At 71.4% G+C, this 230686-nt stretch carries 192 protein-coding genes, 5 tRNA genes, 1 other RNA gene and 2 pseudogenes; 81 read left to right on the top strand and 119 right to left on the bottom strand.

Annotation, left to right across the window (positions count from 1 at the left end; translation table 11 throughout):
- Positions 1 to 385: 385 nt before the first annotated feature.
- The 3 genes and pseudogenes from thiC to ACVGV2_RS02045 all read left to right on the top strand — a co-directional run bounded on the left by thiC (position 386) and on the right by ACVGV2_RS02045 (position 5598).
- Positions 386 to 1996, top strand: coding sequence for a phosphomethylpyrimidine synthase ThiC (thiC, locus tag ACVGV2_RS02055; protein ID WP_459165837.1), 1611 nt, complete (start codon positions 386 to 388; stop codon positions 1994 to 1996).
- Between the two features lie 300 nt (positions 1997 to 2296).
- A pseudogene (gene thiD / locus ACVGV2_RS02050) lies at positions 2297 to 3136 on the top strand (bifunctional hydroxymethylpyrimidine kinase/phosphomethylpyrimidine kinase); the annotation flags it as partial.
- A gap of 464 nt (positions 3137 to 3600) precedes the next feature.
- Entirely contained in the window at positions 3601 to 5598 is a 1998-nt protein-coding gene (locus ACVGV2_RS02045) for an FUSC family protein (RefSeq protein ID WP_459164347.1), read from the top strand.
- Positions 5599 to 5668: 70 nt separating this feature from the next.
- Here the strand turns inward: ACVGV2_RS02045 and thiG are convergent, their stop codons facing one another.
- From thiG to thiO, 3 genes are read right to left on the bottom strand one after another with little or no spacing between them, the layout of a single operon-like run.
- Complete coding sequence (gene thiG / locus ACVGV2_RS02040) at positions 5669 to 6433, bottom strand: thiazole synthase (protein ID WP_459164346.1); 765 nt, start codon at positions 6431 to 6433, stop codon at positions 5669 to 5671.
- Positions 6434 to 6435: 2 nt separating this feature from the next.
- Complete coding sequence (gene thiS / locus ACVGV2_RS02035) at positions 6436 to 6627, bottom strand: sulfur carrier protein ThiS (protein WP_459164345.1); 192 nt, start codon at positions 6625 to 6627, stop codon at positions 6436 to 6438.
- On the bottom strand, positions 6624 to 7748 hold the full coding sequence (thiO, locus tag ACVGV2_RS02030; protein WP_459164344.1) for a glycine oxidase ThiO: 1125 nt from the start codon (positions 7746 to 7748) through the stop codon (positions 6624 to 6626). Before thiO ends, thiS begins: the two co-directional genes overlap by 4 nt.
- 180 nt (positions 7749 to 7928) lie before the next feature.
- Here thiO and thiE point away from each other — a divergent pair, with 180 nt between their 5' ends.
- Positions 7929 to 8606, top strand: coding sequence for a thiamine phosphate synthase (gene thiE, locus ACVGV2_RS02025; protein ID WP_459164343.1), 678 nt, complete (start codon positions 7929 to 7931; stop codon positions 8604 to 8606).
- 102 nt (positions 8607 to 8708) lie between these two features.
- On the opposite strand, the gene ACVGV2_RS02020 is transcribed toward thiE, so the two are convergent.
- Entirely contained in the window at positions 8709 to 10247 is a 1539-nt protein-coding gene (locus ACVGV2_RS02020) for a DNA polymerase III subunit gamma/tau domain-containing protein (protein WP_459164342.1), read from the bottom strand.
- A gap of 451 nt (positions 10248 to 10698) precedes the next feature.
- The gene (locus ACVGV2_RS02015) at positions 10699 to 11445 is read right to left on the bottom strand and encodes a GntR family transcriptional regulator (protein ID WP_459164341.1); all 747 of its coding nucleotides are present in this window, start codon (positions 11443 to 11445) and stop codon (positions 10699 to 10701) included.
- A gap of 259 nt (positions 11446 to 11704) precedes the next feature.
- Here ACVGV2_RS02015 and ACVGV2_RS02010 point away from each other — a divergent pair, with 259 nt between their 5' ends.
- Both ACVGV2_RS02010 and ACVGV2_RS02005 read left to right on the top strand, forming a co-directional pair.
- Entirely contained in the window at positions 11705 to 12754 is a 1050-nt protein-coding gene (locus ACVGV2_RS02010; protein WP_459164340.1) for an SIS domain-containing protein, read from the top strand.
- A 153-nt stretch (positions 12755 to 12907) separates the two neighbouring features.
- Positions 12908 to 13882 carry an N-acetylglucosamine kinase gene (locus ACVGV2_RS02005; RefSeq protein WP_459164339.1) on the top strand — a complete coding sequence of 325 codons (975 nt, stop codon included), beginning with the start codon at positions 12908 to 12910 and terminating at the stop codon, positions 13880 to 13882.
- A 125-nt stretch (positions 13883 to 14007) separates the two neighbouring features.
- Here the strand turns inward: ACVGV2_RS02005 and ACVGV2_RS02000 are convergent, their stop codons facing one another.
- The 3 genes from ACVGV2_RS02000 to ACVGV2_RS01990 form a co-directional block, all read right to left on the bottom strand.
- A complete protein-coding gene (locus ACVGV2_RS02000) occupies positions 14008 to 14676 on the bottom strand; it encodes a DUF3159 domain-containing protein (RefSeq protein ID WP_459164338.1) in 669 nt (222 codons plus the stop codon).
- Positions 14677 to 14873: 197 nt separating this feature from the next.
- Positions 14874 to 15611, bottom strand: a complete 738-nt coding sequence (locus ACVGV2_RS01995; RefSeq protein WP_459164337.1) for an ESX secretion-associated protein EspG — start codon at positions 15609 to 15611, stop codon at positions 14874 to 14876.
- Between the two features lie 32 nt (positions 15612 to 15643).
- The gene (locus ACVGV2_RS01990; RefSeq protein WP_459164336.1) at positions 15644 to 16237 is read right to left on the bottom strand and encodes a hypothetical protein; all 594 of its coding nucleotides are present in this window, start codon (positions 16235 to 16237) and stop codon (positions 15644 to 15646) included.
- 1843 nt (positions 16238 to 18080) lie between these two features.
- Here ACVGV2_RS01990 and ACVGV2_RS01985 point away from each other — a divergent pair.
- The gene (locus ACVGV2_RS01985) at positions 18081 to 18944 is read left to right on the top strand and encodes an SGNH/GDSL hydrolase family protein (protein ID WP_459164335.1); all 864 of its coding nucleotides are present in this window, start codon (positions 18081 to 18083) and stop codon (positions 18942 to 18944) included.
- A gap of 383 nt (positions 18945 to 19327) precedes the next feature.
- On the opposite strand, the gene ACVGV2_RS01980 is transcribed toward ACVGV2_RS01985, so the two are convergent.
- On the bottom strand, positions 19328 to 22231 hold the full coding sequence (locus ACVGV2_RS01980; protein WP_459164334.1) for an AfsR/SARP family transcriptional regulator: 2904 nt from the start codon (positions 22229 to 22231) through the stop codon (positions 19328 to 19330).
- A 331-nt stretch (positions 22232 to 22562) separates the two neighbouring features.
- On the opposite strand from ACVGV2_RS01980, the gene ACVGV2_RS01975 reads away from it, so the two are divergent.
- Complete coding sequence (locus tag ACVGV2_RS01975) at positions 22563 to 23597, top strand: ADP-ribosylglycohydrolase family protein (RefSeq protein ID WP_459164333.1); 1035 nt, start codon at positions 22563 to 22565, stop codon at positions 23595 to 23597.
- 521 nt (positions 23598 to 24118) lie between these two features.
- Here the strand turns inward: ACVGV2_RS01975 and ACVGV2_RS01970 are convergent.
- The 5 genes from ACVGV2_RS01970 to ACVGV2_RS01950 form a co-directional block, all read right to left on the bottom strand.
- The gene (locus ACVGV2_RS01970; protein WP_459164332.1) at positions 24119 to 24304 is read right to left on the bottom strand and encodes a hypothetical protein; all 186 of its coding nucleotides are present in this window, start codon (positions 24302 to 24304) and stop codon (positions 24119 to 24121) included.
- A gap of 93 nt (positions 24305 to 24397) precedes the next feature.
- Positions 24398 to 25471 carry a phosphotransferase gene (locus ACVGV2_RS01965; protein ID WP_459164331.1) on the bottom strand — a complete coding sequence of 358 codons (1074 nt, stop codon included), beginning with the start codon at positions 25469 to 25471 and terminating at the stop codon, positions 24398 to 24400.
- 492 nt (positions 25472 to 25963) lie between these two features.
- Positions 25964 to 26287, bottom strand: a complete 324-nt coding sequence (locus tag ACVGV2_RS01960) for a DUF3099 domain-containing protein (protein WP_459164330.1) — start codon at positions 26285 to 26287, stop codon at positions 25964 to 25966.
- A gap of 176 nt (positions 26288 to 26463) precedes the next feature.
- Positions 26464 to 27384, bottom strand: coding sequence for a YihY/virulence factor BrkB family protein (locus ACVGV2_RS01955; protein WP_459164329.1), 921 nt, complete (start codon positions 27382 to 27384; stop codon positions 26464 to 26466).
- A gap of 161 nt (positions 27385 to 27545) precedes the next feature.
- The gene (locus ACVGV2_RS01950) at positions 27546 to 27941 is read right to left on the bottom strand and encodes a DUF2267 domain-containing protein (protein WP_459164328.1); all 396 of its coding nucleotides are present in this window, start codon (positions 27939 to 27941) and stop codon (positions 27546 to 27548) included.
- 392 nt (positions 27942 to 28333) lie between these two features.
- Between ACVGV2_RS01950 and ACVGV2_RS01945 the strand changes: the two genes are divergently transcribed.
- Entirely contained in the window at positions 28334 to 28750 is a 417-nt protein-coding gene (locus ACVGV2_RS01945; protein ID WP_459164327.1) for a CBS domain-containing protein, read from the top strand.
- A gap of 481 nt (positions 28751 to 29231) precedes the next feature.
- Here the strand turns inward: ACVGV2_RS01945 and ACVGV2_RS01940 are convergent.
- Positions 29232 to 29304, bottom strand: a tRNA-Thr gene (locus tag ACVGV2_RS01940).
- A 288-nt stretch (positions 29305 to 29592) separates the two neighbouring features.
- Between ACVGV2_RS01940 and ACVGV2_RS01935 the strand changes: the two genes are divergently transcribed.
- The 8 genes from ACVGV2_RS01935 (at position 29593) to ACVGV2_RS01900 (ending at position 40236) form a co-directional block, all read left to right on the top strand.
- Positions 29593 to 31053, top strand: coding sequence for a threonine/serine exporter family protein (locus ACVGV2_RS01935; protein WP_459164326.1), 1461 nt, complete (start codon positions 29593 to 29595; stop codon positions 31051 to 31053).
- Positions 31054 to 31339: 286 nt separating this feature from the next.
- Positions 31340 to 32803 (top strand): alpha,alpha-trehalose-phosphate synthase (UDP-forming), encoded by a 1464-nt coding sequence (locus tag ACVGV2_RS01930; protein ID WP_459164325.1) that lies wholly within the window; start codon positions 31340 to 31342, stop codon positions 32801 to 32803.
- Positions 32804 to 33061: 258 nt separating this feature from the next.
- Positions 33062 to 35611 (top strand): trehalose-phosphatase, encoded by a 2550-nt coding sequence (otsB, locus tag ACVGV2_RS01925; RefSeq protein WP_459164324.1) that lies wholly within the window; start codon positions 33062 to 33064, stop codon positions 35609 to 35611.
- 169 nt (positions 35612 to 35780) lie between these two features.
- On the top strand, positions 35781 to 36449 hold the full coding sequence (locus ACVGV2_RS01920) for a DUF4178 domain-containing protein (protein WP_459164323.1): 669 nt from the start codon (positions 35781 to 35783) through the stop codon (positions 36447 to 36449).
- Between the two features lie 3 nt (positions 36450 to 36452).
- Positions 36453 to 36887 (top strand): DUF4247 domain-containing protein, encoded by a 435-nt coding sequence (locus ACVGV2_RS01915; RefSeq protein ID WP_459164322.1) that lies wholly within the window; start codon positions 36453 to 36455, stop codon positions 36885 to 36887.
- A complete protein-coding gene (locus ACVGV2_RS01910) occupies positions 36884 to 38113 on the top strand; it encodes a hypothetical protein (RefSeq protein WP_459164321.1) in 1230 nt (409 codons plus the stop codon). Before ACVGV2_RS01915 ends, ACVGV2_RS01910 begins: the two co-directional genes overlap by 4 nt.
- A gap of 65 nt (positions 38114 to 38178) precedes the next feature.
- Positions 38179 to 38577, top strand: coding sequence for a DUF350 domain-containing protein (locus tag ACVGV2_RS01905; protein ID WP_459165836.1), 399 nt, complete (start codon positions 38179 to 38181; stop codon positions 38575 to 38577).
- 3 nt (positions 38578 to 38580) lie between these two features.
- Positions 38581 to 40236: a polyamine aminopropyltransferase gene (locus ACVGV2_RS01900; RefSeq protein ID WP_459164320.1), complete on the top strand. Its 1656-nt coding sequence runs from the start codon at positions 38581 to 38583 to the stop codon at positions 40234 to 40236.
- A gap of 94 nt (positions 40237 to 40330) precedes the next feature.
- Here ACVGV2_RS01900 and ACVGV2_RS01895 read toward each other — a convergent pair whose 3' ends face one another.
- Entirely contained in the window at positions 40331 to 41431 is a 1101-nt protein-coding gene (locus ACVGV2_RS01895; protein ID WP_459164319.1) for a LacI family DNA-binding transcriptional regulator, read from the bottom strand.
- A 188-nt stretch (positions 41432 to 41619) separates the two neighbouring features.
- On the opposite strand from ACVGV2_RS01895, the gene ACVGV2_RS01890 reads away from it, so the two are divergent.
- The 6 genes from ACVGV2_RS01890 to ACVGV2_RS01865 all read left to right on the top strand — a co-directional run bounded on the left by ACVGV2_RS01890 (position 41620) and on the right by ACVGV2_RS01865 (position 47144).
- The gene (locus tag ACVGV2_RS01890) at positions 41620 to 42720 is read left to right on the top strand and encodes an ABC transporter ATP-binding protein (protein WP_459164318.1); all 1101 of its coding nucleotides are present in this window, start codon (positions 41620 to 41622) and stop codon (positions 42718 to 42720) included.
- Positions 42721 to 43136: 416 nt separating this feature from the next.
- Positions 43137 to 44192, top strand: a complete 1056-nt coding sequence (locus tag ACVGV2_RS01885; RefSeq protein WP_459164317.1) for a metal ABC transporter solute-binding protein, Zn/Mn family — start codon at positions 43137 to 43139, stop codon at positions 44190 to 44192.
- Between the two features lie 43 nt (positions 44193 to 44235).
- The gene (locus tag ACVGV2_RS01880) at positions 44236 to 45111 is read left to right on the top strand and encodes a metal ABC transporter ATP-binding protein (protein ID WP_459164316.1); all 876 of its coding nucleotides are present in this window, start codon (positions 44236 to 44238) and stop codon (positions 45109 to 45111) included.
- Positions 45108 to 45977, top strand: coding sequence for a metal ABC transporter permease (locus ACVGV2_RS01875; protein WP_459164315.1), 870 nt, complete (start codon positions 45108 to 45110; stop codon positions 45975 to 45977). Before ACVGV2_RS01880 ends, ACVGV2_RS01875 begins: the two co-directional genes overlap by 4 nt.
- 133 nt (positions 45978 to 46110) lie before the next feature.
- On the top strand, positions 46111 to 46356 hold the full coding sequence (locus tag ACVGV2_RS01870; protein WP_459164314.1) for a PspC domain-containing protein: 246 nt from the start codon (positions 46111 to 46113) through the stop codon (positions 46354 to 46356).
- Positions 46357 to 46688: 332 nt separating this feature from the next.
- Complete coding sequence (locus tag ACVGV2_RS01865; protein WP_459164313.1) at positions 46689 to 47144, top strand: GtrA family protein; 456 nt, start codon at positions 46689 to 46691, stop codon at positions 47142 to 47144.
- A gap of 176 nt (positions 47145 to 47320) precedes the next feature.
- Here ACVGV2_RS01865 and rlmB read toward each other — a convergent pair whose 3' ends face one another.
- The 6 genes from rlmB to ACVGV2_RS01835 form a co-directional block, all read right to left on the bottom strand.
- Entirely contained in the window at positions 47321 to 48280 is a 960-nt protein-coding gene (gene rlmB / locus ACVGV2_RS01860; protein WP_459164312.1) for a 23S rRNA (guanosine(2251)-2'-O)-methyltransferase RlmB, read from the bottom strand.
- A 2-nt stretch (positions 48281 to 48282) separates the two neighbouring features.
- On the bottom strand, positions 48283 to 49674 hold the full coding sequence (gene cysS, locus ACVGV2_RS01855) for a cysteine--tRNA ligase (RefSeq protein ID WP_459164311.1): 1392 nt from the start codon (positions 49672 to 49674) through the stop codon (positions 48283 to 48285).
- Between the two features lie 300 nt (positions 49675 to 49974).
- Entirely contained in the window at positions 49975 to 50655 is a 681-nt protein-coding gene (locus ACVGV2_RS01850; RefSeq protein WP_459164310.1) for an HAD family hydrolase, read from the bottom strand.
- 200 nt (positions 50656 to 50855) lie between these two features.
- On the bottom strand, positions 50856 to 51326 hold the full coding sequence (gene ispF, locus ACVGV2_RS01845) for a 2-C-methyl-D-erythritol 2,4-cyclodiphosphate synthase (RefSeq protein WP_459165835.1): 471 nt from the start codon (positions 51324 to 51326) through the stop codon (positions 50856 to 50858).
- 67 nt (positions 51327 to 51393) lie between these two features.
- Positions 51394 to 52083 carry a 2-C-methyl-D-erythritol 4-phosphate cytidylyltransferase gene (gene ispD / locus ACVGV2_RS01840; protein ID WP_459164309.1) on the bottom strand — a complete coding sequence of 230 codons (690 nt, stop codon included), beginning with the start codon at positions 52081 to 52083 and terminating at the stop codon, positions 51394 to 51396.
- Positions 52084 to 52102: 19 nt separating this feature from the next.
- A complete protein-coding gene (locus ACVGV2_RS01835) occupies positions 52103 to 52591 on the bottom strand; it encodes a CarD family transcriptional regulator (protein WP_459158054.1) in 489 nt (162 codons plus the stop codon).
- 529 nt (positions 52592 to 53120) lie between these two features.
- On the opposite strand from ACVGV2_RS01835, the gene ACVGV2_RS01830 reads away from it, so the two are divergent.
- The 8 genes from ACVGV2_RS01830 (at position 53121) to ACVGV2_RS01795 (ending at position 60607) form a co-directional block, all read left to right on the top strand.
- Positions 53121 to 53720 carry a copper chaperone PCu(A)C gene (locus ACVGV2_RS01830; protein WP_459164308.1) on the top strand — a complete coding sequence of 200 codons (600 nt, stop codon included), beginning with the start codon at positions 53121 to 53123 and terminating at the stop codon, positions 53718 to 53720.
- A gap of 50 nt (positions 53721 to 53770) precedes the next feature.
- A complete protein-coding gene (gene radA, locus ACVGV2_RS01825) occupies positions 53771 to 55207 on the top strand; it encodes a DNA repair protein RadA (RefSeq protein ID WP_459164307.1) in 1437 nt (478 codons plus the stop codon).
- Positions 55208 to 55224: 17 nt separating this feature from the next.
- The gene (locus tag ACVGV2_RS01820; RefSeq protein ID WP_459164306.1) at positions 55225 to 55728 is read left to right on the top strand and encodes a beta-class carbonic anhydrase; all 504 of its coding nucleotides are present in this window, start codon (positions 55225 to 55227) and stop codon (positions 55726 to 55728) included.
- 44 nt (positions 55729 to 55772) lie between these two features.
- Positions 55773 to 56624: an HhH-GPD family protein gene (locus ACVGV2_RS01815; RefSeq protein ID WP_459165834.1), complete on the top strand. Its 852-nt coding sequence runs from the start codon at positions 55773 to 55775 to the stop codon at positions 56622 to 56624.
- Between the two features lie 7 nt (positions 56625 to 56631).
- Positions 56632 to 57153 carry a 2'-5' RNA ligase family protein gene (locus ACVGV2_RS01810; protein WP_459164305.1) on the top strand — a complete coding sequence of 174 codons (522 nt, stop codon included), beginning with the start codon at positions 56632 to 56634 and terminating at the stop codon, positions 57151 to 57153.
- A gap of 267 nt (positions 57154 to 57420) precedes the next feature.
- The gene (locus ACVGV2_RS01805; protein ID WP_459164304.1) at positions 57421 to 58158 is read left to right on the top strand and encodes an ATP-binding cassette domain-containing protein; all 738 of its coding nucleotides are present in this window, start codon (positions 57421 to 57423) and stop codon (positions 58156 to 58158) included.
- Complete coding sequence (locus tag ACVGV2_RS01800) at positions 58155 to 60095, top strand: YhgE/Pip family protein (protein ID WP_459164303.1); 1941 nt, start codon at positions 58155 to 58157, stop codon at positions 60093 to 60095. The genes ACVGV2_RS01805 and ACVGV2_RS01800 overlap by 4 nt, the downstream gene beginning before the upstream one ends.
- 191 nt (positions 60096 to 60286) lie before the next feature.
- The gene (locus ACVGV2_RS01795; protein ID WP_459164302.1) at positions 60287 to 60607 is read left to right on the top strand and encodes an antibiotic biosynthesis monooxygenase family protein; all 321 of its coding nucleotides are present in this window, start codon (positions 60287 to 60289) and stop codon (positions 60605 to 60607) included.
- A 6-nt stretch (positions 60608 to 60613) separates the two neighbouring features.
- Here ACVGV2_RS01795 and ACVGV2_RS01790 read toward each other — a convergent pair whose 3' ends face one another.
- Entirely contained in the window at positions 60614 to 61657 is a 1044-nt protein-coding gene (locus ACVGV2_RS01790; protein ID WP_459164301.1) for an endonuclease/exonuclease/phosphatase family protein, read from the bottom strand.
- 263 nt (positions 61658 to 61920) lie between these two features.
- Between ACVGV2_RS01790 and ACVGV2_RS01785 the strand changes: the two genes are divergently transcribed.
- Together ACVGV2_RS01785 and ACVGV2_RS01780 are read left to right on the top strand one after the other, a co-directional pair.
- Entirely contained in the window at positions 61921 to 62946 is a 1026-nt protein-coding gene (locus ACVGV2_RS01785) for an ATP-binding cassette domain-containing protein (RefSeq protein WP_459164300.1), read from the top strand.
- A complete protein-coding gene (locus ACVGV2_RS01780; RefSeq protein ID WP_459164299.1) occupies positions 62943 to 63770 on the top strand; it encodes an ABC transporter permease in 828 nt (275 codons plus the stop codon). The genes ACVGV2_RS01785 and ACVGV2_RS01780 overlap by 4 nt, the downstream gene beginning before the upstream one ends.
- A 144-nt stretch (positions 63771 to 63914) precedes the next feature.
- Here ACVGV2_RS01780 and ACVGV2_RS01775 read toward each other — a convergent pair whose 3' ends face one another.
- The 7 genes from ACVGV2_RS01775 to ACVGV2_RS01745 all read right to left on the bottom strand — a co-directional run bounded on the left by ACVGV2_RS01775 (position 63915) and on the right by ACVGV2_RS01745 (position 68885).
- On the bottom strand, positions 63915 to 64322 hold the full coding sequence (locus ACVGV2_RS01775) for a PIN domain-containing protein (RefSeq protein WP_459164298.1): 408 nt from the start codon (positions 64320 to 64322) through the stop codon (positions 63915 to 63917).
- A complete protein-coding gene (gene vapB / locus ACVGV2_RS01770; RefSeq protein WP_459164297.1) occupies positions 64319 to 64543 on the bottom strand; it encodes a type II toxin-antitoxin system VapB family antitoxin in 225 nt (74 codons plus the stop codon). Before vapB ends, ACVGV2_RS01775 begins: the two co-directional genes overlap by 4 nt.
- A 201-nt stretch (positions 64544 to 64744) precedes the next feature.
- Positions 64745 to 65056 carry a hypothetical protein gene (locus tag ACVGV2_RS01765; RefSeq protein WP_459164296.1) on the bottom strand — a complete coding sequence of 104 codons (312 nt, stop codon included), beginning with the start codon at positions 65054 to 65056 and terminating at the stop codon, positions 64745 to 64747.
- Between the two features lie 66 nt (positions 65057 to 65122).
- A complete protein-coding gene (locus ACVGV2_RS01760) occupies positions 65123 to 65452 on the bottom strand; it encodes a hypothetical protein (protein ID WP_459164295.1) in 330 nt (109 codons plus the stop codon).
- A 122-nt stretch (positions 65453 to 65574) separates the two neighbouring features.
- Positions 65575 to 65982 carry a hypothetical protein gene (locus tag ACVGV2_RS01755; protein WP_459164294.1) on the bottom strand — a complete coding sequence of 136 codons (408 nt, stop codon included), beginning with the start codon at positions 65980 to 65982 and terminating at the stop codon, positions 65575 to 65577.
- Positions 65983 to 65988: 6 nt separating this feature from the next.
- A complete protein-coding gene (locus tag ACVGV2_RS01750; protein WP_459164293.1) occupies positions 65989 to 66261 on the bottom strand; it encodes a hypothetical protein in 273 nt (90 codons plus the stop codon).
- Between the two features lie 1076 nt (positions 66262 to 67337).
- Entirely contained in the window at positions 67338 to 68885 is a 1548-nt protein-coding gene (locus ACVGV2_RS01745) for an SLC13 family permease (RefSeq protein WP_459164292.1), read from the bottom strand.
- 443 nt (positions 68886 to 69328) lie between these two features.
- Between ACVGV2_RS01745 and ACVGV2_RS01740 the strand changes: the two genes are divergently transcribed.
- Positions 69329 to 70045 carry a DedA family protein gene (locus tag ACVGV2_RS01740; protein ID WP_459164291.1) on the top strand — a complete coding sequence of 239 codons (717 nt, stop codon included), beginning with the start codon at positions 69329 to 69331 and terminating at the stop codon, positions 70043 to 70045.
- A gap of 251 nt (positions 70046 to 70296) precedes the next feature.
- Here the strand turns inward: ACVGV2_RS01740 and ACVGV2_RS01735 are convergent, their stop codons facing one another.
- From ACVGV2_RS01735 to dacB, 22 genes are all read right to left on the bottom strand, one after another.
- Complete coding sequence (locus ACVGV2_RS01735; protein ID WP_459164290.1) at positions 70297 to 72858, bottom strand: ATP-dependent Clp protease ATP-binding subunit; 2562 nt, start codon at positions 72856 to 72858, stop codon at positions 70297 to 70299.
- Between the two features lie 530 nt (positions 72859 to 73388).
- On the bottom strand, positions 73389 to 74234 hold the full coding sequence (locus tag ACVGV2_RS01730; RefSeq protein ID WP_459164289.1) for an ABC transporter ATP-binding protein: 846 nt from the start codon (positions 74232 to 74234) through the stop codon (positions 73389 to 73391).
- Positions 74231 to 75310, bottom strand: a complete 1080-nt coding sequence (locus tag ACVGV2_RS01725) for a FecCD family ABC transporter permease (RefSeq protein WP_459165833.1) — start codon at positions 75308 to 75310, stop codon at positions 74231 to 74233. Before ACVGV2_RS01725 ends, ACVGV2_RS01730 begins: the two co-directional genes overlap by 4 nt.
- A 5-nt stretch (positions 75311 to 75315) precedes the next feature.
- Positions 75316 to 76326 carry a FecCD family ABC transporter permease gene (locus ACVGV2_RS01720; protein ID WP_459165832.1) on the bottom strand — a complete coding sequence of 337 codons (1011 nt, stop codon included), beginning with the start codon at positions 76324 to 76326 and terminating at the stop codon, positions 75316 to 75318.
- A 546-nt stretch (positions 76327 to 76872) separates the two neighbouring features.
- The gene (locus tag ACVGV2_RS01715; RefSeq protein ID WP_459164288.1) at positions 76873 to 77232 is read right to left on the bottom strand and encodes a histone-like nucleoid-structuring protein Lsr2; all 360 of its coding nucleotides are present in this window, start codon (positions 77230 to 77232) and stop codon (positions 76873 to 76875) included.
- 515 nt (positions 77233 to 77747) lie between these two features.
- Entirely contained in the window at positions 77748 to 79202 is a 1455-nt protein-coding gene (lysS, locus tag ACVGV2_RS01710; RefSeq protein ID WP_459165831.1) for a lysine--tRNA ligase, read from the bottom strand.
- A gap of 177 nt (positions 79203 to 79379) precedes the next feature.
- Positions 79380 to 80285 carry a type III pantothenate kinase gene (locus tag ACVGV2_RS01705; protein ID WP_459164287.1) on the bottom strand — a complete coding sequence of 302 codons (906 nt, stop codon included), beginning with the start codon at positions 80283 to 80285 and terminating at the stop codon, positions 79380 to 79382.
- A 98-nt stretch (positions 80286 to 80383) separates the two neighbouring features.
- A complete protein-coding gene (gene panD / locus ACVGV2_RS01700) occupies positions 80384 to 80902 on the bottom strand; it encodes an aspartate 1-decarboxylase (protein WP_459164286.1) in 519 nt (172 codons plus the stop codon).
- 43 nt (positions 80903 to 80945) lie between these two features.
- The gene (panC, locus tag ACVGV2_RS01695) at positions 80946 to 81845 is read right to left on the bottom strand and encodes a pantoate--beta-alanine ligase (RefSeq protein ID WP_459164285.1); all 900 of its coding nucleotides are present in this window, start codon (positions 81843 to 81845) and stop codon (positions 80946 to 80948) included.
- A gap of 70 nt (positions 81846 to 81915) precedes the next feature.
- Positions 81916 to 82851, bottom strand: a complete 936-nt coding sequence (locus tag ACVGV2_RS01690; RefSeq protein ID WP_459164284.1) for a Rossmann-like and DUF2520 domain-containing protein — start codon at positions 82849 to 82851, stop codon at positions 81916 to 81918.
- 188 nt (positions 82852 to 83039) lie between these two features.
- Positions 83040 to 84374, bottom strand: a complete 1335-nt coding sequence (locus ACVGV2_RS01685) for a PrsW family intramembrane metalloprotease (protein ID WP_459164283.1) — start codon at positions 84372 to 84374, stop codon at positions 83040 to 83042.
- Between the two features lie 625 nt (positions 84375 to 84999).
- Positions 85000 to 86145 (bottom strand): DUF6779 domain-containing protein, encoded by a 1146-nt coding sequence (locus ACVGV2_RS01680; protein ID WP_459164282.1) that lies wholly within the window; start codon positions 86143 to 86145, stop codon positions 85000 to 85002.
- A 135-nt stretch (positions 86146 to 86280) separates the two neighbouring features.
- Positions 86281 to 86790 (bottom strand): DUF3180 domain-containing protein, encoded by a 510-nt coding sequence (locus ACVGV2_RS01675; protein ID WP_459164281.1) that lies wholly within the window; start codon positions 86788 to 86790, stop codon positions 86281 to 86283.
- A gap of 207 nt (positions 86791 to 86997) precedes the next feature.
- Positions 86998 to 87492 carry a 2-amino-4-hydroxy-6-hydroxymethyldihydropteridine diphosphokinase gene (folK, locus tag ACVGV2_RS01670; RefSeq protein WP_459164280.1) on the bottom strand — a complete coding sequence of 165 codons (495 nt, stop codon included), beginning with the start codon at positions 87490 to 87492 and terminating at the stop codon, positions 86998 to 87000.
- The gene (folB, locus tag ACVGV2_RS01665; RefSeq protein WP_459164279.1) at positions 87489 to 87884 is read right to left on the bottom strand and encodes a dihydroneopterin aldolase; all 396 of its coding nucleotides are present in this window, start codon (positions 87882 to 87884) and stop codon (positions 87489 to 87491) included. Before folB ends, folK begins: the two co-directional genes overlap by 4 nt.
- Positions 87885 to 88011: 127 nt before the next feature.
- Positions 88012 to 88851 carry a dihydropteroate synthase gene (gene folP, locus ACVGV2_RS01660; protein WP_459164278.1) on the bottom strand — a complete coding sequence of 280 codons (840 nt, stop codon included), beginning with the start codon at positions 88849 to 88851 and terminating at the stop codon, positions 88012 to 88014.
- A 1-nt stretch (position 88852) separates the two neighbouring features.
- Positions 88853 to 89458: a GTP cyclohydrolase I FolE gene (gene folE, locus ACVGV2_RS01655; protein ID WP_459165830.1), complete on the bottom strand. Its 606-nt coding sequence runs from the start codon at positions 89456 to 89458 to the stop codon at positions 88853 to 88855.
- Between the two features lie 147 nt (positions 89459 to 89605).
- Complete coding sequence (gene ftsH / locus ACVGV2_RS01650) at positions 89606 to 92008, bottom strand: ATP-dependent zinc metalloprotease FtsH (RefSeq protein WP_459164277.1); 2403 nt, start codon at positions 92006 to 92008, stop codon at positions 89606 to 89608.
- 254 nt (positions 92009 to 92262) lie between these two features.
- Positions 92263 to 92817 (bottom strand): hypoxanthine phosphoribosyltransferase, encoded by a 555-nt coding sequence (hpt, locus tag ACVGV2_RS01645; protein WP_459164276.1) that lies wholly within the window; start codon positions 92815 to 92817, stop codon positions 92263 to 92265.
- 235 nt (positions 92818 to 93052) lie between these two features.
- The gene (gene tilS / locus ACVGV2_RS01640) at positions 93053 to 94042 is read right to left on the bottom strand and encodes a tRNA lysidine(34) synthetase TilS (protein ID WP_459164275.1); all 990 of its coding nucleotides are present in this window, start codon (positions 94040 to 94042) and stop codon (positions 93053 to 93055) included.
- A 227-nt stretch (positions 94043 to 94269) separates the two neighbouring features.
- The gene (locus ACVGV2_RS01635) at positions 94270 to 95328 is read right to left on the bottom strand and encodes a zinc-dependent metalloprotease (protein WP_459165829.1); all 1059 of its coding nucleotides are present in this window, start codon (positions 95326 to 95328) and stop codon (positions 94270 to 94272) included.
- Between the two features lie 123 nt (positions 95329 to 95451).
- Positions 95452 to 98016: a D-alanyl-D-alanine carboxypeptidase/D-alanyl-D-alanine endopeptidase gene (gene dacB, locus ACVGV2_RS01630; protein WP_459164274.1), complete on the bottom strand. Its 2565-nt coding sequence runs from the start codon at positions 98014 to 98016 to the stop codon at positions 95452 to 95454.
- Between the two features lie 148 nt (positions 98017 to 98164).
- On the opposite strand from dacB, the gene ACVGV2_RS01625 reads away from it, so the two are divergent.
- Positions 98165 to 98656 (top strand): inorganic diphosphatase, encoded by a 492-nt coding sequence (locus ACVGV2_RS01625; RefSeq protein ID WP_459164273.1) that lies wholly within the window; start codon positions 98165 to 98167, stop codon positions 98654 to 98656.
- Positions 98657 to 98787: 131 nt separating this feature from the next.
- On the opposite strand, the gene ACVGV2_RS01620 is transcribed toward ACVGV2_RS01625, so the two are convergent.
- The 3 genes from ACVGV2_RS01620 to ACVGV2_RS01610 all read right to left on the bottom strand — a co-directional run bounded on the left by ACVGV2_RS01620 (position 98788) and on the right by ACVGV2_RS01610 (position 101309).
- On the bottom strand, positions 98788 to 99828 hold the full coding sequence (locus tag ACVGV2_RS01620) for a hypothetical protein (RefSeq protein WP_459164272.1): 1041 nt from the start codon (positions 99826 to 99828) through the stop codon (positions 98788 to 98790).
- A gap of 176 nt (positions 99829 to 100004) precedes the next feature.
- Positions 100005 to 100811, bottom strand: coding sequence for an SLATT domain-containing protein (locus ACVGV2_RS01615; protein WP_459164271.1), 807 nt, complete (start codon positions 100809 to 100811; stop codon positions 100005 to 100007).
- A 258-nt stretch (positions 100812 to 101069) separates the two neighbouring features.
- Positions 101070 to 101309, bottom strand: a complete 240-nt coding sequence (locus tag ACVGV2_RS01610) for a hypothetical protein (RefSeq protein WP_459164270.1) — start codon at positions 101307 to 101309, stop codon at positions 101070 to 101072.
- 512 nt (positions 101310 to 101821) lie between these two features.
- Between ACVGV2_RS01610 and ACVGV2_RS01605 the strand changes: the two genes are divergently transcribed.
- The 5 genes from ACVGV2_RS01605 to ACVGV2_RS01585 all read left to right on the top strand — a co-directional run bounded on the left by ACVGV2_RS01605 (position 101822) and on the right by ACVGV2_RS01585 (position 105157).
- Positions 101822 to 102265, top strand: a complete 444-nt coding sequence (locus ACVGV2_RS01605) for a YbaB/EbfC family nucleoid-associated protein (RefSeq protein ID WP_459164269.1) — start codon at positions 101822 to 101824, stop codon at positions 102263 to 102265.
- A 3-nt stretch (positions 102266 to 102268) separates the two neighbouring features.
- A complete protein-coding gene (locus tag ACVGV2_RS01600; protein WP_459164268.1) occupies positions 102269 to 102583 on the top strand; it encodes a type VII secretion target in 315 nt (104 codons plus the stop codon).
- A 1-nt stretch (position 102584) separates the two neighbouring features.
- Entirely contained in the window at positions 102585 to 103610 is a 1026-nt protein-coding gene (locus ACVGV2_RS01595; protein ID WP_459164267.1) for a WXG100-like domain-containing protein, read from the top strand.
- Positions 103607 to 104287 carry a hypothetical protein gene (locus tag ACVGV2_RS01590; protein ID WP_459164266.1) on the top strand — a complete coding sequence of 227 codons (681 nt, stop codon included), beginning with the start codon at positions 103607 to 103609 and terminating at the stop codon, positions 104285 to 104287. The genes ACVGV2_RS01595 and ACVGV2_RS01590 overlap by 4 nt, the downstream gene beginning before the upstream one ends.
- A 297-nt stretch (positions 104288 to 104584) precedes the next feature.
- Positions 104585 to 105157 carry a hypothetical protein gene (locus tag ACVGV2_RS01585; RefSeq protein ID WP_459164265.1) on the top strand — a complete coding sequence of 191 codons (573 nt, stop codon included), beginning with the start codon at positions 104585 to 104587 and terminating at the stop codon, positions 105155 to 105157.
- A gap of 206 nt (positions 105158 to 105363) precedes the next feature.
- Here the strand turns inward: ACVGV2_RS01585 and ACVGV2_RS01580 are convergent.
- Positions 105364 to 105437 (bottom strand) — tRNA-Thr (locus tag ACVGV2_RS01580).
- A 133-nt stretch (positions 105438 to 105570) separates the two neighbouring features.
- On the opposite strand from ACVGV2_RS01580, the gene ACVGV2_RS01575 reads away from it, so the two are divergent.
- A complete protein-coding gene (locus tag ACVGV2_RS01575) occupies positions 105571 to 107304 on the top strand; it encodes a hypothetical protein (RefSeq protein WP_459164264.1) in 1734 nt (577 codons plus the stop codon).
- Between the two features lie 205 nt (positions 107305 to 107509).
- Here ACVGV2_RS01575 and ACVGV2_RS01570 read toward each other — a convergent pair whose 3' ends face one another.
- The 3 genes from ACVGV2_RS01570 to ACVGV2_RS01560 form a co-directional block, all read right to left on the bottom strand.
- On the bottom strand, positions 107510 to 108727 hold the full coding sequence (locus ACVGV2_RS01570) for a DNA polymerase III subunit delta' (protein WP_459164263.1): 1218 nt from the start codon (positions 108725 to 108727) through the stop codon (positions 107510 to 107512).
- A gap of 58 nt (positions 108728 to 108785) precedes the next feature.
- Positions 108786 to 111791: a type I DNA topoisomerase gene (gene topA, locus ACVGV2_RS01565; RefSeq protein ID WP_459164262.1), complete on the bottom strand. Its 3006-nt coding sequence runs from the start codon at positions 111789 to 111791 to the stop codon at positions 108786 to 108788.
- Between the two features lie 603 nt (positions 111792 to 112394).
- Complete coding sequence (locus tag ACVGV2_RS01560; protein WP_459165828.1) at positions 112395 to 114692, bottom strand: sodium-translocating pyrophosphatase; 2298 nt, start codon at positions 114690 to 114692, stop codon at positions 112395 to 112397.
- A gap of 570 nt (positions 114693 to 115262) precedes the next feature.
- Between ACVGV2_RS01560 and ACVGV2_RS01555 the strand changes: the two genes are divergently transcribed.
- Complete coding sequence (locus tag ACVGV2_RS01555) at positions 115263 to 117668, top strand: DEAD/DEAH box helicase (RefSeq protein WP_459164261.1); 2406 nt, start codon at positions 115263 to 115265, stop codon at positions 117666 to 117668.
- Positions 117669 to 117804: 136 nt separating this feature from the next.
- Here the strand turns inward: ACVGV2_RS01555 and ACVGV2_RS01550 are convergent, their stop codons facing one another.
- The 8 genes from ACVGV2_RS01550 to ssd form a co-directional block, all read right to left on the bottom strand.
- Complete coding sequence (locus ACVGV2_RS01550) at positions 117805 to 118521, bottom strand: bifunctional DNA primase/polymerase (RefSeq protein ID WP_459164260.1); 717 nt, start codon at positions 118519 to 118521, stop codon at positions 117805 to 117807.
- A gap of 263 nt (positions 118522 to 118784) precedes the next feature.
- Complete coding sequence (locus ACVGV2_RS01545) at positions 118785 to 119273, bottom strand: Rv3654c family TadE-like protein (protein WP_459164259.1); 489 nt, start codon at positions 119271 to 119273, stop codon at positions 118785 to 118787.
- Between the two features lie 288 nt (positions 119274 to 119561).
- A complete protein-coding gene (locus tag ACVGV2_RS01540) occupies positions 119562 to 119918 on the bottom strand; it encodes a TadE family type IV pilus minor pilin (protein ID WP_459164258.1) in 357 nt (118 codons plus the stop codon).
- A complete protein-coding gene (locus tag ACVGV2_RS01535; RefSeq protein ID WP_459165827.1) occupies positions 119918 to 120097 on the bottom strand; it encodes a DUF4244 domain-containing protein in 180 nt (59 codons plus the stop codon). The genes ACVGV2_RS01540 and ACVGV2_RS01535 overlap by 1 nt, the downstream gene beginning before the upstream one ends.
- Before the next feature lie 172 nt (positions 120098 to 120269).
- A complete protein-coding gene (locus ACVGV2_RS01530) occupies positions 120270 to 120977 on the bottom strand; it encodes a type II secretion system F family protein (protein ID WP_459164257.1) in 708 nt (235 codons plus the stop codon).
- On the bottom strand, positions 120974 to 121807 hold the full coding sequence (locus tag ACVGV2_RS01525) for a type II secretion system F family protein (RefSeq protein ID WP_459164256.1): 834 nt from the start codon (positions 121805 to 121807) through the stop codon (positions 120974 to 120976). Before ACVGV2_RS01525 ends, ACVGV2_RS01530 begins: the two co-directional genes overlap by 4 nt.
- Positions 121804 to 123099, bottom strand: a complete 1296-nt coding sequence (locus ACVGV2_RS01520; protein ID WP_459164255.1) for a TadA family conjugal transfer-associated ATPase — start codon at positions 123097 to 123099, stop codon at positions 121804 to 121806. Before ACVGV2_RS01520 ends, ACVGV2_RS01525 begins: the two co-directional genes overlap by 4 nt.
- Positions 123100 to 123340: 241 nt before the next feature.
- The gene (gene ssd / locus ACVGV2_RS01515; protein WP_459164254.1) at positions 123341 to 124528 is read right to left on the bottom strand and encodes a septum site-determining protein Ssd; all 1188 of its coding nucleotides are present in this window, start codon (positions 124526 to 124528) and stop codon (positions 123341 to 123343) included.
- Between the two features lie 202 nt (positions 124529 to 124730).
- Here ssd and ACVGV2_RS01510 point away from each other — a divergent pair, with 202 nt between their 5' ends.
- The 5 genes from ACVGV2_RS01510 to ACVGV2_RS01490 all read left to right on the top strand — a co-directional run bounded on the left by ACVGV2_RS01510 (position 124731) and on the right by ACVGV2_RS01490 (position 132084).
- Entirely contained in the window at positions 124731 to 125558 is an 828-nt protein-coding gene (locus ACVGV2_RS01510) for an HAD family hydrolase (RefSeq protein ID WP_459164253.1), read from the top strand.
- 767 nt (positions 125559 to 126325) lie between these two features.
- Positions 126326 to 128080: a glycoside hydrolase family 3 protein gene (locus ACVGV2_RS01505; protein WP_459164252.1), complete on the top strand. Its 1755-nt coding sequence runs from the start codon at positions 126326 to 126328 to the stop codon at positions 128078 to 128080.
- Between the two features lie 5 nt (positions 128081 to 128085).
- On the top strand, positions 128086 to 129333 hold the full coding sequence (locus ACVGV2_RS01500) for an exo-beta-N-acetylmuramidase NamZ family protein (protein WP_459164251.1): 1248 nt from the start codon (positions 128086 to 128088) through the stop codon (positions 129331 to 129333).
- Between the two features lie 10 nt (positions 129334 to 129343).
- Positions 129344 to 131068, top strand: coding sequence for a serine hydrolase domain-containing protein (locus tag ACVGV2_RS01495; protein WP_459164250.1), 1725 nt, complete (start codon positions 129344 to 129346; stop codon positions 131066 to 131068).
- Between the two features lie 104 nt (positions 131069 to 131172).
- Entirely contained in the window at positions 131173 to 132084 is a 912-nt protein-coding gene (locus tag ACVGV2_RS01490; RefSeq protein WP_459164249.1) for an N-acetylmuramic acid 6-phosphate etherase, read from the top strand.
- 78 nt (positions 132085 to 132162) lie between these two features.
- On the opposite strand, the gene ACVGV2_RS01485 is transcribed toward ACVGV2_RS01490, so the two are convergent.
- The gene (locus tag ACVGV2_RS01485) at positions 132163 to 133116 is read right to left on the bottom strand and encodes a nucleoside hydrolase (RefSeq protein ID WP_459164248.1); all 954 of its coding nucleotides are present in this window, start codon (positions 133114 to 133116) and stop codon (positions 132163 to 132165) included.
- Between the two features lie 185 nt (positions 133117 to 133301).
- On the bottom strand, positions 133302 to 134045 hold the full coding sequence (locus ACVGV2_RS01480) for a Fic family protein (protein ID WP_459164247.1): 744 nt from the start codon (positions 134043 to 134045) through the stop codon (positions 133302 to 133304).
- 412 nt (positions 134046 to 134457) lie between these two features.
- Here ACVGV2_RS01480 and acs point away from each other — a divergent pair, with 412 nt between their 5' ends.
- From acs to ACVGV2_RS01465, 3 genes are all read left to right on the top strand, one after another.
- Complete coding sequence (gene acs / locus ACVGV2_RS01475; RefSeq protein ID WP_459164246.1) at positions 134458 to 136443, top strand: acetate--CoA ligase; 1986 nt, start codon at positions 134458 to 134460, stop codon at positions 136441 to 136443.
- A 393-nt stretch (positions 136444 to 136836) separates the two neighbouring features.
- On the top strand, positions 136837 to 138093 hold the full coding sequence (gene nhaA / locus ACVGV2_RS01470; protein ID WP_459164245.1) for a Na+/H+ antiporter NhaA: 1257 nt from the start codon (positions 136837 to 136839) through the stop codon (positions 138091 to 138093).
- A 344-nt stretch (positions 138094 to 138437) separates the two neighbouring features.
- Complete coding sequence (locus ACVGV2_RS01465; RefSeq protein WP_459164244.1) at positions 138438 to 138959, top strand: phage holin family protein; 522 nt, start codon at positions 138438 to 138440, stop codon at positions 138957 to 138959.
- Positions 138960 to 139198: 239 nt separating this feature from the next.
- On the opposite strand, the gene ACVGV2_RS01460 is transcribed toward ACVGV2_RS01465, so the two are convergent.
- From ACVGV2_RS01460 to nth, 4 genes are all read right to left on the bottom strand, one after another.
- Positions 139199 to 140386 carry a MarP family serine protease gene (locus ACVGV2_RS01460; protein WP_459164243.1) on the bottom strand — a complete coding sequence of 396 codons (1188 nt, stop codon included), beginning with the start codon at positions 140384 to 140386 and terminating at the stop codon, positions 139199 to 139201.
- Between the two features lie 100 nt (positions 140387 to 140486).
- Positions 140487 to 141131: an NUDIX hydrolase gene (locus ACVGV2_RS01455; protein ID WP_459165826.1), complete on the bottom strand. Its 645-nt coding sequence runs from the start codon at positions 141129 to 141131 to the stop codon at positions 140487 to 140489.
- A 220-nt stretch (positions 141132 to 141351) separates the two neighbouring features.
- A complete protein-coding gene (locus tag ACVGV2_RS01450; protein WP_459164242.1) occupies positions 141352 to 142041 on the bottom strand; it encodes a TlpA family protein disulfide reductase in 690 nt (229 codons plus the stop codon).
- On the bottom strand, positions 142038 to 142910 hold the full coding sequence (gene nth, locus ACVGV2_RS01445) for an endonuclease III (protein WP_459164241.1): 873 nt from the start codon (positions 142908 to 142910) through the stop codon (positions 142038 to 142040). Before nth ends, ACVGV2_RS01450 begins: the two co-directional genes overlap by 4 nt.
- Before the next feature lie 107 nt (positions 142911 to 143017).
- On the opposite strand from nth, the gene ACVGV2_RS01440 reads away from it, so the two are divergent.
- Positions 143018 to 143272 (top strand): hypothetical protein, encoded by a 255-nt coding sequence (locus tag ACVGV2_RS01440; protein ID WP_459157989.1) that lies wholly within the window; start codon positions 143018 to 143020, stop codon positions 143270 to 143272.
- A gap of 93 nt (positions 143273 to 143365) precedes the next feature.
- Positions 143366 to 144040: a Crp/Fnr family transcriptional regulator gene (locus ACVGV2_RS01435; protein WP_459164240.1), complete on the top strand. Its 675-nt coding sequence runs from the start codon at positions 143366 to 143368 to the stop codon at positions 144038 to 144040.
- Between the two features lie 890 nt (positions 144041 to 144930).
- Here the strand turns inward: ACVGV2_RS01435 and ACVGV2_RS01430 are convergent.
- The 5 genes from ACVGV2_RS01430 to ACVGV2_RS01410 all read right to left on the bottom strand — a co-directional run bounded on the left by ACVGV2_RS01430 (position 144931) and on the right by ACVGV2_RS01410 (position 149883).
- Positions 144931 to 145734: an MBL fold metallo-hydrolase gene (locus tag ACVGV2_RS01430; protein ID WP_459165825.1), complete on the bottom strand. Its 804-nt coding sequence runs from the start codon at positions 145732 to 145734 to the stop codon at positions 144931 to 144933.
- A 953-nt stretch (positions 145735 to 146687) separates the two neighbouring features.
- A complete protein-coding gene (locus tag ACVGV2_RS01425; protein WP_459164239.1) occupies positions 146688 to 148196 on the bottom strand; it encodes a hypothetical protein in 1509 nt (502 codons plus the stop codon).
- A gap of 47 nt (positions 148197 to 148243) precedes the next feature.
- On the bottom strand, positions 148244 to 148939 hold the full coding sequence (locus ACVGV2_RS01420; RefSeq protein ID WP_459164238.1) for a hypothetical protein: 696 nt from the start codon (positions 148937 to 148939) through the stop codon (positions 148244 to 148246).
- A 324-nt stretch (positions 148940 to 149263) separates the two neighbouring features.
- Entirely contained in the window at positions 149264 to 149722 is a 459-nt protein-coding gene (locus ACVGV2_RS01415) for a RidA family protein (protein ID WP_459164237.1), read from the bottom strand.
- Positions 149723 to 149724: 2 nt separating this feature from the next.
- Positions 149725 to 149883, bottom strand: coding sequence for a DUF4177 domain-containing protein (locus ACVGV2_RS01410; protein ID WP_152528303.1), 159 nt, complete (start codon positions 149881 to 149883; stop codon positions 149725 to 149727).
- Positions 149884 to 150002: 119 nt separating this feature from the next.
- On the opposite strand from ACVGV2_RS01410, the gene ACVGV2_RS01405 reads away from it, so the two are divergent.
- Positions 150003 to 151004, top strand: coding sequence for an ArsA-related P-loop ATPase (locus ACVGV2_RS01405; protein ID WP_459164236.1), 1002 nt, complete (start codon positions 150003 to 150005; stop codon positions 151002 to 151004).
- A gap of 34 nt (positions 151005 to 151038) precedes the next feature.
- On the top strand, positions 151039 to 152175 hold the full coding sequence (locus ACVGV2_RS01400) for an ArsA family ATPase (RefSeq protein ID WP_459164235.1): 1137 nt from the start codon (positions 151039 to 151041) through the stop codon (positions 152173 to 152175).
- Between the two features lie 69 nt (positions 152176 to 152244).
- Here the strand turns inward: ACVGV2_RS01400 and ACVGV2_RS01395 are convergent, their stop codons facing one another.
- A complete protein-coding gene (locus ACVGV2_RS01395) occupies positions 152245 to 152559 on the bottom strand; it encodes a WhiB family transcriptional regulator (RefSeq protein WP_459164234.1) in 315 nt (104 codons plus the stop codon).
- A gap of 275 nt (positions 152560 to 152834) precedes the next feature.
- Between ACVGV2_RS01395 and ACVGV2_RS01390 the strand changes: the two genes are divergently transcribed.
- Positions 152835 to 155147, top strand: a complete 2313-nt coding sequence (locus ACVGV2_RS01390) for a transglycosylase domain-containing protein (protein WP_459164233.1) — start codon at positions 152835 to 152837, stop codon at positions 155145 to 155147.
- 15 nt (positions 155148 to 155162) lie between these two features.
- Here the strand turns inward: ACVGV2_RS01390 and ACVGV2_RS01385 are convergent, their stop codons facing one another.
- Positions 155163 to 155633: a GatB/YqeY domain-containing protein gene (locus ACVGV2_RS01385; RefSeq protein WP_459164232.1), complete on the bottom strand. Its 471-nt coding sequence runs from the start codon at positions 155631 to 155633 to the stop codon at positions 155163 to 155165.
- Between the two features lie 111 nt (positions 155634 to 155744).
- Here ACVGV2_RS01385 and ACVGV2_RS01380 point away from each other — a divergent pair, with 111 nt between their 5' ends.
- From ACVGV2_RS01380 to ACVGV2_RS01370, 3 genes are all read left to right on the top strand, one after another.
- Positions 155745 to 156641 (top strand): metallophosphoesterase, encoded by an 897-nt coding sequence (locus tag ACVGV2_RS01380; protein WP_459164231.1) that lies wholly within the window; start codon positions 155745 to 155747, stop codon positions 156639 to 156641.
- A 225-nt stretch (positions 156642 to 156866) separates the two neighbouring features.
- A tRNA-Pro gene (locus ACVGV2_RS01375) sits at positions 156867 to 156940 on the top strand.
- A 224-nt stretch (positions 156941 to 157164) separates the two neighbouring features.
- Positions 157165 to 159009, top strand: coding sequence for a S9 family peptidase (locus ACVGV2_RS01370; protein ID WP_459164230.1), 1845 nt, complete (start codon positions 157165 to 157167; stop codon positions 159007 to 159009).
- Between the two features lie 88 nt (positions 159010 to 159097).
- On the opposite strand, the gene ACVGV2_RS01365 is transcribed toward ACVGV2_RS01370, so the two are convergent.
- Genes ACVGV2_RS01365 through ACVGV2_RS01350 form a run of 4 tightly spaced genes read right to left on the bottom strand, consistent with a single transcriptional unit; the run spans position 159098 to position 161742 of the window.
- Entirely contained in the window at positions 159098 to 159604 is a 507-nt protein-coding gene (locus ACVGV2_RS01365) for a hypothetical protein (RefSeq protein WP_459164229.1), read from the bottom strand.
- 47 nt (positions 159605 to 159651) lie between these two features.
- Positions 159652 to 160872 carry a putative T7SS-secreted protein gene (locus ACVGV2_RS01360; protein ID WP_459164228.1) on the bottom strand — a complete coding sequence of 407 codons (1221 nt, stop codon included), beginning with the start codon at positions 160870 to 160872 and terminating at the stop codon, positions 159652 to 159654.
- Complete coding sequence (locus tag ACVGV2_RS01355; RefSeq protein WP_459164227.1) at positions 160872 to 161186, bottom strand: hypothetical protein; 315 nt, start codon at positions 161184 to 161186, stop codon at positions 160872 to 160874. The genes ACVGV2_RS01360 and ACVGV2_RS01355 overlap by 1 nt, the downstream gene beginning before the upstream one ends.
- A 43-nt stretch (positions 161187 to 161229) precedes the next feature.
- Positions 161230 to 161742 carry a hypothetical protein gene (locus ACVGV2_RS01350; protein WP_459164226.1) on the bottom strand — a complete coding sequence of 171 codons (513 nt, stop codon included), beginning with the start codon at positions 161740 to 161742 and terminating at the stop codon, positions 161230 to 161232.
- A 303-nt stretch (positions 161743 to 162045) separates the two neighbouring features.
- On the opposite strand from ACVGV2_RS01350, the gene ACVGV2_RS01345 reads away from it, so the two are divergent.
- Positions 162046 to 163110 (top strand): NADH:flavin oxidoreductase/NADH oxidase, encoded by a 1065-nt coding sequence (locus tag ACVGV2_RS01345; protein ID WP_459164225.1) that lies wholly within the window; start codon positions 162046 to 162048, stop codon positions 163108 to 163110.
- Between the two features lie 164 nt (positions 163111 to 163274).
- Here the strand turns inward: ACVGV2_RS01345 and ACVGV2_RS01340 are convergent, their stop codons facing one another.
- Together ACVGV2_RS01340 and ACVGV2_RS01335 are read right to left on the bottom strand one after the other, a co-directional pair.
- Positions 163275 to 163769 (bottom strand): Dps family protein, encoded by a 495-nt coding sequence (locus ACVGV2_RS01340; RefSeq protein WP_459164224.1) that lies wholly within the window; start codon positions 163767 to 163769, stop codon positions 163275 to 163277.
- 194 nt (positions 163770 to 163963) lie between these two features.
- A complete protein-coding gene (locus ACVGV2_RS01335) occupies positions 163964 to 164521 on the bottom strand; it encodes an NADPH-dependent FMN reductase (RefSeq protein WP_459164223.1) in 558 nt (185 codons plus the stop codon).
- Between the two features lie 154 nt (positions 164522 to 164675).
- On the opposite strand from ACVGV2_RS01335, the gene ACVGV2_RS01330 reads away from it, so the two are divergent.
- Positions 164676 to 165752 (top strand): alpha/beta hydrolase, encoded by a 1077-nt coding sequence (locus ACVGV2_RS01330; protein WP_459164222.1) that lies wholly within the window; start codon positions 164676 to 164678, stop codon positions 165750 to 165752.
- 55 nt (positions 165753 to 165807) lie between these two features.
- Here the strand turns inward: ACVGV2_RS01330 and ACVGV2_RS01325 are convergent, their stop codons facing one another.
- Positions 165808 to 168390 (bottom strand): helix-turn-helix transcriptional regulator, encoded by a 2583-nt coding sequence (locus ACVGV2_RS01325; protein ID WP_459164221.1) that lies wholly within the window; start codon positions 168388 to 168390, stop codon positions 165808 to 165810.
- Between the two features lie 40 nt (positions 168391 to 168430).
- Complete coding sequence (locus tag ACVGV2_RS01320; protein ID WP_459164220.1) at positions 168431 to 169846, bottom strand: Hsp70 family protein; 1416 nt, start codon at positions 169844 to 169846, stop codon at positions 168431 to 168433.
- A gap of 296 nt (positions 169847 to 170142) precedes the next feature.
- On the opposite strand from ACVGV2_RS01320, the gene ACVGV2_RS01315 reads away from it, so the two are divergent.
- From ACVGV2_RS01315 to ACVGV2_RS01305, 3 genes are all read left to right on the top strand, one after another.
- The gene (locus ACVGV2_RS01315) at positions 170143 to 172734 is read left to right on the top strand and encodes an IniB N-terminal domain-containing protein (protein ID WP_459164219.1); all 2592 of its coding nucleotides are present in this window, start codon (positions 170143 to 170145) and stop codon (positions 172732 to 172734) included.
- A 213-nt stretch (positions 172735 to 172947) separates the two neighbouring features.
- Positions 172948 to 174759 (top strand): dynamin family protein, encoded by a 1812-nt coding sequence (locus ACVGV2_RS01310; protein WP_459164218.1) that lies wholly within the window; start codon positions 172948 to 172950, stop codon positions 174757 to 174759.
- Positions 174756 to 176210, top strand: a complete 1455-nt coding sequence (locus tag ACVGV2_RS01305) for a dynamin family protein (protein ID WP_459164217.1) — start codon at positions 174756 to 174758, stop codon at positions 176208 to 176210. Before ACVGV2_RS01310 ends, ACVGV2_RS01305 begins: the two co-directional genes overlap by 4 nt.
- A gap of 395 nt (positions 176211 to 176605) precedes the next feature.
- Here ACVGV2_RS01305 and ACVGV2_RS01300 read toward each other — a convergent pair whose 3' ends face one another.
- The 4 genes from ACVGV2_RS01300 to ACVGV2_RS01285 form a co-directional block, all read right to left on the bottom strand.
- Positions 176606 to 178060, bottom strand: a complete 1455-nt coding sequence (locus ACVGV2_RS01300) for a catalase (protein WP_459165824.1) — start codon at positions 178058 to 178060, stop codon at positions 176606 to 176608.
- Complete coding sequence (locus ACVGV2_RS01295; RefSeq protein WP_459164216.1) at positions 178054 to 178548, bottom strand: Fur family transcriptional regulator; 495 nt, start codon at positions 178546 to 178548, stop codon at positions 178054 to 178056. Before ACVGV2_RS01295 ends, ACVGV2_RS01300 begins: the two co-directional genes overlap by 7 nt.
- Before the next feature lie 97 nt (positions 178549 to 178645).
- Positions 178646 to 180202, bottom strand: coding sequence for an L-lactate permease (locus ACVGV2_RS01290; protein WP_459164215.1), 1557 nt, complete (start codon positions 180200 to 180202; stop codon positions 178646 to 178648).
- A 132-nt stretch (positions 180203 to 180334) separates the two neighbouring features.
- On the bottom strand, positions 180335 to 181765 hold the full coding sequence (locus ACVGV2_RS01285; RefSeq protein WP_459164214.1) for a GntP family permease: 1431 nt from the start codon (positions 181763 to 181765) through the stop codon (positions 180335 to 180337).
- Positions 181766 to 182694: 929 nt separating this feature from the next.
- On the opposite strand from ACVGV2_RS01285, the pseudogene ACVGV2_RS01280 reads away from it, so the two are divergent.
- Positions 182695 to 183519 (top strand): annotated as a pseudogene (locus ACVGV2_RS01280) (transposase family protein).
- Between the two features lie 15 nt (positions 183520 to 183534).
- On the opposite strand, the gene ACVGV2_RS01275 reads toward ACVGV2_RS01280, so the two are convergent.
- Together ACVGV2_RS01275 and ACVGV2_RS01270 are read right to left on the bottom strand one after the other, a co-directional pair.
- Positions 183535 to 184773: an IS701 family transposase gene (locus tag ACVGV2_RS01275; protein ID WP_459165823.1), complete on the bottom strand. Its 1239-nt coding sequence runs from the start codon at positions 184771 to 184773 to the stop codon at positions 183535 to 183537.
- Between the two features lie 1316 nt (positions 184774 to 186089).
- Entirely contained in the window at positions 186090 to 186824 is a 735-nt protein-coding gene (locus tag ACVGV2_RS01270; protein ID WP_459164213.1) for an RHS repeat-associated core domain-containing protein, read from the bottom strand.
- A 66-nt stretch (positions 186825 to 186890) separates the two neighbouring features.
- Here ACVGV2_RS01270 and ACVGV2_RS01265 point away from each other — a divergent pair, with 66 nt between their 5' ends.
- A complete protein-coding gene (locus ACVGV2_RS01265) occupies positions 186891 to 187097 on the top strand; it encodes a hypothetical protein (protein ID WP_459164212.1) in 207 nt (68 codons plus the stop codon).
- A 249-nt stretch (positions 187098 to 187346) separates the two neighbouring features.
- Here the strand turns inward: ACVGV2_RS01265 and ACVGV2_RS01260 are convergent, their stop codons facing one another.
- The 3 genes from ACVGV2_RS01260 to ACVGV2_RS01250 form a co-directional block, all read right to left on the bottom strand.
- Entirely contained in the window at positions 187347 to 190295 is a 2949-nt protein-coding gene (locus ACVGV2_RS01260) for an RHS repeat-associated core domain-containing protein (protein ID WP_459164211.1), read from the bottom strand.
- Positions 190296 to 190385: 90 nt separating this feature from the next.
- On the bottom strand, positions 190386 to 190982 hold the full coding sequence (locus ACVGV2_RS01255; RefSeq protein ID WP_459164210.1) for a hypothetical protein: 597 nt from the start codon (positions 190980 to 190982) through the stop codon (positions 190386 to 190388).
- Positions 190982 to 191611 (bottom strand): hypothetical protein, encoded by a 630-nt coding sequence (locus ACVGV2_RS01250; RefSeq protein ID WP_459164209.1) that lies wholly within the window; start codon positions 191609 to 191611, stop codon positions 190982 to 190984. The genes ACVGV2_RS01255 and ACVGV2_RS01250 overlap by 1 nt, the downstream gene beginning before the upstream one ends.
- A gap of 806 nt (positions 191612 to 192417) precedes the next feature.
- Here ACVGV2_RS01250 and ACVGV2_RS01245 point away from each other — a divergent pair.
- Positions 192418 to 192756 (top strand): hypothetical protein, encoded by a 339-nt coding sequence (locus ACVGV2_RS01245; protein WP_459164208.1) that lies wholly within the window; start codon positions 192418 to 192420, stop codon positions 192754 to 192756.
- Positions 192757 to 193212: 456 nt separating this feature from the next.
- Complete coding sequence (locus tag ACVGV2_RS01240) at positions 193213 to 194250, top strand: nitronate monooxygenase (RefSeq protein WP_459164207.1); 1038 nt, start codon at positions 193213 to 193215, stop codon at positions 194248 to 194250.
- Positions 194251 to 194403: 153 nt separating this feature from the next.
- On the opposite strand, the gene ACVGV2_RS01235 is transcribed toward ACVGV2_RS01240, so the two are convergent.
- The 5 genes from ACVGV2_RS01235 to ACVGV2_RS01215 all read right to left on the bottom strand — a co-directional run bounded on the left by ACVGV2_RS01235 (position 194404) and on the right by ACVGV2_RS01215 (position 202460).
- Positions 194404 to 195927 carry a GntP family permease gene (locus tag ACVGV2_RS01235; RefSeq protein ID WP_459164206.1) on the bottom strand — a complete coding sequence of 508 codons (1524 nt, stop codon included), beginning with the start codon at positions 195925 to 195927 and terminating at the stop codon, positions 194404 to 194406.
- Positions 195928 to 195991: 64 nt separating this feature from the next.
- Positions 195992 to 197479 (bottom strand): gluconokinase, encoded by a 1488-nt coding sequence (locus ACVGV2_RS01230; RefSeq protein ID WP_459164205.1) that lies wholly within the window; start codon positions 197477 to 197479, stop codon positions 195992 to 195994.
- Positions 197480 to 197754: 275 nt separating this feature from the next.
- Entirely contained in the window at positions 197755 to 199800 is a 2046-nt protein-coding gene (locus ACVGV2_RS01225) for an OPT family oligopeptide transporter (RefSeq protein WP_459164204.1), read from the bottom strand.
- Positions 199801 to 200142: 342 nt separating this feature from the next.
- A complete protein-coding gene (locus ACVGV2_RS01220; RefSeq protein ID WP_459164203.1) occupies positions 200143 to 201195 on the bottom strand; it encodes an aspartate-semialdehyde dehydrogenase in 1053 nt (350 codons plus the stop codon).
- Positions 201195 to 202460 carry an aspartate kinase gene (locus ACVGV2_RS01215; protein ID WP_459164202.1) on the bottom strand — a complete coding sequence of 422 codons (1266 nt, stop codon included), beginning with the start codon at positions 202458 to 202460 and terminating at the stop codon, positions 201195 to 201197. The genes ACVGV2_RS01220 and ACVGV2_RS01215 overlap by 1 nt, the downstream gene beginning before the upstream one ends.
- A 324-nt stretch (positions 202461 to 202784) precedes the next feature.
- On the opposite strand from ACVGV2_RS01215, the gene ACVGV2_RS01210 reads away from it, so the two are divergent.
- Together ACVGV2_RS01210 and ACVGV2_RS01205 are read left to right on the top strand one after the other, a co-directional pair.
- The gene (locus tag ACVGV2_RS01210) at positions 202785 to 204026 is read left to right on the top strand and encodes a hypothetical protein (RefSeq protein ID WP_459164201.1); all 1242 of its coding nucleotides are present in this window, start codon (positions 202785 to 202787) and stop codon (positions 204024 to 204026) included.
- A gap of 199 nt (positions 204027 to 204225) precedes the next feature.
- On the top strand, positions 204226 to 204849 hold the full coding sequence (locus tag ACVGV2_RS01205) for a nitroreductase family protein (protein ID WP_459164200.1): 624 nt from the start codon (positions 204226 to 204228) through the stop codon (positions 204847 to 204849).
- Positions 204850 to 205052: 203 nt separating this feature from the next.
- On the opposite strand, the gene ACVGV2_RS01200 is transcribed toward ACVGV2_RS01205, so the two are convergent.
- Positions 205053 to 205403 carry a hypothetical protein gene (locus tag ACVGV2_RS01200; protein WP_459164199.1) on the bottom strand — a complete coding sequence of 117 codons (351 nt, stop codon included), beginning with the start codon at positions 205401 to 205403 and terminating at the stop codon, positions 205053 to 205055.
- Between the two features lie 655 nt (positions 205404 to 206058).
- On the opposite strand from ACVGV2_RS01200, the gene ACVGV2_RS01195 reads away from it, so the two are divergent.
- The 3 genes from ACVGV2_RS01195 (at position 206059) to ACVGV2_RS01185 (ending at position 208029) form a co-directional block, all read left to right on the top strand.
- Positions 206059 to 206280, top strand: a complete 222-nt coding sequence (locus tag ACVGV2_RS01195) for an antitoxin (protein WP_459165822.1) — start codon at positions 206059 to 206061, stop codon at positions 206278 to 206280.
- On the top strand, positions 206277 to 206660 hold the full coding sequence (locus ACVGV2_RS01190; RefSeq protein ID WP_459164198.1) for a type II toxin-antitoxin system VapC family toxin: 384 nt from the start codon (positions 206277 to 206279) through the stop codon (positions 206658 to 206660). The genes ACVGV2_RS01195 and ACVGV2_RS01190 overlap by 4 nt, the downstream gene beginning before the upstream one ends.
- Positions 206661 to 207159: 499 nt before the next feature.
- Positions 207160 to 208029 carry a hypothetical protein gene (locus ACVGV2_RS01185; protein ID WP_459164197.1) on the top strand — a complete coding sequence of 290 codons (870 nt, stop codon included), beginning with the start codon at positions 207160 to 207162 and terminating at the stop codon, positions 208027 to 208029.
- 125 nt (positions 208030 to 208154) lie between these two features.
- Here ACVGV2_RS01185 and ACVGV2_RS01180 read toward each other — a convergent pair whose 3' ends face one another.
- Together ACVGV2_RS01180 and ACVGV2_RS01175 are read right to left on the bottom strand one after the other, a co-directional pair.
- The gene (locus ACVGV2_RS01180; RefSeq protein ID WP_459164196.1) at positions 208155 to 208346 is read right to left on the bottom strand and encodes a DUF397 domain-containing protein; all 192 of its coding nucleotides are present in this window, start codon (positions 208344 to 208346) and stop codon (positions 208155 to 208157) included.
- The gene (locus ACVGV2_RS01175; protein WP_459164195.1) at positions 208343 to 209188 is read right to left on the bottom strand and encodes a helix-turn-helix domain-containing protein; all 846 of its coding nucleotides are present in this window, start codon (positions 209186 to 209188) and stop codon (positions 208343 to 208345) included. The genes ACVGV2_RS01180 and ACVGV2_RS01175 overlap by 4 nt, the downstream gene beginning before the upstream one ends.
- 146 nt (positions 209189 to 209334) lie before the next feature.
- On the opposite strand from ACVGV2_RS01175, the gene ACVGV2_RS01170 reads away from it, so the two are divergent.
- From ACVGV2_RS01170 to leuA, 3 genes are all read left to right on the top strand, one after another.
- A complete protein-coding gene (locus ACVGV2_RS01170; RefSeq protein WP_459164194.1) occupies positions 209335 to 209658 on the top strand; it encodes a zinc finger protein in 324 nt (107 codons plus the stop codon).
- Positions 209655 to 210041, top strand: coding sequence for a hypothetical protein (locus ACVGV2_RS01165; protein ID WP_459164193.1), 387 nt, complete (start codon positions 209655 to 209657; stop codon positions 210039 to 210041). The genes ACVGV2_RS01170 and ACVGV2_RS01165 overlap by 4 nt, the downstream gene beginning before the upstream one ends.
- 1323 nt (positions 210042 to 211364) lie before the next feature.
- The gene (leuA, locus tag ACVGV2_RS01160; protein ID WP_459164192.1) at positions 211365 to 213155 is read left to right on the top strand and encodes a 2-isopropylmalate synthase; all 1791 of its coding nucleotides are present in this window, start codon (positions 211365 to 211367) and stop codon (positions 213153 to 213155) included.
- Positions 213156 to 213240: 85 nt separating this feature from the next.
- Here leuA and ACVGV2_RS01155 read toward each other — a convergent pair whose 3' ends face one another.
- The 3 genes from ACVGV2_RS01155 to ACVGV2_RS01145 all read right to left on the bottom strand — a co-directional run bounded on the left by ACVGV2_RS01155 (position 213241) and on the right by ACVGV2_RS01145 (position 215887).
- Positions 213241 to 213768 carry a DUF5956 family protein gene (locus ACVGV2_RS01155; RefSeq protein ID WP_459164191.1) on the bottom strand — a complete coding sequence of 176 codons (528 nt, stop codon included), beginning with the start codon at positions 213766 to 213768 and terminating at the stop codon, positions 213241 to 213243.
- A gap of 70 nt (positions 213769 to 213838) precedes the next feature.
- Positions 213839 to 214591 carry a hypothetical protein gene (locus ACVGV2_RS01150; RefSeq protein ID WP_459164190.1) on the bottom strand — a complete coding sequence of 251 codons (753 nt, stop codon included), beginning with the start codon at positions 214589 to 214591 and terminating at the stop codon, positions 213839 to 213841.
- Between the two features lie 399 nt (positions 214592 to 214990).
- A complete protein-coding gene (locus ACVGV2_RS01145) occupies positions 214991 to 215887 on the bottom strand; it encodes a LysR family transcriptional regulator (protein ID WP_459164189.1) in 897 nt (298 codons plus the stop codon).
- A 73-nt stretch (positions 215888 to 215960) separates the two neighbouring features.
- Between ACVGV2_RS01145 and ACVGV2_RS01140 the strand changes: the two genes are divergently transcribed.
- On the top strand, positions 215961 to 216887 hold the full coding sequence (locus ACVGV2_RS01140) for an EamA family transporter (protein WP_459164188.1): 927 nt from the start codon (positions 215961 to 215963) through the stop codon (positions 216885 to 216887).
- On the opposite strand, the gene ACVGV2_RS01135 is transcribed toward ACVGV2_RS01140, so the two are convergent.
- From ACVGV2_RS01135 to ACVGV2_RS01125, 3 genes are all read right to left on the bottom strand, one after another.
- Positions 216836 to 217021 (bottom strand): hypothetical protein, encoded by a 186-nt coding sequence (locus tag ACVGV2_RS01135; RefSeq protein ID WP_459164187.1) that lies wholly within the window; start codon positions 217019 to 217021, stop codon positions 216836 to 216838. The genes ACVGV2_RS01140 and ACVGV2_RS01135 overlap by 52 nt on opposite strands.
- Positions 217022 to 217221: 200 nt before the next feature.
- Complete coding sequence (recR, locus tag ACVGV2_RS01130; protein WP_459164186.1) at positions 217222 to 217821, bottom strand: recombination mediator RecR; 600 nt, start codon at positions 217819 to 217821, stop codon at positions 217222 to 217224.
- Positions 217822 to 217866: 45 nt separating this feature from the next.
- Positions 217867 to 218235, bottom strand: a complete 369-nt coding sequence (locus ACVGV2_RS01125; RefSeq protein ID WP_459165821.1) for a YbaB/EbfC family nucleoid-associated protein — start codon at positions 218233 to 218235, stop codon at positions 217867 to 217869.
- 232 nt (positions 218236 to 218467) lie between these two features.
- Between ACVGV2_RS01125 and ACVGV2_RS01120 the strand changes: the two genes are divergently transcribed.
- The gene (locus ACVGV2_RS01120; protein ID WP_459164185.1) at positions 218468 to 220387 is read left to right on the top strand and encodes an alpha/beta fold hydrolase; all 1920 of its coding nucleotides are present in this window, start codon (positions 218468 to 218470) and stop codon (positions 220385 to 220387) included.
- 80 nt (positions 220388 to 220467) lie between these two features.
- Here the strand turns inward: ACVGV2_RS01120 and ACVGV2_RS01115 are convergent.
- A tRNA-Ser gene (locus ACVGV2_RS01115) sits at positions 220468 to 220553 on the bottom strand.
- A 279-nt stretch (positions 220554 to 220832) separates the two neighbouring features.
- On the opposite strand from ACVGV2_RS01115, the gene ffs reads away from it, so the two are divergent.
- The 3 genes from ffs to ACVGV2_RS01100 all read left to right on the top strand — a co-directional run bounded on the left by ffs (position 220833) and on the right by ACVGV2_RS01100 (position 224095).
- Positions 220833 to 220926: signal recognition particle sRNA small type (gene ffs / locus ACVGV2_RS01110), an RNA gene on the top strand.
- A 131-nt stretch (positions 220927 to 221057) separates the two neighbouring features.
- On the top strand, positions 221058 to 223499 hold the full coding sequence (locus ACVGV2_RS01105) for a DNA polymerase III subunit gamma and tau (RefSeq protein ID WP_459164184.1): 2442 nt from the start codon (positions 221058 to 221060) through the stop codon (positions 223497 to 223499).
- Positions 223500 to 223879: 380 nt separating this feature from the next.
- Positions 223880 to 224095: a hypothetical protein gene (locus tag ACVGV2_RS01100; protein WP_459164183.1), complete on the top strand. Its 216-nt coding sequence runs from the start codon at positions 223880 to 223882 to the stop codon at positions 224093 to 224095.
- Between the two features lie 414 nt (positions 224096 to 224509).
- Here ACVGV2_RS01100 and ACVGV2_RS01095 read toward each other — a convergent pair whose 3' ends face one another.
- The 6 genes from ACVGV2_RS01095 to ACVGV2_RS01070 form a co-directional block, all read right to left on the bottom strand.
- Positions 224510 to 225505 (bottom strand): NAD-dependent epimerase/dehydratase family protein, encoded by a 996-nt coding sequence (locus tag ACVGV2_RS01095; RefSeq protein ID WP_459164182.1) that lies wholly within the window; start codon positions 225503 to 225505, stop codon positions 224510 to 224512.
- Positions 225506 to 225877: 372 nt separating this feature from the next.
- Positions 225878 to 225962, bottom strand: a tRNA-Ser gene (locus ACVGV2_RS01090).
- A gap of 109 nt (positions 225963 to 226071) precedes the next feature.
- Positions 226072 to 226653, bottom strand: coding sequence for an RNA polymerase sigma factor (locus ACVGV2_RS01085; RefSeq protein WP_459164181.1), 582 nt, complete (start codon positions 226651 to 226653; stop codon positions 226072 to 226074).
- Between the two features lie 174 nt (positions 226654 to 226827).
- The gene (locus tag ACVGV2_RS01080; RefSeq protein ID WP_459164180.1) at positions 226828 to 227064 is read right to left on the bottom strand and encodes a CsbD family protein; all 237 of its coding nucleotides are present in this window, start codon (positions 227062 to 227064) and stop codon (positions 226828 to 226830) included.
- 139 nt (positions 227065 to 227203) lie between these two features.
- Positions 227204 to 227674, bottom strand: a complete 471-nt coding sequence (locus ACVGV2_RS01075) for a nucleoside deaminase (protein ID WP_459164179.1) — start codon at positions 227672 to 227674, stop codon at positions 227204 to 227206.
- Positions 227671 to 228159 carry a tRNA adenosine deaminase-associated protein gene (locus ACVGV2_RS01070; protein ID WP_459164178.1) on the bottom strand — a complete coding sequence of 163 codons (489 nt, stop codon included), beginning with the start codon at positions 228157 to 228159 and terminating at the stop codon, positions 227671 to 227673. The genes ACVGV2_RS01075 and ACVGV2_RS01070 overlap by 4 nt, the downstream gene beginning before the upstream one ends.
- Before the next feature lie 115 nt (positions 228160 to 228274).
- On the opposite strand from ACVGV2_RS01070, the gene ACVGV2_RS01065 reads away from it, so the two are divergent.
- Positions 228275 to 229243, top strand: a complete 969-nt coding sequence (locus tag ACVGV2_RS01065; protein ID WP_459164177.1) for a prephenate dehydrogenase — start codon at positions 228275 to 228277, stop codon at positions 229241 to 229243.
- 97 nt (positions 229244 to 229340) lie between these two features.
- Here the strand turns inward: ACVGV2_RS01065 and ACVGV2_RS01060 are convergent, their stop codons facing one another.
- Entirely contained in the window at positions 229341 to 230636 is a 1296-nt protein-coding gene (locus ACVGV2_RS01060) for an MFS transporter (protein ID WP_459164176.1), read from the bottom strand.
- Positions 230637 to 230686: the final 50 nt, after the last annotated feature.

Genomic DNA, 230686 nt, shown 5'->3' with positions numbered 1-230686 from the left:
GCTCTGCAAGTCATTTTTCGTTCGTGCTCTCGTGCACCCGTGCCCGAGTGGCGGTGGCGCAACAGGACCCCGTTGGGTCGTTCGCCGACTGAGCCCGTTCCTCAACCTCCTCCGCCGCGAGCGGGGTTCCGCTGCGCGGTTGCCAGCGGCGCGAGCGCGGGCTAGTGTCTGGCGCGACAACTTCAACCGCGGGAGCTCGCACCGGAAGCGAGCTGAGAGGGCGGCTGGATCGGTCGATCCGGCGCCGCCGACCGCAGAACCTGAACGGATAATGCCGGCGTAGGGAGTGACCACAGTGGTCGAAGTGCACCAGGACGCGTCCAGCGGCAGCGCCACCTCCACCAGCCAGTCCTCTTCGGACTCCGATTCTTCCGCTTCGCCCGGCGTGACGACCGGGCCCGTCCCGGGATCGCGCAAGGCCTACGCGGACACATCCGCGGGGCTGAAAGTGCCGCAGCGGCGGATCGAGCTCACCAACGGCGAACACCTCGACGTATACGACACGTCCGGACCGTACACCGACGACACCGCGAGCATCGACGTCCACAGTGGACTACATCGCACGCGTGCCGGGTGGATGGACGGCGGTTCCCGCAACACGCAGCTCGGCTGGGCGAAACGCGGAACTGTCACGCGGGAAATGGAATTCGTGGCCGCACGCGAAGGACTCGCGCCGGAGTACGTGCGCGACGAGGTCGCCGCGGGCCGGGCGGTCATCCCCGCCAACCACTACCACCCCGAGTCCGAGCCGATGACCATCGGCAAGAACTTCCTGGTGAAGGTCAACGCCAACATCGGCAACTCCGCCGTCACCTCCTCGGTCGAGGAGGAAGTGGAGAAGATGGTCTGGGCCACGCGCTGGGGCGCCGACACCGTCATGGACCTGTCCACCGGCGAGGACATCCACGAAACCCGCGAACGCATCCTGCGGAACTCGCCGGTGCCGATCGGGACCGTGCCGATCTACCAGGCGTTGGAGAAGGTCGACGACCCGGCGGACCTGACCTGGGAGATCTACCGGGACACGGTCATCGAGCAGTGCGAGCAGGGCGTGGACTACATGACCGTGCACGCCGGCGTGCTGCTGCGCTACGTGCCGATGACGGCGCAACGCGTCACCGGGATCGTCTCCCGCGGCGGGTCGATCATGGCCGCGTGGTGCCTGGCGCACCACGCGGAGAGCTTCCTGTACACGCACTTCTCCGAACTGTGCGAGATCCTGCGCGCCTACGACGTGACGTTCTCGCTCGGCGACGGGCTGCGCCCCGGTTCCATCGCCGATGCCAACGACCGGGCGCAGTTCGCCGAGCTGGAAACCCTCGGCGAACTCACGCACATCGCCCGCGAGCACGACGTGCAGGTGATGATCGAAGGCCCCGGCCACGTGCCGATGCACCGCATCACCGAGAACGTGACCCGCGAGGAAGAACTGTGCGGCGAGGCCCCGTTCTACACGCTCGGGCCGCTGACCACCGACATCGCACCCGGCTACGACCACATCACCTCGGGCATCGGCGCGGCCGTCATCGGTTGGGCCGGCACGGCGATGCTCTGCTACGTCACGCCGAAGGAGCACCTGGGGCTGCCGAACCGGGACGACGTGAAAACCGGTGTGATCACCTACAAGATCGCCGCGCACGCCGCGGACCTGGCCAAGGGGCATCCGCGGGCGCAGGAGTGGGACGACGCGCTGAGCACGGCCCGCTTCGAGTTCCGCTGGCACGACCAGTTCCGGCTCTCGCTCGACCCCGGGACAGCGCAGGCCTACCACGACGAGACCCTGCCGGCCGAGCCGGCGAAGAAGGCGCACTTCTGCTCGATGTGCGGGCCGAAGTTCTGCTCCATGCGCATCACCCAGGACGTCCGCGCCTACGCCGAGGAGCAGGGGCTCACGTCCGTCGAGGCGATCGAAGCGGGGATGCAGGACAAGGCCGCGGAGTTCAACGCCCGGGGCGGGCGGATGTACCTGCCGGTCACCGACACCTCCGCGAGCTGAACAGTGCGGCGGGTCGTGCTCGCACGCGATACGCGAGCACGACCCGCCGACACCGCGGAGCGCAGCGCGTTCCCCCAGCACAACCCCACGCCCCGCTTGATACACACCCGTTGGCGTGGTGATCGTTTGTCACCCGGTCGCGTGGGGACAGCTCACAATTTTCATGAAAATTGTGCTCTCTGGAACGGGTCCAGTCTGGGGTGAACACGCCTCGGCGGACGGGCGCCGAAAGCCGTGAGCTGCGACGCCGCGCCGACCGCAGGGGGCTTCGGGCGCCGTAGCATGAGGGCGATGCGAGACATGTCCGGTGAGCACGAGAACGGTCCCGAGCACAACGCCGCGCCCCCGACGGCGCTGACGATCGCCGGCTCGGACTCCGGCGGCAGCGCGGGCATGCACGCCGACCTGCGCGCGTTCTTCGCCAACGGCGTGCACGGCATGACCGCGGTAACCGCGGTGACCGTGCAGAACTCCCGCGGCGTCAGCGACGTGGTGCGCATCCCGCCGGAGCAGGTGGCCGCGCAGATCGACGCCGTGGCCGGCGACATCGGCGTGGGTGCGGCCAAGACCGGTGTACTCGCCGCGACCGACACGATCGAAGCGGTGGTGGCGGCCTGCGAGCGCAACGGCATCGGGCGGAGCGGGGAGACCCCGTTCGTCGTCGACCCGGTGGCCGCATCGCGCGCCGGTGAGCCCCTGCTCACCCCCGACGCGCTGGACGCCCTGCGCACCCGGGCGTTCCCCCGTGCCACGCTGGTCACGCCGAACCTCGACGAGGTCCGCCTGCTCACCGGCATGACGGCGCGCAGCCGCGCCGACCTGCTCGACGCGGCCAAGGCGGTGCACGACTTCGGCCCCCGCTGGGTCCTCGTGAAGAGCGGGCACCTGCCCGACGATCCCGAGTGCGTGGATCTGCTCTTCAACGGCTCCGAGGCGATCGAGCTGCCGGGGCCGCGCTACCCCACCGTGCACACGCACGGCGCCGGCGACGTGTTCGCCTCCACGATCACCGCGCTGCTGGCGCGCGGCGCGACCGTGCCGGACGCGGTCCGCATCGGCAAGGCGTTCGTGACGCGCAGCGTGCACGACGCCTACCCCCTCGGCTCCGGATTCGGCCCGGTTTCCACGTTCTGGCGGGTACGCAGCACCCCAGCAGAGGAGGACGCAGCCGGGGAGGACCCAGCGGCGGGGGATCCAGCCGAGCAGCACGCGATCGAGCAGGACGCGGCGGCGGGGAACGCGGAACCCGGCGAAGCGGCGGCCGACGCGGCGCAGGCCGACGCGGCCCCGGAGGCCGCGCCCGACCGCGGTCGGGACGGCTGAAGCACCGGTACCCCCGGTTCCGCGGGCCCCGCCCCGACCGCTCGGCGTGAGTCGCCCGCGGATGCGGTGAGCGCCATCGAGTGATATTCGCCGGCGATGCGCCCGCCGCCGCCCGACATCGTGGGCAGCCGCGGCGGAGTCGGGTAAACAGGAAGGACGGCGCGGATCGGCGCCGACGACCCGATTCGGCAGTGCGGCGCGAACGGCCGGTGCGAACTGCCGGTGTGGACTGCCGGCGCGAACTGCCGGTGTGGAACGAGGACGACAGAGGACGCGACAGCGTGGCGAAGGCATCGACGGCGGCTCGCTCAGTGTGGGCGCGGATCACGGGGACGACCGAAGCCGGAACGTCCGATCCGCGACAACGCCAGTACGCGGTCCTCGTGCTGTGCGCCGTCGCGCTCGGCAGCGTGCTCGGCTGGTTGCTGGACGCGACCACGCCCGCGCTCATCGCAGCGCTGACCGCGGTGCTGACGCTGATCGCCGCCGGCGGCCAGTCGCTGCGCTCCGACCTGCACCGGTTGAGCCGGTTCGCCCCGGCGCTGGTCGCGGTGATGACCTGCGGACCGCTGCTGCGCGACATCCCGATCGCCGCGGGCGCGCTGGTCGCCGTCGTCATCTTCGGCACCGGCATGCTGCCCGCGCTCAGCGAGCACTACCGCGTCGGTGCGCAGACCGTCGCGGCCGCGACGCTCGCCGCTACCAGCGGTATCGGACGGGACGAGCCGTGGTGGACGTTGCTGCTCGCGAGCGCCGCCGGGGCCGCGCTCGCACTGGTGCTCCGCGTCCTCATCGGGCTCAGCGACCCGACGCGCGCCACCCGCTGGTCGGTGGCGCGGACGTTGCTGCAACCCGGCCCGGGCATGCTGGAAGGAGCGGTGGCGGCTTGGCGCGCCGACGGCGCCCCGCGCTGGCTCGGTGAGGTCCTGGCCGGGGTCGCCCGTTTCCGCGCGGCTCGGGAAACCCTGTTGACCAGGGCGAACCATGCCGACCGGGCTGAAGCGGCGCGGCTGCGGGCGGTCGTCGCCGAAGCCGACCGGGTGGCCGCCGAACTGGCGCGCGCGGTGCGCGCCCGCGCGTGCACCGGCCTGCCACCGCTGGCCCGGCGCGATCCGGTCATCGCGCACGGCGGTTACCACGGCTCGCTGCCGCAGGCGGTGCACGGCCTCAACGCGGGTTTCGACCGGATCCGCGCCGCCGTGGTGAACCGGTCCGAAACGCCGGTTCCGGTGATCGTCGCCGGACCGTGGCAGCAGCGCCTCCGGGACGCGGTGCGCGCCCACCTGTCGCCGCGCTCCTCGCTGTTCCGACACGCGCTGCGCTGCGCCCTCGCGGCGACGATCGGCATGGTGGTGGTCGCGCTGCTGGACGACCCGTCCGCGTCGACGCTGCTGCTGGCGCTGTACCTGGTGCTGCAACCCGCGGCGCGGGACAGCATGACGGGGGCGCTGGAGCGCACCGGCGCCGCGGTGCTCGGTGTGACCGCGCTGGCGCTGGTGATCACCCTCGTCCCCGGTGCGCTGCTGCTCGGGCCGCTGCTGATCGCGGGGATGCTGCTGTACGTCGACCAGCTGCGCACGCACTACCGGACACTGCTGGCGTGCCTGATCACGGTGCTGGCGGTGGAGCAGACGCTGCTGCTGGACCGCCCGACGGTCAACATCGGCATCGCCTTCGCGGCGAACACGGCCGTCGGCGCGGCGGTGGCGCTGTTTATCGGGTTCCTCAGCTATCTCGTGCTGCCCAGCAGCGCCGTCCCGGACGTGCGCGGTGCCGTGCGCGCCGCGGTCTGGGCCATGACCGACCTGCTGCGCGGTGTGCGCGCCAAGGCCGTCGACGCGCCCGCGCGCGACGACTGGCGGGAGCTGCACGTGCTCACGCAGCGGCGGACGCAGGACCTGCTGGGCATGCCCGCGTTGTTGGACGGCACCGGCGAGCAGCCCGCCGGTGACGAGTCGGCGGCGGAGGCCGCCGTGGCGCTGGAGGCGCTGCGCCAGGACCTCGCGATGCTCATGCTGCACGAACCCGGGCGGCGCAGGACCGCCGAACCCGTGCTGTCCGCTGTGGACGACCTGCTCAGCGGGCGGCGGGACACGAGCGTCCCCGAGCTGCACGGCGGCGATTCGGTCGTGGTGGACGCGCTCACCGGGATGATGCTGGAGAACGCGCTGCACACGCGCACCGCGGTCGACCGGGCGCTCGGCGACGACACCCCGTGGAAGAGCTACACGATCACGTTCCTGGACAACGGGCAGCAGTCGCACCTGCGCATCCAGTGACCGCGAGCCCGTTCCGAGGGGCGGTTCCGACTCGGGAACGCCCGGCGGCGCCACCGCGAAAACCGCCCCGTCACCCCATCGGCCGGCCGGGACTGGAGGCGTTGGCCCAGAACCGCTGCGGGATGCGCCCCGCCTGCACCGCCAACCTCCCCGCGGCCACGCCGGAGCGCATCGCCTCGGCCATGCGCTCCGGCTGCTCGGCCCGGGTGACCGCCGAGGCCAGCAGCACCGCGTCGCAGCCCAGCTCCATCGCCAGCGCCGCGTCCGAGGCGGTGCCGATGCCCGCGTCGAGCACCACCGGCACCGACGCGCGCGAAACGATCACCTCGATGTTGTGCGGGTTGCGGATGCCCAAGCCCGTGCCGATCGGCGAGCCGAGCGGCATGACCGCCGCGCAGCCGATCTGCTCCAGCCGCAACGCCAGCGCCGGGTCGTCGTTGGTGTAGGCGAGCACCACGAAACCCTGGTCGACGAGCTGCTCGGCAGCATCGACCAGTTCGATCGGGTCGGGCAGCAGCGTGTCCTCGTCGGCGACGACCTCGAGCTTCACCCAGTTCGTGCCGAGCGCCTCCCGCGCCAGCTGGGCGGTGAGCACCGCTTCGGCGGCGGTGCGGCAGCCCGCCGTGTTCGGCAGCGCGTCGATGCCCAAGCGTTGCAGCAGCTCGAGCACACCGGTCTGGCCCTGCGCATCGGCGCGCCGCATCGCCACCGTGGTCAGCTCGGTGCCCGACGCGATGAGCGCCTGCTCCAGGACGGACAGGTTGTTCGCCCCACCGGTGCCCATGATCAACCGCGAGCCGAACTCCCGGCCCGCGATCACCAGGGGATCGTCCATGGTCATCCTCCTTGCACGGCGGTGAGCACTTCGACGGACGTGCCGTCGGCCAGCTCGGTTCCCGCCCAGTCGTTCCGCGGCACGACCGAACCGTCCACGGCCACGGCCGCACCGCGCTCCGGCACTCCGTAGTCGGCGAGCACGTCGGCGAGGCTGGCCGAGTCGGCCACGTCCCTGTCCGTTCCGTTGATCACGACACGCACGGTTGTTCCTCCCATCGTCCGGGGTCTGTGGCACGGGCTTCGTCCGGTGGTTCCCCTCCCCGCAGCATCGCGAGCACCGCCTCCGCGGTGATCGGGGCGAGGAGGAAGCCGCCGCGGTAGTGCCCGGTCGCGGCGAGCACGCCTGGTTCGAGCCGGCCGAGCACCGGCAGGTTGTCCTCGGTGGTGGGGCGCAGCCCCGCCCGCGCCTCCAGCAGCGCGTACTCGGACAGGCCGGGGATGAGCTCCTCGGCGTCGACGACGAGGTCCCGCACGCCGCCGAGCGTCACGTCGGTGTCGAAACCCGCCTCGTACTGCGTGGCCCCGAGCACCACGCCCCCGTCGTCGCGGGGAACGAGGTAGACGGGACGGCCGTGCACCGGCCCGCGCACGGTGTGCTGCGGCGGCGGCAACGCACCGGTGCGGGCGCGCAACCGCAGCACCTCCCCCTTGACCGGGCGGATGCGCCCGGTCAGCGAGGGGTGCAGTTGCGCGGAGTGCGCTCCCGCGGCGATCACCGCGGTCGTGCAGTCCACCGCGGAGTCCTCGGTGCGGACCTCGCCCGCGCGGACAGCGGTGGCCCGTTCGGCCCGGAACACCACACCGGCCGCCTCGGCCGCGGCGTGCAGCGCTGCCAGCGCGGCGCGGTTGTCCACCGCGAGATCACCGGGGACGACGAGTCCCCGTCGCACGCCCGGGCCCAGCGACGGTTCCAGCCGGCGCAGCTGGCGCCCGTCGTAGCGGGTGACGCTGCGTCCCAGCCGGTCGAGGTAGTCGCAGAGCCGGTCGAGATCGCCCCGGTCCGCACTGTCCACACCGACCACGAGCGTGCCCTCGGTGCGCAGTCCGGGACTGCGCCCGGACGCCGCGGAGAGCTCCTCGGCGAAGGCGGGCCAGCGCCGCAGCGAGGCCGAACCGAGTTCCAGCAGTTCCTCCTCGCCCGGCCAGGCCTCGGCGATCGGCGCGAGCATCCCGCCCGCCACCGACGAGGCGCCCGTGGCCGGGGCTGGATCGATCAGCTCCACGCGGAAACCCGCCGCCGCGGCTCGCCAGGCGGCGGACAGGCCGATCACGCCGCCTCCGACGACGGCGACACGCGCACTTCCTTCGCTCACTCCACGCTCCCTGCGCCGGCATGACCCGGATCAGGTTCGACGGTCGGGGCTGCGCCCCCTCTCAGTCCACCGCTCTCCGGTTGCTCGGCGGACTCCCGTGCTCACCGGTGTCCACCGTACTCCGATCGAGAGGGGTGTCGGCAGGGCGCATCCCGAGCGGCAGTCGTTACGCTGTGCGACATGCCCGGATACGACGGCTTCGGCATTCGCGCCCGGCTGAACGAGGCCCGGCTCTACCTGTGCACCGACGCGCGCTCGGACCGCGGGGATCTCGCCGAGTTCGCCGATGCCGCCCTCTCCGGCGGCGTCGACATCATCCAGCTGCGCGACAAGGACGAGAACGGGGCGCCGCTGGAGGCGCGGCACGAGCTCGACGCCCTGGAGGTCCTCGCGGACGCGTGCGTCCGGCACGACCGCCTGCTCGCGGTGAACGATCGGGCGGACCTGGCGTTCGCGTGCGAAGCCGATGTGCTGCACCTCGGCCAGGACGACCTGCCGGTGCCGCAGGCGCGGCGCATCCTCGGCGAGCACGTGGCGATCGGCCGGTCCACGCACGACCTCGCGCAGGTGGACGCGGCGGCGACCGAATCCGGTGTGGACTACTTCTGCACCGGGCCGGTGTGGACCACGCCGACCAAACCGGGTCGCCAGGCGGCGGGCCTGGAGCTCGTGCAGCACGCCTCCGAGCACCACGGGCACGGCCGTCCCTGGTTCGCCATCGGCGGCATCGACGAGAGCAATCTCGACGAGGTGATCGCCGCGGGTGCGCAGCGCGTCGTCGTCGTGCGCGCGATCACCGAAGCCGCGGACCCCGCCTCCGCGGCCCGCGAGATCCGCTACCGGCTGAGCAACGCTTGAACTGCGCAGCGGTGCGCGAGGAGATCGACGCGGCAGGCGGGGCGCGAACTGCGGCCGACGGGATCGAGCGCGCCCTGCGGACGGGGCGGAGCGTGCGAGTCCTCAGCCCGCGCCCGGGGTCTCCCCGCGCTGGCCGCTCCGTTCGTCCTGGAACCCCTCGGACGGCGCGGTCTCCTGTTCACCGGTGGGGCCTTGCTGAGGGGGTTCGGTCGGGTTCGGGGTGGCGGTCTCGCCGTCCTCGGGTGCTCCTGGCCGACCTCCGGACGGCTGGACCTCGGATGTTCCCGACTGCCGGTCGTCGCCGTCGGTGGGTGCGGGTTCGGGTTCGCCCGTGGTCTCCGGCGCGGTCGGCCCGCCGGTCTCCGTCGGCGTCGGTTCCGACGTCGTCGCCGGGGCCTGCTCCTGCTCGGGGCCGTCGCTCGGAGCAGCCGGTTGCGGCCGGAATGCGCGCCCGATGGTCGTGCCGCTGTCGCCGCCGGACAGCGGCGAACCGGTGAACGCCTCGTACCCGGTGATGACGAGCATGCCGAGCACGAAGATCGCCAGGCTGGTGGCTCCGAGCGCGACCCACCGCAGCGGGGAGCGCCGCCGCCCGTTCGCCGGCGGCGCCGTTTCGGCGTGCTGCTGACCGCTGCGCTGACCGGCGGGACCGGCCTCTCCCCCGCGGGAACCGGTGCGGGCGGGTTGCGGCGTGGCGCCGTGCGGGTCGCCGGCTCGTCGAGCACCGGGGCTTCGCTGCCCGTAGGGGTGCTGCGCACCGGGGGACTGCTGCCCGGCAGCGCGCTCCGTCGCTCCCGGTGCGTCGGGACGCTGTGCGGGCCCGCCAGTGGTGCGGTGCGCCGGTGCGCTCTGCGGAGGCTGGGCGCCCTGCGAGGACTGGCTCTCCTGCGGAGGCTGGGCGCCCTGCGAGGACTGGCTCTCCTGCGGAGGCTGGGCGCCCTGCGAGGACTGGGCCTCCTGCGGGACGAACCGAGTGCCGTCCCACCGCAGGCTGCGCACCGCGTCATCGCGGGTGACGCGCGCGGTGCGATCAGCCCTGAGATCCTGCCGCCCGTCGGGTGACCAGCAGGTGCGCTGCGCCGAGTCGGCATCGACGACGTGCTCGCCGCCGGGCCAGACGGCGCCGCGGGCGGCCTCGTTCGCCCGCGGCGCCTCCTCGGCTGCTTCCCCGGACGATGCGCCGTGCCGCCGCGTGGCCGGGTTCTCCTGTTGCGATGGGGGCGCTGCGGTCCGCTGCACCGGTTCGGCCGCGGCCACCGCGTTCCGCTCCGCGCGCGGGTCGACAACGGTGGTGCGGGCGACGCGGTTGCGCCTTTCGGCCGCTCTGTTCGCCGCGACCTTCGCCTTCTCCTTGCCCCTCTCCAGGGAACGCTGGTACAGCGCTCCGCCCACGGTGATGACCACGCTGGTCAGGCCGGCACCGATGAACGTCCCCGCAACCCCCAGCCGCGAACCGAGGAACGCGGCCGTGACCGAGGCGAGAGCACCTCCGGTCACCTGGGCCGGGGAGACGTCGGACAGCAGCGAGCGACTGCTGCCGTCCTGCTCGTCCCCTTCGTTCCCAGTGCTGCCCCTGCCCTCGGCGTTGGCCCGCCCTTCGGCGTTGCCCCGCACCTCGGGGCGTTCGTCCCTGCCGTTCACATGCTCCCCCGCACACGCGCTCCCCGGTTCGTCCTCCTCCGGTCAACGGGCGACGACCTGGGATTTCTCCCGATCTCGGACAGCAGGTGAGTACTCCCACGGACGGGTAACGCTCTGGACCGAACGGACGAAGAGACCGCAGCGCTCCGTGATCGTCACCTGTGAACACGTGATGCTCGACTCAGGCCAGCACGCGGCTCTGCCGAAACGGCGGTCGAACCGCACGGCATCCCAACGCCGCAGGTCACCGAGCCTGACGGAAAACGCGCGAACATCAGTGCGCATCACTGCTCACCTGTCGCCCCGCCCACATCAGACTGGACTCGCTCCAGAGAGCACAATTTTCATGAGAATTGTGAACCGTCCCCACGCGAACGGGCGACGAATGATCACCACGCTAACGAGTGCGTATAGAGCAGGATGGCGGTGCGAGCGGGTGGGGGTTCACGGGTCATTCGGGTGGATCGATGCGGGTGACGAACTTGTACCGGTCCCCGCGGTAGATCGAGCGCACCCATTCCACCGGTCGCCCTTCCGCGTCGAAGGAGTGCCGGGACAGCAGCAGCATCGGCAGACCGACGTCGGAGCCGAGCATTTCGGCCTCTTCCGGGCTGGACAGCGCGGTTTCGATGGTCTCCTCGGCGTGGCCGAAGCTGATCGCGTACCGCTCCCGCAGCACCTGGTACAGCGAGGCGCCCTGTTCCAGGTGCTCGGCGATGCCGGGGAACCGGCTCACCGGCAGGTGCGTCGTCTCGATCGCCATGGGTTCGCCGTCGGCCAGCCGCAGCCGCCGCAACCGCAACACCGCCGAGCGCGGATCGACGCCCAGCAGCAGTGCCAGTTCGGACTCGGCCGGCAGTTCCAGCACCTCCAGCAGCTTCGACGCGGGCTGGCGCCCCTGGGCGCGCATGTCCTCCGTGTAGCTCGATAACTGGAGGCGCTGGGCGACCTTGGGCGTGGCCACGAACGTGCCTTTGCCCTGCACCCGCAGCAGTCGCCCCTCGACGGTGAGCTCGCCCAACGCTTGCCGCACGGTCGTGCGCGAGACGTCGAACTCCGAGGCGAGGGCGCGTTCCGTGGGGATGGGCGTGCCCGCGGGCATGGCCCGCAGCATGTCGAGCAGGTGCTGCTTCAGGCCCCAGTACTTCGGTTCCCGCTGCTGCCGTCCGACCTCGGTGTCCCCGCCCGCTTCGACCATGGTCCCTCCGTAAGTCACCCGCCGCGCTGTCCGTGGCTGGGGATTCTGCCACGCGGCGGCCGCGCTGCCCGCCCAACAGCGACCAGCCCCAGCGGCGACCGACCCCGGCAGCGCCAAGTCCCGGTGGCGATCGCCCATCCGTTCGTGACCCCTCCTGCGGCAGCGCAGCAAGGCCGAGGCCGTGGCGCTGCCCGGAGCGTGGGTACCCGTGGAGCGCCACCGGTAGGATTGGTCTAGACCGACACGGAAGGACCACGTGATGAGCGAGGCCGCCCCAGCGCCAGGCCACCACATGCGCACCGAGATCACCGAACAGCCGGACGTCTTCGCCGCGCTGCTGAACCACCGGGCGGAGTTCGCCGACGTGGCCGCCCGTATCCGGCAGCGCCGCCCCCGCTTCGCACTGCTGGCGGCGCGGGGGTCCAGCGACCACGCCGCGCAGTACGCCAAGTACCTGGTCGAAGTGCTGCTGCAGGTCCCCGTGGGACTGGCGTCGCCGTCGACGACCACGCTCTACGGCGCCGAACCCGATCTCACCGACGTGCTGATGATCTCGGCGAGCCAGAGCGGCAGTTCGCCCGATCTGGTGGAGGTCACCGAATCCGGGCGGCGCCGGGGCGCCACCACCGTGGCCGTGACCAACACGTCCGATTCCGCGCTGGACGAGGCGGCCGAGTTCGGCGTGCACATCCACGCGGGCAGCGAGAACGCCGTGGCCGCCACCAAGACCTACACGGCCACGATGTTCGCGCTGTACCTGCTCATCGACGCCATCCGCGGCGGTGACGGCGAATCCGCCGCCGACATCCCGCGGTTGGCCCGCCAGGTGCTCGACGGCACGAGCGAAGCGGTGGACGCGATGGTGCAGCGCTACCGGTTCGCCGAGCACCTCGTCACCACCGGACGCGGCTACTCCTCGGCGACCGCCGCCGAGGCGGCGCTGAAGCTCGCCGAGACGAGCTACCTGCCGGCTCGCGCGTACAGCGGCGCCGACCTGCTGCACGGGCCGGTGGCGGCGATCGACCCGGAAACGGCCGTGCTGGCGCTGTGCAGCCGCGGCCACGGCGGCGATGCGATGCGCGACGTGCTCGAAGAGGTGCACGCCCGGGGCGCGGACGTCTGCGCCCTCGGGTCCGCCGCCGAAGCGGTCCCCGCCACCACGCGTGTCGTACTGCCGGAAACGGCCGAGGAGCTCGCCCCGGTGCTCGAAGCGCTGCCGGTGCAGCGCTTCGCGCTGGAACTGGCCCTCGCCCGGGGCGAGGACCCGGACCAGCCACGTGGCCTGCGGAAGGTCACCCGGACCCGCTGAGGCGGTGCCGCCCGGTGCCGGTTTCCGCGCGGCACCGGGCGCACCGCACGCGAAGGCCCGCCTCACCGAGGGGGCGGGGCGAGGCGGGCAGGGCCAGCCTACGCCGAGCCGGACCGCCCGCGAGCGAAGGGGACGCGCGCCCCGGGAGGCCTGATGAGCACGGCGACGCTGGTACTCGGCATGGACATCGGGGGCACCGCCACCCGGGCGGTCCTCGCCGACCTGGACGGCCGCGTCCGCGGTACCGGCAGTGCCGCGGGAGGCAACCCGAACTCCCACCCGGTCGAGATCGCGCTGGGGAACATCGGTGCTGCCGCGCGCACCGCGCTCGGCTCCGCCGAGGCGTCCGCCGTGGGCGCGGTCGTGCTCGGTCTCGCCGGGTCCTCCGTGCTCACCAGCGGCGACACCGCCGACCGGCTGCACCGCACCTGCGCCGCGCTCGGGCTGCGCTGCGAGATCGCGGTGCTCACCGACTACGAGGTCGCCTTCGCCGCGGGCACGCCCGCGCCGCGCGGCGCGGTGCTCATCGCCGGCACCGGTGCGGTGGCCGCGCACATCGAGCAGCACCGCGCCGCGGCCACCGCCGGCGGGCACGGCTGGCTGCTGGGCGACGAGGGCTCGGCGTTCTGGATCGGCCGGGAAGCAGTGCGGGTGACGCTGCGCGCGCTCGACGCGGGGGTTCCGCTCGGCGCGCTGGGCCGGTCGGTGCTGCACGCGCTCGACGCCGAACGCACCGCGGAAGGCCCCGAACGCGCCGCGGGCGACGCGGCCGCCGCGATCTCCGCGGTGCACGCGATGCCGCCGATCCGGCTGGCCGAGCTCGCACCGCTGGTCACCGCCGCCGTCGCGGAGGACGCGGTCGCGCGCGACATCGTCGACCGGGCCGCCCGCGCGCTCGCGGACACGGCCCGACTGGTCGTTCCCGCCGAAACCGACCTGGTGCTGGCCGGCGGGCTCACCGGACCGGAGAACCCGGTGGGCGCGGCCTTGCGCGCGGAGCTCGGCCCGGCGGTGCGCTCGGCCGGTTCGGGCGCCGCGGCAGCGGCGTGGCTCGCTGCGCACCACCTGCCCGACGACGAGCAGCCGGACCTGGCCGCGCTGCACCACCACCTGCTGACCTCTGCGTGACCGCCCGGCGGTTGGACATTTCTCGAGAAATGTCGGCGACTTTTCTCGAGAAACGTTCCCCCGCCCGCCCGGGCGATGGCCCCCGAGCGATCGCCGGGGAAGGCTCGGCTGGCGGCGGATGCCTCTCAGGCCGCGGCCTGCGGCGCGCGCGGATGCCGCACGCCAGGGTGGTCCGCGGGCAGCGCCTTGCGCAGCACCCACCAGCTCGCGACCACGCACAGCGCGACCAGCGGCCAGGTCAGCACCGCCTGCGCAATGGTCAGCGCCACGACGTGGTCCAACATCCACAGCGGGATGAACACGAGCAGGCGCACGGCGTACTGGCCGACCCACACGAAACTCGCCAGCGCGTAGGCGCGGCGCAGCTCGGGATCGCGCCGCCATCTCCTGCCCTGCCCCAGCAACGTGCCGACCACGACTCCGAGCAGCGGCCACCGGATCGCGATGCTCGCCATCCAGACCAGCGCACTGGCCGCGTTGCTGACCAGGCGGACGAGGAAGAAGTCCACGGCGTCGCCGGTGTACAGCGCGATGAGCGCACCGCAGCACACGGCGAGCATGCTCACCAGCACCGCCAGCGGGCGCGCCCCGTGCTTCAGCCGCCACACGCCGATCACGGCCCCCGCGAGGATCGCCAGGCCGCTGCCGACGGCGATCGACTCGCCACCGAAGAACCAGCCGATGCCGAACACCAGCGGGGGGACGCTCGCGTCGACCGCGCTGGTGCGGTTGCCGAGCAGCCGCGTCAGCGACTCGGGGGTGTCCGCTGAGGAGTGGGTCCGCTGCCGCTGCACGCCCCCAGCCTGCCTTACCGCCATCGAGCGGTGCACACGAGGATCGGCCCACAACTCGCGGGACCTCCGGCTCCGCTGGACGGACTTCGGTCCCGCCGCGACCGAGCGTCCGCCGTGCCCGAGCGTCCGCGGCGGAGTCGTCGGCTACCCGGGGCCTGCGAGGGTCCGGCCGCCGGAGGCCAGCCCCGGGCCCCCGGTCACCGCAGTGCGAACCCGTGCCCGGTGTGCTGCACCATCCCGGCGAGATGCTCGGCGAGTCGTTGGCGGTCGGCGGGTTCGGCTTCGACCACGTCGTCCTGGCCGCGCTCGCCCCACAGCGCATAGCGCCCCCGGGCCGTGTCGAACCAGATCACGTTGCCCGCGCGCCGAGGCTGCCCCCGGTCGTCCCCGCTGGTCACCAGGAAGTGCCCGAGCCGCGTCCGCGGTGCCGCGGTGAGCGCGCTCAGCGGACCGAGCCCCTCGATGTCCTCGTCGGCGGGCACACCCCGCGAACGGTCGGCGACCGCGCGAGCCCGCTGCCCCGGACCGGCGGGCGCATCGGGCAGCAGCTCGGCGCACGCCCACGGCACGCGTTCCGGGTCGATGAAAGTCATCCGCAGCCCCCGCGGGTCGAGCAGCCCGATCAGTCCCACCTCCCCGGTGGCGACGACGCGCGCGGCGAGCCGCTGCCCGCGGGAGACGTCGAGCAGCCCGGCGGCGGCGACGGCGAACTCCGAGCCGGACAGGAGGTAGAGCGCGTCCTCCACCTCCGGCTCCGGCCTGCCGCCGCGGGCGAAGCCGTTGTGCTCCAGCTCCTCCCACACGCGCGGACGCGCTCGTGCGCGCTCCGCCTCCCCGCCGCGCGGCACGTCGAGGGGGTACTGCCGCACAGCCAGCTCCAACTGTTCGGCCAGCACGTCCACGGCGGGGATGGACAGGGTGATGGTGTCGACCATGGCAGGTCCGCTCTCCGAGGGGTCGAGGCTTGTTAGAAATCGCGGTAGCCGGTGGGTGCTTCTCCGAGCACGGGCGGAGCGGCCAGCCGGCTCTCCCCGCCGCCCTCGTCGAAGGGTTCGTCCGCCTCGATCAGGAACTGCGGGGCGGCCCCCTCGGCCTCCTCCGGGCGGTAACCGGCTCCGCTGCGGAACTCGACGGATCCCCGGCGCTCCTCCGCGGGCTCCTCAGCGCTGTGCAGCACGGGGTCGCGCGGCGGCGGTCCCGCCGCCGCGGGCGCCGCGGAGGAGCCCATCGGGCCGAAGCCGCCGTCGCTGCGCGGGGTGTAGCGCGGCGAGCGCTCCGGAGTTTTCGGCTGCGTCGTACGCCGCTCGCGGCCGCGGTCGGCCGAATCGTGCTGTCCGGTCGGGTCGTGCTGCCCGGCCGGGTCGTACTGCCCGGCCGGGTCGGCGCTCCCGGGCGGACGCGCCTCCGCGGCACGGTGCTGCTCGGAACCGGGCGCGGGGTGCTGCTCGTGTTCGGGTTGCCCAGCAGCTGCGGGATCTCCGGGAGCTGCGGCTCGCCCAACGGCTCCGGGCTGGCCGGGAGCTGCGGACTGGCCGCGGGGAGCTGCCGGAGCGGGCCCCACAGGAGCGGGCCCCACAGGAGCGGGCCCCGCAGGAGCGGGCCCCGCAGGAGGTGGCCCCGCAGGAGGTGGAGGCGGCGCCGGAGTCCTCCCCGACTGCGTCGAGGGCGGGGACTGCTGCTCGGTGTACTGCGCAGGCGCGGGTCGTTGCCCACCCGCGGGCGGAGGCGGTGCGGGCGCGGCACCGCTCGGTGGCGAAGCCAGTCCCTGCACGCCCGAGCTCTGCAGGTGGGGTCCCGCAGCAGGCGGCTGCCCAGCAGGCGGCCCGGGCATCGGCACCGAGGGCCGCGACGGGGCGTTCGGCGCCGACTGCGGTTGTCCGGGGGACTCGAGCTGGGACGCACCTTCGGCACCGGGAGGCCCCGGCGGCACCGCGCCAGCTCCGGGCTGGGACGGCCCCGGTTGAGGTGCTGCCGACTGCGCAGGTCCCGGCTGCGCAGGTCCCGGCTGTGCAGCTCCCGGCTGTGCAGCTCCCGGCTGGGGCGGCCCCGGCTGGGAGGAGCCGGATTGAGGCCGCTCCGGTGGTGCGGGCCGGGCCGTCGACGGAGGCCCGGCCGGGGACTGGACGTCGGGGTGCCGGTCGGGCGCCGGCTCCGCGGGATGCCAGGGGGATTCCGCAGCGGGGGCGGGTGTCGACGTCACCGGCAACGGCCTGTTCAGGCCCCCAGCACTCCCGTCGTCCGCTGCAACGGCGGACTCCGACGCATCGCGATCAGCCTCCGCCGCGGCGGCCGGCTGCGGATCCACCAACGGTGGTTCGGCAGGCTGCGACTCCACCATCGACGGCTCGGCCGGCAGCGGCCCACCCGACGGCGGTTCACCCGACGGCGGGTCCACCAACGGCGGCTCGACCGGCTGCGGCCCGGCACCCTGTGCCGGCAGGGCCCCGGCGAAGCCGACAGGGCGCGACTGCCCCCCGGAGACCGGCCCACCGGAGACCGGCCCACCGGAAACCTCCCCACCGGACGTGCCGCTGCGGGCCACTGCCCCTTCGGACGAGTCACTCCTGACCGGGTCCTCTCCGACCGGGCCCTCTCCGCCCGGGCCTTCTCCGAGCGGGCCCTCGGCAGCGTCCGCGCTGGGCACACCCGCGGGAGGGGTCAGCTCCCCGGCGAGCGCGGTGACTCCCTCGGCCGGCGCGGTCCTGGGCCGGGAGGGAGCCGCGGCCTCCCGCTGCTCCCGGTCGAACCGCTCCGGTAAGCCTTCGATCCGCTCCCACAGCGCGAACGGGTGCTGCTCGGCGGCGAGGGAGGCGAATTCGGCGGTCTGGTCCAGACGCACCGGCCCGTGCGCTCCTCGATCCGCGCCGCCCGGTGCCGCTCCGGAATGCTGTGCCGACGTCACGATCCCCCCAGCTGGTCACTGCTGCGTCGAACGTCCACGAGCTCGCCGCGAACGCGTGAAACGGGTTGCGTGGGGCATCGACGCGCACGGCTCACGTGTTACCGGCACGCGGTCAGCCCCCTTCGCTTTCGGATTTGTCGCCGTCGAAGGACGGTAGCAGTTGATCAGCTGCCGCGAGGGCGGTTTCGCACAACCGCCACCGATCGCGATCACGGACCGCCGACACGCCGCCCCACGTGAAAAGCGCCACTGGTGACGGCCCCGCGAACCGAACTCCCTGGACACAACTCCCCTTGTTGCTGAACTCGATGGTTTAGTTAGTCCCGTGAACGGAACCGACGGTGGCGTAGGTTCCCGCGGCAGCGGCAACGTGGATCAGCCAGCCGCCGACTCCGGCGCGGCACGCGCGAACCGCCGGGCCATCCGGCGCTCGCCGCCAGCTCGCACGTGAGAACCGCCCCAGGCCGGCGCGAACCGACGAACGAGACGGAAAGGCAATGCGATGGCTGATGGCCACGAGCGTGACGACTCGCTGAGCAGCGCGCCCGCCGACCCCGCACGGCCGGACAGCACCCCGGCGGACCCCGCACCGCCCGGACGGGTGCCCTGGAAGGCGTTGCTGGCCGTGGGCGACAGCTTCACCGAAGGGCTCCAGGACGTCGACGAGTCCGGCAACGTGCGCGGCTGGGCCGACCGCCTCGCCGGACACATCGCGGAGCGCAACCCGGACCTGCGGTACGCGAACCTCGCCGTGCGCGGCAAGCTGATCACCCAGATCGTCGCCGAGCAGGTCCCGCGGGCGATCGACCTGGGCGCCGATCTCATCGCGTTCAACGCGGGCGGCAACGACATCATCCGCCCCGGGTCCGATCCGGACGAGGTCGCCGGGCAGTTCGAGTCGGCCGTGCGGCAGCTGCGCTCCACCGGCGCGGACGTGCTCATCGGCACCGGCTTCGACACCCGGGGCACCCCGGTGCTCAGCGCGGTGCGCGGCAAGGTCGGCACGTACAACTCGCACCTGCGCGCGATCGCCGATGCGCACGGCTGCCACGTCCTCGACCTGTGGTCGATGCACGTGCTGCGGGATCCGCGGGCGTGGAGCGATGATCGGCTGCACCTGTCCGCGCAGGGCCACCGGCGCGTGGCGCTGCGGGCGTGCGAAGCGCTGGGCATTCCGGTCGGTGCGGACTGGCGCGCGGAATGGCCGCCGATGCCGGAGCAGCCGTGGAGCGCGCAGCGGGCCGAAGACCTGCGCTGGGCGTGGGAGCACCTGGTGCCGTGGGTCGGCCGCCGACTGCGCGGCCGGTCCAGCGGTGACGGCCGGCGCGCGAAGCGGCCGAGCTACGAGCCGTACCTGCGGGCCTGAAACCAGGGGACCCGGCCTGAAACCAGCGGCCCAGCCTGAAGCCAGGGGGAGGGCCTGAGCAACGGTGCCAGCCTGAAGCCCCGGGGGACGCAGCGGAGTTGCGGCAGCAGCCCACCGGGACGAAGCACGGCCCCGGCCGCACGGTTCCGGCACAACGCCGAGCCGTGCGGCACGTCCGGTCGTGACCGGGTGTGCGAGCCGGGGCCGCACCCACCCCCATCGTCCGGGCGAACCCGTATCGCCGCGCCCGGAACTCGGCCCGGACGCGGCCGGGCGACACTCCCCCCTCTGGATCCCCCAGAGCCACCCGGGCGCGGCTCGGCGTCACCGAACCGCGTGATCGCCACGTTCGCAACGCGTTCTCACCACGCACTAACCGCTCACTAAACGCCCGGGTGTTCGGGCTCCTCCGTTCCGGTGCAGCGCGCGAGTCGTTCGCGCACCTCCCGCACCATCGGGGAACCACCGGTGTCGAACACGATCAGCGCCGTATTCCACCGGGTGCGGGCGACCGACGCGTCCCCGCGGTGCCAGGCCACATCGCCGAGCCCCACGTGCGCCGCGGCCTGCCGCATCGCCGAACCGCAGTGCAGCGCCACTTCGAGGGCCTCGCTGTGGTACCGCTCGCCCTCGTCGAGCCGGCCCAGTTCGATGTGCACCTCGCCGCAGTTGTTCAGCACCATCGCGAGGGTCTCCAGGTCGTCCATCTCCCGGTAGAGCTCCTCGGCCTCCCGCAGGTACCGCAGCGCCAGCTCGGGCCGGCCGGCCACCTGCTCCACCTGCGCGAGGTTGTTCAGCGCGCCCGCCCCGAAGTACCGGTCGGGCCGGTCGCGGTGGCCGGGCAACGCCGCGTGGCAGTGCTCCCGCGCCTGCTCGTGCCTGCCGAGGCGGATGAGCACGCTCGCCAGGTTGACCCGCGCCATGGCCAGCCACGATTCGTTCGCGGCCCCCTCGGCCACCCGGTAGGACTCGCGGTAGTGCTCCAGCGCCGTCTCCGGGGAACCCGAACGCGAGTGGACCACCCCGAGCCCGGCGGACATGAGCACCTCGCCTTCCGTCTCGCCCGCGGTGCGCGCGGCCCGCAGTCCGACCCGGTACAGGTCGACCCAGTCCTCCCAGGGGCAGCGGACCATCAGGTAGTTGAACTGCGTCCGCACCAGCCGCCACACCAGCTCGTGGAAACCCGCGTCGGCGGCGCGGTGCACGAGCGCGACCAGGTTCGCCCACTCCGCGTCGAACCACTCCAGCGCGTCCGCGCGTCCGGTCACCGGCGGTCGCTCCGCCGTCGCCCGGTCGGCGAAGTGCAGTTCGTCGCGCGCCGGCCGCAGGAAGCGCCGCGCGTGGTCGGACACGGCCAGGTAGTGGTGCACCAGTCGGCGCAGCGCCGCGCTGTGCTCGGCGCTTTCCGCCGCGACGGCGCGGTTCTCCGCGGGCAGCGGTTCGGCTTCCCGGGCGTAGACGCGCAGCAGGTCGTGCATGCCGAACCGGTCCGATTCGATCTCGTCGAGCAGATGCGCCCGCCCCAGCGCACGCAGCGCGTACCGCGCCTGGCCCAGGTCGGTTCCGCACAGCTCGGCCGCGGCGAACGCGCTCACCGACGGCCCGGGAACCTGCCCGAGCAGCCGGAACGTCCGCGCCAGCGAGGCCGGCAGGCTGCGGTAGGAGACGTCGAACGCGCCGCGCACGCTCGTCTCCCCGTCATCGGTGTCGAGCACGCGCAGCCGGTTGCGCTCATCGGCGAGCTCCTCGACGAGCCCGGCCGCACCGCCGCCCGGGTCGGCCAGCACCCGCGCGGCCGCGATCCGCAACGCCAGCGGCAGCCCTCCGCACAGCTCGGCCAGCCGGGTCACCGCGGCATCCGCCGTCACATCACCCGCGCGTTCGAGCACCTCGACCGCGGTGGCAGTGGGCAGCGTCTCCAGGTGGAACACCCGCGCCCCGCCGCGCACCACGAGCCCGTCGAGCCTGCGGCGGCTGGTCACCACCACGGCCGAGGCCGAGTTGCCGGGCAGCAGCGGCCGCACCTGCTCCGAGTCGCGCGCGTTGTCCAGCACGAGCAGCACCTGCCGCTCGGCCAGCATCGACCGGTGCAGCGCGGCGCGGTCGTCCAGCCCCACCGGGATCGCGTCCGGCGCCATGCCCAGCGCCTTGAGTACGCTCGTCAGCGCCTCGCCCGCGGTCAGCGGCGAGCGTTCCGGGTCGAAGCCGCGCAGCGACACGTGCAGCTGGCCGTCCGGGAAGGCGTGCGCCACGCGCCGCCCCCAGTGCACGGCCAGGGCGCTCTTGCCCACACCGGCGGTCCCGGTGACCACGGCGACGGGGCTGGTCACGCGCGTTCCGGCGGCGTCGAGCATGCGGTCCAGCTCGGCGATCTCCTCGTCGCGGCCGACGAAACCGGCGGGGGCGGGTGGTAATTCCGCCGGGACCGGCCTGCGGTGCGCGGTCTGCGCGCGTTGCCGCGGGCCGAGCAGCGCCGCGTCGTCGCGCAGCATGCGTTCGTACAGGTCGCGCACCTCCGGCCCGGGGTCGATGCCCAACTCCTGGGACAGCCGGATGCGCAGCGCGTGGAAGCAGTTCTGCGCCTGGGCGCGCTGCCCGCAGCGGTAGTGCGCGAGCATGAGCTGGTTGGTGAGCCGTTCGCGCAGCGGGTGGTGTGCGACCAGGGCGGGCAGCTCGCGCACCAGCTGGGCGTGGCGTCCCAGTTCGAGATCGGCGGCGGCGCGCTCTTCCAGCGCGGCCAGCTGCAGCTCTTCGACCTGCGGGGCGGTGGTGCGCCCCAGCGGGCTCTCGGCGAGGTCGGCGAGCACGGGCCCGCGCCACAGGTGCAGCGCCGCGGACAGCGAGCGCGAGCGCTCCTCGAGTTGCAGGCCGTGCGCCTGGTCGATGAGCGCGCGGGCGCGGTGCAGGTCGATGCAACCGGGGTCGACGTGCAGCACGTAGCCGGGCGCGCGCGTGGTCAGGCGCGGCGGATCGGGGTCGTCGGCGGGGGTGTCGTCGGCGGGGGTGTCACCGGCGGGGGTGGTGAGCAGCCGGCGCAGGTGGGACACACAGCTCTGCACGATCGTGCGCGCGGTGGCGGGCGGTTCCTCGCCCCAGAGCATGCTGATGAGGCGTTCGACGGGCACGACCTGGTTGGGTTCGAGCAGCAGCGCCGCCAGCACGAGCCGCTGGTTGGCGCTGCCGACGGTCCGCACCGCACCGTCGCGGAGCACTTCGACCGGGCCGAGCAGGCGGAACTCGAATCCGCTGCGCACGGTCGCATCATTGGCATCCAGTGGCGCCGTCATCTGCGAATCCCCCTGTTCCGCGTGTCCTCCGAAGCGCCGATGCGCTACCCCCATCGATGGCACCGCCCCGCCTGCGCGCGGCGGGTCGCCACACATTAACCAGTGCGCGCACCGTTCCGTCCGCATCCCGACGCGTGTCACCCGAACAGAGTCAGTCCACCCGGCCGGGGCGAAGCCAAACGGGCATAGGGCGCATCCGGGGCTTCGTTCGGCAACGCTCCCATTCCCCGGAAGAGCAATCCCCGAAAGAGTGATAAGAATCCGAGTAGAGTCGGGCAGCATCGTCGCCCCGGGCGCCGTCTCGAACAGCGTGGAAGGAGACCCGCACCCCGTGTCCACGACGTCCACAGTGGTCGACCGCGCCATCGCGTGCCTGCTCGGCGGCGCGCTCGGCGACACCCTCGGCACGCCGGTGGAATTCGCCCAGCTCGCCGACATCCGCCACGAGCACGGCCCGGACGGCGTCAGCGAACCGCCCGCGCAGGCCCTGCTCGGCGACGCGACGCAGATGGCGTTGTTCACCGGTGAGGGCTACCTGCACGCGTGGACGCTGGGGCACAACGGCGGCGGTTGGCAACCGGTGGACCTCGTGGCGGCCGCCTACCGGCGGTGGCTCACCACCCAGCAGGAGCAGCGGCCGCAGCCCGGCGTCACCGGCCTGCTCGCCGAATCCGCCCTCTACGCCAACCGCGCCCCCGGCCTGACCAGCATGCGTGCGCTGCAGGAACCCGCCCTCGGCACACCCGACCAGCCGCGGAACAGCTCGCAGGGCTGCGGCGGAGTCGACCGCGCCGCACCCGCCGGTTTCTCCCCCAGCGCCGAGTTCAGCTACCAGCTCGCCACCCACTTCGCCGCGCTCACCCACGGCGGCGTCGGCGGCTGGGCACCGGCGGGTGCGCTCGCCCTCGCCGTGCACCTGCTCGCCGTGCAGGGGCGGTCCCTGTCAGCCGCCACCGACCAGGCCGCCGGCCGGGTGCTGCGCGATGACCAGGCCACCGCGCACGCCCTCGCCGAAGCGGCCACCCTGGCCCGGCTCGGCGCGAGCACCGGCCACATCGAACGGCTCGGCCAGGGCTGGATCGGCCCCGAAGCGCTGGCCATCGGCGCGTACTGCGCGCTGGCGCTGCCCAAACCCGAGCAGTTCACCGACGCGCTGCGACTGGCCGCCAACCACTCCGGGCACAGCGACTCCACCGCCGCCGTCACCGGCTTCCTGCTCGGCGCGCGCCACGGCACCGACGTGCTGCCGCGGCAGTGGCTCGCGCGGCTCGAGCTCGCCGACGTCATCGAACGCATCGGCCACGACCTCGGCAAAACCTGCTCCGGGGAGAGCTTCAACGAACGCCGCTACCTGTCGCTGAGCTGACCGCCGCACCACTGCGGGGCGAGGCGCGACGGGACGGGGTACCGCGGGGCCGCGAGAGCGCAGGGCCGCGGGTCCTCTACACCGGCCGCCGGATACCACGGGGCAGCGGGGCGCCTACACCGGTCGCGGCGCTCCCGCACGCCGAGAACGGGCAACTCACACGATCTTCCGAGAAGCGAGTGGCGCTGGCGGCGCCGCGCCCCGCGGATTCGTAACCTCCCGAGGCATGACGCGATTGCCGATGCTCGGCGCTGCCCTCGGTGGCGCGGTCCTGCTGGCTGCGACGTTCGGCGCGTCAGTGCCGGCGTGGCCGCACCCGTCCGACAACTAGCGCGGCGCACACACCTCCCTCCCGGGGTGATGGGGCCCGCCCGGTACCGACCGGGCGGGCCCTTTTCAACGGCGGCCCTTTCAACAGCGGACTTCACGGCGGGCGCGCTGAAGTGCTCCGGCGTGCGGTGTGTGCATTTCGCACTGATCACGCGGTGTGCTCGGGGCAGGACGTCGGCGGGGCTGCTGCGTCAGTGGGATGTCCGGGGGAGCACGGTGAATTGGTCGACGGTGGCGAGTTCCCATGCTCCGCCGGCCAGCTCGTCGAGCACGGCGAGTTCGGCTTTGACTCCGTGGCGGGTGGCGACTCGGCGGCGACGGCTGCCAACGCCTTGCCGTCGCGCCGCCAGCGCCTTGCCGCCGCGCTGGCGGCGCACCGGGGCTGCTCCGGCGTACCGCATCTGTGCATTTCGCGCGAAATGTACGCACGGGGCGGCCCCGATCGGGTTACCGCGACAGCGCGGACGGGGTCACTGCGCGAGCAGTGCCGGCACGTCGAGGTCGATCACCTGCTGGGCGTTGCGTTCGAGCCACACCCGGAACAGCTCGTCCCCGCGTTCGGTGCGCTCGACCGCGAGCGGGGCGCCGATCGTGGCGACCAGGCCGCGGAAGCACCACCGGCGGTACTCCTGCCAGCACCGCTCCCATTCGAGATCGCGCACGCCGCAGCGCACCAGCTCCTCGTAGTAGGCCCGCACCAGCTCCTTCTCGTGCGCGCGCCGCTCGTCGATGTCGAGGCACCCGCCGAGGAAGTACGCGGCGTCGGACAGCAACGGCCCCCAGCCGGCCGTCTGCCAGTCGACGACGCGGCAGTCGTCCTCGCGCAGCAGGAGGTTGTCCAATCGGTAGTCGCCGTGCACCAGCCCCATGGGCGTGTCCGCTTCGGGCGTCCACGCGTGCGGGGTGAGCATGACGGACGCGCACACGTCGAGGTGTTCCGGCGCGATTCGCGCGTGGTAGCGCTCGCGGAACCGCTGCAGCAGCGACGCCATCCTGCCCTGGTCGACGCCGCGGGTGATCGGGCGGAGGTAGTCGCGTTCGGCGAGCTCGGGCTCGCGCAGCACGGGCACCTGCAGGCGCGCGAGCTTGCGCAGGATCATCCGCGCCGTGCCGGCCGAGCAGCCCGCGATGTGATCGCCCTGCCGGGCAGCGGCGACATCCTCCAGCACGAGCGTGAAAGCCCCGTCGTCCTCGGCGTACTCGGCGAAGTGGCACCGGGGCACGAGGCCCTCGAGAGACCCGCCCAGATCGCGGTAGAAGACGATCTCGCGGTGGTAGATGTCCAGGTCGACACCCAGGGATCGGCTGAACTCGTCGTCGGAGGCGAACTTCACGACGACGCTTTCCACCTCGCCGGACCCGGCGTTGAACGACGCGCGGTAGCAGCGCCCCATCTGGCCGGTGCCGATCGGCCGCACCGACACGAGCGCCAGGTCCGGGCGCTGCAGCACCCGCCCCAGCCATTCGGCAGTGATGTCACCGGGCTCCCTGATGAGGTGCATCCTCCCGTGCTGCATGGTGTTCTCGCGCGCGCCGGGGCGCATACCGCTCCTTCCTGCCGGCAGATGTGGTGCGCCGACCCGCTGCGGCGCCCGAGGAGGCTCTCCGCCGGTGCACGCGTGCTCCGCGGCACGATGCGCGCCGTTTCGGCACTTCCGCGGCCGCGGGAGGCATCGCACACGACCATCCACAGTGTCTGGACCCAATGGACGCGAAGCGTTCCGCCCCCAGGCAGGACGAGCGCGCACCGATGCGCCGGTGCGTACGCGATGTCCCAGCGCGCCACGGGCTTTCCCGCGCCCGCGAAGCCGGAACAGCTTCCGCGGCCGCCCGCCTCGGCTTACTTGCCGGCAGGAACGCGGCCACAGCGGAGGCTGCCGCGAGGCAGCTCGGCGAACCCGAACACGATCAGCGTACACAGTTTAGTTGTGTTAGGCAACTACATTGGTGGGGCATGCCGATGCGGAGGAGGACGAACCGTCCGCGCACCCCCGGTGAACAGCGGTCGAGCGAGCCCGGATCGGTGCCTCGCCGCATCACGGCCGCGGCGGCTGATCACCACGCGGCTCGAGGTCGCGCCCGCCGCCCCCGCGGGTTTCCCGCTGCCACCGGCGGGCGAGTTCACCGCCGATCAACCGGTTGTTGGCGATCACCACCGCGATCCACGGCAACGGGACGGTGACCATGATCAGCACGACCGCCAGCCACCAGACGTGCACGAACAGGGCGGCGACGACGAAACCGGTCAGGTGCACCGCCATCAGCACCGCGTACACCCGCTTGCGCACGCGCTGCTCCGCGGCCAGCGACGGCGCCGCGTCGGTGATCACCACGGGTTTCCCGCGCCGAGCCTGCCGCATGGCGACCTCCTCACCCGGCCGTCGAGTGCAGCCCCGCTCGCGCGCAGCGGTCGTGCGCTGCTCTCGACACCAGCGCACACCCGGGCGGAACGGATGTCAACCGGACTCACCTACGAGTTCTCGGACCTGGCGTTCAACCGGGACCGCGCCGGCACCGGACCGGACGAACGACGAGCTCAGAGCTTCGCGCGTGCTCGTGCGGTGGCGCGGCTGGGCATGACGGTGTCGAGTTCGGAGTTCATGGCCGCGCCGAGCAGTACGGCGAAAGCGGTGATGTAGAGCCAGAACAGCACACCGATGGGCGCGGCGAGCGCTCCGTAGATCGCTGAGTGCTCGAGGACGAGGCTGAGGTACAGGCGCAGCAGGAAGCTCCCGAGCAGCCACAGCACCAGCGCGAGGACGGCGCCCGGGACGTGCTCGCGCCAAGGGGTCCGCAGCGGGACGGACAGCTTGTAGAGGGTGGTCAGCGCCACGAGGGAGAGCAGTGCGATTCCGGGCCAGTAGAGCACGTGGATCACCATCGAGCCGGCGGGCACGAGCTGGGAGAACCAGCCGGGGCCGACGGCCAGCAACGGCAGCAGCACCAAGCCGCTCAGCAGTCCGAGGGCGTACAGCAGCAGCGACAGGAGACGCTGCCGGACGAGACCGCGCTGTTCGGCGAGATCGTAGATGACCGAGATCGTGTCGATGAAGACGTTGAGCGCGGCCGAGCCCGACCACAGCATGAGCACGAACCCGATCGAGACCACTCCGGCCCGGCCGGTGGCCAGCACCTCGTCGAGGGCGGGCCGCAAGATCTGGTCGATGCCTTGCGCAGACAGGACGGTGCCCGCGGCCTGCTCCAGGGTGGTGCGCACGGCACGCACGGTCTCGGTTCCGATCACGCGCGCGAGATACCCCAGGGTGCCGACCAAGCCGAACAGCAGCGGTGGCAACGAGGTCAGCGTGAAGAACGCCGCCTCGCCGGCGAGACCGGCGATCCGGTGCCGCGTGATCACGTCCGTGGTCTCGCGGACGAGCCGGCGCGCGGCGCGGCGGGCGCGGCTGAGCCACAACAGGGCCGCCGGCCTGCCGCGGTGGTTGTTCTCAGCGGGCACGGGGCATCGATAGCACACGCTGCGGAGTCACCGTGCGCGCGACGCCTGAGCAACTGCTGCCGGAAACCGACCGCGCGGATGACGCCCGCGAGGAATTCCCGCGCACGCCTTCCGCCGGCACAGCAGCGGAGATCACCACCGCGCCCGCCGTCGAGCAGTGCTCAGGGGAACAGCCTGGCCAGCGAGCGGGGCAGCTGGGCCACCGTGTCACCGACCTCGCCGCGCGGGGCCCACTGGTGCAGGACGCTCAGGACCGCCCGGACTTGCTGTTCGGTGCGTTCCTCATCGGCCGTGGCGATCTCACCGCTGACGCGGTCGAGGAAACCGGTCTCGCCCAGCGAGCGCGCCTGCCCGCTGCGCCGGGACAGCTCGCGCTGCACCTCCGGGGGAAGGCCCTGCATCAGCTCGTCGACCTGGCCGCCGCTGATGGCCTCGGCCAGCGTTGTCAGCGTTGCCCTGGCCACGCGGGAGGCCTCATCCGCCGACTCCAGGTCCGTCCTCTCGCGCACCTGCTCGGCGAAGGTCCGCATCGATTCTCCCTGCCAGATCTCCTCCACGGGCGTGCTCCTTCCGCACCGTCTCGCTGATCGGACATCCAGCGGCGCTGCAGCCGCACCGGTCCCGTCGAGCCCACCACGAGCGAATCCCTCCCGCATAACGAGCGGCGCCGCGGCCGGTGCCAGGTGTGGCGCCAGCCGCGCGACCCGGGCCGGTGGGCGTGGTGCAACGCCCTGTGATTCGCCCCTTTCCTGCCCGGATCACCGACGCGGCAAACGTGCCGGTGATCACCACCGCTGGGAGCCGTCCGCACGAGCAGGTGAGCGCCGCTCCGAGTCGTGCGGGGCAGCGCCCCGCCCCGGGCGGGGACGTTTCGCAGCGGCCGGTGGTGAGCACACTCCAGGTGGATCATGCCCGGCCCTGTTCGGGAAGTGAGCAGCGAGGAGGAGAGATGAGCACCGCACGCGAGCTCATGCAGTCCGGTGCGACCTGCGTGCGCACCGATGAAACGGCCGCGGACGCGAGTCGGCTGATGGCCCGCGACCAGGTCGGCGCCGTGCCGATCTGCGGCGAGGACAACAAGATCAAAGGCGTGGTCACCGACCGCGACCTCGTGGTCAAGGTCGTGGCCCAGGGGCGGGATGCCGGCACGTTCCCGGCCGGCGACCTCAACCAGCAGGAAGCCGTCACCATCGGCGCCGACGACGCGGCCGAGGAGATCTGGACCGTGATGGCCCGCCACCAGGTGCGGCGGCTACCCGTGATCGACCAGGGGCGCCTGGTGGGCATGGTCTCGCTCGGCGATGTGGCCCGCGCGCTGCCGCATCCCGACACGGGCCAGCTCACCGAAGCGCTGTCGTTCTCCTGACCCGTCCCTGAAAGGCCGCCCGCCGCTGAAAACCACCCGCACCCGCGTCGCGGGTGCGCACGTACCGCGCAGGAGCGCGGAGTCCGGCACGCCCTCGGCGACGCGCCGCGTCGCCGAGGGCGCACGCGCGTCGGGTGGTTGCAACAGCGCGGCGGTCGCAGCAGCACCGCTCAGCGGTCAGACCGCTTCGACCACTGCTGGTCGCCTGTTCGCCACTGTCCACATGGGCTGGTCGTGGGCTGGTACCGCACGACCGGGTCCACCCGGCACGGCCACCAGCACGACGACGAGTTCCTCCCGGGAAACATCGGGGAAACGGCGACACCGGGCGGAACAGCGACAATTGCGACCGGAACTGAGACCAGAATTGAGACCCGGGGTCAGGAGGACGCCGCTGCGGCCGCCCGTCCAGCGGCGTCCTCCCCGGTCAGGCGCGGCGTTCTCGCTGGGTAGACGCCGTGAGCTTCCTCGGTAGACTCGGAGCCGCCGAGGGGGCTCGAACCCCTGACCTTCCGCTTACAAGGCGGGCGCTCTACCAACTGAGCTACGGCGGCCTGCTCACCGCAACGGGTGCACACCGAACATCGTAAGCGCCTGGCCCACCACTGCCGTAGCGGGTCACCCGACCCGCGGCCACGGTCCGCTCCCCGCAGTTGGCACGCGCCACCGGTGAGGCTGAGCCTGCTCGGACCCGTGCGACCGGGCGATCCTCGGTGCGCCACGCCCACGTGACCGACGACATAGCCGAGAGGTGCAACGGTCGCTCTATGACAGCCGATGGCCGAGAGGGAGATCACGCACGGCACGCCCACAAGGCGGCCAAGCATTGGAGGAATCCAGCGGTGGGCATCACACAGCGTGCCCGCGGAGCGCTGTGGCGCCGCGGTCCGGAAGCGACCCATCCGGCCGGCATCCGCAACGCCGTCCACGGCCCGCAGCTTCCGGACGAATCCACCGTTCACCTCGTCCTCGACCTCGGCCTGCGCATCGGCGAGGTGCAGATGGCCAGCGGGGCCGGCGCCTCGGACGTGACCGCGACGATCATCGCGGTCACCAACGCCTACGGGCTGCCGCACTGCGAGGTCGACGTGATCTACACGTCGATCACCGTGTCGTGCTACCGGGGGACGGAGCAGTCGCCCATCACCTCGGCGCGCGTCGTCCGCAACCGGTCCACCGACTACACGCGGCTGGCCGACGTGGAAGGCCTCGTCCGCCGCATCGCCGCCGGCGAGATTAACTCGGCCGACGCCTACGCCGAGCTCGACCGGATCACCACCGCCCCGCACCCGTTCCCCCGCTGGGTCGCCACCCTCGCCTGGGCCGGCATGGCCGCCTCGCTGGCCGTGCTGCTCGCGGGCGGCGACCTCACCGACTCGCAGGACCGCGCGCTGCCGATCGTCGCCGCGGTCGCCACCGCGCTCATCGACCGCATCGGCCGCTACGTGAACCGGCGCGGGTTGCCGTTCTTCTACCAGCAGATCATCGGCGGGGCGATCGCCACCACCGTGGCGGTGGTCAGCCACGGGCTCGGCATCCTCGGCAACCCGGCGCTGGCCGTGGCCTCCAGCATCATCGTGCTGCTATCAGGCATGACCGTCGTCGGCGCGATGCAGGACGCGATCACCGGCTACAACGTCACCGCGGCCGGACGCATAGCCGAGATCGCGCTCATGTCGGCCGGTCTGATCGCCGGCGTCGTGCTCGCGCTCTACGGAGGGCTGCAGATCTTCGGCGAGAACGGGTTCGTCGGCAGTCTCGACGTGAACGACATCGGACGCGCCACCGTGCTCTCCCCCGCGGTGCACCTGCCCGTGCAGCTGCTCGCGGGCGCGTCCACCGCGACCTGCTTCGCCCTGGCCGGCTACGCGCAACCGCGGCCGTGGATCGCCGCCGGGATCGGCGGCGCCATCACCGCGACGGTGCACGCGCTGCTGATCGCGGTCAACGTCGACTCGGTGCTCGCCGGTGCCGTGGCCACCACCGTCGTCGGTTTCATCGGCGGCATCGTCGCCCGGCGGCTGCGCGTGCCGCCGCTGGTCGTCGCCGTCTCGGCCGTCGTGCCGCTGCTGCCGGGCCTGGCCACCTACCGCGGCCTGTTCCAACTGTCCGTCCTCGGCGACCCCGCCGGACTGACCACGATCATGCTCGCGGTCGCCACCGGGCTCGCCCTCGGCGCGGGCATCGTGCTCGGCGAGTTCCTCGCCCAGCCGGTGCGCACCCGGCTGGGGCGCTTGGAGCGCAAGCTCGCCGGGCCGCGGATGTCCGGGCCGCTGCGCCCCACCGACCGCCGCCTGGACTAGGAAGTGTTTCAAATGTGGTTTGCCCGCTGAGGGTGGGTGGCTGGGGGGCAGCTGGGAGGAACCTCAGCGCTTCCCTGGACTGCGGGTGCCCCTCCTCATGTAGCCACCTACACAGCGTCGGGACCGTCCTCGCCAGGAAAACGCTGAGAACCCGCAGGCACTGTCGTTGCTCGGATGACGGCAGAAAACAGTGACTGCACCGCTGATGAAGCGGGCCGTAGTTTGATCGGCTTTTCGGCCATGCGCGGCACGCGCACCGCGCGCACTCCGGATAGCCTGCGACTCGATGTCCACGCGTGAAGGAGCAGGGGTGAACAACGGCAGCCAGCCGATCCGAGCGGACTTTGTCGTGGTGGCGAACCGGCTTCCGATGGACCTGGTGCGGGCCGAGGACGGCACGCAGCAGTGGCGGCACAGCCCCGGCGGGCTCGTCAGCGCCCTCGAACCGTTCCTGCGCGCGCAGCGCGGCGCGTGGGTGGGCTGGCCCGGTGTCGCCGACGTCGCCGTCGACCCGTTCACCGACGAGGACCTGCAGCTGTGCCCGGTGCAGCTCAGCGCCACCGAACTCCGCGAGTACTACGAGGGGTTCTCCAACGCGACCCTGTGGCCGCTGTACCACGACGTGGTGGTTCCACCCGTGTTCGAGCGCTCGTGGTGGCAGGCCTACCGGCGGGTGAACCAGCGTTTCGCGGAAGCCGCCGCCGCGGTCAGCGCCGAGGGCGCGACCGTGTGGGTGCAGGACTACCAGCTGCAGCTCGTCCCGGCGATGCTGCGGGAGCTGCGCCCCGATCTGCGCATCGGCTTCTTCCTGCACATCCCGTTCCCGCCGGTGGAGCTGTTCATGCAGCTGCCGTGGCGCACGGAGATCGTGCAGGGCCTGCTCGGCGCCGACCTCGTCGGCTTCCACCGCCCCGGCGGTGCGCAGAACTTCCTGTGGCTGGCCCGCCGTCTCGGCGGGTTCGAGCACAGCCGCGCGCAGGTCGGCGTCCGCTCCCGCCCGGGCGTGGTGCGCGTGGGCGACCGGCCGGTGCGCGTGGGCGCGTTCCCGATCTCCATCGACTCGGCCGATCTGGACCGCCTCGCCCGCACCAGGGAGGTGCAGCAACGGGCCCGCTCGCTGCGGCAGGAACTCGGCAATCCGCGCCGCATCGTGCTCGGCGTGGACCGCCTCGACTACACCAAGGGCATCGACGTCCGCCTGTCGGCGATGCACGAACTGCTCGCCGAAGAACGCATCACACCCGAAGAGGTGACGATGGTGCAGGTGGCCACCCCCAGCCGCGAACGCGTCGAGCACTACCAGCAGATGCGCGAGGACATCGAACGCAAGGTCGGCCACCTCAACGGCGAGTTCGGGCGCGTCGGGCACCCCGCGGTGCACTACCTGCACACCTCGGTGGACCGCAAAGAGCTCGTGGCGCTGTACTGCGCCGCCGACGTCATGGTCGTCACGCCCGTGCGCGACGGGATGAACCTGGTGTGCAAGGAGTACGTGGCCTGCAGGCACGACCTCGGCGGGGCGTTGCTGCTCAGCGAGTTCGCCGGTGCGGCGGCGGAGCTCACGAGTGCGTTCCTGGTGAATCCGCATAATCTGGACGGGGTGAAGGACTCCCTGCTCGCCGCCCTGAACGTGGCCGAGGACGAGGGACGCCGTAGGATGCGTGCACTGCGCAGGCAAGTGCTCACGCACGATGTCGATCGCTGGGCGCGGTCGTTCCTCGAAGCACTGGGCACGTCCCTCGCGGAGTGAGTGCCGGGGGTTCGCGCTCGCCGGTCGCCGTGTGCAGCAACCCACACCGCTGTCGGCGCGACCGGTGCGGCGTGCAGCAGGACAATCGAGTTCAGCGGCGAACCGCTGTGCGTCCATACTGGTCGAATCGGAGTTCGTGCGCGGCCGCTACCGCACCACGAGCGCGAATCGACGCCCGCCACAACACGTTCGGTCGACCGCGCGTTCGTCCGAAGCCCCACCGCCCGTTACCCACCACGGCCCCAGAGGAGTGTGGCGTTGACCGCCGAATCCCTGCCCGCTGACCTGCGCCGGGTGATCGTGCAGCTCGCGCGGGCACCGCGCCTTTTGGTCGCCTGCGACTACGACGGCACCCTCGCGCCGATCGTGACCGACCCCACCCAGGCCAAACCGCTTCCCGAGTCGGTGCACGCGCTGCGTTCGCTGGCGGCGCTGCCGGCCACCACCGCAGGGGTGATCTCGGGACGGGCCCTGCGGGACCTGGCCACCCTGTCGCGCCTGCCCGCGGAGGTGCACCTGGTGGGCAGCCACGGCTCCGAGTTCGACGTCGGGTTCGTCCGCGACCTCGACACCGAGACCACGCAGCTGCGCACCAACCTGCAGCGCAGCGTGCAGGGCATCGCCGCCAGCAGAACCGGGGTGACCCTCGAGGCGAAACCCGCCAGCGTCGCGGTGCACCTGCGCCGCGCCGACCCGGAGACGGCCCAGGCCGTGCTCGGGGAGCTGCGCGCAGGACCGGCCTCCTGGGAAGGCATCCACGTCACCGAGGGCAAGTCGGTCGTCGAACTGTCGGTCGTGCAGACCAACAAGGGAAGCGCGCTCGACGCGCTGCGCCACCAGGCCGGGTCGACGGCGGCGCTGTACCTCGGCGACGACGTCACCGACGAGCAGGCGTTCGCCCAGCTGCACGGCCCCGACCTGGGCATCAAGGTCGGCGAGGGGGACACGCTGGCGCACCACCGCATCGGCGAGACCGCCGACGTGGCCACCGTGCTCGCGCTGCTGATGGAAGAACGCCGCACCTGGCTGTACGGCGAGCAGGCACCGCCGATCGAACGGCTCACCATGCTGGCCAACGAACGCACCGTCGCCCTGCTCACCCCGGAAGCGCGGGTGACGTGGATGTGCCACCCGGGCCCGGACTCGGCGTCGGTGTTCGCCGACCTGCTCGGCGGGGCCGGCGCGGGCCACTTCAGCATCTACCCGGACAGCGACGGTTCCGGCACCCAGCGCAGCCCGCTGCCGCTGGGACAGCGTTACGTGCCCAACACGATGACCGTGGAAACCCGGTGGTCGCGGCTGTTGGCCACCGACTACCTGGCGCACGACACCGAGGGGCACCGCACCGAGCTGGTGCGGGTGATCAGCGGCAGCGTGCCCGCGGTCGTCGAATTCGCCCCGCGCCCCGAGTTCGGGCAGGTCCCGGTGCGGATGACCCCCGAGGCCGGCGGGTTGCGCGTCCAGGGCACCGCCGAGCCGATGGTGCTGTACTCGCCCGGGGTGGAGTGGACGATCACCTCCGACGGCATGCACGAACAGGCGCACGCCGTGGTGCGGCCGGCGGAGAACGAACCGGTCGTGCTGGAACTGCGCTGCGGCACCGCGGAACTCGCCGATCCGGAGGAGCCGGAACCGCACCGCCGCGCCGCGGCCGAGCGGTACTGGTCCGAGTGGCTGGATTCGCTGCAGCTGCCGAAGGTCCAGCGGGACCTGGCGGGCCGGTCGGCGCTGACGCTGCGCGGGCTGTGCAACTCCGACACCGGCGGGATCATGGCCGCGGCCACCACCTCGCTGCCGGAGGAGATCGGCGGCGTGCGCAACTGGGACTACCGCTACTGCTGGCTGCGCGACGGTGCGATGACCGCGCAGACCCTGGCCACGCTCGGTTCGCCGGACGAGGCCGGGGCGTTCCTGGACTGGCTGCACCGCGTGCTCGAAGGCCTGCCCGGTCCGGAGCGACTGCACCCGCTGTACTCGCTGCAGGGCACCAGCCTCGGCCCGGAAGCGGTGATCGACAGCCTGCCCGGCTACGCCGGGTCCCGGCCGGTGCGCGTGGGCAACCTCGCCGACCAGCAGGTCCAGCTCGACGTGTTCGGGCCGGTCGTGGAGCTCATCGCGCACCTGGCGCAGACCACCGGGCGGCTGCGCGAGCGCGACTGGGAACTGGCCACGGCGATGGTCCGGGCCGTGGCGGAACGCTGGCAGGAACCGGACCACGGGATCTGGGAGGAGCGCGACGCCCCGCGGCACCACGTGTATTCCAAGGTCATGTGCTGGGTGACCGTGGACCGCGCGCTGCGGATCGCCGAAACCTACGACCGCGAAGTCGACCCGTCGTGGCCGGCGCTGCGCGACGAGATCTCCCAGGACGTGCTCAAGAACGGCTGGCACCCGGACGTGCAGGCGTTCACCACGGCCTACGAAGGGTCCGATTTGGACGCGGCGTCGCTGCACGTCGGCCTGTCCGGGCTCATCAGTCCGTCCGACGACCGGTTCCGGGCGACGGTCACCGCGATCGAGGCCGAACTGCGCAGCGGCTCCACCGTCTACCGCTACCGGCGCGACGACGGGCTGCCCGGGGACGAGGGTGGTTTCCACCTGTGCGCGGCCTGGTTGATCGAGGCCTACCTGCTGACCGGGCGCCGCACCGAGGCCGAGGAGCTGTTCCAGCAGATCGTGGACACGACCGGCCCGACCGGGCTGCTCTCCGAGGAGTACGACCCGATCGCGGAGCGCTCGCTCGGCAACCACCCGCAGGCGTACTCGCACCTGGGGCTCATCCGCTGCGCCCAGCTGCTGTCCTCCTGAACCGGGCGCTCGGCGCCTCCGCGCCGAAGCCGGAGGCGCCGGGCCCGGCACCTTGCGAGGACGGTCGTAGAAGTGGCGATTCCCCCGAACCGGCACAACGACATCGCGGGCACCCCTTACCCTTATCGGGCAGCCGTGAGCCGACTCCCGAACCGAAAGGCGCAACCGGGTGACCTTCCTGTACATCATCATCGTCGTGCTGGTGATCGTGGCGGCCGTCGCGGTCGTGCTCGGTCTCCGGGCGCGCCGAGCCGCCGCCCAGCCGGCCGAACCGGCTCCGACCGACCCGTTCGGCACCGGGGACCAGGACGCGCTGCGCGGAGACCCGCGCAAGCTGCGCGCCGGGGACATCGTGGAGATCCGCGAGCACACCTACACGGTCCGCGGCAGCCTGCGGTTCTCCGAGGGCGGCTGGACCTGGGACTCCCACCTGCTCGACGACGCCAGGGGGAACCAGGCCTGGCTGGAGGTCGAGGAGGACCCGGACCTGGAACTGTCGCTGTGGACCGCGGCCCCGGACGCGCCGGAGCCGGGTCCGCGCCAGCTCGAACACGCGGGCCGCACCTTCCACCGCGAGGAGGCGGGATCCGCCCAGTTCCGCAGCGAAGCGACCACCGGCCTGGACGAGTCCGGCACGCTGCGCTACTACGACTACGAGGCCTCCGACGGCGCGATGCTCGGCTACGAGGCCTACGGCGACGCCCAGGGCTCCGGCGGTGCCCAGGGATCCGGCGGTGCCCAGGGATCCGGCCAGGCGGCCGGCGAAGGCGAATGGGAAGCCAGCACCGGTGAAGAACTGACCCGGTACGAAGTCCGCATCTACCCGGCTGCGAGCTGACCCATGAAGCCGAGTTTCTGGTTCGTCCTCGCCGGCATCGCCGGGGTGTTCGCGTTGATCCTCGGGCTGACCACCGCGTTCTCCACGGGCCTGAGCCCGCGTTCCTACGTGCAGCACCACTACACGCGCGCGGAGCAGACCGACCCGCCGGGCCGCGACAGCCGCGCGTACACGAGTCGGCAACCACCCACGCGGGTCGCCGCGGACATCAGCGACCGCTGGCAGCCGCAGAACCGCTACGCCGACGGCTCCGGCATCTACCTGCGCTACCCCGACGACGCGATCGTCGTGAAACCGCGCGGCAGCGGCTCGCGCATCGAGGTCATGAACGCGCGCCGCGCGCACCACCACTACTACGGGATCATCGGCGGCGCCTGGGGGTGGAACAGCACCTACGGGGAGAGCTTCCGCGGACGCGGCCCGGGGGTGGGCAAGTGAACCGGCACGCCGCCCGCAGCGGGAGCTCGCTGAGCACCAGCGACAAGCGGACCCTGCTCGGTCTGCTGGTCGTGCTCGGCGGCGGCCTGCTGATCTGGATCATCACCAGCAGCATGCTGCCGAGCTCCGACCAGGACAGTTTCACCTCGGACGACACCGAGCGCTACAACGACAACGACACCTACACCGGCGCGCCGATCCCCGAATTCACGCAGCAGGATTCGCAGCAGCTCTCCCGCGCGCTCGACAAGGCGGCCCGCCCCCACGGCGACCTCTGCCTCGGGTGGCGGTTGTTCGACGGCACCGGGATCGACGGTCCGGAACCGCGCGGCGCCGGCTCCAGCGAAGGCCCGAACGTTCCGGCCGACCAGTGCTCGCGGTGGGCCGAGGTGGCGGTCACCGTGGCCTACGGGGACAACGACGACTGGGACGCCGCGCGGATCGAGGTGAACACCTCCCCCGACCTGTCCGCGGTGATCACCGAGGACGACTTCGTCAGCAGCGGCATCACGGCCGACACGCTCGTTGCGGAGCCGATCGGGGCGACGGGGCAGGCCGCGCTCGTGCTGCCGCTGCTGCTGACCGAGCAGGGCGATCTGGAGGCAGCCTCCCCGGAGGATTCCGCAGCCCGGGCGCCGGACGATGCGTCCCCGGCCACGGGCGGTGGCACCGGTGCGTGGATGATCGTGGCCTGGCTGGTCGTGCTGGTGGTCATCACGATCGGCGCGCTGATCGGCGGGTTCCTCGCGCGCGCCAAGGCGAAGCGCCGAGCGCGCGGTGGCGGACCCGACGGGCCGAGCGGACCCGACGGGCCGGGTGGGCCGGGTGGTCCCGGCGGGCCGGGTGGGCCCGGCGGACCAGGTGGGCCCGGCGGGCCGGGTGGTCCGATGGGTCCGAGCGGCCCCGGTGGACCAGGTGGTCCGGGCGGGCCGAGTGGAGCGCCGCCGAGCCCCGGGGTGCCGGACTCGTCGATGCCGAACCAACCCATGCCCCACCTCCCCGGTCCGGATCGGTCCGCGCCGGATCGGTCCGCGTCCGGACAGGGCATGCCGGGCCAGCCGAACGGACCGGGAACGCCCGGTCGGCCCAGCTCTGCCGGCCAGCCCCACCCAGTAGGCCAGCCCCACCCAGCGGGCCAGTCCTACCCAGCGGGCCAGTCCTACCCAGCGGGCCGGACCCACCCCGGCCACCCCGGCGCCGCTGATCCACCGAATCCGCCGCGGTGACCGGCGACCACGACGACGAAAGGGACACGCACGCCGTGCTCGTGAACGATCTGCTATTCGGCCTGATGTCCGCGGTCCTCTACGGAGCGGTCGGGCTCGCCATGATGGCCCTGGGCTACGTGCTCGTCGACATCGGCACGCCGGGGCGTCTGCGGGACCTGATCTGGCGCGATGCCAACCCGAACGCGGTACTGCTGCTGGTCTCCGGACTGCTCAGCGTCGGGATCATCCTGACGACGGCGATCGCGGCGAGCGCGCACGACCTCCTCGCGGGGCTGGCCGGCACCGTGACCTACGGTCTGCTCGGGCTGCTCATGATGAGCCTGTCGTTCCTGATCATCGACGCGGCGATCCCCGGCAAGCTCGGCGAGGAGCTGTCCCAGCCGGGACTGCACCCCGCCTCGTGGGTGTCGGCCGCGGCGCACGTGGTCATCGCAACCATCATGGCCGCCGCGATCTGGTGATTCATGTCCGTCTCGCAGGAATCCGCCGACGCGAGCGCCGACGCGGATCGCGCACAGCGGGAAGCGGCGACAGCGACCGCACCGTCCACGTCGGATGACGCGGGCGTCCCCGCACGTCCCCGCGGGCGGCTGGCGCGCACGGCCGTGCTCGTGGCCGTGTTCGTCTGCGCCGCCTGCGGACTGGTGTACGAACTCGCGCTCGTCGCCCTGGGCAGCTACCTCATCGGCGACACGATCGGCCAGGCGTCGATCGTGCTGTCGCTGATGGTGTTCGCGATGGGCGTCGGCGCGCTCGCGGCGAAACCGCTGCAACGCTTCCCCGCCGCGGCCTTCGCGAGCATCGAGATCGCACTGGCCCTGCTCGGCGGGCTGAGCGTGCTCGTGCTCTACGCCGCGTTCGCGTGGCTGAGCCTGTACATGCCCGCGCTGATCGTCACGGCACTGCTGCTGGGCGTGCTCGTCGGCGCCGAGATCCCGCTGCTCATGGTGCTGCTGCAACGCATCCGCAGGCAGGACGCGGGCAGCGCGGTGGCCGACCTGTTCGCCGCCGACTACGTGGGCGGGCTCGTCGGCGGGCTCGCGTTCCCGTTCCTGCTGCTGCCGCTGTTCGGCCAGCTGCAGGGCGCGCTGGTCGTCGGCATGGTCAACGCGGCCGCCGGCCTGGGGCTGGTGCTCGGCGTGTTCCGCCGCGACCTGCCGCGGCGCGCCGTGGTGCTGCTGTCGCTGGGTTGCGTGCTCGTCGCCGGGATCCTGGGCGGTTCCTACGCGTTCGCCGACCGCTTCGAGGTGACCGCGCGGCAGGCGCTGTACTCCGACCCGATCGTGCACGCGGAACGCACGCGGCACCAGGAGGTCGTGCTGACCAACTCGCGTTCGCCGACCGGGCCGGACGACACGCGGATGTTCCTCAACGGGGACCTGCAGTTCAGCAGCCTGGACGAGTACCGCTACCACGAGGCGCTGGTGCATCCGGCGATGGACGGTCCGCGCGGCAACGTGCTCGTCCTCGGCGGCGGGGACGGGTTGGGGGTGCGCGAGATCCTGCGCTACCCGGACGTGCGGCACGTGACCCTGGTGGACCTGGATCCGGCGGTGCTGCGGCTGGCGCGCAACGATCCGCGGGTGTCGGCCGTGAACGAGCACGCGTTCGACGACCCGCGGGTCACCTCGATCGCCGATGACGCGTTCAGCTGGTTGCGCGAGCACAACGAGCAGCGCTACGACGCCGTGTTCGTGGACATGCCCGACCCGGATTCGGAATCCACGGCGAAGCTGTACTCCGCCGAGTTCTACGCGCTGGTGCGGCAAGCGGCCGCGCCGCACGCGCGGGTGGCGGTGCAGGCCGGATCGCCGTACTTCGCGCCGAAGGCGTACTGGGGCATCGAGGCGAGCATGCGGGAAGCGGGTTTGCACACGGTGCCGTACCGGGTGCAGGTCCCGAGCTTCGGCGCGTGGGGGTTCCACCTGGCCAGCGCGGAACGCACCCCGGAGCTGAGCCTGCCGGACGATGCGCCGCAGCTGCGGTCGCTCGACGAGCCGACGCTGCGGGCCGCGGCGACGTTCCCGCCGGACCGCGCGCGCGTGGAGGACGTGCAGCCCTCCACGCTCATGCACCCGCGGATCCTGCAGTACTCCCAAGGCGCCTGGCAGAACTACTGACCATCGTCGCTACTCGATGTCGAGCACCCGGAGCGAGAGCCGTGCAGGAGGTTCCGCCACGGGATCCTCCACGCAGATCAGGAAAATCCTGTTGTCACGGCCCGAACCAGCGTTCTTCGGGGGACCGGGGGGAGGCCGCGGTCCGCCCTCCGAGGAGCTCGGTTTCCAGCGTGACGTGCCGCGGGCGCCCGGGTTCTGCCTGCTCGAGCAGCAGCCGCCCCGCGGCGCGCCCCTTCTCCAGGACGGGCTGGCGCACCGTGGTCACACCGGACCGCTCGGCATCGGCTATCCCGTCGAAACCGGTGACGGTGACGTCCTCGGGCACCCGGCGACCGCGGTCGCGCACCTCGTCGAGCGCACCGAGCGCGAGGATGTCGGAGGTGCACACCAGCGCCGTGATCTCCGGGTCGTGGTCGAGCACCTGCGCAGCGGCCGAGGCGCCCGATTTGACGCTGTGGTCGAACCGCTCCACCACGGGCACCTGGGCCCAGTCGACGCCGGCTTCGCTGAAGACCTCGGCGAGCGCGGTCAGCCGGGCCTTCTGCACGTGGAAACTGGCGTGCGCCTGCCGGTGCGGTGCGGCGAACCCGTCGTTGCGGCCGCGGGCCAGCCGCATGCAGCACACGCCGATGCGCCGGTGCCCCAGTTCGATGAGGTGCTGGGCCATGCCGCGCATGGCCGCGGCGTCGTCGGGGCCGACCCAGTCGAGGCCGTCGATCTGCGGCTGGTCGGAGATCACCACCGGCAGCGGCCGTTCGAGCACGGCCGCCAGGTGCGGATCGTCCTCCGGCACCGAGTACACGATGAAGCCGTCCACCCCCGCCCGGTGCACCGCGGCGATGTCCTCCCGCTCCGGGTTGGCCGGGATGAGCGTCAGGCCCTGCCCCGCGTCTTCGCACGCCAGCGCGAGGCCTTCGAGGAAGCCCAGGGCACCCGGGTCGCGGAAGGCGTACGAGAGGTTCTCGGTGAGCAGCAGCCCAACGGCTCCGCTCTTGCGCGTGCGCAGCGAACGCGCCACCGGATCGGGCCCCGGGTAACCGAGTCTGCGCGCGGTGTCCAGGACCCTCTTGCGCAGCTCCGGGGAGAGCTGGTCGGGCCGGTTGTACGCGTTCGAGACCGTCGTCCGCGACACACCCAGCTCCGCGGCGAGGGACGCCAGAGTCGCAGGGCGTCGGGCGTTCGTTGGCCGAGCCATGCGGGAACCGTAACGGTTCAGATCCGCCTGGTGAAGCGGGCGTGAGGCGCACGACACGTCCGCGCCGGTTCGGTCACGCTGTGCGTTCGGCGTGAACACGGGGTGAATCGAACACGACGGAGGGCTACCCCGCGCCGCGCTCGGCGGTTAACTTGTGCGAGCCGGTTCAGGTGAAAGGTGAGTCACACATGGCCGAGGTCGCTTTTCGGAACGCTTCGCGAATTTACCACGGCACTCCTCCCGTCCGAGCCGTGGACCAGCTCTCCCTCGACATCGCCGACGGCGAGTTCCTCGTGCTCGTGGGACCGTCCGGATCCGGCAAGTCGACCGCGCTGCGCATGCTCGCGGGGCTGGAGGACGTGGACGAGGGCGCGATCACGATCGGCGGAACGGACGTGACCGACGTCGCGCCGAAGTCGCGGGACATCGCGATGGTGTTCCAGTCCTACGCGCTGTACCCGCACATGACCGTCGCCGAGAACATGGGTTTCGCGCTGAAACTGCGCAAGAAGCCGAAGGAGGTCATCCGCGAGAAGGTGACCGAAGCGGCGCGGATGCTGGACCTGGAGCCGTACCTGGACCGCAAGCCGAAGGCGCTGTCCGGCGGCCAGCGGCAGCGCGTCGCGATGGGCCGGGCGATCGTGCGCGAACCGAGCGCGTTCCTCATGGACGAACCGCTGTCCAATCTGGACGCGAAGCTGCGCGTGGAGACGCGCGCGAACATCGCCGCACTGCAACGCCGGTTGGGCACGACGACGGTCTACGTCACCCACGACCAGGTCGAGGCGATGACGATGGGCCACCGGGTCGCGGTGCTCGAGGACGGCCTGCTGCAACAGGTCGCCACCCCGCGCGAGCTCTACGAGAACCCGGCGAACGCGTTCGTGGCCGGGTTCATCGGCTCGCCCGCCATGAACCTCAAGACGGTGCCGCTGAGCCCGGACGGGGCGGTGCTCGACGGGCACACCGTGCCGCTGCCGCGCACGGCGATCTCGGCGGCCGGGGGCCTGCAGGAGGTCACCTTCGGGGTGCGCCCCGAGTCGCTGCGCCTGACCTCCGCCGAGGACCCGGAGAGCCTGGCGCTGACCGTGGAGCTCGTGGAGGAGCTCGGCGCCGATGCGCTCATCCACGGCAGCATCGACGTGGACGGCGCACCGCAGCGGTTCGTGGTGCGCGCAGACGGTCGGAGGCCGCCGGCGCTGGGTGAGCGCGTCCACGTCACGTTCCGCGATTCCGACGAGATCCACGTGTTCCACCCGGAGACGGGCAACCGGATCGCCGCGGTGTAGCGCTCCCGGCGCTCACTTCCCCGCGGGCGCATCCCTGTGCTCGCATCCCTGCGGGCACATCCCCGCGGGCGCATTCCTGCGGACGCATTCCCGCGGGCGCATTCCTGCGGGCGCATTCCCGTCGGCACCGCATCGGAGGTTCCGGTGCGGTGCCGATGCGCGTGCGCGGAGAAGTCCGCGGAAATATGCGAATGCGCGCATGAACTGGCCTCGAAAGCGCCTGACGCATGCGAATGCGCGCATGCGAAGAAAGGCCGATGCGCGATTTCCTCCGGACTGTGACACGAAATACCTCGATCGGATGGCGCGCGCGGCGGGCCACGGCCTAAACTGCACATGACAACGATTTCCGTTTGTCTGTCGCGCCGCGTTGCTCAGCCCTCCGTGGCGATCTCATCCGATCGAGGAGTTCAGCGATGACCGTCCGTGCGCACTTGGCGCGCCGCAAGAACCGGTTCACCACGACGGCTCTGGCCGGTGTCACCACCACCGCGCTGGTTCTGAGCGGGTGCGGCAGCGGCACGCAGGGCGAGGACTCCGACGGCGAGCTCTCGGTGGTGGCCTCCACGGACGTGTGGGGCAGCGTGGTCCGGGCCGTCGGCGGCGACCAGGTCGACGTCGAGTCGATCATCGACGACCCGGCAACCGACCCGCACTCCTACGAGAGCACCCCCCGGGACGCGGCCACGATCAGCGACGCCGACCTCGTCCTGTCCAACGGCGGCGGATACGACGGGTTCATGCCGCAGATCCTCGCCGCCACCGGCGAACGCAAACCCACGATCCAGGCGTTCGACGGTGAGCACGACCACGGCGGACACGGCCACGGGGGACACGACCACGGGGGCCAGCAGAACCGGCACGCCGAGCACGGCGGGCAGCAGGGCGGAAGCCCCCAGCAGCACGACCACGGGGGACACGGTCACGGGGGGCACGACCACGGCGGCGAGAACGAGCACGTCTGGTACGAACCGCACGCGGTCGCCGACGTGAGTTCTGAGATCGCCGCGAAGCTCGGCGAACTGCGACCGCAGTCGGCCGAGCAGTTCCGGCACAACGCCGAGCGGTTCGAGCAGCAGATCGACCAACTCGACAACCGCATCGGGGAGATCCGCGAGCAGCACCGGGGCGAGCAGGTCATCGCCACCGCGCCGGTCGCCGACCTGCTGGTCGAACGAGCCGGGTTGCGCGACATCACGCCCCAGGAGTTCGTCAACGCGGTCGAAGCCGAGAACTCCCCGTCCGCCGCAGCCGTCGCCGCCATCGACGACGCCGTGTCCTCCGGCCGCGCCTCCGCGGTCATCCACAACCCGCAGACGGAAACCCCCGTGACCCGCAAGGTGCTGCGGAAGGCCGAGGACAACGGCATCCCGGTGGTGCCGATGTCCGAAACGCTGCCGCAGGAGCAGTCCGACTACGTGCCGTGGATGAGCGGGCAGGTCGACCGGCTCGCCCGCGCGCTCGACGCGTGAACCCGCCGCACCGGCACATCCCCGCACCTTCGGAGGAACCCGAGTGACACGTTCCCAACCACTGGCGAGCCCCGCCGCGCACGCGGGCGAACCCACCGCGCCCGCCGTCCGGCTGCGCGCTGCGAGCCTGCGCTACGGCACGCGCACCCTCTGGCACGACCTGGACCTGGACGTGCAGCCGGGCGAGTTCGTGGCCGTGCTCGGGCCGAACGGCACAGGCAAGACCAGCCTGCTGCGCGTCCTGCTCGGCCTGACCGGGCTGAGCAGCGGCACCGCCGAGATCGCGGGCGGTCCGGTGCGCCGCGGCGGCGAGCGGATCGGCTACATCCCGCAGCAGCGGGCGGTGGACAGCACGGTGACCATCCGCGGCCGCGACCTCGTCGGGCTCGGCCTGGACGGGCACAACTGGGGCCTCGGCTGGCGCAACCGGCGCCGGCGCAAGCAGCGCGTCGACGCGGCCCTGCGCGCGGTGGAGGCCACCTCCTACGGTCACGTTCCGCTCGGCCTGCTCTCCGGCGGGGAGCAGCAGCGGCTGCGCGTGGCGCAAGCCCTCGTCGGCTCCCCCGACGTGCTGCTGTGCGACGAGCCGCTGCTGTCCCTGGACCTGGCGCACCAGCACAAGGTCAGCGAACTCATCGCGCGGCAGGCCCGCGAGACCGACGCCGCGGTCCTGTTCGTCACCCACGAGATCAACCCGGTGCTGCCGGTCGTGGACCGCGTGCTCTACCTCGCCGACGGCCGGTTCCGGCTCGGCACGCCCGAGGAGGTGATGAACTCGGCGACGCTGTCCGAGCTCTACGGGACCGACGTCGAAGTGGCCCGCGTCGGCAACCGGCTGGTGATCGCCGGCGCGGAGGACACCGCGGCGGCTGAACCGCACGGCACCGCCCACCACGTGCAGCAGCAGGAGGACTCGTGAACTCGCTGGGCGACGCCCTCGGCGGCATGTTCGACTTCTCGGTGACCGGCGAACTGCTCGCCTACCCGTTCGTGCAGCAGGCACTGCTCGCCGCGGCCGCGCTGGGGCTCGTCTCGGGCTGCCTCGCCCCGCTCGTGGTGGCCCGCAAGATGTCGTTCGCCGTGCACGGCACCGCGGAACTCGCCTTCACCGGGGCCGCGGCAGCACTGCTGTTCGGGATGAGTATCGGCGTGGGTTCGCTGGCCGGCGCCGTGGTGGCTTCGCTGCTGCTGGGCCTGCTGGGGCAGCGCGGCACGGAACGCGACTCGGTGATCGGCGCGATCCTCTCGTTCGGCATGGGTGTCGGCGTGCTGCTGCTGTGGCTCAACCCCGAACGCACGTCCAACAAGTTCAGCATCCTCATCGGACAGATCGTCGGTGTGAACTCCTCCGACGTGGCGCTGCTGAGCACCAGCGCCGCGGTCGTGCTCGTCGTGTTCGCCTTCGTCTACCGGCCGCTGCTGTTCGCCAGCGTCGACCCGGACGTCGCCGGAGCGCGCGGCGTGCCCGCGCGCGTGCTCACCCCGGTGTTCGCCGTGCTCGTCGGCGTGGCCACCGCCCTCGGCGTGTACACCGTCGGTGCGCTGCTCGTGATGGCGTTGATGGTGACCCCGGGCGCGGCGGCCGCGCGCGTGACCGCCAACCCGGTCGCGGCGACGGTGCTGTCGGTCGTGTTCGCCGAAGCGGCCGCGCTCGGCGGGATCGTGCTCTCGCTGGCGCCCGGCGCGCCGGTGAGCGCTTTCGTCACGACCATCTCGTTCGTCATCTACCTGGTCTGCCGCGGGCTCGGGGCGCGCAGGCTGCGGCGCCTCTCCCGCGCGGCGTGAGCACGATCGGCGACGCGCCGGTGCCCCGCCCACGCGCGCTCCGCCGCGCGCTCCGGGAGCGGCCGGCGGCTCGGGGGTTTCTCAGGGTCCTTCCCGGATTCCGCAGCGCCTCCGCTCGCGCGAAGGTGCAGGTATGACGGTACACGCGAACGAACTCAGCCGTCCGCGCGAAGGAGCGTGGATCGCCGGGGTGTGCGCTGGCCTGGCCGACCGGTTCGGGCTGTCGCGCGGACTGGTGCGCCTGGCGTTCGTGCTCTCCTGCCTGCTGCCGGGCCCGCAGTTCGTGATCTACCTGGTCCTGTGGCTGCTGATCCCGCGCCGCAGCACCCGGCCGATCGCGACGGACCGCTCGCGGGGCGCGCCGCAGCAGCGAGGCTGATCACACCTCGACGCAGCAGAAAGCACCGCACGTGCACGTCTCCGGCGCACCCGGCGCCCGCGTCCGGCAGGTGTGCGCGAGCCGCTTTACCAGGGAAAATCCCGCCGCGCGGCGGCATCGGGAGGGCGCGGCGGACACGTGCGGGCGCCTCCGGTGCCGCGCCGCGACCGGATCCCGCGGACACGGTTCGCACAGGGGCGTGCACCGGAAGAATCCGGACGCGGACGACACAGCGCGGAAACGAGGCTTAGGCTGTCGTGCGTGCGTCCTTCCGGCGCGCCGACCGCGGTGCCGCGGCCGGTCACGATGCTGCGGGTGAGCTGGAGGAGAGGTTGAGGACGGAGACCAGAGCTCCGGAACGCACCGGGGCGACGGAAACCCCCGCTGCCCAGCCCGCGCGGATCGGGCTGCTGCGCCAACTGCTCCGCTTCGGCCTCGCCGGCGCCATCGCCGGGACCACCGACTACACCAGCCTCCAGCTGCTCATCGATGCCGGGCTGCTGTCCGAACTGGCGAAGGCGATCAGCTTCGTCCTGGGCAGCACGGTCGGTTATCTGATCAACAGCAACTGGACGTTCGCCTCGCAGCGCGACGCGCGCGAAATGGTCAGCGTGACCGGTGCCTACGGCTTGGCCTTCTGCCTCAACGTCAGCGCCTACGCCGCGCTGCGGTACTTCTTGCCGGAGATGCCGTGGAAGATCACCCTGTGCTGGTTCCTCGCGCAGGCGCTCGCCACCTCGTGCAACTTCGCGGTGCAGCGCGGCCTGATCTTCCGCCGCAAGCGCTGACCTCCCGCGGCGGGCGCGTGGGCGGCGACGGACACTCCGGTCGCGACCACCCCCGCTCCGGTGCGCCAGCTCCCGGCCGCACCCCACCTGACCAGGGGTTTGTACGTTTCTCGAGAAAAGTCCGGAACTTTTCTCGAGAAATGTACACACGGCCGGTCGGGCCCGTCTCGGCGAAGCTACCTGTGCAGTCGCCGACGGCGTGCGACTTCCGCCAGCACCACGCCGGAGGCCACGGAGGCGTTGAGCGATTCGACGTTGCCGGCCATGGGGATGGACACGGTCTGGTCGCAGGTTTCGCGCACCAGCCGGGACAGCCCCCGGCCTTCCGAACCGACGACGACGACCAGCGGTTCCGTCGCCAGTTCCAGCTCGTCGGAGCTGATGTCCGCATCGGCGTCCAGGCCCACGGACATCAGCCCGGCCTGCTGCAGGTCCTTCAGCGTGCGCGTGAGGTTGACGCACCGCGCCACGGGAAGCTGCGCGGCGGTTCCCGCGCTGGCGCGCCACGCCACGGCGGTCATGCCCGCGCTGCGCCGCTGCGGCAGGATCACGCCGTGCGCGCCGAAGGCCGCCGCAGAACGCACCACGGCACCGAGGTTGCGCGGATCGGTGACCCCGTCCAGCACGACGATCAGCGGGGCCATGCCCGAGTTCTGCGCCACCTCGAGCACGTCCTCGGGCTCGGCGTAGTTGTACGCCGGCACTTTCAGCGCCAGACCCTGGTGGTTCGCCCCGCCGGTGAGCTTGTCGAGTTCGGCGCGCGGCGCGTCGACGACGGCGATGCCGTGCGTGCGGGCGGATTCCACGGCTTCGGTCACGCGGTCGTCGGTGTCGATGCCGTAGGCCACGAACACGCCCGTGGCCGGCACGCCCGCGCGCAGGCACTCCACGACCGGGTTGCGACCGGCGATGATCTCGGGAGCGTTCTGCTTCTTCTCGCGCCGCTGCTCCCTTTCGCGCTCGGCCGCGATCCTGGCCTGCTTGCGCTTCTGCGCGGGGTGGTTGGTGCGGTTCTCGGCCTTCGGGATCGGCTTGCGTCCCTTGTTGATCTGCTTGTTCTTCTGGCCGCCGGATCCGACGACCATGCCCTTCTTCTTCTTGTTCGTCGCGCCGCGGCGCCTGTCGTTGCCTGCCACGTCTACCCGTCTTTCAATGTCCACATCGGACCGTCAGGTGTGTCCTCGACGGCGATTCCGCACGCCTGCAACCGGTCTCGCACCGCGTCGGCCGTGGCGAAGTCCTTGTGCTGGCGGGCCTGCTGGCGCTGCTGGAGCAGGCCGTCCACGAGCTCGTTCAATGCCCGGCGCGCGGCGTCGTCCGCGCGCGCATCGGCCCACTGCGGCGAGAGGGGGTCCAGACCGAAGACGTCGGTCATGGTCCGCACCGACGCGGCCGCCCCGCGTGCGGTGGCCTCGTCACCGCTGTCGAGCGCTGCGTTGCCCTCGCGCAGCACGTTGTGCACCACCGCGATCGCCTGCGGCGTGCCGAGGTCGTCGTCCATCGCCGCGCGGAACTCCTCCGGCACGGAACCGAAGTCCACAGCACCGGTGCGCTGCGCCACGCGCTGCACGAACGACTCGATCCTCCGGTAGGTGGCGACCGCCTCGGCCAGGCCGGACTCGGAGAACTCGACGGTCGACCGGTAGTGCGGCGTCACGAGGTAGTAGCGCAGCTCCGCCGCGCGCACGCGTTGCAGCACCGCCGGGATCGTCAGCGTGTTGCCGAGCGACTTGGACATCTTCTCGCCGCTCATGGTGACCCAGGCGTTGTGCATCCAGTAGCGCGCGAACGCGTCGCCCGCGGCGTTGGACTGGGCCAGCTCGTTCTCGTGGTGCGGGAAGACAAGGTCCAGCCCGCCACCGTGGATGTCGAACTCCGGGCCCAGGTAGTAGGTGGCCATCGCCGAGCACTCCAGGTGCCAGCCGGGACGGCCGGCGCCCCACGGGGTCGGCCAGCTCGGTTCACCCGGCTTGGCCGCCTTCCACAGCGTGAAGTCCCGCGGGTCGCGCTTGGCGGCGCCGCTGGACTCCCCCTGCTGCATCTCGCCGAGCCGCTGCCCGGACAGGATGCCGTAGCGGTCGGCGAAGGTCTCCACCGCGAAGTACACGTCGCCGTCGGCCGCGTAGGCGTGCCCCGAGTCGATGAGGCGCTGGATGAGCTGCACCATCTGCGTGATGTGCCCGGTCGCCCGCGGCAGCGCGGACGGCGGCAGGCATCCGAGCTGGTCGTACGCCCGCTCGAACGCGCGTTCGTGCGTGGCGGCCCACTCCCACCACGGGCGCCCCGCGTCGGCGGCCTTGGTGAGGATCTTGTCGTCGATGTCGGTGACGTTGCGGACCAGCCGCACGTCGTAGCCGGTGTGCTGCATCCACCGGCGCAGCACGTCGAAGTTCAGCCCGCTGCGGACATGGCCGACGTGCGGAATGTCCTGCACAGTGGCACCACACAGGTAGATCGACGCCACTGAGTCCTGGCGCGGCTGGAACTCGCGCGTGGTCCGCGTCACGGTGTCATGCAGGTGCAGGCTCACAGCCCCGATGGTACGGGGCGCGGCCACGAGCATCGGCGCCCACCACCGCACAGCTGCGCTCGCGCACGCACACCCGGTGCATCCGCCGCGCCTCGGCTGCCCCGCTGAACGCCCTCCCGGCCCGACCCAGTCTGGAACCCTTCCAGGGAGCACAATTTTCATGAAAATTGTGAGTTGTCCCCACTCGAGTGGAGTACAAATCATCCCCACACGATCGTGATCAAGCAACACGTTCATGATCAGTTCTGCGAGTGCTGCCGGGAAGTCGGGCTGCCGGGGCGTCGGGGAGGCGGAGCCGGGTCAGGTGAGGACGTCGGCGAGAGCGTTGCGCAGGGCGTCGGGGCGCTCGGACGTCGGGGCGGGCTCGACGAGCTCGAAACGGCACCCGACCGCGGTCGCACCGCCGTCCGCCTCGGCGCTGTCGCCGATCATGATCGTCTCGCTCGGGTCCACGCCCAAGCGCTCGCACGCCCGCAGGAACAACTTCGCGTCCGGCTTGACCAAACCCTCCTCGTAGGAGAGCAGGTACTCGTCGACGTGCTCGGCAGCACCGGTGCGCTCGAAGGCGAGGCGGAAGTCGAACGCGATGTTGCTGACCACGGCCACGCGCAGCCCGGCCTCCCGGCAGCGGCGCAGCACCTCGACCGCGTCCGGGTACGGGGTCCACTGGGTGGGGTCGACCAGCCGGCCGTACAGCGAATCGGCCTGCTCCTCGTCGAGGCCCGAGTGCTGCAACACCGCCATGTAGACCTTGCGGTGCAGCACCGGGTCCAGATCGCGGTTCTCCCACGCGTGCTCGAACTCCGGGCCGAGGTGCGCCACCTGCCCCGCCGGGGCGGTCATCCGCCGCATGATCTCGGCCTGTTCGGAGGTGTCCATCGGCCGACCGGACTCATCGGTGAAATTGGCCGCCCAGGACTCGTCCTCCTCCAAGCGGAACAACGTGCCGGAGAAGTCGAACAATACCGCGCGCATAGTCACGAGATCCACGATACGGGCGTCGGTACTCGGCGCACACGGCAATGTGCGCCAGCTTGCACCTCGGAACACGCGAACGGACGCACGCGGCTCACCGCCGGCGAACGCCCGCAGCGCGCTCGACCGCTCGACGATGGCCGCTCAACAGCGAGCACCCACCAGCAACCCCGGTAGCAACCCCAGTAGCAACCACCGGGCAGCGATCATCCGGCAGCGATGACCAGCGCCGTCGCGATCGCAGCGATGCCCTCGCCGCGCCCGGTCAGCCCCAGGCCGTCGGAGGTCGTCCCGGACACGGACACGGAGCCGCCGAGCGCCCCGGAGAGCACCCGTTGGGCTTCCTCGCGCCGCGCACCGATCCGCGGCGCGTTGCCGATCACCTGCACTGTGGCGTTTCCCACGCGGGAGCCGGTCGCCGCCAGCCGCGCCCCGACCTCGGCGAGGAAATCCACCCCGTGCGCTTCGGTCCAGTGCTCGTCGTCCGTGCCGAACACCGCGCCGAGGTCGCCGATCCCGGCGGCCGTGAGCACGGCATCGCACAGCGCGTGCGCAGCGACGTCGCCGTCCGAGTGCCCGACGCAGCCGGCGGCTTCGGGCCAGTGCAGCCCGGCCAGCCAGCACTCCCGGCCGGGTTCGATCCGGTGCACGTCGACGCCCTGGCCGACGCGCGGCACGAGGACGCTCGCCTCGGCGGCGCGCCCCTGGAGCACCGGGCTTTCCGCGTAATCCGTCACGACTTGCTCACCCACCGTGATCCGTGGCTGCCAGGACCGTTTCCGCGACCGCGAGGTCGAACTCCGTGGTGATCTTCAGCGCACGGGGATGCCCCGGCACGGTCGCCACCGGTTCCCCGAGGCGTTCGACCAGCCCCGCGTCATCCGTGGCGATGTCCTCGGCGACATCGTAGGCGCGGCGCAGCACGTCCAGGGCGAATCCCTGCGGCGTCTGCACCGCGCGCAGGTGCGAGCGGTCGACCGTGCGCAGCACCGCCTCGCCGGTGTCGACCTCCTTGACGGTGTCCGCGACGGGCAGCACCGGGATCACCGCGGGGGCGCCGCGCTCGACCGCGTCCACGACGTCCCGGATCACGGCGGGCGGGGTGAAGGCGCGTGCGGCGTCGTGCACGAGCACGGTCCGCGCCATCGGGGCCAGCTCGTCGACGCAGGCGAGGGCGCAGCGCACGGAGTCCGTGCGCTCGGCTCCGCCGGCCACGACGTGCACCCCGGCGACATCGGGCAGTTCCGCCTGCACCGCGGCCCGCTGCTCGGCGGGGGCGGCGACGATGACCTGCCCCACTCGGCCCGAGGCCAGCAGCCCTCGGACCGAGTGCGACAGTAAGGACTCACCTTTCACCGGTACCAGCGCCTTGGGCTTGTCAGCGCCCAAGCGCACCCCGCGGCCTGCCGCGGGGACCAGCGCGACGACACGCACGCTCGGTCGGCCCCGGTGCTCACACGGCGGTGGCGAGGACTTCGTCGAGCAGGCTCTCGGCCTTGTCCTCGTCCGTGCCCTCGGCCAGGGCCAGCTCGCTCACGAGCACCTGCCTGGCCTTCGCCAACATGCGCTTCTCACCTGCGGACAACCCACGATCCTGCTCGCGCCGCCACAGATCACGCACCACCTCGGCCACCTTGTTCACGTCACCGGAGGCGAGCTTTTCCACGTTGGCCTTGTAGCGCCGCGACCAGTTCGTGGGCTCTTCGGTGTGCGGTGCGCGAAGCACGTCGAAGACGTGATCGAGTCCCTCCTGGCCGACGACATCCCGCACACCGACAATTTCGGCATTGTCAGCGGGAACACGGACAGTGAGATCACCTTGCGCGACCCGGAGGACGAGGTACTGCTTTTCCTCACCCTTGATCACCCGGTTCTCGATCGCTTCGATCGTTGCGGCACCGTGGTGCGGGTAGACGACGGTCTCTCCGACCTTGAAACCCATGTGTCCTCTGCCCCTTTCGCTGCCTCCAGCTTAGCACGCCCGGGCAACTCCACCACCGCCGGCTCGACGTTCGTCGTCGCAGGTCAGAAGGCGAACAGGGGTTGACAAACCCTTCGTGATCGTGCAAGTAACAGGATTCCCGCGGCAGTTTTAATCCACAGTAGACACTAGATGAACCGGGCAATCGCCCACATCGGACCACCGCGGCGGGCCCGGCCGCCGCACCGAACCCGACCCAGCACCGAACCCGGCCGCCGGCCGAGCGCCGGGCCGCACAACTGTCCGCATCGCGGGAAACCGCCAACACCCCGACCGTCCCCCAGCACCGCCGGGCCGCAGCACCGCCGGCCCCCAGCACCACCGGGCCGCAGCACCGCCGCCCGCAGCCACCACCCCGCAACCAGCGCACGGCCCGCACCCCGCTCACCGGCGCCTGCCCACCGCGACCGGGACCTGACACCACGAACCGCGCCCCGGGGGATTAAGCTCGGCCCGGGTTGTCCGGCTATCAGGGAGGGACGCTGCAACCGTGATCCGCCCACAGCACCACAAGAGCGCACGCCTGCGACTGGTTCCGGCCGCACTCGCACTCGGACTCGGCGCCGCCGTCGTCCTCGGAGGTTGCAGCGCCGGTCAGAACGCGGAGACGCAGGAACAGGTCGCGGCCGTCAACGGCGCCTCGAAGGACCAGGGCGACATCGCGATCCGCGACGCCCAGTTCACCTTCCCGCAGACCGGCACCGTCTACCCCGAGGGATCCTCCGCGCCGATCCAGCTGATGATCGCCAACTCGGGTGAGACCGCCGACCGCCTCGTCGGGGCCTCCAGCCCGTACGCCGCTTCGGTCAACGTCAGCGGCACGACCGAGCTGCCCGGCGACACCGCCCTGCACGCCTACGGCGAACAGCCCCAGGGCGGTGGCGCGGACTCCGGTTATCAGCAACCGACGGCGAACCCCGACCAGCGCGAGGTCGCGATCACCGTCAACGGCTTCACCGAGGAGATCGGCCCCGGCGTGACCATCCCGGTGACCTTCCGGTTCGACAGGGCCGGGGAGGTCACGTTGCAGGTGCCCATCGGGCAGGACCACCGCCCGCGGCCCGAGCACGGCAGCCCGAAGCCCGAGTGATCCGTTCCGGTGCCGACCGGGCCGTCGGCGCCACCTACTAGTCTCGGGCCGTGCCACCGAAGAACGCTCGCGCCGCGCGCTCCGTCTACCGGTGCGCGGACTGCGGCCACGAGGTCGCGAAGTGGGTCGGCGTCTGCCCGTCCTGCCAAGCCTGGGGGACGATCGACGAGGCCCGCCCCAGCCGCGCGGAGACCAAGCAGGTCGCGGCCGGTGCGCCGAGCACCCCGGCGCGACCCATCGCCGAGGTCGATCTGGAATCGGCGCGCGCTGTCGCCAGCGGCATCGACGAACTCGACCGCGTGCTCGGCGGCGGGATCGTGCCCGGCTCGGTCGTGCTGCTCGCCGGGGAGCCGGGCGTGGGCAAGTCGACCCTGCTGCTCGAGGTCGCGCACCGCTGGGCCGCGCAGGGCACCTCGCCCGCGCTGTACGTCACCGGTGAGGAGTCGGCGGGCCAGGTGCGGCTGCGCGCCGAGCGCACCAACTCGGTGCACCCGGAGCTGTTCCTCGGCGCCGAGAGCGACCTGTCCGGCGTGCTCGGCCACGTCGACGGCGTCGGCCCGGGCCTGCTCATCGTCGACTCGGTGCAGACGGTGCAGTCCGCCGACGCGGACGGGACACCGGGCGGAGTCACCCAGGTGCGCGCGGTGACCACCGCGCTGGTGTCGCTGGCGAAGGAGCGCGGCCTGCCCGTGGTCCTCGTCGGACACGTCACCAAGGAGGGCGCGGTCGCCGGGCCGCGCGTGCTCGAGCACCTGGTGGACGTGGTGCTGCAGTTCGAAGGCGAGGAGCACTCGACGCTGCGCATGCTGCGCGGGGTGAAGAACCGCTTCGGCCCGGCCGACGAGATCGGCTGCTTCGAGCAGCACGACGAGGGCATCGTCGAGGTGCGCGACCCCTCGGGGCTCTTCCTCAACCGGCAGGAGCTGCAGGTCGAGGGCACCGCGATCACCGTCATGGTGGAGGGCAAGCGCCCGCTGCTGGCAGAGGTGCAGGCGCTGACCACGCAGAGCGAGCTGAGCATGCCGCGCCGCAACGTCAGCGGGCTCGACTCGGCGCGCGTGTCGATGATGCTCGCCGTGCTCACCAAGCACGGCAACGTGCACACGGGCAACCACGACGTGTTCGCGGCGACCGTCGGCGGCACCAAGCTCTTCGAGCCGGCGGCGGATCTGTCCGTGGCGCTGGCGATCGCTTCCTCGCGCCGCGGAGTGCCGCTGCCGCCGAACCTCGTGGCGATCGGCGAGGTGGGCCTCGCCGGCGAGATCCGCAAGGTCACCGCCCTGCGCCGCCGGCTGGCCGAGGCCGCGCGCATGGGCTTCACGCACGCCCTCGTGCCCCCGGACGCGGGGAGGCCGCCGGAGGGCATGCGGCTCCTCGAGGTCGACGACATCCGCGGCGCGCTGCGCCGGCTGCGCCGCGCGGAGGCGGCCGAGACCGATCGGGCGGCCGAATCCGGCCGAGCATCCGAACCCGACCGGGCATCGTGATCACAGGAGGACGACCGATGAGCACCACCGACGAGCTGCTGCACCGCAACGCCTCCGCGCCTGCGGGGGATCCGACGCTGCCCGCCGCGCCCTCGCTGCGCGCGGCGATCCTGACCTGCATGGACTGCCGCATCGACGGCTACGCGACGTTCGGGCTGCGCCCGGGTGAGGCGCACGTGCTGCGCAACGCCGGCGGTGTCGTCACCGACGACACCGTGCGCTCGCTGGCGGTGAGCCAGCGCAAGCTCGGCACTCGGGAGGTGATGGTCGTGCACCACACCGGATGCGGGATGCTCAGCTTCACCGACGAGGACTTCGCGGCGGAGCTCACCGCCGACGCGGGCATTGCTCCACAGTGGACGGCGCGTACCTACACCGACACCGCCGCGGACGTCCGCCGCTGCGTGCACGAACTGCGGACGAGCCCGTTCCTGCTGAGCACGACGACGGTGCGCGGATTCGTGCTGGACGTCGAGAGCCTGCGCCTGACCGAGGTTTCCACTGCTGGAGCGGAAGGTTGACCGCGATACCCGCGACGGACCCGACGTTCGAACCGGCCGAGCTCATCGACTGGTTCGAGCGCAACGCCCGCCACCTGCCGTGGCGCGCGCCCGGTGTGACCGGCTGGGGCGTGCTGGTCAGCGAGACCATGCTGCAGCAGACCCCGGTCAACCGGGTGCTGCCGATCTGGCAGGAGTGGATGCGGCGCTGGCCCAAGCCCTCCGACCTGGCCGCGGAGAGCCCGGGCGAAGTGCTGCGCGCCTGGGGCAAGCTCGGTTACCCGCGCCGCGCGCAGCGCCTGCACGAGGCGGCGGGGCGGATCGCCGCCGAGCACGGCGATGCGGTGCCCGCCGATGTGGACGCGCTGCTGGCCCTGCCCGGCATCGGCACGTACACGGCGCGGGCCGTGGCCGCGTTCGCCCACGGCCGCCGCGCACCGGTGGTGGACACGAACGTGCGCCGCGTCGTCGCCCGTGCCGTGCACGGCGAAGGCGATGCGGCGCCCTCGGCGAGCAAGCGCGATCTGGACGATGTGGACGCCCTGCTGCCGCAGGACGACCGCACGGCGGCGCGGATGTCGGCGGCGCTGATGGAGCTGGGCCAGACCGTGTGCACCGCCCGCTCGCCGGAGTGCGAGCGCTGCCCGATCGCGCACGGCTGCGCGTGGCTGCGCGCGGGCAAACCGGAGTACGCGGGTCCGCCGAAGAAGGCGCAGAAGTTCGCCGGCACGGACCGGCAGGTGCGCGGCAAGCTGCTCGACGTGCTGCGCGGCGCCTCCGGCCCGGTGCAGCGCGGTGCCCTGGACGCCGCGTGGTCCGAGTCCGGGCAGCGGGACCGCTGCCTGCACTCGCTGCTCGTGGACGGTCTGGTGGAGCAGACCGACGACGGCCGCTTCGCCCTGCCCGGCGAGCACTGACGAGGCGATGGCCGACGCGCTGGAGCTGCTGCTCGACGAGGCCGCAGCGGAGTCGGTCCGCTCGCTGCGGGAAAGCCTGGTGCGGGCGGGCGTTCCCACGCCCGGCGGGCGTCCGCACGTGACGCTGGCCGTGGCCGGTTCGATCCCCGCGGCCGCGCGGCGCGCGCTGCGCTCGGAGCTCTCCGTGCTCGCGGTGCCGCAGCTGTGGCTGTACACGCTGGGCACGTTCCCGGACCCGGACAACGTGCTGCTGCTGGCGGCGGTGGTGGACACCGAGGTGCTCGCGCTGCACTCGGCGGTGCACGACGTGCTCGCCGGGCGAGTGCGCGGGCCCTCGGCGCACTACCTGCCGGGCGCGTGGATCCCGCACTGCACGCTCGCCCGCGGGCTGACGAGCGAGCAGCTGGCCACCGGCTTCGCCGCGCTGCACCCGGTGGATCCGGTGCGCGCGCACATCAGCGACGTCGCCGTGGTGGACACGCGCACCGGGCGGTACGAGTCGCTGCGGGATCCTTCGGCGTCCGCGTAGTCGTCCGCACCGCGACCGGGACGCCTCCGAGCCCCGCCCTCATCCTTTCGGGTTCCTTCGGCAGCGCGCCGGTACCGGTTCCCGCCCGCCGCGCGCGGCGCCACCGATACTCCACTGTGGAACGCTGCCGCCCGGAGCGCCCGGCGGCTGCCGCCTCCGCCCGGCACCGCCACCTCCGCCCGGACCGCGCGCCGCACCGCGTCCGCAGCGCATCCGCAGCGCGGTAGGCGGACGGCGGAGCGCACAGGTGCCGCGGGGAGGAACTCCATGGAGATCGACGGCGTCGCCGCCCTCGGACGCGGGCTCACCGCGAAAGGACCGGAAGGCATCGTGTTCGCCAACGTCGACCTGCAGGTCCAGCCCGGCGAACTCACCGTGATCACCGGCGCGGGCGGCACCGGCCGCACCGCGCTGCTGCTCGCGCTGTGCGGGCGGATGCGGCTCATCGCCGGCCACTTGGAGGTCGCCGGCAAGCTCCTGCCCTCCGGAGCGCGCGCGGTGCGTCGGCTGGTGCTGCCGGCGCGCGCCTCGCCCGGGTTCGAGCTGGAGCCGAACCACCGCGTCCGCGAGGCGGTGGCCGAACAACGCTCGGTCAACCGGATCCGGTCCGAGGACCTCGACCAGGCCTGCGAACTGGTGGGGCTCGAGCTCACCCCGCGTGCGCTGATCCGCGAGCTGCCCGCGGTGGAGCGCACGCTGCTGGCGCTCGCGCTGTGCTCGTCGCGGCGGCCCGCCGGGCTCGTCCTCGACGACGTCGAAGCAGGACTTCCGCTCGGGCAGCGGGCCCGGGTGTGGGGCGCGCTGCACACGCTGACCCGCACCGGCATGACGGTCGTGGCCGCGGCCACCGACCCGCCCGCCACACCGGTGGACGTGCTCCGCCTGCCCCCGCCGGCCGACGTGTTCGGCCCCGGCGGGGTGCACGAACGCGCTCCCGCCCCGGAGGGGCAGCGGCACGACCGCGACGACACCCGGGAGCTGCCGACCGTCGAGGACCGCCGATGAAAGCGCTGCGACTCGCCTGGCTGGAACTGCTCCGGTTCCGGGGACCGCTGCGGTGGCTCGTCCCCGTGGTGCTCGTCCTCGTGCCGCTGCTGTACGGCGCGCTGTACCTGTGGTCGAACTGGGACCCGTACGGGCGGTTGGACCGGATCCCGGTCGCGGTGGTCAACAACGACCACCCGGTCGAGTACCGCGGCCAGGTCATCGACGCGGGCGAGCAGTTCGTGCGGCAGCTCAAGATCAGCGACACGTTCGACTGGCACTTCACCGACGCCGACCGGGCGGAGCGGGGCCTGCGCGACGGCACGTACTACTTCACGATCTCCGTGCCGCGCGATTTCAGCGCGAAGCTCGCCACCGCCGGCGAACCCGAACCGCAGCGGGCGCAACTGCGCATCACCAAGAACGACGCGAACGGCTACATCGCCGGGATCATGGCCGACACGGTCCGCTCGCAGCTGCAGCAGCAGGTCAACGCCGCCGCGCACACCAGCTACGCGCGGGCGCTGTACGGCGAGCTCGACCGCATCCGCGACCGGCTCAACACCGCGTCCGAAGCCACGCGCGGGCTCGTCGACGGCACGGACCTGGCCGAGCAGGGCACGAACGACCTCAGCAACGGGCTCGGCGACGTCGTGGAGGGCACCGGGCGGCTCTCCGACGGGATCAGCACCCTGGCGCAAGCGAGCCAGCAGCTGGACCAGCAGGTGACCGAGCTGACCGACACGGCCGCCGAGGAACTGCCCCGCGCGGTGGACGCGTTGGTGCGCACCACCGACACCGCGGCCGGCGGCATGGCGGCGGTCAAGCAGGCGACGGGAGCGGTGCAGCCACGTGCGCAGCAGTCCGCGGACGCGCTGGAACGCCTCGGACAGCGCCATCCCGACCTGCGCACCGACGAGACCTACACCGCGGCGCTCGACCGCGCGCGCGAAGCCGCCGCGGCCGCGACGCGCGCCGACGAGCAGGCCGCGCAGGGACTGCGGAGCGCGCGGGAGGCCAACGAGCGCGCCGTGGCCATGCAGAACGGGATGAGCCAGCTGCAGGCGCAGGTCCGCTCCGTGCGCGTGCCCGTGGACACGATGACGACCGGCACGTCGCAGCTCGCCGGCGGCATGCCCGGCATCGTCAGCGGCCTGCAGACCCTGCAGTCGCAGGGGCGGACGCTGCACACCGGGGCCCAGCAGATGAGCGGCAGCGCGCAGCAGCTGCACCGGCTGGTCACCGACAGCCTCGAACGCATCCCGCCGACGGACCCCTCGCAAGTGGCCCGTGCGGCGGACGTGCTGGGCTCGCCGACCACCATCGAGGAGCAGAACCTGAACCCGGCGCACGTGTACGGGCGCGGGCTCGCACCGTTCTTCTTCGGCATCGCGCTGTGGGTGTTCGGCCTGTTCGCCTACCTGGTGCTGAAACCGTTCAACGAGCGCGCGCTGGCCGGGCGTGCCTCGGTGTTCTCGCTGGCGCTGGGCGGTTTCCTGCCCGCGGGGGCGCTGGGCGTGCTCGGCGGGCTCGTGCTCTACACCGTGGTGGACTTCGGGCTCGGGCTGGCCCCGGTGCACGCGGGGTGGACGATCGGTCTGGTGAGCCTGGCGGCGCTGGCGTTCGTCGCCATCGACCACTTCCTGCGCACGGCGTTCGGCGCGGTCGGCAAACTGCTGTCGCTGGTGCTGCTCATCCTGCAGTTGACGGCTTCCGGGGGCTTGTACCCGATGGAGACCACCCCGGCGCCGTTCCAGGCGATCCACCCGTACCTGCCGATGACCTACCTCGTGGACGGTCTGCGCGTGACGATCTCCGGTGGGCTCGCCGAACACCTGGTGCGCGATCTCGTCGTGCTCGGCTGCGTGCTCGTGGTCTTCCTCGGGCTGACGATGCTGACCATGCTGCGGCAGCGGATGTGGAGCATGGGGCGGCTGCACCCGCAGATCGAGCTCTAGTAGGAGGACATTGTCGGGTCGTTTTGCACGGGGGCTTTCGTAGCGGAACCTCCCGCAGCGGGTTCGGCTGGTGCGGCCCTTCGGTGCTGGCGCGCCGACACGAGGAAGCTCGCAGTCACCCGACTGAACAACGTCCCCGGACATCACATCTAGGCGGCGCAGGTGCCGCCGCGGGCGCGTAGCCTGGGGGCATGGCAGTGGTCAAGATCAACGCGATCGAGGTTCCCGAGGGCTCCGAGGCCGAGCTGGAGAAGCGCTTCGGCCAGCGGCACGGCGCCGTGGACAACGCTCCCGGTTTCCTCGGTTTCGAGCTCCTGCGCCCCACCAAGGGCGAGAACCGGTACTTCGTCTACACCAAGTGGGAGTCGGAGGAGCACTTCCAGCAGTGGCTCAACGGGCCGATGAAGCAGGCCCACGCCGGTGAGCAGCAGGATCCGGTGGCGAGCGGTTCCTCGCTGCTCGAGTTCGAGGTCGTGCTCACTTCCGGGCCGGGGGCGGACGCCGAGAGCTGAGCCCGTTCAGCCGTCGCCCGAGCGACGCGGAGCTGCGGGCCCGGCGCCGGCGGCCAAGGACAGCTCGACCAGCAACGCCCGGTGGTCCGAACCGGCGATGCGCTGCGCGCGGTAGTCGGACGCGCTGATCGGCCCGCTGGTGAGCACGTGGTCGATCGTCACCGGCGGCGCCGCCCGCCCCACCGGCCAGGTCGGCACCAGACCGCGGCCGGTGGCGGCACCGGCGTCGCGGTAGCCGCGCCCGAGCAGTTCGCGCAGCGGCGTGTGGTCCAGCGTCGCGTTGAAGTCCCCGGCGAGGACCCGCGGCACCGCCCCGCGCGCCGGCGGCGGCAGCGCGCCGAGGTCGCGCTCCCACCGCTGCACCGTGTGCGCCCCCATCGGATAGAGCGTGTGCACCGACACGAGATCCACCGCCGCCCCACCGGGCATCCGCATCCGCGCGGCCGGGTGCGCCATCGTCGTCGCGCCGACGAGGTCCCGCTCGCGCAGCGGGAACCGCGCGGCGATGCCGGAACCTTCGCCGTGCGCAGCCGGGTGCCACACGCGGTGCGGAAGCGTCGAGCGTAGCCCCGCGCGGTCCAGTCGACCCGCCAGCTGCGGGGTGAGTTCCTGCACCATGAGCACGTCGACGTCGTTGTTGCGCACCGCGTGCACGATCCGCTCGGCTTCCGCGCGGCCGAAGAAGGCGTTGATGGTCAGCACCCGCAGCTCGTCGCCGGACTCGGCCACCGCACCGTCGCGCCCGGGGCCGTCGGATCCGGCCCCGCCCGCGCCGTCGGGCACGGCGCGCGGTGCGACCGCGGCCAGCAGCAGCGCGGTGATCACGCCGAGGGCCGCGGTGCACGTCCACCGCCGCAGCAGCAGCGCCGCGATCAGCAGCACCGCGCCGAGCGGCACCGCGTACTGGGTCAGCGCGGTCGCGGCGACCAGCCAGCGGCTCGCCACGTCCCACCCGAGGCGGGGCACGGCCAGCCACACCAGCAGGGCCGCGGCGCACGCCCACAGCACCGCGCTGGTGATCCTCCCGCCGCTGCGCGGCGTTGCTCGCATGCCACCTCCCTACCACCCGGTTCGCACGACGCCGTCGACGCACTCCCTCCCAACCGGGTCGAACGCAGCGAGGTCGAACACAGCCGGGTCGGACACATCCGGGTCGAACGCGGCCGGGATCGATCACGCACCCGGCTCGAAGGCGGCCGGCCCGGGGCGGCGCTTCGGACGTCGAATCCGAAAATTCACGGGCGTTCATCGGCGGCGCCGTGGATACTCGACGGCTGGGCGACCGCCCCGCGACGCACGGCGAGGAGAGGGGCATGGACTACGCGATTCGCGCCCGAGGCCTGAGCAAGCGCTTCGGCGCGCACACCGCGCTGTCAGGTGTGGACCTGGAGGTCCCCGCGGGCACGATCCACGGGGTGCTCGGTCCGAACGGCGCGGGCAAGACCACCGCGGTGCGCATCCTGACGACGCTGCTGCAGGCCAGCGGGGGTTCCGCTGCGGTCGCTGGTTTCGACGTGGCGCGGCAGCCGTTCGCCGTGCGCGCGCGCATCGGGCTCACCGGCCAGTACGCCTCGGTCGACGAGGAGCTCACCGGTTACGAGAACCTGATGCTGCTGGGGCGCCTGCTGGAGATGCGGCGGCGGGACGCGCGAAGCCGTGCCCGTGAGCTGCTCGACCGGTTCGGGCTGGCCGAGGCGGGCAACCGCGCGCTCAAGACGTACTCGGGCGGCATGCGGCGCCGCCTGGACCTGGCGGCGAGCCTCGTGGCTCGGCCGGCCGTGCTGTTCCTGGACGAGCCGACCACGGGCCTGGACCCGCGCAGCCGCAACCAGGTGTGGGATCTCGTGCGCGGGCTGACCGCCGACGGGGTCACGGTGCTGCTGACGACGCAGTACCTGGAGGAGGCGGACCAGCTGGCCGACCGCATCAGCGTGATCGACCACGGGTCCGTCGTCGCCGACGGGCGCGCGCCGGAGCTCAAGCAGCGCGTCGGTGGGCAGACGCTGCAGGTGCGTCCCGCCGACCCGGCCGACATGCCGCGCGTGCGGCGGATTCTCGTGGAGTCGGTGCGCGCCGAGCCGACCGCGCACGAGGAGACCGGACTGCTGACGGTGCGCGTCGACGACTCCTCCGTGCTGTCCACTGTGGTGCGGCGGCTCGACGACCAGGGGATCACCGCGAGCGAACTGGCGCTGCGACTGCCCAGTTTGGACGACGTGTTCCTGTCGATCACCGGCAAGCCGACCACCGACGAACACCCCGCTGACGGGCCTGAAGCGGATCCGACGCGGGAGGCCGACCAGGCTCGAGTGACGGACAAGCCGAAAGAGTTCCTATGACCAGCACTTTACGAGCCGAGCCCCGCACCGCGGCCGAGCACGTGCCGTCCACGCGCCGGATCGGCTTCCTCCGCGGGCTGCGGCACGGGTTCACGCTGTCGTGGCGGAGCATCCTGAAGATCCGCAAGTCCCCGGAAGCGCTCGTCGACGTCACGATCCAGCCGATCCTGTTCCTCGTGATGTTCGTGTACCTCTTCGGCGGTGCGATATCCGGGGACACGGGTGCCTACCTGCAGCAGACCCTGCCCGGGGTGCTGGCGATGAACATGGTCTTCGCCAGCCTCGGCACGGGCATGCAGCTGAACACCGACATCAGCAAGGGCGTGTTCGACCGCTTCCGCAGCCTGCCCATCGCGCGCAGCGCCCCGCTGGTCGGGGCGGTCTTCGGCGACATCTTCCGCTATCTGCTGTCCATCGCGGTGCTGTTCGCCGTGGCCAGCCTCATGGGCTTCCGCGTGCAGACTGGACTGCTGGCCACGCTCGGCGCCGTAGTCGTGGTCATCGCCTTCGCACTGGCCATGTGCTGGATCACCGTGTTCCTGGGGATGCTGATCCGCAGCCAGCAGGCGCTGCCGGGCGTGGCCATGGCGTTCATGTTCCCGCTGACCATGGCCAGCAACGTGTTCGTGCCCGCCGAAACCATGCCCGGATGGCTGCAGGCGTGGGTGGAGGTCAACCCGGTCACGCAGCTGGCCGACACGGCCCGCGGCCTCATGCTCGGCGGCCCCGTCGTCGGCCCGCTCGGCGCGACCGCGGTGTGGATGCTCGGCATCGTGGTGGTGTTCCTGCCCCTGGCCATGTACGCCTACCGCAAACGGGCGTAGGAGGACGTTGTTGGACCGTTTCCTCTATTGAGGGCGGGTGATTGAGGGTAGCCGGGATGAACCTCAGCACTCCCCCGGACTGGGCTCCTGTCTGCGTGGACAGGAAGGGCGGCGTCGCAGTGTGCCGAGGTTCGTGGCTCTGGCTTACGTCAGGCGTTCAGTGGGTTGGCCGGTGATCTCGGCGATCAGTTCGAAGTCCTTGTCGGCGTGGAGCACGGTCAGGTGTGCCCGTTCGGCGAGAGCGGCGATCACCAGGTCGGGCACGGAGGGTGCGCGGTGCTGTCCGCGCGCGGCCAGCAGACGTTGCACCTCGACGGCGCGGTTCTCGGCCGCCGGGGTCAGGTACTCCACGGGCATGAGCGCGATCGGCGGGGCGGACACGGCGGCGGTGTGGTCCTCGGCCGAGCGTGCCGAGTAGCCGACCTCGAGCAGGGTCACGGTGGCCAGGCGCACCAAGCCGCGTTCGATCCGCCGGTCCCACTCGTCGTGGTCGGTTGCCGATCTGAGCCGGGCGAGTGCGGATTTGTCGACCAGCCACGAGCCTGCGGTCATGACCAAGCCTCGGCCATCACATCCGGGGCATCGAGGTCCAGGGTCGCGTCGTGGAACCGTCGCCAATCGGTGGCGGTGACCGCAGACGCGGATGCGGGGCGATACTCAGCATCCAGATGACGCCGGAGATATTCGGCCCGGGACAGGCCCTGCTCGACGGCCCGTCGGTCGATCTCGGTCACCGTCACCTCGGCAACATCGCGAACGAGGATGTCAGACATGATCCTCACCTCCTGATATCAAGGATATCGCAGATGTCGTCTCCTCGTCCAGTCCGGCGCACGGCCACGACCCAGCGAGTGTTGGACCGGGCGGACGGCGACGAACTGAACGCAGCCTTGAGCCGGTGGCTGGCCAGTTCCCCTGGTCACGGGTTTGCCGGTCTACGGTGGTCGGCGCTCCGGGACGTCTCGCGCCGAGGGCTACAGCGATCCCGCGGTCGCAGTCGCGACGGCAACGACGAGCATGGCGCCGGTGATGACGAAACCGACTTTCGCGATCTTCGTGCGGACGCCGAAGGCAGCGGCGACGATGCCCACGGCCAGCATCCAGAACAGCCAACCCGCTACGCCGAGCAGGAAGAACGGGAAGCCCACGCCGTCTGTGCTGCCGGGCAGCCCTGAGTTGTACAGGCCCGCCACGAGGTAGATCCAACCGAGGATTCCCAGGAAGGCGCACGGGACGGCAAAGACCGACCCCAGCATTTGGGCTGTCCGTCGAGCTTCCGTCGTCATCGGGCGTTCCCTTCTCCGGTCATGATGCGTGCCATGGACTCCCGCGTTTGAGGGCGGGGTATCTCGTTATTGGGCACCGACGATGGCTGAGATTCCGGACATGATGGCCATGGCCAGGGTCGAGCCGATCAGAATCTGACGTGTGCGCCGCATCCATCCGATCGTGGAGGCGAGAACGATGACGAGGCCCACCATCCACGGCAGGATCCAGAGCGAGAAGAGAGCTGTGACGATGCCCTGGTCAGCCGTCCCGGGCTTCCACCCCTCGAAGGTGGCGCCGAGGTAGGGGAACCAGCCGCCGAGGCTGTACGCCATGATGACTCCGCCAACGACGCTACCGACGATGCGCAACGGCTTGAGCGCGACAGGGGAACCGGTGTCGTTGCCGGTCGTCATTGTGATCCTCCGTGTTGCGTTGCCCACCCGGACACTCCTCGTCGGCTTCACATTCCACCGACGACATACCTACACCAGGATCAATTGCTTCGACCGGTCGGAGGCAAGAGCGTTATCTCGTCTCACCCCGCGTCGCCGACAAGAACATGAAGTCCGACCGCCACAGCAACTGCAAGGATCAGCAGAACTACGTAGAGCGGCAACGCGACTCGCATCGAGCGGTGTTCGGATTGAGCGATGAACGCGAACCCGGCAGCACCGACAAGGCCGTACACGATGGCACCGGTTGTGGCGATACCGGACTCAAGCGAAGACACGCCGGTCATGTTTCCGACAACGAGGTCATACAGGGCGATCCCTGTCAGCGGGATGCACAGCACCCAAACAAGAATCCCCAAGCCAAGAAACAGCCAGCCTGACACTGTAGCTCCGGAGACGGCGGACTCGGTGCCTCCGCCGAGCTTGCGCAGCCCCTGGGCGAACTCGCGCGCCTGGCCGGGACTACCGGCCACGAAGGTGTTCAGCGTCATCGGTTGTCACTGCCCCAGGTTGTGGAAGAGTCCGGCGTTGCTGTCGTCGGTCGAGGCGTAGTCGGCCTTGTTGACATCCAGGTCGGAGGCCCCGTTGTGCAGGGTCTCGACGTAGCCGGCGGTGCCCCGCAGCAGATCGGCCACCGTGGCATCCGCCGCCGCACTCGACGGCCCGAGGTCCGGCGACGCGGGCGGTTGCGCCTGCCCGAGCTCGCTCGTGGACCGTTCGATGCCACCGGTAAGCGCCGACAAGGTCGCCGGATCAACCCGCACGCTCACGGAGCCTCCCCACAGCCCGTTGATCACCACCGGGAACGCACCGTATCGAACAAGCTACGAGTTCGGGTGCGGGTTTCTACTCAAACCCGCGTGATCACTCGGGCAGAGCAGCGGGTGTGGGGTATAGGGCACTCGCTGAGATCCACAGAGACGGTCGATCAGGGCTGCTCTCGACTACATGGGGGCCGGGTGGTGAATCTCGGGAAATCCCAGGGGAAATCAGAGCGCTCCACAGTATCGTTCCTGGCCACAGGGATGCCCAGCGTGTCCTGTGGCCAGGGAAACGCGAAACCCGTGCAGTGGCCCGAGAAACGAGAACGCCCCCCGGCTGAGCCGAGGGGGCGAACCGTGCTACATTCGATCTTGTCACGGATGAAAATAGCAGGGTCAGCGTAGCACCCGGAAGCACGCTCCCTCCACGGCCGTCCCAGGCAGGCCGCGGGCAGGGTCGAGTCCTGGCCGACGTTCACAGCGCCGCGCATCCCGGTCAGAGCGGATGAAGCTGGAGCGTGCGCACACATCGGTTATCGGAGCATCCCCGCTGATCGTCCGTGAGGGCTGCGCACGCGAGATCCACTGATCACGCCCTCCATCGCGGTCTCAGTGGTAACCCCGGCGCTGCGGGCGCGTAACACCGTCCGCGGGTAGAACTCCGAAGACACAACTCCGGCGTACCGGAGGACTCCGGCGATGGGCTGGCTCCTCTGCAAGTCCTACCTTCCTCTTGGTCCTGGTCGACGCGTGCCCACATGCGTTGAGCTCCGGCAGCCCCTCGGTGCTCGTTGACCGGGACCAGGGGGATCACAGCCTTACCGGTCCACGCGGCCCCCGGAGGGGAGTCGTCGCTTCGCTCCTCCGATCGATGCTGCAGCGGAACTGCACCACCGGCGGGGCCCGTGGCGGACGAGCTCAGGTGGCTGCGTGGGAACCGGCGCGGACTGCGGCAGGCCGCGCCGGGCTCGAGCGGAGTGGCTGCCCGATGTCGAGCACCCCGGAGGCGAGGGGCGCGCCTGAGGTCCTGCCGAACGAGCCGCACGCCAACCGAGGCACACAATCAACCGGGCCGCACGACGCGTTCACAACGCGATGCCGAGCACGGCCAGTCCGAGCGTGTAGACCACGACCGGGATCAGCACGATCGCGGCCACGTTCAGCCACACACCGGTTCTGACCATCTGCGGGATGGTCACGTAGCCGGAGCCGAAGACGATCGCGTTCGGCGGGGTCGCCACCGGCAGCATGAACGCGCAGCTCGCCGCGAGCGCGGCCGGGACGACCAGCAGCAGCGGATCCAGTGCGAGCCCCAGCGCCACTCCCGCCAGGATCGGCAGGAACGTGGCCGCGGTGGCGGTGTTGCTGGTCATCTCCGTGAGCACGAGCACGGCCACCACGGCGACCGCGACGAGGACCACGGTGGGCACGCCGCCGAGCGCGCCCACCGTGTCGCCGATGAACGAGTCCAACCCGCTGTCGGAGATCCCGCCGGACAGCGACAGTCCGCCGCCGAACAGCAGCAGCACGCCCCACGGCAGGTGCGCCGTCGACGACCAGTCCAGGAGGAACACACCGGACCGCGGGTCGACGGGCAGCAGGAACAGCACGACGGCCGCGGCGATGCCGATGCCCGCGTCCGAGATGTTCAGCCACGGCAGCAGCGCGTCCAGCGGCTCCCGCGTGATCCACAGCAGCGCGGTGCAGATGAAGACGATGAGCACGGTCCGCTCACCGCGCCCCATCGGCCCCATGGCGTGCAGTTGTTCGCGGAACAGCTCCCGCCCGCCGGGGATCTCGCGCAGCGACGTCGGGTACAGCACCCGGGTGAGCAGCAGCCACCCGAGCAGGAGCAGCACCACCGACAGCGGCAGTCCGAACAGCATCCACTGGCCGAAGCCGATGTCGATGCCGTAGTTGTCGGACAGGAAGCCCGCCATGAACAGGTTCGGCGGCGTGCCGATCAGCGTGGCCAACGACCCCATGCTCGTGGCGTAGGCGATCGCGAGCATCAGCGCGGTGGCGAACCGGCCGGCGCCCGGATCGGTCGGGTCGAAGCGGGCTTCGGACTCCCCTTCGACGCGTTCGAAGACGAGCCGGAGCACGGACAGGCCGATCGGCAGCATCATCACGGCGGTGGCGGTGTTGCTGATCCACATGGACAGGAACGCGGTGGCGATCATGAACCCGGCGATCACCCGGTTCGGCTTCGTTCCCACCGCCAGCACGGTGCGCAGCGCGATCCGCCGGTGCAGCCCCCAGCGCTGCATCGCCAGGGCGAGCATGAACCCGCCCATGAACAGGAAGATCGTGTCGCTGGCGTACGGCGAGGTCGCGTCCTCGACGTCCATGCCGGCCAGCGGCGGCAGCAGCGCGATGGGCAGCAGCGCGGTCGCCGCCAGCGGCATCGCTTCGGTCATCCACCACACGGCCATGAGCACGGCCAGCGCGGCCACTCCGCGTGCGTCGCCGCTGAGCCCGTCGGGGCCGGTGGGCAGCAGGAAGTACGCGGCGATCGCCAGCACGGGACCGAGGAACCGTCCGATCCAGGCTCGTCGCGACACCCGCGTCGGTTCGAAGGTCTCCCCGATCTCCGGGCTGAACCGCGCGCCGGTCCCGCCTGGTTCGCTCATCGACGCTCCCTCGCAGTTGCCGACCGTGAAAAACCGGACGCACGTCCTGTGACGCCCGTTACAGCCCAGACGTTAACCGATCCGCGTGATCCCGGAAACCGCCCCGCGCGACGCGACGACCGGTCGCCGACGCCCTGCGGCCCCGCGCCGCGGAGCACCTCGCCATGGCGCACATCACACCCGGCGGCCTCGGGAGGTATCCCCAGGTCAGCGTCAATCCGGACGATCGCGGCACGCTCTGCTGGAACGATGGGGCTGGAACGATGGGGCTGGAACGTTGGGGCTACAGCGACGGGTGTTGCCGACGTCGGTCCCGAACTCACCCGGCCGCGGCGGCCGTTCCCGAACACCCGTCCCCGGCCACCCGTTCCCGACTACCCGTCCCCGGCCACCCGTTCCCAACTACCCGTCCCCGACTACCCGTTCCCGACTACGGAGCACCCATGGACTCGACCGCTGCGCTCGCCGGTACCACCGGAGGGATCACCGACTGGGTCAACGGGGCGATGAGCGCGCTGGGGGCGCCCGGCGCGGGAGGGCTCATCGCGCTCGAGAACGTGTTCCCGCCGCTGCCGAGCGAGTTCGTCCTGCCGTTCGCCGGGTTCTCCGCCGGCCAGGGCGGAATGTCGCTGCTCGCCGTGATCGCGTGGACCACGATCGGCTCGGTCGTCGGCGCTCTGGTGCTGTACTGGGTCGGCGCGAAGCTCGGGCGGGAGCGCACGCGGGCGCTGGTGCTGCGCCTGCCGCTGCTGAAGGAGTCCGATGTGGACCGCACGGAGGCGTGGTTCCACCGCCACGGCGGCAAAGCCGTGTTCTTCGGCCGGATGCTGCCGATGTTCCGCAGCCTGGTGTCCGTGCCCGCCGGTGTGGAGCGGATGCCGCTGCCACTGTTCGTCCTGTTCACCGCCGGCGGCAGCGCCGTGTGGAACACGGCGTTCATCCTGCTCGGCTACCGGCTCGGTGCGAGTTGGCACCTGGTCGAACGCTACGCCGGCGCGTTCTCCCGCGCCGTCGTGCTCGCCACCGCGGTTGCCGTCATCGCGTTCGTCGTGCTGCGCGTGCGCCGCAGCCGGGTCGAGGCGCGGCGGGCGCACCGGGCGAGCGCGCACCGGCCCGCGGCCGGGGACGGGACGACCGATGAGGACGCACGTCGCCGGTGACACCGGGCAGGTGGTGCGCCGGGCAAGTGACACCGGGCAGGTGGTGCGCCGGGCCGGTGATACCGGGCAGGTGGCGCGCCGGGCAGCCCTCCGGTGACGGGCGCACCATCGCGCCCGCACGGGCCGGCCTTCCCACCGGCAGCGGCGAACACCGCCCCGCCGACGCACTGCGGCCCCCGCACCTGCGCGGTGCGGGGGCCGCAGTGGTTCGTGCCGCGTCCGTCAGCGGCAGGCGCGCGCCGCGCTGCGGATCACTCCTCGTTCTCCTCGTCGGAACCGCCTTCGGACTGCTCGTCCGAGGTGGAGCGGACCCCCACCGGCGGGGCGTCCGGGACGGACGCGGGTTTGCTCTCGCCGCGGAAGGTGAACGAGGCGCCCTCGTCGGAGCCTTCCCCGTCCCAGTTCTCCACGTCGATGACCACGATCTGGCCGGGGTCGAGCTCGCCGAAGAGGATCTTCTCGGAGAGCTTGTCCTCGATCTCCTGCTGGATCGCACGCCGCAGCGGCCGCGCACCCAGCACCGGGTCGAAGCCGCGGCGGGCCAGCAGGCTCTTGGCCTTGTCGGTCAGCTCCAGCGACATGTCCTTCGACTTGAGCGCCTTCTCCACCCGCGTGGTCAACAGGTCCACCATCTGCACGATCTCGTCGCGGGTGAGCTGGTGGAACACGATCACGTCATCGATGCGGTTGAGGAACTCCGGCCGGAAGTGCTTCTTCATCTCCTCGTTGACCTTGGCCTTCATCCGCTCGTAGTTCGAGTCGGCCTCGCCGCCCGAGGTGAAGCCCAGGTTCACGGTCTTGGAGATGTCGCCGGTGCCGAGGTTCGAGGTGAAGATCAGCACCGTGTTCTTGAAGTCCACGACCCGGCCCTGGCCGTCGGTGAGGCGGCCGTCCTCCAACACCTGCAGCAGCGTGTTGTAGATCTCCTGGTGGGCCTTCTCGATCTCGTCGAACAGCACCACCGAGAACGGCTTGCGCCGCACCTTCTCGGTGAGCTGACCGCCCTCCTCGTAGCCGACGTAGCCCGGCGGGGCACCGAACAGCCGCGAGGCGGTGTAGCGGTCGTGGAACTCGCCCATGTCGATCTGGATGAGCGCGTCGTCATCGCCGAAGAGGAACTCGGCCAGCGACTTGGACAGCTCGGTCTTGCCGACGCCGGAGGGCCCGGCGAAGATGAACGAGCCCGAGGGCCGCTTCGGGTCCTTCAGCCCCGCACGCGTGCGGCGGATCGCCTGCGACACGGCCGTGACCGCGTCGTGCTGGCCGATCACCCGCTTGTGCAGCTCGTCCTCCATGCGCAGCAGCCGGGAGGTCTCCTCCTCGGTCAGCTTGAACACCGGGATGCCGGTCCAGCTGCCCAGCACCTCCGCGATCTGCTCCTCGTCGACCTCGGAGACGACGTCGAGATCGCCGGCCTTCCACTGCTGCTCGCGCTCCTCCTTCTGCGTGATGAGCTGCTTCTCCTCGTCACGCAGGCGGGCGGCCCGCTCGAAGTCCTGACCGTCGATCGAGGACTCCTTCTCGCGGCGGACCTCGGCGATCTTCTCGTCGAACTCGCGCAGGTCCGGCGGGGCCGTCATCCGCCGGATGCGCATCCGCGCACCGGCCTCGTCGATGAGGTCGATCGCCTTGTCCGGCAGGTACCGGTCGTTGATGTAGCGGTCGGCCAGGCTCGCCGCCGAGGCCAGCGCACCGTCGGTGATGGACACGCGGTGGTGCGCCTCGTAGCGGTCGCGCAGCCCCTTGAGGATCTCCACCGAGTGCTCCAGGGACGGCTCGCCGACCTGGATCGGCTGGAAGCGGCGCTCCAGGGCCGCGTCCTTCTCGATGTACTTGCGGTACTCCTCCATCGTGGTGGCGCCGATGGTCTGCAACTCGCCGCGCGCGAGCATCGGCTTGAGGATGCTGGCCGCGTCGATCGCGCCCTCGGCCGCACCGGCACCGACGAGCGTGTGGATCTCGTCGATGAACAGGATGATGTCGCCGCGGGTCTTGATCTCCTTGAGCACCTTCTTCAGGCGCTCCTCGAAGTCACCGCGGTAGCGCGAGCCGGCCACCAGCGAGCCGAGGTCCAACGTGTAGACCTGCTTCTCCTTCAGCGTGTCGGGCACGTCGCCCCGGACGACCTGCGCGGCCAGGCCCTCGACGACGGCGGTCTTGCCGACGCCGGCCTCGCCGATGAGCACCGGGTTGTTCTTCGTGCGCCGCGAGAGCACCTGCATGATGCGCTCGACTTCCTTCTCCCGACCGATGACCGGGTCGAGGTTGCCCTCGCGCGCGTTCTGGGTGAGGTTGCGGCCGAACTGGTCCAGCACCAGCGACGACGACGGGGTGCCCTCGCTGCGGCTGCTGCCGGTCTCCGTCGGCTCCTTGCCCTGGTAGCCGGACAGCAGCTGCAACACCTGCTGCCGCACCCGGTTGAGGTCGGCGCCGAGCTTGACCAGCACCTGCGCGGCCACGCCCTCGCCCTCGCGGATCAGGCCGAGCAGGATGTGCTCGGTGCCGATGTAGTTGTGCCCGAGCTGCAACGCCTCCCGCAGCGACAGCTCGAGGACCTTCTTCGCCCGCGGGGTGAACGGAATGTGCCCGCTCGGGGCCTGCTGACCCTGGCCGATGATCTCCTCGACCTGCTGGCGCACGCCCTCCAGCGCGATTCCCAACGACTCCAGCGCCTTGGCGGCGACACCCTCACCCTCGTGGATCAAGCCCAGGAGAATGTGCTCGGTGCCGATGTAGTTGTGGTTGAGCATCCTGGCCTCCTCCTGGGCCAGGACGACCACCCGCCTCGCGCGGTCGGTGAACCTTTCGAACATTCCCACTCCCTGACTGCTGCGCCGGCGGTCTCGTACCGGGACGCGGTCACCGCCTCCTGGGACGACTACCGAAGGTCGACGAACCGATGTCCACGACGGGTATCAGCGTTCTCCTGCGACCACTGTAGTAGTCCGGCCCGGTAGCGGTCCGTGCCCGAGGGCGGCTGACAGCGCACGTTCTGCTCCGACGACGCGAACAACGGACGACTGACCTGCGGCATTCCTACACCTGCCGAACAGGGGCCGCGATGTCCGCCCAGCGCGAACAGCACCCGCCGCGCGGAAGGCGCTGTCCACCCGTCCACCCCGCGGCCCGCGCACGGCCGGTGCAGCCCCGACTGCGGTGCGACCCGGCTGCACGTGCAGCCCCGACTGCGGTGCGATCTCGGTCGCGGTGGGAACTCGCGACGGGAACCCCCGAAGGAGGTGATTCCCGACGAAGGCAACTCGCCCCGAGTTTACGCCCGCACCTGCGCCGGTGAACCGCGCATCGCCCGATCGAAGCAGCTCCCGGCGCCGCCGAGCGCGCCTCACCCGCCGGTCGTCCGCCGACCGGCGACCGGCACCACCAGCGGTCCGCCCGCGACCGGATCGGTGATCACCTTCGCCTGCAGACCGAACACCTCGGCCAGCAGCGGTTCGGTGATGACCTCCTCGGGAGCGCCCGCGGCGACGACCTTCCCGTCCGCCATGGCCACGAGCCGCTGCGCGTAGCGCGCGGCGAGGTTCAGGTCGTGCAGCACCATCGCCACGGTCCGCCCGCTGCCGGCGTGCAGCGACTCGATCAGCTCGAGCACGTCCACCTGGTGCGACAGGTCCAGGTACGTCGTCGGCTCGTCGAGCATGAGCAGATCCGTGCCCTGGGCCAGCACCATGGACAGCCAGGCGCGTTGGCGCTGCCCGCCGGAGAGCTCGTCCAGCGGGCGGTCGGCCAGCTCGGCGATGCCGGTCAGGTCCAGCGCCTCGGCCACGGCCCCCTCGTCGGCGGTGGACCACTGCCGGTACCACGCCTGGTGCGGGTGCCGCCCGCGCGCCACCAGATCCGCCACCGTCAGCCCCTCCGGCGCCACCGGCGACTGCGGCAGCATGCCCAGCACCTTCGCCACCTGCTTGGTGGACATGCCCTGGATCTGCGCACCGTCCAGCAGCACCTGACCCGACCGCGGCCGCAGCAACCGCCCCAGGGCGCGCAGCAACGTCGACTTGCCGCACCCGTTCGGCCCGATGACCGCGGTGATCGCCCCGTCGAGGACGTCCAGGTCGAGCCCGTCGACGACGACCCGCTCGCCGTAGGCCAGCTGCAGGTCGCGGGCGCGCAGCCGCGCGTCGATGGTCGTGGCCGCGGCCACCTGTTCCGGTGTCATCGAACTCGTCATACTCGGGCCTCCCGGTACCGGCGAACGAGCAGGTAGATCAGGTACGGCGCGCCGAGGACCGCGGTGACGACCCCCACCGGCAGTTCGATCGCGCCGAACGCGGTGCGGGCGATGAGGTCCGAACCGACCACCAGCACCGCCCCGAGCACCGCCGAGGTCAGCAACGGTGGCCGCGGTGCGCGCGCCAGTCGCAGCGCGATCTGCGGAGTGGCCAGCGCGACGAACACGATCGGGCCGGCCGCGGCCGTGGCCACCGAGGCCAGCGCCACCGCGCCGAGCAGCAGCGCCCCGCGCGCGGTGTTCATCCGCACGCCGAGCCCGCGGACGGTGTCGTCGTCGAACTGCAGCGCGCCCAGCACGTGCGCGCCGACGAGGCTCAGCGGGATGATCACCGCCAGCGCCACCGCCACCGGCCCCACGTGCTCCCAGCCGCGCGCGTTGAGGCTGCCGGTCAGCCACACCATCGCGCGGCCCGCGTCGTTGACGTCGCCGAGCGAGAGCAGCCAGAACGTGGCGTTGCCGGTGAACGCGCTGGCGCCGACGCCGACGAGCACGAGCCGGTAGGAGTCCACCCCGCGGCGGTAGGCCAGCAGGTACACCGCCAGCCCGGTGCCGAGGCCGCCGAGCAGCGCCACCGCGGGCAGGCCGAACGTGGCGGCCAGGCCGGTGGCGGCACCCCCGCTGCCGCCGAAGACGATCACCGCGGTCGCGGCGGTTCCGGCGCCCCAGGTGATGCCCAGCATGTCGGGGCTGGCCAGCGGGTTGCGCAGCAGCGCCTGCATGATGGCACCGGACAGGCCCAGCGCCGCGCCGACGAGCAGCCCGACGAGCGACCGCGGCAGGCGCAGCTCGGTGACGATGATCTGCTCGGCCGCATCTCCCCCGCCGAACAGCGCGGCGAGCACCCGCCCCGGCCCGATGGGGTAGTCACCGAGGCCCACGTTGAGCAGGAACATCAGCAGCAGGACCGCGGCCGAGCCGAACAGCGCGAACAGCGGGCGCCAGCGCAGCACACCGGACAGCGCGCCGATGCGCACCGGGCGCCGCCCCGGCACGCGCGCTTCCTCCTGCACCATCCGGGTCACAACCGCACCAACTTCCTGCGCCGGACCAGGGCGATGAAGAACGGCGCGCCGACCATCGCCAGCATCACGCCCACCTGGACTTCGGCCGGGCGGGCGACCACGCGGCCGACCACGTCGGCCAGCAGCACCACCGCACCGCCGAGCAGCGCGGAGAACGGCAGCACCCACCGGTAGTCGGCACCGGTGAAGAACCGCGCGACGTGCGGCACGATCAGCCCGACGAAGCCGATCGGCCCGCACAGGGCGACCGCCCCGCCCACGAGCACCGCGATCGCCACGATGCCGAGCCGGCGGGCCCAGGCGATCCGGTGCCCGAGCGAGCGGGCGACGTCCTCGCCGAGGGACAGCGCGTTCAGGCTGGGGGCGTTGCCGAGGGCGACGACGATGGCCACGAGCAGCAGCGGCAGCACCTGCCACGCCACACCGGGGTCGTCGATCGCGATGGAGCCGACCTTCCAGAACCGGTAGGCGTTGAGGCTTTCCTGATCGGTGAGCACCAGTGCCGAGGTGATGCCCTGCAGCAGGTAGCTGATCGCCATGCCGGCCAGCGCGAGGGTGACGGGGCTCGGACCACCGCGGCCGCCGAGCGAGCCGATGACGAACACCGCCACCGATCCGACCAGCGCCCCGGCGAAGGCGAACCACACCGAGCCGAACAGCGAGCTGATGCCGAAGACGTAGGTGGCGAGCACGACGCCGAGCGCGGCGCCGTGGGTGATGCCGAGGATGCCGGGGTCGGCGATCGGGTTGCGCGTGTGGCCCTGCATGAGCGCGCCGGCCAGGCCCAGGCACGCTCCGACGAGCGCGCCGAGGAGGGTGCGCGGGATGCGGAGCTCCTGGATGATCAGGACGTTCTCCGCCGTGGCGCCACCGCCGGTGAGCGCGCTGGCCACCTCGGTGAGCGGGATCGTCTTCGCGCCGATGGCGATGCTGAGCACCGCTGCGAGCGCGAGCAGCAGCCCGAGGACGCCGAGGCCGGTGGTCCGCCGCTGCCGCCGCTGCTGCATCCGCGACCGGTCCGGTCGCGACGACGCGTGCCGCTGCACGGGTTCCGGCGGGGAACTCGCCGGCCCGTGGTGCTGCGCGCCGACGGTCACGCTGCGCTCCACATCCTTCTCCTGATCACTCACCGAACTCGCCCTGGTTAGGTTAGGCCTACCTAATGGGACCCCAACAGGGTGGGTGAGGATGTCGGAGATCACACCCGGATCCGGGCGTGTCGGAAGCCGGCTTCGAGCGCGCCGCCGCGCGCCGGCTGGAAGGTGCCGGGGCCGGGAAGCACCGGGGCCGGGAAGCGCCGAGGGAACCGCGCGTCCGCGCGTCGATGCAGCGGCACCGGGTGTGGCGGCACCGGGCGTGACGACACCGGGCGTGGCGGCACCGGCCGTGCAGCCGCTGCGCGCGACGCGCACGCGTTCCCCGCGGAGGAGTTCCCCGCGGAGGAGTTCCGGAACGCCTCCGCGGGACGGTGCTCCCACCGGAAAATGCCGCGACGACGAGCGGACCGCGCCGAAGACGGTCGCGGTCCGCTGTTCGCTTCAGCGCAGCACGCCTCAGTGCGCCTTGTGGTACTGCTCCACGATGTCGGCAGGAATCCGACCGCGGTCCGAGACCTTCAAACCGCGCTTGCGCGCCCATTCCCGAATCGCCTGATTCTGCTCCCGATCGGCCGTGGTGGCCGAGCCGGTGGACTTGGACCGGGAAGAAGTGGACGGCTTCGGTCCCGGCTTCTTCCGCCCGCCGGCGCGCCGCGCGTAGGAGACGTAGTTCGCCAGGGCGTCCCGCAGCTCGGCGGCGTTGTCCTCCGACAGATCGATCTGGTAGGAGACACCGTCCAAACCGAACTCGACGGTTTCCGCGGCCTCTCCGCCGTCCATATCGTCCACCAGCTGGACGGTGACCTTCTGCGCCATCTTCGAAGTCCTCCCCGGAGTTATTTCAGCAATAGCGGGACAGCGACCGTCTCCTCCGGACATCTCCGCTGGAAGGGCGCTCCCGGAGATGTCGCATCCGAGGCAGATCTCCCCGCGGGGGTGTCAAAGCCGTCGCCTACGATTATTCGTACGACTAGGCTAGCGCAAGAACTTCGATTACGCACTCACCCGGGGGCGGAATCTCCACCGCCGATGCCGTTCCGATTCCGCCGCCGCGGCGCCCGCGGCGTTTCCCGCCGCGTTTTCACCCGCGCCTTTCCGGCATCCGGCGCTCGGCATCCGGGCGTGCTCCCCTTGCAGCACCCGCTCCCGCCGCACCACGAGCGGAACCGGTGACGCAGAACCCGCGGCGGGCCGCACGCGCTCCACCGGGATCCCGCCGCGGGATCTCACTGCAGGATCTCCTCGCCGTGATCACCCCACCGGGATCTCGCAGTTCCGCCGGGTCGGCGCCTGGGCGCCGACCCGGCGGTGCGCGTGCTGCGGGGATCCCGCTATTCCGGACGCACCAGCGGGAACAGGATCGTCTCGCGAATCCCGAGCCCGGTCAGCGCCATCAACAACCGGTCGATGCCCATACCGACACCGCCGCTCGGCGGCATGCCGTACTCCAGCGCGCGGAGGAAGTCCTCGTCCACCGGCATCGCCTCCTCGTCGCCCGCGGCCGCCAGCCGCGCCTGCTCCTGGAGGCGCTCCCGTTCCACGACCGGGTCGACGAGTTCGGAATAGCCGGTGGCGAGCTCGAACCCGTGCACGTAGAGGTCCCATTTCTCCGCAACACCCGCCTGCTGCCGGTGCTGCCGCGTCAGCGGAGAGGTCTCCACCGGGAAGTCGCGGACGAACGTCGGCGTGCTGATATGATCGCCGATCAGGTGCTCCCACAACTCCTCGACGAGTTTGCCGTGCCCGTGCTGCGGATCGACCGGCATTCCATGCGCCGAGGTGTGTTCGCGCAGCTGCGCCACGGAGGTTTCCGGAGTGATTTCGGCGCCGAGCGCTTCTGACAACGATCCGTACATGGTCAGCCACGGCCACTCCCCGGAAAGGTCCACCTCGGTGCCGTCGAACCACGTCACCCGCTGACCGCCGGTGACCGATTCAGCGGCTTCCTGGATGAGTTCCCGCGTGAGCCGGGCCATGTCCCAGTAATCGCTGTAGGCCTCGTAGAACTCCAGCATCGCGAACTCGGGGGAGTGGGAAGAATCACTCCCCTCGTTGCGGAAGTTCCGGTTGATCTCGAAAACCTTCTCGATCCCGCCGACCACGCACCGCTTCAGGTACAACTCCGGCGCGATGCGCAGGAACAGGTCGATGTCGAAGGCGTTGGAATGCGTCACGAACGGACGCGCGGCCGCGCCCCCCTGCAATGTTTGCAACATCGGGGTTTCCACTTCGAGGTAGCCCCGGTGGTGGAACGAATCGCGCAGCGCCCGCTGCGTCGCGGCCCGGATGCGCACGGTGTCGGCGGCCTGCTGCCGCACGATCAGGTCGACGTAGCGCTGCCGCACCCGGGTCTGCTCGCCCAGGTCCTTGTGCATCACCGGCAGCGGCCGCAGCGCCTTGGCGGCCATCCGCCACTCGGCGGCGAGCACCGACAGCTCACCGCGGCGGGACGTGATGACCTCGCCGTGCACGAAGACGTGATCGCCCAGGTCCACATCGCTCTTGAACGCGTCCAGGCCCTCCTGGCCGACCCGCTGCAGGCTCAGCATGGCCTGCAGCTCGGTGCCGTCCCCGGCGCGGAGCGTGGCGAAGCACAACTTGCCGGTGTTGCGCACGAAGATGACCCGGCCGGCCACACCGACGAAATCGCCGGTGGACGTGTCCGCGGGAAGCTCCGGATGGGCCGCGTGCACGTCCGCGAGATCGTGCGTGAGCGGCAGTTTCACCGGATACGGGTCGACCCCGGATTCCAGCAGCCGCTGGCGCTTCTCCTTCCGGACGCGCATCTGCTCCGGCGTGGCGTCGGCGGTTTCCGCGGCGGCCTCGTTCGCGGGCTCCTCGGTGGTGGGACGCTCCTGGTCAGTCACGCCGTCGAGGGTACGTTTCGGTTCCCGCGCGGGCGTAACCAGGAGGGTCCTCCCGGCGCCCCGGCCACCCGCCCGACGACCGGTCCGCGGAGTGCCTCAAACACCGAAGTTGCGCTCGTACACCAGGCGCAGCCCCAGCAGGGTCAGCTCCGGCACGTTCGCCGAGATCTCGCGCGATTCCGAAACGACCAGCGGAGCCAGACCACCGGTGGCGAGCACGGACGTCGACCCGCCGTAGGTGCGCTCCAGGTCCGCCACGATGCGCTGCACCAGCCCGTCGACCTGGCCGGTGAACCCGTAGAGGATGCCGGACTGCAGCGCCTCCACCGTGTTCTTGCCGATGACCGACCGCGGCGGTTGCAGTTCCACCTTGCGCAGCTGGGCGGCGCGCGCGGCCAGCGCGTCCAGGGAGATCTCCACTCCCGGTGCGAACGCGCCGCCGAGGAACTCGCCCTTGGCCGAGATCGCGTCGATGTTCGTCGACGTGCCGAAATCGACGACGACGCAGTTGACGTGGTGCAGGTGATGCGCGGCCAGCGTGTTGATCACGCGGTCGGCGCCGACCTCCTTCGGGTTGTCCACCAGCAGCGGAACGCCGGTGCGCACGCCCGGTTCCACGACGACCCGCGGCAGCTCGGGCCAGTACCGGTCGAGCATCACGCGCAGCTCGCGCAGCAGCGCGGGCACTGTGGACAGCGCGGCCACGCCGGTGATCCGCTCGGCGTACTCGCCGAGCAGACCGCGCATCGTCAGCGCCAGTTCGTCGGCGGTCATCCGCGGCTCGGTGCGCATGCGCCAGGTGCGCACCGGCCATCCCGCAGCACCCCCGGCTGTAGCACCCCCGGCCGCGGGGTCCCCGGATGCGGGGTCCCCGGCCGCGGGACCGCGCTCCGCGGCATCGCGGTCCACACCGGATGCTCCGGCCCCGGGGTGTTCCGCCTCGTCGTCGGTGAACGCCCCGAGCATGATGTTCGTGTTGCCCACGTCGATGGTCAGCAGCACCCGTGTCCTCCCGCTCGCGCCGCGGTTCCCGCTCCGCGGGCAGGTCGCCGGCGAAACCGGCCCACTCGCCCGCGGATGATCTCGTCCCCAGGCCCTGCTTACTGCCCGCGCAGCAGCGCGTCCAGCCGGGCGGCGCCACCGGATCCGGCCGAACCCGCCCCATCCGCGGCTCCGGCCGATCCCGCCGCCTCGCCGGACTCGACGCGCGCACCGCTGCGCAGACCGGACTCCGCCGCTTCCGCCGGCACCGCGGAGGACTGCCCGCCGCGGTCGACGACCCGGTTGTCCGCGTCGACGAAGAGCACCTGCGGGCTGCGCGTGCGCGCCTCCTGCTCGTCCATGACCCCGAACGCCAGCAGGATCACCAGGTCACCGGGGTGGACCAGGTGCGCCGCGGCACCGTTGATGCCGAGCACGCCGGAACCGGCCTCGCCGGTGATCACGTAGGTCTCCAACCGCGCCCCGTTGGTGACGTCGACGATCTGCACGAGCTCGCCCTCGAGCAGGTCGGCCTCGCGCATCAGGTCGGCATCGACCGTCACCGAACCGACGTAGTGCAGATCCGCCCGGGTCACCGTCGCCCGGTGGATCTTGGACTTCAGCATGCTCCGCCGCATCACCGGCACCTCCCGAACACCTTCCCCGCCGAACCGCGGGGATTCACGCCGCCCCGCCGCCGAGGGTCACGCCCACGTTGTCGATCAGGCGCGTCTCGCCCGCGCGCACCGCAGCCAGCAGCCGCGCCTCGCCCTCCTCCGGCGCCGGGCCGAGGTCGCGGGAACGCAGCTCGACGTACTCCACCTCCAGCCGCGGCTGTTCGGCAAGCACCTCCCGCACGGCTTCGCGCGCCGCCTCGGCACCGCTCGAGCCGGCGTACGAACCGGCCGCCAACGCCGCCGAGAGCGCCGCGGCAGCGGAGCGCTGCTCCGCGTCCAGGTAGGCGTTGCGCGAGGACAGCGCCAAGCCGTCGGACTCGCGCACCACCGGCACCCCGCGCACCTGCACGTCCAGGTTGAACTCGCGCGCCATGCGGTTGATCAGCACGAGCTGCTGGTAGTCCTTCTCCCCGAAGAAGGCCTGGTCGGGGCGGACGATGTTGAACAGCTTGAGCACCACGGTCAGCACCCCCGCGAAGTGCCCCGGCCGCACAGCGCCCTCCAGCTCCTCGCCGAGCGGCCCCGGGTGGACGGACAGCTGCGGGTCGGCCCCGTACATCGCCTCGGTGTCCGGGGCGAACACCAGCTCCACGCCCGCTCCGCGGCAGGCCTCGAGATCGGACTCGAACGTGCGCGGGTAGCGCTCGTAGTCCTCGCCCTCGCCGAACTGCAGCGGGTTGACGAAGTTCGACACCACGGTGATGTTGCCGGGCACCGCGCGGGCGGCGCGGATGAGTGCCATGTGCCCCTCGTGCAGCGCCCCCATGGTGGGCACGAGGGTGATCGTGCGGCCGGTGGACCGCAGCGCCCGGGTCACCTTGGCCAGCTCCTCCGGCCGGCGGTGCACCGTCACGTCGTTCGGGGTGTATCCGGGGCCGGCACCAACCTGATGCGACGCCTGCATTTCTCGCTCCTGCTCATCGGATTTCAGCGGGGTGTCAGCGGGGATCGGCACGTCCGCCCCGCGCGGACCGTCACGCCGGATCGGCGCCGTCGTCGGTCGTCGCGTCCGGCCCGTCGAGCTCCGCCCGCACCGCGGCGGCGTCCTCCGCGCGCAGCATCCCGGCGCGTTCGGTCCGCCGGGCGGTGCGCCGGGCCAGTTCCCGGTACCCCGCGACGACCTCGGGATCGGCCTCGCCCAGCGCCTGCACGTGCGCGGCCACGGTGCCCGCGTCGCCCCGCACGACCGGCCCGGTGGTAGCGCGGTCACCCAGCCGCAGGGCGTTGTCCAACGCGGCCGACAGCAGCGGGCCGAGCAACTGCTCCGCCGGCTCCACCCCGGCTGTGCGCAGCAGCTCGGTGCACTCGTTGACCAACGTGACCAGGTGGTTCGCCCCGTGGGCGAGCGCGGCGTGGTACAGCCCGCGGGCGTGCTCGGGCACGCGCACGGGTTCCATGCCGGTTTCCAGGGTGAGGGCCTCGGCGACCGGCCAGCCCGGGGCGTCCTCGTCCGCGCCGGCGTCCGCGGCGGTGATGGCCATGCACGCGGACGGCAGGCGCTGCACGTCCTCGGCACGGCCGGTGAACGTCATCGCGGGGTGCATCGCCACGGGCAGCGCACCCACCTCCGCCGCGGGGTCGAGCACGTGCACGCCGTGCGCACCGGAGGTGTGCGCGACGATCTGCCCCGAGCGCAGCGAACCGGTCGCGGCCAGGCCGCGGGCCAACCCCGCCAGGGCGTCATCGGGTACCGCGAGCAGCACCAGATCGGCCGCCTCGGCGACCTCGTCCGGCGAGCGCACCGGCACCCCGTCGAGCAGTTCTTCGGCGCGTCGCAGGGAAGCGTCCGAGACCCCCGACACGCCGGTGATCTCGTGGCCCGCCCGGCGCAGCGCCGCACCGAGCACGCTGCCCACGCGGCCTGCGGACACGATGCCGACCCGCAGGCGGGGCCGCTGCGAGTGACCCACGTCTTCCTCCTCAGCCGTTCCAGTCCCATCCGGGTACCGGACGTCCTCCGCGAGCGTAGAGCGCACCGGACGGTGCACCGTGCCGAGGGTGTCGCATCGCACTGCACGGCAGCGCGCACGGGGCGGGCCCGGGCACATGGGGCTCGCCGCGCGGGGCGCCGGAATCCTCGCCGCGCGGGAGGCCGCACTCACTGCGGGCGGCGCTGCTGGCGCTGACGCGGCGCCCGCATCTGGGTGAGCTCGTCCATCTTGATCTTGGCCGTCCGGATGGCCTGCTGCGTGCCGGCGGCGGAGCGGCGCGCTTCCTTCAGCTCGGCGACGAGCTGCTCGCGGCGTTCGCGGCGGGCCGTGCTCGTCGTCCACCCCTGCTGGGCGCGGTGCTGCAGGAACGCCAGCTCTGTGACGGCGACCTGGTAGTCCCGCACGGCCTTAGCCGAGTCCTTCCCGGCTCTGCGCCGGACCGTGCGCAGCCACCCGCGGCGGGCGGCGAGCGTGGCCAGCAGGTCGCGCTCGTTCTCCACGATCAGCCCGGCACGTTGCAGCACCGGCAGCTGTTCGACGACGATGCGCTGCTCGCGTTTGCGCTGCCACCACACGATCCACCCGGTGCCGGCGAAGATCGGCACCATGATGAGGAAGTAGACGGCGAGGAAGCGCTCCCCGCCGAGCGTGGTGGAGGCGTTCCACACCGCGTGCAGCACGACGGCCAGCAGGTAGCCGGACACGGGCCAGAGCACGCGCGGGACCTGGTTGCGTCTGCGGGCGGCCAGTCCGATCCCGATGCCGACCATCGCCGTGAACAGCGGGTGGGAGAACGGTGCGAGCACGCCCCGGAGGATGAACACGGCGACCACGCCGCCGCTGGCACTGCCGAAACCGCCTTCGGCGAAGGCCTTGCCGAAGTACAGGATGTTCTCGATGAACGCGAAACCGGCGGCGGTCAGCGCGGCGTAGACGATGCCGTCGACCATGCCGTTGAACTCGGAGCGGCGGCGGAACCACAGGGCCACGACGAACAGCGCCTTCGCCGCTTCCTCCACGATCGGTGCGGTGACCACGAGGGCGAAGAACCGCCCGTCGCCGGGCGCGAAGAGCATGTCGCCGAGATCGGTGACGGCATCGTTGAGCACCAGCGCCGAGGCGGTCGCCCCGCCCGCTCCCCACAGGAACGCGCCGAGCAGCAGCTTCGGCGGTTCGGGTTCCCACCGGTCGATCCAGATGATCGCGGCGAAGACCGCGCCGACCGGCAGCAGCGCCGCGGCCGCGCCCACCAGGCCGGGCAGCGGGCCGACGCGGGAGGTGGTGACGCCGAGCATCACCAATCCGCACAGGGCCAGGATGAGCAGACCGGCGACCGGCCAGCCGACCTGGTGGTGTTTGCGCTGCTGCAACCGGCGCGCGGCGGAGACGTCGTGCGGGACGACGGCGAGGTCCTCGGGCCCTTCTGCGGAAGGCGCCGAGCCCGCCGGGCGGGGCTCGCGGGCGTTGTCGCCTCCGGGAACGTGGCGATCACGGTATGGCACGTCCCAGACCCTAGATTGCTTCCCCCGCAACGGGACGTGCACCCGAGGCGCAACGGGCGGGCACCTGAGGCGCAACGGGACGTGCACCCGAGGCGCAACGGGACTCGTATCCGAGGAGCAACGGGCGGGCATCAAGAAACATCGGGCTGGCCCCCGAGATGCAACGGGCGGGCATGCGACGCGCAACAGGGCTCGCACCCCGAGACTCATCGGGACGAACGAGCGAGATGCGACGCGACGCCCGAGCGGAAGAAGCGCCGCGACGTCGTTGCCGTGCTCCCGCGGGCAAGCTGCGCGGCGCGGCCCGGGTGTGTACGTTTCTCGAGAAACGTCGCGTACATTTCTCGAGAAACGTTGCGTACTTTTCTCGAGAAACGTACATCGCCACTCAGAAGTCCCTGGTCAGGCGACCGTCCTTGAGGGCTGTCCGAAACTCCGAGCGGCGCACGCGGACCCGCGGAGCAGTCCACAGTGGGCACGCCGTGGTGACTTCCCGGGCCGTGCACATGTCGCGCGAAACCGCGCACCGGGTCTCGAGAGCCGCCCCGGAGCGGAGTGCGGCGGCGTGCTGGTCGAGCGGGTGCTCGACCCGCTGGCGCTTCTGCACTCGGCGCGGCAGTTCCCCTCAACCGCGCCGGCGTCGGCGGCCGGGGCGGGTTCCCGTGTCGCCGTAGGCGGCGAGGAGCTCGGTCACCGACGTGCCCGCCGTGTGCGCCCCCGCCTCCGGGTCCTCCGCGGAGTCCGCGCCACCCGGAACCACAGCACCAGCGGAGTCCGCGCCACCGGACTCCGCGGCCCTGCCAGCCCCCGCGGCAGCACCAGGGCCCACGGCGGAAGCCCCCGCGGCAGCACCGGGGCCCGCACCGGAGGCGTCCGCGGGATTCCCGCCCGTCGACACCTCCGCAGCCGATGCACCACCGGCGGCACGGTCGTGGCCGGGCGCCGCGATCCCGGGCGAGGACCACTCGTTGCCGACCGCCTGACGCGGCGGCTCCGGCAGCCGCCCCGGCGGCGCCGACCGCGTCGCCGCGGCCTGCCCCTGCACTCGGGCAGCCCTTCCCGGCACTCGCCGACCCGCTGACCGCGCGACCGGCGCCAGCCCGCTTCCGGAATCCTCCGCGCTGCGCACGGGCTCGGCCGCCGCCGATTGCGCGTCCGAACGCGGAGCCGAGTCCGCGCGCCCGGCCACCACGACCGGCAGCTCGTGCGTGTCCACGGCGCGCACGACAGCGGCGTGCCGGTCGACGGCCTCGCCGTCGCCGCTACGCGCTCCACCCGCCTCGGCGGACAGCGCCAGCCGCACCCGCTCGTCGCCGGCAGCGCGGTGCGCGGCCGCGGACAACCGCTGCAACTCGCCGCGCAGCTGCCACAGCTCCTGCTCGTACTCGGCCGCGACCTCCCGGCGGGTCTCCGCGACCGCGCGGGACTCGCACTCGCGGCGCGCGGCGGCCTCCCGCTCCAGTTCGCGTTCGTGGACGCGGCGCTGCTCCGCCAACCGGCGTTCCTGCACGCCCACCAGACGGCGGGCACGTGCCACGGCGAACGCGGCGAGCAGCGCGCCCCACAACGCGGCGAGCAGCCCGAGCCGCAGCAGCCGCGGGTCATCGCTGAGGATCAGCACCCCCGTCGCCGCGGCCGCGAGGAACACGGCGGCCACCTTCGGCAGCTGCCGACCTCCCAGCGCCTGGCGACGCGACCCTGCCGGCTCGGGGTCGCCGTCCGCGGCCGACCCCGCCCCGGGCTCCGCAGGGGGCTGATCACGCTTCGCCATGACCTCACGATACCTGCACGACCCCGGCGCGAGGACCCGCCTCGACCGGTCCGCGCCGCCGTGAGCGCGGCGAATCCTGCGGCAACACCCGGTCGTCCCAGGAGATCCTCGCCACTTCGGGCGAGCGGAACTCGATCACTCGCGGTAGCCCTCGGGGTCGGACTCCGCCTCGTCCCGGTCCTGCGGCTCGTCCGGGTTGCGCAGCCGGCGCTCCAGGAACAAACCGGCACCGAACAGCAGCAGAGCGCTGATCAACCCGATCACCGCCGCGCCGCTGTCCGAACGCGCCTCGGCCACACCGGCAGCCTGCGGAGCGAGGTAGCCGAGCATCCCGACCCACACGCCGCTCATGATCGCGCCCGCCATGGACGACGCCTTCGCCAGCGCGAGCGCCCGCGCGGCCGTGAGCGCCTCCGTCGGGTCCCGGCCCTCGCGCCGCTGGATCCGCGCGCCCAGGGTGAGCGCCACGCCCAGGTCGACGGCTGCGACGACGAGCAGCGTCGCCCCGGCGAACAGGGGCAGCGACGGGAGCGAGCCGTAGGACACCCGGACGAGCCCGAAGACGATGATCGCGGCGATGACGCCGGCGAGGAGCAGGTGCCGCAGCTGGGTGTAAGCCATGCCGTTGTGCTGCCGAGGTGCCACGCGCCCCAGGATCCCACTCGCAGCCACCTCAGCCCAGGCCGGCCGCGCAGGCACGTCCGCCCGAGCGCACCTCCCACCCGGCAGGAGGCCAACGCGCCCGATCCGGCCGCAATGACAACGCGTTTGAACAGCGCCCGCGGTTCCTGCGAGTCACCAGGACCGCCGGACGCGCGGCGGACGCCCCTGCCCCAACAGCGTTCGAGCGTGCTACTGCAACCGCAGGTCGTCGCGCCGCTGCACCCCGGCGCGCTCCTCCTCCGGCAGCCGCTCCAGCAGCTCGTCCACCGGGCCGTGGCCGGGCAGGTGCGCCCGCGGGTCCGCGGCCAGCCACGGGATGAGCACCGTCGCCCGCTGCGGAGTGCCCGGATGCGGCAGCAGCAGCTGCGGGTCCTCGCTGCGCACGTCGTCCACCGCGACCACGTCCACGTCGAGGGTGCGCGGACCCCACCGCTGTTCGCGCCTGCGCTCGGCCTGCTGCTCCAGCTCCTGGCCGCGGCGCAGCCAGTCCCACGGCCCGAGATCCGGCGAGGCCACCAGCAGCACGGCGTTGAGGAAGTCCGGCTGGTCGGTGACGCCCCACGGCGCGGTTTCGTACACCGGGGAGGCGGCGCGCAGCTCGTCGGCGAACCCGTCCGCGGCGAGCTGCAGGAAACTCAACCGGTCGCCCAGGTTGGACCCCAGCGACAGCACCGCTTCGGTCATCGATCAGTCCCGCCGCGCTGCTCGTCGCGGTCGCGGGAGCGCCGGATCGTCACGGCCACATCGCCGAACGGCACCTCGATCGGCGCCTGCGGCTTGTGGATCGTCACCTCGGCGGTGTGCACCTGTTCGTGCGCGGCGAGGACGTCGTCGGCGGCTGCGGCCGCCACCGACTCGATGAGGTCGCGGGGTTCTCCGCCGACGATCCCGGCGACCCGCTGGGCCAGTTCGCCGTAGTGCACCGTGCTGCGCACGTCGTCGGTCGCCGCCGCCGCACCGAGATCGGCCCACAGCGCCACGTCGACGCGGAACTCCTGCCCGTCGCGCTTCTCCTGCTCGTACACCCCGTGCCTGGCCCACACCCGCAGGCCGCTCAGCACGATCCGGTCGGCCACGTGTCCTCCCCCTCGCCTGTCCTGTCCTCGCCCGTCAGCCCGCGCGGCGGTCACACCAGCACGGCGCTCGCCAACTCGGCGGTCACCGCGGTCGCGGCGCCCCCTCACGCGGTTCACGCGGTCGCGCTCACGCCGCGCCCGCCTTCCACGCGGTGCTCACGGCGATCGCGTCCCGGGAGGCTCGCACGTCGTGCACGCGCACGCCCCACGCCCCGCGATCAGCCGACAGCGCCGAGATCGCGGCCGTCGCCGTCTCCCGCCCGGCCGGCGGCCGCGGATTGCCCTCCGCATCGGCCAGCAGGCGCCCCAGGAACCGCTTGCGCGAAGCACCCACGAGCACCGGATACCCCAGGTCCAGCAGCACGCCCAGCCGGTTGAGCAGCTGCCAGTCGTGCTCCCCGGTCTTGGCGAACCCCAGGCCCGGGTCGAGCACGATGCCGCTCTCGTCCACCCCCGCCTTCACCGCGGCCTCGACGCGTTCGGTGAGCTCGTCGCGCACGTCGGTGACCACGTCGTCGTAGCGGGCGAGCTCGTTCATGTCGCGGCTGTGCCCGCGCCAGTGCATGAGCATGTACGGGACGTCGGCCTCGGCCACGACCCGCACCATGTCGGGATCGGCCAGCCCGCCGGAAACGTCGTTGACGATGGCGGCCCCCGCCTCGAGCGTCTTCTCGGCGACCCGCGCGCGCATCGTGTCGACGCTGACGGTGATGCCGCGGGCCACGAGCTCGCGCACCACCGGCAGCACGCGTTCCAGCTCCTCCTCGGAGGCCACGCGCTCCGCGCCCGGCCGGGTCGACTCGCCACCCACGTCGACGATGTCCGCCCCGGCCTCGACGAGCTCTTCGGCGTGCCGCACCGCGGCCCCGTGGTCCAGGTAGCGCCCGCCGTCGGAGAACGAGTCGGAGGTCACGTTGAGCACGCCCAGCACGGCGCACCGGCCCGGAACCGCCAGTCGGGAATGCATGTCAGTTTCCCCTTATCAGTGACAGGGCTTCGGACCGCGAGGAGGTCGAGCTGCGGAAGATGCCGCGCACCGCGGAGGTCGTCGTCGTGGAACCGGCCTTGCGCACCCCGCGCATGCCCATGCACAGGTGCTCGGCCTCGATCACCACGATCACGCCGCGCGGTTCCAGCCTGCGCACCAGCGCATCGGCCACCTGCGAGGTCAACCGCTCCTGCACCTGGGGACGCCGCCCGTACAGGTCGACCAGTCGGGCCAGTTTGGACAGTCCGGTGACGCGGCCCTGCTCGTTCGGGATGTATCCGACGTGCGCGTAACCGTGGAACGGCAGCAGGTGGTGCTCGCAGAAGCTGTACACGGGGATCTCGCGCACCAGCACGAGTTCCTCGTGCGCCTCGTTGAAGGTCTTGTCCAGCACCTCGTCCGGGTCGGTGTACAACCCGGCGAACAGCTCCTGGTAGGCGCGCGCCACCCGCGCCGGGGTCTCCTGCAGCCCCTCGCGGTCCGGGTCCTCGCCCGCGGCGAGCAGCAGTTCGCGGATCGCCGCCTGCGCCCGCGCGTGGTCGAACCGGCGAGCGGCGGCCCCCTCCGCGGACCCTTCCCGATCCACCTCGCCGTCGACGAGGTCCGGATCATCCGAGTCCAGCGGGCCGTCGATCGTGGACACTTGCTCTATTCCTCCACCGTGGACCGCACCCGGTCGATGGGCCCGGTCGATGGGCCCGGCCGATCAACCGGGTGCGGGCTTGGCCGCGGGTCACCGGTTCGTCGAACCGTCCCCGTTCTCCTGGCCGCCCTCGTTGCCGGAGGCACCGTCCGAACCGGACCCGTTCGGGGAGTCCTGCCCCTGCGAGCCGTCCGGGCCCGTCCCGGAGCCGCGGTCGGTCGGCACCTGGCCCTGCTGGCCGCGTTCCCACGAAGGCAGCCAGTTGTACTGCTGGTGCTGGCTGTTCGACGGGTGGTGCGCCCCCGGCGAGGTCGCCGGCGTCCACCCCGGTGGCGCACCGTAGTTCGGCGGAACCGCCGAAGCCGGTCCTTCCGGCGCGCCGGACTGTCCGGACTGGCCGTATCCGCCGGACTGGCCGGACTGCTGGTCGGGTGCGGGGAACTGCACCGTTCCCTGCGCCGCACCGGCGCCGGTCGGCTGCTCCTGCTGCGGACCGGAACCGTTCGTCGGCTGCCACACCTGCTCCGGCGAAGCGCCCTGCGGCTGCTCCTGCGCCGGCTGCTCGTCCGCACCGCGCTGCTTGGCCCGTTCGCTCGGGATCGTCACCGGCGGCTTCTCCGAGGGGGTGCGGCCGCCGAAGTCGTTGAAGGCCGTGATCCGCGTGCGCTTCTCGACGTCGGCGAAGATGCGCTCCAGGTCGCGTCGGACCAGGGTCTCCTTGTCCACGACCTCCAGCACGAGGTTGTCCAGCACGTCCCGGTAGGTGTTCAGGATCTCCCACGCCTCGGTGTGCGCGGCCTCGATGAGCTTGCGCACCTCCTCGTCGATCTCGTGGGCCACCTCGAGCGAGTAGTTCGGCTGCTGCCCCGCGGAGCGGCCGACGAACGGGTCGCCTTCCTCCTTGCCGTACTTCACCGCGCCGAGCCGCGCCGTCATGCCGTACTCGGTGACCATCGCCCGCGCGATCTTCGTGGCCTGCTCGATGTCGCTGGACGCGCCCGTCGTGGGCTCGTGGAAGACGAGTTCCTCCGCGGCGCGGCCACCCAGCGCGAACACCAGCCGGGCGATCATCTCCGAGCGGGTGAGCATGTCCTTGTCGTCCTCGGGCACGGTCAGGGCGTGCCCGCCGGTGCGCCCGCGCGGCAGGATCGTCAGCTTGTACACCGGATCCAGGTCGGGCATGGCCCACGCGGCCAGCGCGTGCCCGCCCTCGTGGTACGCGGTGATCTTCTTGTCCTGGTCGGAGATGACCTTGGTCTTGCGCCGCGGCCCGCCGATCACGCGGTCGACCGCCTCCTCCAGCGCGGGACCGGTGATCTGCTGCTGGCCCTCGCGCGCGGTGAGCAGCGCGGCCTCGTTGACCACGTTCTCCAGATCGGCACCGGAGAAGCCGACCGTGCGCTTGGCCAGGCCCTCCATGTCCACGTCCGGGGCGATCGGCTTGCCCTTGGCGTGCACGCCGAGGATCGCGCGGCGACCCCGCAGGTCCGGAGCCGGGATCGGGATCTGGCGGTCGAACCGGCCCGGGCGCAGCAGCGCCGGGTCGAGGATGTCCGGCCGGTTCGTCGCGGCGATGAGGATGATGCCGCCGCGCGAGTCGAAGCCGTCCATCTCCACCAGCAGCTGGTTCAGCGTCTGCTCGCGCTCGTCGTGGCCACCGCCCATGCCCGCGCCGCGCTGGCGGCCGACCGCGTCGATCTCGTCGACGAAGACGATGCAGGGGGCGTTCTGCTTGGCCTGCTCGAACAGGTCCCGCACGCGGGAGGCGCCGACACCGACGAACATCTCGACGAAGTCCGAACCGGAGATCGAGTAGAACGGCACGCCGGCCTCGCCCGCCACGGCCCGGGCCAGGAGGGTCTTGCCCGTGCCCGGTGCGCCGTAGAGCAGCACGCCCTTGGGGATCTTCGCGCCCAGCTGCTGGTACCGGCCGGGCTGCTGCAGGAAGTCCTTGACCTCGTGCAGCTCCTCGACGGCCTCGTCCGCACCCGCGACGTCGGGGAACAGCGTCTGCGGCATGTCCTTGGTGAACTGCTTCGCCTTGGACTTGCTGAAGTTCAGGATGCGGTTACCACCGCCCTGCATGTTGCTCATCATGAGCCACAGCAGCAGCAGCACCAGACCCAGCGGCAGCAGGTAGATGAGCAGGGTCGACCAGATGGAGTCCTGGGTGACCTTGGTGTTCCAGTTGTTCAGGTCGCCGTTCTGGATGGCGTCGACCAACTGGTTCGTCTCACCGGCCGGGTACTCGGCGATGAGCATGTTGTTGCCGTTGAATTCCTGCCCCTCCTCGAGGGTCAGGCGCACCCGCTGTTCCTTGTCCTCGACCGTGGCTTCGGCCACGTTCCCCTGGCGGATCTGGCTCAGGGCGTCCGAAGTGGAGACGTCCTCGTAGGCGCGGGTCTCGTCCATGAGCATGCTGACCCCGCTGACCAGCAGCACCACGACGAGTATCCATAGCAGCGGGTTGCGAAGCAGGCGCTTTCGGTCCATTCACTTGCGGCCGGCGAGCGGCCTCGACCCTCCCTGACTGTCACTTGGGCAACGGCACGCTCGGCTGACACGGGCATTCGGGTAGCCGTTCGACCCTTCCAACCAGCGTACCGGCAGACGTGAGCACGCCACCACGCCGAGCACGACGCGGGACGGACAGCTTACTCCCGGTGGCACGCCGATCCTGCGGTCAGCCCCCGCGTGCTCGCGTGCGGCATCCGCGCGAGCACGCTCCGCGGTCAGCCGCGACCGCCTCACACACCCGACGTATACACCTTCGGGTCCAACGTTCCGATGTACGGCAAGTCGCGGTAGCGCTCCGCGAAGTCGAGACCGTAGCCGACCACGAACTCGTTCGGGATGTCGAAGCCCACGTACTCGACGGGGACGTCGAGCTGCACCGCGTCCGGTTTGCGCAGCAGTGTGCACACCCCCAGCGAGGCCGGGTTGCGGGCCTGGAGGTTCTTCAGCAACCAGGACAGCGTCAGCCCCGAGTCGATGATGTCCTCCAGGACCAGCACGTGCTGGCCCGCGACGTCCCGGTCGAGATCCTTGAGGATGCGCACCACCCCGGACGAGGAGGTCGACGACCCGTACGAGCTGACCGCCATGAACTCCAGCTGCGCCGGTCGCGGGAACGCCCGCGCGAAGTCCGTCATGAACAGGACCGCGCCCTTGAGCACACCGACCAGCACCAGATCCCCCTGGGCCTGCTGGTAGTCCGCGGCCACCCGCCCGGCCAGCTCGGACACCTTCTCGCGGATCTGCTGCTCGCTGATGAGCTCGGACGCAATATCGCCGTCGTACACGGCCCGGGTTCCCCTCTTGTCTTGATTCGCTCTCCGCAACCCGCATCCGCCGAACACCGCGGGGAACTCGCGAGGTCCCCGCGAAACGCGGCGGTGGCGCACTCCGGTGCGGGCTCCGTCGGTGCCCGAGCGCGGAGACAACGGCCGCCCGCACACCGCCGATCACCAGCGCACCGCTCGGCACCCGACTGCACCAGGCACCGACCGCGCAGCCGCGACTGCACGACCGCGCTGATCACCCGTTCGGCGGCTTGCGGTCCGCTCCTTCCACGAGAAGCGTGCCATGCTCCCTGCGGACGACCAAGCCACCGGGGAGGGTGTGACCCCCCTGGCCTCGCCAGTCGCCCACCAACCTGTCCGCCGCGCGCAGGTGCGCGTCCGTCAACGCGCCCGCACCGTGCCCGCGGAGCCAGTCCCGCAGCACCCTGCGCCGCAACGCCGCCGGACAGCGCGCCAGAGCGGAGGCGTCGAGACCGCCCACCGTCATGACGCGTGCGAGCGTATCGGCCGCCCAGGAGTCCAGTGCGTCGGCGTCCTCGCGCAACTGCTCCGCGGTGCGTCCCAGCGCCGCGCGCACTCCGCCGCGGAGGATCCCGTCCAACAGCGGCAGCGCCTCTGTGCGCAATCGCACCCGGGCGAAACGGGCGTCGGCGTTGTGCGGGTCCTGCCACGGCGCAAGCCCCAGCGCCGCGCACGCCGCCGCCGTCGTCTCCCGCCGCACCCCCAGCAGCGGCCGCACCCACGGCGGGCTCCACGCACGCATGCCCGCCAGCGACCGCGCCCCGGAACCGCGCCCCAGCCCCAGCAGCACCGATTCGGCCTGGTCGTCCAGCGTGTGCCCCAGCAGCACCAGCGAACCCTCCGGGCGGGCCCGCCGCAACGCGGCGTAGCGGGCGCGCCGCGCCGCCGCTTCCATCCCGCCGGAGCCGGTCACCTGCACCGGCAGCACCCGCACCGCGGTGCACCCCGACGCGCGCAGCTGCTCCGCGGCGCGCTCGGCCACCGCGGCCGAATCCGGCTGCAAGCCGTGGTCCACGACCAAGCCGTGCACCTCGCGGCCGCGCGCCTCGTGCACCGCCGCCGCCGCCAGTGCCAGCGAGTCCGCCCCGCCGGAGCAGGCCACGGCCAGCGGGGCGGCGCGGTACTGCGCCGGAACGCGGGAACGGCCGAGCAGGCTGCGCACGGCCGTGCGGATCGCGCTGACGGACGCGGCTGGAGCAGGCACGCGGCCATTCTGCCGCGATCGCGAGGTGCAGTTGAAGGGGTGCAGTTGGACGGGGGTGCAGTTGACAGGGCGGTCCGATCCTCGCCTGCCCGCACCGACGCGCCAGCGCCCAACCGCCCCGGCGCTGACCAGGGGGTGCGTACATTTCTCGAGAAACGTCGCGCACTTTTCTCGAGAAATGTCGCGGACTTTTCTCGAGAAACGTCCACCTGCCCACCGGGCCACTGCTACCCGTGCACGCGGGCGATCCACTGCTCGGGGGCGGCGATCTCGGCCCGCGTGGGCAGGTTCTCCGGCCGCTGCCACACCGCGTTGAAGCCCTCCATGCCCACGCGGCCCACCACGCTGCGGGTGAACTCGGCGCCCCGCGCGTACTGCTGCACCTTGGCGTCCATCCCCAGCAGGCTGCGCAGCACGCGGTCCAACACCCCACCGCCTTCGCGCCGCCGCGTGAACCGTTCGCGGATCGTGGCCACGCTCGGGATCACGCGCGGCCCCACCGCGTCCATGACGTGGTCGGCGTGGCCCTCCAGCAACGTGGACAGGGCGATGATGCGGTCCAGCACGGCCCGCTGCTGCGGGGTCTGCAGCACTTCCAGCACGCCCAGCATGCCGGGACTGCTCCCCGCGGCGTACCGGCCGGAACGCAACTCGCGCACCGCCGTGGGCAGGCGACCGAGCACTTCGGGGGCCGAATCGGTCATCTCGGAGAGCAACTCGCCGAGGCTCGTCGCGAAGTGCTCGCGCAGCCACGGCACCGCGTTGAACTGCAACCGGTGCGTCGACTCGTGCAGGCACACCCACATGCGGAACTCCTCGACCGGCACCGCCAGCGCGCGCTCGGCTGCGACGACGTTCGGCGCCACCAGCATCAACCGCCCGTGCTGCCCGGGCACACCGGACTTCCCGAACGGGTCGAACTGCCCCAGCACCTTGCCGCCGAGGTAGGCCAGCACCACCCCGGTCTGCACTCCGGCGCTGCGCGCGCTCCAGCCGGACAGCAGGCGGTCCTGCGAAGCACCGCGGGTCTCCGCGATCGCCGACGCGGTCCCGGTCAACTCGTTCAGCCCCTGCGCGGCGGCACGCACCCAGTCCGGCCGGTCCAGCACAGCGCCTTCCAGCACCGGCAGCTCGTGCCCGAGCCCGGTGATCTCGCGGACGTGCGCTTCCGCCTCGGTGCTGAACCGCCGCAGGTCGCGCACGGCGCGCTCGGCCTCGTCCCGCGGTACCTCCGGCCCCGAGCGCAGCAGTCGGGTGCCGGTGACCACCGCCGTGTTCCAGTCCATGGTGACGGGGCCGGGGCGCGTGTCTACCGGATGAGCCTGCACACGGTCGACCGTACTCCGTCGTCCGCCCCTGCGGGCACCTCAACGTTCGGGTGTTGCACGCGTTCAACGGCAACCGCAGCTTCAACGGCAACCGCAGTCGCGGAGGCCGGCCGCCACCGCGTCCAGCGCGGGACGCGCCTCGGCCGAGCTGGGGCCGTTCGACATGAGGGCGAACACGAGCACCCGCCCGTCCTCGGTGAGCACCGTGCCCGCCAGGCTGTTCACACCGTCGAGGGTCCCGGTCTTCGCCCGCACCCATCCACGGCCCTCGCTGCCCTGGTACCGCTCGTCGAGGCTGCCGCTGCCGCCGGCCACGGGCAGCCCCGGCAGCAACTGGCGCAGCTTCGCCGCGTCGGCGGGCACCGATCCGTTCTGCCCCGGCCGGGCGAGCAGGTGCAGGACCTCGCCCAGCGCCCGCGGGGTGATGCGGCTCTGCGTGGACATGCCGCTGCCATCGGCCAGCGCGGTGCCGCCGAGGTCGACGCCGTGCCGGGTGAGCACCGAGCGCACCGCCTGCGTCGCCCCTTCGAAGGAGGGCTGGTGCCCCGTGGCGATCGCGACCTCCCGGGCCATGACCTCGGCCAGGACGTTGTCCGAGTGCTGGAGCATGTTCTCCACCAGTTCGCGCACCGTGGGCGAGCGCACCTCACCCAGCACGCGGGCGTTCTCCGGCGCCTGCCCCGCGCTGACCTGCTGCTCGTGCAGCCCCAGGCGAGACGCCAGGCCCTGCGCCACCTGCCGGCCCGGTCGCTGGGCGCGCTCGCTGGTGTCCGCGGTCGGATCGGCGCGAGCACCGTCGAGCATCATCGGTTGGATCGGCGCGACGTAGCCGCCGGCGACGTCGGCCGGGTCCCAGGCGGGCCCCATCGGATCGTCCGCGTACCGCGAGGTGTCGAACCGGACCGACTCGACATCGCCACCGGTCGCCTGCTCGACCTGCTCGGTCAGGTCGTCGAGGTGGGCGACATCGCCGTAGACCGACTCGCGACCCGCGGGCAATTTGCTCAGCGTCGGGTCGCCGCCGCCGACGAGCACCACGCTGCCCGGCTCGCTGCCCTGCACGACCTTCGTGCTGAAGCGCTGGTCCGGATCGAGCGTGAGCAGCGCCGCCGAGGCGGTGAGCACCTTGGTGGTGGAGCCGGGCACCATGCCGCGGCCCGGTTCCTGAGCCCACAACGTCTCGCCCGAGCGCGCGTCGACCACGGTGCCGGAGAAGTTCCCGAGTGCGGGGTTGCGCAGCTGCTCGGCCAGCTGCGACTCGATGCCCTGCCGGGTCGGCTTGGGCGCCTCGGCACCGTCGACCGGATTGACCACCGGGTTCAGTTGCACGGGCGGCCGGGGCGGTGCCGCCGGGCCGGAGCCGAACAGCCCGGGCAGGAAGGCCGCGCTCAGCACGAGCACGGCCACGAGCCCCGCCGCGCCGACCAGCAGCGCGGGACGACGGCTCTTGTTCGCGGCGGGCTCGTCGGGGGCCGAGGCCGGCGCGGCTGACCCCGCTGTTGCTGGCTCCGCTGTTGCTGGCTCCGCCGCTTCGCCCCCGGGGTCAGCGACCGCTCCGGCCGGAGGGCGGGCAGCGGGTTCGGCTTGACTGCCCTGCGCGGTGGGGCCGCCCTGCGCGTGCTGCGCTGCGGGGTTGTTCTGGGCGGCGGGGCTGTTCTGGGCGGCGGGCCCGTCCTGCGCGGTGGGGCCGCCCTGCGCGTGCTGCGCTGCGGGGTTGTTCTGAGCGGTGGGCCCGTCCTGGGCGGCGGGGTTGTTCTGGGCGGTGGAGCTGGCCGAGGACGCGGGCGCGCCGAAGCCGAAGTCCTCCGGACGTGCCGTGGCCGGGGGCTCGGCGTCGGGTTCGACGCGCGGGATGTACTGCGTCGGCTGCGCATCGCCCGCGGGCTGCTGCGGCTGGTGGGCCTGCTGCTGGAACGGCTGCTGAGGGGCCTGCTGCTGGGGAGCCTGCTGCTGCGGTGCGGGAGGCTGGACGGCATGCGGCCGGGTCGTCGCGGAGTCCTGCTGCCCGCCGGGCACGATCGGGATGTTCGCCGTGCGCTCGGCGTCCGACTCGCTGCCGGCCGATCGGCTCCCGAACCCGGACGGGTCGGTCGCAGCCGGGTCGGTCGCAGCCGGATCGGCGGCGGCCGCCCCGGACGAAGCTGTCCCGGACGGGAACACCCCGGACGAGGCCGCCTCCGGGGGCACGGCGGGGATGCGCTGGGTCTGCTCGGAGGGGGGCGTGGCGTTCGTCTCATCTTCGTCGGCTGCACCCGTGTCCGCCGCACCCGCGTCCGCTGCACCCGCGTCCGTTTCACCCGCGGCGGCGAGGCAGTCGGTCCCAGCCGCCTGGTCATTCGCGTCCGGTCCGGGCTCGACCGCGTGGACGGCCTCCTCCTCCTCCGTGGGCCACACCACGGACTCGTCGTCACCGGTTGCCGCTGCGCTACTCGAACCGGCCGAAGCGGCGCCCTCCGCGGAGCCGGCCGAACCCGCACCGGCCTCGTCCGCCCCCTCGGAGTTCGCACCGCCCCGGCCGGACCGCGGCCCCCCGGAAACGTCCGAGGCCTCGCCCGCCTGCTCAGACGCTTCGCCACGGGCTGGTTCCCCCGTGTCCGCAACGCCGCCGTCCGACCCGTCACCGCCGGGGACCTGGGGTTCGGCCACGTGCTCCTCCTTGCCCGGTCGCCACCCTGCCGGATTGCGAGCTGTCACACTGCGGTGGCGTCCACGGCACCACCGTGGTCCACACTAGACGTGGCCGCGCGCGGGAAGACCGCGCCCGCATTGCACACCGAGGACTAGTGAGGAACGCGTGGACTTCGACGTCGTGATCGAGATACCCAAGGGGTATCGGAACAAGTACGAGGTGGACCACGAGTCCGGGCGCATCCGCCTGGACCGGACCCTGTTCACGGCCACCCAGTACCCGGCGGACTACGGGTTCATCGAGCACACGCTGGGCGAGGACGGCGACCCGCTGGACGCCCTGGTGCTCATCCAGGAACCCACGTTCCCGGGCTGCCTGGTCACCGCCCGCCCCATCGGCATGTTCCGCATGCGCGACGAGAAGGGCGGCGACGACAAGATCATCGCGGTGCCCTCCGACGACCCGCGCCAGGAGCACCTGCGGGACATCCACCACGTGCCCGAGTTCGACAAGCTCGAGATCCAGCACTTCTTCGAGGTGTACAAGGACCTCGAGCCGGGCAAGAGCGTGGAAGGCGCCACCTGGGCCGGCCGCACCGAGGCCGAGGAGGAGATCAACGCCTCCTACAAGCGCGCCAAGGAGCAGGGCGCGCACTGACACCCGCGGCGCACCACGGGGAGTCCCGCTCTGCCGGCGGTGCAGCGAGCACGGGGCCGAAACGCGAACGCGGTGGCCGCTTCGGAAAGCGGCCACCGCGTTCGGCGTGCGGGTACGGGTGCGCTCGGTGCTCAGCCCACCGGGAGGTTGTTCAGCGGGCCGTTCTGCACGACGTCGCCGACCACGCCGACCGCGTCGGTGTGCAGCGGGCCCTCGTTCTCCGAGGTTGCGCCGGCCTCCGGGGCTGCGCTGGCCTTCGGGGCCTCCTCGCCCCCGGGGAGGTCCACGGGCAGTTCACCGGTGAGCCGCTGCGGGACCTCGCTGACGTTCTCCGGCGTCGGTTCCTCCACCGGCAGGTCGCCGGTCACCGCACCGACCGGACCCTCCTCGCTGGTCAGGTCGTTGAGCGGGCCGACCTGCGGTTGCTGCGCGCCGTCGGTCCCCGGGGCCTTCGCGAGCTCGGGCGCGCTCTCGGCGCTCTGCTGGGCGGTGCCGGCGGCCTGCTGCACGTTCTCGGCACCGGGAACCGCCTGCGGAGCGGAGCGCTCGCCCTGCTCGGTGGGCAGGGTCGGCCCGACCGGGGCGAGGTCCTCGACCGGCAGGTCGCCGGTGATGCGGTCGGTGGGCAGCTCGGGGTTGTCGAGGCTGCGGCCGTCGCCGCCACCGAGCGTCTCGGTGAGGCTGGTGACCGGGCTGTGCCCCTCACCGAGCAGGCCGTTCACCTCGCCGAGGGGGTTGTTGAGCCCGCTGCGGGGAGCGGATTCACCGGTCACCTGACCGGCCACCTGGTCCACCGCGGGCACCTGCGAAGTGACCGAGTCCAGCGTTCCGGACACCTCGTCGGGAAGCGCGTCGGCGGACTTCTGCTGCTGTTGCGGCGCGAGACCGGTGAGCAGGCCGAGGACCTGCTCGGCGAGGTCGGTCACGGGCGCCAGCGGGTCCTGCGCCTTGGCGCCCCCGGCCAGCTCCTCCGGAGCGGAGACGACGTCTCCGACGGTCTGCGTCGCGGTGTGCGCGGCGCCTGCCGTGTGCATCGCCGCTTCGGTGGCGTTCTGGGCCGCGACCTCCTCGGCGGACTGGTCGGCCGGTGCGGCGAAGGCCGCGGCGGGGAAAGCGACCGCGCCCGCACCGCCGACCACTACCGACGTTGCCGCGCTCAGCGTGCGTTTCATCGCCTAGCTCCTTCCTGCAGGCGGATTCGGTGTGCGCGGCGCCGGAGATTACGGAAGCCAGCTCGGACACCATTCAGCGATCACGTGCCCGGCGAATTCACACGCAATGTCACGAGTTGTGCCATGCTTGCATGGCACTTCTCGGTGACACGAGGCGAGTTTCAGAATTCGCGGATTCACTGAGTGAGGTCGATGTCGTCGCCCGGGGAACGCAGCGACGGGCCGCGCAGCGCGAGCACCGCGTCGGCGAACTCGGCGTAGGCGTCGCGCTCGTCGCCGAACCGCCGGTAGCGCCCGACCCGCAGTTCCACGGCCTCGTACTCCCGCTCGAGCGCATCCGCCGTGCGCTGCCACGTGGCAGCGCGCTCGCGGAACTGGCCGTACCCCGCGAAGGCCGCCGCCACGGCGACCAGCAGGCTCAGCACCACCGCTCCCCAGTGCGCCCCCGTCAGCGACATGGCCAGTCCGCTCGTCGTGGCCGCGATGATCGAACCACCGATCACCACGCTCTGCAGCACGGCGTCCTTGCGCCTGTCCTCCCGGGCCGCGGCGCGGTACCGGCTGATGATCTCGGGCAGTTCCGCGCGATAGCGCTTCTGCGTGCCGAGCAGGTCATCGGAGTCCACCTCGGCCAGGCGCTGCTCGCGGTACGCGGTCTCCAGCGTGCGCAACTCCGCCCGGACCGAGCGCACCCGCAGGTGCTGCAGGTAGGTCAGCCGCCCGCCGATCGCGCCCGAGGCGGCCAGCACCGCGAAACCCGCGAGCGGCAGGACCGGAGACGGCCAGGTCAGCACCGTTGCGAGCAGCGTGAACAGCACCAGCAACGCGTTGCCGGGGTACAGCCAGAGCAGGAGGAACCGGCGCAGCAGGCGTGCGCGGTACAAGCGCTCGGAGCGCTCAGCGATCCGACGTTCCCAGTCCTGTGTCGTGACGTCCTCCGTGATTAAGCCACCGCCGACGATTCCCGCGTCCACTCGCTCCATGGAGTTCGATCCTTCCGGCATCACTGCGATCGAAATGGTCCCCGAGCACGGCGACAATCGGCCATGAGGGTGATGCCCGGGTGGGCACACAGGGGGTTGGTCCGCGTGCAGCGGATGAAACGGACATGGCAGACGAGACCGCGACTCCGCCAGCGTTCGGTCGGGCACGGTCACACTCCGCTCGATTCGGGGAATGCCACTGTGACAGCACGCCGGAGTCGGCTCGCAACTGGGTACATCCGCTCAGCGAGTGATCGCTCACGGGGAGTGAGTGGAATATTCCGCGGGCAGGATCGCGGGATCGGGCGCACCGGGACCACCGGTGGCGGAGAGCACGTGAGCTCCCGCGTTGAAATCCGAAGTGGACGGAGGTAACTCCGGGGCGGCGAACCGCAAGGCGACCAGTGGCCACGCGAGCGCAACACCGATGCCGCACAGCAGCACGATCACCGCCGAGGCGACCAGCACGCCGAGTGCTCTCTTCCGTTTTTCCGCCATCGTGGAGTTCACTCCTCGGGCGTCGGACGGGCCTTCGGCCCGCGACGTTGGAGGGACGTTGCCGCGGCCGCTCGTGCGGCCACAGTGGACCCTAGGAACGCCCGCAGCGGAGCGCATTTCGATCGAGCGCCGAGCGCGCGGAGCACGGCGCGCCGCATCGCCCGCGCGGTCGCACCCGCTCGCCCACAGGGACACCCGACCCCGGAAGCGGACACGAAGCGCGCGCATAGCGTTACCGCATCAGCCGCCGGAACGCGAACGTGGACCCGAGGGCGGACATTTCGCCCTACGGCGCGTCACTGCCCCATCGTGTGATGACCCAGCGTGCGCTGCCCCGGCACTGACGCGAAAAGCGAACGCCGAACAGCGACTGCGGCGACGGGCAGGCCCGCAGTTCGGGTCGAACACGTGACCTGGATCATGCTCGGCCCGTGATTCGCCCGAACCCCGTCCACGTGAGCCCGAGATCCCCTAGAGTCCCCGGGGCAGCGACACAGCGGCGCGGAGGCACGATGTCCGAACCGACCGATCCCGACCAGTTGTTGGCGAACTACCAGAACAAACTGCGCGAGGCGGAAGCGAAGAGCCAGCGCATCAACGAGGCGATCGAGGGCGTGCAGATCACCGAGCGCAGCGGCGACCGGGAGGTGTCGGTCACCGTCAACAGCTCGGGCAACCTCGTCGACCTCTCCTTCGGCACCGGCATCAAGAACCGGAACCCGAAGGGGCTGGCGCAGGAGGTCCTCGACTGCGTCAACCGCGCGCAGGCGCGGGCGAGCGAACAGCTCCGCGAGGCCGTCCAACCGGAGATCGGCGACAGCGCGGCGTTCGACTTCATGCTGAACAGCGTCAACAGCGCCCCCTCCAGCAGCGACCAGGGCGGCCGGCGGGGCGCCCGGCCCGGCCCGGAGGACCCGGACGAGGACTTCGGCGACGGCTCCTGGCTGCGGGGGTGAACGGTGAGCGACAACGGGTTCCAGGCCTCCCCGGAGCAACTCCGGCAGCACGCGCGGGCCGTCGAGGACGTGGGTGACACGTTCGGCAAGGCCGCCGAAGCCGCCGGGCAGACCACGCTCAACACCGACGCCTTCGGCCAGATCGGCCAGTTCCTCGCCACGGCGGTCATCGCGCAGGAGGCACAGGTGACGGGCATGGTCCAGCAGCTCGCGGAGTCCACGAAATCCCTCGCCGAGGACGTCCGCGCCACCGCCGACGACTACGAGAACTCCGACGGCGAGGCCGTCGACGTGCTGAACCAGGTCCGCCAGGTGTGACATGAGCGAGAACGAACTGATCGAACAGCCCCTGAGCAAGGGCGACGGACTGGTCGTCGGCGGCGAAGCACCGACGAACGCTTCCGGCCCCGTCGACTCCGGCTACAAGGCAGTCGACGCCTTCGGCCGCGGTGACTGGGCGGAGGGCTTGGCGAACTCGGCGGGCACCGCGATCGACGTGGTTGGAACAGCAGTCGATCCCCTCGCTACCCTCGCATCCGCCGGCGTGGGTTGGCTCATGGAACACGTCTCCTTCCTCCGGGAACCGCTGGACTGGCTCGCCGGTGACGAGCACGCGATCAACGCGATGAGCCAGACGTGGAAGAACATCGGCCAGGAGATCGACGAGGGTTCCCAACATTTCCGGGGCGCCGCCAAACGGGCCACCAGCGACTGGAGAGGTCCGGCCGGCAAGGCCTACCAGGCCACGGCCGAACAGCAGGGGCAGCTGCACGAAGCCGTGAGCGCGGCCTGCTCCGCGATGGCCACCGGCGTGAAGACCGTCGGCACGGTCATCTCAGTGGTCCGCAGCGTCGTGCGGGACCTGATCGCGCAGGCCGTTGGCGAGATCCTCGCGGCCATCGCAAAGTGGGGGATCGGGCTCGTGGTCACGGCTGCAGCCGCGGCCCCTGCAGCGATCGCCGATGTCGTGCGGATCGCCGTCAAGTGGGCAGGCAAGATCAGCGAGTGGGTCTCGAAGATCGTCTCCGTTTTCAAGAAGGCCTGGAACGCGCTCGAGGAGTTCGGGCGGGGCATCGGCCAACTCGCCACCAGCATGCGCAAGAGCGCGAACGCGATCAACGACACCTCCGGGCCGAATCGTCACCACACCGACGGTCTCTTGTCACCGGCAGCATGGGAGTTCAAGCCTGGATCCGATGCAGCCAAGACCGCGTGGGAAGGCACCAAGAAGGCGACCGAGCTGAACAACGATCCGCCTGACCAATCCGGCCAACACGACGGCGCACGCAGAGAGACCCAGCTACAGGAACAGCAGCGCACAGGGTGGAGTGGAACACTGCTATGACCGACAATCATCCTCACGCATCCGCACACCCTGGATTCGTTTCCCAACATGGCACAACAACAACTTTCACTTTCGGCGGAAAACCGAAGGCGACGATCTATGTGGGCATCGCACTAGGGGTGATCCTCGGACCCGCCCTCTGCATAACCGCCACCTACATGTTCGTCGCCGGAGACGGGTCCGGATTTCCGCCGACGGCACGGCAAGCCATCACGTCGTTCATCATATTCCTCATGGGGCTCCTCTTCGGTTTGCCAGCATACCTTCCCTTGATCTTCTGGAAGAAGGCCACTCGGCACATGCACGTGGTGTTCGACCGGACCACCTTCCAATACTGGGTTGCAGAGCAAAGGCGGTTCTCGCTCCCCTGGAACGAACTATCCGAGATCAGCCTCAAAGTTCAGGGCTCCCCACGAGTGGACAATCTTGAACGGCCGGTCCTCTTCCGCGCCGACCGCACCATGTCCTCGATCGAGTTCCACCCTGCCTTCCCCGCACACTTCCAAAGCGCTCATCCAGAGTTGAAGCGCTTCCAGAAACTATCCGAGGACGGTGTTTACCGAGTCCACCTCGGACAAGGCGGCGAACGCGCCCAACAGGCGGATATTTTCCTCCGCCAGTACGCGCCATCGTTGTACACCGGATACGAAAAAGTCCGCAGCCTCATCTTCAGCTGAATATACCTCTCCATGCGCCGGGACGGTATGAATTTGTCGTCGCTGCTCACGTAAACCTTGGCAACGACGCGGCAGAGGTCGGGCGGGAAGGCACGAAGAAGGCGACGGAACTGAACAACGACCCACCCGACCAGTCAGGACAGCACGACGGAGAGAAGAGGGAACCACCTACCACCGGTTGGAGCGGAACACTGTGACGGGCCCCCAACAGCAGAACACACCCTCACTCGCCGCACGCCAGGACGAAGTCGCCTCAAGTTCGGTGGAAAACCGCCAACAGCAGCGAAGGCCGGGCTCGTGATCGGGACGGTCTTGGGAACCACCCTCATCTGCACCGGGATCTACGGGCTGGTGACGGGCGACGGTCAAGGCTCTCCCCCGACATTCATGCAAGGCGCAGGTTCAATCGTCGCGCTACTCATCGGGCTGTTCTTCGCGGCCCCCGGATACCTCACATTGATCTTCTGGAAGAAGATGACCGCAGAACGGATCCTCAACTTCGATCGTTCCGGTGTCCGTTTCTATCCCCCGGTGCGCAGCGGTGGTTTCGCACTCGGCTGGAACGAACTCTCCAGCGTCCGCATCCGCGTGAGCACACCCCTGCGCGTCAGCAACGTCGAACACCCCATCTACTTCCGCGCCGATCGCACGAACATCTCCGTGGAGTTCCAGGCGCAGGACCCAGAGTACTTAACGCGAGCCCATCCTGAGATGAAGCGGTACTGGGCCATGGAAGAACAGCCGGGTTCCTACCGGTTGCCCATGACCGGAGTCAGCGAACAACTTCCGCACATGGCCGACGCCATCTACACCTACGCACCCCAGAGCTACGGCGGCGTCGTCGCCAGCAACCGAGGCCCCCTCAAGTGACCCCAGCACTCACAGCTGCGAAGCACCCACCCGGATTCCACGGGCACGACGCTGCACACCGCCGAAGCGAGTAGAAGGCGTCCCGGGGGACTCGGACGAAGCACCGCATCGGCGCAAGCCGTGCAGCTGAGATGACCTTCCGGCACGCGGAGACCGAAAACCAACAGGCCCTTCCCGCGATTCGGGAAGGGCCTGTTCAGCACCGGAGCCGCCGAGGGGATTCGAACCCCTGACCTACGCATTACGAGTGCGTCGCTCTGACCGTCTGAGCTACGGCGGCGTTGCGCGCACCAGTTTACCCGGCCGCCTCGCAGGACCGCGCACCACCCCCTCGCATCACCCGCGCTCCCCCGGCTCGTTGGGGGATCAGCGTGACTCCCGTCACCACGCAGTCCGCCATGGAGGGAAGCCGGATGCGCGCACCCCGGTCGACGCGGAACCGTCGCACCACCGCACGCCACCTCGCCGTGGTCACCACCCTCTCGGTGGTGTGCGCCATGCTCGGTGCCCCTGCCGCCGCGGCCCAATCCGCCCCACCGACGACTCCCGTGCCCGACCCGGCAGATCCCGACCAGCCGCCCGCTTCCGAGCCGCGACCGCAGCCACCGGTGCTCGGCGAGGCGGGCGCGATGCTCGGCGGGGTGCGGATCCTGCCGCGCACGATCACCCCGGACACGATACTGGGCGACCCGGACTTCGAGGAGACGCTGCCGAAGCAGTCCGTGGCCGAAGTCGGATTGGGCGTCACCAACGCCGTGGCCAACTCGGAGGCCTTCCTCGCGCAGGAACGCGCCAAGGCCAGGGCGGAACCGCTGGCGGCCGGCCTGTTCGGCAGGTCCCCGCATCTTCCCGGTACGGCCTTCCAAGCGGCGGTCCCCGACAACGCGCAACCGGCGGTCACCGGGCTGCGGATGCCGGAACAGGCCCGCGGCGGGGTCGACGCCACAGGGCTGTCCGGCAGGGCGCACGCGCGTTGGAGCGAGCAGCGCGGGCCGTGCGTCGACCCGATCGCCGACGCGCGGTTGTCCCTCGCCCAGGCGGCCGCGGTGAACGAGCTGCCCGCCCCGCAGGACGCCGATCCGCAGCTGAAGAACCTCGGTGGGCTGTTGGACGAACCCTCCGGGCCGCTGGTGCGCATCCCCGACACCGCGCACAGCCACTCCACGGTGCGCCTCGTGGACGATCCCGAGGTGGCGGGCAAGGCCGTTCGGTCCACCTCGCGGATCGGCCTGGGCAGTTTCCAGTTGTTCGCCGGCACCGCCCGGGAGATCGGCGTGGACGTCGTGCACCAGCCGGAACTGTCCGTCACCGCTCCCGGCGATCCGCGCAAGTCCACAGTGGACTACGAGGCGCCGGTGCTGCGGATCAGCCGCGGCGGCGAGGAAATCGCCACGCTCGACGCGGCGAACCCGAGCGTTCAGCTGCCGATCGGGCCCGTGCCGCGCAGCGAACGCGACCTGCCCCCGCTCGACCTGGGGATACTGCGGTTGAGCATCGGCGAGCTGCGCAAGGGCGTGCTGGGCGACGGGCAGACGGCGGCCGCGGCGAAACTGCTCGACCTGCGCGTGCTGCCGCACCTGCCCACGGATCGCGCCGCGCTCGCGCAGGTCACCATCGGTGAGCAAACCGTCCGCGCGAAAGCACCGCAAGGCGGTGTGCGCTGCGAAGACACTGCTGGCTCGCCGTCCGGTGGCAATGCGCCCACCCCCGCGCCCACCGCGGACGCGGATGGCGGGGCCGGCGGTGCGGAGCAACGCGGCGCTGCGAACAGCCCCGCCGGGGACGGCAACAGCACCCCGCCCGGTGCGGTACCGGAACCCGGCGTCGCACAGAAGTCCCGTGCCACGCAGGAAGCCGCGCAGGAAGCCGGGGACGTAGGGGAAACCGGCACAGCTGCCGCATCCGGCGGTGTCGACCCGGCCGACGCGGCCGAGGAGGTGCACCCGAACGGTGCGCAACGGGACGGCGAAGCGGGCGGCGAGCTGCGACCGGGGAGTGCGACCGAGGACGGTCGCGAGCAACGCGACACGACGACTTCCCACGCCGGCGACAGCGGCTTCGCCCCCACGCCGCTGTTCTGGACCGGCGCCGTCCTGCTCGTGCTGAGCATCGGTCTCGCCCTCGCCCTGCGGCCCCGCCGCGAGTGACCCTCGATGGCGTGGTGACAACTTGTCCCACAACCGCGTGGGGATGGTTCACAATTTTCATGAAAATTGTGAACCATCCCCACGCGGACGGGGGAAATGCGCACCGCTCACCGATTCGTTCGGAGATCGGTGCATCACCTGCGGCGAATCCGCGGCGCATCGAGCGGCGGGCAGCGGGGCGAGCGCAACCACACGGTGAACGGACTCAGCCGCGGTGCAGGGCGGCCACCATGGCCTCGACGGCGACGGCGGGTTTGACGTTGCGCCCCAGCGCACTGCGGCACTCCAGCACCGCCTCCAACCGCCGCAGCGCCGACTCCGACGTCCACTCGTGCGCCGCGCGTTCCGCGTCCGCGCGGAAATCCGGATGGTTCAGCGGCACGTCAGCACCGGACCGCAGCACGAGCACATCGCGGAAGAAACCCGCCAGATCCACGAGCGCGAGGTCCAACGCGTCCCGCTGCGACCGCGTCGCCCGCGACTTCTGCTTCTTCTCCAGCTCCTTCAGCGCCGCGTTCGCGCCCTTCGTCGCCTGCGCCGTGCCCTTGCCGGTGCCGCCCGCCCCCATCGCGGTGCGCAGCTGCTCCTTCTCCTCCTCGTCGCGCTCGGCGTTCGCCGCCTGCGCCTCGGCCTCGGCCGAACCCACCAGCTCACCGGACGCGGCGAACACCTCGGAAAAACGGCCCAGCCGCGCCGGAATCCGCAACACCTGCTCGCGACGTTCCCGCGCTTGCGCGTCCGTGGCGAGCCGCCGGGCCCGCCCGATGTGCCCGCCGCACACCGACGCCGCCCACCGCGCGCGCTCGGAGTCCACACCGTCGCGCTCGTGCAGCACCTCGGCGATCGCCCCGGGCAACGGGGTCCGCAGGTGCACCACGCGGCAGCGGGAGCGGATCGTCACCGAAACGTCCTCGGGGTGGTCGGACGGGGCGCACAGCAGGAACACCGTTCGCGCCGGCGGTTCCTCCACCACCTTGAGCAGCGCGTTCGCCGCTCCTTCGGTGAGCCGGTCGGCATCTTCGATGAGCACCACGCGCCACTGGCCGGTGGACGGTCGGCGCGCCGAGGCCTGCACGAGCGAGCGCATCTCCGAGACCGAAATGGACAGACCCTCGGGCACGACCACGCGCACGTCCGCGTGCGTGCCGCCCTCGGTCGTGCGGCAGGCGGAGCACTCCCCGCAACCCGGCCGTTCCGGATCCGTGCACTGCAACGCGGCGGCGAACGCGCGCGCCACCACCGAGCGACCGGATCCGGGCGGTCCGGTGAACAGCCACGCGTGCGTCATCGCACCGCCGATGTCCGGTTCACCCGCCGCGGCGCGGCGCGCCGCGCGGACGGCGGAGGTCAACGTCCCCACCGCGTCCGGTTGGCCGACGACCTCGGCCCACACGCCGCCGGCCACGTCCGAATCGGTCGCCATCGGTTCACTCTCCATCCGCTGCCGGCCACCGGACCGCGCTACCCGGACGTCGGATTCGTCAGGCCGACTTCGCGGAGCCGGTCCGCGCGGAGGTGGAACTGCCCGCCGAGCCACCGCTGCGGGAGCTCTTCGACGAGGCCGAGCTCTTCGACGACGCCGAGGTCTTCGCGGAACTCCGCGAAGAACCCGCCGAGCTCGAACTCCCCGCCGAGTTCTTGCTGCCGGCGCTCTTGCCGCTCGACGACTTCGCGGAGCTGGTCCCGCTCTTCGCGGAGCTGCCCCCGCTCTTCGCCGAGGTGCTCTTCGCCGAGGTACTCTTCGCCGAGGTGCTCTTCGCCGAGGTGCTCTTCGCCGAGGCGCCCTTCTTGCCGGTGGACTTCTTCGCCGGCGCCTTGGCCCGCCGCTCCTGGATCAGCTCCACCGCGCGCTCGAGCGTCAGCGACTCCACGTCATCGCCCTTGCGCAACGACGCGTTCGTCTCCCCGTCGGTGACGTACGGGCCGAACCGGCCGTCCTTGACGACGAGCTGCTTGGACGTGTCCGGCTCCTCGCCCATCTCCCGCAGCGGAGCCGCCGCGGCGCGCCGTCCGCGCTGCTTGGGCTGCTGGTACAGCTGCTTGGCCTCGTCCAGGGTGATCGTGAAGATCTGCTCCTCGGACTCCAGCGACCGCGAATCCGAGCCGCGCTTGAGGTACGGGCCGTAGCGGCCGTTCTGCGCGGTGATCTCCTCCCCGGAATCCGGGTCGGTGCCCACCACGCGCGGCAGCGACAGCAACCGCAGCGCGTCCTCGAGCGTCACGGTGTCCAGCGACATCGACTTGAGCAAGCTGCCCGTGCGGGGCTTGCTCTTGTCCCCCTCCGGCAGGATCTCCGTGACGTACGGGCCGAAACGGCCTTCCTTCGCCACCACCTCGTGCCCGGTTTCCGGGTCGGTGCCGAGACTGCGGCCCTCCATCGGCGTGGCGAACAGCTTCTCCGCCACCTGGCTGGTCAGCTCGTCCGGCGGCAGGTCGTCCGGCAGGTTCGCCCGCTGCGCCGAACCGTCCTCCAGCTGCCGTTCCAGGTACGGCCCGTAGCGCCCCACCCGGACGTAGACCGTGCGGTCCTCCTCGTCGGTGAACATGGGCAGCGAGTTGACCTCGCGGGCGTCGATCTCCTCCACACCGGAGCCGACGAGCTTCTGCAGCCCGCCCTCGCGGCCGATGGACCCCTCGGGACCCACGTCGCCACCGAAGTAGAACCCGTTGAGCCAGCGGCTGCGTTCCTGCGTGCCCTCGGCGATGCGGTCGAGCTCGTCCTCCAGCGCGGCGGTGAAGTGGTAGTCGACCAGCCGGCCGAAGTGCTTCTCCAGCAGGCCGACCACGGCGAAGGCGATCCACGACGGCACCAGCGCCGAGCCCTTGCGCCACACGTAGCCGCGTTCCTGGACCGTGCTGATGATCGACGCGTACGTCGACGGGCGACCGATCCCCAGCTCTTCCATCGCCTTGACCAGGCTCGCCTCGGTGTACCGGGCGGGCGGGCTGGTCGAGTGCCCGTCCGGGTTCATCTCCGCGGCCGTGATGGCCTGGTCCTGCACCAGCGCGGGCAGGCGGGACTCCTGGTCGTCGGCGACCCCGCCGGCCTCCGAGTCCACCGACTCGACGTAGGCCTTGAGGAAGCCGGGGAAGGTGATCGTGCGACCCGAGGAGGCGAAGGTGCACTCCTCCCCGCTGGAGGCGGTGCCGGTGATCCGCACCGACAGCGTGGTGCCCTTCGCGTCGGCCATCTGCGAGGCGATCGTGCGCTGCCACACCAGCTCGTAGAGCTTGTACTCGTCGGTGTCCAGTTCCCGGGCGACCTCCCCCGGTGTGCGGAAGGTCTCGCCCGCCGGGCGGATCGCCTCGTGCGCCTCCTGCGCGTTCTTCACCTTGCGGTTGTACTGCCGCGGCTGCGCCGACAGGAAGTTGTCGCCGTACAGGTCGCGCGCCTGGTTGCGGGCCGCCGCGAGCGCCGTCTCGGACAGCGTGGTCGAGTCGGTCCGCATGTAGGTGATGTAGCCGTTCTCGTACAGCCGTTGCGCGGTGCGCATCGTCCGGTCCGCGGAGAACCGCAGCTTCCGGCTCGCCTCCTGCTGCAGCGTGGAGGTCATGAACGGTGCGTACGGCTTGCGGGTGTAGGGCTTCTCCTCGACCCGCGAGACGTGCAGATCGGCTTCGGCGAGCCCCCCGGCGAGGCGTTCGGCCTCCGCTTCGGTGAGCACGAGCGCGTCGTCGGTCTTGCGCTGCCCGTCCGGGCCGAAGTCGCGGCCCGCGGCGAGCTTGCGGCCGTCCACGGAGACGAGGCGGGCGCTGAAGCGCCGCGGGTCGGCCTGCTCCCCCGCGTCCAACGTGGCGGCGATGTCCCAGTAGTCGGCGGAGACGAAGCTGATCCGCTCCCGCTCGCGCTGCACCACGATGCGCGTGGCCACGGACTGCACCCGGCCCGCCGAGAGCTTCGGCATGACCTTCTTCCACAGCACCGGGCTGACTTCGTAGCCGTACAGCCGGTCGAGGATGCGGCGGGTCTCCTGGGCGTCGACCAGGTTCTGGTCCAGTTCGCGCGGGTTGGCCGCGGCGGCCTGGATGGCGGACTCGGTGATCTCGTGGAACACCATCCGGTGCACCGGCACGTTCGGCTGCAGCGTCTCCAGCAGGTGCCAGGCGATCGCCTCTCCCTCGCGGTCGCCGTCCGTGGCGAGGTAGAGCTCGTCGGCGCCTTCCAGCGCCTCGGACAGCTCCGAGACCGTGCTCTTCTTGTCGGGTGTGACCAGGTAGAGCGGTTCGAAGTCGTTGTGCACGTCCACGCCCAACCGGGCCCAGGACTGGCCCTTGTACCGGGCGGGGACGTCGGAGGCACCGCGCGGCAGGTCCCGGATGTGCCCGCGCGAGGACTCCACGACGAAGTCCGACCCGAGGTAGGACGCGATCTTGCGCGCCTTCGCCGGGGACTCCACGATCACCAGCCGGTGACCGCCCGCCCCGTTCTGGGATGCGGAGGTCCTCGGAGTCCCCCCGTTCTTCTTCGTCCGTGTCGACCCAGCCACGCTAACCTGCTCTCTTCTCGCGGAGGCGTTCGATCCTCCCTGTACTCAGCGGCACCATCGCCCGTCGGAGTGCACCGCTCCCGGGGCTGCGGGGTGCGGTGCGCCGGTGCACCGTCGAGCACCGCACGTTCCTTCCGCTCGCTCGAGCTCACACCCGAACCGCGAGCGCCGCGGTTGCACGAACGGCCTCGGCAGTTCTCAGTGTGCCCTCGCCAGGTGTGCCCCACTCTGCCGGGAACGCACAGGGTTGCATATAACACGACCTGCGTCGCGCCCCGTACGAACGTAACGGGACACGCTCGGATTCCGGTGCGCGACCCAGCGTGATGTGCGTCAAAACGCGTCCCCCGTGCAGCGCCCGTCCGGCACGGCCGCGGGCCCCGCCGTCGAGCGGGGCAGCTGACGGAGCGGTTCGGCAGGGGTTTGTACGTTTCTCGAGAAAAGTCCGGGACTTTTCTCGAGAAACGTCCACCCGGCCGGGCCGCTGCGGGAGTCGTCCTGCGTGCCTCTCCCAGCTGCCCCGAGATCCCGCAGCACATCGCGCTACCGGGCCCTGAACAACTACCCGGGGCCCTGAACAGCTACCCGGGCCCTGAACAGGAGCTACGCCGCTCCGTCGGGCAGCCGGTCGGGCGACTCCTCGTCGATCGCGGTGCTGCGGCGCTTCGACACGACGATGGCGGTGACGATGACGAGCACGGCGACGACGGCGATGCCCACCCGCAGCGGGACCGAGGCGGCCTCCCCGAGGGTGACGGCCACCACGGCGGGCGCCACGAGCACCGACACGAGGTTCATCACCTTCAGCAGCGGGTTGATCGACGGGCCGGCGGTGTCCTTGAACGGGTCGCCGACGGTGTCGCCGATGACGGTCGCGGCGTGGGCCTCGGAGCCCTTTCCACCGTGGTGGCCGTCCTCGACGAGCTTCTTCGAGTTGTCCCAGGCGCCGCCCGAGTTCGCCAGGAAGATCGCCATGAGCGTGCCGGTAGCGATCGCGCCGGCGAGGTAGCCGGCCAGCGGTCCGACGCCGAGGCCGAAGCCCACTGCCACCGGGGCGAGCACGGCCAGCAGCCCCGGAGTGGCGAGTTCGCGCAGCGAATCACGGGTGCAGATGTCCACCACCCGGCCGTATTCGGGGCGTTCGGTGCCGTCCATGATCCCGGGTTTGGCGCGGAACTGCCGCCGCACCTCGTAGACGACCGCCCCGGCGGCGCGGGACACGGCGTTGATCGCCAGGCCGGAGAACAGGAACACCACACCGGCACCGATCGCCACGCCGACGAGCACGTTCGGCGCGTACACGAGGTACTCGCCGGGGCTGAGCGCACCGCCGATGCCGGCCAGCGCCTGCCCGATCGCGTCGGTGTAGGAGCCGAACAGCGCGGTCGCGGCGAGCACGGCCGTGGCGATGGCGATGCCCTTGGTGATCGCCTTGGTCGTGTTGCCGACGGCGTCGAGCTCGGTCAGCACCTGCTCCCCCTCGCCCTCGAGCTCGCCGGACATCTCGGCGATGCCCTGGGCGTTGTCGGCGACCGGGCCGAAGGTGTCCATGGCGACGATGACGCCCACCGTGGTGAGCAGGCCGGTGCCGGCGAGCGCCACGGCGAACAGCGCCACCGCCAACGACCCGGACAGCAGGAACGCCGCGAACACGGCCGCGGCGATCACCAGCGCGGTGTACACGGCCGACTCGAAGCCGACGGAGATGCCGGAGAGGATGACGGTCGCCGGTCCCGTCCGGGAAGCCCGACCGACGTCCCGCACCGGCCGCGTCTCGGTGGCGGTGAAGTAGCCGGTGAGCTTGAGGATGACGACGGCGAGCACGATGCCGATGACCACCGCGGACAGCGCCACCACCGCGGGGTTGCCGGCGGTGGCGGTGATCTCCGGGGGCACGCCGGTCATTCCGGAGAAGGAGTGCGGCAGGTAGATCAGCGCCGCCGCGGCCGAGGCCACCGCCGCGATCCCGGCGGAGATGTAGAAGGAGCGGTTGATCGCGGTCAGCGCTCCCTCACCCCGGCGCGCCCGGGTGATGTACACGCCGAGCACGGCGGTGACGACGCCGATCGCCGGCACGATCAGCGGGAACAGCAGCCCGTGCGTCCCGAAGGCCGCGGTGCCGAGGATCAGCGCGGCCACCAGCGTCACCGCGTAGGACTCGAACAGGTCGGCGGCCATGCCGGCGCAGTCACCGACGTTGTCGCCCACGTTGTCGGCGATCGTGGCCGCGTTGCGCGGGTCGTCCTCGGGGATGTTGTGCTCCACCTTGCCGACGAGGTCGGCACCGACGTCGGCGGCTTTGGTGAAGATCCCGCCACCGACACGCATGAACATGGCCAGCAGGGCGGCGCCGAAGCCGAACCCTTCCAGCACGCGCGGCGCATCACCGGCGTAGACCAGCACCACCAGCGCCGCGCCGAACAGTCCGAGCCCGACGGTGGTCATGCCGACGACGCCGCCGGTGCGGAAGGCGATCCGCATGGCGCGCTCCCGCGCACCTGCGGACTCGCGGGCTGCCGCGGCCACGCGCAGGTTCGCCCGGGTGGACAGCCACATGCCGAGGTAGCCGATGAGCGCGGAGAAGGCCGCACCGGCGAGGAAGAACAGGGACCGGCCGATGCGTTCACCCGCGCTCTCGGCTGGCAGCGCGAACAGCACGAGGAACACGATGACGGCGAAGACCGCCAGGGTGCGGAACTGGCGGTTGAGGTATGCCGAGGCGCCTTCCTGGACGGCCGTGGCGATCTCCTGCATCCGCGGAGTTCCCTGGCCTGCGGCGAGGACTTCCCGGATGAGCAGGTATCCGAGGGCGAGGGCGCCCAGGGCGATGAGCATGACGACCCCGACGATCGTGTAGTCGGCGCCGCCCAGGGCGATCGGTGCGTGCTGGGCGAGGTCCATCCGGGGGTGCGAACTCGATGATGCAGTGCCCTGAGCCCAACCATCGAGGTCCGGGCCGGGGGCTGGCGCCCCGGGGCCGGACCGCGGCTCGGCCGACATCAGCAGGAACATCCGTCCTCCTGGTTCGTGCTCTGTTCGGTACCGGGTTCGCACGTGCGCGGTGCTCGCCGGCACGTGCGAAACGGCCTCGCCCGGTGCGACCGCCGGCCGACCGTGGCGACGTCGTGATCACGCAGTCTAAGCCGACAACCGGTGCCGTACCTCACCGTGTGATACCTCACTAGCCCTGACGTGGGCATTCAACCGCAGTTGATCGATCCAGATCCGTGTTTCCTCCCTCGGAAGGAGGACACCGACCCTGGTCCGAACGGGTGTCATGCGGTACGGGAGTTCGCTCCGCGTGTTCTGCACGGCCCGAACGACATGTCCGCGACCCCGCCGCACCGCTCCGCCACCGGCCCCGCCCGGTACCAATAACGCCGGATCGGGTGAGTTCAACGAGCTCAACGCGGGACCGCACCGGCGACCGGCACCGCACGCCGCGCGCCCCCGCTGTGCGAGGCTGCTGCCGTGCGCACGAGCAGCGACGAACACGGCCGGCGGTTACTGGACCGCATCCTCGCGGGAGCCCAGGACGAAGACACCGCCGAGGCGGACGGCCCGCTGCGCCACGTCGCCGACCTGCCCCCGCGCCCGGCCCGCCACACCGACTGGCCGGACTGGGCACCGGCCGAGCTCATCGACGCGCTGAGCACCCGCGGCACCGCGCGGCCCTGGACCCACCAGCGCGCCGGTGCGGACGCCGCCCGCACCGGGCAGCACGTCGTCATCGCCACCGGAACCGCCTCCGGCAAATCCCTCGCGTACCAGCTGCCGATCCTGTCCACCCTGCGCAGCGAGGAAACGGCCACGGCCCTGTACCTGGCACCCACCAAAGCGCTCGCCGCCGACCAGCTGCGCGGCGTCCGCGAGCTCGACCTGCCAGGCATCCGCCCCGCCGCCTACGACGGCGACACCCCGCGCGGCGAGCGCGACTGGGCCCGCGCGCACGGGCGGTGGCTCTTCACCAACCCGGACATGCTGCACCACGGCATCCTGCCGGGGCACCAGCGCTGGGCCCGCTTCCTGCGCAACCTGCGCTACGTCGTCGTCGACGAATGCCACGGCTACCGCGGCGTGTTCGGCTCCCACGTGGCGCTGCTGCTGCGCCGCCTGCGCCGCCTGGCCCGGCACTACGGCGCCGAACCCGTGTTCGTGCTCGCCTCGGCCACCGTGGCCCACCCCGAGAACATGGCCGCGCGGCTGACCGGTGTCGACTGCACCGCGATCACCGAGGACGGCTCGCCGCGGGGAGCGCGGACCGTGGCCTTCTGGGAGCCGCCGCTGCTGCCCGACATCACCGGGGAGAACGGTGCACCCGTGCGCCGCGGATCCGGCACCGAAGCCGCGCGGCTGATGACCGAACTCGTCGTCGAAGACGCCCGCACCCTCGCCTTCGTGCGCTCCCGCCGCGGTGTGGAAGCGGCGGCGCTCACCGCGCGCCGCGCGCTGGGCGAGGTGGCGCCGGAACTGCCCGAACGCGTCGCGTCCTACCGCGGGGGCTACCTGCCGGAGGAACGCCGCGCCCTCGAGCAGGCGCTCGTCACCGGCGAACTGCGCGCCGTGGCCACGACGAACGCGCTCGAACTCGGCGTGGACATCGCCGGACTCGACGCCGTGCTCATCGCCGGCTACCCCGGAACGCTCGCCTCCTTCTGGCAGCAGGCCGGACGCGCCGGCCGCGAAGGCGCCGGAGCGCTGATCATCTTCATCGCGCGCGACGAACCACTGGACACCTACCTCGTCGGCAACCCGCACGCCATCCTGGACCGGCCGGTGGAAACCACCGTGCTCGACCCGACCAACCCGCACGTCCTCGAACCGCACGTGGTCTGCGCCGCGGCCGAACTGCCGCTCAGGCGGGAGGACCTGGCCCTGCTCGGCGGGGACGCGGCGGAATCCGCCGTTTCCGCGCTCACCGCCGACGGGGTGCTGCGCGCCCGTCCCCGCGGTTGGTTCTGGACCAGCCGCAAACGCCCGCACGGCGATGTCGAACTGCGCGGCACCGGCGGCCAGCCCATCGCCGTCGTGGAAGCCGACACGGGACGGCTGCTCGGCACCGTCGACCCCGGGTCGGCCTGCTCCACGGTGCACGAGGGCGCGGTCTACCTGCACCGCGGCGAATCCTTCGTCGTCGACTCGCTCGACCTCGACGACGGCATCGCCCTGGTGCACGCGGAGAACCCCGAGTGGACCACCTCGCCGCGGGAGACCACCGACATCTCCGTGCTGCGCACCGTGGACAGCGGTGTCTCCCGCAGCGCGGAAAGCACCGCTGCGGAAAGTGCCGCCGAGGAAGGCGCGATCACGGTGAGCCTCGGCGAGGTCGACGTGACCTCGCAGGTGGTGGGGTACTTGCGGAAGCTGCCCTCCGGCGAGGTGCTCGACCAGGTGGCACTCGACCTGCCGGAGCAGACGCTGCGCACCCGGGCCGTCTGGTACAGCGTTCCGCAGGAGCTGTTGATGAGCAGCGCGCCGGGAGGCGCCGGACTGGAACCGGCACGCCTTCCCGGCGCGCTGCATGCCGCCGAGCACGCGGCGATCGGCCTGCTACCGCTGTTCGCGACCTGTGACCGATGGGACATCGGCGGAGTGTCCACCGCCGTGCATCCGGACACCGGGGAGGCAACGGTGTTCGTGCACGACGGTCATCCGGGCGGTGCCGGATTCGCCGATCGCGCCTATGCAGCGATCGTCCCGTGGTTGGCCGCGACGCGGGAGGCGATCGCCTCCTGCGAATGCCCGGTCGGCTGCCCGTCCTGCGTTCAGTCGCCGAAGTGCGGAAACGGCAACGAACCGCTGGACAAGGCGGGGGCAGTGGCCGTCCTGGACACGGTGTTGGCCGCTTGGGGAGAGGCGGTCGCGTCCGGGGGTTGAGTCACCGGCGTGCGGCTCCATGGCCGGTGCGTCGGAATGAGCACGGGAGGGGAAGCGCGTTCATCCCGCATCAGCCATGTCGGGGTGAGCCTGGTGCGCGGTGTCATCGGTGACTCACGCGACCGATCGGTCCCCGTCAGCGACCCGCCGCGAAGAGGTCGACCACATCGGTGGCTTGTTCGGTTGTGGATGGGTTCATGGCCGCGCACAGCGCGTTGCGCACGTACTCCGCGGAGGGCAACCGCCATCCGCAGAGTTCCGGATTGACGCGCCAGTGCACGATCCCGTGCGGAAAAGCACTGGGAGGCAGGGGGATCCAACCACCGTCCTGGTGGATGTCGACCCGCTCGCCCCGTTCCGCGGCCAGTTCGTCCAACAGGCCGCCGACGAGTTCCTCGCCGCGCGTGAGGAAGTACCACCGGCCCAGCGGGTTCGCGGCGATCGGCACCGGCGAGCCGGCAGCGCGCAAGTGCCGCGCGGCACGGCGACCGAGGTCGGCGTCGACCTCGAACGCGTTGATCCCCCGCCCGGTCGCCAGCAGCAGGCCGTACGGACGTTCCGTCCACCACTCGGCCAGTTCCGTCGCGGACAGCCAGGGGAACCCCGCCCAGTCCGCGTGCACCGGCTCCGGGGCACCGGCCCGGCTGCTTCCCGCCCGGGAGTCGGGACTTCCGGGCAGCTCACCGCGCTGTGGAATGGTTCCGTGCTGCGGAAAAGTTCCGGGACGAACCGCCCAACCGCGCGTGGCCAGCTCGATGGCCTGCACGCGCAGTTCGATTCGCTCCGAGGTCAGCCCGGCCGGGGTTGCCGGGATGCTGCGGACGGCGTGCTGCCACTCCGCCGACGAGTCCATGTCTTCCAGCCTCCTTGCTCGAAAGGGCGCACCCACCGGTGATCCGGCGCCTCCGCCTGGTGGTGTGGCGGCGTGCTGCGGCGCCGGGGAACCACCTCGCTGCGACGTCGTTGTCGCAACTTCCAGCGTGCCCACACCCTTACTGAACGGCATCGAACCCGGGCCTGTGTAGAGGCCCATCGATGACCGGTCGGGTTCCCGCGACGAATGTGCCAAGCCCCTCAGACGCGCCGAACCGGCAGTTCTTCCCAGTGGCGGACCACTCACCACTCAGCACGGCCACCTCGGCGTTCACGACCGTTCATCGTCGTCACCCGCCCGCTCGTCGTGGCCGCGACGGCTAAACCGCCCGGCCCGACGTGCGGTGCACCTTCGGGCCGGGCGATCGGCTGCGCTCGCACCGGGCCCGCTCGTGCTCGCGCGTTGATCAGACCCCAGTCCCCGACCGGCGCCGCCGGCTCCCCGTGCACGCGCACCCGCGCGTCCCGCGCGGACACGTCGCACTCGTCGAGCACCCCGCCCATCCGCTCCACGACACCGGCCGCGGCCGCGCAGGCGCGGTCGTGCCCGAACGGCGCGTGCGCGGCCGCGGCGATCGCGGCGAGGTCGGCCGCTCCCGCGATGCGGTGGCGTTGCCACAGCACCGCGGTCACGTGCAGCACGAGCACGAGAACACCCACCATCGCGAGGGCGAGCACCGCGGCGACGACCGTGGCCGCACCGTGATCCCCGCGCAGTTTCGTCGGCAGCACAGTCCCTCCGTTGCTGCATGCGTGACGGCGTGCGCCCTTCCGGCAGCAGGCGCACGAGGGGCTCGGGAACCAGGTGGCGTCGGATCACGGCAGTCCTCGGGACGAGGCAAGGCTCAGGATGCGAACCTTGGGACGCGGCCCTCAGAGCGCGGCAGTCCTCGAGGCGCGGCAGTCCTCGAGGCGCGGCAGTCCTCGGGGCACGGCAGTCCTCGGGGCGCGGCCACGCCGGGACCAGCACGCCGGGGGCGCGGCCGACGCACCACGGGCCGGAACCCCGGGAGCGCCCCGCTACGGGGACGGCACGCCCGGTTCGCGCGCGGCGACGGCCTCGGCCGTCACCTGCAGGTCCAGCAATCCGGTCGGCGCCGGTAGGGCCACCTCGGCGCGCACGTAGTCGCCTTCGCCGGAAAAGCGCACGCTCGCCCCTTCCGGAGCGAGTCGGGAGAGCACCGCGTGCGCGCGGTCCCGATCGCCGCGGGCGGCCATTCGAGCAGCTTCCACCGCGGCGTCAGTGCACCGCAGCTGGGCGATGGCAACGCCGACGCCGAGCAGCAACAGCGCGAAAACAGCCACGACGGCGCAGATTCCCACCGCCGCTTCGACGGTGACCGCGCCGCGGTCGGATTCCGTTGCCGCGCGGCGCATCAGATCGGCATGTCCTGCAGGCTGCGTTCGATCAGCGAAGTCACCGCGTCCCGCACGCTGTCGCTGGTCACAACGGCGTAGAGCACCGAGGCGAAAGCCGCGGCGGCGATCGTCCCCATCGCGTACTCCGCGGTGCTCATCCCCGCATCGCCGCGCAGCGGGCCCGCCGCACGGCGCACCGCCGCCGCCAACCCGGCGTAAGCAGTCCACAACGGACGAACAAGCAACTCCAGCACGATTTCGAAGCTCCGCTCAACGTGACGCAAAATCCTACGCCCGCCGCGTTTTCCAGACATCATTCGATCGGAACCTTCCATCCTTTTCGGACTGTTCAGCGCGAACATCGTCCTGTCACAACTCACCCACGCGCTGGATCATGCCCAGCACCGTGGGAGCGATGCCGAGGCAGAAGAAGCTCGGCAGGAAGCACAACCCCAGCGGAGCCGACACCCACACGGCGGCACGTCGCGCGCGGGCGTGCTCCCGGTCGTGCGCACGCGCCCTGGTGCGCTCGGCCAGTTCGGTGACCACCACGGCCAGCGGGCTCCCGGTCCGCGCGGTACGTCGTGCCGCGCGGGCGATCTCCACCGTGTCGCGGCACCGCAGCGCCGGCTCCCACGCCTCGGCGGTGTCCGCTCCGAGCGCGATCCGATCGGCGACAGATCCCAACGCCCGCTGCGCGGGCCCGGCGAACTCGCGGGTCACCGCGGACAACGCCGCGGGCACGCTCAACCCCGCTCGCAGTGCGGCGGCGAACAGCTCGTAGCCGCTGGCCAGATCCATCGGGCCGGTGCCCTCCTGCCGCCGCCGAGCCCTGCGGACCAGCACCGCGCACGTCCCGGCGGCGAGCACCGCGACCACCCCTGCGGTGCCCACCGACAGGACCACCGCACCGAGGGCACCGCCCGCCACGACCCCCAGCACGCGGCGGTGCGGAATCCCCGGTGCGGCCCGCCGCGTGCGACCGGCCGGCACCGCGCGCAACACCCGGCGACGCACCGACGCCTCCGGCGCGAGCAGCAGACTCAACCCCACCAGGGCGATGCAGGTGGAGATCACGAAGCACCCGCCTCGGTCAGCCGCAACGTCCACACGGCGCCGCAGCCGGCCAGTGCCACCCCGACCACGAGCAGCACCTGCCCCCAGAGCGTGCCGCGGAGCACGGCAAGCGGCCCCGCACCGGAGGCTTCGCCGAGCGCGAGGCCGAACACCGGCAGCACCGCCAGCACGAGCGCCGTCGCGCGTGGCCCCGCCATGTCCGCCTGCACCCGGTGCTGGAACGCCGCGCGGTTCTCCAGATCGCACCGCACCGCGTCGAGCAGTTCCGCCAGACCCGCCCCGTGCCGTTCCGCCAGCCGCCACGCCCGCGCCATGCTCGAGCGCGGACCGGTGCGGTGCGCAGCGGCCAGCACGGTCGAAACGTCCCCGCCGAGCCGCGCGGTCATCGCGATCTCGCGGAACAGCGCACCGGTGCGCCCCGGGGATTCGGCCGCGACCCCCTCAGCCGCTCCTGCCGGGTGCGCGCCCGCTCGCAGCTGCGCGACGAACAGACGCAGCCCCGCGGCCAGGTCCTCCCACCCGTGACCCCGCCGGCGTTGCCGCTCCCACACGCGGTAGCAGTGCCCGCCGGCGCCGGCGGCGACGAGCGCGGCGACCGCTCCACCGGTCCCCGCGGCCCAGGTACCGCCGAGCACCAGGGCAGTGGCGAGCACCGCGGCTCCCCCTCTGCGGGGGCTGCGGAGGAACCGCCGCACCACCGGATCCCCGGGCCACCGGCGCGCCGTCCCACCGGCGCTGCGCCGGCGGCGGAGGGCGGCGACGCGTGAACGCGTACTCGCGCCCGGCCAGCCGAGCAGCGCGACCGCGGCGAGCGCGCAGGCCGCGGTCACCGTCCCGCCTCCTCTGCCGCCTCGGCGCAGGGCACCTCAGCGCAGGCCGCCTGCGCACCGTCGAGCAGGCGCATCAGGTGCTCGCCCCCGGGCTGCCACCCGCCGTCGCGACACCACGCGGGTAGCACCTGCACATGTCCTCCGGCGCGTCGCACCACTCCGATCTCGGAGAGGTAGCGGCCCGGTTCGGCACCGCTTCCCCTGCGGACGTGCAGCACGAGGTGCACGGCGGCGCCGAGCTGGCTGTGCAGCGCCTCGCGGGAGAGACCGCCGAGAGCGGCGAGCGCTTCCATCCGGGCGGGCACCTCGGCGGGGGCGTTGGCGTGCAACGTGCCAGCACCGCCCTCGTGGCCGGTGTTCAACGCGGCGAGCAGCTGGCACACCTCCGCCCCGCGCACCTCCCCGACCACCACCCGGTCCGGTCGCATCCGCAGGGCTTGGCGCACCAGGTCGTGCAGGTGCACCCCACCGGCTCCCTCGACGTTCGCCGGCCGCGTCAGCAGCCGCACCACGTGCGGGTGGCGCGGGTGGAGTTCGGCGGCCTCCTCCACGCTCACGATGCGTTCGTCCGCCGGAACCTCCCCGAGCATCGCGGCCAGCAGCGTGGTCTTGCCCGCCGCCGTGCCGCCGACGACGAGAAAGGCGAGGCGTGCGGCGATGATGCGGCGCAGCACGGCCGCGATGGCCGGGGTGAACATGCCCGCACCGGCGAGCGCGTCGAGATCGTGGTCGGCTGCGCGCAACACCCGCAGCGACACGCAGGTCCCGGCGGCGGCCACCGGCGGCAGCACTGCGTGCAGACGCACGGGGCTGTCCCCGCGGCCCCGCGGCAACCAGGCGTCCACCCACGGTTGGGCGTCATCGAGCCGGCGTCCGCTGGCGAGCGCCAACCGCTGCGCCAGTCGCCGCACGCTCTCCTCGTCGCCGAAGGTCACCTCGGTGAGCACGAGCCCGTGCCCCCGGTCGACCCAGACCTCGTCAGGTGCGGTGACGAGCACGTCGGTGACCGCGGGCTCGCGCAGCAGCGGCTCGAGCGCACCGGCACCGAGGAACTCCTGGTGCACCCGCCGCAGCGCGGCGAGCACATCGCTGTCGGCGACGAGGCCGCGGGTTTCGGCCCGCACGGCCTCGGCGACCGAGTCGGGGGTCACTTCCTCGCCGTTGTCGACGATCCGGTTGCGCACGCGTTCCAGCAGCGCCTCGTCGAGCGGCGCGGCCGCCGGACCAGCCGCGGAGGCAGGGGGATTCGCGGAGGCAAGGGGATTCGGGGAAGCAGGGGAAATCGGGGTCATGTCGGGCTCCGTGGACGGGGTCACCGGGCTGTGCTGCGGTCGGGGCGGCCGCAGGCGGCACCGGCTGGGCGGTTCGGGGCACGCCGGACTGGACAGGGGCATCGGGCAGGGAGGGGTGGGACAGGAGCGGACGTGCCCAGGTGGGATGGGGTCTGGGCAGTGATGGCGGCGGTCAGGTGGCTCCGCTGGCCGCCGCCGGATGCGACTCGGGCGCTCGCCGGTGGTGCGCTGCTGGCACGCCTCAGGCGGGCTGACCGTCGACCCCGGCGTCGAGCAGGTCGAGCACCGAAGCCGCGGTGCGTGGTAATGGCCCGCGGGACGGCGCGGTCGCGGTACCGATGCCGCGCCGGTCGGCGGCAGCGGCGATCTCCGGCTGGTCGCGGATCATCGCGAGCGGTTCCACTCCCACGACCTGCCGCACGTCCTTGGCGCGCATCCCGGCAGCCGGGCTCGCACGCACGAGCAGGCACGCGGGCGCGGGCGCGGTGGCACGCACGTGCCCGAGCACCGCGGCCGCAGCCGCGCACGCGCGCAGTTCGGCTCGCGCGACGAGGCAGATCAGGTCGGCGTGCCGCAGCGCGGCTTCCGCCGCTGCCGTGAGATGGCGGGAGATGTCGCAGACGACCGTGTCGCCGGCCTGGCGGGCCGCACCGAGCACGCCCCGCACGGCCTCGGCGGTGAACCCGGCGTCCGGGTTCTCGCGGTCGCAGGCGAGCACGGCCAGCGTGCCGGCCCCGAGCTGCTGCGCGGGCAGTGCTTCGTGCAGCGTCGCAGCGGCGACGCGTCCGCTACCGATGCTGACGTCGGACCAGCGCGGCCCGGGGAGGTCCTCCCAGCCGAGCACGATGTCGAGGCCGCCGCCGAAGGGGTCACCGTCGAGGAGGAGTCCGCGGTCGCCGCGCCGCGCCACGCTCGCGGCCGTCTCCGCTGCCAGCAGTGAGGCCCCGGCGCCGCCGGATCCGCCGAGCACGGCCAGGACGCGGCCGGTCGCTGCGGCCTCGGCGGAGTCGTCCGCGTCCGGTGGTGCGGTGAACAGGTCGACGACGCGGTGCTCCTCGACGGTCAGGTCGACCACGTCCTGCGCACCGAGGGCGAAGGCCGCCTGCCACGTCCCCTCCGCCGGTGCCCGGACCAGAAGGTAGACCTCCCGCCGGCAGGGCAGCCCCGAATCCAGCGCGGCCCGCGCGGCCGGCTCGTCCAGCAGCACGCGCGGCGCACTCGCCCAGGAACCCTCCACTGCGGTGGGTTCGGCGGCGCTGCGCGCCGTGCTGCCGCAGGCCGCGGCGATCCGTTCGAGTTCGCAGCGCAGTTCGGCGTCGGCGGCGATGATGAGCGGAGTGGACGTCATGGTCTCGGCCTTTCGTGGTCGCCGGTGGCTCGGTTCCGCGTTAGCTGCGAGCACCATGGCCGGGTTTTCGACGTCCGCCAAGAACCTCCGCCACTACTTGTGGACAACTCGCACCCTTGTGGACGGCGTGCCGGTTTTCCTCCGCATTGGCCACTCGTTTCGGGTTCCGCGGTCCGGTGAACCACAGCCCCCGGACGGGGGAACCGGATGGGGAGGGAGCAGTAGCTGCGACGCGTCGGCGCGATGCGGCACGTTCGCTCCCGCCGGCCCGTATGCTGTCCCCGTGACGGAGTCCGCGAACCCCCCGACCGCGCCGGAAAGCCACGTGGCGGCCTTTTTCGACCTGGACAAGACCGTGATCGCCAAGTCGAGCACGCTCGCGTTCAGCCGCCCGTTCTTCCAGGAAGGACTCATCAACCGCCGCGCGGTGCTCAAGAGCGCCTACGCCCAGTTCGTGTTCATGCTGGCCGGCGCGGACGCCGACCAGATGGACCGGATGCGCGCGCACATCACCTCGCTGTGCGCCGGCTGGGAGGTGGAGCAGGTCAGCGCGATCGTGGCGGAGACGCTCAGCGACATCGTCGACCCGCTGGTGTACGAGGAGGCGACCCAGCTGATCGACGACCACCACGAGGCGGGGCACGCGGTGGTCGTGCTGTCCGCGTCCGGCCAGGAGGTCGTCGCGCCGATCGCCGAGATGCTCGGCGCCGACCACTGGGCGGGCACGCGCATGGTCGTGGAGGACGGCCGCTACACCGGGGAGATCGAGTTCTACTGCTCCGGGGAGAACAAGGCCCGCGCGGCGCGGGAACTCGCCGAGCAGCGGGGCTACGACCTCAGCGCCTGCCGCGCCTACAGCGACTCGATCAGCGACATGCCCCTGCTCGAGGCGGTTGGCCATCCGACGGTGGTGAATCCGGACCGCGCGTTGCGCCGCGAAGGGGTGCAGCGCGGCTGGCCGTCGCTCACGTTCGACCACCCGGTGTCGCTGCGCGCCCGCCTGCCCACTCCGTCCCGCACCGCGGTGACCGCCGCGGGCGTCGGCATGGGCGCGGTCGCCGCGGCGGGCGCGGCCTGGTGGGGCCTGCGCCAGTGGCGCAAGCGCCGTTGACCACCGTCGACCGACCACCTCCGGGTGACCACGAGACGTGCGCGCGCGAACTCTTGCAGCAACCGCTGCGGCCGCTCCACAATGAAGGTGCGGACCCTGCAGGCCAGGGACGTTACGGAGGAGAAGTGACGTCTCCCCCTCGTAGGCTCCGCGCGCGAGCAGCCGGTGAACCCACGCGCTGCCCCCACAAGGAGGCGAGTCGTTCAACGGGGTTGCGTACCGGGACGCCGGACGCCTAGCCCAGAACGGTACGACCGAGTCAGCAGCTTGGTACCCCGGTTCCTCGCGCGGAGGTGGCGCCCGTCCTCGGACGGGCGTCGCCGTGTGTCGCCACCCTGCTCGTGCGCCACCCTGCTCGTGCGTCGCGGCCTGATCGCGTGGCACAGCCCTGACCGTGCGTCGCAGCTGAGCAACGGCCTCGCCGCACCGGAGTCCGCTGCGCACCGAGGGCCGGATGCACAGGGGGAGCCGCTGCATCCGGACTCCTGCCGCCGAGGAGGGAACCGCCGGAATCCCGGCGCGGTCGCTCCTGGCGCGTTGTCGCCACCTCCGCCGTGTCGCGTTGACCGGATTCCGCACCGTGGGTAGCTTTCCAGGTTCACAGCGTGATCGGTCGCGCACGTCCGGTTTCGCGGCACCGGAGGGTCGGCACCGCCGCCCACCGTCGGCGAACCCGGAACCCGGCCGCCATCCGCGCCCGTTCCTGCCCAGTGCAAGCCCCGGAGCGCAAGCGCCGGAGTGCAAGCCGCCAGCGCAAGGAGGCCGCCGTGGCCCGGACCATCGGTCGCCGCACCGTCGTGCTCTCCGCCGTGGTGGCTGCGAGCTCGGCCGCCACCGCCTCCACCTTCCCGGGACCGAACGCCGCGGATCCGGTGCAGGACATGAGCCTGGACGAGAAGATCGGGCAGCTGTTCGTCGTCTACGCCTACGGGCGGGACGCGCACAGCCCGCATCCGGACAACCGCGCGGAATTCGGGGTGGACACGCCCGCCGAGATCGTGCGCACCTACCACCCGGGCGGGCTGGTCCACTTCTCGTGGACGGACAGCCTGCACTCCCCGCGGCAGATCGCCGAGCTCTCCAACGGCACGCAACGGGCCGCGCTCGGTTCCGGCTCCGGAATCCCCCTGCTGGCCTGCCTCGACCAGGAGCAGGGCGACATCACCCGGATCGGCCCGCCCGCCGCGCAGTTCCCCGGCAACATGGCCCTCGGGGCCGCGCGCAGCGCTGACGACGCGGCGACCGCTGCCGAGGTGACCGCGGCCGAGCTGCGGGCGATGGGCTTCAACCTGAACCTCGCCCCCAGCGGCGACGTCAACGTCAACCCGGCGAACCCGGTGATCGGGGTGCGCTCGTTCTCCTCCGACCCGGGCCTGGTCGCCGAGCTCACCGCGGCGCAGGTGCGCGGTTTCCACCGCGCGGGGATCGCCGATTCGGTGAAGCACTTCCCCGGCCACGGGGACACCGATGTGGACAGCCACACCGGACTGCCGGTCATCGAGCACGACCGGCAGCAGTGGGAAGAGATCGACGCACCACCGTTCCGCCGCGCCATCGACACCGGCTCGGACTCGGTGATGAGCGGACACCTGCTCGTGCCGAAACTGGACGACTCGGGCGAACCGGCGACGCTCTCACCAACCGTGCTGTCCGGGATGCTGCGCGAGGAGCTCGGTTTCGGCGGTCTGGTGCTCACCGACTCGCTGAAGATGGACGGGGTGCGGCAGGAGCACCCGGATTCCGAGATCCCGATCCTGGCGCTGCAGGCCGGCGCGGACGTGCTGCTCATGCCGATCGACCTGCGCCTGGCTATCGATTCGGTGCGCACCGCCGTGCGCGAGGGGCGCCTGTCCGAACAGCGCATCGACCGCAGCGTGCGGCGCGTGCTCGACCTGAAGCGGCGGCGGGGAGTGCTCAGCGACCCGTTCGCCGACCCCGACCGCGCAGAGCGGTTCGTCGGCGCCCCGCAGCACGTGCGCACCGCGCAGGAGATCACCGACCGCACGACGACGCTGCTGCGCAACGACGGCGCGGTGCTGCCGCTGGACCCGGCGTCGGGCAGCGTGCTGGTCACCGGTGCCGGCGAGTCGGCCACCCGCGCCCTCGCCGACCGGATCGCTTCCCGCGGGCCGCGCACCCGCGCGCAGGACACGGGAAGCAATCCCGACCAGCAGCGCATCGACACCGCGGTGCGGGCGGCGCGGGAGCACGACACGACCGTCGTGCTCACCGACGGCGCCTGGGAGGACGACAACGCCGGGCAGCGGGACCTGCTGGCCGCGCTGTCCGGCACTTCGCGGCCGGTGATCGCTGCTGCGGTCGGCGACCCGTACGACGCCGGCCACGGCGAGCAGCTGCCCGCGTGGTTGGTGACCTATTCGGACAAGGACGTGGCCGTGGAGGCGCTGACGCGGGTGCTGTTCGGCGAACGCTCCCCGCGGGGACGGCTGCCCGTGGCCGTGCCGGACCCGCAACGTCCCGGCGAGGACCGCTACCCGTTCGGCCACGGCCTGGGCTGGTGATCACCGTGACCGTGAACCGCCGGCACTTCGTCACCACCGCGGCGCTGGCTCCGGCTCTGCTGCCGAGCGCGAGCAGCGCGGCCACGGCGGCAGCTCCCACCGCAGCGCCCGGTGCCGAGCCGGTGCGCACCGGCGCCGACGTGCTCGCGGCGCAGGGCTGGCGCGCCCTGCGCGGCGATCGCGTCGGAGTGCTGACGAACCCCACCGGGGTGCTCTCCTCGCTGCGGCACGTCGTCGACGCGATGCACGAGCAGGGCGCGCCGGTGGTGGCCGCGTTCGGCCCCGAGCACGGGTTCCGCGGCACCGAGCAGGCCGGGGAGTCGGAAGGCGACGTGACCGACCCGCGCACGAACCTGCCCGTCTACGACACGTACGGCGCCGATGCCGAGGCGATGGCCCGGATGCTGCGCAAGGCGCGGGTGGACCACCTCGTGTTCGACATCGCCGACGTGGGCGCCCGCTTCTACACCTACGTCTGGACGATGTACACGGCCATGCAGGCGGCGAGCCGGGTGGGCGCCGCGTTCACCGTGCTCGACCGGCCGAACCCGATCGGCGACCGGGTCGCGGGCCCGCTGCTGGACCCGGCGTTCTCCTCCGGGGTGGGCGAGCTGCCGATCGCGCAGCAGCACGGCATGACCGTGGGCGAGCTGGCGCTGCTGTTCGACCGGGAACACCTGCCGCGGCGCCTGGAGCGGTTGGAGGTCGTGCGCGTGACCGGCTGGCGCGGTCGCACCACCGACACCGGTCTGCCGTGGATCCCGCCGAGCCCGAACATGCCGACCCGGAGCACCGCCGCGGTCTACCCGGGAACCGGGTTGTTCGAAGGCACCGTCCTGTCCGAGGGGCGCGGCACGGCCACGCCGTTCGAGCTCATCGGCGCGCCCGGCATCGACTGGCGCTGGGCGGAGGCGCTGAACGCGTCCGGCCCGCCCGGGGTGCGCTTCCAGGAGGCCTTCTTCGTGCCCACGTTCTCCAAGCACGCCGACCGCACGTGCGGCGGGGTGCGGCTGCACCACGACGGCGACCCGCCGGCGGTGGAGGCGGCCGCGGCCATGCTCGTCACCGCGCGGCGGCTCTACCCCGACGTGTTCGGCTGGCGCGAGGACCTGATGATCGACCTGCTCGCCGGCAGCGACCGGTTGCGACGCATGATCGACGCCGGTGCGGACGCGGCCGAGGTGGTCGACTCGTGGCGCGAGGACCAGCGCCGGTTCCGCGACCAGCGGCGCCCGCACCTGCTGTACGACTGAGGAGATGGGCATGGCCGGAAGGCTGCGCGGGCTGTTCGTCCTGTCGGTGGCCGTGCTGGTGGTGTCGGCGACCGCAGCCGCACCCGGCGGCAGCGGCCGGTTCGACCGGCCCCGCCCGGGGTTCAGCCCGCCGACGACGGTGCTGCGGCCGGCGCAGCCCGCCGACGTGGGCATGGCCGCCGAGCCGCTGGACCGGGCGTTCGACCAGCTGCGCGCGTGGACCGGAGCCACGCCGGACCGGCAGCACCCGATGTACTCCGGCGCGGTGGGTCTGGTGGCGCACGACGGCAGGATCGTGCGCCACGAGGCCGCCGGCTACGAGTTGCGCTACGCCGATGACACGGGCGCGGAACTGCCCCGCGAGCAGTGGGAGTCCGCTCAGCGCGACACGATCTTCGACATCGCATCGCTGACGAAGTTGTTCACCGCGATCACCGCGCTGCAGGAGGTGGAGCGCGGCAACGTCCGGCTGGACGCGCCGGTGGCCGAGTACCTGCCCGCGTTCGCCGAGCACGGCAAGCAGGACATCACCGTGCGGCAGCTGCTGACGCACACTTCGGGGTTGCCCGCCGAGGTGCAGCTGTGGAAGCTGCCGCCGGCGGAGCGGGTCCCGGCGGTGCTGGGGCTGCGGCCGGAACGCGAACCGGGCACGCACTACACCTACTCCGACCCGAACATGATCACGCTCGGGCTGCTGGTGGAGCGGGTGTCGGGGCGTTCGCTCGACGAGGTGGTCGCCGAACGCATCACGGAGCCGCTGGGCATGTCCGACACCGGCTACCGGCCCGCGGAGCGGCTGCACGACCGCATCGCCGCCACCGAGTACCAGCGCAACCCCGACCGGGGGATGGTGCGCGGCCGGGTGCACGACGAGAACGCCTGGTCGCTCGGCGGAGTGGCCGGGCACGCGGGCATCTTCGCCAGCGCCGGCGACCTCGCCGTGCTCGGGCAGGCACTGCTCAACGGGGGCTCCTACGGCGACCACCGGATCCTGTCCGAATCCACCGTCGAGGGCATGCTCCGCAACGAGAACACCGAGTTCCCCGGTTCGGCGCACGGACTCGGTTTCGAGCTCGACCAGCGCTTCTACATGGGCGGGTTGAGCGGCCCGCGCACCGCCGGGCACACCGGTTTCACCGGCACCTCGCTCGTGCTCGACCGGGATTCGCGATCGGTGGCCGTGCTGCTGAGCAACCGCGTGCACCCCACGCGCGAGTGGGGTTCGAACAGCCCGGCGCGACGCGTGCTGGCGAACGGGATCGCCGAGTCCTTGTCCGTGCGTCCGCGGCACGGCGACGACTCGTGGTTCGCCCGCCGGGACGGTGTGCTGCGCACCGCCGAGCTCGGGCCGGTGCGCGGTGACGTGGCGGTGCGGTTCGACGCGTTCGTGGACACCCAGCAGGACCCGGACGGAACCGATGCCCTGCGGTTGGAGGCTTCCGCGGACGGGCGGGACTGGCGGCCGGTGCCGCTGCGGGCGCGCGGCGAGGGCGCCCCGGCGGGCACGACCGAGCAGCTGGCCGGGGCGGGCCATCGCTCCTGGTGGGAGGTGACCGGCCGGGTCCCCGCCGAGCAGGGGGAACGGGTGCGGCTGCGCTGGCGCTACGTCACCGACGAGACGTACTTCGGCCGGGGTGTCAACCTGGACGGGGTGCAGGTGCGCGACCGCGACCGGGTGCTGCTCGACTCCCCGGCGGACCTGCGTGCGCAGGGTTGGTTCCGCACGCCTCGGTGATCGCCGCGACGGTCGCGACGGCTTGCGCTGTGCGGGCCCGCTGGCCAGAGTGGATCTCGCGGACGCCGGCGACGCGTTCCGAGCACCAGGAGGAGGATCTGTTGATGAGCCAACGCGCACGGCTCGACATCCCGACCGAACGCGTCAACCCGCGGACCACCGACATCGACCTGCTGCCCACGTTGGAGCTGCTGCGGCTGCTCAACTCCGAGGACCGCACCGTGCCGGAAGCCGTGGGTCACGCGCTGCCGGAGCTGGCGCACGTCGTGGACCGGGCGGTGGAGACGCTGCGCGCCGGCGGGCGGGTGCACTACGTCGGCGCGGGCACCTCCGGCCGGCTGGCGGCCCTGGACGCGGCGGAGCTCGTGCCCACGTTCAACATCTGTCCGGACTGGTTCGTCGTGCACCAGGCGGGTGGTGCGCAGGCGCTGCACCGCCCGGTGGAGAACGCCGAGGACGAGGAGGACGCGGGCGCGGCGAGCATCCGGGAATCCGCGGACACCGGCGATTTCGTGCTCGGGCTGGCCGCTTCCGGGCGGACGCCGTTCGTGCTCGGGGCGCTGCGCGCGGCACGGGACCTGTCGCTGCGCACCGCGGTCGTCACGTCCAATCCGGACAGCCCTGCGCACGACATCGCCGAGACGGCGGTGGTCACCGCGACGGGTCCGGAGCCGGTCGCCGGTTCGACCCGCATGAAGGCGGGCACCGCGCAGAAGCTCGTGCTCACGGCGTTCTCCACGGCGACGCTGATCCGGCTGGGCCACACGTATTCGAACCTCATGGTGAGCCTGCTGGCGACGAACGAGAAGTTGCGCGGGCGCACGCTGAGCATCCTGCGGGAGACCACCGACGCTTCGGAGCAGGAGTGCGCTGCCGCGCTCGACGCAGCCGAGGGCGATGTGAAGACCGCGCTGGTGCACCTGCTGGCCGATGTCGAGGTCCCTCGCGCGGCCGAGCTGCTCGCCGAGCACGGCGGGCACGTGCGGCACGCGCTCACCGCGGCCCGCGAGGGCTGAAACCGCGCGGTCGTGCCGGCGCAGCGGAACGCACCGGCAGCTGGCCCCGGGCCAGCAGCGAAGGCCCACCGCGGCCGCTCAGGGCAGCTGCTCGGCCGCCCGCGTGCAGGCCTCGGTGACGAGCTTCCAGAAGCGCGCCGTGTCGATGCCGGTGGCCACGACGGCGTTGTGCCGTTCGGGCTGCTGCCCGGCGAAGGCGGCGTCCGGGTCGCGGAAGTCCACCACGGTCATGCCCGAGGTGTACTTGCCCTGGGTTTCCACGGCGACGTGGCCCGGCTCGGTCGTCAGCAGGCCCGGGTCGATCGTGTAGGCCACGGCGCACACGTCGTGCACCGGCGGCCCGCCGTCCCGGTACTCCTCGGCCGTGCCGTACAGGTCGAGGCTCGGCGTGATCAGTTCCGCGTCCAAGCGCCCGAGGCCTGCGAATCCGGCGCGCACATCACCGGTGGCGCGGGCCTGCAGCGTCAGGTCGAGCCCGATCATGACGGGCTGCCAGGGCGCGTTGAACACCGCGGCGGCCGCTTCCGGGTCGGCGGCGATGTTGAACTCGGCGGCCGGGGTGTTGTTGCCGCGGGTGTAGGACCCGCCCATGAGCACGAACTCGCGCGCCCACTCGGCCACGCGCGGTTCCTTGGCCAGGGCCAGCGCGATGTTCGTCAGCGGGCCGATGGCCACGAGGCTGATCTCGCCGGGTGCGGCGGCGAGCGCGTCGATGATGAAGTCGACCGCGTGCTGCCCGCACGGCTGCGCGGTCGGCTCCGGCAGCACGGCGTTGCCCAGGCCGGAGGTGCCGTGCACGTCCGCGGCGGTGCGCGGCGGCCGCACGAGCGGCACGCCTGCACCGCGGGCGACGGAGGCGTCGCTGCCGAGGAAGTCGACCAGGCGCAGCGCGTTGTCCGTGGTGACGTCGATCGGCACGTTGCCGCCGACGGAGGTGACCCCGACGAGGTCCAGTTCGGGGCTGCCGTGCGCCAGGGTCAGCGCCAACGCGTCGTCGACCCCGGGATCGCAGTCGATCAGGATCTTCTTCAACTCCGTGTCCTCTCTTCCGCCGGGGGTGTCGCTGTGCTCAGGGCGTCGCTGTGCTCGGGGGCGCTGTCATCGGGACCATCGCCAGCATCCCGGATCCGCCAGCATCCCGGATCCGCCGGCAGTCCGGGGCCACTGGAGCCCAGGTCCGCTGGCAGCCCGGGGCCGCCGGCAGCGCGAAGCGGCTGTCATTCGGGGGTCGCCGCGTCCGCGATCGACCCGGCTTCGCGCGCGCCGGTTTCCAGGGCGTCGCAGCAGTGCTCGATCCACGCGGCAACCTTCTCCGGATCACCGGTGGCGAACCCCTGGGCAGCTGCAGCGTAATCCTGCTGCCGCCGGAAGTGGGCGACCTCGGGCACGACGAGCCCCTTCGGGTCGAGTCCACTGCCGATCACGCACAGCCGCGCGGCCGCGCGCGCGATGACACCGGTGGTGGTGCCGAACGCGTCGAGCGCGAGCAGCTCCCCGTGCACCACAGCGGCGAACACGGGACCGGGGCCCTGCGCGTCGGTCTCGGTGATGACCTCGGAGAGCAGGTCGAGCCGTTCGGAGACCTCCGGGGCCGTCCGGGGCCGTCCGAGCTGGTCCTGATCGTTGACGACGTCCGCGGCGGCGAGCACGTGCATCCGGGCCAACGCCTGCAGCGGGGCGCGCTGCCAGGTCGGCAGCAGCGTGCCGAGCGCTTCGGCCACGCGCAGGGAGCCGGCCAGCAGCGGCTCGTCGACCGAGCCGCTGTCCGGGATCTCGGTGGCGCCGCCGGCGACGGCGGCCGAGGCGCGTGCGGCGCGCACGGAGGCCTCTGCCGCCGTGGTGGGCCAGCCACGGCGGTTCACCGGGTGCTCGTGCACCTCGTCGACGGCTGCGCGGGCGCGGGCGACGGCCTCGGCGACTCCGGGGAGCTCCGCGAGCGGAGCCAGCGATGGCTTGGGCACGTCCGTGCACGCTACCGGGTGCTCGCGCGGCCGAGCGCCCCCGGCGGGCCTGCCGGCAGGTACTTCCGCCGATCTCCTTCCGGCGTCCCTCCCAGCGATCTCCTTCCGGCGTCCCTTCCAGCGGGGCGGGCACCGCCCGGCCAGCGATGGCCCTGCTGCTACCGGGCGGCGCCCGGTCCGCACGGCCTCTCGCGGCAATCGCCGGCCCAGCTGGGTGTCGCCGCCCGGGGCTCGGCGGTGTACACGTGCCGCGCCGCGGACGTACCGTAAGCACGAGGCCGCACGACGAGTTGAGTCCGAACGCGGTGAGTGGTCTGAACCAATACGCGCTCTCCCCTGTCGCCGCGAGCCCCTTCGCATTACGGTGCTCATTGCACGATGCTGTCCCATCAGTCAGGGAGGTCTTCACGAGATGAGCCAATCCGACGGGCAGTCCAGCAAGTTGGACAACCTGCTTTCCGAGAGCAGGACGTTCCCGCCGCCGTCGGAGTTCACGGCGCAGGCGAACGTCACCGCGGACGCGTATGCCGAGGCCGCCGCGGACCGGGAGGCGTTCTGGGCGCGACAGGCCGGACAACTGCACTGGGACACGCAGTGGGACCAGGTCCTCGACTGGTCCGAGGCGCCGTTCGCGAAGTGGTTCGTCGGCGGGCGGCTCAACGTCGCCTACAACTGCGTCGACCGCCACGTGGAAGCGGGCAACGGTGACCGCGTGGCTCTGTACTGGGAAGGCGAGCCGGGCGACTCCCGCACCGTGACCTACGGCCAGCTGCAGCGCGAGGTCTCCCGCGCGGCCAACGCCCTGTCCTCGCTCGGCATCGGCGCCGGCGACCGGGTGGCGATCTACCTGCCGATGCTGCCGGAAGCCGTGATCTCGATGCTGGCCTGCGCCCGCCTCGGTGCGCTGCACAGCGTCGTCTTCGGCGGCTTCTCCTCGGAGGCGCTGCGCACGCGCATCGACGACGCCTCGGCGAAGCTCGTCATCACCTGCGACGGGCAGTACCGGCGCGGCAAACCGATGCCGCTGAAGCAGAACGTGGACGAAGCGGTGGCCGGCGCGGAAAGCATCGAGAACGTGCTCGTGGTGCAGCGCACCGGCGAGGACGTCGCCTGGCACGAGGGGCGCGACCTGTGGTGGCACGACGTCGTGCCGAAGCAGTCGGACCAGCACACGCCGGAGGCGTTCGACTCCGAGCACCCGCTGTTCATCCTCTACACCTCGGGCACCACCGGTAAGCCCAAGGGCATCCTGCACACCTCGGGCGGCTACCTCACGCAGTCCGCGTACACGCACAACGCGGTGTTCGACATCAAGCCCGACTCGGACGTGTACTGGTGCACCGCCGACATCGGCTGGGTCACCGGGCACACCTACATCGTCTACGGGCCGATGGCCAACGGCGCCAGCCAGGTGCTCTACGAGGGCACGCCGAACACGCCGCACGAGGGCCGCCACTGGGAGATCGTGCAGAAGTACGGCGTGTCGATCTACTACACGGCGCCGACGACGATCCGAACCTTCATGAAGTGGGGTTCGAACATCCCCGACCAGTACGACATGTCCTCGCTGCGACTGCTGGGCACCGTCGGCGAGCCCATCAACCCCGAGGCGTGGATGTGGTTCCGCGAGCACATCGGGGGCAACCGCGCGCCGATCGTGGACACCTGGTGGCAGACCGAGACCGGCGCGATCATGGTCTCGCCGCTGCCCGGCGTGACCGCGACGAAGCCGGGGTCGGCCCAGCAGCCGCTGCCGGGCATCTCCGCCGCGGTGGTCGACGAGGCCGGCAACAAGCTCGGCAAGGGCGAGGGCGGCCTGCTCGTGCTGGACCAGCCGTGGCCGGGGATGCTGCGCGGCATCTGGGGCGACGACGAGCGGTTCCGCGAGACCTACTGGTCCCGCTTCGCCGAGCAGGGCTACTACTTCGCCGGCGACGGCGCCAAGTACGACGCGGACGGCGACATGTGGCTGCTGGGCCGGGTCGACGACGTCATGAACGTCTCCGGCCACCGGATCTCCACCACCGAGGTCGAATCGGCCCTGGTGTCGCACCAGCACGTGGCCGAGGCCGCGGTGGTCGGCGCTTCCGACCCCACCACGGGCCAGGGCATCGTGGCCTTCGTGATCCTGCGCGGCGGCACCGACGACACCGCCGGAGGCGACGCGGCGATGGCGGAGCTGCGGGAGCACGTCTCCCGCGAGATCGGACCGATCGCCAAGCCGCGGCAGATCATGGTCGTGCCGGAACTGCCCAAGACGCGCTCCGGCAAGATCATGCGGCGCCTGCTGCGGGACGTGGCCGAGAACCGCGAGGTCGGCGACGTGTCCACGCTGGCCGACTCCTCGGTCATGGACCTCATCACCCAGGGCATGCAGTCCTCCTCGTCCGACGAGTGAGTCGCACGAGCAGTCGCGGCGGGCCGATCCGTGCGGGTCGGCCCGCCGCGACGTGCGTACTGCGCGCCCGGTCGTCACTGTGCGCATTCCCACTTCTGCAGCCACGGGCGACGGAGTTGGCCGCCCTGATCGGACGCGGGAGCCATCCTCCCCGACCTGGAAGTTTTTGCCTGGGAACAGGCTTGCATCGGTACCGCTCACGTCCGCAGTGCAACCTGCCGAGGACGCGACCGCATCCGCTCGCGAGTAACTCGGCGTGACTCATCGGACGCTCGCTCGCTGCGCGAAGCAACAGTTCGTCAATCGAATGAGTGTTAAGCTCTGGCGGATGGTGTGCCGGGAAGACTGGTCGGCGTTCGCAAGCACGAATTGAATCGCATCGGGGGAACTCGCGTGTCCAGTGCCGCTCAGAGCCAGACCGGAGGCGAGGAGGGCGAAACCGAGCGGGGTACCGCGATCGGGAACTTCTTCCGCAAGGACGTCGTCGGCGGGCTGATGCTCATCCTCGCCGCAGCCCTGGCGCTGGTGCTGGCGAATTCGCCCCTGTCCGAGGCCTTCACCTGGCTGCGGGAACTCCGGATCGGACCGCACGCCCTGCACCTGGACCTGACCCTGGCGGAATGGGCCAAGGACGGCCTGCTGGCCATCTTCTTCTTCACCGTCGGCCTCGAGCTCAAACGCGAACTCGTCACCGGCGAACTGGCCCACTGGAAGAGCGCCACGCTGCCGATCATCGCCGCGCTCGGCGGGATGGTCCTGCCGGCGGTCCTCGCCTACGGTATCGGTCACACCGAGCCGCACGCCGGCAGCGCCTGGGCCATCCCGATGGCCACCGACATCGCCTTCGCCGTCGGCGTGCTGTCGCTGTTCGGTTCGTGGATGCCGGTGGCCGGACGCGTGTTCCTGCTCAGCCTCGCCGTGGTCGACGACCTCGGGGCGATCGCGATGATCGTCGTGCTGTTCACCGACGGGCTGAACCTGATCGCGCTGGGCGCTGCCGTGCTGCTCGCCGTGGCCTACTGGTACCTGCAGCGCAAGCGCGTCACCACCTCGTGGCTGTACGTCCCGCTGGGCATCGCCCTGTGGGTCGCGGTGCACACGACCGGTGTGCACGCCACGATCGCCGGCGTCGTCCTCGGCCTGCTCACCCGGGTCAAGCGGTACGAGCACGAGACGAGCTCGCCGGAGGAGCGCCTGGAACACCGGCTCTCCCCCTGGTCGGCGGGCCTCGTGGTGCCGATCTTCGCGTTCTTCGCCGCGGGCGTACCCGTCGACGGCGAGGCGCTGCAGGCGATCGCGCACGACCCGGTCTCCATCGGCGTCATCGTCGGGCTCGTGGTCGGCAAGCTGGTCGGCGTGGCAGGCGTGTCCTGGCTGGCGATCAAGGTCGGCTTGGCGCACAAACCGCGCGGGGTCGGCTGGCCGGACATGCTGGGGCTGGCCATGCTCGCCGGCATCGGCTTCACCGTGAGCCTGCTGATCGCCGAGCTGTCGCTGACCGGGGGAGCGGCCGAGCGGGCCAAGGCCGCGGTGCTCATCGCCTCGGCCCTCGCCACGGTGCTGGCCGGGGTGACGCTCTCGCTGCGCGGCAAGCTCGCGCGCGGACGGCACGCCGAGGCGACCGCGGACGGCGGGGGCGGGGCGGACTGACCTCTGGGGAGACCGCCCCGGAGCTGCCCCGGGCGCCGCTCGGTGGGGCTTTCCAGCGGCCCTGCTGGCGGCTGTCCGGCGGGAGCCGTCCGAGGGTGTCGCCTTCACCACCGGGCCGCGGCTCCCCCCGAGTCGCGGCGTCACTGAGTCGCGGCGTCACTGAGTCGCGGCTCCCCCGAGTCGCGGCGCCCCCGAATCCCGGCGTCCCCGAGTCCCGGCGTCCCCGGGCTCGGCGTCATCGGGTTCGGCGTCATCGGGCTCGGCACCGGATCGGAGCGTCGCCGGGCCGGAGGGTCCGACACATCGGCGAGTCCGACGTTCGTGCGGAGATCACGCGTGGCAGGATGGGCGCCGTGAACAGCGCCCGGCAGAGCAACGGCCAACACAGCACCGACAAGGACGGCAGCACGGAGCAGTCCGCGGTCCCGTCCCTGCCGCTGTCCGAGGAGACAGCGGGCTCCGAGCAGTCGATCGGAGCGCTCGTCCGCGACGTGACGACCCACCTGTCCACCTTGGTGCGCTCCGAGGTGGAGCTGGCCAAGTCCGAGATCACCAGCGAGGTCAAGAAGGGCGTCAAAGGCAGCGTCTTCTTCATCATCGCCCTGGCCGTTCTCGTGTTCAGCACGTTCTTCCTGTTCTTCGCGCTCGCGGAAGGACTTGCCCAGCTCGGCCTGTGGCGGTGGGCCGCGTTCGGGATCGTGTTCCTGCTGATGCTCCTCGTGGCCGGCCTGTTCGCGCTGCTCGGCTTCCTGCGCGTGCGCAAGATCCGCGCGCCGAAGCGGACGATGGCCACGCTGCGCGACACCAAGCAGCTCACCCAGCGGCAGTCCGCGGAGGCGGCGGAGAGCTCGCAGAGCTCAGCGTGACCCGCCGCGCTTCGGCGCGCCAGCTCCCAGCCGCACCACCTGAACAGGGATGCGTGCATTCGCGCTCGGACGCAGTGGGTGGATGCAAGACCGCTGGTGGTGGAGACGGGTGTGTCGCATGAGCAGCGGCTCCCCGGCGTGGTCGTCGCGGCGCATGTAGTCCATCAACGACGCGGCCTTGACCCGGCGACGGGTTCCGACCATGCGGTACTCGATCTCCCCTGCGTTCAGCAGACCGGTCACTGGGCGGCGCACTGCCCGGTCGGCACCGGCTCCGACAGGGAAGGTGCGGACTCGACCTCGTCGGCGACTTCCTGCGCGGTGAGCGCGAACCCGGTCGCCGGGTCGTCGACGGCGGCACCGAAGACCACCCCGACCACGTCGCCCTCCGGATCGATGAGCGGGCCACCGGAATTTCCGCTGCGCACGTCACCACGCACGGTGTACACGTCGCGTTCGACGGTGCTCTCGCCGTAGATGTCGGGCCCGTTGAGGTCCACGCGCTCGCGCACCCGCCCCGGCGAGGCGTGATACGGCCCGTCCAGCGGATACCCCAGTGCGATCACGTCCTCGCCCGGCTGGGCGGGCTGCTGCTCGAACGGCATGGCCTCGGCGTCCAGATCGGGCACGGACAGCACGGCCAGGTCCGTCCGCGGATCGAACATCACCACCTCGGCCTGGAACTCGCCGCTGCCCATCTCGATGGCCACCTGATCGGTGCCGGCCACCACGTGCGCGTTCGTCATCACGCGGTGCTCGGAGATGACGAACCCGGTGCCTTCCAACGACCGCCCGCACGAGTAGGCCCGCCCGCGCACCTTGACCACGCTCTGCTGCGCCTCGCGCACCACGGGGCTCTGCGCGAGCTGCCCGTTCGGCGGGTTCGTGCGGGTGACCGGGGTTTCCGAGAACGGTTCCAGGGCCTGCGGGAACTGGTCGAAGCCGATGATGCGGCGCAGCTCGGCCGGGATCTGCTTCGCCTGCGGCGGCATCACCTCGTCGACCGCGCTGAGCACGTTCGACCGGTTCAGCGCCGCCGCGAGCCCGGGCGCGGCGGAGGCCGAGGTGAACGGCAGGGCGACGAGCCAGGCCACCACGAACACGGCCACGCCCTGCACGATCGCGCCCAGCACGTTGTCCACCCCGGTCAGACCGGTCGCGGTGATCCGGTCCCGCAGTTCGCGCCCGGCCCACATGCCGCAGGTCTCGCCGAGGGCCACCAGCAGGACGACGATGCCGACGCCGAAGGCGATCCGCGCCAGCGGGTTGTCCAGCCGTTCCAGCAGCAGCGGTGCGAGCTTGAGGCCCACGATCGCGCCGATGAACACACCGAGCAGCGAGAACAGGGCGGTGACCAGCCCGTTGCGCGCGCCGGAGGCAGCAGCGAGCAGCGCGAGCAGCACCACGAGCAGGTCGACCCAGTTCAAGGCTCACCCCGATCCGTGCGCATGCGGACTCCTTCGGCGCGGCACCGGAGCAGTCCCGGCCTCACCGACCACCAGCCTATTGTCCCGTGCGTGTGATGCCTCAGCCGTCCGCGTGGTCGGCGGCTGCTGCGCGTTCGGCCTGGCGGTACGCCTCCGCCAGTTCCCACGCCTGCCCGCTGTCCCACGGGCGGGCCCACCCCGCCAACTCCAGCGCTCCTGCCAGCACACCCGCGGTGAAGCCCCACACCAGCATCCCGGGGACGAGGAACGCCGGCCCGGCCGGAGCGCCCGCGCGCAGCACTCGCAGCCGGTAGGCCGGATCGGCGAGCCGGGCGATGGACACCCGCGCCACCGCCGCGGTCTCCGCCGGATCGACCGGACGCACTTCGGAGGGCTCCGCCCAGTAGGCCACCACCGGGGTCACGCGGAAACCGCTGTGCGGCACGTGCAGTTCCGGCAGCAGCGCCACGGGGCGCACGCCCGCGGGGCGCAGCCCCACTTCCTCCGTCGCCTCGCGCAACGCCGCGTCGACGGGACCGCGGTCGGCGGGGTCGATGCCCCCGCCGGGGAAGGCGACCTGCCCGGGGTGCGAGTTCAGCTCGTCGGCGCGTCGCAGCAGCACGACGTCCGGTCCGCGGGTGCCCGCGCCGAACAGCAGCAGCACGGCGGCGGGGCGCGCGTGGGCGGGCGGGCGTGCCCGCGGCCAGCCGAAGGCGGTGGCTTCGAGTTCCGCGCTGTCGGTCATCAGCCGGTGCAGCCAGTTCGGGGCGTCTTCCAGCGGGCACAACGGACCGGGCCGCCAGTTCGCGTCGTTCAATCCGACCCCCTTCGCGGGTTCGACAGCGGGCGGCCCCGGCGACTGCGGGCCACCACCCGAAGTGTGCCTACTCCGCCGCGTCCGGAGAGTCCAGCGCCGACGTGGAAACCTCCCCGTGCAGGACGTGCGCACGCCGGGCGGCGAGCGCTCAGGAGCCCCGGCCGGCCTCCTGCACGGCCGCGCGCACCTCCTCGACCGAGTGGAACACGGTCACGTCGAGGCGGTGCACCGCGCCGTCCTCGGTGACCAGGTAGCTGGCCGGCAGCACGTTCGGCACGGACAGCGCGGAGCGGAGCTCACCGCGCGGATCGTGCACGTTGGGGAAGTGCACGCCGAGCTTGCGCAGCATCTCGACCCCGCCGGACTCCTCGCTGCGCACCTGCACCCCGAGCACGTCGACCTCCTCCTGCGCGCGGGCGTAGTCGGCGAGCACCGGCAGCTCCTCCCGGCAGGGCGGGCACCAGGTGGCCCACACGTTGATCACCGTGGGTCCGTCCCCGACGGCTTCGGCGAGATCCACCGGGTTGCCGTCGGCCATGCAGGTGCCGCCGGCACCGGAGAGCTGGTCGGGCCCGGGCGGCTGGTCGGGGCCCTGCCGCGGGCAGGGCTGCAGGTCGGCGGCGGCGCGCTGCGCGGGATCCGCCGGGGCGGAGGCGGGGGGCCGGTCCTGCGCCGGGGCTTCCGCGTCCGGCGCGGCCTCCTGCCCACCTCCCGGTCCTCCCCGGGGCCACAGGGCGATCACGCCCACCACGGCCAGCACGAGCACGACGACGGTCCAGCGGATCTCCGTGCCGTACTCCCGCCACCGGTTCGCCCACCGGCTCACCCATCGGCTCACGCGGTCGGCTCCTTCGACGCGGCCTGCTCGACGGTGCCCTCCGGGACCTCCTCGCGCACCCCGGCCAGCGACAGCAGGTGCGGCGCTTCGGGCCCGCGCACGAGCTTCGCCGCGGTGACCGGATCGGTCGGACCGGCGCCGTAGGAGGGGCAGTCCTTGGCGAGCAGGCAGGCACCGCACGCGGGTTTGCGGGAGTGGCACACGCGCCGGCCGTGGAAGATCACGCGGTGCGAGAGCATGGTCCAGTCCTTGCGCGGGATCAGCTCGCCGACGGCCTGCTCGACCTTGTCCGGATCCTCCTCGGTGGTGAGGCCCCAGCGCCGCACGAGGCGGCCGAAGTGGGTGTCGACGGTGATGCCGGGCACGTCGAAGGCGTTGCCGAGGATCACGTTGGCGGTCTTGCGCCCGATGCCGGGCAGCTTGACGAGCTCGTCGAGCGAGTCGGGGACTTCGCCGTCGTGCTTGTCGACGAGTTCGGCGCCGAGGCGCTGCAACGAGCTCGCCTTGTTCCGGTAGAAACCGGTGGAGCGGATCATCTCCTCCAGCTCGGTGCGGTCCGCCCCGGCGTAATCGGCGGCCGTCGGGTAGCGTGCGAACAGCGCGGGTGTGACCGCGTTCACACGTTTGTCCGTGCACTGCGCGGAGAGGAGGGTGGCCACGGTGAGTTGCAGCGGTGTCTCGAAGTTCAGCTCGCAGTGCGCGTCCGGGTACGCCTCGGCGAGCGCGCGCAGGATGCGCCGGGCCCGGCGCACGAGTCCGAGGTGGGTTTCCGCGCGCCGCTTGCGCGAACGTCCGGCGCCGCTGCGGCGCCGGGCGGGCGTGCCGGCGCTGCCCGCCTCGTCGGCTCCGCTTCCAGCTTGGTCGACCACTCCTCCAGGGTACGGTCCCGGGCACGGCGCCACGTGACCACCGGTACGCAGCGCATATCGACCCCGGTTGCAACGACCGCGAAGGGATGAGCGAGGATTTCACCGTTATGACTGCCTGGTTCGTGATCCTCGTGCCGCTCGTGATCATGTTCTTCACGCTGTTCATGGAGCGCGTGGAGGCCCGCCTGCGGCACGTGGCCGTGCAGGAGAACGAGGTGGAAGAACTGCTGGAGAACGCCCGCCCGGACGAGGTGCGGGCGCTGTTCCGGCAGGGCATTGGACGCGCGTTGGAGCTGTTCAGACTTCGCAGAGTGGGACGCGCCGGCAGGCTGCGTACACGCCGTTCCCCGGACCAGTCTTAGAATTACTGGTAGTAACGGCGGCGTACCGCCAGACGCGCAAACGCGGGTCCGGCACGAACAGACCAGCCGCCGCGTCTCAGCAGGAGGGACGAGGTGGACGAGACCCTGGCCCGGGCCGGCATCTTCCAAGGAGTGGAGCCGGCCGCGGCGGAGGCCCTAGCACAGTCGCTGGAACCGGTTGAGTTCCAGCGCGGACACGTGATCTTCGCCGAGGGCGAGCCGGGAGACCGGCTCTACATCATTCAGTCCGGCAAGGTCAAACTCGGGCGCAAGTCGCCGGACGGCAGGGAGAACCTGCTGGCGATCATGGGCCCATCGGACATGTTCGGCGAACTGTCGATCTTCGACCCCGGGCCGCGGACCTCGACCGCGACGACGGTCACCGAGGTGCGCGCGCTCAGCATGGACCGCGCCGCGCTGCGGCAGTGGATCGCCACGCGGCCGGAGATCGCGGAGCAGCTGCTGCGGGTGGTTGCACGCCGCCTGCGCCGCACCAACGGCATGCTCGCCGACCTGATCTTCACCGACGTGCCCGGTCGTGTCGCCAAGGCGCTGCTGCAGCTGGCCCAGCGGTTCGGCAGCCAGGAAGCGGGCCTGCTCCGGGTGACGCACGACCTGACCCAGGAAGAGATCGCCCAGTACGTCGGCGCTTCCCGGGAGACCGTCAACAAGGCGCTGGCGGACTTCGCGCACCGGGGCTGGCTCCGGCTGGAGGGCAAGAGCGTGCTCATCCTCGATCCGGAGCGACTGGCGCGCCGCGCCCGCTGAGCGGATCGCGGTAGGCAGGACGACGCGCGCCGACTGGTGGAGCCAGGAAGCGACCTGGCTTCACCAGTCGGCGCGCGCGTCGCGCCAAATCATTTGTGCGCTTACTTTTGTCGCGTGCAAAATTCCGCGGCCGAAGCGTGCTGTCGCCAGCTTGCGATCGGACCGTCCTCGCCAGGAAAAAGCTGAGAACCCGCAGGCACTGTCGTTGTTCGGATGACGGCAGAAAACAGTGACTGCACCGCTGATGAAACAGGCCGTAGTGCGCAACTGCCTAGCGCGGGACCAGGCGGCGCAGCAAGAGCGGCGCAGCAGGAGCAGCGCAGCAGGAGCTGGACAGAGTGAAGGGGCTGTGACGCCACCCCCGACGCGGCATCGCAGCCCCTTCACTGTCGCGTGGTTCGTCCCCCGACGACCAACCACGCTCCCCCGATCCTCCGATGCGTGGCCCCGAATCCGTTGCACCGGAGGGCTGTTGTCACGGCAACCGGTCGGTAACCGGTCCCGGAAGTCCTTCACGTTCCGCCGTGTACTTTCCGACGATGAGGCACGTCCGCACCCCGCTTCAAGACCTCTCACCTGACAGGACGTGGTAATAGGCCTTCTGGTTGCATCTTTCACCCGAATTAGTGAAGTAAATTCGGGGCGCCCGCCGGGGTGCCGCACTGCCGGTGCGATCCAGTATGCGCCACGAACCCGGCTGCAGCGCCAGCCCCGGAGTCACCAACACCGGGGTGATTCAGCACACGCTTCCGCGCAGCGCACCACTGGTCATCCGCAGTCGCGCCGGCACCGGGGCAGCACAGTCGGCACCATCGTCACAGCGACCCCGCGAGAACCCCGGCGCAGCCGCGCGGCGGCCCGAACCGGCCCCGGGCCGGGCCGCCGCGCAGTCACCGGTCCGTGACCAACTCCCCCTGCTCGGCCAAGTACTTCAGCTGGGCCCGCACCGTCTGCTCCGCGGCGGGCCACACAGCGGGATCGACATCGGCGTAGACGACCTCCACGACCTGCCGCGCAGTCGGCGCCGCGGAATGCTCAGCCACCGCGGCGCGCACCTGCTCGAGGCGCTGCTCGCGGTGGCGCAGGTAGCCCGCCGCCGCTTCGGCCACGTCCGGCAGCTCCGGCCCGTGCCCCGGCAGGGCCCACGTGCCCTCCGCGAACTCCGCGAGCTCGCGCAGCGAGGACAGGTACGAACCGAGGTGCCCGTCAGGCGCCGCGACGACCGTCGTGCCCCGGCCGAGCACGCTGTCCCCGGTGAACACCGCCGGCTCCGCGCCCGCGACGTGCAGGCACAGCGAATCCGCGGTGTGCCCGGGCGTGGCGAGCACCCGCAACGACATCCCGGCCGCATCGACCACCTCCCCGTCCCGCAGCGGTGCGGCGGAACGGCACAGGTCCGCGTCCAGCGCCCGCACCGGCGCGCCCGTGCGGGCTGCCAGTTCCGCGACGCCCTCGGTGTGGTCCGGGTGGTGGTGGGTGAGCAGGATGAGCTCGACGGGCCCGTGCGCGCGGATCCGTTCCAGGTGCTCGGGGTCACCGGGCCCGGGATCGATGACCACGCACCCCTGCGCCCCGGGGCTGCGCACGAGCCACGTGTTCGTGCCGTCCAGCGTCATCGACGAGGGGTTGTTCGCCAGCAGCACCGAGGCGTAGGAGGTGACGGTGCGCAGCTGGCCGTAGGCCGGGTGGGACATGCCGTACCTCCTCGTGCAGGACTCCGCCGAGCCGTCCTCCGCGCCGGCCAGCACCACGTGCCACCGCCCGTCGCGGAGCTCCATGCGCGGAACGATCTTGGCGAGGCTTTCGCGCGTGCTGGTGGAACGATCGGACAGGGCCTCGGCCACGCTGGAGCTCCGGGCGACCTGCACCAACGTCGCCCAGGTCGGCGGCATCAGGGCGCTGCGCCCCTGCTCGGCATCGTCGAGCGCCGCCGCCGGAGCGCGCCAGTAGGCGTCCGCGGCCTCCGAGGTGACCGCGTCGGCGCGCTGCCCCTCGGGGATGGCGGCGAGGAAGAACCGCGTGTCGTAGCGCCGCGGTTCCTGCTTCGGTGTCACCCAGTTCGACCAGGGGCGGAGCAGGTCGGCGCGCAGCACCAGCTCCTCGTTCGCCAAGAACTCGTCCAGCGAGAGCTCGCGGGACACCAGGGCCGAGCGGGCTTCGGCGAAGCGCGCGGTGTCGCCGACCGCGGTGTTCGCATCGGGCCCGGCGAGCAGCACACCGGACTCCTCGAAAGTCTCGCGCACAGCCGCGCACACGAGCGCGCGAGCGGTCGCGGGCGTGCAGGAGAACTGCTGCGCCCACCACTCGGGCGGCGGGCCGGCCCAGCGCGCGCTCGCCTCGGTATCGCGCGCGTCGACACCGCCGCCCGGGAAGACCGTCATGCCGGCGGCGAAGGCCATGGCCGTCACTCGTCGCTGCAGGAACACCTCCAGCCCGGCCGCGCCGTCGCGCAGCAGGACCACGGTGGCCGCGTCCTTCGGGGTCACGGGCACGTCCGGAGGTGGATCCGGCGTGAAACCTTCGGGCAGCGACATGTCGCGGGGCAGGTGCATGCGCGCCACCCTATGCGCCGCCGAACCCGCAAGGAACCCGAACGGTCAGCGCTGCCCGGGGAGCTGCTGGGGAGCGGCCGGGGAGCGGCCGGCGCTCAGCGCGGGTTGATCGGCGGAAAACCGCCCGTGCCGCCTGCCGCTCCCTGCGACCACCCCTCGGCGGCGCGGCCGGGCTGGGCCCCGCCGGCCGCGACGGGGTCCCCGCCGTCCTCGCCGGTGCGGTCCTGCTCCCGCTGGGCGAGTTCCTCGTGCAGCTTGCGCAGGAGGTTGCGTTCCCGATCGGTCAGCTTGGCGTCGACGGCAGCGGGAACACCGACGGAGGCGTCCTCCTCGGCTTCCGCTGCTTGCACCGATTCCCGCTGCGCAACAGCTTCGGCGGAGGCCCCTGCAGAAGCTTCTGCAGGGGCCTCCGCCGGAATCTCCGCCAGGGTCTCCGCGGACGTCTCCGCCGCAGCGGGCGCGGAGGCCTCGCCGGCAGCGGGTTCCTCCGGGGCAGCTCGCTCCGGGACAGCTTCCTCCGGGACAGCTTCCTGGGGGGCAGCGCTTTCGGCGGCAACGGGGTCCGCGGCCACCGCAGCGCTTTCGGCGGCAGCGGATGTTTCGGCAACGGCAGCACTCCCGGCAACGGCGTCGGCGGCGAGCGCTGCGGCCCCGGGATCGCCGCGCTCGGTCCGCGGGGGCTGCGGATCGGCATCGGCAGTGGGGAACTCCTCCGGGGAGATCCGCGGGAACACGGGCTCCGGCACGGAGCCTCCGGCGGCCGCGCTCACGTCCGGGGCGGCGTGCTGGGGTTCGGAAGCTACCTCAACGCGCTGTGGAGCACTCTCCGTATCCGACTCGCGGGAGGTCGAACCCGGCATCCGCTCCCGCGGGGTCGGTCCCGCCGCGGCAGCGGACATGGTGACCGCCTCAGTGCCACCCTCGGGGCTGTTCTCGGGGCCGCTTTCAGCACCGCTCTCGGGGCCGGCGGCCGGAGCGCGGCTCCGCACCGGGACTTCCAGGTGCACCCGGTGCGCGGCGGCGAGCGCTTCGCGGTGGTACTCGGGCAGTTCGGCCCCGCTGGCGAACACGTCCACCGAGCAGTCGACGCCGGCCTGCCGCAGCGCTTCGAGCAGCTGGTAGCCGAGAGCGGCCAGCGAGCCGTCGGCGCCGACTTCGGCGAGCAGCACGCGGCGGGGCACCGCCCCGGCGTTGTCCCCGGCCGGGGTGGTGCGCCAGGTCGTCCACAACCCGCGCAGACCGGCCAGCCGGTGCGCCACGGGGGCGAGGGCGTCGGTGACGGCCCGTTCGGGCTCGGCGGTGTCCGCGTCGAACCGGTGCGCGGCCGGTTCGGGCTGCTCCACCACGGACAGCCGCTCCGCGAGGTCGGCGTCCAGGTGCAGCTCGGACAACGTGCGCCGCAGCTGGTGCTGCTCGGTGGCGCTGAGGCGCACCCGCCCGGCCAGCAGGCATCCGGTGAGGAAGTGCGCGGCGGTGTCGGCCTGCGCCATTCCGAGCAGTTCTCGAGTGCTGTTGACGGCGTCGTCGTCGACCCGCCCGGTCATCGCCAGCAGGAGCGTGTGCAACCGCTCCCCGGGGCCGGCTGTTTCGGCCACATCCAGCACGCATGCCCTCCTTCGACGTGTTCCGCGGACGACGGGTGCGGCCGTGGTCAGCCGCGCGCGTCCACGATGGATCCAGCGGTCCGCTCGCCGTGCTCGTGCGGGGCGCGAGCCGCTTCCGGTCCGGTGCAGACGAGTTCCGACGCGGCCAGCGCGGCCCGGTGGTAGGCCCCGGCGGCGGTCTCGGCGGGCAGCACTTCCACGCGGGGCGCGCTGTCCCCGAGCGCGCGCAGCACGCGCTGCACCTCGTCGGTGAGCGCGATGTGGTCCGCGGTCGCGGTGATCAGCACGACGCGCTTCGGTTCCGGACCGCGCCGCCAGCTGGTGCGCACGTCGCGCACGCCGGCGCGGCCGCGCAGCGTCGCGGCGAGGACGAGGACGTCGGCGTGGCCCGCGCCCGCGGTCTCGCGCGGTGGTCGGGCGCTGAAGTGCACGTCCGGCTCGGTGGCGACCGCGGCCGGCAGGATCGCGTTGACCAGCGCGGGGTCGGCCCCCAGCGGCAGCAGGGCTTCGGCGAGCAGGCGCTGTTCGTCGTCGGGCAGGCTGGTGCGGTCGCGCACGAGCGTCGCCGGCAGCACGCGGGCCAGCACGTCGGCAGCCCCGCCGGCGAGCCAGTCCCGGTAGCGCCACAGGTACCGGTCGGGCAACCGGTCGGCCAGCCGCAACAGCAGTTCGTGACACCGCACTTCCGTTTCGCGCACCGCCACGTCGCCCCTCCCCAGGCTCGACTCCCTCGGCGCGGGCACCCGCTCCACTCCTCCAGGCGAAGCCTGCTCGTACCGCTCCGTCCTCATCAACCCCGAATGATGAACACTGCGGATACAGTCGGCTGAACGGTTGCTCGCCATATCACCCGTTCGGACCACATCGGACAGGCGCTCCGAACAGGTGGTGATTGCAGCCTACTGGTTGGTCACCCCGCACACCGGTGCGGGAGCAAAAAAGTCCGGCGACACGCGAAAGCGGGCCCGCCCAAACCGGACGGACCCGCTGCAACACGACACGACCCCGCTGCACGGCCCGCTGCAACACGACACGGCAACGCCGCGGGCGCGCGGAGGCGACCTACCTCAGGCGACCTTGGCGATCAACTCCACCTCGACGGGCGCGCCCAACGGCAGCTCCGCCACGCCCACGGCGGAGCGGGCGTGCTGACCCGCGTCGCCGAAGATCTCCCCGAGCAGTTCGGAAGCACCGTTGAGCACCGCCGGCTGGCCGCCGAAGCCCTCGGCCGAAGCGACGAAGCCCACCACCTTCACCACCCGGGTCACCGCGTCCAGGCCCGCCACCGAGTCGACCGCGGCCAACGCGTTGAGCACGCAGGTGCGGGCGCACTCGGCGGCGGTCTCCGCATCAACCTCGGCGCCGACCTTGCCCGTGGCCGCGAGCTTGCCCTCGACCAGCGGCAACTGGCCGGCCGTGTACACGTAGGAGCCGGTGCGCACCGCGGGCTGGTACGCCGCGACGGGCGCGGCCACCTCCGGCAGCCGCAGCCCCAGCTCGGCGAATCGATCAGTCCACCGCCCCATGCTCAGCCTTCCTTCGGCCGCTTCATGTAGGCCACCATCTGCTCGCCGGTCGGGCCGGGCAGCACGGCTACGAGCTCCCAGCCGTCCTCACCCCACTGGTCCAGGATCTGCTTGGTCGCGTGGCTCAACAGCGGAACCGTCGCGTACTCCCACTTCTGCATACGGCACACCCTAGTAGTGCCGTCCGCGCGCGGGAGGGGCAGGCGCGGTCGGTGAACACCCGGGTGCGCCGCACCACCGGCCGGGGCTCGGCCGCCCGCCGGTCTCCTAAGCTGGCCGTGTGACCGAATGGGACCGGGAGCTCAACCGGGCTCGGCTGCACGTCGTCAGCGGCAAGGGCGGCACGGGCAAGACCACCGTGTCCGCCGCACTGGCGCTGGCCCTGGCCACCGGCGGCCGGCGCGTGCTGCTGATCGAGGTCGAAGGGCGCCAGGGCATCGCCCAGCTCTTCGACACCGCGCCGCTGCCGTACTCCGAGGAGTGGATCGCCGCCGCACCGGGAGGCGGCGAGGTGCGCGCGCTCGCCATCGACGCCGAACCAGCGCTGCTCGAATACCTGTCGATGTTCTACAACCTCGGCTTCGCCGGGCGGACGCTGCGCAGGATGGGCGCGATCGACTTCGCCACCACCCTGGCGCCCGGCATCCGGGACGTGCTGTTCACCGGCAAGATCAAGGAATGCGTCGGGCGCACCGACGACCGCGGGCGCCACCTCTACGACGCGGTCGTGCTCGACGCCCCGCCGACCGGACGCGTGGTGAAGTTCCTCGACGTCACCCGCGCCATGGCCGACCTCGCGAAGGTCGGCCCGGTGCGCGAGCACAGCGACGGCGTGGTGCGCCTGGTGCACTCGCAGGACACGGTCGTGCACCTGGTGACGCTGCTCGAGGAACTGCCGGTGCGGGAAACGCTGGAGACCGTCGCCGAACTCAACGCCGCCGAGATCCGCCCCGGCGGTGTGGTGCTCAACCGGGTGCGCCCGGACCGGCTGCCGAGCCGCTCGGTCGACCCCGCCGCGGACGGACGGCTGGACGCCGCGCGGGTGCGCGCGGGCCTGCAGACCGCCGGGTTGGACGTGGACGAGGAAACGCTGGCCGGGCTCGTGCAGGAGACGAGCGAGCACGCCGTGCGCACCCGCGTCGAGCGGCAGGCCCGCGAGCAGCTCGACGCGGCGAACCTGCCCACCGTCACCCTGCCCCACGTCACCGAGGGCATCGACGTGACCGCCGTGTACGAACTGGCGCAGGACCTGACCGACCGCGGTGTGCGGAGCGCCCGGTGACCCGCGGGAAACCCGCGACCGCGAGGGAGGCGCGTTGAACGACGCACCGCTGCGCCCGCCCCGGCTCGACATCGACGGGCTCGTCGACGACCCCGGCACGCGGATCGTCGTCTGCTGCGGCTCCGGCGGCGTAGGCAAGACGACCTCCGCTGCCTCCGTGGCGCTGCGCGCCGCCGAACGCGGCCGGCGCACCGTCGTGCTCACCATCGACCCGGCGCACCGGCTGGCGCAGGCGCTCGGCATCCGGGAGCTCGAGAACCACCCGAAGGAAGTGGCGCTCCCGCAGCAGCACGGTGAGCTCTCGGCGATGATGCTCGACATGCGCCGCACGTTCGACGACATGGTGCTGGCGCACGCCGGGCACGAGCGCGCCGAGCAGATCCTGAACAACCCCTTCTACCAAACGATTTCCACGTCGTTCTCGGGCACGCAGGAGTACATGGCCATGGAGAAGCTGGGCCAGCTCGCGGCGTCCGAGCAGTGGGACCTGATCGTCGTGGACACACCGCCGAGCCGTTCGGCCCTGGATTTCCTCGACGCCCCGCAGCGCCTGTCGGCGGCGCTGGACGGCCGGGTGATCCGCATGCTGTCCAGCCCCGCGCGCGCGAGCGGCAAGGGACTGCGGAAACTCGTCGGCACGAGCTTCGGCATGTTCACCAAGGCGATCTCCACCATCGTCGGCAGCCAGATGCTCACCGACGCCGCGGCGTTCGTGCAGGCCTTCGACTCGACCTTCGGCGGTTTCCGGGAACGCGCCGAGCACACCTACCGGCTGCTGCGCTCGGCCGGCACGGCGTTCCTCGTGGTCGCCACGCCGGAGGCGGACGCGCTGCGCGAAGCCTCCTACTTCGTGGAGCGGCTGCACAGCGAACGGATGCCGCTGGTGGGCATGATCGCCAACCGCACGCACCCCGTGTACGCGGAGCTTTCGGACACGCGCGCCCGCGCCGCCGCCGAGGAGCTCGAGCGCAGCGCTTCGGCGCCGCTGGCCACCGCGGTGCTGCGGGTGCACGCCGACCGGGTGGCGGTCGCGGAGCGGGAGAAGCGCCTGCTCGGACGGTTCACCCGCGCGCACCCCCGAGTACCGCTGATCGGCGTGCCCGGACTGCCCGCGGACGTGCACGACCTGACGGGGCTGCGGGAGATCGGACGGCGGCTCGCCGGCGGATGACCGGCGGAGATGTCCGCCCGCGTCCGTGTCAGCTTGCCGCGTCCGCCCCGCCCGTGTCAGCTTGCCGCGTCAGCCGGCTTGCGAGTACCGCGCGGCGAACTCATCCGGTTCGGCGTGATCCTGCCGCGCGGCCTCCAGCAATTCCCGCCAATTCCGCACATCGGGACGTCGCCGTAACAACGCGCGGCGTTCCCGCTCGGTCATTCCGCCCCACACCCCGAATTCGATGCGGTTGTCGAGCGCTTCGCTCAGGCACTCGGTGCGCACCGGGCAACCGAAGCAGACCCGGCGCGCTTTTCGCTGCTCGGCCCCTCGCACGAACAGCTGATCGGGATTCTCGTCCCGACAAGCGGCGCGGACACGCCAATCCCCCTGCTCGGACATCAAGCTTCCCCCAGCTCCTCACTGGCATCGTCGGCGACGTTCTCGTCCGGAGCCCCCCCGGCACCGGAAGCAGCGCCCGCACGACCGCTGGTCGGCGGGAACGCAACTGTGCTGTCGCTGGACGTGGACGCACTGTAGGAGGTGTTGGTTCCTGCAACCAACATGCGAATGCGAATCGGTTGCCTTGAGGATCCTCACACCGAGCACTCATCACATCGAGCGGCAGCTCCGCACGACGCGCTGTGACGTGCCGGGCGCGAACTTACTCTGGGCCGGTGCGCGCTCGACACGGGTTGTTCAAGCTCTTCGGCCTCTGCGTGCTGGCCGGTGTCCTCGTCGCCGGCATGCTGTTCCCAGCAGTGGGATCGCTCGGTGTGGTCTCGAACCGCGCCAGCGACGCGGTGAACAGCATCACCCGCGACATCCTCACCCAGAAGTCCCCGCTGGTGACGACCGTCACCGACCGGGACGGCGAGCCGATCTCCTACTTCTACGACCAGGACCGCACCCCCGCGGCACCCGACCAGATCTCGGACGCGATGAAGGCGGCGATCATCTCCATCGAGGACCGCCGCTTCTTCGAGCACGAAGGCGTCGACTGGCCCGGCACCGTGCGAGCCGCCATCACCAACCAGGCCTCCGGTGAAGTCAGCCAAGGCGGGTCCACGCTGACGCAGCAGTTCGTGAAGAACTACCTCATGCACGTCATCGCCGGGGACGATCCGGTCAAGCAGGCCGAGGCGGTGGAGCAGACACCGGCGCGCAAGATCCGCGAGATCCGCATCGCCCTGCAGCTCGAACAGCGCATGGGCAAGGAGGAGATCCTCGCGCGTTACCTCAACGTCGTCCCGTTCGGCAATCAGATCTACGGCGTCAACTCGGCCGCGCGGACCTACTTCGGCACCACCCCCGGGGAGCTGACCATCGCGCAGTCGGCGCTGCTGGCGGGCATGGTCAACATGCCCAGCGCGCTCAACCCGGAGACGAACCCGCAGGAAGCCGAGCACCGGCGCAACATGGTCATCGACGCGATGGAGCAGCAGGGGCGCATCACCGCTGCGGCCGCCGACCAGGCGCGGCAGGCGCCGCTGGGGGTGGTCAGCCCGGTGCAGAACCTCCCGAACGGTTGCGTGGGCGCCGGCCCGGAGCACGGCTTCTTCTGCCAGTACGTCATGGACTACCTGCAGCGCCGCGGTTTCACCGAGGAGCAGCTGAAGCAGGGCGGCTACACCATCCGCACCACGTTGGACAAGGACATCAGCGCCGAGGCGAAGCGGGCCGCCGAGCAGCAGGTGCCCCAGGACACCGAGGGCATCGCCAACGTGATGAGCGTGGTCGAGCCCGGCGAGGACAAGCATCCCGTGCGCGCGCTCGTGGCCAACCGCGACTACGGTTTCGACGCCGACGAGGGCCAGAGCGCCTACTCGCTGCCCAGCAGCATGGCCATGTTCGGCGCCGGGTCGGTGTACAAGGTGTTCACCGCGGCGGCCGCGCTGGAACACGGCCTGGGCATCAACACGCGGATCCCCGCGCCCGGGTCGTACACATCGCAGGTGTACAAGAACGGCACGGCGCCCTACACGGTCGGCAACGCCGAAGGAACCAACCCCGGCCCGCGCAGCGTCCAGCAGGCCCTGGCCACCTCCCCGAACACCGCGTTCGTCGCGCTGCAGGAGCGCGTGGGACTGGACGAGACGGTGAACATGGCCAGCCGCCTGGGCATGCGGCAGACGCTGAACCAGCACAGCACCGCCGGGCAGAAGATCTCGCCGAACGGGACGAACGGCACCTCCCAGGCCCAGGAGGTCAAGCAGAACGAAATCGGCGCGTTCACCCTCGGCTACACACCGACGAACCCGCTGGAGATCAGCAATGTGGGTGCGACGATCTTCAGCGGCGGCACGTGGTGCCCGCCGACGCCGGTGGCCGAGATCACCGACCGCAACGGCGACCCGGTCCCGTTCACGGAAGAACCCTGCGACCAGGCGGTTCCCAGCGACCTGGCCGACGCGTTGGCCGTGGGGATGAGCCAGGACGACAAGCCCGGCGGCACGGCGCACCAGGCCGCGCAGAGCGCGGGCTGGGACCGCCCGCTGGCGGCCAAGACGGGAACCACCGAGGAACACCGGTCAGCCGGGTTCCTCGGGGCGACGGCGCACCTGTCCGCGTCGGTGCTCACCTTCAGCGACGGCGACTCGCCGCGGGGGATCTGCGACACGACACCGCCGTCGTTGTGCGGTGACGGCAACATCTACGGCGGCAAGGTGCCGGCGCGCACCTGGTTCGGGGCGATGAAACCGCTGCACGAGGACCTGCCGCCCCAGCCGCTGCCGGACGTGAGCTCCCGGTACTCCAGCGGCGGCGAGGAGCAGCACGCGCCGTACGTCATGGGCATGCCCGGTGACCAGGCGGAGCAGACGCTCAGCGACGCCGGCTACGAGGTGGAGCGCACGGCGGCGCACAGCGAACGCCCCCAGGGCACGGTGGTCTCGCAGTCCCGCTACGGGGCCGTACCTCAGGGCGAGACCGTCGAGCTCCGGGTCAGCACCGGCTACATCCCCTCACCCGCCGGGGGCAGCAGGAGTTAGTCGATCACCCGCTGATCAACCGCCGAGCCGGCTCTTGACCAGCGCGGCCACCTGCGCGCCCTCGGCGCGCCCGGCGACCTTGGCGTTGACGGCCTTCATGACCTGCCCCATCTGCTTCATCCCGGGCGCTTCACCCAGCTCCGCGGCGACTTCGTCCACCGTCTGCTGCACGAGCTGCTCGAGCTCCTCCTCCGACATCGCTCGCGGCAGGTAGCGGCGGAGGACCTCGGCCTCGGCGCGCTCCGAGGCCGCCTGCTCCGCACGCCCGGCCTCGTCGAAAGCGGTCGCCGACTCGTCGCGCTTCTTGGCCTCCTTGCTCAGCACCCGCTGCACTTCTTCGTCGCTGAGTTCCCGGGCCTGCTTGCCGGAGACCTCTTCGTTGCCCACCGCGCTCAACGCCATCCGGAGCACGCCGGTGGTGGCGGTGTCGCGTTGCTTCATCGCCGCGGACAGGTCCGCCCGCAATTGCTCTTTGAGGTGCGCCATGCCGCCGATTGTCCCGCGCCCGCTCCGGGCCGGGCAGGCAGCACTCCCGTGGCGCGGCGCGGGTGAGCACACCGGCGCGCGGCGCTCCGGGCGAGGCCTACCCTGGGTGGCGTGAAGACTCTGGGCAGGACCGCACTGACAGGGAGCGCGCTGAGCGCCGGAGCGATCGCCTACGCGGCCGCCGTCGAACGGCGGCGCTGGACCCTCCGGGAAGCGGCGTTGCCGGTGCTCGCACCGGATGCGCAGCCGCTGCGCGTGCTGCACGTCTCCGATCTGCACCTCACCCCGAACCAGCGCGACAAGCAGGAGTGGGTGGCCGCGCTGGATGCGCTCGAACCCGACCTGGTGGTCAACACGGGCGACAACCTCGCCCACCCGAAGGCGGTCCCCGGTGTGCTGCGGGCGCTGGGGCCGCTGCTGGATCGGCCGGGGATCTTCGTGTTCGGCAGCAACGACTACTACGCGCCGAAGCCCAAGAACCCCGCGCGCTACCTGTTGCCCGCCCACCGCGCCAAGCGGGTGCACGGCGAGCAGCTGCCCTGGCAGGACCTGCGCGCCGCGCTGACCGAACACGGCTGGGTCGATGCGACGCACCGACGGCGGACCGTCAGCGCCGGCGGCAACGAGGTGCACGTCGCCGGGGTGGACGATCCGCACCTGGGGCTCGACGACTACTCCTCGATCGCCGCGCCTGCCCCGCAGGGGGCGGACCTGCGCCTGGGGGTGACGCACTCGCCGGAGCCGCGGCTGCTCGACCGGTTCGCCGCCGACGGGTACGACCTGGTCGTGGCCGGGCACACGCACGGCGGGCAGTTGTGCGTGCCGGGATTCGGTGCGCTGGTGACCAACTGCGGGATCGACCGCGCCCGAGCGAGCGGCACCTCCACCTGGGGTGAGCACATGCGGTTGCACGTCTCGGCCGGACTGGGCACGTCGCCGTACGCCCCGGTGCGGTTCGCCTGCCCGCCGGAGGCGACGCTGCTGACGCTCATGCCGCGCGAGGAGTGACCGGGCGGAGCGACCGGGCGGAACGACCGGACGGAACGACCGGGCGGAACGACCGGGCGGAGCGACCGGGGCGGTGACCAGCGGACAGCAAGCCGGTGACCGGCGGAAACGACGATCCTACCCCGGTTTCCGAGCGGCTGCGCGGATTCGCTAGACTGTCTCCCGGCGGTCGGCAGCGACCCGGTCCGGTCCACCTCTGGTGATCGGACCCGACCGCGCAGCAACCGGGGTGTAGCGCAGTTTGGGAGCGCGCGTCGTTCGGGTCGACGAGGTCGTGGGTTCAAATCCCGCCACCCCGACGGACGAGGGCCAGGTCAGCACAGCTGATCTGGCCCTTTTCGCGTGCAGCGGACCGCCCGGCTGACGGGACGTTTCTCGAGAAAAGTCGCGGACTTTTCTCGAGAAACGTTCAAACGCCCTGGTGCGGAGGCGGCTGGGTGGGCGACGTACCCGCCCGACGCGCGCCGCCGTGTCGGGCCTTCCCCTGCGGCGGGAACACCGGCGCATCAGGCACGATCGAGCTGTGAGCACCTATCCAGAGGCGAAGGTTCCCGCGAAGCTGTTCGACGACCCGCAGGCCCAAGCGCGGTGGCAGGCGCGCTTCCGGGCGCCGCGGGTGTCGTTGCCCAGCTGGGCGCGGGACGCACCGCAACGCAACGTCTACGTTTCGAACGCCAGCGGCACCTGGGAGATCTACGCCTGGGACCGCGGCGCCGAGGAGCACCAGCGCGTCACCGACCGTCCACAAGGAACTTTCCACGCGGCCCTGCCCCCGGACGGCGAGCGGATCTGGTGGTTCGACGACACCGACGGCGACGAGTTCGGCCGCTGGAAGGTGCAACCGTTCCGCACCTCCGGCACCGAGCAGCAGGCCGCCGACGCCGTGGCCGGGGTGCACAGCGGGTACCCGGCCGGTCTCGAACTGGGTGCGCACATCACCGCCCTGGGCATGTCCACCGACGAGGGCGTGACGATCTGGGTCTGCGAGGACGGCGGCGAGCCGCGCGTGCTGTACCGGCACGACCAGGACGGTGGACTGGCCGCGCTGTCCTGGGACGAGTCGCTGGCCGCCGTGTCGCACTCGGAGCACGGCGACAGCAGGCACCCCGCGCTGCGCGTGCTGCGCGTGGACGGAACGCCGGTCGCGGAGAAGTGGGACGGCCCCGGCAAGGGCCTCGACGCGCTGGAGTTCGCCCCGGTGCGCGGCGACCCGCGGCTGCTGGTGTCGCACGAACGGCGCGGCCGCGAAGAACTGCTCGTCTGGGACGTGCTCGCCGACACCGAGACCGAACTGCGGCTCGACCTGCCGGGCGAGGTCTCCGCCGACTGGTACCCGGACGGCAAGGCGCTGCTCATCGCGCACACGCACCACGCGCGCACCGCGATCTACCGCTACGACCTCGCCTCCGGCGAGCTGTCCGCGCTGCCGACCCCCGCCGGCACGGTCGTCGGCGCCTCGGTTCGCCCGGACCGCGCGGTGGAGTACGTCTGGTCCTCCGCGGCGAGCCCCTCGATGGTGCGGGCGCTGTCACCGGCGGGTTCGGACGACGTGCTGCTCACCCCACCTGGCGAACGAGCTCCGGAGTCCGAACCGGTCGCCGACGTGTTCGTGCAGGCCCCGCACGGTCCGAACGAGGCCGTGCACGCGCTGGTCTCCCGGCCGGCGCACGCCGGCGACGGCCCGCTGCCCGCGGTGTTCAACCTGCACGGTGGTCCGCACGCGGCCGATGAGGACCGGTTCTCCGCCTACCGCGCGGCGTGGTTGGACGCCGGGTTCGCCGTCGTCGAGATCAACTACCGCGGTTCGACCGGGTACGGCTCGGCCTGGCGCGACGCGATGGAGGGCCGCCCCGGCCGCACGGAGCTGGAGGACGTCGCGGCGGTGCACGACTGGGCACTCGCACAGGGGTTGACCACGCCCGAGCTCAGCGTCGTCGCGGGCGCCTCGTGGGGCGGGTACCTCACCCTGCTCGCCCTGGGGACCCAGCCGGACCGGTGGGCCGCCGGCGTTTCGGGCGTGCCCGTGGCGGACTACGTCACCGCCTACGCCGACGAGATGGAGCCGCTCCGCGCGTTCGACCGGTCGGTGTTCGGCGGCGCGCCGGACGAGGTGCCGGGGACCTACCGGGACTCCTCCCCCATCACGCACGTCGACCAGGTGCGCGCGCCGGTGCTCGTGCTGGCCGGGGACAACGATCCGCGCTGCCCGATCCAGCAGGTGCTGAACTACCTGGACCAGCTGGCGCGGCTGAACGTGTGGTTCGAGTTCTACCGCTACGACGCGGGGCACGGCTCGCTCGTGGTCGCCGAAACGCTGCGGCAGGTATCCACCGAGATCCACTTCGCGCGGCGGGTCCTCGGCGTGTGACGGCTGTTCCGGGCGGGCCACCGAGCGGTCCGCCCGGAGTGCCGCGGACCGGGCAGGTCGGGACGCGGCCGGCGGCAGTACCTGTCGATCAGCCGGCCTCGTCGTCCGAGGCGTCTTTCGGACGCACCGAGCCGACGAACTCCTGGAAATCCGGCAGGACGGTGTCGAAAACACCGGAAGTCGCGGTCAGCACCAAACGCACGACCGCCTGCCGGTGCCGGTCGTGGACGTCCCGCATCAGCAGGTACACCTGGCACTGCACGAGTTCGAGGGTTTCGCCCTCGACCTGCGCGGCCACCCGCAGGATCTGCGTCAGGCCCGGTGCGTCCTCGGAACCGAACTCGGAGCGGTGCGACAGCGAAACCCGCTGACTGCTCCGGTGCAGGCTGGTGAGCGACTCGTCCGCGACTTCGGCGAGCGTCGCGTCGTCGCGCTGCTGCTCGTCCATCGTGATGTTGGTGGTGAAACCGGGCCCCTCCGAGGCGGCGTGCAGCGCCACGAACGCAGCTCCGGGCGCTCCTACCGCGTCCGGGCGGGCGGGTTTCCACCCCTCCGGCAGGTGGAATTCCAGCGATACGGGCATCGCCTCTGCCATGTCTTGGATGCTCCATCCTCTTTCCGCGCGGGGAACTGGGAGCTCGTCTACAGCCATCCCGACATCGTCTGCTGCGCTGAACTGGTGGCACCGTTCCACGCGTCACCGACGGCATCGACCGCGTCACTCGCCGTCTGGCCGACCTTCTCCGGGTCGATCTCCACCCCACCGCCGACGCTGCCGCCTACACCTATGGCAGCTCCGACGTTGGTCTCGACTACGAAGTTCCCCTCATCGTTCATACCAATGTCAAAGCCGGTTTCGGCACCTGCTCCAGCCCAACCTTCGGCCGATCCTGTGACGCCGATACCACCAATGTCGGCGCCACCTTCAGCACTTGCTTTCGCTCCCGCAAAAGCATCGGCTTTGGTATTGACACCCGTGGCGCTCAGTTGCGTGTCGCCCCCTGCTCGCACGCCCGCGAAGCCGTCGACTTTACCGTGCGCCTCGGCCGGCCCGGAGGCGACGCGTCCCTCCGCCTGAGCTCGAGCGCCGGCCGAGGCCTCAGCCGATCCCTGCAGCGATCCGTTGCCCACCGAAGCAGACGTCGTAGCAGCGGCATCAACACTCGCCTCGTACGCCCCGCGGGCCGTGCCCCACTGATTGACAGTGCTACCTTCGCCTTTGACACTGGCCAGCTGCGCCTGTGCCTGAGCCTGAGCTAGCTTCCCGTTTTCCCCAACCGAAGCCGAGGCAGTAGCGTCAGGGCCCTTCGTCTCGGTCTTCCCGGAGCTGTTACCGCCTTGACTGACAGTGTCGAGCATGAGGGCCAATGCGGCGTCCCCGTCTTGCTCGCCGATCTTCTTGGCGACGCGGCGTCCCGCGTCGTCCAGCTGATCCTCCGCTCGCTTCAACACGGAGCGCGCCTCTTCCCTGAACTTGTTTTCTGCGGAATGCCCCCTGCTCCGGTCTGACTCGTTCGCGTTGTTCTTCGAATCCCGGGAAGCTTCTCCCCGCTCCCAGATCTCGATTGCCTCCGCTGCTTGCGTCTGCGCCCAACGCAGGACACCCGCATACTCGGAAAGAGATTTCGCAGCCTTCTCCGCACCATCAGCGCATTTGAGCCATTTCACAGGCTCCCGGGAGAATCTATCCTGAAATGAATCACTCGCCGTTCCGGACCAGCTTCCGAAATCTACCCTTTTTAACTCCTCGCCCACGTGTTCAAATTTCCGAGCGAGTTCCCCGAACCCCTCCGCGTTCCTCTCGACGAGACCCGCTTCCCCCGGGATCAGCTCCTTCGGGTCCGTCGTCTCACCCAGGCGCACTATTGCAGACCCCCCTTGGTGATCTCTCCGCTAATAGTGCCGATTTCCTTTCTGTATTTCAGGTCGCTGCCCTCGTATTCCTTCGCGATCTGACGCAGTGCCCGCGTTGCTTCCTCCGCAGTGCTCCGCAGAATATCCACCGCGGACCGCGTGCCCTCGAACAAGTCACTCACGGCCTTCTGCACGTCGTCATGACCGTAATCCACTTCCTCCTGTAGACCGTGCATTGCATCCTGCGGTATACCGGATACCGCGTCACTGATGTCCGCACCGGACTTGCGAATATCATCCGGGCTGACTTCGAACTTTCCCATGCATCCTCCGAACCCTGTTGGAGCACCGCGCAGCTGAACCGAATCAGATTTCACTAAAGGCGGCGCTGCGCCAAGTCCAGCCAGAACGGGTGACTGCGTTTTTCAAGGGCTTTTTCAGCTCGCCGGTGTTGAACCGGTAGTTGTACACCTCGCCGAACTGGCCGTACTCGGTGAACGCGTGCTCGCTGCTCCAGGAGGACTCCCACTTCCTCCCCCGGAAAGCTTCGGCCTTCACCGACAGATGCGGAACACCTGAAACCCAATCGACGCTCCGCTCGTCGTCTACGGCGCGCACCTCGCGGTTCTCCGGGTCCAAGCGCATGCTGACGCGGAACGCCTTGCTCAGCCCCGCTTTCGCGAAGACCTGGCGCCACTGGGCGTCGACGATGCGCCACTCCGCGACGAGGTCGGGCTCGCCATCCCCGCCCTCGCGGACCACGAACGGCGCGGTCGGGCGGTTCACCCCCAGAAGCGCCGAACGGACCTGCTCCGGCGGCAAAACCGGGACGTCACCGTCCGGCCTCTTGATGCCGCGGAAGAAATCCAACAAGCCCATCGCCGAGCTCCTCTCGAACGGTCCGCAGTGATCGCGGCAGACCGTAGCAGCAGCCGCGCGGAACTCGGTCCCGTTCTGCGAAAACATCTCGCTGAGGTGAGGGCGATCTCAGCGGGTCGGAACGCGCGGTTCGGGGCACCGGACGGCGACGGGCGGCCGAACTGCTTCCGGGGCACGTCCGAACACCGGCCGCAGCGGCGAGGAGCCCTGCGACGCAGTCCGTTTCGCCGCGTCCGCCCTCCCGCTCTGTGAGGTACCTGACGCGGCGGAATCTTGCGCGCAAGCGGGTTGTTGCGGCCGGACGTGAGCCGACTATTCGAACCGTTCAAGCTGCGAGACGTCGAGATCCGCAACCGCGCCTGGGTCTCGCCGATGTGCCAGTACTCGGCGACCGACGGCGTGCCGAACGACTGGCACCTCGTCCACCTGGGCCAGTTCGCCCTCGGCGGCGCCGGCCTGGTCATCGCCGAGGCGTCCGGGATCAGCCCGGAAGGGCGCATCAGCCCGGCCGACACCGGCATCTACAACGACGAGCAGGTCGCCGCCTGGCAACGCATCACCGGCTTCCTGCGGGAGCACGGCGCCGCCCCGGGCATCCAACTCGCCCACGCCGGACGCAAGGCGTCGACCACCGCCCCGTGGGACGGCGAACGCAGCATCTCCCCCGCCGACGGGGGTTGGGAGACGGTGAGCTCCACCGCGCAGCCGTTCGGTGAACTGGCGGCGCCGCGCGCGCTCACCACCGATGAGGTCGCCGCGATCCCGGAGCGGTTCGCCGAGGCCGTGCGCCGCGCCGACGAAGCCGGCTTCGACGTGGTCGAGCTGCACTTCGCGCACGGCTACCTGGCGCACCAGTTCTACTCGCCGCTGGTCAACGACCGCACCGACCACTACGGCGGGGACTTCGACGGCCGCGTGCGGCTGCTGCTGGAGATCACCGAGGCCGTCCGCGCGGTGTGGCCGGAGGGCAAGCCCGTGCTCGCGCGCATCTCCGCGACCGACTGGGTCGACGGCGGTTGGACCGGGGACGATTCGGCACGCCTGGCCCGGCTGCTCGTCGAGCGCGGCGCGGACCTCGTGGACGCTTCCACCGGCGGTGCCGTGCCGAACGCGTCGATCCCGGTCAAGTCCGGCTACCAGGTGCAGTTCGCACGTCAGATCCGGATGGACGCCGACGTGCCGACGGGTGCGGTCGGGCTGATCACCTCGCCGGAGCAGGCCGAGGAGATCATCTCGGCGGGTTCGGCCGACGCCGTGCTGCTGGCGCGGGAGCTGCTGCGCGATCCGCACTGGCCGCTGCGCGCCGCCGACGCGCTGCGCGCGGAGAGCCACTGGCCGAAGCAGTACGAACGCGCGCGCCCGAAGTGACGCACGCCGCGGGCAGCCCCGGAGCACACCGACAGCACACCGACGCCTCCGGCTTCCCGCAACGACGAGGGCCCCACCCGTGCGGGTGGGGCCCTCGTCGTGTTTTCAGCGCACCAGCTGCACAGCCGTGGCCGCCGCGAAGCCGTTCGACAACTCCCAGCAGCTCAGTCGGCGAGCTTGGCCTCCCACATCCAGTGGGCCTTCTCCAGCTGCTGCGCGACGGAGATCAGCAGGTCCTGGGTGACCTGGTCGGTCTTGTCGGTCTCCTCGATCCGGGGGCGCAGACGGCTGATCAGGTCGGCCAGGATCCGCACCACGGTTTCCTTCACCTCGCGCGTGGTGCGCCACCCGGACTCGAAGCGGGTGACGCCCGAGGTCTCGGCGAGCGTCGCCGACCGTCCGTCCGGCGGGTAGCCGATCGTGGCGGCGCGTTCGGCGACGTCGTCGGCCAGCGATCGGGCCGTGCTCACCAACTCGTCGAGGTGCAGGTGCACGTCCCGGAAGAACTCGCCGACCACGTTCCAGTGCGCCTGCTTCGCGGTCAGGTGCAGGTCCACCAGGTCCACCAGCGTGGCCTGCAGCGCCTTGCCCGTCGCATCCCGGTCGGAGTCCTTGAGCGGTCCGGTGATCGGAGTTTTCGCAGCCGTTCTCTGGGCCATGAGCAGGTCCCTTCCTCGTACCCGAGCCGTTCCGCCGAGGATGCGCGTTCACCGCGCCGCCTGCACGGTGAACACCGCTCACCGCGTGGACGACCGGCGGGGCCCGCCGCGAACGGTTGTTCCCCGCACTCGCGCGCTGCGCGGATCCGAACCGAACGGGTGCTCGATCCGTGCGCGGGCCCTCGGACGTGCGCTCAGGCGCCGCCCTCGGCGAACTCCACGACCTGCTGGCCAATGGTGCGCAGGGTCGTGGTGACCTTCGGGTCGGCGCACTCGCCCCCGGGGCCGAACCGCGTCTCGGCGGAGTTCACCGCCCCGCCCAGCGGGGTGGGCCACCCGCGCAGCGCGTGCACCACCGAGCGCAGCGACTGCAGGGTGAGCACCGTGGCCTGCCAGCCGTAGGCGATGCCGATGCAGCCGACGGCGCGTCCGGTCAGGTAGGGGCGGTCGTCCTCGCGCAGGTCTTCGACGTAGTCGAGGGCGTTCTTCACCAGGCCCGAGATCGTGCCGTGGTAGCCGGGGGAGGCCAGCACCACGCCGTCGGCCGTGCGCAGCGCCGAGATCAGCTCCACGGCCTTGTCGGTGCGCTCGGCGAGGTCGGTGTCGTAGAACGGCAGGGCCAGGTCCGCACCGGTGATCGCCTGCACCTTCGCGCCGGCGTCCGCGGCGCCGCTCAGGGCCACCTGCATCGCCCGCTCCGACTGGGAATCCGGGCGGACGGATCCACCGACCCCGATCACGGTCACCGTCATGCCTCGCCTGCTCCTCACTCGTCGTCCGGCCGGAAACGGCCACGGGGTCACGCTACGACTTCGAGCGCGCTTCAGGTCAAAGTTCCGTGTCCCGTTGCACAGTTACTTAGCGGTAGCCTGCGGGGGATCAACCGTCCCTGGAGGTCAAGCTCACATGTCGAAGGCACTGGAGCGCGTGCGGCCCGTGGTGGAAGCGGGCGCGCTGCGCGGCATCATCTCGTTGCCCAGGACCGTCCGCCGATGGATCGCGGGAGCTCCCGTGCGCCTCGACGGGCAGGAGCTCGCGCTGGACGCGCAGCTGCTGCTGCGGATGCAGCGGCTGGCCGGCAAGGACCAGCTCAGCGCCGAGACCCCCGAGCTGGCGCGCGACGGCATGCGCCAGGCGATCGGCCTGCTCGGCACCGCCGCCGTGCCGGGCGTCGTCGCCGCCGAGCGGCGGATCGACACGCCCGACGGTCCGCTGGCCGCGCGGCTGTACCGGCCGCGCGAGGTGACCGGGACCGGGCCGCTGCTGGTCTTCTACCACGGCGGCGGCTGGGTGATCGGCGATCTGGACACGCACGACGACCTGTGCCGGTTCCTGGCCAAGCACGTCGGGATCCGCGTGCTGTCCGTCGACTACCGGCTCGCTCCGGAGCACCGGTTCCCCGCCGCCTACGACGACGCGCTGGCCGCCTACCGGTTCGCGGTGGAGCAGGCCGCCGAGCTGGGCACCACGCGGGACGCGATCGCCGTCGGCGGCGACAGCGCGGGCGGCAACCTCGCCGCCGCGGTGGCGCTGCACGCCCCCGGCGGAGGCCTGCCGCGGCCCCGGATGCAGTTCCTGCTCTACCCCGCGGTCGACGCGACGCGGCGGCGGGAGTCGCGGCGCACGTTCGCCGACGGTTTCCTGCTCACCGACACCGACATGGACTGGTTCCTGGACTCGTACGTGCCGGAGGTGCAGCAGCGCGGCGATCCGAGGTTGTCGGTGCTGTTGGCCGAGGACCTCAGCGATCTCTCCCCGGCCTACGTGGTCACCGCCGGGTTCGACCCGCTGCGGGACGAGGGCGAGGCCTACGTCGAGCGCCTGTCCGAAGCCGGTGTCTCCGTGGTGCACCGCCGCTTCGACGACCTGATCCACGGTTTCGCCACGCTGCGCGGCGCGGGTGCGCGTTTCGACCAGGCCCTGTTCGAGGTGGTCGGCTCGTTGCGCGCCGGCCTGGCCGCCGCGGCCAGCCCCGCGGCGTGAGAACCTGCCCGCGGGAAGCCGGCATTCGCCCGCTTCCCGCGGGCGAGCCGCCGTTTCAGGTGAGCAGCTCGCGCAGCCGGTCGAGCAGTTCCTGCCGCGAGCCGCACTCGAGGCGCTGCTTCATCCGTCCCACGTGGTGCTCCACGGTTTTGGCCGAGATGAACAGCCGCGAGCCGATCTCCTTGTAGGTCTTGCCCGCCAGCACGTGCTCGGCGACCTCGCGTTCGCGCCCGGACAGCGCGTGCGGCTCGGTGGCGGCAGCTCCGGTGACGGCGCGCGGGCGCGGCGGTTTGCCCTGCAGCGTCCGCGCCGTTTCCAGCAGCCGCAGCATGTCCTGCCGGTCGGTGGTGTGCAGCGCGACCTGCCCGGCCAGGCGCGCACCGTCCCAGGCGAATCCGGCCGAGTGCAACGACATCGCGGCCTGCCGGGCCCGTTCGGCGTCGACGTCGCCGCCGAGCGCGCGCAGCCACACCTCGGCACCCGCGGCCATGGCGGTGGCCAGCGGGTTGTGCCCGGAGGCGGCCCGCAACGCGGCTGCGTGCTGCCAGGCTTCGTCGTGTTCGCGCAGGACGATCGCCGCCTGCATGCACTTCCACCGCAACGGTGCCGACCACAGTGGAGGATCATCCAGGAGTTGCAGCAGGCGCAGGGCTTCCTGCTGGTACGGGGCGATCCACGCGTGGTCGCCGAGCCGCGCGGCGGCCACGATCGCCTCGCCGAGCGGGAACAGGCTGAACAGGTCGACGGGATGTTCGGCGACGGCCTGCCGCAGCGCCCCGCGGACGGTCCCGAGCACTGCCGTGTCGTTGTCCCTGCCGGCGGCGCCCGCGCGCAGCGCGGCGAGCCACAACCGGTCGCGCCCGCGCAGGGTTGCGCGCTCCAGCACGTCCAGATCACTGTGGACAGAAGAGGTGTCACCGCGGGACAACACTTGGAAATCCGACAACAGGCGCATCCTCGTCCACAGTGGATCGCATTCGCCGGTGGCCTCCCGGCCGCGCTCCAGCACGCCGTGCGCCACGTCCGGATCCCCCGCGTGCAGCGCCACGAGAGCCGCGATCGCGGCCGGAGCGTCCGGCAGCGCACCGGCGACGTCGGAATCGGCCAGCGCCGCCGCGCGCGCGGTGCCGGACACGGCCGCCGCGGCCGATCCGGTCACGGACTCCCACACTCCCGCTGCCAGCTGCTCGAACGCTCCCGCGCGCAGTGACGGCGGGCCGTCGCCACCGCCGCAGGCCCACATGTCCCGCGCGCGTTCGCGGTCGCCCGCGCCGAGCAGCGCCACCGCGGCGAAGGCCCAGTCGCCCAGCCAACGCGGCCCGCGCGCCGACCACGCGCACAGCTGCGCGCAGCGCTCCAGCAGGCCCCGGTGCGCCAGCGCAGTCGCGGCGATGCGAGCCACCTCCGCACGCCCCGCCGCTCGTTCGTCGCCCAGCACCTGCTCGGCGTGCCGCAGCGCGGTGTCGAAATCACCGGCCACTGCCGCAGCGCGCACGCGCAGCACGGCCGTTTCCGACTCGGCGGCGCCGCTGTGCGCGGCCGCGTCGCACAGCCGGCCGGACAGCGCGGGCTCGCCGGCGCGCAGCGCGTCGGAGGCGGCCTGCGCGAAACCGCGCGCCAGGGCCTCGTCCGGCCCGGTGGCCTCGTGGTGCTCGGCCACCACGCGCATCACCGGCAGCAGCGCCGCTTCGGTGTCGAGCCGCTGTTCGATCAGCCGCCGCGCGATCCACAACCACGCTTCCCGCGGCAGGATCCGGCCGAGCGCGCACCGCACGACCGGAACGGGTGCGTCGCCGGCTGCCAGGAATCCGCTGGCGCGCACGTGCGCCAGCACATCGTCCACAGTGGATTCTTCGGTGTCGAGCAGCCGCGCGAGCGGCGCGGCGCCGGAGCTCGCGCCGAGGGACAGCGCGACGAGCAGGTCCCTGCCCACCGGTCCGAGCCGGTCCAGTTCCGGGTGGAACCGCTCCAACACCGCTTCCGGAACCGCCCCGCGGCCACCGGGAGTCTGCCCGGCGGCCTCGAACAGGCGCACCGCCAACCGCGGCACGCCACCGCTGTGCTCGACGGCCCATCGCAGCCGCTCGTCATCGGCCGGGCCCGCCGCACGCCCCGCGTAGGCGGCGAGTTCGGCCACTCCCCACCCCGGCAGCGTCAGCGGCGTGCGCATCTCCGCCAACAGCGCGTCGAGCTCGGAGGAGCGCGGATGCGGCCGGTAGGTGAGCACCATCCGCGCACCAGCGGCGCGCGCCCGCTCCCGCAGGTCCCGCAACGTGTCCTCGTCGAGCCGGTGGGCGTCGTCGACGAGCACGGCCGCGTCGCGGCACTGCTCGACCGGGTGCTCGGCGCCGCGCACCGCGACCCCGGCAGCGGTGTAGGTGTGCGCGATGCAGGACAGCAGCGTGCTCTTGCCGAACCCGCCCGCACCGCGCACCGCCACGGTGCGGGCGCTGCCCGCCGCACCGGTGATCGCGCGGCACAGCGCCGCGAACTCCCCGCCGAGCACCTGCTCCAGAACACGGGTGACCTCGGCCCCGACGGGGCCGGCCTGCCCACCGGCGGACGCGCGGCCGAGCACAGCACCTCGCATCGCGGTGCCGCCGCTGACGGAACGCGGCGGGGGGACTTCTCGGTTCACGACTTCTCCCACCCTGAACGGACGGTGCGGCGAGGGATGTTCATCGGGCGCTCCCGAGCGCGCCCAGCACCCCGCCGAGCGGGTTGCTCGGTGGGAAGACGAACATCAGCACGATGCCGGTGATGATCAGAACCGCCGCGGCGGACAATTTCAACACCTTGATCCTACGAGCACGCGATTCGTCCGGTGGATCCAAGGGCATGGGTTCCACCGAGATCGGCGGGCGCTCCGGCATCGCGTCGGATTCCGGCGGTTCGGGGTCGGCCTCCGCGGTCTCGGGGATGACCACGTCCGGATCGGACGGCGGATCCGGGCGCGGCGCGGGCGGGGCGCGGTGCCCCGACCCGCCGGGCGCCACGGCGCGCGCGGCGGCCACCGCGGCACCGCTGGCCGCGACGAGTTCCGGGTGCCGGTCGACGAGCGGCGCGCGCCCCATGCGTTCGCCGACGAGGCGGCGCAGCAGCGGCGTGTGCGCGGTACCGCCCGCCAGCAGCACCGTGTCGAGCTCCTCCGCGGGCACGGGGCTGGACTGCACGGCCTGGTGCAGCACGTCCGGCACGCGTTCCAACTGCCGGCGCACGCGCCGCTCGTAGCGGTTGCGGGAGATCCCCACCTCGGTCGTGGTGCTCGGCAACCGCACCGGCACGCGGGTTTCCGCGTGGTAGGACAGGGCCTCCTTCGCCCGCGTGCAGGACTCGCGGAACCCGAGCAGCGCCGCGCGCGCCGCGGGGTCGCCGGCTTCGGCGGGCAGGTCCGCGTCGAGTTCTTCGCGCACGAGCTCCGCGACGACGTCGTCCAGGTCCCACCCGCCGGGGTGGGCGGTCTCCAGCGGGGGCCCGACGAGGTCGAAGGCGGACTCGCCGGGTCGGCGGCGCAGCACGGTCACGTCGAACCCGCTGCCTCCCGCGGTGCCCACAGCCAGCGAGAGGTTCTCGGCGAGCTCCTGCTTGCCCGCGTAATCCAGCGCCACCGCGAGGGGTTCGGGCACAGCGGTCACATCGGACAGACCGATGCGGGCGAGTTCGGTCAGCACGAGCCGCACCCGGTGCGGGCCCCAGGTGGCGCGGTGCGCGAGCGCGATGTGCTCGGGCGGGTGGCCCTGCCGCTGCGCGGCGAGGTCGGCGACCCACTCGACGACGGCGGCGGCGAGCCGCTGCGGGGAGGTGAAGTCGTTGCCGAGGGCGATCGGCGCGTCCTCGCCGATGCGTTGCGGAAAGTCCCGGCTGACCCATTCGTGGTGCGCGGCCTGCTGGCGCAGAGCGGCGTCCCCGGCGAGGAAGGTCCCGTCGGCGGTGCGGCAGACCGCGGTGGGCGTGCTCGGACCGGGAGCACCGGCGGGTCCTCCCGGCCCGAGCGGCAGCGGAGTCGCCGTACTCGCCCACTCACCACCGTTGCGCCGCACGATGGCCGCCGAGGTCATCGTGGCGCCGAGGTGGACGCCCAGGACGTATGGCATGGCTCCTCTTCGCGTTGCGCGGTTGTGAACACCCGCGGGCAAAGCCCGAACAGGCCGCACCCACCGGTGTGAGGTGACCACAATTTAGCGCCCAGTTAGTTACGCAGAGACCTCCGTTGCCATATCCCACCCCCTAACGAGCTACCAGATCGACCCCCTAATAGGTGCTGGACTAACTAGGAGTGGCTCCCGATGCCGCGGGCAGGCGCCGGTTCGTACTGTGCTGCGAGCAAGTGCGGGGCCCCGGGAAACGCGCTCCCGGGCGCCGAACGAATCGCCGAGCGAGGGAGCAGAGCATGACGAACCCTCAGACGCATCATTCGGCACCCCCCACTGGCGGCCCCGAGGCCCAGTCCGGCGCCACGTCCGAGCCGACGGTGTACGAGTTCCTGACCCGGCTCGCCACCGACCCGACAGCCCGCTCGGCGTTCGACGACGACCCCCAAGGCGCGCTGGATCGCGCAGGCCTCGGAGACATGAGCGCGACGGATGTGTCCGATGCCACATCGCTGGTCCTCGACTACGCACCGGTCAGCGCCGTGGCCGAATACCGCACGGTGCAGAGCAGCGTCGACCAGTTCGTGATGAGCACCCAGCACCACGCCGCGTTCCAACTGCACTCCCCGTACTCAACCGAGCAGGAAGAACTCAGCATGCTGCAGAACAGCCCCGAGCAGGACCAAGACTTCTCGCAGGAGAGCGACGTCGACGTGGACATCGAGCAGAACGACTCGCACAACGTCGCCAACGTCCACGACGTGCTCAACGGCAACGAGGTTCTCAGCGACAACACCGTCGTGGGCGGCGACGTCGTCGCCGGCGTCGGCAACGTGGTGGACTCGACCATCGGCGCGGTCGGCGGAGTCGCCTCCGGCGCGGTCGGCGCGGTCACCAGCACCGTGGACAACGCCGTCGACGCGAGCACCAGCCTGGTCGGCGGTGCGGGCTCGACCGTGCACCAGGACGTCAGCAGCCTCGCGCAGGGCGTCGCGGTCGGTGACGTGACCAGCAACGTGGGCGACCTCGCGGGTGGCGACGCCACCAAGGCCATCAGCGGTGTCGCCGGCGGTGACGTGGCCGGCGGCCTGCTCGGCAACGTGACCGGCGTGCTCGGCGGTGTCGCCGGCGGCGACAGCGCCGCGAAGGCCGACGAGGGCGCCGAGGGCCCCGTCTCCGAGGTCGCCAGCACCGCCACCGGCCTGGCCGGCAGCCTGACCGGCAACGCGACCAGCACGGTCGGCGACCTCGCCAGCGGGGACGTCACCGGTGCCGTGAGCGACGTGACCAGCACCGTCGGCAGCACCGTCAGCGGTGCGGTCGGCACGGTGACCGGCCTCGCCGGCGGCGTGGCCGGTGACGAGGTCACCAGCACCGTCGGCGACCTGGCCGGCGGTGACGTGACCAGCACCGTGGGCGGCGTGACCGGCGTGGTCGGCGGTGTCGCCGGCGGTGACGTGACCAGCACCGTGGGCGACCTCGCGGGCGGTGACGTGACCAGCACCGTCGGCGGCGTGACCGGCACCGCCACCGGCCTCGCCGGCGGCGTGACCGGCGGTGACCTCACCGGCGGCCTGCTCGGCGGCGACGCCGGCGCCAAGGCCGACGAGGGAGCCGCGGGTCCGGTCGGCGACGTCACCAGCACGGTCGGCGACCTCACCAGCGGCGACGTCGACGGCGCGCTGAGCGACGTGACCAGCACCGTCGGCGGCGTGACCGGCACCGCGACCGGCCTCGCCGGCGGCGTGACCGGCGGTGACCTCACCGGCGGCCTGCTCGGCGGCGACGCCGGCGCCAAGGCCGACGAGGGAGCCGCGGGTCCGGTCGGCGACGTCACCAGCACGGTCGGCGACCTCACCAGCGGCGACGTCGACGGCGCGCTGGGCGACGTGACCAGCACCGTCGGCGGCGCGACCGGCACCGCCACCGGCCTCGCCGGCGGCGTGACCGGCGGTGACCTGACGGGCGACCTCACCGGCGACCTGACGGGCGGACTGACCGGTGACCTCAGCGGCACCGTGAGCGGTGTGGCCGGCGGCGAGGTGAGCGGCCTGGTCGGCGGCGTGACCGGCTCGCTCGGCGGCGAGGCCGAAGGCGACGCCTCCGCGAAGACCGGCGCCGCGACCGAGGGCCCGGTCGCGGACGCCACGGGCACCGTCGGCGGTGTCACCGGTGGCCTGCCGCTCGACGGCGTCACCGACCTGACCGGCGATGCCACGGCGCCGGTGGGCGACCTGACGGGCAACGCCACCGCCCCGGTCGACGACCTCGCGGGCACCGCGACGCAGCCGGTGGGCAACCTCGCCGGCGACGCCACCGCCCCGGTCGACGACCTCGCGGGCAACGCCACCGCCCCGGTGGGCGACCTGGCCGGCGACGCCACCGCCCCGGTCGAGGGCGTCACGGGCGACCTGCCGGTGGACGACGTCACCAAGACCGTCGGCGACGCGACGCAGCCGGTCGGCGACCTGGCCGGCAACGCGACCGAGACGGCCACCGGCGTCGCCGGCAACGCACCGGCCGTCGGCGACCTGCCGGCCGACCTCGAAAACCCGACCGACGCGGTCCCCGCCGCCGAGCAGGCCACCGCCCCGGTCGAGAACACGGTCGACAACGTCGAGGACACGGCTGGCAACGCCACCGCCCCGGTCGAGGACGTCGCGAACGACCTGCCGGTCGACGACGTGACCGGCGCCGTCGGCGACGTGGCCGGCAACGCGCCGGTCGTCGGCGAGGCCACCGACGCGCTGCCCACCGAGGAAGCCACGGCCCCGGTCGAGGACACGGCCAACCACCTGCCGGCGCCGAGCGACGTGCCGGTCGCGGGGGACGCCGTCGGCGGCACCGTCGAGCAGGTCAGCAGCGACCTCGGCACGGAAGGCCTGCTCTGAGCACCGCGCTGTAGCAGTGCGCTGTAGCAGTGCGCTGAGCACCGCGCGTTGAACGCTCGCCCACGGGGGTGCGGGGCCACGCTCCGCACCCCCGTTCGCGTTCCCGCGGCGCATGCCAGCTTTTCCGCTTTCCGGACATTCCTCTTTCCGGACATTCCGCGGGAAACCCAGTGGGGTGGCCGACGCGGACGGCGACACGACACAATCACCCGTGTGATCGACACGGCGCTGGTTGAACTCATCGACCGCGCGAGCGCGGAATGTGCCGAGCAGGACCGCTCCGACCTGCACGGACGGCTCAAGCAGATCCGCACGCGCGTGCTCGATCCCAGTCAGCTCGTGCTGCTCATCGGTGAACCGGGTCAGGGCAAGAGCGCGTTGCTCAACGCGATCGTCAACGCGCCGGTGTGCGCCACCGGGGAGACCACCAGCACGCACGTGCCCACGCTCGTGCGTCACGCCGACACGCCGAGCGCGCACCTGGTGGAGCAGGAATCGGCCGAGGGCCCGCCCGCGCTGGAACGCGTGCCCGTGCCCACCGAGGAGCTCATCACGCGCCTGCAGCAGGCCCTCGACCGCGGACGGCCCGTGCAGCGCGGCGAGGTCGCGGTGCCGCGAGCGGTTCTGCGCAACGGGCTCGCGCTGATGGACACGCCCGCGTTCGGCGGGCCGTCCTCCGCGGGCACGGGCACGACCCTGGGCATCGCCGCGGAAGCCGACGCGCTGCTGATGATCTCCGATGCCACCCAGGAACTGACCACCAACGAACTCGGCTTCCTCAAGCAGGTCGCCGACCTGTGCCCGAACATCGCCCTGGTGCAGCCGAAGATCGACCGCACACCGCACTGGCGCCAGGTCGTCGAGGTCAACCGCAAGCACCTGAGCAACGCGGGCGTGCCCGCGAAGATCTTCCCGGTCTCGTGCACCGTGCGCACGCACGCGATGCGCACCAAGAGCAGCAACCTGAACAAGGAATCCGGTTTCAGCCCGCTGCTGGAATACCTCAAGACCGAACTCGCCGGCCAGCACGACCAGCTCACCCGCCGCCTCGTCTCGCACAACCTCGGCGAGGCGATCACCCGGATCAGCAACGACCTGCGCGCCGAACTGGCCGCGCAGAACCCGCGCACCGCCGCCGAAACGCTCGTGGAGCTGGAAAGCGCGCAACGGCGCGCGGAGGAGCTGCGCCGGATCTCCAGCCGGTGGCAGAAGACGCTCAACGACGGCGTCCAGGACCTCAACGCCGACGTCGAATTCGACTTCCGCGAGCGCTGCTGGGCCATCCAGCACCAGGTCAACGAGCTCTTCGAGCAGGCCGACCCGCTCGGTGTCTGGGACGACTTCCGGTCCTGGTTGGACGATCGGATCCTCGAGGCCATCGACACCACGTTCGGCTGGGTCGAGCAGCGGCGGCAGCACCTGGTGCGGCGCGTGGCCGAGCAGGTGCCGGAGCAGGACCCCGGGCACGAGCCGGAATTGGCGCCGGTCGAACCGCCGCGGCCGCTGGACGCCGTGCCGGAACCCGCGCTACCGCGCGGCAGCGACTTCCGCCGCTTCGACCAGGTGCTCACCGGACTGCGCGGCTCCTACGGCGGTGTGCTCATGTTCGGCCTGGTCACCAAGATGGCGGGCATGCCGCTGCTGAACGTCCTGTCGTTGTCGGCGGGCATCCTGCTGGGCAGCAAGAGCCTCCGCGAGGAGAAGGACACCCGGCTGCGCCGCCGCCAGACCGAAGCGAAGAACGCCGCGCAGCGCTACCTCGACCAGGTCGTGTTCCAGGTGAACAAGGACGCCAAGGACGCGGTCCGCGCGATGCACCGCTCGATCCACGCCCACTTCAACGGGATCACCGAACAGGCCCAGATGGACGTCAACACGTCCATTCAGGACATCAAGCGGGCCGCCGAGCGCAGCGCGGTGGATCGCGACCAGCGCGCACGCGAGATCAAGCAGAAGCTGGAGGACCTGTCCGTGCTGCGCAAACGCGTCGGCATGCTCACGCAGAACCGGATCACGGCGTCATGAGCGCACTGCTGGAGCGCGCGCGGGAACTGCTCATCCACACGATCACGTGCTACCGCGACGATCCGCGCACGGCCGCCTGGCTGCGCGGCCGCCTGGAACGCCTCGAGCAACCGCTGCGCATCGCCGTCACCGGACGCGTGCAGTCCGGCAGGTCGACGCTCATCAACGCGTTCGTCGGCGAACCGCTGGCACCGACCGCGACCGAGGAGAACACGCAGGTCAACACGCTCTACCAGTACGGTCCCGAGCCGAAGGCGCTGGTGCACACGCCGCACGGTTCGGTGCAGACCATCCCGATGAGCACAGTGGACGAGGAGACCATCCGGCGGTTGCAGTACTGGCGACCCGACGAGGTCTCCCGGCTGGTCGTCGAAGCGCCCTGCCCGGGGCTGCGCGCGGTCAGCCTGCTCGAAACACCGGGCGTCGCCTCCACGGCCGTGCGCGAAACCGGGCAGACCGCCCTGGCGCAGGTGCTGTCCGAGGCCGACGCCGTGCTGTACCTGACGCGGCACCCGCACGAAGCTGACCTGCAGTTCCTGCAGGCGGCCCACGAACTGCGCACCGCGCGGCGCGCCCCGATCAACACGCTGGTGGCGATCTCCCGGGCCGACGAAGCCGGGGCGAGCGGCTCGGAAGCGCTGTCCGCGGCGGAAACCGTCGCCGAACAGCACCGCGCCGACCCCGCGCTGCGGTCGTACGCGCAGCACGTGGTGCCCGTGGTCGGGCTGCTCGGGCAGGCGGTGCACACGATGACCGAACAGGACATGGCCACGCTGCGGGAACTGCTGAAGTTGTCCGAAGAGGACTTGCAGTCGCTGCTGCTGTCGGCCGACCGGTTCGCGCACGGCAAGGCACCCGATTCGCTGCCGGCCGAACACCGCCGGGCGCTGCTGGTCCGCTTCGGCCACTACGGGGTGCAGCGCGCCCTCGTGGCGCTGCGCGACGGTGCGAACGACGCGGCGCAGCTGCGCGCGGAGATGCTCGAGGCCAGCGGGATGAACGCGCTGCAGGGGGCGGTGCACCAGCAGTTCGTGGAGCGGCAGGACGCGCTGCGGGCCCGTTCGGCGCTGCTGGCGGTGGACATGGTGTTGCGCGCGAATCCCAAGTCCGAGGCGCAGCGGCTGCACGGCGAGTTCGAGTGGGTCCTGGCCAACGCCCACGAGTGGGACGAACTCCGGTTGCTGTCCGCATTGGACTCCGGGCAGCTGCGGTTCACCCGTCCGCTGCAGGCGGCGGCCAAACGTCTGCTCGGGGCCGGTGGGACCGACCCGGCCAGCAGGCTGGGCTGCGATGCGGACACGTCCGCCGGCGAGCTCGCGCAGGCGGCCACGCGGGCGCTGGCGCAGTGGCGGGAGCAGCACGCGCACCCGCTGCACGACCGCGCGCACCGGGAGGCTGCGCGCACCGTGCTGCGCACCTGCGAGCACCTCACCACCGAACTCGCGGGTTGAGCTCGACGCGCGGACCCGCAGCGGATCTGCCGTCCCGCACCGCACGGCGCGCCGAGCAGCCGGAACCGCGCAGCGGATCGGCGCGGACGGCGGTTCAACGCCGGCTGCGCTGCTTGGTGCGGTACGTGGCGTGATCGGCCTCGTGCAGGGGCTCCGGGCCATCCGGCGCGGCCGCGGAACACGCGAAAGGGCCCGGAACGCGGGAGTTCCGGGCCCTTCGCACGTGGTGGTCGCCGCAGTCAGCGGATGACCGCAGTCAGCGGGTGCCCCGCCGCGGCTCGGGCCCGCGGGCGGGACGTGCCGGCGGTCGCGCACCGGCCGGCGGTGCGCGACCGCCGGACGGTGCAGCCCTGGCGCAGCCCCGGCGCGGCGCCGGGGTTGCGCCGTGCGAGAGGTCAGCTCTCGTTGCCCTTGACCTTCTCGGCGATCTTGTCGCCGGTGTCCTTGTCGACGTTGCGCCAGTAGTCGAGCGCGCGGTCCAGCACCGGCTGCTCGACGCCGTCGAGCAGGTGGCCGGAGACGTTGTCGACGAAGCGCGCGCGCTCGGCGTCGTCGAACACCTCGCGCACCAGCGTGCCGGGCTGGGCGAAGTCGTCGTCCTCCGCGTGCTTGGCGTAGGCGGAGCGGATGACCTCCTGCTCGATGCCGGTCGCCGAGTCGTCGGCGCCCGCGCTCGCGTCGGCGTGCGGACCGCCGTAGGAGTTCGGCGCGTACACCGGGTCCTGCCCGTAGCTGTAGCGCATCGAGCCGTCCTTGGCGTAGCTGTTCACCTCGGACACCGGGCGGTTCACCGGCAGGTCGAGGTAGTTGGTGCCGATGCGGTAGCGGTGGGCGTCCGGGTAGGCGAACAGCCGACCCTGCAGCATCTTGTCCGGCGAGGCACCGATGCCCGGGGGCATGCTCGTCGGCTCGAAGGCGGCCTGCTCGATCTGGGCGAAGTAGTTCTCCGGGTTGCGGTTCAGCACGAACCGGCCGACCTTGATCAGCGGGTAGTCGCTGTGCGGCCACACCTTGGTCAGGTCGAACGGGTTGAACCGGTAGTCCGCCGCCTCCTCGAAGGGCATGATCTGGACGTAGACGGTCCAGCTCGGGTCCTCGCCCTTCTTGATGGCGTTCCACAGGTCGCGGATGTGGAAGTTGGAGTCCGCACCGGCCATCCGGTCGCCTTCGTCCTGCGGGAAGAAGTCGTGGCCCTGGTCGGTCTTGAAGTGGTACTTGACCCAGAACTTCTCGCCGGCGTGGTTGATCCAGCTGAAGGTGTGCGAACCGTAGAGGTTCATGTGCCGCCAGGTCTTCGGCAGACCGCGGTCACCCATCAGCCAGGTGACCTGGTGCGCGGACTCGGGGCACTGGGTCCAGAAGTCCCACTGCATGTTGTTGTCGCGCAGGTGGTTGTCGGCGCGGCGCTTCTGCGAGCGGATGAAGTCGGGGAACTTGATCGCGTCGCGGATGAAGAACACCGGCGTGTTGTTGCCGACGAGGTCGTAGTTGCCCTCGCTGGTGTAGAACTTCATGGCCGTGCCGCGCGGGTCGCGCCAGGTGTCGGGGGAGCCCAGCTCGCCGGCGACCGTGGAGAAGCGGATCAGCGCGTCGGTGCGGGTTCCGGGCTGGAACAGCGCGGCCTTGGTGTACTGGCTGACGTCCTCGGTGACCTCGAGGAAGCCGAACGCACCGCCGCCCTTGGCGTGCACCACGCGCTCGGGAACGCGCTCGCGGTTGAACTGCGCGTTCTTCTCGATCAGGTACTGGTCCTGCAGCAGGATCGGACCGTTCGGGCCGGCGGTCAGGGAGTGGTCGTCACTGGCGACCGGGATGCCGGCGTTGTTCGTCGTGGGTCGGGAACTCACGATCGTCCCTCCTCGTGGTGGTTTGCGTCCTCGGGCTGCGCAACCGAGGACCGACAGTCTGGGCAATGGCCCCAGAACACGATTTCCGCTTCGTCGACCGCGAAGCCTTCCACACTGGCGGGTGCCAAGCAGGGGGCGGCTCCGTGCACGCAGTCCACATCAGCCGTCTTGCCGCAAGCTCGGCACACCAGGTGGTGGTGGTTGTCCGCAGTTCGCGTTTCGAACCGGGCCGGGTGACCGGCCGGCTCGATGCGGCGGAGCAGGCCCACGCGCGTGCACGCGTTCAGCACGTCGTAGACGGCCTGAGTGGACACGGACCCCAGCTGGCCGCGCACGGCGCCGGCCACCTGCTCGGCGGTCGAGTGCGGGTGCCCGGACAGCCACTCCAGCACGGCGAGCCGCGGTTTCGTCGCTCGCAAACCGGCGGTCCGCAACTGCTCGGTCTGGTCGAGCCCCTCGGTACCGCTGGCGGAGGTTGCGCTGAGGTTCATGATGTCCGCGAGTATGCCACAGACAGATTGGAACGAGTCAAGAAAGGTGTCGTGCGGCGCTCGGCCCGCCCAGGAGAAGCCGGTCGGAAGAAGCCGGTCAGGCGAAGACCGCGGTGAGCGCGGCGAGAGCGAGCAGCACGACCACGTCCGCACCGAGCACGGGGCGCAGAGTACTGCGGATGTCGGGGCTGCGGGTGTCGGCGGAACCCTCGTCGGATTGCTCCGCTGCTGCGGCCGGATCGTCCGAATCCCCGCAGGAGGTGGCAGCGGCCCCGGTGACCGCTGGCCGCTCGGACGTCCCCTCCGGGCTCCCCGCCGCAGCTGCCAGGTGGTTCCCGGCCGCGGCCAGGCTGACGGCGAGGGCGACGCGCGGTGGTGAGGCCATGGTGAGCAGCGACGCCGACACGTTCTGCGCGCCCAGCACGTGCAGGCCGGAAACCCCCAGTGCGTGCGCGGCCTGGGCCTGGCTCGCGGCGAACATCGCATTGGCCCCGGTGTTCGAACCGGCGATGAAGCCGCCCAACCCGCCGACGAAGGGCACCAGGGCGAGGTAGCTCGGACCCAGCCGGCTCGCGGCCTCCGCCAGGGCGGCGCTCATGCCGGTGGCGGTGAGCACGCCGCCGAGCACGAGGAACAGCCCCGTCGCGCTCGCGATCGGAAGCCAGCGCCGCAGCCCGGTCACCACCGCCCGGCGCAGGGCCGCGCCGCGCAGATCGACGAGCGGCGGCGTGCAGAGGCAGGTCAGCACCAGCCACGTGGCGGGGCTCGCGAGCAGCTGCCAAGGCCCCTCACCGGCGAGGCCGCGCACCAGCAGGCTGCTCGTCAACAAGCCCGCCACCAACAGCGCGTACGGGCGCAGCGCCCTGCGCGTGCGGGCGTTCACGCGCAACGCCACCCGGTCGCGCAAGCGCGAGAGCAGCAGCGCGGCGCCGATCGTGACGATCCCGCCGAGCACCCCCGCCAGCGCCGTGCCCAGCACCAGGTTGGCCGCCCACACCGAAATCCACAGGCAACCGGCCACGACGAGCAGGTCCGGCGAGCGCGTCAGCACGCCGCGCCGGCCGCGGGCCACCACGAGCGCCGCCGCACCCACCAGGCCGAACACCACCCCGGACAGCGCGGCGCTGCGCACCCCCAGCGCGTCGAACCCCACCCCGCCGAGCTCGGCGGCGATCAGCGTGCCCGGCCCCAGCGCTCCCCACGGCACGATCACCAGACCGAGCACTCCGAGCACGGCCGACTTCCGCGGCGACATCCCGATGTGCCGCAGCAGCGGCACGGCGACCACCACTCCGATGCCGAACCCGGTGACGGACTCCGCGAACGGCGTGATGCCGAGGACGACCAGCAGCACCGCCCGCCCCGGATCGGCGCAGCACTGCCGCACCCACGCGGCGAGCTGCTGCTGCGCACCCGAACCGGCGAGCATGTCGCTGAGCACCACGCCGCCGAGCAGGATCACCAGCACCTCGAGGGTGGTCGGCCCCAACGACCCCGCGGTCGAGGAGACCTCCGCAGCCGGCACGGGAAAGGCGAGCACAGCGATCACGACCGCGGTCAGCAGCGCGACCAGGGCTGCGCGCACCGTTCCGAGACCGACCGCGAGCAGCACGCACGCCACCACCAGCGGTGTTGCCGCGAGAACTGCCTGCACTCGGTACCGCTCCTGCCTCCGCCGCTCGCTCTGGCGCCGTCGTAGCTGCGCTCAACGCCGTGCCGCCGGGCGCCCCGCCGCCACGGCGCCGCACCCGCCGCGGATCTGGAAAGCACCCCGCGAGCAGCACCTTCAGAACACCAACCACAGTCCGCAGGCGATGCCGAACCCGATCGTGCCGATCAGCGTCTGCATCACGGTATACGTGCGCAGCGCGGTCGGGACATCCATGCCGAGCAGGCGGCTGGTCATCCAGAACCCCGAGTCGTTGACGTGCGACAGCGTCGTCGCACCGGCCGCGATGGCGATCACGACCAGGCACAGCTGCAGCTCCGACAGCCCGGGCGTCGCCTGCACGACGGGAGCGATGAACCCGCCCGCGGTGGTCAGCGCCACCGTCGCCGAGCCCTGCGCCACGCGCATCACCATCGCGATGAGGAACGCGGCCAGCAGCAGCGGAACGCCCAGGCTCTGCAGCATGCCCGCCAGCGCCTGGCCGACACCGCCCTCGTTGAGCACGGCGCCGAACATGCCGCCCGCACCGGTGACGAGGATGACCACGGCGATCGGGCCGAGGCAGTCCGACAGGTGCCGCTCGATCTCGCCCAGCCGCATCCCGCGGCGCACGCCGAGCACCACCACGGCCGCCAGCACGGCGATGACCAGCGCAATCGGGCTCTCACCGATCAGCTGCACCGCCTGCACCGCGGTGCTGTCCGTGTTCACCGCGCCGGCTTCGCCGAGCGTTTCCAGCCCGGTGTTGGACAGGATCAGCAGCAGCGGCAGCACCAGCATGGACAGCACGGCCAGCAGGCCCGGCGGATTCGCGGGTTCCTGCGCGGAGTCCTCCCGCGCGGCCAGCGACACCTCCGGCACGGGCAGCTGCACCCGGTCGCCGACGCGCCGGCCGAACACGTAACCGGCGAGCAGCCACGTGGGCACGGTGACCACGAGGCCCACCACCACGAGCAGGCCCATGTCCGCGCCGAGCATGCTGCCCGCGGCCACGGGGCCCGGGTGCGGTGGGACGAAGACGTGGATCGCGGCGAACGCCCCGGCCACCGGCAGTCCGTAGCGCAGCACCGAGCCGCCGAGCGCCTTGGCCACGGAGAAGACCACCGGCAGGAAGATGATCAGCGCGGCGTCGTAGAAGATCGGGAAACCGAACAGCAGCGCGGCCACGCCGAGCGCGAACGGGGCGCGCCGCTCGCCGAAGGCGCGCACCAGCGAGTGCGCCAGCACGCTCGCCCCGCCGGAGACCTCCAGCATCCGGCCGAGCATCGCGCCCAGGGCCACCAGCAGGGCCACTTCGGCGAGCGTGTCACCGATCCCCTCGTAGAGGGTGTCCATGACCTCGCCGACCGGCACGCCGAGCAGCAGCGCGCTCGCCAGGCTCACCAGCAGCAACGCCACGACCGGCTGCATCTTCACGCCGATGATCAGCGCCAGCAGCGCAGCGATCGCGCCCGCGGCGATGATCAGGGCGGGACCGGTGCCCACCACCGGGGTTTGGGTCTGCGCGAGCTGCTCTGCGAGGACGAGGTGCTCCGGAGACGGCGACAAGGGCGGATCCCCTCCCATCGGGTGCGCTCGGCGCACCACCGCTGACTCGACGCGTGCGGCAACGGCGGGCACCGAGGTGCGATCACCTGAACAACGTCCGAAATCCTGGCAAGGAGATCCACGTCACGCCTAGAAGTGCGGCCGGAACGACTCGAGCCGAAACCGAAAAGCAACGGGCCGGAGGTACGCGCACACGCCCGGACGGAGCAGTCCGCTGCTCCACGTGGAGCTGCACGGGTTGGCCGAGCAGAACAGCAACGCGGTGAGCTCGCCGAGAACGATCAGGGTGAGCGGCCCACCGCGGGCCGGGCGATCGCGATTCACGCACACGTCGAGCAGGGCGACTGCAGCGAGCTTCGAACTGCTGAGGCGGGGCCGCTCGCTCGGCCGCGAGCTGCACCGCCAGAGCGTGCGCGACCGCCGCGACCGCAACCAGGCTCTCCTGCGTCAGGCCGGGGCACCGAGCACGACGCCCGCGCGGCCCGTGCCGACAGCGGCACGAGCCTGCCGGAGGGCGTGCGCGCGGCGTGCGGCGAGGTGGCCGAGCTTCGGGCATTACGTGCGAGGCGATTTGCCGTCGACGGCGACGGCCGCCGGCTTGTCATCCCGCCGCATCCAACCGGATCAGGCCTGGTCGAGTTCGTCGTGATCGACCGTGGCCAGCACCCGCGCGAAGGTCCAGCACGATGGGGTCCCGACCAGGAACACATGCCGAGTTCGGCCAGGATGCCTGCTGGCAGGTCTGCCGCGTGTTCGGCGATCTCGACGAAGGTCTTCGCGCCGACCGCGGCGGCCAGCAGGAACGGAAGTCGATAGCGAGGTGATCTCAATAGTGGGTGGTGCTGGCGCAGTCCTGGGGAGAAGGTAGGACGCAGAGCCCTGGTAGGACTGGTCTTGCTACAGATCGAAGTCCGTACCGGAGGCTCTGCGTGATTACTCATCGTGCCACATTGGATGTCTCTGCTGAACTGGCCCAGTACGTGGCCTGGCTGCTGTTCGCCGAGCGGTGCCGTCGCGGCACGCGGTCGGGCGCTCGGGCGTTGACGTGCTTTTGGCAGGCTGTGCTGGGGTTGCGCTGGTTCCGTGACCGTTTGACCCCGATCCGACTGGGCCGCGATCACGGAGTCTCGCGAGCCACGAGCTACCGATATCTCGACGAGGTCATCACGGTGTTGGCCGCCCAGGCCCCGGACATCCATCAAGCTCTGCAGCGTGCCCAGGAACAGGGGCTGGAGTATGTGATCGTGGACGGCAGCGTGCTCTCCACCGACCGCTATGGCGAGAAAACCACCAGCGCACGCGGCTACACGATCGATTTGTGGTACTCGGGTAAGGCCGCTCAGCACGGGGAAACATTCAAGCCTTGTCGGTCCCGAGCGGAACTCCGCTGTGGACCTTGAGAGGTCGAACCCGGCTCGACCCACGACATGACCTGCGCCCGCGAGCATGCTCTGGGTGCCCTCTACTCCGCCGCTGCCCAGGGGCTGCCCACGTTGGCCGACAGTGGCTACGAAGGAGCCGGAATCGGAGTACACACCCCGATCAAACAGCCCGCCGGGAACCAGCGACTGGATCCGGACAACCGGACCTACAACGCCCTGCTACGCAGTCTGCGCAGCCTGGGTGAACGTGGATTTGCCCTGCTCACCCAACGTTGGCAAACCCTGCAGCATCTGACCGCCAGTCCCCGCCGCATCGGCGACATCGTCGCAGCCGCCCTCACCCTGACCCACTACGAACACGGCATCATCTAATACTGCAGCCGTAGTTCATGGTTCGCGGTTGCGTTGTCGCTGGTAGTGGGCTCTTCGGGCGCGGTGTTGGTGGCGCCGTCGCCAGGTGGACCAGGTCAGGATGTGGGCGGCCTGTTCGGGTGAGGCGCCCGTCATGGCGTGCAGCAGGTGGGTGATCTCGGGCAGGGTCAGCGGGATCTGTTCGGCTGGCGCGGGTCGTGCGCGGGCGGCGGCGGTGGTGATGGCCAGGAAGGTGTGGGCCAGCATCACCAGCGTTGTCCAGCGATACCAGGAGTGCCACCGGCGTACTTGGTGCTGGTCGAGCCCGGTGTGTCCTTTGGCGGTTTGGAAGGACTCTTCGACGGTCCACCGTCGTCCGGCCACGTGGGCCAGTGTGGACAGCGGCACCGGGGAAGGGCTGTGACAACGGTAGTAGGCCAGCTCCCTGGTGCGGCGGTTGCGTCGGGCCAGCAGCCACCGCCTCCCGACTGTGTCGGGCTCGTCCAGCTCGACCAGGGCCCAGTCATAGTAGCGCTGCCCGTGCGCCCCGGCTCCGGCCGAGACACGTTGCCAGGCCCGTCTCGGCAGGCTCGCGACCACGGTGTCGGCCCGAGTAGTCCCCGCACTGGTGCGTACCCGGTGATCGCACGATACGGCCAGCACATAGCCCAGCTGCTGGGTTTCCAGCTGCCTGCGCAGGGTCGTGTTACCCCCATAGACCTCGTCGGCGGCCACCCACCGGACCGGAACCTCAGCCTGCACCGCTCGGGTGATCATCTGGGCGGCCAGCTGCGGTTTCGTCGCGAACTCCACGTCCTCGGGCACCCCGGCCGCCTGACGCCGGTCCAGGTCGTCGGCCCAGCAGCGGGGCAGATACAACTCCCGATCGATCAACGTGTGCCCAGCCTCGGTGGCGTAGGTGGCAAACACCGCGACCTGGGCATTCTCGATCCTGCCAGCGGTGCCGGTGTATTGGCGCTGCACCCCGACGGTGTGCCGGCCTTTCTTCAGGTCGCCGGTCTCGTCCAGCACCAGCACCGCCTGCCGATCGCCGAGATGCTGCACAGCGAGGTCACGCACGTCATCGCGGACTACGTCGGCGTCCCAGACGGCTTTGCGCAGCAGGTGCTGCATCCCATCCGGCGAGGCGTCCCCGGCGTGCTCGGCCAACGACCAGCAGTTCTTGGTGGGCAAGTCCGCCATCAGGCCCTGCACCAGCGCCCGCGCGCGCTTGCGGGTCTCGATACGGGCGAACCGGTCGGCCACTCGCTGCATCAACATGTCCAGTTCCGCCTGCCACCCGGCAGGGTCTATGCTGTGGCTTGCGGCCACCACACGATCTTGATGAGTCGACACACCTGATCATGATCACGTGGTGGCCGTCCTCGTCTGCACCGGCCCTCACCAGCCACGATCACCAAAGTCCGGCTGCAGTACTAACTCGTTGAGATCACTTCAGCGGACTCCCCGCGCGTCGCGCGGATCGATCACCACCTGCAACGCTCGCCATAAACCGTCCACACGGGCCCGCAAGAACTCCAGGGTGAGGGTGGGGTGGTCAAGCACAACCGGAATCGGAGAAGATGAGGACACGAGGGCGCAGCTCCACGGGTAGAATCTCAGGCTGAGACAACCCGATGATCTCCCACCGGAACCGCGCCCTCGCCCGCGTCCTACCTGGTCAAAAACCTGCCACAGCCCTCACATCGACCTTGCACACGCCCTGGCTCTGGACTCGGGCGATGGTGGCCGAGGTGATCGCCTCCTGGCTCTCACAACCACGGGCGCCACAGAAGGACTGCCACCTCAGGTTCCTTGCACCAACGTGCAGGTCTCGACTCAGCGCAGATGCGCCAGCATCAGCACTCATTCCCTCCGCTGCCCCTCCTTCTGATTTTACGTCGCGGAGTCGCCGTGAAAATTAGTGCAATCACAATTAAAGTAACGCCAGCCGCTAACCCAAAGGGCCACCCTAGCCACCACCTCAAGCTATTCATTGCTAGGGTTGCAAGGAATATAAACACCAGGAAATAAATGAACTTCTTCGCGAATGACTTCATGTGCAAATCCAGCGTCATTTTCGGTATACATATCAAACGAATTATATACCAAAAGGTCGGACATCACCATAGCGCTTCATTGGTCCTGGTTGACTTGGACGCAATGAGCTGACGTATACGCCAAAGAGCAGCGCGCCTAAACGTGGCCGGCGCTTCAATGAAGTGATCTCAATTTCGGTCATCGCGCGCTACGCTTGATCTCGAAATATGCCCAAATAAACGCCACCACTAAGGCAATTACTCCCAACACTAAAGAACTTTTCCACAAAGGCAGTCCGGCATGATCCGTCAAATACTCCCCCGCAAACAAGGCAGCCACGAGAGATACTGCAAAGATCCAGTTTGAGACCTTCCGCAAGGGGATCGATAATTCGGTTATGCACGCCTTTAGAAAAAGAAGTATCCAGCCAAATAATCTTTTCATGGCCCACCCATTTTCTGTCGCAACTGGCATTATAATATCTGTGCGACATCCGTGATCGCAAACGTGTCCTGCCAGAGGAAAACTGGCAGGACACGCAACCAAAGCGACTACTGACCGGCCATCACCCGGGAGTACGCCCATCGGGCAGCCCCCAAAATAGCATTTTTGCTAAAACGAAGAACCACACTAATTGGCCCTCCCCAGAGGCACCCATTGGCGAGTATTTCGTTGATTTCGCCTGATCTGATCTGTGGGCGCCCCTGTACCTGCCGCGTGATGGACTCTTTAAACAGATCAGCCAGGGCCCCTACGATGCACCCGTATATAGCTGCTCCGAAGAGTGCAAGAGCAGCCGCGATCAACGGGGGAGCCAACCCGATCGAATCACTTTGGTTGATGGGGTCGCCGGAGGCGTAGGTGTAGGGGTTGAGTTCTTGTCCTGAGGGGTCGGGTTGGGTGAAGCGGGCGTGCTGCGGGTGGTAGTAGCGGTGGCCGAGGTGATAGCGCCCGTGGGGGTCCTGGAGCATGCCGAGCCAGTGCAGGGGGTTGTCGACGGCGGCTTGGCCGGTGGGGGTGGGCTCGCCGTAGGGGGTGTAAGTGTAGGTGCCGGCGACCTGGCCCTCGGGGGTGAGCAGCGCGTGCACGGTCCCTTGCGGGTCGGTGTGGAGGATGTGGCGGGCTCCACCAAGGGTGTCGACGGTGATGGGCCGACCCTCGGGATCGCGGACGATGGTGGTGCGCACTCCATCGCGGGTGTAGGCACCCAGGCCCAGGGCGGTGTGGGTGTAGGTGTCGTGGATCGTGCCGTCGGCGGTGCCGTAGAGCCCTTCCAACAGCTGCACGGCGTCGCTGGTGGCATAGGCCAGTTCGGCCAGCCGCCCCTCGGGGCCAGTGGTGCCGGTGAGCTGATGCGTCGAGCTGTACTCGGAGATAACCTGCTGCTCATCGGCAGTGAGCTGCCCCGCCCGATCCCAGCCGAGGCGGATGCCATCGATGTGGGTGTACTCATCGGCGGCGTTGATGGTGAAGGTGTGCTCGCTGGTGCTGATCAGGTTCGTGGCCGCATCGAAGGTGCAAGCATACGGGCCGGCCTGGGTCAGTCGGTTTTAACGTGATCTAAGTCTTACGGGAATGCAACACGAGAACACAAAACAGACTTGTCAATATGCTCACCATTAGAAAAATCGAAGCATCTTCGCCTGAAGCGATACGATAGGTCGCAAATCCAAGAAAGAACAACGATACCAAGAATAGTAGATAAAAGGCAACATTTGCATACTTCCGATACATAAGCCCTCCCAAGTCAACGTGGACACCCCAGAAGAAGGGTGCCCACGATATCCACTATTAAGCTTGACTACACTTTAACAAAAGAAGTGATGCAATGTACTTGCACTGAGTCCCACTGCTGCGATGCCGGCGCTGATACTCAATGAGAGCATGCTAGCAGGGAGTGTCACGACACCAGCCGCGAACAATGCAGACGCACCAACGGTGAGAGCACCTGCGGCTCCAGCACCCCAAGCAATAATTTCGAGTTCGCGGCAGACTTCTTGCGGGAAGGTCTGAAGTCCCGTCGGATCACTTTGGTTGATGGGGTCGCCGGAGGCGTAGGTGTAGGGGTTGAGTTCTTGTCCTGAGGGGTCGGGTTGGGTGAAGCGGGCGTGCTGCGGGTGGTAGTAGCGGTGGCCGAGGTGATAGCGCCCGTGGGGGTCCTGGAGCATGCCGAGCCAGCGCAGGGGGTTGTCGACGGCGGCTTGGCCGGTGGGGGTGGGCTCGCCGTAGGGGGTGTAAGTGTAGGTGCCGGCGACCTGGCCCTCGGGGGTGAGCAGCGCGTGCACGGTCCCTTGCGGGTCGGTGTGGAGGATGTGGCGGGCTCCACCAAGGGTGTCGACGGTGATGGGCCGACCCTCGGGATCGCGGACGATGGTGGTGCGCACTCCATCGCGGGTGTAGGCACCCAGGGCGGTGTGGGTGTAGGTGTCGTGGATCGTGCCGTCGGCGGTGCCGTAGAGCCCTTCCAACAGCTGCACGGCGTCGCTGGTGGCATAGGCCAGTTCGGCCAGCCGCCCCTCGGGGCCAGTGGTGCCGGTGAGCTGATGCGTCGAGCTGTACTCGGAGATAACCTGCTGCTCATCGGCAGTGAGCTGCCCCGCCCGATCCCAGCCGAGGCGGATGCCATCGATGTGGGTGTACTCATCGGCGGCGTTGATGGTGAAGGTGTGCTCGTTCGTGCTGGTCAGGTTCGTGGCCGCGTCGAAGGTGTAGGCATAGGGCCCGGCTTGGGTGAGCCGGTTGAGCCCGTCGTAGCTGCACAGCGTGGGCTGGCCCGTGGGATGGGGGCTGAACCAGCCGGTGATCTCGCGGATGAGCGTCGAATCCGCGCCCATGTCGGTTTCATAGCGGTAGGTGCTGCGGTCGAGCAGGACGTTGGCGGCATCGCGGGCTTCGACGGCGGTGACCCGGCCGGCGGCGTCGTAGTCGGTGTGCTGATGGAACCCGCCGGGGTGGTGGGCGTCGGTGCGGCGGTTGGCGGTGTCGTAGTCGAAGGTGACCACCGCGCCGTCCGGCAGGGTCAGCGTCGTGCACCGATGCGCCGCGTCGTAGCCGTAGCGCACCGTGGCACACGGCTGTTGCAGCCAGGTGATGTTGCCGGCCGGGTCGTAGCCGTAGCCGACGGTCTCGAGCACGTCACCGGTGGTGCTGCGCTGTGACTGCACCTCGCCACGCGGGGTGTAGGTGTAGTCCACCCGCGCAGTCGGTGACTGGGTGGCGGTGAGGTTGCCGTTGCGGTCGTAACTGCGGGCCTCACGCACGTCCCGGATCCCGCCGGTCACATCGGCAATCTCGATGAGCCGGTCGAGCAGATCGTAGGAGTACGCGAGAACGGTGCCGTTGCCATCGGTGATCGTGGCTGTCCGGGAGAGCGTGTCGTAGGTGTAGCGCTCGGCCCCGCGCGGGTCCGGCGGGTGCACCGCGGTGAGCTGGCCCAGGGCGTCGTAGTCGAAGCTGATCACCGCGCCTTTGCCGTCGGTGCGGGTGGCCACCGTGCCGTCCGGGTTGTAGGTGTAGGCCACGACGGTGATGCCGAGGTTGGCGTTGTAGGCCGACAGCAGATTGCCCGCCGCGTCGTAGTCCAAGTCGACCTGCATGCCCTGCGGGTCGGTGACGCTGGTGGGCTGGTAGGGGTGGTTCGTGTCGGTGTAGTCGATGGCCGTGGCTGCGCCGGTGGGCAACTCGGTGCCGATGAGGTTGTTCGTCGTCGCGTCGTAGTCGTACGTGATCGAGGCCCCGGTGGGGTCGGTGGTGGTGTTGACGTCGTGGTTGGCCGTCCACGTCGTGCCGCGGGCGTGCCCGAGGGCGTCGGTGGCCGCGATCTGCCGGTGCAGCGTGTCGAAGGTGAACGTGGAGGTGTTGTCGTTGGGGTCTGTGACCTCGGTGGTGTCGGTGCCGTAGACGTAAGCCCAGGTGGCCACCGCGGCCCCGCCGGGCAGGGGTTCGTGCACCGCGGTGACCCGGTTGCTCGTGTCGTACTCGGCGACCCAGGTGTGCCCGTTCGGATCGATGAGCTCGGTCAGGTTGCCGTCGGCGTCGTAGGTGAGGAACGTGGTGTTGCCGCCGCGGTCGTCGAACCGCAGCAGCCGCCCGTCGGTGTCGTGCACATACGACCCGAAGACGTGGCCGGTGGGGTCTTCGACCGCCTGCAGCTGGGCCTGGCCGTCGTAGTGCAGCGTGGTCACCCGCCCGCGGGTGTCGGTGATCGTCTCCACCCGCCCGTCACCGCGGTGGGCCAGCGTGATGGTTTGCCCGTTGCGGCAGGCCTGGCTCGTCAGCAGTCCGGTGCTGTCGAAGCGCCAGACTTCGTCGTTGGCGTGGAAGACCAGGCGGAACGTGGTGTCGGGTTCGGTGTGCAGGGTGGCGTTGATGCCGGCCGGGCTGATCCACCCACCACCACCGTCCGGCAAGAACGAGGCATACCAGCCGGTGGGATCGACCAGGGTGCGCGCCCCGTCGGTATCGGCATACAGATGCGCATCAAGCAGGCTGGCCCAATGGGTGCCGAAACTCGGCTCGATCGCCCCCGGCGGTAACACCGCCGGCGCCTGGGCGTTGAACGTGTGGTTCAGATTCAGAGGAAGCTCGCATCGACCGTCGACGGTCAGGTCCCGCACGTGCACCACGAGGTTGCCCGTGGACAGGTGGATCAGGACTTCGATGCGATCCGAGATCGGATGCCGTTCCAGCGGATACCACGGGCGCACGCCGAGGAACTCACCACCACTGGCCTGCTGCGTGTGGATCGGAGCGGACATGAGACACACCTCCTGGGTGCGAAACAACGCATAACAAAGAAAAGTCGGAAAGCGTGAGTGAACGCTGGGTTTCAGCGTTCGGGCGTGGGGTTAGTCGAGGACGGCGATGGTGCCGGACAGTTCCAGCAGCCCGCCTTCGGGCCAGCCGCCGGGGATGGCCGGCACGCTCCAGGCGCGGTCACCGGCGTTGGGCCCGGCGATGGTGTAGCGGCCCAGCCGCACATCCCCGCGGGCCAGCGAGAACATCGGTTGCAGCCGCACCGCATCCGGGTGCAGCAGGGTCGAGCCCCACCAGTCGGCGTTGCCGCCGCTGGTCGTCCACAGGTGGTTGTGCAGGTAGTGGTTGCGCTCCGGCAGGGTGCGCAGCCCCGGCGGGAGTTCGGAAACGACCTGGCCCGGGCCGGCATCGAACGGCGGGCTGCCCCACCGGAACTCGCAGTGCAGGTGCAGTCGCTGGCCGATGCGCAGGAACCAGCCGCGGCGTTGCCCACCGGATCCAAGGTGGACCGGGATCTGCTCGACACCGGAGGCTCCGAGGCTGTACAGCGGCGGGGTGTAGGTCTGCCACTGGCCGAGGTCGGCTTGCCAGGCGGCGAAGTCGGCCCGCAGCCGCTCGTACTCGCGCCGCAGCGCCGTCAGCCGCTGGCTCGTGGGCTCGCCGTAGGAGCAGGTCGTGGACGGGCGCATCACACCCACCCCGCCCTCGGCGCCGCGTCGCCCTCGAGCTGCACCGTGCCCTGGATGACCAGGGTGCCGCCCTCCGGGAAACCGCTGGCGATGTAGGGCACGCTGTTGGCGTTGTCGCCGGCCGTGGGCCCGGCGATGGTGTAAAAACCCAACCGCGCATCAACCTTGTTGAACGGAAACATCGGCTGCAGCCACGTCGGCGCACCGGGGTGGAGCAACGCCGAACCGGCCCAATCCATGAACCCCTCGGTGCCACTGGTGGTCCACAGGTGCGCGTGCAGGTAATGATTCCCACCATCGCTCGGCGTACTCAGCCCCGGCGGCAACTCCGAGATCACCCGGCCCGGCCCGGCATCGAACGGCGGCTGGCCCCACCCGAACGCCACCCGCAGGTGCAACCGCTCACCCACCCGGATATACCAACCGTTCCGACTGCCGCCGGTACCCAGATTGACCGGAATGCGCTGGTCGCCGGACTGGCCCAGGCTGTACAGCGGCGGGGTGTAGCTCTCCCACTGGCCCAACTGCGCCCGCCACACCTGCCACTCGCGGCGCAGCTCGGCGATGTCCCGCTCGAGAGCACTCGCCCGCTGCGCACTGCGCTCCCCCGTCGAACACGTCGTCGCCATATCGCCTCCCCCTCCCAGGCCACGCACTCGCCCCACACAGGACACACCTCTGCCCAAGGCAATGAGAACGCGGAAAACACACAGTAATGACCGAGGTTGATCAGCGCGGCGAGCCGAAACCCGACCGAAGAACGCCGCCGCCTCCAACACCAGCACATCGCGGCAGCACCGAACGGAAAGCACCAACTGCGCGGCTGATCGAACCCACCACTGACAGTAGCCCATCCCGCGCGAACGTCAACGCCCTCCGGACACCACCAGCCAGTCCCGATGATCAGTCCACAAGCGACAAAACAGCGCACTGGCCAGCAGAAACCCGCCGCAACACCACCCCCAGGCAGGGCGCACATGCTCCGCGGAAATCAACCGCGTGGAGCAGCGCGCCCCCGTTTGCCCAGCTACGGCACCCGAAGCACCCCAGCCGGGCAGACGATGACTGGAAGAAGTCGGCCTCGTAACCGGATGCGCGTTATGCCACGGATGACGGACCCCGCGCCACCCCCTCGGCGGCGCCCCGGAGAGCCCCGAGCGCTCGGTGCTGGGCCGGCAGCACCGCGCCAATACGTTGACCTGCATCGACAGCCTTGGCGCTGGTCGCCGTTCGGTGTTCCCCGTGCCCCGACCACGCCTGCAGTACTAGCATCGCTCACGCCATCACAGTCCCCTCTCGTGCCTCTGCATCGAGTTTCCCCGGGGCGTGTGTTGGCCAGCCTCCGCGGACGCGTCGGCTGCGGTGAGCATCGTGGGCCTTCCGGTCGCGGCGCGGACGGAGACCCCACTACGCGGGAAGGCGGGGACAACAGCCGATGGGGAAGACACCGTGGACGCTGGACGAGGGTGAGCGGGTGCTGTTCGAGCAGCACTGCACCGGCAAGATCCCGCGCAAGCGGCGGCATCAGCAGGTGCCGGGCAGGTTGACGGTGACGAACCGGCGGATCGTGCACGACTACGCCGGGTTATTCGGTCTGGGCGCGTCACGGCACGTGATCCCGCTGGAGCAGGTGACGATGGTGACCCCGTCGTCGGAGTCGTTCGGCTGGCTGGAGGTGTCCACGGTGGGTGGGCACATGGCGCTGTTCCAGCTCGGCCCGTCGAAGGCGGAGGAGGTCGCCGAGCGGATCCGCACCGCACAAGCCGAACCGTAGACGCCCGCGCCTGCGGGCCGGTGCGCACCACGGTGCCGCGACGTGCCGAGGTTCCCGATCAGCTGGCCGAGCCCCAGCCACGAAGCGACGACCCTTCTCGTGGTGCTGCGCCTGCAACTCCGCCACTCGTGCTCGCTCCGGTTGAAATCCTCGCGCGATGCCGCCGGTGGCGGGGAGGACCTGGCCGGTCAGCCAGCGCGCGTCGTTGCTGGCGAGCACGCCGACCACGTCGGCGACTTCAGGCGGTGGCGTCAGGGGTGACCGCACGACCCCCGGGCGAGCACGAGCGCTGGTGGAGTGCGGTGATGTCGGTGAGCGGATCGCCGTCGACGACGAGTCAGCAGCTGCTCGGCCGTGCTCGGTGGAGCTGCCAGGCGGTCGCCAGCGTCCCGGAAACGTCGTGGTACTCGTGCACGAGCACCCGGGGACAATCAGTTTCAACGAGGAGTGAGCGCAGTGTTCACCTTTGCCGGACTGGAACTTCCCATCGTGGCTGCCCCGATGGCCGGCGGCCCCTCCACGCCCGAGCTCGTCGCCGCGGTCGCCGAAGCGGGCGGGGCCGGTTTCCTCGCCGCCGGCTACAAGGCACCCGAAACCGTGCAGGAGCAGATCCGCGAACTCCGGCAGCGCCGGGTGAGCGCGTTCGGGGTGAACCTGTTCGTGCCGGGCGAGCCGGTGCACGAACCCGCAGCGGTCGAGGCCTACCGCGAGGAGTTGCGCGGAGAGGCCGAGCGCTACTCGGTGCAGCTGCCGGAAGCGGATCCGGCCGATCGCGACCGGTTCGACGAGAAGCTCGAGCTGCTCGAACGGGATCCGGTCCCGGTGGTGTCGTTCACCTTCGGTCCGCCTCCGCAGCAGGCGGTGCGTCGGCTGCGCGCGGTGGGCACCTGCGTGGTGGCCACCGTGACCACGGTCGACGAGGCGCGAATCGCCGAGCGGCGCGGCGTCGACGTGCTGGCCGTGCAGGGATACCAGGCCGGTGGACATCGGGCCACGTTCGAAGTCGACGCCGCCGGAGACGGCGCGGGCACGCTCGAGCTGCTGGAGCGCGTGCGAGCCGACAGCGCCCTGCCGCTGGTCGCGGCAGGCGGCCTCAGCGACGGCGGCGACATCGTACGAGCGCTGCGCACGGGCGCGACGGCCGCGCAACTCGGCACGGCTTACCTGCGCTGCCCCGAATCCGGCGCCGCGCAGTCGCACAAGGACGCCCTCGCCGATCCGCGGCGCGGTGAAACCAGGGTGACCCGCGCCTTCTCCGGTCGTCCGGCGCGCGGACTGCGCAACCGGTTCCTCGACGAGCACGACGAGGCGGCACCCGCCGCCTACCCCGAGGTCAACCAGCTGACCAAACCGCTGCGCGCAGCGGCCGCGGCACGAAGCGATCCGGAAGGCCTGGCGTTGTGGGCCGGAACCGGATACCGCGCGGCGAGCGCCGACTCCGCCGAGCACATCACCCGTCGTCTGTGGCAACAGGCTCAGCGGGAAACATTCTGAGAAGTCAGCACCCGCAGCATTCTCGCGTTCCCGACGCAGCACGGCACATCGAGATGACCACGCGCGACCCCCCGCGCCGCGCTTTCCACGGCCGGACGAGGGCCCCGGAAGGCCGTCTCCGACGGCCTTCCCAGAGCACTCGCCCAGGCCGCCTCAGAGCACCGTCCAGAGGCCGCAGGCGATGAGGAAGCCGACCACGCCGATGAGCGTCTCCTGCACCGTCCACGTGCGCAACGTCGTGCTCACGTCCATCCCGAACAGTCGGCTGACCAGCCAGAAGCCGGAATCGTTGACGTGCGAGAGCACCGTGCCACCGGCCGCGATGGCGATCACGAGCAGGCACACCTGCGCCGGCGAGATGTCGCCCGCGGCCTGCACCGCAGGAGCGATGAAACCGCCGGCCGTGGTGATCGCGACCGTCGCCGAGCCCTGCGCCACGCGCATCACCACCGCGATCAGGAACGCGGCCAGGATCAGCGGCACACCGATGTCCTGCAGCGTGCCCGCGAGCGCCTGCCCGACACCGCCGGTCTCCAGCACCGCACCGAACATGCCGCCGGCACCGGTGACCAGGATGACCGCCGCGATCGGCCCCAGCGCGCCGGTGAGGTTCTTCTCGATGTCCTTTCCGGACATGCCGCGGGCCTTGCCCAGCACCAGCGAGGCCAGCAGCACGGAGATCGTCAGCGCGATCGGGCTCTCGCCGACGAGCATCAGCGCCTGCACGACGTCGCTGTCCTCGCCGAGCACGCCGGCTTCGGACAGCGTGCTCAACCCCGTGTTGAGCAGGATCAGCACCACCGGCAGCAGCAGCATCGACAGCACGGTCGTCATGGACGGACGCGTGTCGCCGCCCTCCTCGGAACCGTCCTCGCCTCCGGCACCTCCCGCGTTGCCCGCGCCGCCGTCGTTGCCGGTGGAAAGCGACATCTCCGGGATCGGCAGGTGGACCCGGCGCCCGATGACGGAGCCGAAGGCCAGCGCGGCGACGAGCCACGTCGGGATCGCCACGACCAGCCCGATCAGCAGCAGCAAGCCGATGTCCGCTCCGACCATGCCGGCTGCCGCGACCGGCCCCGGGTGCGGCGGGACGAACGCGTGCATCACCGCGAACGAACCGGCCACGGGCAGTCCGTAGCGCAGCACCGAGCCGCCGATCTGCTTGGCGACGGAGAACACGATCGGCAGGAAGATGATGATGCCGACGTCCAGGAAGATCGGGATGCCGAACAGCAGCGCCCCGACACCGAGCGCGAACGGGGCGCGCCTCTCCCCGAACCGGCGCACCATGGCCTCGGCGAGCACGCTCGCACCGCCGGAGACCTCCAGCATCCGGCCGAGCATCGCGCCCAGGGCCACCAGCAGGGCCACTTCGGCGAGCGTTTCACCGATCCCGTCGTAGAGCGTGTCCATGACGTCGCCGACCGGCACGCCGAGCAGCAGCGCGCTCGCCAGGCTCACCAGCAGCAGCGCCACCACGGGCTGCAACTTCAACCCCATGATGAGGATCAGCAGCACGACGATCGCACCACCGGCGACCGACAATGCCACTGCCGGTGAATTCTGGATCACCGGAGTGTCCGCCGCCAGCGCTCCGCCGGCGGCGAGATCGAGCGAAGTGGACACAGACCCGCCCCTAACGTTCACATCGTCGTGCCACAGCCAGACGGGAACCATGCCGCAGAATTCCGCGGTTCACGCGCAGCTTTTGACATGGCTCACACTCCGACGGCGCAGTTGGCTACCGCCCGTGCAGTTCGCGCAACGCCTCGTGCAGCGCTTCGACGCGGGGGCGGTTCCGCTCGTAGAACTCGGCGCTCGAGGGGTCCACCCCGACCGATTCCTCGATGCGCACCAGGTCGGCCGCACTGTCCAATGAGTCCAGTTCGCCGAGCGCGTACCACGCGAGCAGCACCGCGCCCATGCCGGAACCACCGTTGGCCCCGGCGAGCTGGAGATCGCACCCGAGGGCGGCCGATACCGTGCTGCGCCAGATCTCGCTGCGGAACCCGCCGCCGGTCGCGCGCACCGCGTCCACGCGCGCACCCGAATCGACCACCGCGTCGCGCACCAGCGCCAGCTGCTGCGCGACACCCTCGATGACCGCGCGCGTGATCTCGGCGCGCCCGTGCGAACGGCGCAGCCCCAGCAGCGCACCGGTCAGCCCCGACTGCCACCAGGGCGCTCGCTCACCCAGCAGGTACGGCAGTGCGATGACGCCGTCGGCGCCGGGCTGCACGGCCAGCGCCTCGTCGAGCAGTGCGGACACGTCCACGTCGAACGTCTCGGCGGCCCACTGCGCCACGACGGCCCCGTTGCTCACCGCACCACCGAGCACCCACATGTCCTCGACGAGCGCGTAGCTGAACGTGCGGCACCGCTCGTCCACGCTCGGACCGTCGTTCAGCACGCGCAGCGCACCGCTCGTCCCGAGCGAAACCGCCGCCGTGCCAGCACGGACCGCGCCCACGCCGAGGTTGGCCAACGGCCCGTCACCCCCGCCGAGCACCACCGGCGTGCCGGACGGCAGCCCGAGGCGGGAGGCCGCGCTCCGCGACAGATCGAAAACGTCCGTGGGCGCGGCGATGCGCGGCAACTGCTCCGCGCGCACCCCGGCGATCGCCAATGCGGGTTCGTGCCAATCGCGGGTGTGCATGTTCTGCAAACCGCTGCCGGAGCCCAACGAGAAGTCGGTGACGAAATCATCGACGAACGCGCCGAGGACGTAGTCCTTCAGCGCGCACCAGCGGGAAACGCCGCGGGTCAGATCGGGGCGCTGCCCGGTCAGCCAGGCGAGTTTGACCATCACCGACTGGGTGTGCACCGGAGTGCCGGTCGCGCGGTGCAGCTGCGCGCTCTGCGGATCGGCGCGCAGCCGGATCGCCACGTCCTCGGCCTGCGTGTCGCCCCACGTGAACGCCGGTGTCACCGCGGATCCGGAATCATCCACGCCGACCAGCGTGTGCATCGCGGTGCTGAACGACAGCGCGGCGACCGCGTGCCCCTGCTGCCGCGCCCAGGAGACCCCCTCGGCGAGCACCGCGATCGTCGTCTCGCGCACTTCGTCCGCGTCGTGCACGGCCGCGCCGTTCTCGTCGGAGTACAGCGGGTACTCGCGTTCGAGCTTGTGCAGCATCCGCGCGTCACGAGTCGCTGCGACGATTTTCACGGCCGTGGTGCCGGCGTCGATGCCGAGCACCACATCGGCCGCACTCGCAAGTGCCGTCATGCCGCACAACTTAAACCCGGCTGAATCGGATCACCGGACGTGGGCCACCCCACGCGTGCGCCAGGAGGGACGCCGTGCCCGGCGATTAACGCGCTGCGCGCACGCCCGGGCGCGCTGGGTCGACATCGAGCTCGAAGGGCCGCGTTGTGAGATATCTGTCAGTGGTGCGTGTTTCGACCACGTACTGCCCGTTCAAGGTCGTCGTCAGCGCCCCCCACTGTCCGCTGGTGGAGGCCGGCCGCCTGCGGCCGACAAACCGCTCGAACGCACGATCATCAGCTGCGCCCGCGGGCCACGCGGTACAGCCAGAGCACGAAGAACACGAACGCGGCGATGCCGAGGACGTTGCTCCCGGCGGTGAACGCGCCCTCCGAGACGCCCAGGGCCTGCGGGCTGATCATGAACACCTCGGCGCTCTGCGCCGCGGCGAACGGGATCGCCAGCAGGATGCCGATCAGCGCCTCGCCGGTGATCAACCCGGAGGCGAACAGCACGCCGCGGCGTTCGGCCCCCTCGGCGCCGCGGCGGCGCCGCGCCCGACCGGTGGCCACGGCCAGCAGCCCGCCGACGAAGATCGGCACGGACAGCTCCAGCGGCAGGTACAACCCGACCGCCACGGCCAGCACCGGTGCGCGGAACGACGATCCGCGGTGCGCGAGGACCTGGTCCAGCACGATGATCGCGACCGCAAGCAGCGCGCCGATCCCGATCATCGTCCACGGCAGACCGCCGAGGAACACGCCCTCGGACACCGAGCTCATCAACGTCGCCTGCGGCGCCTGCAGCGCCTGCGACGGATCCATGTCCGGCCGCGGCAGCGAGTCGCCCAACCCGTAGGCGGTGTAGAGCACGGACAGCGTCGGTGCCAGGCACAGCGCCGCCGAGACCACCCCGATGATCTGCATGATCTGCTGCTTCCACGGGGTGGCACCGACGATGTAGCCGGCCTTGAGGTCCTGCATGTTGTCCCCGGCGATGGCGGCGGCGCTGGCCACCACCGCGGAGATGATGACGGCGGTGGCAGCCCCGACCGTGGCCTTGGCCTCGTTGCCGCCGAAGTCGATCTGCGTGCCCAGGATCGCCAGCAGCACCAGCGAACTCGTCAGCAGCGTCAGGATGGACACCCCGGAGATGGGGTTGTTCGACGAGCCGACGAGACCGGCCATGTAGCCGGCGACCGAGGCGAAGACGAACCCGGCGACCAGCGCGAACAGCAGTCCGAAAAGGATCGTGGCGAGGAACACCCCGTTGCCGATCTCCAACCGCTGGGCGTCCACGTTGAACAGGAACACGAGGAAGATCGGAATCGCCAGCAGGACCGCGCCGTAACCGAGGTAGTGGGCCGGGATGTCGCGCTGCGTGCGGGAAAGCCCGCCGGCCTGCTCGGACCGGCTGCCGCGCACCGCCCGCACCGAGGTGACGATGCTGTCGCGGATCGGCCGCAGCACCGCCAGCAGCGCCCAGATGCCGCCGACGGCCATCGCCCCGACGCCGAGGTAGCGCACCCGTTCTTCCCAGACCGCTTCGGCGGCCGAGTACCCGGTCGCGCCCTCGGTGAGGCTCATCAGCTGCGCCGGGTCGGTGAACAGCATGTACAGCGGGATCGCCGCGAACCAGGCCAGCGCGCCGCCGGCGAAGACCAGCACGGCGATGTTGATGCCGACGATGTAGCCGACGCCCAGCAGCGCCACGCCCAGCTCGCTGCCGAACCCGAGGACCGCGGCGCCGGCCTTGACCGCACCGGACACGGACGAGGACGCCACTCCCAGGCCGGTCTGGCAGAACTTCAGCACTCCCCCGGCGAGGCCGGCGACCGCGATGAAGCGGGCGTCCTTGCCCTCGGACTTGCCCGCCTTGAGCACCTCACCGGTGGCCACGCCTTCGGGGAACCGCAGCGGCTTCTCCACGATCAGCGCTCGCCGCAGCGGAACGGTGAACAGCACGCCGAGCACCCCGCCGCACATCGTGATCGCCATGACCGGCAGGTACGGGAAGTCCGTCCAGTAGCCCAGCAGGATCAGCGCCGGCAGCGTGAAGATCATGCCCGCGGCCAGCGATTCGCCCGCCGAGGCGGCGGTCTGCACGATGTTGTTCTCCACCAGGCTGGACCGGCGGAAGAACCGGAAGATGGCCATGGAGATGACCGCGGCCGGGATGGACGCCGACACGGTCATGCCCACCTTCAGTCCGAGGTAGGCGTTCGCGGCGGCCAGCACGACGGACAGCAGTACGCCCAGGACCACCGCCTTGATCGTGATCTCCCGGGGGCGGGAACCCGCCGGTGCCGCGACCGCGTCGGCATCCTCGTTGCGCGTGCTCATCGAGACCCTCTTCTCGGACGTTCCACCCGGAAACCGCACCGCCGGCACGGTGCGCAACAACGTATACCCGTTGCGATGACCGTGGCCAATACCTCCGAGTGGCGGCAACTCGACAACGCGCGGCCGCTGGTGCTGGCGGGGAGTTCGGCGCGGCGCAGCAGCGGAGGGTGCTCGTGCTCTCGCGGTGTGGACGGACGGCTCGCCGGGCCGGGTGCTCCGACGGGCCGGGTGCGGCGGCTGCGGCGAGGAGAGTCCGCACCGTCCGCGCACGACAACGGGCTCCCCGCCGCCTTCCGAGGTCGGAGTCGGGGAGCCCGTCGGAGAACTGCGCCGAGCCGGAACTCAGCCCGCGAGGGTTTCCGCGATCTCGTAGGTGTTCAGCGCGGCCCCCTTGCGGAGGTTGTCGCCGCAGACGAAGAAGTCGAGCGTGTTCGGGAAGTCCAGCGCCTGCCGCAAGCGGCCGACGTAGGTGGGCTCCTCGCCGACGACAGCGGCCGGAGTGGGCCACTCGCCGCCTTCCGGATCGTCCTGCAGCACGACCGTGGACTGCCTTTCGAAGACCTCGCGGGCGCGGGCGACGTCCACATCGGAGGCGAACGTCGCGTGCACCGCCAGCGAGTGCGTGGTCACCACCGGAACCCGGGTGCAGGTGGCGGAGACCTTCAACTCGCCGATGCCGAGGATCTTGCGGGATTCGTTGCGGACCTTCAGCTCCTCCGAGGACCAGCCGTCCTCCTTCGGCGACCCGGCCCACGGCACGACGTTCATCGCCAGCGGCGCCTTGAACGGCGTCTCCGGTGAGAGCCCGGCAGCACCCAGCGCCTCGGCCACGTCACCGGAACGCACGCCGACCTGCTTGCCCGCCACGGCTTCCAGTTCCGCGTACAGCCGGTCCACGCCGTCCTGGCCGGCGCCCGAAGCCGCCTGGTACGAGGCGACGACGAGCTCGCGCAGCCCGAACTCGTGGTGCAGCGCCCCCAGCGCGGCCATCATCGACAGCGTCGTGCAGTTCGGGTTGGCGATGATGCCCTTCGGCCGGTCGTGCACCTTTTCGGCGTTGACCTCCGGCACCACCAGCGGCACCTCGGGGTCCATGCGGAACGATCCGGAGTTGTCCACGGCGACGGCACCCCGCTGCACCGCGATCGGCGCCCACTCCGCGGAGACCGCGTCCGGCACGTCGAACAGCGCGATGTCGACCCCGTCGAAGGCTTCCGGCGCCAGTTCGACGATCGTCGTCTCGCCGCCGCGCACGGTGACCTTCTTGCCCGCCGAGCGGGCCGAGGCGATGAGGCGGATCTCGCCCCACGGCACGGAGTTCCGCGCGTTGATGAGCTCGGTCATGACGGTGCCCACCGCTCCGGTGGCACCCACGATCGCCAGCGTCGGCGCCATCAGCGACCACTCCCCGCGTACACGACGGCCTCTTCGTCCCCGCCGAGCTCGAACGCGCGGTGCAGCGCGGCGACGGCGTCGTCCAGCTGCGCCTCGGCGATCAGCACGGAAATCCGGATTTCGGAGGTGTTGATGATGTCGATGTTCACGCCCGCGTCCGACAGCGTCTCGCAGAAGGTCGCCGTCACGCCCGGGTGCGAACGCATGCCCGCGCCGACCAGGGACACCTTGCCGACCTGGTCGTCGTAGACGACTTCGGAGAAGCCCAGCTCGTCCTGGATCTTCTCCATTTCGGCGACGGCGCGGGAGCCGTTGCTGCTGGAGACGGTGAAGGTGATGTCGGTGCGCGCCGAAGCGGTGCTCGACACGTTCTGCAGCACCATGTCGATGTCGATGCCGGCGTCGGCGACGACGCGGAAGATGCGTCCCGCGATCCCCGGGCTGTCCGGCACTTCCCGCACCGTGACCTTCGCCTCCGACCGGTCGTGCGAGACGCCGGTGATCATCGCCTGTTCCACGGAAAGGTCCTCCACTGAGCCGGAGATCATCGTTCCGGACTTGGCCGAATAGGACGAGCGGACGTGCAGCGCAACGCCGTACCGGCGGGCGTACTCCACGGCGCGCAGGTGCAGCACCTTCGCGCCGGTGGCGGCCAGTTCCAACATCTCCTCGTAGGTGATGTGCGCCAGGTGTTGCGCCTCGGGCGCGATGCGCGGGTCGGCGGTGTAGACGCCGTCGACGTCGGTGTAGATCTCGCAGACGTCGGCTTCCATCGCCGCGGCGACCGCCACCGCCGTCGTGTCCGACCCGCCCCGGCCGAGCGTGGTGATGTCGTTGGTGTCCTGCGCCACGCCCTGGAAACCCGCGACCAGCACGATCTGGCCCTGGTCCAGCGCCTCGCGGACGCGGCCGGGGGTGACGTCGATGATGCGGGCGTTCTGGTGCGCCGACGTGGTCAGCACGCCCGCCTGCGAGCCCGAGAAGGACCGGGCTTCCGCACCGAACGACTCGATCGCCATGGCCACGAGCGCGTTGGAGATGCGCTCACCGGCGGTGAGCAGCATGTCCAGCTCCCGTTCCGGCGGAGCCGGGTTGACCTGCTGGGCGAGGTCCAGCAGCTCGTCGGTCGTGTCCCCCATCGCGGAGCAGACCACGACCACGTCGTTGCCGGCTTTCCGGGTCTGGACGATGCGCTCGGCGACGCGTTTGATCCGGTCGGCGCTCTCGAGCGAGGAACCGCCGTATTTCTGGACGACGAGCGCCACGTGAACAAACCTCCTCGAGCCGTGCAGTCATTCTCGTGGCGACCCCGCACCGATCCGACGCCGGCCCGCGGGGTCCGCGAACCCCGCTCGGTGCCCCCAGCTCCGATGGGCCAGCTCCGATCGACCAGCTCCGGTGGGCCGAAGCGCCACGTGCCCGCCAACGGCGCGAGGATCGCCTCCGGGAACCGGCCATCACCCAGCCGGGTCGCTGGCCGACCGGTCCGCTGTATGCACAGCGTACCGAACGATGACCGGCGAACCCCAATCCACCGCTCCGCACTACCCTGGTCGACGCCGGTTGCGCCGAAGGCCGAAAGGAGCGGGGTGCCCACCACTGCGCGCACGCTCGATCCGGACCGGGGTGACGGCCCCGCCCCCGCTGGTGCGCAGCACCAACCGGGGTCGGCGAGGCTGCGCGCGGCGCTGGCCGAGCGGTTCGACCGCCACCTCGGCACCGTGCTGGCAGCCGCACCTGCTGTGGTGTACCTCGCAATCCGCGGCGTGGGACTGCTGCTGCTGAGCTGGCTCTCGGCCGCCAACGACCAATCCGTCGGCGAGAATCTCGCATCCTGGGACGGCGAGTGGTACTTGGAGATCGCCGCCCACGGTTACGGCGGGGTCGATCCGAGCATGGTCGACGGCCGCGGCGAGCGGCATCCCGAAACCCCGCTGGCGTTCTTCCCCGGCTACCCGCTGCTGGTGCGGATCGTGTCGCTGCTGCCCGGCCTCGGCGTGCTCGGCGCGAGCATCGCGGTCAGCCTTGCCGCCGGCACCGCCGGCGCTTATGGGCTGGTGCGCATCGGCCGCGCCGTCGGCGGCAACCGCACCGTGGGCCTGCTGCTGGTGGCGCTGTTCGCCGCCGCGCCCATGTCGATCGTGCTGTCCATGGCCTACTCCGAGGCGCTGTTCTGCGCGCTGGCGATCTGGGCGCTGGTCGGCGTGCTCGAACGCGACTGGCTGCTGGCCGGCCTGTGCTGCGCCGCTGCCGGGCTCGTGCGCCCCACCGCGGCCGCGTTGATCGGCGTGGTCGTGCTCGCCGCGAGCATCGCGCTGCTGCGCGGACGCGGCACCTGGCGGCCCTGGCAGGCGGTCGTCCTCGCGCCGTCGGGGCTGCTCGCCTACGTCGCCTGGGTCGGCGTGCAAACCGGCAACCCCGCGGGGTACTTCGCGCTGCAGCAGCAGGGGTGGTCCTCCGCGTTCGACTTCGGCGCGGCCACCGGGTCCTTCGTGCTGGAAACGCTCAGCACCGACAACTCGGCGCTGGAGACGTTCACCGTGTGGATCCTGCTGGTGGCGCTCACCCTGTTCGTGCTGTGCCTGCGCACGCGCATCCCGTGGCCGCTGGTGCTGTTCGCCGCCGCCGTGCTCGCGCTCGACCTGGGCACGGACGGGTTGATGTACTCCAAGGTGCGGCTGATGCTGCCCGCGTTCCCGCTGCTCATCCCGGTGGCGATGGGGCTGGCCCACCGGCGGCGGACCACGGCGGCCGCCACGACCGCGGTCGTCGTGCTGTTCGGCTCCTGGTTCGGCGCCTACTCGCTGACCGCCTGGCAGTACGCGATCTAGCTGCATCGCCCTCGGCGGTTGTGCACGGGGAGCCCCGCCTGCTGCCCCGAGCACCCGGCGAGGGGTGGACGTTTCTCGAGAAAAGTCGCCGACTTTTCTCGAGAAACGTCGCCGCGGCCCCGCAGCCCACCGGTCGCAACCGGACCCGGGCTCCCCGCCGCGTGCCAGACTGAAGCCGAGAACGTCCACAGGAGGTGCCTTGACCACGCAGGAATCCGAAACCACCGGCGCGCTGGCGAAACCGGCCGAGACCGCCGTGCCGCTGCACCCGCTGTTGGCCGGGCGCTGGAGCCCGCGCTCGTTCGACCGTTCCGCCGAACTGGACGACGAGCAGTTCAAGGCGCTGTTCGAAGCCGCGCGCTGGGCCCCGTCGTGGGGCAACACCCAGCCCGCCCGGTTCATCGCGGGGCGGCGCGGGGAAGACACCTACAAGCGCATCTACGACACCCTCGCCCGCGGCAACCGGTCCTGGGCCGATGCTGCCGCCGCCCTGGTGATCGGCGTCGCGCGCAGCACCAACGAGGAGGGCGAGCCCATGCCGTACGGCGAGTACGGCCTCGGTCTGGCCGCGCAGAACCTCGTGCTGCAAGCCGAGGCCGAAGGTCTGGCGGCGCACCAGATGGCCGGCTTCGACCGGGACGCGGCCCGCACGGCCTTCGCCGTGCCGGACGACTACGAGCCGCTGGTCGCGATCGCGGTCGGCCCGCAGGGCCCGGCCGAGGCGCTCGACGACAGGCTGCGGGAGAAGGAACTCGCGCCGCGTTCGCGCAGGAATCTCGACGAGATCGTCTTCAGCGAGAACTGGGGCGCCCCGCGCTGGTGATCCGGGCTTCGTGACCAGGGCGCTGGCGACCTGAGCGCTGGTGGTCCGGGCTTCGTGACCAGTGCGCTGGCGACCTGAGCGCTGGTGGTCCGGGCGCTGGTGGTCCGGTTTCCGCCGCCGCGCGCCCGTCGGGTGGTACCCGGCGGGCGCGCGGCACCGGTGAACATTCCGGCCTCACGCGGGTTTTCGACTCCCCGGCGGGATCACACGAGGGCGCGCAGGATGCGCAGGGCGATCGAGGTGATCAGCAGCCAGAACAGCGCGGCGATGCCGTAGTTGAGCAGCACGGCCAGCTGCGGATCGGTTGGCACGAACAGGTTCTGCAACCCCAGTGCGAGCGGATCGGCGCAGGAGGCGACGAACCGGCTCACGGCGTGGTCCGGGTTGGCGCCGCCGAGCACGAGCACCACGTGCAGGGCCAGCAGCGCCGCGAACACCGATCCGACGATGCGCACGAGCGTGCTGATGACGCCGATGAACCGCGTCCACGCACGTCTGCGGTCGAACCGCGGCCGCTCGGTGGCACCCGTGGCCTCGTGACGTGGCTCCGTCATGAGTGCGCCTCCCTTCCCCGGCCATCGAGATTTTCGCACGCACCCACCCCCGGTTCCTAGCGGCGAGCGGACGAACTTCGCACTTCGCACGCCACCCCTGCGGAGGTCGTGGATCTCTCCGGGGGCGCCTGTCGCCACCCACCGCCGTAGTTCGCGCCGAGGTGGAGGTGGCCGGGGAACGTCCGGGCAGCAGCAGCTGCCACCCCGGCCACACCTTCATGCGCAACCCGATGTGCCAGCGCTGCTGTTCCGGCGGGGTTTGTTCGCAGCAACCGCGACGTCGGCCACCGCCGCCGAAGCAACGCCGTCGGCTACTGACATGCACGCCGGAGATGTGCAGCCGTTCAACTTCAGCCCGTCGCAGCGCTTCGACAAGTGCGGCGGCGATCTGGACGGGTACATCTCCGACGGATGGGCCTACAACCTCGTGCACACCTGCACGGTCAACCTCCTGTCCGCTGGGCGCGCGGAAAGGGCTCAGCGTCGTGAGGTGGACCGTTCCCGCTTGTGCTCGGGGCATGTGCCCCGTCCGGCCGTCGCCCTGTCCGGCCGTCGAGGTGCAGCGCCCGCACCGCCGCACGCAGCGACTGGGCATGCAGTCCGGCACGCGAGCACGCTGTTTCTTCATGTTATCTGCGTGCTAGCATATTGCAACATGAGGACGTTGTACTTGCGGAACGTGCCGGACGAGGTGGTCGAGCGGTTGGAGCGGTTGGCAGCCCAGGATGCGACCTCAGTCTCGGCGGTCGCGGTGCGCGAACTCGCCGAGGTCTCGCGTCGGGCTGACAACCCGGCGTTGCTGGGCGCGCTTCCGGATCATGCTGTGGACACAGCCGCGATCCTGGAGGATCTGGATGCTGAACGGGCTGGCCGGTGATCGTGGTTGACGCCTCGGCGGCCTTGTCAGCCTTGCTCACGGCTGGCCCCGCTCGCGGCAGGTTGGCGGAGCAGCAGCTGCATGTTCCCCACCTCATCGATTCCGAGATCGCCAGTGGTTTGCGGCGACGAGTCGCGGCCGGGCAGGTGCCGGCCGATGCTGCCTGGACCAGCTTGCGCGTATGGCAACGCCTCGGGGTGACGCGCTACCCGGCGTTTTCCCTGCTGGGGCGGGTGTGGGAACTGCGCGACAACGTCTCGGCCTACGACGCCTCGTACGCCGCGTTGGCGGAGTCGCTCGATTGCACCCTGCTCACCGCCGACGCGCGCCTTGCTCGCGCACCCGGCACACGCTGCACGATCACCATCGTCCCCCACTGAGCGACAGCAGGACCCGCTGGAGCACGACCGAGTCCGCGACTGCGGGCCGCGGGAACAGTCGAGCAGCCGACAGCCACCCATCGACCACGCCACCGCCCGCCGGGAAACCCCACCGAGCGCTGCACGGCACGCGCGAACACCAGCACCGAGCTCTCGTGGTGCGAGACTCGCAGCAACCTCCGGCGAATCACGCGCGATCGCTCGTGCCTGGAACGTCCTCCACCGCTCGCGACCGGCACACGGCCGAGCTCGGGCGACGCAGCACGGCATCGAGAAGGTTCTGCCCGATCTCAGCAGCCGTGTTCGAGGCGGTACGGCTTGCCGTGGGTGATGCGGAAGGGCAGCGCCCCGGCAACCGGGCTGATCCGGAGGTTCTCCAGGTTGGGGCCGGTGCTGGCTGCGGCCACGTACACGTCCGAAAGGGCGTCGCTGAATCCGACCCACCCGCCGAAGCTCTCCTGGCAGGCGGCCGGGACGCTCTCTTCTAAAATATCGATCCGTGCTCGTGCGTGAGGAGTACAAGCCAGTGGCGCAAACAAGCGGGGAGGAAGTAGAACTGCCTCCATGGCCGTCCGAGTGGAAGATGCCGGGTGGGATCAAGCCAACAGTAGGGGTCGTGGCCTTCGGTGCCTTTGGTATGGCTGCTGGCGTAGCCGGACTCGTTCAACTCGCGACCGGAACCTTCGGCGACTCCACCATCATCCTGCTCGCAGGTGCTGTGTTCGCGCTTTCCCTGACCAGCGCGACTGCGTTGCTACGTTTGCGGGTGCGCCAACGAGGCACTTCGGCTGTCTACACCAGTCACACGCGGGAGCGTCGTGAGCCTTCTACGGTCATTCCGAACTTGCGCGGCGTGTGGCTCATGGCGCTGACCGTGCTGGCGTCGGCATTGGTCATGTTCGGTCTCGTGGCAACGGTGTCCTGGGGGTTCCTGCTCACCGGCACCGAAACCAGCTTACGGATGATCTTCCAAGCGCTCCTATCCACCACATTCGTCGTGGGGATCATCTGGGTCTTCTCGAAAGCTTCGGAAGGAGTCATCGCACAAGGTTCCCTGACACTCACGGCCGGCGGTGTCACGCACAAAGCTTGGGGACCCGAACGACACATCCCGTGGGAGGCACTGGATTTCATCTTCCCAGCACCCGGCGAAAACCCAAATATCGCACTGAGCTACGACTCCCGCCGCGTGACGGTACCGGCGAAAAGAAAGGATGACATCCTGCCCTTGTCCGGTAATCTCCTCTCCGTCGACCCGGCGTTGGCCTACCACGCGCTGGCGTACTACCTGGATCATCCGGAGGCGCGGTCGGAGCTGGGAACCGAGCGCAGTGTCGAGCGCATCCGCCAGGCCGACTTCCCCGAATAGCCTCACGGTCCGCGCGGGCGCATGCTTGCGGTGACGTGCGCTCGCGGGCTCGCGCGCACGCCGGGGCGTACCGAGCGGGCGGGCCATGCCCACCGGACCTGTGAGCATGGCCCGCGGAGCGCCGCTCAGCGGTCGAACGAGCCGGACTTCAACGAAGCTAAGAAGCTCGACCACTGCGCCGAGCCCACCGTGATGTAGCCAGCGCCCCGGTCCTTCGTGTCCCGCACGGCCGCGCCACCAGCGACACGACCGACTTCGACGCAGTTCGTCTGGTACCCGCTGTAGCTGGACTTGCGCCAGTTCCGGATGTTCGTCATGACACGCTCTCCTTCTCCTGCATCAAACCGGAAATCAGCTCCACCGAGGCGGACTCGGAGAGGGCAACGGTGCGCAGCTGGTCCACGGCTTCCTGATAAGCCCGCACGTCGGCGGAGTCCGTGATCGTCGCGCTGGCCCGGTAGTGCTCCAAGTGGACCACGGGATAGGCCGTGTTCGACTCGAACAGCACGAAGCGACCTTCCATGGCAGCGGTGTAGCCCGCACCGAACGGAACCACCTGCACGGTGATGTTCTCCAGCTCGTTCCACGCGAGCAGTTCCTGCAGCTGTTCCTGCATGACGTCCACCTCGCACGGCGGATACCGCAGCGCCGCCTCGCCGACGAAAGCGTGCAACCACACCGGGTATTTGCGCCGCGTCAAGATCTCGCGCCGGCCGAGGCGGAACATCACGCGCGCATCGGCCTCACCGCGTGAAGAACCGGCGCCGAGCATGACGGATCGTGCGTAGTCGCCCGTCTGCAACAAGCCGGGGAGCAACAACGGCTCCACGTCGGTGACCTGAGTGGAAGAGCGCTCGTATTCCGTCAGGACCGCGCGTTGGCGTTCAATTCCTGGCGAGAGCCAGTGCGGGTCCCGGGCTTGTCGGGCGTGCTCGAACAATGACTCCCGTTCGTCGCCCGTGACACCGAGAGCGCTCAGAAGCGCCGTCGTGTCCTCTTCGCTGGGCGCGAGCTTGCCGTTCTCCCAGCGGGAGATGTGCGCGTGCGAGCGGCCGACCTGCTCCCCCAGTTGGTACGTGGTCAGCCCCGCCTCCTTGCGGAGACGCCGCAGTTCGACACCGAGCTGTCGTGCGCGCGGCGTGTTCGCGGTGCTGGCCATGGGGAAGATCCTATCGGCCTCCCACTCCTTACTGAAGCATCACACTTTCCGTTGATCACGACTTTAGTGCATGCACTTTTCTTGGTAACTGTTCTAGAGTTGCTGCACTGTGACGCGCAATACAGCGAGGAAGAGGTGATGTGTCGATGTGGCCGCGTCCGTTCACGTGGGTGCCTGCCGAGGGGCACCGGCACGCCAGCCGGGACGACGTGCCGCCGCCGGGACGGGAGTTCTCGCCGGACATGTCGGTGACGACCCTGTGCGGCCGGCAGCTGACCACGGCCACCGGCGAGGTGGCCTGGTTCTGGCCGACCTGCTTCGACTGCGACGAACGCGCCCGCGCACTCGCCGGCGTGCCCGCACGCAGCACGCGCACAGCCGCACGCAGCACGCGCGAGGAACACGCACCCGCGCAGCACAGCACCCGGCCCAGCCTGAACAACGAGCACACCCCCGGAGGCCCCGCATGAGCCGACGCACCGCCATGGCAGTACTGCTGCGCCGCGGGCAGTGGCTGCTGGACGAGGCGGCCTTCGACATCGGCGGCGACCGCTACACCCCCGAAAGCTGCCGCGACACGGCCCACGCCCTCACCGAACTCGCCGCCGCCCTCGACGAGTACTCCCACGAGATCACCCCCACCGACGAGACCACCGCGCCGACCAACGCACACGCGGAACCGGACGCGCTCCCCGAAACGGCGCAGCACACGGCGGCGGCGACGCACACCGAGACAGCGTCACGCATCGAGACAGCGTCGCGAACCGCGACCGACCCCGGCACGCAGCCGACCCCGCCCGCGCCGCACCAGCTGCCGCGAACTCCGCACACCCCGGGAGGTGCCCCGTGCTGACACCGCTGCTCGAACCGAGCCTGCACCTCGGCCTCGTCCTCGGCGCCGGCCTGTCGACGCTGCTGCGCCTGGCCACCCCCCGACGCCCCTCCGCACGACTGCGCCCCTCCGCGCTGCTGCGCATGCCCGCACTCCTGGGCCTGGCCACTCCGCAACAACGCCCGCGGGCACGACACGCCCGGCACACCAGGCGCCGCCGCTCCAGCGCACGGCAACGCGGCAGCGAGTTCGAGCGCCCACGCGCGAGCGAGCCCGAGCACCCGCGCGCCAGCGAGTCCGAGCACCCGCGCGCCAGCGAGTCCGAGCGCCCACGCGCGAGCGAGCCCGAGCACCCGCGCGCCAGCGAGTCCGAGCGCCCACGCGCGAGCGAGTCCGAGCACCCGCGCGCCAGCGCGCCCGGAGCCGCCCGAGCCGCGCAGCACCCTCCGGAACAACCTCCGCAGCACCCTCCGGAACAACCTCCGGCCACGCCCGCGCGGACCGCGGCGCAGCGACCCGAGCACGAGCAGCACCGCTGGCCGGCAACGTCGGGCCCGCCACCCCGCCGCACCGCGCACCAGCCACCCGGACGGCCCAGGCGCCCGAACCACCACCCCGGCACCGGAGCCTGGCCGGCACCGCCCGTCCCAGCACCGGCACCGGCCGCCTCGACGCCGCCCACCCCAGCACCGCCCACACCGGCACCGGCACCGCCCACCTCGGCACCGGCCGCACCAACATCGCCCGCCCCGATACCGTCCGCCTCGACACCACCCACGCTCGCGCCGCCAGCCCCAGCACCGCCCACACCGACAGCGCCAGCCCCGACGCCCCGCGGCGCGGCGTTCGACGGCGCCGCGCGTCCCACCAAGCGGAACGCCTCCGCCGCCGCGCACCGCGCCGCAGCAGCGCCGGCCACCGCGGCTCCGGCGGGCACCCGCACCGCCGCGGCCGCCGCCGCGAGCACGCCCAACCACCCGCGCGTGCGCCCGCACGCGCGGGTGGAGGCACCGTCCATGCAGCGCACGGACGCGGAACCACATCCGGCGATGCCGTTCGACCGAGCACTGCTGGAACGCGTCCTCGCCGGACTGCACCGGCTGTGAACCCCCGACCGCAGCGCCCTCCGCACGGCGGTTCACCCCTCCTCTCCACCAGCACCTTCCCAGAATGCGAGATGGCGGGTTTGCCAAGTGGGCGCGGCGTGTGGTTACTCTGGGGCCAATGGCGTGCGTCCTCCTGCTTATTCGCCGCGACGGGGTCCACTGAGACCGGCCCCTCGTCGCGGGGAAGCAACGCGCCGGTCGTTCCCGCACCGGTAACGCAGAGCAGGAGCCCCTTCCCATGAGCATCCCGGAACAGCCGCAGTCCCCGATCTCCGGACGCATCAACACGCCCGCCAAACCCGTACCGGCCGAGCAGCCCTCGTGGAACCCGCAGCGCGGCAGCTCGATGCCCGTGCACCGCTACCGGCCGTTCTCCGAGCTGGTGGAGGACATCACGCTGCCCGACCGCACCTGGCCGGACCAGCGCATCACCCGCGCGCCGCTGTGGTGCGCGGTGGACCTGCGCGACGGCAACCAGGCGCTGATCGACCCGATGTCGCCCGCGCGCAAGCGCCGCATGTTCGACCTGCTCGTGGCCATGGGCTACAAGGAGATCGAGGTCGGCTTCCCCGCCGCGAGCCAAACCGACTACGACTTCATCCGCGAGATCATCGAGGACGGCGCGATCCCCGGCGACGTGCGCGTCCAGGTGCTGACCCAGTGCCGCGCCGACCTGATCGAGCGCACGTTCGCCGCGCTGGAGGGCGCGCCGCAGGCCGTGGTGCACTTCTACAACTCCACCTCGATCGCCCAGCGCCGCGTCGTGTTCGGCGAGGAGCGCGAGGGCATCAAGAAGATCGCCACGACCGCGGCCGAACTGGTCAAGGAGTACGCGGCGAAGTACCCGGACACGGACTTCCGGTTCCAGTACTCGCCGGAGTCCTACACCGGCACCGAACTCGACTTCGCCGTGGAGATCTGCGACGCGGTCTCCGAGATCATGCAGCCGACACCGCAACGGCCGATGATCATGAACCTGCCCGCCACGGTCGAGATGGCCACGCCCAACGTCTACGCCGACTCGATCGAGTGGATGCACCGCAACCTGGCGCGGCGCGACTCGATCATCCTGTCGCTGCACCCGCACAACGACCGGGGCACGGCCATCGCCGCGGCCGAGCTCGGCTACCAAGCCGGCGGCGACCGCATCGAGGGCTGCCTGTTCGGCAACGGCGAGCGCACCGGCAACGTCGACCTGGTCGCGCTGGGCATGAACATGTTCAGCCAGGGCGTGGACCCGCAGATCGACTTCTCCGACATCGACTACGTCAAGCGCACCGTCGAGCACTGCAACCAGCTGCCCGTGCACGAGCGCCACCCGTGGGGCGGCGAGCTGGTGTACACCGCGTTCTCCGGCAGCCACCAGGACGCGATCAACAAGGGCCTGACCGCGCTGCGCAAGGACGCCGAGAACGAGGGCAGCCCGTTCGAGGACCACCCGTGGGAGGTGCCGTACCTGCCGATCGACCCGAAGGACGTCGGCCGCAACTACGAGGCCGTCATCCGGGTCAACTCCCAGTCCGGCAAGGGCGGCATCGCCTACGTGATGAAGACCGAGCACCAGCTGGAGCTGCCGCGCAAGCTGCAGATCGAGTTCTCCAAGGCGGTGCAGGAGCGCACCGACGACGGGGGCGGCGAGGTCGCCCCGGAGGAGATGTGGCGGGTGTTCTCCGAGGAGTACCTGCCGGAGCAGCACCCGCTCAGCGTCGTGCGCCAGCAGGTCTTCGGTGACGGCGACGAGGAGTCGATCAGCGCAACGGTGCTGGTGGACGGCGCCGAACGCGAGATCACCGGTACCGGCAACGGCCCGGTGTCGGCGTTCGTGGACGCGCTGTCGACGATCGGCTACGACGTGCGCGTCATGGACTACCACCAGCACGCGATGACCGCCGGGGACGACGCGCGCGCCGCGGCGTACCTGGAGTGCGCCGTCGACGGCGAGGTCCACTGGGGCGTGGGCGTCGACGCCTCGACCGTCGCGGCCTCGCTGCGGGCCGTCGTGTCCGCGGTGAACCGCGCGCAGCGCTAGCCGTGCGTGCTGGATCGCTTCGCCGGGCAACGGGCTGGGGTTGCGCGAGTACCGGCACTCAGCCCTGAGCCATCTTGGCGAAGGGCTACCGCGAGCGTGGGCTTGGAGGGTCGGCGGTGTACAGGCGGTGCACGGCCGACTCAATGGCGGTGGCCGTCTCGTCGGCGCGGGGAGCGCGGGAGGGGATCGCTCGTTCGTTCTCCGCGATGAGGTGCCACAGGCTGCTCAGCGCGCTTCCCGAGGGCGGGGCGAGGAACCAGGCGTATCCCCGTGGCCGGGGCGGGATGCCCGCTTCGGTGAGGAAACTGTCCACGTCGTCCTCGATGATGTCCTGGTCCGCCTCGGTACGCGGCGCCGAGTGGCTGCTGACCGAGCCGCCGCGCGTGACCCGGGTGCGGACGGTGTGCCAGCCCGGCTCGTCCCGCACCCGCACCGCGTGATCGGGGCCCGCATACCAGCACACGGTCATGTACCAGCCGGAGTCACCGACCCGCTGGTACTCGCGGCCGTCGTGGTGGAGCGTGACGGGGTCACGGTCGGTGGCCAGGGTGCGGGGGTCGGGCGCAGTGGCGAGCGCGAAGTCGTTCCAGGTGTAGGCGGGCTGATCGGCCACAGCAGCGTTCTCCTCGAAACGAGGATGCCTCTCCCCGCACGGGGGGAGGCATCCGAGCCACGCGGTACGGCTACTCCGCTACGTAGCAGGGGTCCTCGCCCCAGCAGTAGAAGTAGGGAGTCTCGAACAGGGTGCCACTTTGGACCGGGTAGCCGGTGGGCCTGAACGTTGCGCTGAGGCCGTGGTAATACTCATTGGAGTTTTCCAGTCGCTCGCCTCCGGTCGGGCCGTCTCTCCAGGTCGAGAACTCGCCGGGCAGGTAGGCGCCGCCCATGGTGTTGCTGCCACATTCGGCGTCCGGCCACCAGGTGATCTCTTCCCAGCACTGGGTGGTGATGTCCGGGAAGTACAGCGGCGGCCCCCCGTCGAGCTGGAGGCTGGTGGTGAGGCGGGGCTGGCGGCCGTTGAGGTTGTTCCTCAGCGTGGCGTCGTAGGTGCCGACGTTCTCGTCACCGTAGCCGTACCAGATGTTCGCCTTGGTTTCGCTGGTGTAGTCGTTGATGATGCGGGTGCACAGCCCGACCGGCTCGCACCACTCCTGGGTCGGGGTGGCCTGGTCGGTGGAGACCTCCGGCCGCATCGGCTTCTTGTCCTCGGCAAGGTGTTCGACCTTGCCGTTCACGATCAGGTCGGAGCCCATGCAGGCCCAGGCGTCGAGGTTGCGTTCGTGCGCGGTGTCCACGCACATCTTCGTCGGTCCCTCGGGGCCTTCGGTGACCCCGAAATCGCCACCGGTTCCGGCGGCAGGTGCGGCGCTGGCCGTGGCTGTCGTGAGCAGAACCGCGGCCATCACGGAGATGACTAACGCGAAAAGTCTTCTCATGATTCCTTCCCCATCTTCGCCCATGCCGAGCGGAACCGGATCTGCAGCTTCCGTGCAGGGATGGGTTGTTCACGTTGCCTTTCATTCGCCAAGCGAAATGCTAGGGCGGCAGGGGCCGTGGCACAGCCGCCAAAGGGGTGGTCATAAGTGGGACTCGCTGACCGCGCGGAAGATGCGCCCTCATCACCGGGGCGAGGATCGCGAGTGCGACGAGGACTCACCCGACCGCGATCGGGGAGGCGGTGATCACCGCGGAACCGAATCCCGCCCGCCGCAGGCCTTCCCGCACCCGCCCCCGCGGCGGGGTGGTGGACGTTTCTCGAGAAAAGTGCGCGACGTTTCTCGAGAAATGTCCACCCCGGGCGGCATGCGCGGAGCTCGCGCCGATCCACGGCCTGGTCAGGTGGCGATCGCGGCGGCCTCGGCGGCGAGCTCCTGCAGCACGGGGCGCACGGCGGCGCGCTGCACGGCGCCGCGGCGCGAGACCACCTCGAGCTGACGTCCCGCACGCACGCCGGCGAGCGGCCGCAGCACCACCACCGAACGGTCCACAGTGTACCGGGGCAGCAGGGCGACGCCGTGCCCGTCGACCACCAACCGCTCGATCACGCGGAAATCGTTGACGCGCTGCACCACGCGCGGCCGCGCCCCCGTGCGCACCGCCAGCGACCGCAGCACGTCGTCCACCGGGAACCCCACGTCCACGCTGATCCACGACTCACCGGACAGTTCGGCGAGATCCACGCGCTGCCGCCGCACCAACGGGTGCTCCGGCGGCAGCGCCACGTCCAGCGGTTCGCGCAGCAGCGGCACCACGTCCCACCGCGCGTCGCCGAACGGCGCGGCGTGATCGTCGCGGTGGGTCACCACCAGGTCGAAATCCGCCACGAGTCCCGCCAACTCCGACGGCGAGCTCTCCAGGTCGCGGCACTCCACCCGCACCTGCGGGTACTCCGCCAAGCGCCGCAGCAACCCGGGGAACAGCAGCGCCGCCCCCGAGGGGAAGGCCGCCACGCGCACGATCCCGCGCGGAGTGCTGCGGTAGGCGTCCATCTCCGCCTCGGCCGCGTCCAGCGCCGCCAGCACGTCGTCGGCCCGCGCGGCCAGCGCCCGTCCGGCGTCGGTGAGCCGCAGCCCGCGGCCCGCGGTCTCGGTCAGCGGCACCCCGGCCTCCGCCTGCAGGGCGCGCAACTGCTGCGACACGGCCGAGGGCGTGTACGACAGCGCCTGCGCCACCGCGTGCACCGTGCCGCGGTCCGCGAACTCGCGCAGCAGGCGCAACCGTCGAACGTCCATGCAGGAATGCTAACGGGTACGTGCAGAAATGTTCGTTTGTGCTGCACGGACACCGCGGCCGAAGATGGAGCGCGTGAATGCGCGCGACCGTTCGCTGGGGCTGCTCGTGCCCGTGCTGTGGGGGCTGAACTTCCTCGCCCTCGACATCAGCCTGCAGCACTTCCCACCCGTGTTCCTCGCGGGCCTGCGCTACGCGGTGCTCGTGCTGCCCACCCTGCTGTTCGTCCCCTGGCCGCAGGTGCGCTGGCGGTGGCTCATCGGCTACGGCCTCGGCCTCGGCACGCTGCAGTTCGCCTTCCTGTGCGTGGCGATGGACCAGGGCATGCCGCCCGGGCTGGCCTCGCTCGTGCTGCAGGCCTCCGCGCCGTTCACCGTGCTCCTCGGCGTGCTGCTGCTGCGCGAACGCCTCACCGCCCTGCGCGCCTGCGGCGTCGCGCTGGCCGTGCTCGGCATGCTCGCCATCGCCTGGAACCGGGCGCAGCACGCCACCGCACTACCCGTGCTGCTCACCCTCCTCGGCGCTGCGAGCTGGGCCTTCGGCAACCTGTGCGCGCGCAAGGCGGAACCGGCCAACGGGCTGCACCTGGCGCTGTGGATCTCGATCGTGCCGCCGCTGCCGATGTTCGCGCTGTCGGCGGTGATGGAAGGACCCACCGCCGGCTGGTCCGCCCTGGCCACGTCGATGACCGGCGCGCAGGGCTGGGCGGCGCTCGGCGGACTGACCTACAGCGCGCTGGCGGCCACGGTCATCGGCTCGGGCGTGTGGACCACGCTGATGCAGCGCAACCCCGCCGGCCTCGTCGCGCCGTTCGCGCTGCTCGTGCCCGTCGTCGGGATGACGGCGGCGTGGCTCGTGCTCGGCGAGCGGCCGCGGGCCGTGGAACTGGCCGCGGGGGTGGTCGTCCTCGCCGGGGTGCTCATCAGCAGCAACAGCCCGGCCCCGCCGGTTCAGTCCACCCCGGGGACCGCGAGCCGCTCGAAATCGGGGTTCCAGACGTGAACGCCGTAGCCCGCGGGGCAGTCGTAGGCCACGAGCAGCCCGGCGGACTCGGTGGTCAGGCGCTCCGCGGTCCGCCGGTCGAGAATCGCCCGGTTGTCGCAGTTCGCGCACCGGGGCGCACCGCTGTAACTCACGTCTCGCCTGCCTCCGACTGGATTCCGCACACGCCCCCCGGGGACCGCACGCGGCCCGGGTTCCGCACGCCTGGGACGGCACCGCGCCGGTGCGCACGGGCGTCCGCGCACCGGCCGCCGTCGACCGGCACCTGAACCGGCCGCTCCTCAGGATAAATGCCGGGCCACGCGCGCCAGCCGCCGGAGCGCCACCCGCGGCCTCAGCCGGCGTCCCGGCGGCCCGACAGCGCGCGTCCGAGGGTGAGCTCGTCGGCGAACTCCAAGTCACCGCCCATCGGCAGCCCGGAAGCGAGCCGGGTGACGTTCAGATCCGGGAACTCCTTGAGCATCCGCGTCAGATACGTCGCCGTGGCCTCGCCCTCGGTGTTCGGATCGGTCGCGATGATCACCTCGGTGATCCCGTCCGCGCCGATGCGCCGCATCAGCTCGCGCACCCGCAGCTGGTCCGGGCCGACCCCGGACAACGGGTCCAGCGCACCGCCCAGCACGTGGTAGCGGCCGCGGAACTCGCCGGTCCGCTCGACCGCCAGCACGTCCTTCGGCTCCTCGACGACGCACACCAGCGCCGGATCGCGGCGCGCGTCCTGGCAGATGCGGCAGCGCTCCTGCTCGGAGACGTTGCCGCACACCTCGCAGAACAGCACGCCGTCGCTGACCTTCTGCAACGCCTCCTGCAAGCGGTTCACGTCCGCCGGTTCCGCTGCGAGCAGGTGGAACGCGATCCGCTGCGCACTCTTCGGACCGACACCCGGCAACCGGCCGAGCTCATCGATCAAGTCCTGGACGGGCCCCTCGTACACGGCTGTCTCGCCTCACCTCTCAGCCCGGACCGGGCAGTTCGCCGCTCAGCCCAGGCCGGGCAGGCCCAAACCGCCCAGGTCGCTCGGACCCTGGCCGCCGCCTTGCCCGCCGAGACCGCTGGTCAACGGCCCCATCTTCTCGGCCTGCATCTCCTGCGCGGCCCGGTTGGCATCGCGCACCGCGGCCACGACCAGGTCCGAGAGGGTCTCGGTGTCCTCCGGGTCGACCGCCTTCGGGTCGATCGTCATCGACTGGAGCTCACCGGTGCCGTTGACCACGGCCTGCACCAGGCCGCCGCCCGCGCTGCCGGTCACCTCCGCGTCCGCGAGCTCCTGCTGGGCGCTCATCAGCTTCTGCTGCATCTCCTGCGCCTGCTGCAGGATCTCCTGCATGTTGGGCTGACCGCCCGACATGCCCTCGGGCTGCCCCGCTCCAGGTTGCACTTGGTCCTCCTCGCCGAGTCCGCTGGCGCGAAGCGATGTCCGCGCGGCTACCCCACCAGCGTAGACGGGGCGGGCCAACAGCACGGCACCCGCCGCGCACGCGCGCGTCCTCCGCAGCGCCGCTGCGGACGGCTCCCGGCAGCGGCGCCCACCGCGCTGGTGCACCCTGCCGCCCGCGCTGCGCGCCTGTCATGGTGATCGCATGCCCCTGCACATCGCGGAGCTGTTGCGCCTGGTCAGCCGGCGTGCGTTCGACATCGACCCGGCGGGCCGGGTGCTGGCCGGTTCGGACGAGTCCGGGTCGGTGCAGCTCGTCGAGATCGACGCGGCCGACGAGCCCCCGGCTGCCCGGCAGCTGACCGCGCTGCCCGGCTCCGTCACCGGCCGCTACCTGCCCGACCGGCGGGCCGTGGTCGTGCAGCACGACACCGACGGCGACGAGCGCACCCAGCTGTCGCTGCTGCCGCTGGAACCGGACGCCACCCCGGCCACCAGCGGCGGACTTACCCCGCTGGTGCGCAACGCCCGGTACGTGCACCGGCTGGTGGACGTGCTGCCCGGCCGCGTGGTGTACACGACGAACCGGCGCAACGGTGTGGACTTCGACGTGGTGGTGCACGAGGTCGACAGCGGCGCCGAACACGTCGTCCACGCCGCCTGCGGCATGGTCGGCGAGGCGGCCACCGCACCGGACGGCCGCGTGGCGATCACCGTGCCCGCCGCGCCCGCGCTGTCCGAGCAGCTGCTGCTCGTCGACACCGCACCCGCCGGAGCGGTTCACGTGCTCACCGGCGCCGCGGAGCACGCGCGGCACACCAGGCCCGGGTGGACCGACCGCGGCGAGCTGCTGGTGACCTCGAACGCCGGGCGCGACCGCACCGGCATCGCGCGGGTGGCACCCGGCGGCGAGCACCGGTGGCTCGTGCCCGATGCGGACGGCGCTGCGGGCACCGACGGCGCTGCGGACACCGACGGCGCGGACCAGGCCGCGGCAGACCCGGCGGAGCACGACCTGACCGGCTGGGTCTCACCGGACGGGTCGACGCTGCTGGTGCACACCAACGCCGACGGCACCTCGCGGCTGAGCCTGCACGACACCGCCGACGGGCGGTTCCTGCGCCCCGTGCGGCTGCCCGGCGCGGGATGGTGCGCGCACCCGCTGCCGGAACCGGTGTTCTCCCCGGACGGGCGGTGGATCGCGCTGTCGTGGAGCTCCGCGTCGACGCCCGGGGACGTGCTGCTGGTGGATTCCGCCACCGGACGCGGCCGCGCGCTGACCAGCTCAGCGGGCGAGCACGCGGCGGCGCTGGCGGAACCGGCGCTGGCGGAACCGGCGCTGGCGGAACCGGCGCAGCACCGCGTCCCGGCGCGCGACGGCCAGCACATCCCGTGCCTGGTCTACCGGCGCGACCCCGGCGACACCACCGATCCCACCGTGCGCGGTTCCGCCGTGGTCATGGTCCACGGTGGACCGGAAGGGCAGTCCGTGCGCACGTTCAACCCGGTCGCGCAAGCCCTCGCCGCGCGGGGGCACACCGTCGTCCTGCCGAACGTGCGGGGATCCACCGGATACGGCAAGCAGTGGTACTCCGCCGACGACCGGCGCGCGCGGATGTCCGCTGTGGACGACCTGGCGGACGTGCACGCGTGGCTGCCCGAGATCGGTTGCGACACCGGCCGCGCCGCGCTGTGGGGCGGTTCCTACGGCGGCTACATGGTGCTCGCCGGGCTGGCGTTCCAACCCGGACGCTGGGCCGCGGGTGTGGACATCGTCGGGATCTCCTCGCTGCTGACGTTCCTCGCGAACACGGCGCCCTACCGGCGCGCCCACCGCGAACGCGAGTACGGATCACCGCGCGAGGACGCGGAGTTCCTCCGCTCGATCTCCCCGCTGCACCACGCCGGGAAGATCCGCGCGCCGCTGTTCGCGCTGCACGGCGCGAACGACCCGCGCGTGCCGCTGTCCGAGGCCGAGCAGATCGCCGCGTCGGTGCGCCGCAACGGGGTGGAGTGCGAACTCGTCGTCTACGGCGACGAGGGCCACGGCCTGGCGCGCCGCGGCAACCGGCTCGACGCGTACCCCCGCGCGCTCGAGTTCCTCGCCCGCCACCTGGCGCTGTGAGCCTCCCGCGGTACCCGCTCGCCGCGGGGTCCGGACGCACGAAGGCCCCGGAGCCGGCGAGCTCCGGGGCCTTTCCCGAGCGGAGGATACGGGATTCGAACCCGTGAGGGCTGTTAACCCAACACGATTTCCAATCGTGCGCCTTAGGCCGCTCGGCCAATCCTCCGCGCAACAGCGTAGCAGCGCCGCCGCTTCCGCCGGCCAGGGGGTCGCTGCGCTGCGGCACCCCGGCCGCGGGTCCCGCCAGCGGCTGCGGCGGGCACTCCGGCCTGCCCCCGCACGGGACTGCCTGCCGCACTCCGAGCCACCCCGCGCGAGGGTTGCCCCTCTTCGAGCTACCCCGCGCGAGGGCTGCCTGCCGCGCGCAGCCGAGCACCGGAGCACGCCGGCCCCGGGCGCTGACCACCCCCGGTTTCCGCGGCACCGCCCGGCTCGTTACACTGGGCGCGGACCTCGTGCGGCGTCATCCTGTGAACTCCCCCAGGGCCGGAAGGCAGCAAGGGTAAGCGGGCTCTGGCGGGTGCACGAGGTCCCCTTTGCGTTCGGGGCCGTTCCGGTGAACACGCGGGAAGCGTCGACGCTTCGCCGCCGACCAACTCGTCGGCCAACTCGCCGGCCGGCCCGCCAGGTCGCACCCGCACCGTCCGCCCCACCGCGTAGGGTTGCCACCGTGGCGCTCGCCCTCTACCGCAAGTACCGTCCGGCGACCTTCGCCGAGGTCGTCGGGCAGGAACACGTCACCGAACCGCTGCGCACCGCGCTGGCATCGGGCCGGATCAACCACGCCTACCTGTTCTCCGGCCCCCGCGGCTGCGGCAAGACCACGAGCGCGCGCATCCTCGCCCGCTCGCTGAACTGCGCGCAGGGCCCCACGCCCGACCCGTGCGGCGAGTGCGAATCCTGCGCGGTCCTGGCCCCGGAGGGCGGCGGCAGCGTCGACGTCATCGAACTCGACGCGGCCAGCCACGGCGGTGTGGACGACACGCGCGAACTGCGCGACCGCGCCTTCTACGCACCGGCCCAGTCGCGCTACCGCATCTTCGTCATCGACGAGGCCCACATGGTCACCCCGCAGGGGTTCAACGCCCTGCTGAAGATCGTGGAGGAGCCTCCCGAGCACCTCGTGTTCATCTTCGCCACCACGGAACCGGACAAGGTGCTGACCACGATCCGGTCGCGCACCCACCACTACCCGTTCCGGCTGTTGGCGCCGTCGACGATGCGCGAGCTGGCCGAGCGCATCTGCACCGAAGAGGACGTGGCCGTGGAACCGGCCGTCTACCCGCTGGCGATCCAGGCCGGCGGCGGCTCGCCGCGGGACACGCTCAGCGTGCTCGACCAGCTGCTGGCCGGGGCGAGTGAGCGCGGCATCACCTACGACCGCGCCGTCGCGCTGCTCGGCGTCACCGACGTCGCCCTGATCGACGACATGGTGGACGCGCTCGCGGCCGGCGATTCGGCCACGGTCTACGGCACGGTCGACCGGATCGTCGAAGCGGGGCACGACCCGCGGCGCTTCGCCGCGGACCTGCTCGGGCGGCTGCGCGACCTGGTGCTGCTCAACTCGGTCCCGGACGCGGCCGACCGCGGCCTGGTGCAGGCCGGACCGGACGAGACCGCCAAGATGCGCACGCAGTCCGAACAGCTCGGCGCGGCGACGCTGTCCCGGTTCGCCGACATCGTGCACACCGGGATGTCCGAGATGCGCGGCGCGACGGCTCCGCGGCTGCTGCTGGAACTGCTGTGCGCGCGGATGTTGCTGCCCGCCGTGTCCGATGCGGACACCGCCCTGCTGCAGCGGTTGGAACGGGTCGAGCGGCGCATGACCATCGCCCCCGCCGGAGCGGAGCAGGCAGCGGCGGCCGCGTCCGCACCACCGGCCGAAGCCGCATCGGCGCGGGAGGCCGCACCCGCGCGGGAGGAATCGGCGCCCGTGCGGGAGGAGCCGACGCCGCAGCACCCCGCGGCACCGGCGGAGGAGCCGGACGCCGCGGCTGCCCCGCCGGCGGCCGATGCTCCGGCCGCGCCCGCGGAGGCGGCGGCACACCCGGCTGCCCCGGCACCGGCCGACACCGCACCGGCCGACACCGCACCGGCGGAAACCGCGCCGGGCACGGGAGCTCCGGAGCCGGCGTCGGAACCGGCCCCGGAGCCGGCTGCGGAACCCGCACCGGCCGAACCGGCCACGAGCGGCGGCTACGACGCGGCGGTGGTGCGGCGCGTGTGGGAGGACCTGCTGCGCGCCGTGTCGCAGCGCAACCGCCCCACGCAGGCGCTGCTGCTGAACGCGAAGGTGCACGACCTCACCCGGGGCACGCTCGTGCTGACGATGCCGACCGCGCCGCTGGTCAAACAGCTGGCCCAGCAGCGGCGGCTGGACTTCGTGCGCGAGGCGCTGCGGGAGGTCCTCGGCGGCGAGTGGGAGATCCACTGCGTCGAGGAGGGATCGGCCCCGACGGCGAGCGGTGCGCAACGCGGCGGCTCCGCCGCGGAGCAATCGCAGAGCACCGCCGGGCACCGGAACGCGGCCGGCGCGCGCGAATCGGCGGTCTCGGCGGGCGGATCCGCGATGCAGCAAGGCTCCTCCCCGTCCGCGGCGACCGGTCCGCGCACCACGGCCGCGGAGCAGTCCGCCGGCCCGCCCGCGAACGGCAGCTCCACCGCGCAGGTGCCCGCGGACGCCGCTGCGGCTGAACGGCCCGCGGCAGCACCGCAACCTCAGCCGCAGCAGACCCAGTCGCAAGCTCAGTCACCGCAGGCCCAATCACAGGCCCAGTCGCAGCAAGCTCAGTCACCGCAGGCCCGGTCCTCGCAGGAGCCCTCCGCACCAGCCTGGGCTGCCGACGCGGGCCGCGGCGAAACCGCCTCCGTGCCGGTACCACCCGAGCCGGACACCACTCCCCCGCCGCCGGAGCCACCGGACGAACCCGAACCGGAGGACGTCCCCCCACCGCCGCAGGCCCCCGACGAGGAACCGGAGGACGCCGCGGCGATGCTGCGCGATTCGTCCCCTGTGGACGGATCGGACGCGGCCCCGACCGATCCCGAAAAGCGCGCCGAGCAGCTGTTCGCGCGGGAACTCGGCGCGCAGCGCGTGGACGACTCGCGCTGAGCCGCGAACCCGCGCGGCGCTGCTCCACGAGTCGGCCCGGGCGAGTCGGGGCTGGGCGGGTCGAGGCTGGGCGGGTCAGGCCTGGACGAGTCGCGTCTGGGCGAACTGCGGGTGGTTCCGCACGCCCCTCGTGGCGGCCGGTACGTTGCCGTGCGGGCACGACGCGAGGAGGGCACCGCGTGGCGGAAACGGCCGAGTGGTCCGGAGAGCACAAGTGCGCCGGTTGCGACGGGACCGGAATGGTGCGGCAATCACGCATGTACCGGTCGTTGGCGACAGGAGAAACATCGACCATGATCGGACTGACGCGGTGCGCGCACTGCCGTTCCGACCCGGGTCGGCAACGCCACCCCGGACCGCCGATGTGAGGGAACCGCACGATGTCGGACAACGAGGGCGCCACGCCGTCCAACACCGGCCAGGGGCCGAACAGCGTGTGCCATTCCTGCGGTGGTTTGCGCTCGCTGAGCGAACCGCGGCTCTACGTCATCCAAGCCACCGAGGACCTGTGCACCGGCATGACCCTGGCCCAGTGGCGCACCTGCCCGCACTGCTCGGGGAAGGGCTACGTACCCGGCATAGCCCCGCCCGGGTGAAGACGCTGCTGCGCGCGGCGAACAGCACCCCGCTCCGGGGAGTGCCTCCGCCCTGAGGGCAGCTGGCCTGCGCAGGATCTGGTGGGGCGGTCAACTGCTGCGGGCCGGCGCAGTCCGCCCGGACGCGGAGGCGGGGGCTGCGAGACGGGCTCGAGCGGATGCATCCGGATCATTCGGCCCTCTCGCTTCACCGCCGCACGGCTGCTTCACCCAGCTCGCTGAGCTCTGCACCACCACGCCCGCACGCAGCGAGATCCGTACGCAACGGGATGGTCAAGTGAGGCGTGCGCATGAGGTGGGCGTGATCGGTGTATGCGACGGGACGACTGCACCAGCGGTCCCACCGACGACAACGCAGCACTGATGGACGCCTTCAGGAGGTTGGCCGACTCCTCCGCTGGAGGCGCGTACGGGTCAGCGGACGGTGTAGACCCCCGTGGACACGGAGTGGTAGCCCTTGGCGCCCACGGTGCGGGCGAGCGGGCTGCGGGGATCCTCGTCGGCGGCGATGCGGTCGAGGACGTGGCGGAAGTCGTAGCGGGGCCTCCAGCCCAGCTCGACGCGGGCGCGTTCGTTGACGTAGACGCGATCGAGCCGCGGGAACAGCGTCCAGCCCCGCTGCGCGTACACCTCGTCCACCTCCGGAAGCAGACGACGTACCACGGCAGCCGCGTCCTGGCCGAGTTCGGCGAGATCACCGGGGTCGAACGGGGTGGTGGCGTTGATGATGTAGCGCCCGAAGCCGAGCTGCGGCGCTCGTTGCGCCGCCGCCAGGTGGGCATCGACGACGTCGGCGAGGTCGGCGCGGCGGTGGAGGAACTCGTTGGCTTTGACGTTCGCGTCGGTATAGCGGGCGCGGACGTCGTCGCGGTCATCGAGCTCGGGGAAGAACCGCGAGGTGCGCAGCACGACCACGGGCAGGCCGTGCTCGCGGTGGACGAGTTCGCAGAGGTTCTCGGCCGCGGTCTTGGTCACGCCGTAGATGTTCTTCGGGATCGGGGTGACGTCCTCAGCGATCCAGGCAGCCGGTTCCCCCGCATCAGGTGTCAGCGCATGACCGAAGGTGCTCGTGGTGCTGGTGAACACGAAGCGTGCGACACCGGCGGCGACGGCCTCCTCGAGCAGCACCAGCGTGCCGGTGATGTTCGTGTCGACGAACGCCTGCTGGTCGTGCGAACCGACGTGGGGCTTGTGCAACGTTGCGGCATGCAGGACGGTGTCGACACCGCGCAGGCACTGGCGAAGCACCTCACGGTCGGTGATCGAACCGACCACGGTGGTGAACGGCGAGCTGTCGACGTCGAGGCCCACGACCTCGCGGCCCTGATCGCGCAGGACCCGAACCAGGGCCTCACCGAGATGTCCGGCACTGCCGGTCACGAGAACTCTTTGACCAGGCACGGGGGTCATAACGGGTTTCCTCCAACGGTCAGCTCGCACCGCACACACGCACCCTGCTTGAGCGTGCGACGGCGGATGGGGACGGTGCGGGCGTCTCCAGCCTGTGTTTATCAGGCGAGATCGCACGACATCGAGGGCCGGGCGCAGCTGGTCCGCCTCGTCGAGAGCCCGGTACGCGCCCTCAGCATCCCCGGAGGTCAGGAGTTCGATCGCGGAGCGCGCGGGAGAGCTGTTCTGGTCGTCGGAGGCCCCCGCCTCGAGGACGGCGAGGACGTCAGCTCACAGCGCTCACGAGGACCAACTGAGACCGCAACTGAGACCGCAGAAGTACGGGGCCGGGCTCGGCTATACTGGAGACCGGCCCCGTACCTGCTCACAGGGCGGTAGCGGTGGGATTCGAACCCACGGAGGCGTTAACCTCACACGATTTCGAGTCGCGCTCCTTAGGCCGCTCGGACACGCTACCGCCCGCTAGGGTAGCGAACCCCTGTTCCCGGCTTGCAGACGGGGGCCCGTTCCGATTCCGGACGCTGACATCGGCCGGGGCGGTCAGGCCCAGTCCATCGGCCGGGCGGTCAGGCCCAGTCGCGCAGCACATCGGCCAGGGCGGCTCGCGCCCGGGAGAGCCGCCCGCGCACCGCCTGCTCCCCCGCACCGACGCGACGACCGATCTCCCCGCAGGACAAGCCGTCCACTTCGGCCAACACCCACACGTCGCGTTGGCCGCGGGGCAGCCCGGCCAGCGCGCGGCGCAGCTCCAGCGTGGCCGCACCGGCCAGCGCGAGCCGCTGCGGATCGGCCGCGCACCCCGCTCCTCCGACGGCACGGCGGTGCTCGGGCACCCGGCCGACCGGGTCGGTGCGGTGGGTGCGTCGGCGGCGCAGCACGAGCAAGCAGTTGCGCCGAGCGATCTGGAACAGCCATCCGCGCAGCGCAGCGGGTTCGGCCAGCTCGGCGGTGCGCCGCCACACGGTGACGAACACGTCCTGCGTGACGTCCTCGGCCTCGATGCGGTCGTCGAGCATGCGCAGCGCCAGTGCGCGCACGCCCCGTGCGTAGCGGTGCACGAGGAGTTCGAACGCGGCGGCCTCGCCCGCCGCGATGCGGCGCGCCAGTGCTGCGTCGGTCGCCTCCACCGCGGCGTCGGTCGCCTCCACGCTGCTCCTCCCGCGCTCGGGTCGTGCTCGCCCGGGTCCTCATCGCCGGAAGCCGCACCGCGGCGACGGTGGTGCACATGTGCCGGGTCCGCCCCGACACGTTCGGGGCGGACCCATGGTCACAGCCCGCGTTCCTGCCCGCGGGCCGAACAGGTCGCCGGATCAGGCGATCTTCTACTGTTGCTGACCGCCCTGACCACCCTGACCGCCCTGGAAGCGGTCCTTCATGTCCTTCGCGGCGCCGGCGGCCTTGTCCTTGACGTCCTGGCCGGCTTCCTTCATCTTGCCGCCCATCTCGTCGCGCTTGCCGGCCTCGCGCATCTCCTCGTTGCCGGTGGCCTGCCCGGTGGCCTGCTTGGCCTTGCCGACCAGCTGCTGCGCCTGTTCCTTGGCCTTGTCGAAAACGCCCATGGCGGCCTCCTTCGCTGCTTCGCTCCGGCGCCCGCGGCGCCGGGATCCACCCGGGACGTACCCGACACGCGCGCGGCCAAACGGAACATCGCGCGGTCATGAGCCGTGACACCCGCAGCAACACCCGCGGCGGACCCCCTCAGTCGCGCTGTTCGGCGAAGAAGTTCTCGAGCAGGGCGGCGCACTGTTCGGCCAGCACCCCGCCGACGACCTCCGGCCGGTGGTTGACCCGCCGATCCCGCACGACGTCCCACAGCGAACCGACCGCACCGGTGCGCGGTTCCCACACGCCGAACACCACCCGGTCGACCCGGGAGAGCACCAGCGCACCGGCGCACATGGTGCACGGTTCGACGGTGACGGCCAGGGTGCAGCCGGTCAGCCGCCAACCGTCCCCGTGCTCGGCGGCGGCGGCCCGCAGCGCGAGGACCTCGGCGTGCGCGGTCGGGTCGAGCCGGGCTTCGCGCTGGTTGTGCGTGCGGGCGAGCACGCGCCCGGCGGGGTCGGCCACCACCGCGCCGATGGGCACGTCCCCGGTGGCCAACGCCCCGGGCGCCACGTCCAGCGCGCTCCGGACGAGATCGGTGTCCGCCCGGCTGTGGCCGGTCACTGCTCCAGCTTCTCCAGCACGTTGCCGAATTCCTGGCCGAACCCGCAGCGCCGGGCGATCATCTCCAGCTGCTCGTCCGGGTAGAGGTCGACCTCCTCGATGATGACCATCATCTCGCCTTCCGGCAGGCCCAGGTCCGACAGGATCGACAGGTTGCCCTCCGGCCAGATCTCGTCGTCGTCCTCGTCCGGCGTCTCCGCCCGCAGCAGGTCCAGCACGTCGGCGGCGATGTCGTAGTCCAGCCCCGCCGCCGCGTCCGACAGCAGCAGCTCCACCCCGTCGGGAACCGGGCGGAGCAGCACGAAGAACTCGTCGTCCACATTGCACATGCCGAACAACGCGCCGGTGGAACGCAACTCGCGCAACGCCGTGATGGACGAGTCGAGACTGCTCAACACCGAGCTCGCCAGCGTGCTGCAACGCCACCGCCCGTCCTCGCGCACGACGGCGACGGCGAACCCCTCCACCGGGTCCTGGACCATCATGGGGACACCGTAGAGCGTGTGGAAGCCACCCGAAAGCACCATTGCCCCTTCGTGACCTTCGCGAGTCGGCGGTTCCTCCCGACCGGAGCTCGATCGCGTGCGGCAGGATGGGGCCATGCGCGGCGTGTGCGTCATCGGACTGGGACTCATCGGCGGATCGATCCTGCGCGCGGCCGACCGGGCCGGGCGCGCCACGTGGGGGGCGACGACGTCCGAGGCGGACGCCGCCGCGGCCGAGCACGAGGGGGTCACCGTGCTCGAGGCGGAAACGGCGCTGCAGCGCGCCGCCGCGGAGGACGCCCTGGTGGTGCTGGCCACACCGATGGGGGCGCTGCGGCAGGTGGGCCGGCTGCTCGCCTGGCACGCCCCCGAGGCGCTGGTCACCGACGTGTGCAGCGTCCGCCAACCCGCCACGCAGGAGCTGCGTTCGCTGCTGCCCGGCGCGCGGCACGCGGGCAGCCACCCGATGGCGGGCACGGCCGAGTCGGGCTACGCGGCCGGCAGCGCCGAGCTGTTCGACGGCGCGGCGTGGGCGGTGACCACCGAGGACGACACGGACATCACCGCGTGGCGCGCGGCGGTCGAACTCGCCCTGGACTGCGGAGCGCAGGTGGTTCCCGCTTCGGACGCGGCGCACGACGCGGCCGTGGCGCGGGTGTCGCACCTGTCGCACGTCTTCGCCGCGGCGCTGGCCGCGACCGCCGCCGACGGCGGCCCGCTGGCGCTGTCGCTGGCCGGGGGGTCGTTCCGCGACGGCACCCGGGTGGCGGGCAGCGACCCGGCCCTCGTCACCGCCATGACCGAGGGCAACCGGGAGGCGCTGCTGGACGCGCTGGACGACGCGCTCGGCAGGTTGGGCGCGGCCCGCGGCGCGCTCGCCTCCACCGGATCACTGAAGTCCACTGTGGAGTCCGGGCACGCCGCCCGGCGGAGCTGGCACGAACTGCTCACCAGCGAGCACGTCCGCCGCAACGTTTCCCTGACCTCCCCCGGGATCCTGGGGCGGTTGCGCGAGCTCGGCGAACGCGGCGCCCGCGTGGTGGGCCTCGACGCGGGCGAGGCGACCGTCGAGATGCCGAACTGAGCCGGCTGCGGCGCGGGGCCCGCCGAGGGGTGCGAGCCCCGGGTCGCCAGGCGCCCGCGGCCGGTGGTTTCAGGCTCGCGACGCGCGGCCGGTGGCTTCAGGACTGCCGCACGGAACTCGCGAAGGCCACGTCCTCCGGCGCCGCGCTCGCCCGCTGCGGTTCCTGCGGGGAGGCCGCTCCCTCCGCCGGCTCCGGGCGGCGCTCCCCGGTGTCCACCACCGCGGGGTCGGTCTCGGCAGCAACGGCGGGACGCAGCGTGCTGCGGCGCGTGGCGTGGAACAGCAGCAGCGCCACGACGGCGACCCCCGCCGAGGCCGGGCCGAGCGCGCCCCAGCCCCACTGGGCCACGACCGCGCCACCGGTGATCCCGCCGAAACCCATCCCCAGGTACAGCGCGGAGGAGTTGAACGCGACGACCACGCTCGCCACGGCGGGCCCCAGCGTGATCAACCGGTGCTGCACCGCGGGCATGATGCCCCAGCCGCCGAAGCCCCACAGCACCAGCAGCACGGCCACTCCCGGCAGCGAGGCCCCGGCCAGCGGCAGCATCGCCAGGCCGGCGGCCAGCACGACGAGCGAACCGGCGATGCCGAGGCCGGAGCCGAACCGGTCGGTGAGCCGGCCGACGACGACGTTGCCCGCGGCGCCGGCGACGCCGTAGACGAACAGCAGCGTCCCGAGCGCGCCCGCGCCCACTCCGGTCAGCGTGCCCAGCATCGGTGCCGCGTAGGTGTAGGCGGCGAAGTCGGCCAGCGAGGCCAGCGCGGACACGCCCAGCACGATCAGGATCGGCCGGTTGCGCAGCACGCCGACGCGTTCGCGCAACCGCATCGCCGGCGGCGCGGGCACGGCGGGCAGCACGCGCAGGGCCGCGGCCGCCACCGCCGCCAGAGCGGCGACCAGCCAGAACAGGCCCTGGTATCCGAGCCAACCCTGCAGCAGCACTCCCAGCGGCACGCCGATCACGGTGGCCAGCGTCAGCCCGGACAGCACCACCGAGACGGCGCGCCCTCGCTTGTCGAGCGGCACGAGATCGGTGGCGATGACCACGGCGGTCGGGGTGAACAGGCTCGCGCCGACGGCGCCGAGCACGCGCGCGGCGGTGAGCGCGGTGAACCCGGGAGCCAGCGCGGTGGCGATGTTGCTGGCGATGAACAGCGCCAGCGACAGCCACAGCAGCCGCCGCCGCTCCCAGCGGGCCACCATCGTGGACAGGACGGGGGCGCTGACCGCGTAGGTCAGCGCGTGCACCGTGACCAGTTGCCCGGCGGTGGTCACCGACACCCCCACGTTGTGGGCGATCGCGGGGAGCACTCCGGCCACGAGGTACGAACCGGTGTTGATGACGAAGGTGCCGACGGCCAGCACCAACAGCCGGAAAGACATGGGCATCCTTCGCAGCGTGCGACGTGAGCAGGGCAGCACGTGTCGCGCGGTCCGCC

This window comes from Bounagaea algeriensis (assembly GCF_054491375.1).
This window is presented reverse-complemented; position numbering and strand designations above follow the sequence as displayed.

Bases quoted from the DNA above. Each gene is read 5' to 3' on its own strand.
- thiG (WP_459164346.1), bottom strand. From the start codon at position 6,433: ATGGACGATCCCCTGGTGATCGCGGGCCGGGAGTTCGGCTCGCGGTTG.
- thiE (WP_459164343.1), top strand. From the start codon at position 7,929: ATGCCCGGATACGACGGCTTCGGCATTCGCGCCCGGCTGAACGAGGCC.
- ACVGV2_RS02015 (WP_459164341.1), bottom strand. From the start codon at position 11,445: ATGGTCGAAGCGGGCGGGGACACCGAGGTCGGACGGCAGCAGCGGGAA.
- ACVGV2_RS02010 (WP_459164340.1), top strand. From the start codon at position 11,705: ATGAGCGAGGCCGCCCCAGCGCCAGGCCACCACATGCGCACCGAGATC.
- ACVGV2_RS02005 (WP_459164339.1), top strand. From the start codon at position 12,908: ATGAGCACGGCGACGCTGGTACTCGGCATGGACATCGGGGGCACCGCC.
- ACVGV2_RS01995 (WP_459164337.1), bottom strand. From the start codon at position 15,611: ATGGTCGACACCATCACCCTGTCCATCCCCGCCGTGGACGTGCTGGCC.
- ACVGV2_RS01985 (WP_459164335.1), top strand. From the start codon at position 18,081: ATGGCTGATGGCCACGAGCGTGACGACTCGCTGAGCAGCGCGCCCGCC.
- ACVGV2_RS01980 (WP_459164334.1), bottom strand. From the start codon at position 22,231: ATGACGGCGCCACTGGATGCCAATGATGCGACCGTGCGCAGCGGATTC.
- ACVGV2_RS01965 (WP_459164331.1), bottom strand. From the start codon at position 25,471: ATGCGCCCCGGCGCGCGCGAGAACACCATGCAGCACGGGAGGATGCAC.
- ACVGV2_RS01960 (WP_459164330.1), bottom strand. From the start codon at position 26,287: ATGCGGCAGGCTCGGCGCGGGAAACCCGTGGTGATCACCGACGCGGCG.
- ACVGV2_RS01945 (WP_459164327.1), top strand. From the start codon at position 28,334: ATGAGCACCGCACGCGAGCTCATGCAGTCCGGTGCGACCTGCGTGCGC.
- ACVGV2_RS01930 (WP_459164325.1), top strand. From the start codon at position 31,340: ATGTCCACGCGTGAAGGAGCAGGGGTGAACAACGGCAGCCAGCCGATC.
- ACVGV2_RS01915 (WP_459164322.1), top strand. From the start codon at position 36,453: ATGAAGCCGAGTTTCTGGTTCGTCCTCGCCGGCATCGCCGGGGTGTTC.
- ACVGV2_RS01905 (WP_459165836.1), top strand. From the start codon at position 38,179: ATGTCCGCGGTCCTCTACGGAGCGGTCGGGCTCGCCATGATGGCCCTG.
- ACVGV2_RS01900 (WP_459164320.1), top strand. From the start codon at position 38,581: ATGTCCGTCTCGCAGGAATCCGCCGACGCGAGCGCCGACGCGGATCGC.
- ACVGV2_RS01895 (WP_459164319.1), bottom strand. From the start codon at position 41,431: ATGGCTCGGCCAACGAACGCCCGACGCCCTGCGACTCTGGCGTCCCTC.
- ACVGV2_RS01890 (WP_459164318.1), top strand. From the start codon at position 41,620: ATGGCCGAGGTCGCTTTTCGGAACGCTTCGCGAATTTACCACGGCACT.
- ACVGV2_RS01885 (WP_459164317.1), top strand. From the start codon at position 43,137: ATGACCGTCCGTGCGCACTTGGCGCGCCGCAAGAACCGGTTCACCACG.
- ACVGV2_RS01870 (WP_459164314.1), top strand. From the start codon at position 46,111: ATGACGGTACACGCGAACGAACTCAGCCGTCCGCGCGAAGGAGCGTGG.
- ACVGV2_RS01835 (WP_459158054.1), bottom strand. From the start codon at position 52,591: ATGGGTTTCAAGGTCGGAGAGACCGTCGTCTACCCGCACCACGGTGCC.
- ACVGV2_RS01820 (WP_459164306.1), top strand. From the start codon at position 55,225: ATGAGCACCACCGACGAGCTGCTGCACCGCAACGCCTCCGCGCCTGCG.
- ACVGV2_RS01810 (WP_459164305.1), top strand. From the start codon at position 56,632: ATGGCCGACGCGCTGGAGCTGCTGCTCGACGAGGCCGCAGCGGAGTCG.
- ACVGV2_RS01805 (WP_459164304.1), top strand. From the start codon at position 57,421: ATGGAGATCGACGGCGTCGCCGCCCTCGGACGCGGGCTCACCGCGAAA.
- ACVGV2_RS01800 (WP_459164303.1), top strand. From the start codon at position 58,155: ATGAAAGCGCTGCGACTCGCCTGGCTGGAACTGCTCCGGTTCCGGGGA.
- ACVGV2_RS01795 (WP_459164302.1), top strand. From the start codon at position 60,287: ATGGCAGTGGTCAAGATCAACGCGATCGAGGTTCCCGAGGGCTCCGAG.
- ACVGV2_RS01790 (WP_459164301.1), bottom strand. From the start codon at position 61,657: ATGCGAGCAACGCCGCGCAGCGGCGGGAGGATCACCAGCGCGGTGCTG.
- ACVGV2_RS01785 (WP_459164300.1), top strand. From the start codon at position 61,921: ATGGACTACGCGATTCGCGCCCGAGGCCTGAGCAAGCGCTTCGGCGCG.
- ACVGV2_RS01780 (WP_459164299.1), top strand. From the start codon at position 62,943: ATGACCAGCACTTTACGAGCCGAGCCCCGCACCGCGGCCGAGCACGTG.
- ACVGV2_RS01775 (WP_459164298.1), bottom strand. From the start codon at position 64,322: ATGACCGCAGGCTCGTGGCTGGTCGACAAATCCGCACTCGCCCGGCTC.
- vapB (WP_459164297.1), bottom strand. From the start codon at position 64,543: ATGTCTGACATCCTCGTTCGCGATGTTGCCGAGGTGACGGTGACCGAG.
- ACVGV2_RS01765 (WP_459164296.1), bottom strand. From the start codon at position 65,056: ATGACGACGGAAGCTCGACGGACAGCCCAAATGCTGGGGTCGGTCTTT.
- ACVGV2_RS01760 (WP_459164295.1), bottom strand. From the start codon at position 65,452: ATGACGACCGGCAACGACACCGGTTCCCCTGTCGCGCTCAAGCCGTTG.
- ACVGV2_RS01755 (WP_459164294.1), bottom strand. From the start codon at position 65,982: ATGACGCTGAACACCTTCGTGGCCGGTAGTCCCGGCCAGGCGCGCGAG.
- ACVGV2_RS01745 (WP_459164292.1), bottom strand. From the start codon at position 68,885: ATGAGCGAACCAGGCGGGACCGGCGCGCGGTTCAGCCCGGAGATCGGG.
- ACVGV2_RS01740 (WP_459164291.1), top strand. From the start codon at position 69,329: ATGGACTCGACCGCTGCGCTCGCCGGTACCACCGGAGGGATCACCGAC.
- ACVGV2_RS01735 (WP_459164290.1), bottom strand. From the start codon at position 72,858: ATGTTCGAAAGGTTCACCGACCGCGCGAGGCGGGTGGTCGTCCTGGCC.
- ACVGV2_RS01730 (WP_459164289.1), bottom strand. From the start codon at position 74,234: ATGACGAGTTCGATGACACCGGAACAGGTGGCCGCGGCCACGACCATC.
- ACVGV2_RS01725 (WP_459165833.1), bottom strand. From the start codon at position 75,310: ATGGTGCAGGAGGAAGCGCGCGTGCCGGGGCGGCGCCCGGTGCGCATC.
- ACVGV2_RS01720 (WP_459165832.1), bottom strand. From the start codon at position 76,326: ATGCAGCAGCGGCGGCAGCGGCGGACCACCGGCCTCGGCGTCCTCGGG.
- ACVGV2_RS01715 (WP_459164288.1), bottom strand. From the start codon at position 77,232: ATGGCGCAGAAGGTCACCGTCCAGCTGGTGGACGATATGGACGGCGGA.
- lysS (WP_459165831.1), bottom strand. From the start codon at position 79,202: ATGCGCGTCCGGAAGGAGAAGCGCCAGCGGCTGCTGGAATCCGGGGTC.
- panD (WP_459164286.1), bottom strand. From the start codon at position 80,902: ATGCGGCGGAGCATGCTGAAGTCCAAGATCCACCGGGCGACGGTGACC.
- panC (WP_459164285.1), bottom strand. From the start codon at position 81,845: ATGCAGGCGTCGCATCAGGTTGGTGCCGGCCCCGGATACACCCCGAAC.
- ACVGV2_RS01680 (WP_459164282.1), bottom strand. From the start codon at position 86,145: ATGGCGAAGCGTGATCAGCCCCCTGCGGAGCCCGGGGCGGGGTCGGCC.
- folK (WP_459164280.1), bottom strand. From the start codon at position 87,492: ATGACCGAAGCGGTGCTGTCGCTGGGGTCCAACCTGGGCGACCGGTTG.
- folP (WP_459164278.1), bottom strand. From the start codon at position 88,851: ATGCATTCCCGACTGGCGGTTCCGGGCCGGTGCGCCGTGCTGGGCGTG.
- ftsH (WP_459164277.1), bottom strand. From the start codon at position 92,008: ATGGACCGAAAGCGCCTGCTTCGCAACCCGCTGCTATGGATACTCGTC.
- ACVGV2_RS01635 (WP_459165829.1), bottom strand. From the start codon at position 95,328: ATGGACTGGAACACGGCGGTGGTCACCGGCACCCGACTGCTGCGCTCG.
- ACVGV2_RS01620 (WP_459164272.1), bottom strand. From the start codon at position 99,828: ATGAAACGCACGCTGAGCGCGGCAACGTCGGTAGTGGTCGGCGGTGCG.
- ACVGV2_RS01615 (WP_459164271.1), bottom strand. From the start codon at position 100,811: ATGGAGCGAGTGGACGCGGGAATCGTCGGCGGTGGCTTAATCACGGAG.
- ACVGV2_RS01610 (WP_459164270.1), bottom strand. From the start codon at position 101,309: ATGGCGGAAAAACGGAAGAGAGCACTCGGCGTGCTGGTCGCCTCGGCG.
- ACVGV2_RS01605 (WP_459164269.1), top strand. From the start codon at position 101,822: ATGTCCGAACCGACCGATCCCGACCAGTTGTTGGCGAACTACCAGAAC.
- ACVGV2_RS01595 (WP_459164267.1), top strand. From the start codon at position 102,585: ATGAGCGAGAACGAACTGATCGAACAGCCCCTGAGCAAGGGCGACGGA.
- ACVGV2_RS01590 (WP_459164266.1), top strand. From the start codon at position 103,607: ATGACCGACAATCATCCTCACGCATCCGCACACCCTGGATTCGTTTCC.
- ACVGV2_RS01575 (WP_459164264.1), top strand. From the start codon at position 105,571: ATGCGCGCACCCCGGTCGACGCGGAACCGTCGCACCACCGCACGCCAC.
- ACVGV2_RS01570 (WP_459164263.1), bottom strand. From the start codon at position 108,727: ATGGCGACCGATTCGGACGTGGCCGGCGGCGTGTGGGCCGAGGTCGTC.
- ACVGV2_RS01560 (WP_459165828.1), bottom strand. From the start codon at position 114,692: ATGGACCTCGCCCAGCACGCACCGATCGCCCTGGGCGGCGCCGACTAC.
- ACVGV2_RS01550 (WP_459164260.1), bottom strand. From the start codon at position 118,521: ATGGACTCGTCGGCGGAGTGGCAGCACGCCGTCCGCAGCATCCCGGCA.
- ACVGV2_RS01540 (WP_459164258.1), bottom strand. From the start codon at position 119,918: ATGCGCCGCGCGGCAACGGAATCCGACCGCGGCGCGGTCACCGTCGAA.
- ACVGV2_RS01520 (WP_459164255.1), bottom strand. From the start codon at position 123,099: ATGACCCCGATTTCCCCTGCTTCCCCGAATCCCCTTGCCTCCGCGAAT.
- ACVGV2_RS01495 (WP_459164250.1), top strand. From the start codon at position 129,344: ATGGCCGGAAGGCTGCGCGGGCTGTTCGTCCTGTCGGTGGCCGTGCTG.
- ACVGV2_RS01490 (WP_459164249.1), top strand. From the start codon at position 131,173: ATGAGCCAACGCGCACGGCTCGACATCCCGACCGAACGCGTCAACCCG.
- acs (WP_459164246.1), top strand. From the start codon at position 134,458: ATGAGCCAATCCGACGGGCAGTCCAGCAAGTTGGACAACCTGCTTTCC.
- ACVGV2_RS01465 (WP_459164244.1), top strand. From the start codon at position 138,438: ATGGGCGCCGTGAACAGCGCCCGGCAGAGCAACGGCCAACACAGCACC.
- ACVGV2_RS01455 (WP_459165826.1), bottom strand. From the start codon at position 141,131: ATGACCGACAGCGCGGAACTCGAAGCCACCGCCTTCGGCTGGCCGCGG.
- ACVGV2_RS01440 (WP_459157989.1), top strand. From the start codon at position 143,018: ATGACTGCCTGGTTCGTGATCCTCGTGCCGCTCGTGATCATGTTCTTC.
- ACVGV2_RS01430 (WP_459165825.1), bottom strand. From the start codon at position 145,734: ATGTCCCACCCGGCCTACGGCCAGCTGCGCACCGTCACCTCCTACGCC.
- ACVGV2_RS01415 (WP_459164237.1), bottom strand. From the start codon at position 149,722: ATGGGGCGGTGGACTGATCGATTCGCCGAGCTGGGGCTGCGGCTGCCG.
- ACVGV2_RS01410 (WP_152528303.1), bottom strand. From the start codon at position 149,883: ATGCAGAAGTGGGAGTACGCGACGGTTCCGCTGTTGAGCCACGCGACC.
- ACVGV2_RS01395 (WP_459164234.1), bottom strand. From the start codon at position 152,559: ATGTCCGAGCAGGGGGATTGGCGTGTCCGCGCCGCTTGTCGGGACGAG.
- ACVGV2_RS01385 (WP_459164232.1), bottom strand. From the start codon at position 155,633: ATGGCGCACCTCAAAGAGCAATTGCGGGCGGACCTGTCCGCGGCGATG.
- ACVGV2_RS01365 (WP_459164229.1), bottom strand. From the start codon at position 159,604: ATGGCAGAGGCGATGCCCGTATCGCTGGAATTCCACCTGCCGGAGGGG.
- ACVGV2_RS01355 (WP_459164227.1), bottom strand. From the start codon at position 161,186: ATGGGAAAGTTCGAAGTCAGCCCGGATGATATTCGCAAGTCCGGTGCG.
- ACVGV2_RS01350 (WP_459164226.1), bottom strand. From the start codon at position 161,742: ATGGGCTTGTTGGATTTCTTCCGCGGCATCAAGAGGCCGGACGGTGAC.
- ACVGV2_RS01340 (WP_459164224.1), bottom strand. From the start codon at position 163,769: ATGGCCCAGAGAACGGCTGCGAAAACTCCGATCACCGGACCGCTCAAG.
- ACVGV2_RS01335 (WP_459164223.1), bottom strand. From the start codon at position 164,521: ATGACGGTGACCGTGATCGGGGTCGGTGGATCCGTCCGCCCGGATTCC.
- ACVGV2_RS01330 (WP_459164222.1), top strand. From the start codon at position 164,676: ATGTCGAAGGCACTGGAGCGCGTGCGGCCCGTGGTGGAAGCGGGCGCG.
- ACVGV2_RS01320 (WP_459164220.1), bottom strand. From the start codon at position 169,846: ATGCCATACGTCCTGGGCGTCCACCTCGGCGCCACGATGACCTCGGCG.
- ACVGV2_RS01315 (WP_459164219.1), top strand. From the start codon at position 170,143: ATGACGAACCCTCAGACGCATCATTCGGCACCCCCCACTGGCGGCCCC.
- ACVGV2_RS01305 (WP_459164217.1), top strand. From the start codon at position 174,756: ATGAGCGCACTGCTGGAGCGCGCGCGGGAACTGCTCATCCACACGATC.
- ACVGV2_RS01295 (WP_459164216.1), bottom strand. From the start codon at position 178,548: ATGAACCTCAGCGCAACCTCCGCCAGCGGTACCGAGGGGCTCGACCAG.
- ACVGV2_RS01275 (WP_459165823.1), bottom strand. From the start codon at position 184,773: ATGCAGCGAGTGGCCGACCGGTTCGCCCGTATCGAGACCCGCAAGCGC.
- ACVGV2_RS01265 (WP_459164212.1), top strand. From the start codon at position 186,891: ATGCGTCGAGCTGTACTCGGAGATAACCTGCTGCTCATCGGCAGTGAG.
- ACVGV2_RS01260 (WP_459164211.1), bottom strand. From the start codon at position 190,295: ATGTCCGCTCCGATCCACACGCAGCAGGCCAGTGGTGGTGAGTTCCTC.
- ACVGV2_RS01255 (WP_459164210.1), bottom strand. From the start codon at position 190,982: ATGCGCCCGTCCACGACCTGCTCCTACGGCGAGCCCACGAGCCAGCGG.
- ACVGV2_RS01250 (WP_459164209.1), bottom strand. From the start codon at position 191,611: ATGGCGACGACGTGTTCGACGGGGGAGCGCAGTGCGCAGCGGGCGAGT.
- ACVGV2_RS01245 (WP_459164208.1), top strand. From the start codon at position 192,418: ATGGGGAAGACACCGTGGACGCTGGACGAGGGTGAGCGGGTGCTGTTC.
- ACVGV2_RS01235 (WP_459164206.1), bottom strand. From the start codon at position 195,927: ATGGTTCCCGTCTGGCTGTGGCACGACGATGTGAACGTTAGGGGCGGG.
- ACVGV2_RS01230 (WP_459164205.1), bottom strand. From the start codon at position 197,479: ATGACGGCACTTGCGAGTGCGGCCGATGTGGTGCTCGGCATCGACGCC.
- ACVGV2_RS01225 (WP_459164204.1), bottom strand. From the start codon at position 199,800: ATGAGCACGCGCAACGAGGATGCCGACGCGGTCGCGGCACCGGCGGGT.
- ACVGV2_RS01220 (WP_459164203.1), bottom strand. From the start codon at position 201,195: ATGGCGCCGACGCTGGCGATCGTGGGTGCCACCGGAGCGGTGGGCACC.
- ACVGV2_RS01200 (WP_459164199.1), bottom strand. From the start codon at position 205,403: ATGACGGAGCCACGTCACGAGGCCACGGGTGCCACCGAGCGGCCGCGG.
- ACVGV2_RS01195 (WP_459165822.1), top strand. From the start codon at position 206,059: ATGAGGACGTTGTACTTGCGGAACGTGCCGGACGAGGTGGTCGAGCGG.
- ACVGV2_RS01180 (WP_459164196.1), bottom strand. From the start codon at position 208,346: ATGACGAACATCCGGAACTGGCGCAAGTCCAGCTACAGCGGGTACCAG.
- ACVGV2_RS01175 (WP_459164195.1), bottom strand. From the start codon at position 209,188: ATGGCCAGCACCGCGAACACGCCGCGCGCACGACAGCTCGGTGTCGAA.
- ACVGV2_RS01170 (WP_459164194.1), top strand. From the start codon at position 209,335: ATGTGGCCGCGTCCGTTCACGTGGGTGCCTGCCGAGGGGCACCGGCAC.
- ACVGV2_RS01165 (WP_459164193.1), top strand. From the start codon at position 209,655: ATGAGCCGACGCACCGCCATGGCAGTACTGCTGCGCCGCGGGCAGTGG.
- leuA (WP_459164192.1), top strand. From the start codon at position 211,365: ATGAGCATCCCGGAACAGCCGCAGTCCCCGATCTCCGGACGCATCAAC.
- ACVGV2_RS01150 (WP_459164190.1), bottom strand. From the start codon at position 214,591: ATGAGAAGACTTTTCGCGTTAGTCATCTCCGTGATGGCCGCGGTTCTG.
- ACVGV2_RS01145 (WP_459164189.1), bottom strand. From the start codon at position 215,887: ATGGACGTTCGACGGTTGCGCCTGCTGCGCGAGTTCGCGGACCGCGGC.
- ACVGV2_RS01125 (WP_459165821.1), bottom strand. From the start codon at position 218,235: ATGTCGGGCGGTCAGCCCAACATGCAGGAGATCCTGCAGCAGGCGCAG.
- ACVGV2_RS01120 (WP_459164185.1), top strand. From the start codon at position 218,468: ATGCCCCTGCACATCGCGGAGCTGTTGCGCCTGGTCAGCCGGCGTGCG.
- ACVGV2_RS01100 (WP_459164183.1), top strand. From the start codon at position 223,880: ATGTCGGACAACGAGGGCGCCACGCCGTCCAACACCGGCCAGGGGCCG.
- ACVGV2_RS01095 (WP_459164182.1), bottom strand. From the start codon at position 225,505: ATGACCCCCGTGCCTGGTCAAAGAGTTCTCGTGACCGGCAGTGCCGGA.
- ACVGV2_RS01080 (WP_459164180.1), bottom strand. From the start codon at position 227,064: ATGGGCGTTTTCGACAAGGCCAAGGAACAGGCGCAGCAGCTGGTCGGC.
- ACVGV2_RS01070 (WP_459164178.1), bottom strand. From the start codon at position 228,159: ATGATGGTCCAGGACCCGGTGGAGGGGTTCGCCGTCGCCGTCGTGCGC.
- ACVGV2_RS01065 (WP_459164177.1), top strand. From the start codon at position 228,275: ATGCGCGGCGTGTGCGTCATCGGACTGGGACTCATCGGCGGATCGATC.
- ACVGV2_RS01060 (WP_459164176.1), bottom strand. From the start codon at position 230,636: ATGCCCATGTCTTTCCGGCTGTTGGTGCTGGCCGTCGGCACCTTCGTC.